Raw genomic sequence first — 230,686 nt, forward strand, 5'->3', positions numbered from 1 at the left:
TAAATATGTGCTTGTGGACTGGGATGATGAAGCGGTAACGCGCATCCGTTACGAGAAGGCTTCGGAGGACTCCTTCGGATATTATCCGCAGTGGCATGCCGATATGCTGGAGGGATTCGCTGAAGAAGGCGGAGCCATATTACATATTAAGGTACCGGACCCGGAACTGTTCCGCGGAATTGACTCTGCCAAAGTATCTACAGCGGTTAAGGCTGCTGCGGTAGCCCGCAAGAAATATCAGAACTATACCCGCAACAACAGAATCAGCTGGTCGCTGGTCAAGGCACCAACTCGCGCCTGGGCGGACAAGGTATTCGCTGATCTGCCTGAAGAAGGCCGGATTGAGGCAATGTGGGAAGCGGTATTCCAGATGAACCGTGTGGGCAGCGAGGACCCGGTTGCCGCATGGCGCAGTCATATCGGTGATCTGAAGCAGAGCCAGGAGCGGATGAATGCCAAGCGTTACAAGAGCCTGCATTACCGTGCACCAGGTACGGATCTGCACGTAGAACTGCCGGAAGGCCATCTGTGGCGCGGCGGCGGCGGCGAGAATGCCGGCGGTGTATATTTTGTAGCGAATATGCCTACGGAAGAGATCTACACGATGCCGCATCGCACCGGAGTCAATGGTACTGTCAAGAGTACCCTTCCGCTTAACCTGAACGGACGGCTTGTGGACGGAATTACGGTTACCTTTACGGACGGCAAGGTTACAGCCTATGATGCCGAATCCGGGCGTGAGCATCTGACCTCGCTGCTGGACACGGATGAAGGGGCCTCTTATCTTGGGGAGGTGGCACTGGTGCCGCATGACTCTCCGATCTCCCGGCTGAACAGAGTGTTCTATAATACCGGGATCGATGAGAATGCATCCTGTCATTTCGCCCTGGGCAGTGCGTATCCGGTTAACATTGAAGGCGGGACTTCGATGACAAGTGAAGAACTAATTGCGAAGGGAGCCAACGTCAGCCTTACGCATGTCGATTTCATGATCGGCTCTTCGGAGCTTGATATTGACGGGGAGCTGGCCGATGGGACCATTGAACCGGTGTTCCGCCAAGGCAACTGGGTGCTGTAGCCGGAGGATATCCGGCGGCGGCTAATTAGCTGCGTTCCACAAGTAAGGCCGCATTTTTTCCCGGTCAGCGGGGAATGCGGTTTTTTTTGTGATAATAATTGCCGCAGGATAAAACTGTTTGTGATACCTCTCCGTCTAATTCATGTAAAAGTGATGGAGAGGAGAGGGAGAGATGACGATGTCCGGGGCAGAGATGAAGCGGGTTACTGCCGCTGTGCCGCATGAAGAGACGGATTTTGTTAAGGCGGTTATGGAGCACAGTGATCAGCTGTATCATATTGCTTACAGTTATCTGGGCAACCGCAACGATGCGCTGGAAGCCTTGCAGGAAGCAACCTGCCGGGCCTGGGTGAAACGAAGAACCCTAAAGGACCCCCAGGCGTTCAAATCCTGGCTGATACGGATATTAATCTATGTCTGCATTGACGAACAGCGGAGAAGGAAGAGGGCAGTCCCGACCGCAGCGGAGAATATGATGGAGCCGGTCATTCATAACAGCACTCATACTATGGAGATGCAGTGGGCGCTCTTGCAGGTGAAGCTGAAATACCGTCATGTGCTGCTGCTCAAATACTACAATGATATGACCTTGGCTGAAATCGCCGTTCTGCTTAAGAAGCCGGAGGGAACAATCAAAACCTGGCAGCACAAAGGACTGAAGCAGCTTAGGATGATTATGAAGAACCGGGGTGAATGGAATGAACAGTAGCAGGGAAGAACAGGCGTTGTTGTCTGATGCGGTCCGTATACACGAGGCAGCTGAAGCGGACGCCGGAGGCAATGCGGTCAGAATGGCAGTTCAGGCGGGAATGGAGAGCGGACGCAGGAGAAGCTGGCAGGGCAGATTCACCAAAGGCTCCTTTATCGGCCTGGCTGCCGCTGCGGTTGCCGCGATGATCCTATTTTTCATTCCAGTAATCCACGATTCTGCATCGCATACAGCCGCACCTCCTGGAGTAGTGAATTGGGGAGAGCTGGAAAATTTTAAACGGCTCTATTCTTTTGATATGGAGGCGGCGACTCTGGATTCAGCTATCCGGCATGATTATATCCAGATGATTAATCAAAGTGCCGCTAGCGGAGATTATAAGATTACATTGAATGCCGTTACAGCGGATGAGAACCGGATTATCTTTTTGTATACCGCAGAAGTGGCTGAAGGCCAGGAGGTCTATGGTACCAGCAGTGCACGAATGAAGGATATATCAACAGGACAATATTTGGAGAACGGTGGCGGAATCGGGGGCAATGCTACGGCTTCTGGCCTGCTCAATAACCGTATTTACTACGGCCGAAGCATTATCAATCTGGACCGGAACAAGCCGTTCCCGGAGCAGCTGGAAGCGGATTTCCAGATCGCCTCTGTGGACACCGGCAAGCTTGGTCAGCCGAAGACAGGGACAATTGTAGCCGACATGCATTATTCTCCCAGACTCAAGGTCAGCTTCAAGCTGGACCCGAAATTCAAAGAGCAGCAAACTGTCATTGTTCAGCCGGATGAAGACTTCGTCCTCGACGGGATCGAAGTGACACTGGAGAAGGTTGAAATCTCACCACTTCTGATCCGGACGATGATTAAAATTAAGAATGAGTCAGATATTACCTGGCAGAACAGGCAAAATATATTTGAGGTTGTATACGGGAATGAAATTCAGTCGATTACAAAATATGGAACTGTCCATCTAGGAATGACGCTGGGTTCCGGAACTTATGAGGGGTTTGAACGGAGATACGGCAGCAATCTGCTGGATCAGCCCAAGTCCCTGAATATGATCATGAAGACAGGTACGGGGAAGAATGCCAAGGAAATTAACGTGCCCATTCTGCCGTAAAATAGGATGAGAAAAGGCTGACCGCCGGTATTTTCAGCGTGTCAGCCTTTGTGCTGTGGATCCTGTGGACCCTCAGGAATATCTATCCTTGCAGGTGGGAGGTGTCATTAAATAAATTAAGTGTCTGCTGACCGAAGTTATTCTGACCCAAACGGGAGAGGCTGCCTGCAGAGGCAGGAAAATAAGCTTGGGCCAGCATATGCAGTTCAAACTTCAGCCACCAGGCGATGATATAAGAGAGCGTTCCTCCATGGGTCACGATAATAATATTATTGTGTTCCGTCCGTGTAATCCGTTCCATGCAATGACTGACCCTCGCATAGAACTCCCTCCAGGTCTCTCCTTCGGCGAACTCCCGGTAATCCAGCTCGAAATCATGGCCTGCGCGCGGATTCCTATGTTCATTGGCCCATTCTCTGGTTTGCCCGGCGGCAATGCCGCTGTTGATCTCCCGCAGTTCACCGTCTACGATTATAGCCAACTCAAGCGTTGCATTTATAATGTCTGCGGTTTGTTTGGCGCGCAGCAGATCGGAAGAGTAGAGGACATATTCTTTTCCGGAAGCAACCTGGGAGAGTCTCAGAGCTATACGTTCAGCCTGCTGCCGGCCTAGTTCAGTTAAGGGAGTATCTGTCCAGCCACCGGTCATATTGTTGATGTGATGCTCGGACTGGCAATGCTGCACCAGCAGGATATTTTTCATTATAATCACCTCATTTCGGGCTGAGTACAATGCTACTCAAGTTTATGACTCGGAAACAGAGAGGGAAGCTTAACAAATTTGGGGACGGGTAGCCAGAAATAGTGGAGTTAACAATCAGCCTGTAAAGCACGGTTATTAAACTGGAAGACAAGCATATTTCCGTCGAAGGTCTCGCCGGTGCGCTCTGTATATTGACCCTGCGTATAGCGGGAGACCGTCTTCCGCCAAAATTTCTGTCCGGTTATATTTCTCCTCGCCGGATTGGTGAACAGCTCCCATTCACCCCGGAACCGTTCAAACACCTCCACAGCCGCTTGCTCCGCGATACCATTCCCCCTGAAGGGCTGCAGCAGAAAAAAGTCATTCACGAAATAATCAACCCCCTGCGCGCAGTGCGGCGGAGTGGCAATCAGTGCGAACCCGGCCGGCAGTGAATTCACCATGATCAGAAAAGGGTAGAGAATCCCGGGTTTCTCCCACCAGATATTCTGTACTTCGTACTGGTCCGCCAGTGTACGGTATTCGTCATCATCCTCAAATATACCATGCCGGTTAGGGGTATGCCCTTCCACAAGTCCGTAATGTCCCGACAAATCATGCAGATAGAGCGGGTACATATTTTTGATAATATAGGCTTCATTAAGCCCGGTAAGCTTAACTTCGATGTTCATCTGATATTCTGCCTGCTTTCTATGCGTATTGGGTAACAACAACTATTAAAACTTTATAACGGAAGTTCTATTCTTTCTAGTGAGATCTCTGTTATAAAATAAACTTTATCTATTGTGCTGCAGCTTGGCTGGAAATGATAACGATTATCAATTAGAATGAGAGTATTAAAATTTAGCTCGCTATAGCCGAACTTCATTGCATTATAGCAGCTTTTTCAGGAGGAATAGATCAATATGTACGTGCAAACCAGATCCATCGTTGTAGAAAAAGGCAACAGTAGCACCGTAGTGGAACGCTTCAGCAAACCGGGGGCACTGGAGGAAATGGACGGGCTGATCGATGTCAGCGTGATGGTCAATAAGAAGAGTAAGGAGCATGAAGAGGTTCTCCTGCTGATCCGCTGGGAATCGGAGGAAGCCTGGAAGAACTGGGAGAAGAGCGACGCGCATCTTCAAGGCCACAAGAACAGCAGAGGGCAGGAGAAGCCTGCATATATCATTAGTACTACAGTAAATATGTATCATGTGCAGACGGTAAAAGAGGGCAAGGCCTACGGGAAACGCTCCTAAACCGGGCTAATTCAGAATGCCTTCTACGCTTGCCGCTGAATTGCTGATTGAAATGATGAATGGCGGAGCCGGAAGAAGTCTGCGGCTTGCTCCGGAACTTTCAGACGGGATACGGTTATTTGTGTGAATTGATATTTAAATGAAAAAAAAGGCCATGCAGCTGTTATATCAGTGCATGGTCTTTTCTTCTGAACCAGGGCTTCAAATAGAAGCTCCGTCATGGTCTGGAATTTAATGTGTGGAGAGCAAGCCGATAAAAGTTACCGGGCCAGCCGAAAGCTTGGTTTTGGTTTTACCGTCATTGCTGAACCGGTACAAACAATCGTTGTCTCCAGCGTTAATATAATATATACCCGGGATATCGTTTGTAATTACGGAGTAGTCAGATTCTACACCCGCCATCTTGGTCAGTGTTGAATCGGCATTCAGTACATAAGCATCGGTTTTGGTATAAAAAATGGTAGTAAGCGTGGTTCCATTCTTTACGGTTTGGACATTGATAACATTAGTCAGTGCAAGTGCCTTGGATGAGGCTATTTTGCCATTTGCAAGAGTGCTGATATATGCTTTGCCCTTGGAATCCACATATGCCAGTTTGGTATTGCTTAACTCGCTGATGCTTAGGACACTATTCTGGCTAAGTTGAAGGATCTTTCCGTTTTTGTCGATCAGGAAGCCTTTGCCAGTGCTGAAATTGTTCTCTCCTTTTGCATCAAGTTTAATCCCTTTGTTAAACAGGAAGTAATTATTGGACCAGGTGCCAGCGTACACTTCATTTGAATCCAGCGGACTTTTGGCATTGGCTGCTTTGGGAGCCCCTCCGCTTAAGGGAAGCGTGTAGAGCACCTTAGAATTAAGGGAATATTCTGTTTCACCAGGAATAGTGTCAATCATCAGGTTTAGGCTGGCACCATACGGGTGGATGAAACTGGCATCCTGTATAGCTCCGCTGGCGATCCATTGGATGGCTCCGCTCCCGTCACTAGGCTTAGAAGCTACCCAGGTAGTGGTTGTATCCTTCAAGGCATTATAGTAGATTCGTCCATTCAGGACGTCGAAGCACTGGAAGTTCGCATCTGCATTGTCTGCGACCCGCGTAAGTTGGGTATCATCTTCAGCATTGGCTGAAGTCCGGTAGATGCTGCCCGTGTCATCCATGAAGTACAGGAAGTCACCATCGATCAGGAAATAGACAATATTGCGATCTCCGCTAAAATTGGTGATTAAGGCATCGGGATCAGTTAATGACAGGCGCTGTATACCCATGATGCTCTCATAGTAAAAATAGAGATATTTACCTGTCGACATTAATCCGTTGCCATCGAAATTCTCGGCGATTTTCTGTGTTTCGCTTCCGTCTGTCGTTACACGGTATAGAACTTCATTGGATACATAATACACATATGCTTTGCCTGCTGTTGCCGCTGAAGCCGTTTGTGTCCGGCTGGCGCCGGCTGTACCGATGGTCACCAGTAACAGTACAAGCAGAATGCAACCTAGTTTTCTGGATAATAACTTTAAAGCGTTCATGTGAAGTCTCCTCTTTGGCAGATGTGGTATACAGTAAATACTGTCCTAATAAGATATCGGAGAGATTCACAATATGGAATATAAATCTAAAGAACCAATTATTAACTATAACATTAAAGTTATCAAGGAAGTTGCTAGGGGATTCTGCGTTCTTATGTATGCTGAAAGGCGGTAATCCTGCGGGAAGGAAAGGAAATATAGTCTGACGAGTGATGGAAAGAGCCCCAAGGCTTGCACGAATGAGAAAATGTAACCGAACCGCCCTTGCGGGATGCGGCAAAGGCGGAGGGCGTGGAGCTCGAGGTACTGAAGCTGGATGTGAACAATAAGCTGGACCGCAGCCAGCTGGAAGCCTATGATTTTGATATCTATGTAGCTAACGCAGGTATCGGGGAAGCCGGGCCACTGGCAGAGATTCCGCTGGAGAATGTCCGCCGGGTTTTTGAGACTAATGTATTCAGCTCACTGGAGATGACCCAGACGGTTGCCCGTACATTCGTAGCCAAGAAGAAGGGGAAGATTATCTTCGTCAGCTGATGTTTGAAGAGAAAGAGAAATGGTATGACGAGAAAGTCAATTTCACGAAACGCGCGGATATGCTAAAAGGTGCCGCAATGCTTGCATTGCAGCAGGACCCCCAGGAAATGATTGATAAAATGGTGGAGGTCATCGAAGCCAAACATCATCCGTTCCGGACGGTCTATCCCGAGGCGGCTGAGCTGCTAGTGAAGGAGAATGAGCGGAAGATTTGGGATGAGAAAATATAAATTTGTAGTGAATACAGGGAAGCGGGGACCGGCGCATAGGCTGATCCCCGCTTTTATTGCGTGTGGTAGATACGGTATCGAAAATGATGCTAGAGACTGCATGTTATAAGGAATCTGTTCCTATGTAGGCCTCTAGCAGTTCCCTTGAGGTTTTGCCTATCAGCAGGTTGCCGTCACTGGTCCATTTCAGCAGACGTCCCCTCTCCAGCTTCACGGCTTGCCGGGTCTTCTGATTAAGCAGCCAGATATCCGAATTCATACCTTGAACCGCATAATACACAGGCTGGTCTCCAGGCTCGGGGAGGAAGTGCAGCTCCTCCGGGAATTTCACCTTTCCGGCGGATTCCTCGAAGAGAAGCAGCAGGTCAGCGGGAAGGGAAGGCTTCTCCAAAAACTCGGTTACCCCAGTATCCGTATGAACCAGATTCACGCCACCGTTGCCATATTGCTCATATCCGCTGACCGGAACTGTGAGGATACCGGGATCTTTCCAGGCCATCGGATAAATAAACAGAAATCCGTCACTGTGGCTTTGGACGCTGGCCCTCGGTTTGGTGAATACTTCTTCGCCCTTGCGGTTCAGCACAATCAAATCGGCGTCAGGACCTATATACGGCTCAGAGGCAACAAGCAGGGCAGCCTGGCTGTTATCCGGGGATGCGGTGAGGCCATAGACCGGCCGCTCGGCAGAATACAGCTTTTTGGCTTCTCCGGTTGTAATATTCACCAGGTATAAAGTGCGGTTTCCTTTGACGGCAAAAATCTCATCATTCAGCAGCCGGTCGGCATAGAGCACATCATTGCCGTAGTCATTACCGTAGGGAGGTTCCTCACCGGACCATTGCGGCGCCGGCCAGGATGTTATGCTTCCGTCCTCCGCCAGAAGCTCAGGCTGCTCACTGCCGATGTGGTAGATAAGCAGCAGCTGCTGTTCGTTCAGGCCGGTCCTTACCGGTTGGAACAAGTTAATGGCTGCTGAAGCCCATTCTCTTATAACCTCTCCCTGTTTGCTGACAAGCCGGACACCCCGGAAGGAATCTGCCGGATCCGGCACAGCCGCCGCAGCAGGGGCTACGCTAACTCCAGGCGCAGACGGAGAAACGGCAGGTTCAGGTGTGCTTGTGGGCACCGTTCCCGTGAATCCGGGAGCAGCGGATGAGGAAGAAGGCTTAGGGGAACCAGCCTGCTCTGAACTGCAGCCGCCGAGTGCGGCAATCGATACAAGCAATAGCAAGAATAGCCTAATACTGCAGTTCATAGATTCACATCCATTTCCTATTAATGGGATAAGGAATCCCTATTATTAGGAATAGACGCGGAAATCATTGTGAAGTTGCAGCCGAGCAAGGCAACTCGAAGCTCCAGTCGGCGTCATTGAAGAGTTTGTCTGTGACTGTACGGATTAGCGTCAGCTCCTTCGGGATGGATTTCATACCGTCAACAATCAGATATACAAGATCGGAGTTCCCACTACTCTGGCCAAAGGTAATGAGATTGCCCTCCCGGTAGGAACCCCAGCGGATTACATCATACTCGGTGCCATTGCCGTCCCGGGCCATCCATTTGTCCATATCGAATTCATTGCTGAATTTGCCGCTGATAGCCATCCAGGCTGACAGCCCAGGCAAGGTCTGAGTCTCAGTGATCTTTATATTATTCACATTCAGGATATCACCCTCTGCTGCAAAGACAGCAGGCTTTGTCTTCAGAAGCGCCGGATTGAACGTTAATGAATCATCCGATTCAACAGGGATGGAGAAGCCGTCGAGTACGAAATAAATAGGCTCGCTGAGATATGGAAGTTCCGTGAAGTAATAACTCCAGTTCAATTGGAGATCATGACCGACTCTGTACATATCAGACATTCCGCTATATTTACTATTAATGAGTGAGCCCACAATTTGACCTTTGGCATTCTCGAAATGATACCTGACACCCAGATTAACCCTGCGGTTCTCCGGAACTTGGGAGGCCAGCTCATCTTTCAGCAGGGTACTGAATTCAATTTTGGCACCGGCAGGAGAATGCGTGATGCCTTTCATCAGAATTTCCAGCCCCTGAGGTGTGGTATAGCTGTATTTACTCAAATCAGTGTTCACTGTCAGAGCATTGGCAGTTGTCATGTCTGCAGCATAACTGAAGCTCCAATTCCCCGAAATCCTATCATTGGTCTTGTAGTCCAGCATCAGCTCATGAACCTTCCCTTCAATGAACACGGTATCCCCGGGCTGTTCTCCTTTGAAATAATAGGTTAATAATAGATATTCAATCCTGAACTTATCGGGACCGAGCTTAGTACTCATATGATTGATGCCCTGCAGGTCTCCAATTTCAAGCCCTTCCTCGTTACGGAGCTGCAGCTGGGTGATATCAAACATACTCATCATTTCTTCATCTGGCTGCCCTTTGGCATCGGTAATTCTGAGATTCAGAATCATCCGGTTCGGGTCGGCAACAACCTCTTGCAGCGTCAGCGTATAGCCCTGATCCGTGACCTCAATATCAGGCAGCTTCACTACCCCGGCTTTCTTGGCTTCCAGCAGGTGATGGTCACTCCACTCGGAAGGCAGTATGAGCAGCCGCTGGGATTTGGAGGATTGGATCTGCTGTAGAGCAGATAAGTCCGGGAGCAGGAACAGCAGGATCGCCAGCGCAATGGCAGCTGTACCCAAGCCTGCCCATAGTACATTACGCCGGAACCTTCTGCGGCCGGGATTGCTGGTATAACCAGCTATGGCCCCGCTTGGTGCAGGCAAAATTTCCGTCTGGCGGATTTGCTCCATAACACGCCCCGTGAAATCCTCATCCATCTGATGATCATCATAACCGGACAGAGACATCAGCATTTCCTCATCTGCTACATTATCGTGTGTGCGGTAATCCGATTTTTTCATTGGAATCCTCCTTCGGTTTCGGCCATTGTTTTTTGAGCTTCAAGCGGGCGCGGTGCAGACGGTTCTTCACCTGATGCAAGGTCATTCCCGTGATGGCGGCAATCTCCTCATAAGTCAATTCATTGGTATAACGCAACAGCAGCACGATCCGGTAGCGTTCCGGAAGCCGGGCCAGCTTTTTTTGCAGCTCCAGCTTGTTTTCCTTGATCATATACCGCTCTTCAGGTGTCGGGGTCTGATCCCTCTCCTCCAGAATGGAGCCCCCCGAGAAAGAGAAGGCCTTGCGCCGCTTCTGTGATCTGAACCGGTTGATGGCAATGGCGTAGAGCCAGGCTGCGAAGCTGGACTGTTCATTATGGCTGCGCAGCTTCTGATAGGCCTGAATGAAAGTATCCTGCGCCAGATCCTGCGCATCCTGATGGCTCGCACCGAGGCCCAGCAGCAGACGGTATAAACCGGATTTATACTGGTCTACCAGTATAGCAAAGGCCTCACGGTTTCCGGCCAGCACCTCGGCAATTATGATTTCGGCATTGTCTTGTTCCTTCATCTATTGCCTCCAAATGGACGTATTTACTTATAAGACGCGCGGACGGTCTGCGGTTTCTCACTTTTTTTGCCAAAAAACAAAAGATATCTTCTCACACCGTAGCCGGTATGTAAATATTATCCGCTGGAGCGATGCGGCCAGTTTCTGCAAACAGCTCAAATTCTGCCATCCGGGGGCATCTTATCCGGTAATCGGGTAATAAGAGAATAGCTAAACTTAAGTTCAGCTATCAGACAGACATCTATTCTTCGGGAGGTTAGCAGATGAGAAGATTACATTTCAATTTGCCGGTATGGTGTAAAGGAGCTTTACTAAGCCTAGTTCTGATCTTTGGCAGCATTGTTACAGGAAATTCTACGCCTCAGGCCACTGCGGCAGCATTCACAGAGAAGGAGGCCGTGTATAACCAGTTTCAAAAGTACATTATGAATCCCGCCAACCTCATACAGGCGCGGAACTATTTGCTCAATCATATCGGTGAAGCAGGCTCCTGGTATGCTACTGTAATGACGCTCCAGCTGGAGAATGCACAGGCAGCCCGGCTTGACACTTTCGCGGAGAAACTCTACCCGGAGCAAGTCCAGCAAGTAATTGATAGAGCTGCAGCCAAGAGCGGGCTAACGTACAGCGGATTGTTAGGCGCGGTTCAGGAGGCCAATATCCGGAAATTGTTAATAGAATCGAGAGACATGGGTTATAAAATGGAGACTAGTGAGGGGATGTATTATCCGATAATGCATTACGAGGGCTTCAAATCCTTTAAACCTTACGTAGCCAAAGATATTGCCGCCTATATAGATCTCATGGCCTCAGAGAGCAACCGCCCGGCGACCTACGATGCCGGAATCGTCATTACGTGGGAAGAGGTTATTGCCAGAGCGGTAATCATGGAGGATTTTGTCCAGAAATATCCGAAGTCTAATAGAGTCAGCGCAGTCCAAACGGAGCTTGGATACGCAGCATCGCGAACGTTCTACGGGACGGACAACACTCCGGCTTATGATTATGAGGGCGAAGCTATTGACCCTGCACTTAAAAAAGCCTATGAGAATGTGCTGCTGGAGGGGCCCGGGGATAGCCGTATTCTGCAAATAATCCAGAAGCTGCTGCCTATGCTTGATGCCTCGGATGACCGCTTCACACCTCGAATTGAAAGCTATCTGAAAACTGCTCTTAAGCCCATTATTAATTGAACAGGATTAATCAGGTCCTGAAGTTAACGGGACAAACAATAGATAAGGATGGCCTGCTGCAGATAGATCAGGCTTTTCTTGAATCCGAATCCGGCAAAATAAGGCGAAGCAATCGCATCTTCACTTACTTCCTCATTGCGGAAGAATGGGGGGCAAGGATTTAAGATGGCATCCGGTTTGGCAGACTTCATCCGCTCAAGGGTAATTTGATAGGCGCCAAGATACTCCTGGGTCAGGCATGTCACTGGCAAAGAATCGGTAAGAATAACGTCGCTCTCCGGCAGAATGCTATCCAGACTGGTGTGATATTTATAGTTAGGGGTATCTGTTCCCATCTCTTTTCCAGCCGTGCATACATGATTGAAAGAGAGGTTCAGGGCCTTGGCGGCTTCCATCCAGCTTCTGGATATATTGCCTGCCGGACCTACGAAGGTGTAGGTCAGTTCCCGGTAGTTATCTCTGATGGAGCGCAGGGCGTACAGGTCAGCCAGAATTTCACAGGGGTGATTATGTGATGTCATGGCATTGATTACAGGAATAGAGGCATGGGAGGATAAGGCCTCCAGCTTGGACATGTCCGGATGCCTGGCGATAATTCCGTCACCCCAGTTCTCCAGATAGCGGATCATATCGCCGGGAGATTCTTTCTTGTCCAGGGCTTCCGGCGGAAATGTAATATAGGCTCCGCCGAGGTCCCTGATGCCTTTCTCGAAGCTGATCCGGGTCCGCAGACTGGTATCGGGGAAGAACAGAATCATCGTTTTTCCTTCAAGTAAAGGTTCCGGGCTTCTGTAACGAAGCTGATCGGTTAATTCAAATATTTCAAGGATCTGCTCAGCGGTGAGCTGGCTTATATCCAGAAAATGCATCGTGGTATCCCTCCTTGGCACAGGTATATTCATTACAGTAACTGTATAAATATACATTAGTACGGAAGGATATACAAACCAATATTTGCTAAAAAAGTCGCTGGTTTTGTATCAGCCGGATATGCCAATAGCAATGGCCGGAGACAGGTCAGGGTCAAGCAGCCTCATCAGCTGAAGCAGATTAGACTCCGACATGGCAATGCAGCCGGCAGTAGGCTTGCCAGCGGCTCTCCAGATATGCAGAAAGATAGCGCTGCCTTTGCCGGACACAACCGGATCATCGTTGTATTTCAGAATGATAGCGTATTTATATAGGGGCTGCTGGAGCCGCTCATAAGACCGCCAGCGCTGATCCGGATTGCCGGCATAGTTCACCCATTGATTATACTGGCTGGAGAACGAATCATCGACCCAGTAATCCTGTTTAGACGTTCTTGTATAGGAGATACGAAGTCCCCCGGGATTCGCTGCTGATCCGAAGCCTGAGCCGAGGTGGTAGATACCGGAGGGGGTCCGCCCGTCACCTTCCTTGGTTTTGCCGATGCCCTTGCTGCCCAAGGAGACGGGAATTTCTGAGAGGACGGATTGCCATTGCCCGCCAGCTTTCTGATAAAGAGAGAGCTGGCCAGTCTGAGAATGGATGGACTTCGCTTCGACAACAACCATCTGCTGGCTATGTATAACATCTGCCTTGTAGGGCCAGGAAGCGGCGAAGCCGGCTGCAGAGGACCGGGGAGACCAGGTGGCGCAGCTTAAGAGCAGGAAGAAGAGAGACAATAACCAGATGACAGGTTGTACAGAAGTCCGCGGTTTCGTATTATTGCAACGCATAGCTCAGCCCCCTTTGTCTTCTTATTACCTCTGGAGCGCTGGGGGGAATCTCTGAAGTGTTGTTTACAGCTAGATCAACTGCACTTTAGATGACAACTAAACGAGTAACCGCTCAACGCTAATCAACGCTAATCAACGCTTATGTGACAAGCGGTTTATTCAAATCTTCACACCTGATTCATTGCAGCAGAACCTGAGATTCTTAAGCTTCATAACGAATAGGCTTAAATGTTGTACGTATTACAACTTGGCCTCCCCGATATCCGGGTGTTCCGGCAGATTGTTGTATGAAATACAAGAATTTTCCCGTAAAGCCGCTTGGAGTAGGAGGAATGCTGCATTTCGTACAACAATTCCGGATTATAGCCGGAATAATAAGGAAAATGTTGTATTTTGGGCAGGATTATCCAAAAGTGATCAGACCTTCACCCCAACCAGCAGTTGAACTCGCGAAATTATTGCGCCGCAGCGCAATAATTTCAATTTTCACTATGGTGAAGGCCGCACACGCATAATAGTGAATTAACAGGCACATACCAAAACAGAGCATCCGGCGTTAATCCGCCATGCTCTGCTTTGCTGCTGCCTATGCACAGTAGTGCTATAACCCCAGCGTACTGCCTTTTTCCAGCCGCCGGATCTGCTGTTCGCCGCTATCCGCCAGTTCCCGGAACTGGTTGATCGTCTCCCGCATCTTAGGAAGGGCTTCCTGCTTGTAGGTGCTGATAGAATCGAGCGCAGAGAGGACATCCGTGAACGCCTGCTTCAAGGTGTCAGCGGAAATACTGGTTTCGAGCGACTGCTTGTGGATGGCCGCGCCCTGGTCCTTCAACATTTTGGAGGTGCCGCTGATCAGGTTGTTGGTGGTCTGGTTCAGCAGCTCGATCTTTTTGAGTACGATCCTCTGATTGTATAAGGCACTTGCGACCGTAACCGAAATTTTGAGCGCAGATACCGTGACGTTCCGTGCTCTGTCCACACCGCGGATCAGCTCTTTGTTGTTGCGGATTACGACTTCAATGGCCATGATCCCCTGCTGATTGACCACCAGCATCTGCTGCAGATCCATTACCCTCTGACGTAACGGGAATAGGACTTCTTCGGTGATGAACCGGATTTTATCCTCGTCTTCACTGCGCTGCTTAGCCGCCTCAATCTGCGTCTCGATCTCCTGATCCATCAGGATGCCGAGCTGAATTTCCTTTTTGAGCCGTTTAGTCAGCTCCCGCAGAGTCTGCTGCTCAATCTCTAAGGTGGTATTATCATTTTTCAGCACGCTTTTGCCTCTATCCAGAGACAGAATGATATCGGAGATGACACTATCCGCCTTCTGGTATTTGGCGAAGTAATTGCGCAGGGGATGGAAGAACTTGCCCAGGAAGCCGCTTTTGGCAAAATCAACTGCACTCGGGTCCAGATCCTTCAGCTGCAGATGCAGTTCTGTTAATCCCTTGGCGACCTGGCCGCCTTCATCACCGGTCTTGGAGAGATTACCTACAGATACCTGCAGGAGCGAATTCTTCTCCGAAGAGGAGCGCATGGTGCCCATCCCGAAGCTGTCAATCGACTGCAGCACTGATTTACGTTTCTCCAGTGAATCGAAATCAAGCTCAAGAATACTCGACACATTGCTGAGCGCCTGTTCCTTCAGCTTCGTAACTTCCTCCGGCTCCGGCTGCACCTGCTCTTCGACGGCCTCTTTCAGCTTCTCAGGGCTGGGAATTTCCATTGAGAATGACATGGGAACCCTCCTTCGGGATTATGGGACTTACATTTGCACATTGAGCAGATTGCCCATTTTGTAGACCACATCTTCAGTATCTGCATTGATATTAGCCGCCTCGTTGATGCTTGAAATGCTCTCCAGCGCCTTGATGTTGGCGTTATATCCAATTGTATATACGGGGATTTTGTAGCTCTCAATCAATCCTCTGATCTCATCCAATGAATGTCCTTCGTTCGTCTCCCCGTCGCTAAGCACGAAGATCAGCGGTTTCATCTCCGGATGCAGCGCGAGCTCCTCCTTCAGCATCTTCATGGCCACGACCATTCCGTCAAAAGTAGCCGTCCCCCCGGCAGCCTGCAGGCTATTGATCGCCCCAACGAACATGGACTGCTGATTGGTGTCGTATTTGCCGATCGGCAGATTAATCGTCACATCACTGGAGTAGGAGACAAACCCGATGCTGTTGTCCTTGCCCAGAAACTTCTGGCCCTTCAGCAGTGATTCCTTGAGCCGGTTCAGCGGTTCGCCGGCCATGCTGCCTGATACATCAGCTACGAATACTGCGGCAATCGGTTTGCTGCCGTCTTTTTTCTCCTTCCACAGCTTCTGGGCTGAGGAGAGGAGGGGGCCGTCCACCGGAGCCAGCTCGGACTTGTAATCATTCAGACCGTTAAAGCCTCTGTCCGAGGCTGCTGTCTGGTATTTGTCCTGCACGGCAAATTCGGCGAACTTGCGGATGATCTCCAGCTTTTCTTTTGGCAAATCACCCAGTGCATAGAGCGGACTGTCATGCCGTACCCCAAAGGGTGTAAACACATAACCGCTGGTCAGATCCGCCGCATTGACATACGTCTGATATTCCAGCACAAAGGCATCCAGCATGCCGGACTTCGCCGCATCCCGCATCTGCAGGGTAGTGGAGGCAATGAAAGGCACATTCGCCTGAAACTTCTCAAAGCCTTGAACCGCCTTGGCCCCCAGCAGATCCGTACTGTCGAACGTGCCCAGTGCAGTCACGAGGAAATTCAATCCCGTGGAGCTGGCAAAAGGATCCGTGTAGCCCATCGCGAGCTCATTCGCTGCAATGGCATCGGTGATCGTCTTCACATTAATCGAGCCGTATTTGCCGACCAGCTGATCATATTTCTGCTTGCTCATGACCACCCCGGCCACATTGCCGGCCAGCCGTTCAGATACAAGTTCCGCAGAGACGCCGCTTGCCTTGACCATTTCACCCCATAGCTCATTGGACGGAGTGTAGGCGTCAGGCACATATTTGCCGGAGGGGATATAATCTGCGGCTGTACCCGAAGCAATATTACGGATGCTGACTGAGACAGGCTTGCTGTCCACAAGGATACCCGCAGCGTTGAAGTCATTGGCCACTTCATTCAGCCAGCCGTCGTTGCCGGTGCCGGATTTCTCGGTCGAGGAGAAAATTTCGGCATAGCTGTCCGTTGTACTGTTCACAGAAAGCGGGAATTTGGAGATGTCGGGCAATGAATCGCCGACTGCTGCCGGATCAAGATCAATTTGCCCTTTTACAGGTGCGGTACTGCTCACGTTAATATCTTTATAGATCCTGTTCAGCCTTTTATCAGCATCTTCTGCAGAGATCTCTGTCTTGGATTTGCCCAAGTTCGCGGTCAGGCTGATTCCGAAGTAGACAAGCGCAAAGACGGACACGGCAATGAGGCCCAGAACGATGAATGTTTTGCTTTTCCTGGCCATAATCATCTTCCTTTCCTTACTGATTCACTATTGATAGAGTTTCGTCTGCCCGATCAGGGCGGTCAGCTCCTGCATGCAGGGCATCTCCAGAGCGGCGTCATAATCAGCACTTCCGAGCTGGGAGATCTCCAGCAGCAGCTGGTCCAGCTTCAGCAGAATCTCCTCGTTGGCTGCCAGACAGCCTTTGACATGGGTGAAATATTCGTTGAACAAGGCGTTCTTCTTCTGGATGAATGTACTTGTGAATCTGCCGGAGTTGATTGTACCCGTAAATTGGGAGAACTCGGCGGCATCGAATACACTTAGCTTGTTCAAGATACTGCGGATATTCAGGTATAGGAGCTTCTCAACGTCTTGAATCACCGTGTGGAACTTCCGGAAACTGAGCTCTGTCCGCTCGAAACGCCCGGCAAGAACATTCAACAGCGTCTGCTTCTTCTTATCCATCCGCTCCAGCTGATCCAGGGCCAGGGCGACATCCTCTTTCAGTACCCTCACATTACGGTAGCGGTTAAGTTCAGCTATATAGTCTTCCCGTGAATCGAGAGAGGGGACAGCGGGAACAATTGCCCGTTTGAAGAGCAGGGTATAACTCCCGTAGAGCACAATCAGCAGGCTGACAACCAGCAGGGTTACCCCTGTTGCAGTTTCAAGAGCAGTGGACCCGCCGATGGCTACTCCCAGCAGGCCTGGCGATAAGATAGCAATGTTCAGAATGACGACTCCGGCAATTATGCCCAGCAGCTTCACAGGTCCGGAACTATTCAGGATTAACACCCCCTCCAAGAGTATATTTAGCTACTGCTCCTTTTGATTCGTAAATGGAGAGAAATACTGTGCAGGGTCTGTTAATAATGGGGGACAATATGCATTTTTGAACTATCAGTCATGAACAAGTCAGCTTAACTTCTGGACATTCCGGTCTACAACTTGTAGACCGAAAGGGCTGAATAACTTGAGGAAAAATGCATTAACGGATATGGAGTCCAAAATACGATTACCGCCAGCAACGATAAAGTTAAGTCAGTTGCTGAGGTTTATGTTCCGTAACTCCACAAATTTTAAGAATTAAGGGTTGACGCCAGCTCACTTGACGTGTAACATATGAACAGTCGTCAACCCGATAATTACATATTGTTCTCGTATAACCTCGCAGCCATCAGGTACATCAGGGCGAGGGTTTCTACAGGAAGCCTACTCTTCCTAACTACGATGATAAGGACTTTGTTACACAGGTCCCTATCCCGGAGTTAGGATTATTTGCGTGTTGCGGCCGACACAACAGAGAATCAGGAGGCATAATTGAAATGAAAGATATGAAATACTTAATCTCCGTGCTCATAGGCGCTATGAGCTACGGCATTTTATCCACAATTGTTGTATTAGCATACGGAGAAGGCTATAAGCTGGGCGAAGTCGTTGGTACACAGCTGCTGACCGGCTGCATTCTTGCCTGGCTGCTGGCCTTATATACTAAGGTTAGAGAGAACCGTAAACAGCGCAGCCGCAATAATACTGCGGCCGCGGCTGCTGTCAGCAAGGCTCCGGCCATGAAGCTGGCCTGGAAGCACAGATTGCTGCTGATGCTCGCCGGTGCGCCAACAGTGGTTACCGGTCTGCTGTACTACCAATCCCTCCGGTATATTCCGGCGTCGCTCGCGATTATTCTTCTGTTCCAGTTCACTTGGATCAGCGTGCTGATCCAGGCTGTAAGCAAACGTCAGCGCCCCGATAAGATCACCGTGTTGACCTTGATCCTGCTGTTCGGGGGAACGCTGCTGGCGGCCGGGATTCTGAATCAGGGAGCTGCCGAGTTTAACGCACTCGGGCTTATGCTCGGGCTGTTATCTGCGGTAAGCTACTCTATGTTCATTATCTTCAGCGGCAAAGCCGTTCCGGCTGCGCATCCGGCTTACCGTAGCGCCTGGATGGTTACCGGCGGCCTGCTGCTGCTGTTCATCCTGTTCCCGCCATACTTCCTGTTTAACGGTTTGCTGTGGAGTCAGCTGCTGCTGTTCGGCTTCCTGCTGGGATTGTTCGGCGCCTTTATCCCGCCAGTCCTGTTCGCCATCGGTGTTCCGCATATTGGCGGAGGCATGGCTGGTATTCTCGGTGCCGCTGAACTGCCGGTTGCCGTGCTGCTGTCCTCGTTCGTACTGCATGAGCATGTAAGCGGCCTGCAGTGGACCGGAGTGATTCTGGTGCTGATCGGAGTTGTACTGCCGGAGCTGTATAAGCTGCGTTGGAGAAATTCCCGGTCGGTCACTTCATCATCCGTGTAAGTTCTTATTCAGCCAAGGCTAATTCTACTCCGTAATCAGACCATATACACTGATCCTGCGGATTCTCAGGGAGACTAACAGGGATACGATAAACGCGGCTGCGATAAGAGCCGTGCTTAATAATAGAATCTGCGGCAAATTTGCCGCGAATTGAATATTATAAATGCCGAGACTGGACAGAAGCATTTCGAACACGGTATCGGAGTAAAAGTACCCCAGCAGGCTTCCGGCAAGCACTCCAAGAGCTACTACCGGAAGCAGGCTGAAGGTGATTTGTGTTATCAGATTAAAGGTGGTATATCCCAGCCCTTTCAGAATGCCGAATTCCCGTTTGCGCTTCAGAATCAGGGTTTTTATGACCAGATACAGAATCAGTGTAACAACAATAATTGTTACTGCTGTTATGACTGCTGTCATGGAGGTAATAGCTGAAGTGAACGTGCCTAGCATCCCTTGCAGCATCTCCTCCACATTGGTTGCCGACCATTGGCCGGGGAAGTTACGCTCAAGCTCCTGAGTAAATACGTTAGGATCAGCTCCCTCGTTCAGATATACATTGAGTGTAGTAAGGGTGTAATCCGGAAGCAGCCGTTTCAGACCTTTGTCCGTCATGGTCGCAACCATTCCCAGCTGATTGATTTGCTGGCTGAACCCGCAGATCAGGTATTTGCCGGATACCCCGTTCGTGCTGACCTCAATTTCATCGCCGATGGTTTTTCCTTCCTGCCGCGCAATGATTCCGGAAACAGCAATCTCATTGTCATAGATCGGCGGTCTGCCTTTGTACACCGTCTGCGTCTCCATCGTATCGAAATCATCGGATACCTTCAGCGTAATGCTGGTATCTTGAACAGAAGCTGCGAGGCTGTCGAGGAGGGTGGTCTTGCGTACGCCCTCTAAGCTTTTCACCTGGGCAATACGTTCCGGCTGAAGCTTGCCGCTGTTCAGTACAAGCTGAATGGTGCTTTGCTCAAACCCTACAAGCTGAAGAACGGCATTCGTGTCACCTGTAAAGTTGTAATTCAGAATGGAGCAGGCGATACTGGAAAAGGTTAACCCCGCGACAATCAGCAGAATCATTATGTTCTGCTTGGTTTGCCGGAGTAAGGTTTTAAGTCCCAAAGCAAACTGCAGGCCAAGCGGAGAGTGTTCCAGCGGCATGCGGTTTTTTTTGAAATTATGGGTCAGTAATCCGCTCTGCAGCGCCGCGATGGGTGTGATGTCTCTGATCCGCCTGCTGGACATAATGGTGACCGCCATAACCATCGCCATGATGAACAGCATACTGACTAGCGCAGCGAGTATGTCAAATGACGCGGGCCAGATTAATCCTATGGATGACGAGATCAGGTTGCCGGCATAAGGCATGACGGCTCCGGCAGCAGCTATGCCCGGAATTGCGGCAGCAATGGAGATCCAGGCAAATTGCAGCAGAAGTGCTGTAATCACTTGCCAGGAGGTATAGCCATTTGCCTTTAGCACGCCAATATTCTGCATATGGTCTTCAATATGCTCAAGAATCTGGAAGCGGATCACGATCAGCGAGATGACCACCATAATAAGAGCGAAGGCAAGCAGGATCGCCGTCAAGAAATTGACAAACACCAGATTGCCGGATATGCCTGACTGCGCACTCATTACAACATAGGTTGCGCTTGTTCCGGAAGCGGACAGCTGCTCCCTTAACAATTGCCGGAGCTTCTCCGCTTTGTCAGGATTAGTCACCGCTGCAGAGAGGAAGCTGTACTTTGCGGTTTGGCCGGTACGTACAGCCAGCTCCCGGTAGGTACTGCCCGGCATAAACACCTTGGGCGCACCGTTGCTAAGTGTTCCGATCAATGGCTCCTCTATAAACCCGCCAATCTTGTAGGTATACACCTGGTTCCCGTAAGTGAAGGAGAGGCTGTCCCCGGTATTGTAGCCTGCACCGACATGGAATACATAGGACAGATAGATCAGATTGGTACCGTCTGAATGGACGGGAGAGATGGTCCGGAAGGGAGCCAGGGTCCGCTGCTGATCTGCATTCAGAATTAGCAATCCGGTAGTAATATCGCTTGGTCCGTATTTCATGCTTACCTCAGACAGCAGGAGTGCGGGCTCCATCTCCCACATAGCGGTATACGGATAAGTATCCAACAGAGCCTCGTACTCCTTGAGATGTTCATCCGTCGCGAAATAAGAGATTACATCCGGCGTTTTGAGCTCCGTCATTTTTTGTTCCTGAAAAGAACCCAGCTTCAGAATTACCGAGACTCCGGTATACAGCAGCACAACGGCCAGCATAATCAGCAGAAAGAGTGCGGCGGTGGAGCTTTTCCGCTTGCGGATATTAGACCAGGCCAGTTTTCCTTGAACACTGTACATCCTTACCACCCCAAATCCGCTAAAAAGGCCCGGACTTGCTCCTGCCGCTCCGGTCCGTCAGCCCCGCTGTAGGAAGAGAGCTGCAATTCGCCGACCATCACGCCGTCGCGAAGATAGAGAATCCGGTTACCGCGCAGTGCAGTCTTGAGATCATGGGTGACCAGAATGATACTCTGGCCGCGCGAATTCATCTCCGTCAGGACGCCAAGGATACTTGCGCCTGCTGCGCTGTTAAGTGCTCCGGTCGGCTCATCGGCGAACAAGGCGGTAGGCGTATTAATCAGAGCCCGGACGATCCCTGCCCGCTGAGCCTCTCCGCCCGACAGCTGTGCCGGAAACTTCATCCACTTGGAGGCATCCAGGCCAACTTCAGTGAGCAGCTGTTTGGCCCGGTTTACCGCCGCTTTCCTGTCCTTTTGCACCAGATAAGCACTGGACAGCACATTATCGAGCACACTCATGGTATCGAGCAGATGAATCTGCTGGAAGACAAATCCGCAATGTTTCCGCCGGAACACGGCCAGCTGATCGTTGCTGAGGCCGGTGATATCCTGGCCCTCAAACAGAATTTCCCCAAGCGTCGGTTTGTCCATCCCCGAAATGGCATAGAGCAGGGTGGATTTACCCGACCCGGAGCTGCCCATAATCACTGTGAAATCGCCTTTATATAAGGTCAGATCGAGATTCTTCAGGACATGCTGCTGGACACCTCCATTAGAGAAGGTTTTACACAGTTTGTTGGTTTGCATCAATACTGCTTTGGACGGTTCACTCATGGTTGGACACTCCATTTAGATCATACTCATTAATGGGCACCTGCCGGCATCCCATAATGGCTGCAGCCTTTATGTATAGCTACAGATTTATTCTACGGTGAATATTCTTAACATGTCTTTGCGTGAAGCTTAGCAGATTCTTAATTCTTTCCGGCCAGCGGAATGAGCAGCTTTACTATGAAACCGTTCCCGCTGCTATAGCACACGATATCGCCATGCATCTTACGCATCAGATACCGGGAGATATACAGCCCCAGTCCGGAACCGCTCTGATGTACAGCCCGGCTGCCCCGGTAAAATTTGTTGAACAGCAGCGGCAGCTCATCCCCGGGTACACCAGGACCATAGTCGGTGAACTGCATCACCAGGAAGCCCTCGACTGTCTCACAGGCAACATCAATGGCCGTTCCGGCATATTTATAGGAATTGTTCACGACATTATCAATCACCTGCTGCAGGCGCAGGGGATCCGTGCTCAGGAGACATTCGGGGATAGGCGCAGCTGTGATCTGTTCATAATAATTGGCATTTTCAATTAAAACAGCCAGCAGAGTGCTGGGCTCTTCAGTTGTGTTTACCTGCAATTCATTGAGTTCCTCCATTGTGGCATGGAACATATCGGTTACAAGATGATCGATCTGGTCGGCTTTGGCGTACAGCGTGTTCAGCTGCCGGCTGACTTTGTCATTGTCCGCGCTTAAGAGCATCAGCTCGGTGATGGCCTTGATCGAGGATACAGGTGTCTTGATGTCATGGCTGAGGCTGGCGACCAGTTCCTGCTTGCTTTTGTTGGCCAGGTATTCATTATGTCTTGCTGCCGCCAGCTCTTCGCGCATCAGATCAAAGCTTTCGGTAAAAGCACCGAACATATTATCCTGGTCCATTTCCAGCGGAATATCCAGCTCGCCTTTGGCGATATGCTTGGCGAAACGCTGCATTTGGCGGAAAGGGCGGAAGATCATCCGGTTCAGCTGCAGGATATACGCCAGACAGAGCAGGATCAGCAGCAGAAGCGCGGCAGCAGAGACAAGGGTGAAGTTCAGCTTGAGCCGGGAAAAGACTGCGCTGTAGTCATTATGAATAATTACTTTGCCAACAACAAGGTCTTGAACAGTTACATCAATCAGCGTGTCACGATGATTAATAGCTTCATTCACCGAGCCTGCAATTCCGGCTGCTGACTGATACAATAGTATATCTGAGGAATCCACAACAGCAAAATCATACGGGGACTCGGGATACATATCCCCCCGGACCGCTCCCCAGTTCTGTTCGGTAAGCTTCACGATGCTGTTAATAGCCACTCTATCCGTGATCTCGCTGTCCCTGATATTCCCCAGTAGAAACATATAAGCAGCACAAGTACATAGAACAACCAGCAGCAGGGTAACCAGCAGTTTTCTGGACATCATTATTGATCCTCGAAGGCATAACCGATGCCCCATACCGTCTTGATGTACCGGGGCTGATTGGGATTCTGTTCTATCTTCTCCCGCAGATGGCGGATATGTACATTCAGTGTGCCGTCTCCGGTAAGGGCTTCACCCCAGACAGCTGTGAACAGTTCTTCCTTGGGAATGACCCGGTTTTTATGCAGAATAAGATAGCTGATTAATTTGTACTCCATCGTCTTCAATTTGAGCGTCACACCGTTCAGCTGGACCCGTCTCAGTCCTGGATCAATCTGTAAGGGTCCGGCCTGGAGTACTTCAGGTTCGTCCGAGGTCTCGTTTCCATAACGTTTGAGTACCGCCTTTACCTTGGCCAGCATGACCCGCAGCGTATAGGGCTTGTGAATGTAATCATCCCCGCCGATATCCAGCGCAATCAGAACATCGTTCTCGCTGGAGCGGGCACTGATGAACAGAATGGGGATATCCGTAATCTGCCGCAGCTCTTTGCACAGCTGGAAGCCCGATTCTCCGCCAAGATTGATATCCAGCAGGATAAGGGAGACCGTGTGCTCCCGGATGAATTCCCGGCAGGCAGCGGCACTTGTCACATAGGCCGCCCGGACATCGAACAGATTGAAATATTCACTGGTCGTCTCCGCCAGTTCCACTTCGTCATCTACAATTAAACAGTCGTATCGCATGTATCTGTCCCCAATCATATAAATATAGGTTTCAAATCTATGAGCTCATTTTACAACAATAAGTTAAGGTTGGGGACGGAATAAAGCTCATTGAAAGCGCAAACATTTTTGTTGCCAAAAGAGAAATAGAGTGCTATTCTGAATTTGGGATTGTTACTGAAAAGGCAAAACCCAAAACATGGTCACGTGTTTTGGGTTTTGCCTTTCTTTATGTTAAGGCCTGCGGGACGCCGCGGGAATCCTTGATTAATCCGTCTACATCCTGTATTGATGAATGAAATTCGGGATAAAGGAGGGCAGAGGGTTGATTATCGAGAAAATTTTCAATAACAACGCCATTATTGCCAAGGATTCAGGCAAAGATGAGCTGGTGGTCATGGGACGCGGCATCGGATTCAAGAAGAACGCCGGCGATCCGGTCGATGTATCCCTGATTGAGAAGACGTTTGTACTGAAGCAGAATGATGCTTCGGAGAAATTCAAAGCATTAATGGCAGATGCGCCCGCCGAATATGTAGCTTTAAGCTACGATATTATCGAATATGCCAAGCATTCCCTGAAGGTGCGCCTAAGCGATTATATCTATGTTACATTAACGGACCATTTGACCCATGCACTTAGGCTCTGGGACCAGGGGATCCGTAATACCAATCCGCTCATCTGGGAGATACAGCGCTGTTATCCCAAGGAATATGGTATCGCATTTCAAGCCTTGCAGATCATTGAGAGTTATACCCGCATCCGCCTGCCGGAGGATGAAGCCGGCAATATTGCCCTGCATCTGATCAATGCGCAAATAAACAGCTCCGGTCATAGAATTGCTGATGTCACCAGACAGACGCAACAGATCGATGACATTCTCAACATTGTTAAATATTCCTATAACAACGAGATTGATGAGAGTTCGGTCAGCTATGAACGGTTCATTACCCATCTGCGGTATTTTTTCCAGCGGTCACGCAAGAAGGAAGCGGTGGAGTCAGTTGATGATTTTCTGCTCAAGCTGGTACGGACCAAATACAAAAAGGCGCATAGCTGTGTACTCAAAATTGAGCAGTACCTGGACACCCGGCTTCTGGATGAGGAAAGGCTGTACTTGACGATTCACATTCAGCGGGTAACACAAAGACAAACTGAATAAAACCTTTGGATTGTTACTGGTCATGCAGGCGAAACCAAATCGGCAGAATATTGCCGTGTGGTTTCGTTTTTTGTTTTTTAATCGGGAATGGGAGGGTTTAGGATGAAATATGATGCACTCGCGAATGAAATTATCAGGAATGTCGGCGGCAAAGAAAATGTTAACGGATTAACCCACTGTGTGACCCGCCTGCGCTTCAAACTTAAAAACGACACACTGGCGAACACAGATGTGCTGAAAAATATGGATGGAATCGTTACAGTCATTCAGAGCGGCGGCCAATATCAGGTTGTCATCGGCAATCATGTATCTGAGGTCTATGCCCAGGTTATGGCTGCTGGCGGATTCCAGGAAGACGGGTCAGAGGCAGCCACGGCCGGGAAAACAAGCTTGTTCAACAGGTTTATCGATATGATCTCCGGGGTATTCTCTCCGACGCTTGGTGTGCTGTGCGCAACAGGAATGATTAAGGGGTTCACTGCCCTGTTTGTGACGCTGGGACTGATTACGAATACTTCGGGTACCTACCAGATTCTTAATGCGCTCGGGGACTGCCTGTTCTATTTCTTCCCGATTTTCCTCGGGTATACGTCGGCGAAGAAGTTTGGCGCCAACATCTTTATCGGAATGGCTATTGGTGCTACATTGGTGTATCCGACATTTGGCAGCACCATGGCAACCGGCGTGCCGCTCTATACGCTGTTTAGCGGAACGATCTTTGAATCTCCGGTCTATATTACCTTCCTGGGGATTCCGGTCATCCTAATGTCTTATACGTCCAGCGTCATTCCGATCATCATCTCAACCTTTGTAGGCTCTAAGCTGGAAAGCTTTTTCAAAAAGGTAATTCCGAGTGTGGTGCGCACCTTCCTGGTCCCGTTCTTCACCCTGCTCGTCACCGTTCCGCTGGCCCTGATCGCCATCGGCCCTATCTCCACCTGGGCGGGACAACTGCTGGGAGAGGGAACCCTGTTCCTCTACAATCTCAGCCCGGTTATTGAAGGCTTGCTGGTTGGCGCGTTCTGGCAGGTATTCGTTATCTTCGGCCTGCACTGGGGTCTGGTGCCGATTGCGCTCAACAACATGGCTGTGCTGAAATCCGATCCGATTCTGGCAGCTTCCTTCGGGGCTTCCTTTGCCCAGACCGGTGCCGTGCTGGCTATTCTGCTGCGGACTAAGAACGTCAAGCTCAAGTCATTGTCTATTCCGGCAATCATCTCAGGCATCTTCGGTGTCACTGAACCTGCTATATACGGGATTACGCTGCCGCGCAAGAAGCCATTTGTCTTAAGCTGTGTCGCTGCGGCAGTCGGGGGCGGTATTGTCGGTCTGATGGGCACCAAGGGCTATATTCTCGGCGGTCTGGGCATCTTCGGCATCCCAAGCTATATCAGTCCGGACGGAATGGATAAAGGCTTCTACGGGGCAATTGCGGCGATTGTAATCAGCTTCATTCTAGGTTTTATTCTGGTATTCTTCTCCGGATTTAAGGATGAAGAGGCTGCAGAGAGCAAGAGCACAGGCACCCCGCGCAATACGCTGGTGAAGCAGGAGACTGTGGGTAGTCCGCTGAAGGGCCAGGTCAGAGCGCTGTCCGAGCTGACAGACGAAGCCTTCTCTACAGGAGCCATGGGCAAGGGCATCGCGATTGAGCCGCTGGAAGGCAAGGTATACTCACCGGTAGACGGGGTACTGACCACATTGTTCGCATCCGGGCATGCCATAGGGATCACCAGTGATAACGGGGTCGATATTCTGATTCATGTGGGCAAGGATACCGTCAAATTGAAGGGCAAGTACTTCACCCCAAAGGCCAAGCAAGGAGATCTGGTCAAAAAAGGCCAGCTGCTGATGGAGTTTGATGTAGCGGCGATCAGAGAGGCCGGTTATACCCTGACCACACCGGTCATTATTTCGAATTCCGCCGAGTATCTCGATGTGATTGAGACGGACCTGAAGAGCATTGATTACAGGGAGAATCTGCTGACTGTCATGATCTGATCTGTGCAAAGAAACCCCAAACGAGGAGGAACTATGATGAGCACAATGTATAAAAGTTTTCCGGAGGATTTCCTGTGGGGCGGCGCAACCGCTGCCAATCAGCTGGAGGGCGGATTCGATGCTGGAGGCAAGGGACTAAGCACTGCCGATGTGATTACTGCCGGAACGCATACGGTATCCAGAAGAATCACACCTGTTCTTGAAGCCGGTTCTAACTATCCTAGCCATGAGGCAGTGGATTTCTATCACCGCTACAAGGAGGATATCGCTTTGTTTGCCGAAATGGGCTTCAAAGTATTCCGCTTGTCCATCGCCTGGTCACGGATTTTCCCGAATGGGGATGATGCGCAGCCGAATGAGGAGGGTCTTCAATTTTACGATCAGGTCTTTGCCGAGCTCAAAAAGCATCAGATCGAACCGCTGGTGACGATCTCCCATTATGAAACCCCGTTTCATCTGGCTGAAGCCTATAACGGGTGGGCGGACCGCAGAACGATTGACTTCTATGTCCGTTATTGTGAAGTGATCTTCAACAGATACAGGGACAGTGTGAAATACTGGCTGACCTTCAACGAAATCAATATTCTGACGATGCCGTTCGGAACATTCATGGCAGGAGCGATCATGCCGCAGGGCAATGCAGAGCTCGGCACTTCGGCAATCGGCGACAATGAGCAACTGCGTTATCAGGCGCTGCATCACCAGTTCCTCGCGAGCGCCAAAGCCGTGAAGCTGGGGCATGAGATCAATGAGAAGTTCCAGATCGGCTGCATGATTGCCTACATGTGTTCTTACCCGCTGACCTGTAATCCGGAAGACGTTCTGCTGGCGCAGCAAAAGGATAATCTGAGCAATTTCCTCTGCTCGGATGTACAGGTCAGAGGCACATATCCGGGCTTCGCCACAAGATACTTCAAGGAGAAGAATATTAAGCTCCAGGTGGAGGAGGAGGACGGGCAGACACTGCGGGATGGCTGTGTAGATTTCTACACCTTCAGCTACTATTCATCCACCTGCGTGAGTGCAGCGCCGGACCAGGAGGCTATCGGCGGCAATCTGTCGATGGGGCTGAAGAATCCATATCTGCAGGCAAGCGCATGGGAATGGCAGATAGACCCGCAAGGGCTAAGATGGTCCCTGAACCATATTTACAACCGGTATGGTATTCCTATGATGGTAGTAGAGAATGGACTTGGCGCTGTAGATACCGTTGAAGCGGACGGTTCAATCCAAGACGGTTACCGGATCGATTATTTACGGGAACATGTCAAGACCATGGGTGAAGCGCTGGAGGACGGGGTAGAATTGATCGGCTACACTCCGTGGGGCTGCATTGATCTGGTCAGTGCAGGAACAGGCGAAATGAAGAAGCGCTACGGATTCATCTACGTCGACAAGGACAATGAAGGGAACGGCACACTGGCCAGATTCCGCAAAGACAGCTTCTACTGGTACAAGAATGTAATCGCCAGCAACGGAACACAGCTGGATTAATCAGGCTACCAGCAATGAGTTCATAAGCATAGCAGCCAACAGTGTTCTGCACTGCTTGGCTGCTATTTGATTTTGTAACGAGCATGCTTGCACAAGATGAAGGATCGGACTCGGCCCATCCTTGATGAATACGATCATTATCGCCCTGATCGGGCTGCCTTCAGCTATCCCGGTGATTCAGTTCGGACTCGCTATGGTAATTGATTATATATTAGTCTGGCTGGGCGTATTCATATCATAGCGATGCATTCCTTCCCGAGCACCGGCGATGCCAAGAATATCTGAAGCATGTACATAATCCAGCTACATTGGAATTTCAGCTTGGAATGACTATAACCACTAAAGGGGAATTACAATGATCATAAAAGGCATCGAGGGTATGGACAGCGGAAGTATTGCGAGTCAAATACAGCAAGGCGGAAAATTCGTTATTTACACGTATTGCTTCTCGGTTATCCTGATGACGTTCAGACGAAGCTCCAATATCTACTTTATCCGAGCTGACGAGAATGCCGTTGCTAAGGGACTCAAGTTCACACTGCTTAGTGCAGTGGTAGGCTGGTGGGGAATTCCCTGGGGGCCGATTTATACCATTGGTGCATTGATCACGAACCTCAGGGGTGGAAAAGATGTAACGGCCGAAGTAATGGCCTCTATCTCAGAGCAGAGCGCTTAACGTAGCCCAGCCAAAGAAGGCTGTTACAAAAGCAGGAGCTATCCCAAGCAGCCAGTTCATGGCTTTTGGGACAGCTCCTTTTTGTTGTGTATAAGCTCTTTAGTCCAGGCGGCACAGGGATTTTTCATCAGTCCTTGCTGCTGCATACTGCGATATAATTCAGGTCTTTGCCTGTTGTATTGAAGAAGGTATACATCTTCTTGAATTGGGCGCGGTTTTCTTTTTTGAGTGCATTCTTGAAAATACGCAGTGTACCGGGGATACCTTCATCGCGAATCATGCCTTTAACACTCATCAGCGACATAGTGCCTGTAGAATGTTCGATCTTCTTGAATCCGGTGGAGTTGAACAGTCCTTCCCATTCTGCCACAGGCAGCGGCTCTACATTAATATGAATTGTCCGGCGCAGCTCCGCCAGCTCCCCGGCCATGTTATTCTTCGCAAAAGTGATGTCATGCGTAAGCAGAACCCCGCCCGGCTTCAGCACACGGAAATATTCAGCTACAGCCTTCTGCTTTGCCGCCTGATTCAGCATGGTCAGCATCGCTTCGTTAATCACGACGTCGAAGCTGTTATCCTCAAAAGGCAGCTTCATCGCATTGGCCTGTCTGACCTGGATGTAACCCTCCAGATTGGCATCTCTAATATTCTTCTCAGCCTTCTCAAGTGCTCTGGGGTCCATATCAATCCCGGTAATCTGGCACTTATACTCCCGCGCAAGCTGGATAGAGGTGGTACACATGTTGCAGGCCACTTCCAGCACCCGGCTGTCTTTAGTCAGCTTCGCATGCCGGATCAACCAGTCCGTAGCAGCGACACCGCCGGGACGCAGCCGCTTTTTGCCCAGTTTGGCCAGGAAATTATGCCCGACTTCTTTTTTCAACGTGTCTCAGCTCCTTCTTCTCCGGTTTGACCACAATCAGCAGCATTTGGAAGGCTTCTGTAGCATACAGCGCATGGGGAATATTAGCCGGCAAAATGATCGTTTCCCCTGCCAGCACCGTGTATGGTTTATCCGCGATGGTGATCTGAGCCTCGCCCGACAGAATATTCACCATGGCATCGCCAGGGGAGGAGTGGCCGCCAATCGATGAGCCTTTATCCAGGGAGATCAGTGTCATGGCGAGACTGGAGCGCTGTACCAGGGTCAGGCTGGATACCTGCTGCTCCTCCACCGTAATGATCTTCCGTAAATCCATAACTTCAGCTTGCGGCAATCTTTTAATATAGTGTTCTTGCTCCATACGATCTACCTCCAGGTTATATGCTGATTTGCAGAAATTTGCAGCTGCTCTCCGCAGCGAATTCATGCCAGGTACCGGCTTGGACGATTACCGCTGCCCCGGCGGTTAATGGACAGGGCTGCTCTCCTATGAGCATGTGGAGCTCTCCCTCCAGTACGTGAATGAGCTTGGATCTGGGCGAGGTCTCCGAGCTGATGGTCTCATCCTTATCCATGCCGTATAGTACCCATTCAGGTGCTTCAGCGGCTTGTCCCGAACCTTCTGTGATATTCAGTGTTCTGCTCGATATCTGATAGGGCCGGATGCTAATCATGTCATTGAAATAAAATACTGTGCCTGCAGTCATTCCGCTCATGCCGTCCTCCTGTATATATTGAATGATTCTTAACATTTGGTATAATGAGAAAAGGTGAGAATCGTTCTCATTTATTGAATTGTAGCAGAGTTTGTACAATGACTCTGTTGCCATGGCAACAGGAGGCGGATAAATGTGCAGCAATATATGAACAAAATCCAAAGCACGGTCTTATTTAAAGGATTTATGATCAGCGAGGTGCAGCAGGCACTGGGTTGTCTTCAGGGTACCATCAAGGATTTCGCCAAGAAGGATGTCATCTTCAAGCAGGAGGAATATCTGGATTCGGCGGGTATTATTCTGCAGGGAAATGTACTGCTGTGCAAAGAGAATAGTTCGGGCATGCGGTTCATATTCTCGGAGCTTGAGAGCGGGGAGATTATCGGGGAGACCGCACTTCGTCTGGAGCAGGAGCCAAGCGGCTACGAAGCGGTTGCAGGCTCGGCGTGCCGGGTGCTGTTCATCAAGATTAACAAAATTGTACGTCCGGGCCAGGCGACCTGTCATTTGAGGAGCCGGATTATTGAGAATATGCTGACCTTGCTGCTTGAGAATAACCGGTCGATGGTTCAGAAGCTTGACCTGGTCTCACACAAATCACTGCGGGAACGGATTATCCACTACTTAAGCCTGCAGGCCCAAAAAAATAATTCGCCCGTCTTTGAAATTCCATTCAGCCGGAATGATCTGGCGGATTACCTGACTGTGGACCGGAGTGCCTTATCCAGAGAGTTGCAGCGGATGGCACAGGATGGACTGATCCGGTTTACACGGAACCAGTTTGAATTGCTGAAGGCAGATTATGAGAAGGAGTGGTAAAGTAAGCAGTGGTGAAAGAATCAGTGGTAAAAGCATGCGGACTCCTGTAAGTACAGATTGACAATCTGTACTTTTGGATATATCGTAGATACATTAAGTCTTTGATTGAAGGTGTTTACTGCCTGTCCAATTAACGGAACAATCTGTCAGAAGTTAAAGTGGAGGGCGTAGTCCGCTTTTATTAAGGACTTAGTATATCTTTAATATATTTTATAACAAGAGAGACAGGTGGAGACGGAATGAAAAGCAGACCCGGATTAATCGTATCTTCGCTGGTCATCGCGAATTTCCTCGGGCAGCTGATGCAGACGATGCTGAATACGGCATTGCCCAGAATGATGCTGGATTTGGGGATTAATGAAGGCAGGGCACAGTGGCTGATTACAGTATACTATCTGACTGCAGGCATAACGGTGCCTGTTGCCGGATTTTTAATCGGAAGATTCACGACAAGAGGTTTATTCTTCACTTCGGCAAGTGCCTTTGCAGCAGGTACACTGATCGCGGGAATATCCCCGGACTTTATCCTTATTCTGGGCGGGCGTATTATTCAGGGCATGGGCGCAGGACTGCTGATGCCTCTGTTCCAGACAACGATTCTTAGGGTGTTCCCGAAGGGAAAGATAGGCTCGGCTATGGGGTTAATCGGATTGGTAATGGGCCTTGCTCCGGCGCTGGGTCCGACCCTGTCAGGATTAGTCGTTCAGGATCACTCCTGGCGGATTCTCTTCTATGCATTGCTGCCTATAGTGATAGCCAATCTGCTGCTCGCTGCGTTCAGTCTGCAGAATGTGGGGGAGAGACACCGGGAGAAGCTGGACTACATATCTATTCTATTATCAACAACCGGATTTGCCGGTCTGTTATACGGTGTTAATCTGGCAGGGGATCAAAGTGCCCCGCGGGTATGGGCAGGGGCCGTTATCCTAAGCGGGATATTGTTCATAATTCTATTTATCAGGCGTCAGCTGAAGCTTACCGTTCCATTGCTGGATTTCAGGCTGTTCAAGAGCAGGAGCTTTAGCCTCGCCTCAATTATTGGGGTGCTGATGTTCATTGTAATGGTGGGTGCTGAACTGCTGATTCCGTTATATGTGCAGAATGTCCGGGGGCTGACGCCAAGGGAGTCAGGTCTGATGCTGCTGCCGGGTGCGCTGCTGTTGGGGTGTACCAGTGTAATCTCCGGAAAAATATATGACCGCTATGGAGTGAAGATAGTGCTTCGCGGCGGGTTTACCCTCATTGCCGGGGTATCTTTGCTAATCTCGCTTATGTTATCCCAGGATTCATCCATACTTATACTCGCTGTGCTCTATGTATTTCTAATGGTGGGAATCGGGTTTATTATGACCCCTGTTACCGCCTATGCGATGGCAAGTGTATCTCCCAGGATGATTGCACATGCCTCTCCAATGACGATTTCGATCCGCTCGTTAGCCAGCTCTATGGGAGGGGTTCTGCTGATAGCCATAATGACGATTACGATGAATTACAGTTCTTTCACCTTCCCGGTGAATATGATGCAGGGATTCCATGCCGCTTTTTGGAGCCTGACCGTAGTAGCCATAGCCGGATTAGGTTTATCGTTTAATCTGAAGGGGCGGACTCATTCGTAAAGAATAGTTAAGGGAATATTCACTTTACGCAGATCGTCCATGGTTTTAACGACAATAATCCATGTTCAAAAAGGGGAGATGAATCTATTATATTAGTAATGGTGATAATGATTATCATTATTAATAAATGATGGAGAGTGGTAGCAGGCTATGATTAAGAGAATAACAGGTTTGGTACTTGCTGGTGTTATGGCGCTGGGTATCGTTTCTGCCGCAGGTGTAAATGTCGTACCTGTAGGCGTTGCGGAAGCCGCACAGGCAACGCAAAAGATTACCTATAAAGGCAAGGTATACACCGTTCCGGTCAAAACCAATAATATTGTCATTACCGGTGCAGTAGAGGCGCTGGAAGACGCACTGGTACTCAATTTCAAACCTAAGGGGGCACTGACTGTCGGTGGTGAGTTCCCTTCAATCTTTTCCAAAATAACAAGCGGCGTAACAGCGATCGGGGAAAAGGCAGAACCTGACCTGGAAGCGATCCTGAAGCTCAAACCGGATATTATCCTCAGCAGCACGAAGTTCCCGGCGGAGACCAATGAGAAGCTGGCGAAGATCGCGACTACGATTCCAGTATCGCATATCGCCACCGATTGGATGGACAACCTGAAGCTGCTCGCAGCACTTACGGGCAAACAGAAGGAAGCGACCACTGCGATTCTGAAATACCAGAAGGAACTGAAGGAAGCCAAAGTGAAGCTTGCACCGAAGCTCAAGGACAAGAAGGTCATTGCTCTGCGCATCCGCTCAGGCAGCCTGTTCCTCTATCCGCAGGACGTATTCTTTAACCGCTCCCTGTATGCCGATCTGGGCGCAACTGTGCCGAAGGAAGTACAGCAGGTCAAAGCCCAGCAGAATATTTCCCTGGAATCCTTTGCCGCAATCAACCCGGATTACATCTTTGTACAGTTCTCGGCGGATGAGAACAAAGACAATCCTAAGGCACTGGAAGAGCTGCAGAAGAACGCCATCTGGAAGAGCCTGAAAGCTGTGAAGGGCGGCAATGTATTTGTCAATCTGGTTGATCCGCTGGCACAAGGCGGGACTGCATTCAGCAAGTTCTCCTTCCTTGAAGCCCTGATGAAGACTAAGCTGTATACAGCGAAGTAAGATTAATTCCAGCCAGTATAAGTATATGGAAGAAAACGGGAGAGAGCCCAGGCCGGCTCTCTTTTTGCTGCACCAACAGCTGGCGCAATTTATTGCTGAATTATATATAGCACCTTATATTATGTTATAATGAATTTCTTATTGTAAATTACAAAGAATAGAGGTCGCTAGAGGATGAAAGTTAAAGTTAACCGCAATGCTGCAAAGGTTCTGAAGGATATGCTGAACACTCCTGAAGCGGAAGGCAAGAAGATCCGCGTCATTATTACTCAGGATCACGGCAATCACGGCCACTATGATGTTGCTCTTGATACACCGACTGAGCATGATGAAGTCATTGCCACGGATAAAGGTATCGAGATTGTGCTGGATACACGTCAACCGCTGCTCGACGGTGTCTGGATTCAGTATTTCTATGTTCCCCAAGAAGGCTTCTTCATTACGAATCCCTCTACAGGATTTCTTGAGAAATAAGCAGCTGAACCTGATATAGCACCATATGGTTTGAGACGGCATTGTCTTAACAGCCTTATAAGGGCTGCTAAAGATAATGCCGTCTCTTTGGGTGTTTAAATAAACAGAGCGGCAAAATTCATCATTTATTGTACTTCCGCCCAAAAAGTCGTTGCAAAAGTATGTATAATCGTTGACTGCCTACATTAGACGGGCTTGGATTTTTTATTATACTGTAATTGTAAGCGATTACACATAAGCTGGGGGGAAATTCAATTGAATAAGAAAAAAAGATTAACACTAATGTCCGGTATACTGATGATCTCTCTGCTCGCTGCATGCGGCAATAACAACGGTAATGCCGGAGGAAGCACGGCGGAGCCGCAGGCTTCGGCAGCCGCGACAGAAGCTGCAGGGACGAATGCCAGCCCAGCCGGGGATTCCGGCACAGTGGATACGTCCCAGCCCGTAACACTGAAGATGATTTTTGTAGGGCCTAAACCAGTCGACTATGACCTGGTATTTGGCGAGATCAACAAGAAGCTGAAGGAGAAAGTTAACGCTACGCTGGAAGCCGAGTTCCTGGACTGGTCGGATTGGGCGCAGAAATATCCGCTCAAGCTGGCGGCGAATGAGAATTTTGACCTCATCTACTCTGCCAACTGGGCAGGCTATAATGATCAGGCCCTCAAAGGCGGGTTTCTTGAGCTGACCGACGAATTGCTGCAGAAATACGCGCCGATGACCTGGGAAGCCATGCCGGAGGTGGGCTGGGGTCAGGCGAAGGTGAACGGCAAGCTATATATGGTGCCTCAGAACCGCGGGGAAACGATTGAGAAGCTGATCCTGTACCGGGAGGACCTGCGCAAGAAATATAATCTGCCGGAGATCAACAGCCCGGAGGCGTATGCTACTTATCTCAAGACGGTCTCCGAGAAGGAGCAGGGTGTCACTCCGTTCGTACCGGAGACAGGGGACTGGAAGCTGCACAATCTGGACCGGGTCCTGCTGAAGCAGCAGAATGAATGGAACATGTTCGACTTTGATCTGCCGATTGGCTTCAAGCTGACAGATCCGGCCGGTAAGGTATTCAATGTATACGAAACTCCGGAATTCAAAGAGCTTGTCTACTATTATAAAGATCTTGCGGATCACAACGCCTGGTCGAAGAGCGCACTCAACAGCAAGCTGGATCACCAGCAGGAGTTCCGTGCAGGCAAGACAGCATCGATCACACACAATCTTGGCACACTTGGGGCTTTAATGACAGATATGCGCGAGAAAAATTCACCGTATGAGCTGGCTCTGGCTGATATTACACCGGACAAGAAGAAGTCTGTGGCTGTCTCCACCCAGAACGGGGTCTCCATTCACGCTACGACCAAGAACCCTGAACGTTCACTGATGGTGATTGATCTGCTGCAGAATGACAAGGAACTGCATGATCTGATGATGAACGGCATTACGGCTGTGCATTATAATCCGGTTGGCGACGATAAATATACGAATGCTGAGAAAAATGCTAACTATACCGGATTCTCCAACTGGGGCTTTAACTCTCCATTGAACCGGGACAACGCCTCCTTCCCTGACGAAGGCAATGCGCTGACTGACAAATGGGAAGCTGAGGTTTACCACTATCCGCTGGAGACCTTTGTCTTCGATAACAGCAAAGTGAAGACCGAGGTAGCTAATGTCGGTAATGTGATGCTGCAATATGGCATTCCGCTGGAATACGGTTCAGTGAAGGATGTGGACGGCGGACTGGCCAAGCTTCAGGCACAGGTGAAGGAAGCTGGAATTGATACCATCATCGCAGAAGTTCAGCGGCAGATTGATGAATTCCTGGCTAATTCCGGACAGTAAAAGGCTGCAACCATAAGAAGGAGGCTCGCGTGGATACATGCGGGCCTCTTTATGTTCAGTTTAATAGCAAATTATCATATTTTCAGCAGGGTTTCCGCTTGCTCCAATTTGGTCATCTTTATACTAGCACTCCATAGACTCTTCCAATTGTCGTTGTTATACGAAAATATTGAGGATTTAATTTCTTTCTTACCCTCATAATACTTCGCCGTTGTCTGACTCAGCTTCCCATCGGTTACCAGATTGGCTAAAGCTCTTCCGGATTGACGAACGGTATTTACATTCGGAACAAATAATGTCATTACCGGCATAATGTAATTCCAGACAAATTTTAATATAGGGGTGTAACTCTGAGCCAGACCGGTGCCGGGCATCATTCCAGGATCAAAAGCATTAACGGTAATCTTTTTGTCCGTATGCTGCTTTATTCTTTCGGCCAGCTCGTAGGTGAAATATAGATTACATAGTTTAGAGGTCGTGTAGCGGCGCCTTCCTATGAGGGCTATTCCTTCTTTTGAACTCACAGTGTCAGGGTGAGCCAGTGCTTGAGGAGTGGTGAACGCCGGTTCTGGCATTCCCGTTTTTTTCAATGGATCATGCGTTCCGCTGCTGACAACCACGATTCGGCCTTCAGGTACGATTTGATCAAGCAACAGATTAACCAAGAGGAAATGTCCAAGATGATTTACGCCGAAGGTCATTTCAAACCCGTCTTTGGTATAATGCGTAGCATCGATAAACTGTACTCCGGCGTTGCACACTAGTGCGTATAAGGGCGGGAAATCCATTTTTGAGAATTCTCCTGCGAAGCTTCTGACCGATTCTAAGGAGGATAAGTCCAGTTCCATAGAAGTGATGTTGTTATTGTTTGTTTCTTGTATTAAGGAGTCTACAGCTTGTTTGGCTTTCACCGCATTGCGGCAGGCGAGGATCACATAATTGTTATCAAATTTGGCAATCTGCTTTGCGGATTCATAACCTAGTCCCGAGTTTCCCCCTGTAATAATAACCGTTTGTTTACGCAGACTCATTGTGAATACACTCTCCTTCAATAGAATATTTAAAATAAAAATTCCGCCATTCCTTTAGTTGACACCGTCAACATGGATAGAGTATACCTCCAGTATGTTGACGGTGTCAACAAGATGGGGTAAAATTATAATACAAATTACATTTCTTATTCACCAGAGGATACTATGAAAAATAATGGCGATACCAAACAAAAACTGCTTCAGGTCACACGGGAAATGATTGATCAGCATGGTGTTGAGGCTATTAATATGCGTGATCTGGGAGCTAAACTAAACTTATCCCGGACTGCAATGTACAGACATTTCAAGAATAAAGATGATTTGCTGGCAGCGATTGTGGCCGGAAATTTTGAAATGCTGAATCGTACAATCAGCAGGTTAAGTGAAATGGGTTCAGAGCCACGGCAACTTATATATACGATTCTGCTGGCTTATTACGACTTTGGCATCAGCAACCCCGAGCATTATCAACTGATGTTCCGTAAGCAATGGGATAAGGAAATGTACCCGGAGCTTGTACAATCTGCTTTTTTTATTTTTGCACACGTGGAGGGCTGTCTTCAAAAGGCGGGGACTATCCGGAAATCACCTAATCAGTCCACCGCAATCATGTATGCTTTCATCCATGGTTTGGTTGAACTCAATATGTCCGAGCATTCTGAAACGGAAAAAGGACTGGACAGTCCGGCTCATCTCATTGATTCTTTTCTGGATCTGATTTTTGTATAGTTAAATATTGAGCAACTGCAAGAGGGCAGGCGTAGATCATATGCTCTCTGATCTGCGCCTGCCCTATGTGTTGATTCGTAACCTTATTCTTATACCTTGCGGGCCGGAGGAATGCTTTGCGGATTGTTGAATACATTTCCGGGGTCATATTTGGCTTTGACTCTCCGTAACCGGGGATAGTTCGCACCATAATAAACCGGACCGGAATGTTTGATCCCCTGATCCGGAACATTAATATAGCTTCCCACGATGAACGGCTGCAGCTTCCGGCGTGTATTCCGCACTATGGCAATATTTTTGGCAGCATCCGATTTCTTGACCCATGAACTGTTCCACTCTACATAGAATTTCGCTTTACGCCAGTAGAAGGCGGTAGATCTGGGTGATTTACGGCTTACAGCCCCGCCCCAGTTGAGGAAATAGAACCCTGCGAACTCGCCCTCCACGTTCTCAAGGAACTCACGCATAGACTTAATCGCTGTGTCCGGGAAAGGTTTTCTTCCGAAACCGCTGGAGAACTGGTTGCTGAATCTTTGGGTCTGCACCGGATCGGGAGCCAGCAGGAAACTCACTACTTTGGGATAAGGTAATGAGCGGATCAATTGATTCGTGGGCGTCCCTACGTCCGTAATGGGCTTTAAGAGGCGGACCGCCTCTGCTTTTGATCCGAGGAACAGGCCCAGCATGCTGACATTACCGCCCTTTTTGGGACCAATGGATAGCTCGCTGCCCAGTCTGGTGTTAACAGAAGGAGCCCAGCGCTGCCAGGCTTTGAGTACCTTCTCGAACTGGTTCCAGGGCCAGGTGATGCGGAAGACGGTCGCCGTGGCCGGCGCGGGACGCACTTTGAACTTATAACGGGTGCAGACTCCAAAATTACCTCCGCCACCCCCGCGGGAAGCCCAGAGGAGATCGGCGTTGCTGTTCTTATTGGCAATAATAATTCTGCCTTTGGCATCCACCATTTCAAGCTCAATCAGATTATCACTGACCAGACCTACGGTCCGCTGAAGCGGCCCAATTCCCCCGCCTAGTGTAATGCCCCCGATTCCGACAGTTGGGCTATCCCCAAAAGGGGCCATGTATCCCTGCCGCGCAAGCGTATGGGCGATTCTTCCCACCGTATTTCCGGTCCCACAACTGCAGTTCCCGATTTTTTATTGAGCTTGATGCTCTTCAGTTCACTTACATCGATGACAATGCCTCCGTTGACCTGGGACAGATTGACCTCCAGCGAGTGCCGGCCGCTTCTTGGCCGGATAGGGATGTTATTCTCGTTGGCCCAGCGGATGGCGTTGGCTACATCCTGCGTTTTCTGTGCGAAGACAAATACCTTCGGGAATCTGTCCGTATGCGGATCCCAATTTTTGCGTGCCGTTTCATAGCCCGGATCACCTTTATAGATCACCCGCCCGGTAAGTCTCGTTCCTGATTTCAATGATTCCAGCTCCTTTTGAGCTAACAATTTAACTGCATGTATGCAGTCAGGTCCCAATATAGTATGTAGGGCGTTAGTCTATGGAGTGGGCTTACGCGGAGAGTTTGCGTCAGTACTACCCTTCTTTCTTCAATAGAAGATACAGGAAATAAGGAGCGCCGATAAAAGCAACCATTATTCCGGCAGCGATACCGTCAGGCTGGGTCAGGTTACGGCCAATCGTATCCGCCAGCAGCAGCAGCCAGCCGCCGATTAATATGGATACCGGCACGAATTGCTGATGCCGTGCTCCTACCAGGGCTCTGGCAATATGCGGAGCCATCAGCCCGACAAAGGCGATGCCGCCGGTCATCGAAACAGCCGACGCCGCCAGCGCAACCGCCGCCAGCATAAGGAGGACCCGGTCTCTGGAGACTGCCACACCTGCCCCGATAGCAGTAGGCTCGTTCAGAGCAAGCAAATTCAGTGTTCTGGATTTGTACAGCACATAAGGGACCAGAATGATCAGCCAGGGCAGCAGGGCGAGAACGAAAGGCCAGTCCGTACCCCACACATTACCGGCCAGCCATTTGGAGATGAAGTCCACCTTGGTCCGGTCCACCGAAGAGATGAGTACGATCATCACGCCGGAGAGCGCCATGGAGAACCCGACTCCGGTGATGACCAGCCTGATCGGCTGAACGCCATCGGTGCGGGTGTAGGAGAAGGCATAGATGAGTACAGCGGTTACCAGGGCTCCGGCGAATGCCGCAAGCGGAATCATATATATGAAGGACCCGGCGTCAATGGATGCAAAGATGAAAAAGACGGTAACCCCGACCCCGGCCCCGGCATTAATGCCTATAATTCCCGGATCCGCCAGCTCATTGCGCGTAATGCCCTGCAGAATAGCACCGGATAAAGCAAGCGCCATACCTGCGAGCAGCGTAATCAGTATCCGGGGGAGTCGGATGGAGAACAGTACAAAATTATCCTCGAAAGAACCGTGCCCGAGGATTGTCGGAATCAGTCTCCCGTATGACACCGGGGAAGATCCAATCCCTATTCCGATAACGATGGTAGCCAGGATAAGAAGCATGAGCAGCGATACGACAAGCGGTTGATTACGATACAGCCGGGCTGGTTTCATGAGAAGGATCGCACTCCTTTACGGACAATGAACAGGAAGAACGGCAGGCCCAGCACAGCCACGATCGCGGCGACAGGCGTTTCAAACGGGACGTCAATCATCCGTCCGAGTGTGTCGGCGAACACCATAAAAGTGGCGCCGGAAATGGCGGACAGCGGCAGAATGGCGCGGTAATCTGTCCCGGCAAACACCCGCACGAGATGGGGGATCATCAGGCCGACGAAGGCGATGTTGCCGACAAGCGCAACAGCAGCGCCTGCGAGCAGCGTGATCAATATGTACAAAGCAATCTTAACCTGAGTCGTCTTGAGCCCAAGACTCACAGCTGTTCCTTCATTCAGACTAAGGATTGTCAGCTGACGGGACAACAGAATGGAGACGATAAGGCAAATGATAATAATAGGGGCAATTGCTGTAATCTGGCCCCAGGTAGTGCCGATCAGTCCGCCGGATGTCCACATCGATACGTTTTTAGAGATCTTGAATTGAAGGCTGATTCCTTCGGCTACAGCGGTCAGCAGGGCCGATACGGCAGAACCGGCCAGCACCATCCGCAGAGGGGACATATTCTGCCTCCGGAGTGCAGCGATGCCGAACACCAGCATCACGCCACAGGCTGCGCCGATGAAACAGGCGATCATAATTCCGTAGTATCCGATGGAGGGGATGAAGGCGAAGGATACCGCAAGGGCAGCATTGGCACCTGCTGTCAGACCAAGCAGTCCCGGGTCGGCAAGCGGATTTCGGGTTAGACCCTGCATGATTGCCCCGGCAACAGCGAGGGCGGCACCTACCAGAATGCCGCCGACTTCGCGGGGGAGCCGCAGTTCACGGATGATAGAGATATCACCACCCGTAGCCTTCGGGTTGCTGATGGCGCTCCAAATATCCGCCAGTGAAACATTTTTGGCACCGAGCCTGACCGCCACGGCAAATACAATCACAAATAAAATCATGCTGACGAGCAGCTTAAGCACAAAAGTTGAGTTTATCGGCTTTTGCGGAGACTGTTTCTCCATTTCGACCATCCGTTCCTTATCAATTTGCGAAAAAAAAGAACGCGATTTGCGCTCCTTTTTTTCGGTTTCAACCTGGCTGGATTCCTAAATAATAATTAATTTCCCAGCAATGATTTGGAAATGAAATCAAGCTGATAGTCAAGCGACAGAGCATCGTTGAAATAGAAGGATGTAGCATCTATTTCGTAGACATGATTATTTTTGACGGCAGGGATATCCTTGTAAGTGGAAGTGTCCTGGAAGGAAGCATCCCCGGCAGGGTCTTTGCTGTAAATAACGTAATCCCCCATATAATCCGGCAGGATTTCCAGTGACAAATTGAAGTATCCGTCTTTGGCTGTCATTTCCTTCACTTTATCCGGCATCTTCAGCCCCATAGCCTGATAGATGATTTCTGTACCGCGTCCCCAGGCACTGCCGAAGGTGTATAGATTCTTGGAATCTCCTTCAATAACCGAGATCGTGCTATCCGCACCGATTTTGGCTTTGATTTCTTCACCGGCCGCCAAGGCACGTGCCTTGAAATCAGCAATCCAGTCAGCGGCTTTCTGCTCCTGGTTAACCGCTTTGCCGATCTCCAGGATCTGGGTCAGATAATCCACTTTGTTGTATGTATAGGTAACCACCGGTGCGATTTGTTTCATCTTGTCCAGATTCTTGGTGTCTGACGAAGCAATGATTAAGTCCGGTTTGAGATTCAGAATACTCTCCACATTCTCCTCGGAGACTTCGGCGACATCCTTCAATTGATCCTGGAAATTAGGATTTGCTTTGATATAGGAATCCACTCCGGCGAGGGGGACATCCAGAGCGAGCAGGTTACCTGCGTACCCTGCAAGAACTACAACACGCTGGGGATTGGCGGGAACTTCGATAGGTCCGGTTTCGGACTCATATGTAATGGTATCTGTGCTGCTGTTGTCAGCACTTGCAGTTGCGCTGGCTTCGGGTGCCGGTGTAGTTGTGGCAGCAGCCGTGCTGTTGCTTGCACTGTTGCTTGCATTATTGCCGCAGGCACTTAGTAGCAGGAGGGTAAGGATGAGTAGAGGTAACAACAATTTCTTCATTTCTGATAATCTCCCTTTCAATGATAAATTTATGAAATTGATAATCATTATCAATGATGTAACTGTTAAAACTTTAATTGTTTATTGCCCGTTTGTCAATCCTTAACTTGATTTCGTAACCATGCTGCCACTTGTTCGTATAAGGATAAAAAGCAGGCTCCCCATTTGTTCAAAGACCCCCATACAGCATGATAAACCAATATGAAGCTAAGGTTGTGCATCCTATGAATGAAATTGTCAGAGAACATCCCCATGCAGATTATCAGCAGGCAGAGCAGAAGGCAGCCCGCTACTTAAGCTCACTCCATGATCAGTTGAAGAGCCAATCTTATGTGACGGCGTTGACGGCGGATATCCATGAGTGGAAAAAGAAGCATATCCGGCGCTTCTCCGTGTTGTCTCTATGGTCAGCGGGGAAGAAAAAGCCGGATACCCAAGATTATTACCGCTACATTCAATGGCTGAATTACTCGGGGAAGCTGGATGATTATCTGGACCGGAGCGTCTCGTACATTTATATGAGGGATCTGGGTAAGGCGCCGGATTCTCCAGATACACAGAAACGGATCAGGAGAACCATCGCTGATCTGAACCAGAATCTGCTGAAGTCAGCCCGCTCAGGCGCAGGAAAAGAACCCGATTTCATGAACCTGACTGGGGTATACCGCTGGGCGCAGAAGGAGGGGATAGAAGCTGCAGTGATCTGGGTGTTTGCCAAATTAAGATCTGTAGCTGCCCATATACCGGAGGGAATGAACGCGGAGCATGCCCAGCGCAAGCTGATCAAGATTATCGTTGGCGTTATACTGCATGTTATAGAAGAGATGGACGGTGATACTGCGCCTGTGGAACGGTCCCGGAGATTGGATGAAGCGATCAGGCTTGGCTATTCCTATGGACTGACGTATCCTTTCGTTGACGATCTGCTGGATTCTCGGATACTGACGGCTCGTGAGAAAGAACAGTACTCCGAGCTGATCCGTGAGGCACTGGTTACCGGGATTGTGCCTGGGCTGGGCGGCTGGTCCGGCCAGAATATGAAGCTGATCGGATACATTCATTCGGAGCTTTCTGAGGCATTCGAGTATATTAAGCAGCAGCAGCATCCGGAGACGCAGCATATCTTTTTCGGCCAGTCTTATGTCTTTTTTCAGGCTCAGGATATGGACCGTGTCAAGGTACTCACCAGGGGAGATTATACTAACGAGGATCTGTTCATCCCCGTTATCTTGAAGTCATCGTCATCCCGGCTCATTGCGCGTTCGGTGATTAGTGCGCCTGCGGATGAGGGATTTGAAGAGCGGACCTTCTTTTTTGGCCTCTACAATCAGCTTGCCGATGATTTCGCGGATATGACCGAGGATATGCGTGACGGAGCCGTAACACCGTATACCTATTATTTGAAATATCATGAGCAAAGGCCTGATCTGATTAATCCTTTTGAATTATACTGGGCGGTCATCTCCAATCTGATCCACAGTGTATATCATTCCGATGCCAAGTCCCGCGAGGTTATTCTTGACCGGGCAATTAACGGGCTGAAACGTTATAAAGAACGTGTCGGGACGGAAAAGTATAATGAGACGCTGAGGATTTTTGCAGCAGGCAACCCGGAGTTTAACAGGCTCATTCAGATCATGGTAGACAAAGCGGATGATGTGGATTTTTTTGATAAGCTGCTGCGGGACCGGATGATTGAGCACTTGAAGAAGGATGCCAGGGAGCAGAAGGAGTTCTTCGCTACGTTTAAAAGTGTCCGCAGTCTGATCAATGAAGAACTGCTCTTCGCTAAGCCGCAGGACCTTCCGGCCATGAAGGAGCAGCTGATTGATGCGGCCAATTACAGCCTGGAGGGTGACGGCAAGCGGGTGCGACCGATTCTAACCTGGGTGATGGGTGTGAAAGAATACGGCTTGGAGCCGGCAGCCATAATTCCGCTTCTCCGCTCGCTTGAATATATGCATACCGCCTCCCTGATCTTCGATGATCTGCCTTCCCAGGATAATGCCTCTACCCGCAGAGGGCGCACGACCTTGCATGAGATTCACAGCAGTGCAGTTGCGGAGTTAACCGGTCTGTATCTGATCCAGAAGGCGATTGGGGAGCAAGCCTCACTTGACCGCTTTAAGGCGGAGACTGTACTTGCCTTGATCCGTTATTCGGCCCGGAAGGCAGAGGAGATGTGTATGGGCCAGGCGATGGATTTGGATGCAAAAGGCAGAACATTAACGCTGGAGCAGCTGAATAATGTGTGCTTTTACAAAACAGGAGTGGCCTTTGAGGCGTGTCTGGTCATGCCGGCTATGCTGGCTGAGGTTAGCGATACGGAGATCGCTGCACTCCAAAAAATTGCTTATCATATGGGCATTGCTTTTCAGATTAAGGATGATTTGCTTGATGTGGAAGGGGATATGCATGTTCTTGGCAAGCCTGTCGGCAACGATGCTGTTAACAATAATTCGAATTTCGTCTCGATTCTTGGCCAAGAAGGGGCCAGTAAAGAGATGTGGGATCACTATTGCAAGGCCAATGAGGCACTGCGCGGGATTCCGCGTAATATTGCCTTCCTGAAGCATTTAATGAATTATGTGGTGAACAGGGAGCGGTAAACCCGGACTAATCGATCATCCGTCTGATCTCATCTGCGACCAGCCCGGGCTCGCTGTACATGATCATATGACCGGATTGCCGGGCTTCGACCAGGCGGCCGTCTGCCAATCCTGCTGTCGTCTGCTTATGTGCTGCATGAAGCGCCGGCCGGAAAGTCCGTTCCATCCTGGTGATTAGCGTTCCGGAGAGGACGGACACCTCAATGCCTTCCAGCCTCAGCGGATGTGCCAGAAGTGCCCGTAAATCCTCCAGGAAGGTTGCTCCCTCAGCAACCATGGTATGAGCTGCCCGCATAGTGAAATCCTCCTGCCGCTGTTCCTTGTAGACATCCGCTGGCAGCACCTTGCCCGGCTTGCTTCCCATCAGCTTGTATAAGCCGGTTCCGGCAAGCAGCGGAAGAAGCGTATTCATCTTCGCAAAATGCTTCACGGAAGCTTCTTCGAAATAGAGCCCGCAATGCTCGTCTGTCGGATCGACCAGAACGAGTCCCCGGATGATGTCAGGGTTCCGGGAAGCTGCTGTGCGGACAACGGGGCCGCCCCAGCTGTGTCCGACGAGAATGAAGGGGCCCGCTCCCAAGTGGCTCAATAAGCACATGAGATCATCGGCCATTCTGCTCAGGGTCCTTGGTGCCCGGTCCGCACCGCTTTTCCCGCTGCCCGCCCTGTCGTAAACGACGGCCCGCGCGTATCTGGCGACTACCGGCTGCACCAGCCCCCAGGCAGAGCGGGACATGCCCATGCCCGATTCGAATACCACAGTTACCGGACCGGCTCCGTTCTCCATGTAATGGAGCTGACGCCCGTCCGGTGTTTTTATGTAATGACTGTTTCCATACGTATGAGTTATTACAGCTGGTATCTTCATTTTTCACCCCATTCATTAAGAATGATTATCAATTGGACTCATTGTAAGTGAAGAACGGGGAAAGGACAAGTCCGGGAAAATTCATTTTATATTCGCTTAATTGTTTACATTTCGTGTAATGTATATATACTTATAATTTAAAGGATTCATATCTCCGGGATAACCGGCAAGGGAGGACTATATTAGACATGACTTCAATTATCAAAGTTGGGATTGTAGGATACGGGAATTTGGGCAAAGGGGTACAGCAGGCGATTGAACAAAATCCGGATATGGAGCTTGCAGCTATTTTTACCCGCAGAGACCCGCAGCAGCTGGCGGAAATCACAGGAACAGTCACAGAGCATATATCCGCAGCCGAGCAATACATAGGCAAAATCGACGTAATGATTCTGTGCGGCGGATCAGCGACAGACCTGCCGGAGCAGACCCCGCAGCTGGCCAGACTGTTTAATACAGTGGACAGCTTTGACACCCATGCCAAAATTCCAGACTTCTTCGCTGAAGTGGACAAGGCAGCACAAGCCGGCGGGACGGTCAGTGTGATCTCAACGGGCTGGGACCCGGGAATGTTCTCCATGAACCGTCTGCTGATGCAGTCAATCCTGCCGGAAGGTGAGGATTATACTTTCTGGGGCACCGGGGTCAGCCAAGGTCATTCGGATGCGATCCGCCGCGTTCCCGGTGTGAAGGCAGGCGTGCAATATACCGTTCCTGTCCAGGAGGTCATTGACAGTATCCGCGGCGGAGAGACCCCGCAGCTGACTACCCGCGAGAAGCACCGCCGCGAATGTTTCGTAGTGGCGGAAGATGGGGCAGACCGTGAAGCAATTACCCGGAGCATTGTGGAGATGCCGAATTATTTTGCCGATTATGATACAACGGTCAACTTCATTTCGGAGGAAGAGCTTGCTGCGAAGCATTCCGGCATGCCGCATGGCGGCTTCGTTATCCGTAGTGGTATAACCGGCGGCGGAAGCAAGCAGATTGCCGAATTCGGGCTGAAGCTGGACAGTAATCCTGAATTTACGGCCAGCGTGCTGGTAGCCTATGCCCGCGCAGCTGTCCGCCTGAAGCATGAAGGCCATAAGGGTGCCAAGACGGTATTCGATATTCCGCTCGGCCATCTGTCCCCTAAATCGGCAGAGACGCTGCGGCGCGAGCTGCTGTAGTCTGGCGAAGAGTGCGCAACGGGCATGCTGGTGCGAGCAGCCGGCTGCTGTGATGACGATGATCCGGCCGGGGCTAGCCCGGGATAAACCCTGATCCTGCTTAAAAAGCACAGCAATAGGAATAACGGTCTGTTCGCGGAGCGTTCTCACCGCAAACTTAAGTATTGCTTACTCAAAAAACGAGGGGTGTCTCAAGCAGCCATTGTATGGCTATTGAGACACCCCTTCTGCAGGTTCTGCTGGAATCAAAAAAAATCAGAGGTAGAAATACCTCTGATTCATAGTGAGTGGAAGTAACCGGACAAATGCGGTCACTAAATAAGCTGGACTTAATAGTCATACTGAAATCCTGCACGAAATACAACATTTCCCTCATAATATCGGGTCTAATCAAGAATTGTTGTATAAAAAGCAGCATTTCCCACGCATTCACGCGGCAAAAGGGACAATTGTTGTATTTCATACAACAATCCTTACAAATTCCCCAATATCAGTGAATCTATGTTGCACTACGTACAACAATATGTACAACGATAGATTCAGGCCTAGCTCTACAGGGAAGTTCTATACGTATAGCAACAGCATCTTTCCGGGCAGTCCAAGCTGCTCGCTCGTAATAACCAAGGCTTGTTCCGCCCGCCGTTGATCTGCTGCTTATTTAGTTACACAATCCCCTGCGCCAGCATAGTGTCGGCAACCTTCAGGAAACCGGCGATGTTAGCGCCAGCCACCAGGTTACCGGCCACCCCGTATTCCTCTGCCGCCTGTACCGTTCTATGGTAGATATTCTTCATAATCTCCTGCAGCTTGGCATCGACCTCTTCGAAGCTCCAGGCCAGCCGCATGCTGTTCTGGCTCATTTCAAGTCCCGAGACAGCTACACCGCCCGCATTAGCCGCTTTGGCCGGAGCGAACAATACATTATTCTCAAGGAACAATTCTACCGCTTCAATTGTCGTCGGCATATTAGCCCCTTCACCGATGGCTTGGACTCCATTCAGGATCAGCGTCCGGGCGGATGCCAGATCAAGCTCATTCTGTGTGGCACAAGGCAGGGCGATGTCGCAAGGCAGACTCCAGATTCCGCTGCAGCCTTCAATATATTGTGCATGCGGATGCTCCTTCACGTATTCGCTGATGCGCAGGCGTTCGGTTTCCTTCAGTCTTTTGACAGTTGCGAGGTTGATGCCTTGCGGATCATGAATGTATCCGTTCGAATCACTGCACGCGATAACAAGAGCTCCCAGCTGCTGAGCCTTCTCGATAGCATAAATAGAGACGTTTCCTGATCCCGAGATAACTACCCGGCTGCCCTCGAATCTGGTTCCCCGTGTCGATGACAGCATTTCCTGCACGAAGTATACACAGCCGTAACCGGTTGCCTCCTTACGCGCAAGACTTCCGCCATACAGCAGCCCTTTTCCGGTGAGAACCCCGGCCGCATGTCCTCCGTGAATCCGTTTATATTGTCCGAACATATAGCCGATCTCGCGTGCGCCGACACCAATATCCCCTGCGGGAACATCCGTATCCTGGCCGATGTGGCGGTACAGTTCCGTCATGAAGCTTTGGGTGAAGCGCATAACTTCCTGATCCGACTTATCCTTCGGATCGAAATCACTGCCGCCTTTGCCGCCGCCCATGGGCAGGCCGGTCAGGGCATTTTTGAAAATCTGCTCGAAGCCCAGGAACTTGATAATGCCAAGATAAACGGATGGGTGGAAGCGGAGTCCGCCTTTGTAAGGGCCGATGGCGCTGCTGTATTGAACGCGGAAACCGCGGTTGACCCGGACCTTGCCGGCATCATCGACCCAGGGCACGCGGAAGGATATGCTGCGCTCGGGTTCAACCAGCCGTTCGAGAATCCCATGCTTCATATATTGCGGATGACGGGCCAGGACAGGCACGAGACAATCCAGGAACTCCTTGACCGCCTGATGAAATTCGGGCTCCTGCGGGTCGCGCTGCTGGACCTCCGCGTAGATCTGATGAACATATTGTACAGCCTGGTTAGTAATTTCTGAAGTAACGGAATGAACGATGGACACTTTAGCTAGCACTCCCTGTCTGATAGTGGATTCGGGCAGCCCCGGAATTATTTTTAATTTAAAAGAATTCTATAAAACCTAACATCAATTTACCAATCAATTATTTTTGGGGTGGTCATTAAGAAATTCTATGAACCTTACATGCGATGCCAGATATGGCTTGGGAAAGGACTGATTTAGGCTTCAATATAATGGTAATTATGTTTCAATGTTGTCATATCCTTGTCCGTAAACTTTACAAACAGTATCGGAATAGATATAATTTAAGTATAATTTTTAGGGTTTGAAACAACAGAAAGGGGCCTAACGCCAGTAGGCTCCTTTTGTATTTCTTGCCCATGTTACAGGAGGGCGAAGGTCATTCACAAGGAAAAAATTATGGTATGCGTTCATTATGGTCCGCACGGGGAGCGTTTAATCCGGCGTGGAGTCGAGCTGTCTGAGATGCTGGGGGCACCGCTCTATGTGCTCAATGTGGATAGTTCGGATAGTGATGAATACAATCAGAGCAAAGAAATGTTCATGGCGGTCTGGAAGCGTCTGGCCGAGGAGGCCGGCGCAGAGTTTATGGTCCGCAAACGCCGGGGCCGCAAGACAACGGATGTAATCGTTGAAGCGGCAGAAGAGAAGGATGTCACGCAGATTATTATCGGACAATCCGCCCAGACACTGTGGCAGGAGCTGACCAAGCGCAATTTTGTCAATGAGCTGATCAGCAAAATGAAGATGATGGATCTGCATGTTGTGGCAGTGCAGCGGATGCGCGCCGGTCTTGAAGAGACGCATGAAGAAGGTGTAATCTCCTATCTGGTGAAGAATGAGGGCGTTTATCAGCTCAGCGATGAGCCGGAAGGTCAGGATTTCATTAAAGGGAAATTTTTTCACGAATTGCACACGGAATTTGAGAATGGCTTGTTCAGAATTGAGCAAGATGGTAAAGCGAGATATTTGCATATCTGCGAGGGGACACTAAGCGATCCCTTATAATCGTTGTTACTTCCAGAAGTAAGTACCATTGTTCACAACTTATTTTGTAGAGTGGAAAAGGAGGCTTGCCTTTGCTGCATATAACCGTACTAGTTCCGTTTCTGCTGGCCCTAATGATAGCGCTTCTACGCGGGCGGATGGCCAGGCTCCATCGAGGTTGGCTTGTACTTGCCGGACCGCTGGCGTTGTTCATTTATTTCTTGACCCGGATTCCTGTCATTAAGGGAGGGGATTCCGGATATGAGACTGTATCCTGGATTCCGTCCCTTGGCATTAATCTGGTATTTCATCTGGATGGATTAAGTTTGCTGTTCACCTTGTTAATTACGGGAATGGGGATGCTGGTCATCTTCTACTCGATTTATTATCTGGACAAACGCAAGGAAGAATTGACTCCGTTTTATGTGTATCTCCTGATCTTTATGGGCGCAATGCTCGGGGTGGTGCTGTCTGATAACCTGATGGTCCTGTACGGCTTCTGGGAATTGACAAGTGTATCCTCCTTCCTCCTGATTGCTTATTGGCACCGCAGACAGAAGTCACGCTACGGCGCACTGAAGTCGATGCTGATCACGGTCTTCGGCGGCCTGGCGATGTTCGCAGGTTTCCTGATGCTGTACGGCATGACCGGGACCTTCAGCATCCGCGAAATCTGGAGCCAGGCCGGGGACATCAGCGGACAGCCGCTGTTCATACCGTCGATGATTCTGATTCTGCTGGGGGCTTTCACCAAATCGGCCCAGTTTCCGTTCCATATCTGGCTTCCGGATGCGATGGAAGCACCGACCCCGGTCAGCGCTTATCTGCACTCGGCCACGATGGTCAAAGCAGGACTGTATCTGGTCGCGCGTTTCAGCCCGGTGTTTGCGGGGCAACATGAGTGGTTTTGGATTGTGTCGGGCGTCGGCCTGATCACCTTGATCTATGGATCGATCCAGGCGATGAAGCAGACGGACCTGAAGGCTCTGTTAGCCTATTCTACAATCAGCCAGCTGGGGCTGATTATGGGATTACTGGGAATGGGATCGGCAGCTTCATTCTATACGGGCGAAGAGGCTGTGTTCTTTACCGCCGCAACAACGGCTGCCCTCTTTCATTTAATTAATCATGCCATATTCAAAGGTTCGCTGTTTATGGTGGTCGGGATTGTCGACCATGAGACGAATACACGTGATCTGCGCAAGCTGGGAGGACTGGTGTCACTGATGCCGGTGACCTTCACGGTAGCGCTGATCGGCAGCTTCTCCATGGCAGGCCTCCCGCCGTTTGCCGGATTTCTGAGCAAGGAAATGTTCTTCACGGCTGTACTGAATATCAGACAGCTGGATATCCTCAGCCCGCAATCTTTCTTCACGATCTTTCCGGTGCTGGCCTGGATTGCAAGCATATTTACCTTTGCATACAGCATGATTATGGTTTTCCATACCTTCTTCGGTAAATACCAGCCCGAGAAGCTGGATAAGAAGCCGCATGAAGCACCGTTTGGGCTGCTGCTTCCTCCGATTCTCCTGGCACTGCTGGCTGTTATCACCGGACTGTTCCCGAACATCCTGTCCAAGACACTGATTGTGCCGGGAATGAATGCTATTCATCCGCAGCTTGCGGCAAGCTCGCCTTTTTATGTGAACATTTATTTCTGGCATGGCTTCACAGCTGAAGTGTGGATGACTCTGGGTGTGATCCTGCTGGGAATTGTCGTATACCGTGTGTATGGCCGGTTAAGTCTGGTCGATAAGGAATGGCGCAGCGGGTACACACTGAACCAGGTATACGATGGCAGTATCCGGCTGGTGGAGCGGGTGTCCCGTTCGGTGACAGGGCTATATATGACAGGCTCCATGCGCCATTATCTGATGTATATTTTCACCTTGATTATTGTTGTAGTTGGCGGTTCATTGCTGTACGCAGACGGAATTACGTTTGGCCAAGGGCAGTATGCTCCGGTCACCTTCTTTGAAGTCGTGGCCGTGCTGGTCATGCTGACAGGTGCGCTCGCGATTCCGTTCGCCAAGTCCAGGATTGCGGCAATTCTGTTAACGGGAATGGTAGGGTATATGGTGACATTGCTCTTCATCCTGTTCCGTGCACCTGATCTGGCGCTTACGCAGATGATCGTCGAAGTGGTGTCGGTGACGCTGTTCCTGCTCTGCTTCCGGCATTTGCCCAGACTGAAGCGGGAGAAGGTCAAATTCCGGGTGAAGATCCCGAAGCTGATCATCGCCGTAGGATTCGGGGCAACGATGACACTTGTCGCACTGGCGGCGCTTGGAAGCAGTCCGTTCGAGTCCATCTCAAGCTACTACGTGGAGAACAGCTATACCCTCGGCGGCGGCAAAAATATAGTCAACGTGCTGCTGGTGGATTTCCGCGGCTTTGATACCATGTTTGAGATTACGGTGCTTGGTCTGGCCTCGCTGGCTATCTATTCAATGATTAAGCTGCAGCTTGAACCGGGCAGCAAGCCTGATCTGGTCAGAGATGTGCCGGACGATAACAAGCCGCGTTATGCGCGCAGTAATGATGTGCTGCTGCAGTCTGTGGCCAAAGTGGCCTTCGTGATTATTATTACCTTCTCTGTGTATTTGTTCTTTGCCGGACACAACCATCCGGGCGGCGGATTTATCGGCGCATTGATGGCTGCAGCCGGGCTCGTGCTGCTCTCGATTGCGTTCGGTACAGAGTTTGTAGAGAAGGTGCTGCCTGTCGATTACCGTAAGTTAATTGCGGCCGGAATTTCTATAGCTTTTCTCACAGGGATAGGTTCCTTTGTATTCGATGTTCCGTTCCTGACCCAGACCTTCGGCTATTTCGAGCTGCCGGTGATGGGCAAGACCGAGCTTACTACAGCAACACTGTTCGATCTGGGCGTATACCTGTCAGTGATCGGTGTTACCATGAATATCATCTTTACGATCGGGAGGGATAACTGATGGAGATCCTTATTGCCCTGGCGATCGGCGTCTTGTTTACCGTAGGTGTATATCTGGTCTTATCCAAAAGCCTGCTCCGCATCCTTCTGGGGACAACACTGCTGACTCACGGTGTTCATCTGCTGCTGCTGACCATGGCGGGACTTAAGACTGGTGCTTCACCGCTGCTTGGCGAGAAAGCGGACAGTTATGTCGATCCGCTGCCGCAGGCGCTTATCCTTACTTCGATTGTAATCAGCTTTGGGGTATCCGCGTTCTTCATCGTGCTGGCTTACCGGGCATACCGCTCGGCAGGCATGGATGATGTGGAAGGAAGCAAGGGGGAGAGACCATGAACAATCTGCTGGTACTGCCTTTGCTGATTCCGGCTTTTACAGCGGTAATCCTCATTTTTCTGAAAGAAAGAATTAACCTGCAGCGTATAATCAGTGCAATCAGTGTATTTGTCAATATTGCTGTTGCGATAATTATTGTGTACCAGGTGAATACAAACGGGATTCAAACGCTGTACATGGGAGGGTGGCTGCCGCCCTACGGCATCGTCTTCGTTGCTGATATGTTTGCGGCATTGCTGGTATTAACCACGGCGGTTGTTGGCGCGGCCTGCCTGTTCTTTTCCTTCGCAAGCATCGGGGAACAGCGGGAGCGGTTCTACTACTATACCTTCTTCCACTTCCTGCTGACCGGTGTGTTCGGCTCCTTCCTTACGGGAGACCTGTTTAACCTGTTCGTATGCTTCGAGGTATTGCTGGTTGCCTCCTATGCGATGATTGTACTGGGCGGAACCCGGGTTCAGCTGCGGGAGACACTGAAATATATTCTTGTCAATGTGATCTCCTCCAGCTTGTTCGTAGCGGCAATTGCTTATCTGTACGCTGCGACAGGTACGCTTAACATGGCGCATCTGGCGGTCCGTGTAGCGGAGGCGGGGCAGGGCGGTGTCATGAATGTAATTGCTGTACTGCTGCTGCTGGTCTTCTCGCTCAAAGCCGGTCTGCTGCTGTTCTTCTGGCTGCCGGATTCATACAGTGCTCCTCCCCTGGCTGTAAGGGCACTGTTCGGTGCCTTATTGACCAAAGTTGGTCTGTATGCCATCACACGAACATTCTCCCTGATTTTTGTTCATGATCCGGGGCTGACACATTCGCTGATCGGCTGGATGGCCGGAGCAACAATGATTCTTGGAGCTGTCGGCGCGCTGGCTTACAATGATCTGAGCCGGATTTTTAATTACAATATTGTGATTAGCGTAGGCTTTATTGCCTTTGGCATATCGGTGGCAACCCAGGATTCATTAAACGGGGTAGTGTTCTATCTGATGCACGACATGATTGCCAAGGCGCTGCTGTTCTTCCTGGGCGGTATGATTATTGCAGCGTCAGGAACGGAGCAGCTGCGGCAAATGGGCGGCCTGATCCGCCGGTATCCATGGACGGGCTGGATGTTTTTCATCCTGACTCTGGCGCTGGTGGGCGTTCCGCCGCTTAGCGGTTTCGCGGGGAAAGTGATGATGGTCCGCAGCGGCTTCGGGGAGCAGCACGTCGCTCTTGCACTTATTGCACTGGCGTCAAGTTTCGTTGTGCTCTATTCGCTGATCAAAGTGTTCCAGGAAGTATTCTGGGGTGGTGAACGAAGCGAGGAAGAAGTCCATCCGCTGCGCTACAAAGCAATGATGGCACCGGCTGCCGTGCTGTTTGTCCTCATCATTCTGATGGGGGTCGGCGCCGAAACGGTGAACGGGCTTGTGGCCCAAGCCGGGGCCGTGCTGGCTGATCCGGCAGAGTACATTAACGCTGTGTACATTAACGCTGTCATGAAGGAGTAGATGAAGATGGCCTTTCAAATATTATTAAATCTCATGATAGCGTTCTTGTGGATGTTCCTGAATAATGACTGGACGGCCTCCGGCTTCATTGTCGGGTATGTGCTGGGTATTGCCGTTCTTATGGCTATGCGGCGCTTCTTTGACGGGCGGCTGTATCTTGGCAAGGTATGGGCTATTGTGAAGCTGGCTGGCCTGCTGCTGCGGGAACTTGTTGTATCCAGCTATATCGTGGTCAAGGCGGTGCTTCGGCCGAACCTCAACATCCGCCCGGCCATCCTAATGTACCATACGGAGCTGGAGTCGGACTGGGAGGTTGCCGTGCTGATTACACTGCTCTGCCTGACTCCGGGCTCTGTGGTGCTGGAGGTATCCAAAGATAACCGGACGTTATACATTCATGCGATGGATATACAGGATGTGGAACAGTTCGGCGCGAATATCCGCAATACGTTCGAACGAGCGATTCTGGAGGTGACCCGTTCATGATTCATTTTATACTCATGCTGTCACTTTCGATCATGGTCATTTCGATTGCGATTTGCGCCTGGAGGCTGGTCAAAGGACCCTCGCTGCCTGACCGGGTCGCAGCACTCGATACAATCGGAATCAACCTGCTGGCGATGGTGGCGGTTCTCTCGATCCTGTTCAAGACTGAGGCCTTCATTGAATACATTCTGCTGATCGGCATTCTCTCTTTCATCGGAACGATGGCGCTGGCCAGATATATCGAAAGGGGAGTGGTGTTTGAATATGGAAATGATCAGGACGGCCGTTGAATTGCTGTTCGTATTGCTTATCCTGACAGGTGCACTGCTCAGTGCTGTCAGCTCTGTGGGGCTGATCCGTCTGCCGGATGTCTATTTAAGATCACATGCTGCTGCCAAAAGCGCTACGCTTGGTGTATTGTGTGTGCTCACCGGGGCGTTCCTCTACTTTGCTTTTTTCCTGGATTTCATCAGCGCGAAGCTGCTGCTGGGGATCGTCTTCGTATTTATGACTTCACCGTTGTCAGCCCACCTGACCGGCCGGGCGGCTTACCGCTCCGGTGTTCCGCTGTGGAACCGCCGTATCCAGGATGACCTCAAAGAGGTGCTGGAGAAGGAACGGATCAAGTCGGATTCTTCAACGTCATAGCCGTAAAATAGAAACAGGGATGTCCTCCAGGCCATAAATGGTCTGAGGGACATCCCTGTCCTGGTTTATTGTGAAAGCTGCTGCGGAGAATTGTGATTCCGCGCAGTCCGTCTGCGGTACAGATGCAGCAACATATAGGAAAGGATAAACGCTGCTGTGACCAGCCAGAGCGGGATTCGCGGATCGAGCTTGTACGCCCAGCCGCCGATGATGCCCGCAGGTGCAGTGAACAGCAGGATCAGCACAGACAGCGTGGAAAATACTTTGGCCCGCTTATCGTCATCGATGGCGTTCTGTACGGCAGCCTCCAGATAAGGGGAGCTGATCATCAGTCCCACGGCTGCCAGTATGGTGCTGAGTCCGATCCACAAGAGGCTGGACGAAGGATATAACACCAGCATGGCATTGGACAGCGCAGAGAGTCCGAAGCCGGCCATCATGGAGCGGTGGGCGCTCTGGTCCGGGATTTTGGGCATAAGCAGCCATAGGGTCAGCAGCATGATTATAGAGGAGACTGCGGGAAACAGAGAAAGGATACCGCTATCTATGTGCAGATAATCAGCCAGATATAGCGACAGATAGGTGCTCTTCAGCGTGGCCTGAAAGTTGAACAGGATGTATACGCCGAAGATCAGCAGCAGATTGCGCTCCACCCACAGCTCACGGAATGCGCCGCCATATTCGACCATAATTTCCCGCAGTCCAAGTTCACGTGTTTCCTGACGTTTCCTTATTCCGGCTTCGGTTTCGCGGGTCGTTAGCTGGCGGCCGACGAACTGGAAGGTCATGAACAGAAATGCGAGCACATACATCATCCGCATCCCCTGAATCATGCCGTACTGGTGTACAAGCAGACCGCCCAGCGGTGCAAACAACCCTCCGATGACACCGATAATCTGCAGCAGGGTGAAGACATACGTCCGGTCAGAGGGCCGGGTGTCTTCGACAATCAGGCAATAAAAAGCAATATGCGGAACACGCTGGAAGCCGTTAATGACCGCAGCTGCCGCGAAAAACCACAGATTCTGTGATGCGGCCCATAACAGGGTGGCCAGGCTCCAGCTAAGCAGGTCAAAATATAAAATGGCCCGCTTGCGTCCCAGACGGTCCGTTAAATATCCGCTGATTAATGAAGAGAATACCTGGACGATCAGTCCGATCGTGGTAATCCAGCCGATGTTCAGCTCCGTCAGTCCCAGCTCGTACATATAAAGCGTGGCATAGGTGGAGAACATGCTGTAGGGAATCAGGAAAAAGGGCTCAAAGGTTAAGCAGCCCCGGCTGTTTCCCTGCAGTCTTGGAAAGAAAGGTTGTGCAATGATGAAATCCTCCAGGGTTGTCTGTAAAGTAAGGAAAGGTCCAAACCATTAAATGATAATTACAGGACAATGTCAACAACAAAACATAGCTAGGTTGCAGTGGTGCCTGAAGTTACTGTAGACTGGTTAGAAAAGCTTTTGTGCTTGGATGAAATTTACATAAGGTGGTTAACATGTATATCCTTATCGGAATCGTATTTATCATTGTATATGCCTTAATTGTATTCTACATCGGCTGGAGCGGCTGGGGCTGGATCAAGCCGGTAGTGTCTGGCAGGTTCCGGCTATTCTATATCCTTGCGCTTGTTTTTCTGGCCAGCTCGCTGATCCTGTCCAGAGTGGTCGCAGGATCGGCCATTTTAAGTGTTATTGGCAGCTACTGGCTGGCATTGTTCAGCTTATTGATTATGCTGCTGCCGCTTGTTCATCTATCGGTCTGGTTAACGAAGCTGAGCAGGCTGCCGCGTCATGCTGTTCAGAAGTGGTCGGGGATTCTTACTATGCTGCTGCTGGCCGGTCTGCTTGGATTCGGGAGCTTCAACGCTTACAGTCCGGTTGTCCGTTCGTATGACATACAGATCGACAAGGCAGGTCCGGCGCAAGGTGAACTTCATATTGTGATGGCATCAGACATGCATTTTGGCTATTTATCAGGAAAAGGCCATGCGGAGCGGATGGTTAAGCAAATTAACGCACTTCACCCGGATATCGTACTGCTCCCGGGCGATATTGTAGATGATGATATTGTGCCGTATAAGGACAAGGGCATCGGTGCGATTTTAGCGGAGATTGAAGCGCCGCTCGGCGTGTATGCTTCACTGGGCAATCATGACCGCTTCAAAGGCGGAACGGAGGAGATCATCAGTCTTCTGGAGGAGAGCGGAATTCAGGTTCTCTATGATGAAGCCATTGAGGTGGGAGACTGGCTGACGCTGATCGGGCGGAAGGATTACAGTGATAAGGATAGAGCGGAGCTGTCTGTTCTGATGGAGAACATAGATGGCTCGCAGCCGGTAGTTATGCTGGAGCATCAACCGGTCGGCTTCGACACCGCAGAGGAGCAGGGGATTGATCTGATGGTATCTGGTCATACCCACCGCGGGCAGATTGCGCCTGCCAATATATTGACTGACAGATTGTTTGAGAATGACTGGGGGTATCTGCAGAAAGGGCGGCTCCATTCCATAGTATCTTCCGGATATGGATTCTGGGGTCCGCCGATCCGTATCGGATCGCGGTCAGAGGTAGTGTCCATTCATGTGAATTTTAATCATTCAGAGCGATAGTACAAGAAGGGTCCATCCGAATGTTCGGTTGGACCCTTCTTGTTATAAGCCACTCTGATTCTTGTGGAAATAGACTGCCTCCGCACAGCCAGCGGAATCCGCGTCTGCCGTGGGTTCCGGCAGCTCACTCTTGAGACGCAGCTCCTTTGCTGCTCAATATTTCCTTGTAGAGTTCTATTGCCAGCGCCCGTGACCGCTTAAGATCAACAATGGCATCAGCGCGGGGCAGGTGGATGGCTTGGTCTGACAGTTCTGACAGCTCAGGCATCCAGGTGCGGATATAGCTGCCGCTGGGGTCGTGGGTCTGAGACTGGGTTACCGGATTCATCACCCGGAAATAAGGCGAGGCATCGTATCCGAGTGAAGAGCTCCACAGCCAGCCGCCGCGGTTCAAAGTATTGTCATAATCGCTAAGCTTCAGCCGGAAGTAACGCTCGCCGTAAATAAACGGACAGCCGAGATTCTTGGTCAGGAACATCGCCGTAATCATCCGCAGCCGGTTTGGCATCCAGCCGGTTTCATTCAGCTGGCGCATAGCTGCATCAATGACCGGAATACCGGTCTTGCCGAGGGACCATGCCTCGAAATTATGTGTCCCCAGAGCTGAAAGATCATACATATTCTCGTAGTTGAAAAACACAGGATCCAGCCGTGCCTGATACAGATAGAAATCCCTCCAGGCCAGCTGTCTCAGCCACTCTTCCCCTAAGTGCTCATTCTCCGTAAGCCGGTTATAGACTGTCCGGACAGAAATCGCCCCTGTATTAAGATGCCTGCTGAGCCGGCTTGTCCCTTCCTGCGAATAGTTATCACGGTGTGCCGCATAATGCTGCAGCTCCGTTTGCAGGAAATCCACCAACAGATGACAGGGGCGCATAGTCTGCGCAGGCTGGGCAAGCGCTGTGAGCAGCCGGTTAATCTCTCCGGGAATCCGGAAGGTGTCTGTTATTTGCGGATGAATCTCCACGGTTTGCAGTTCCTGAAGACCCCTAGAGTAGGGAGGCCGGAAGCGTTCTGAGAGGAAGCTGCGCCAGCGGCGGTAAAAGGGGGTGAATACCTTAAAGGGCTCACTCCGCCCGCACCAATCCATGAAGTCTTCCAAGTCACAGAGCATACTGTCATGATGGGTGTGAAACCGGAGGCTCAGCGCATGGGCCGTGTCACGCAGAAGCCTGTCTCTTTTCAGAGCATAGGGGGTATAGTCGGCATGGACCCTAACCTCATGAATCGGATGAACCCCGGCCAGACTCCTTAAGATAGCATCCGGCTCCCCGTAAAGAATATGCAAAAGCTTACCTTTATACGCATATTCCTGCTGCAGGCTGGATACATGCTGGAGGAAATTCAGGCCGCTATGCTCAAGATAACGTTCATTCCGTAACAAAAAAGGCTCCAGAATCAATACATGCAGGGAGTTTTCCTGCGCAGAGCAGATGGCGTCAAAAGCGGGAAGATCATCCGTCCGCAGATCCTTCCGGTGAATGAACAGAATCATAGCTGTAGCTCCTTTAGTTCATACAACCGGGTTAAGGCCTGCATATGCTGATCGTTCATGGGAGCTATTCTCGAAAAATAAGGCAGCTGCCATTTCTGCGCAGCAGAAGCCTGCTTATTAGTCACGGTATCCCAGTCCGGATACACGCGCATTGCCATTTTCCCTGGTGTATCCTTGTCCGCCAGCACCCCGTGCATTCTCAGCACGTCTTTGGGAAAGACGAACTGTCCACACTCCCCGCTGAAGGGATGGAAGGTATGGATTACCAATATATCGGGAGCGTCCATATAGGCAAATGCCCGGTTTTTCCGCTCCGCATCCTTTTCCCAGAAGACGACAAACTGCCCTGTCTTCGTTGGGGTGATTTTTGCAACACGAAACCGAACGGACCGGGTATTCAGCTGGAACCGCCCCGCGCCGTATTCGGCATTCTGCGGTTCTTCCCGCACTGAATCAACAGTGAAGCGGGCCGGTGCATAAAATGTATCAGTTATATAAGCTAACGTATGATAAAAGTTATTCATGAGATGCCTTCTTCCTGAGTGGGTATAATGCTGTCTCCAATTAAGATAATACCAGTCCATCCGGCATAAATGTAAGCTGTTTGTAATGTTATGGAGGATGATATTTGTTAGAATGGGGGAACTGCAGGAATTTACTCGACTAAAGGAGAGGTTTAATTGTTAAGAAAAGGATTTACCGTTATGTTCTCAATACTATTGCTATTATCCGGCAGTATCACGGCATTTGCTGCCGGGAAAGGCAGCGGGGGAGCAGAGGGAGCAACCCCATCAGGGATTCCGCTGACCGGTTTGGAAGCTTTTGTCGACGATTATGTAAAAGAGTACATAGGACAACACTCTGTAGGTGCGTCTGTTGTTATGGTAAAGGATGGCCGGGTGGTACTGTCCAAGGGTTACGGATACGCTGACTTGGAGCAGCAGATCCCTGTTTCGAAGGATACGGTAATGGAATGGGGCTCGATCAGCAAGCTTACCGTATGGACCTCCGTAATGCAGCTGGTTGAGCAAGGAAAGCTCGATCTGAATGAAGATATCCGCAAGCTTTTGCCGGACAATTTCCTGACCAGGCTGAAATATGATGATCCCATAACGATGCTTCATCTGATGAACCACAATGCCGGATTCGAGGAGTATATGTTCGACATGGCTTATCAGTCCCCTGAGGAAGTACGCTCTTTGGAAGAGGGTCTGCAGCTGGCCCAGCCGGCACAGATTTACAGACCGGGTGAGGTTGTAGCCTACTCTAACTACGGCAACTCACTGGCTGCCTTCATTGTAGAGAGAATCAGCGGCCAGCCTTATCATGATTACGTTCAGCAGCATATTTTTGATCCCCTCGGGATGAAGGATTCGATTGCCTATTCTGTTGTAGAGGACCGTCCGGAGCTGCTGAAGCATAAAGCTAAAGGTTATTTCTTCGAGGGAGAAGGGACCTTTACGCAAGGATCATGGAATTATATGTCCATGTACCCTAACGGAGGCAATAACGGCACTGCAGAGGACCTGGCTAAGTTTGCGATGGCATTCATGCCTGCAGCCGGAGAAGCATCCCCTCTGTTCGAGAAGCCGGAGACACTGGGCACGATGCTGACTCAGAGTTATACCTCAGCTGAAGGAATGCCGGGTATTGCCCATGGGTTCTGGGAATATCCCGGAATGATGCGTACGCTTGGACATGGCGGAAATACGATTGCATTTGCCACCAATCTGCAGATTGTGCCTGAAGACCGGTTCGCGATTATAATTATGACCAATCAGGCCAGCGAATCCAATATTGTACATGGTCTTAGCAAAGCTATACTGGGCACGCGTGAGCAGGCAGATGCCGTTGATCTGCCGGATTCGTCAGAGGTTCAAGGCGAGTTCATGGCTGCGCGGCGCCCCGGACACGGCTTCATGAATCTATTCCCCTATCTTACGCTGATGAAGCTTGAGCCGCAGGGGGAAGATCAACTCCGGGTATCTCTTGCCGGGATGACCGGAAGCTATAAGCAGGTTCAGCCCTATCTCTATGAGAAAGTAAGCGGAGACTCGGCGCTGGATGCCTGGCCAATGCTGCATGCCACAGTCAGTGAGGGGAAGGTGGAGGCTATCTCGGTATATACGACAGATTATTTGCCGCTGCCTGCTGAGAAGTCAATGCCGGTGCTGCTCATGAATGCCGTGCTTGCGGCACTGGCCATCCTCTATTTCGTTATCGCCCCGTTTGTATTGCTGATACAGGCAATATTGAACAAGCGAAGAGCCGGAACACGCCCTGCACCTCGTGCCGTCAGCCGTATGCTGGCAGCTGGCCTCACCTTGACAGGCACCGGCATTGTGGTGAACAACCTGATTCTGGCCTTGAGGATGCTAAGCAACAATGAACGTGCCTATGCAGAAGTGTATCCGCAGATTTTGGTTAACTATGGTCTGACTGGACTGGCGGTGTTGTTCTTGGCCGCGCTGTTGCTATCCTGGAGGAAGAACCGCTCTGCTTCAACTGCCCGTGGCAAGTGGTCTGCTATTCTTCCTATAGTCATGATGGCAGTTCTGGTGGGGTTGCTTGTATTCTGGCAGTTCTACAGTTAAGCAGGGGAATTACACTGTAAATAACGCCTGACGAATTGAATTTTCCTAAGCTGATTTCCAATTGTTCGTCATTACTGAATACATCGCCAAGTGCCGTATACGCACCGGCGATGTATTTTTGTGTGTTCCTGATTAATCAGCTGCGCTGCAACAATTAATATTTAGGCAGCTTGAGTACCGGCCATAATAGCTTCCTCAATACCGGACGAAGCCAATAAGCCAATACAGTCGTTCCGGTCCATGAGCTGCGCTTATTCTGCAGGTATTGATCGTTGATAATATAAGTCCGGGTAGAAGGGGGACTCTTGAGACCGAACTCATCCCATTTTGCCGGATCATTCGAGCCATTGAGCCTTTTAAGCATATTTGCTGTTTCATGGTCTATTTTAGCGGGGATCTGTTCGTAGGCCTGGGAAATTTGCATATGAAATTCATCGATCGGACTGCGGCTGGCGAGGCTCTCCAGGTGGATGCTTTCACGAAGGTAAGAGACGTATGCCAGATGGTCCGCCCAGAACGCGTCGATATAAAAAAGCCGTACCCGCTGCTCCGCAGGGCTCATCGGTTTCGTGCCTTGCAGAATTCCGAGCCGCTCCGCGTATAGAATCCGCCTCTGATCCTCCAACATATCCGAATAACCGTTCAGTTCCTGGTGGATATCGAAGTTTTGGCTCATAATAACGCGCTGGGTATGCGCGATTTTGCTGCGGAGCAGCGGACCATCGAGAGCCTCATCCTGCCTGGGAACACGAACCGCTTTATCGAATCCGAACCGCAGCATCAGCTCGTCCTCTAAGCTTACGTAGAATACGGAGGCTCCCGGGTCGCCTTGGCGGCCGGAACGCCCGCGCAGCTGGTCGTCGATCCGTACGCTTTCATTCACATGAGTGCCAATCACGTACAACCCGCCCAGCTTGGCTACTACCTCTGCCTGCGCGGGGTCACCACCACCGAGCCGGATGTCGACGCCGCGTCCCGCCATATTCGTAGACACCGTGACGGCTCCGGCTGCTCCGGCTTTGGCGATGATTCCGGCTTCTTCTGCATCGTTTTTTGCATTCAGAACCTGACAGGGTACACCCGCAGCCGCTAATGCCTCCGCCAGCATGTCAGACTCCTGGACGCTGGACGTTCCAATGAGAATAGGACGTCCCGCCTTGTGAACGGACGAGATTTCTTGTACAAGCGCTTTAAATTTGGCTTCTTTATGGGTATAAATCATGTGCGGATGGTCGATTCGTATGTTTGTCCGGTTCGGCGGAATTTGCACGACCTGCAGCATGTAAACCGCTTTGAATTCCATTGCGGAAGCGTGCGCGGTCGCCGTCATTCCGCAAATTCCCGGATACAGGCTAATGAAATGCTGGAGGGTAATTGTGCCGAGAATTCTCCCTCCAACGCTCCACTGCAGCCCTTCTTTGACCGCAAGCGCGGCTTGCAGCCCGTCCGGTAAATACCTGTTCTCGGCCACGCGGCCGGTATATTCCTCGATCTGCTCGATTTTACCGTCCCGGACGATATAATCAATGTCTTTGTTTAATAACGATTCCACATGCAGCGCGCAATTTAATGACGTTAACAAGTGAGAATTATGGCTATCGTACAAATTACCGCAACCCAGCAGGGATTCCGCCTTCGCAGCGCCGGCTTCATTCAAGTAAACATTCCGCTGGAACTCGTCGAAGTCGTAATGCTCCACGGGCTGGAGCTGCCGGGCCACTTCTGCGAACAGAATGCCGTCACTGATGGAAGAGCCCGACTCCCCGCTGATGACCAGCGGCACCCGCGCTTCGTCAAGAAGCAGCGAATCCGCCTCATCGACGATGACATAGTGGAACGGACGATGAACGGTATCGGCTTCGCTTAGTGCGATCGTGTCGCGCAAGTAATCGAAGCCTGCCTCTTTGGCCGTAACATAGGTTATATCGGCGGCGTATGCTTCCCGTTTCCGGGACAGGCTCATGCCCGCCTGCACCGGCTGAACCGTTAATCCGAGGAAACGATACACCGGACCCATCCACCCGGCATCGCGCTTGGCCAAATAATCGTTAAAGGTCAGCACATGAACCCCTTCGCCGGTCAGTGCATTTAGATAAGCAGGCATAACCGCAGATAGCGTTTTTCCTTCACCGGTATGCTGCTCGATTAGGAATCTCTCATGCAGTGCGATCGCAGCCATGATCTGGACATCGTAGGGCTGTAGTCCGAGCGTTCTTTTCGCTGCCTCACAGACAAGCGCATAAGCATCAACAAGCAGCTCGTCCAATGGCGTACCCGACCGTGCTTCTTTTTGCAGCCGTAGGGATTCCGCTTGAAGCTGGCTATCCTCCCATGCTTGCAGATTCCGGCTCCTGATGAGCTCCGTTTGGTCCTGATAGATCTTCAGCTTACTCCGGTTATCGTAGTCTTTGAATCGATGCATCAGCTTGACGGCTATATTCATAGGAATATCTCCCTTCGGTAGTAGAATGAAGTCCAATCGCTCCACAATATGGAATGCTTTGCCGGGCTTCAAGCTCATAAACTTCGTATTACTACGTAAAAGCCTGCCCAAAGTTTCTATTTATTTCCTCCCGGGCAAAATTGCCCGAAAGACGCGGTCTTACATACAAAAGCAGCAGTAACCTCCGGTCTACGGGGCTGCTGCTGCTTTTTCATAGGGTGCAATCTGTCCTAAATAGTGGTATGCAGATAACAGATAGGTTTCTAGTAAAAGGGGGTCTGTGCTAACCGGAGTTCATGGGCTGTTGTCAAATTATACGAAAGCGCATTGTGGCGCAACTCCAGGTACAGCTCGGCCTTCGTGGCGTTGATATAGGGCTGGACAAATAAGACGCCGATGCCGAGTGCCAGCAGGCCCAGCAGAATCCAGCCAATGAAGCTCAAATCAAGCACAAACATGCTGAATTTATGACCGCGTGTCATTTGCTTGCTTAATTCTACTGCGCGGTTATATCCGATGTGCGGATTGTCCGCAAGGATGTAAGGCACCTGGCTGTACGCATAGGATTTTACAATTCCAGGAATGATCAGCAGCAGGAACCATAAGAAATTCAAAAAACCTCTCCAGAGCATAGTTAGAACTATAGCCCAATACCGGTCCCTGTTAAATGCATAGCCGACATTGCCCATCCGGACTTCTCCCTCGGCAGATCGTTTGAAGTAACGCAATGAACCAACAGCAAGGGGGGAAGTGATCAGGATGTATAACGCTATTCCAATTACTGCGAAGATGCCAATTATGAATAATGCGATTGCAAGAAAAGATCCTAACACGCTCCAATCTAATTCCACACCGGAGCTGGAAATTTTAGAACGTGCCGACGATCCCCAGTTCCGATCAAAGCTTGGAATACCTGAGCCTTCTCCGAGCAAAACCAGCAGTAAACTTACTACAAAAGCCTTCCAATACGAGGTGCGGAGGACATTCTTAGCCCTTCCCTTTATTTCTTTACGATCCCACATCAAAAAACCTCTTTCCGTTTGCATTTTGTTCTTCGTCTTACAATTGATACCATAGATTATGTCATTAGACAAACAATTAATTACTGTGACTTTTGACTGGAGAGTGAAGATTGCAGAGTGAGGGATGGACAATGGGCTTTAGGGAAGAACATGAGCATTGGCTGGGCGAACATGTTAAACGAAGAAAGGGAGAACGCCTGGATGCACTAAAACGCGGTCATGGCTATGGTAACCGCTTGTTTATCGAAGAGGTATGGTGGCCGCTGGCGGGACATTTTCAGGGACTACACCCGGAATATGAAGTTAAGGATGGGCGTGGCAGATCCTATTTTGTCGATGTACTATGGGAGGTCGGAGCCTCGCGTATTGCATTTGAGATTATGGACTTTGGCTCACATGGCACGGACCGGAGCAAATACCGGATGGACCTGAACCGCGGGCTTTTCCTACAGTCACAGGAATGCATGCTGCTTTTTATATCGCTGGATGAGCTGAAAGAAAATCCGTCTTTCATTCTCTCCGCGCTGCGGAGCATTCTGTATCCATATTTGTCGGCAGGAATGTCTGCACATAGAATCGCTGAGAGAACCTATTCTAAAATCGAATGTGATTTGATGCGGTCAGCCATCCGTCACCATCGTGTCCTTCGCCCGGCAGATGCCGCGAGAGAGCTGGAGCTGCACACGATGACGGTCATAAAATACTGCCGCAAGCTGGTGGATAAAGGAAAATTTCGCCCCGTGGCAAGAGGAGTATCTCAGCGGGTGATTTATTATGAGTATATGGGTTCGCTCCAAAGTCCAGATTTGGTCTGAAGAGTAATATGGCCCACGATACTTATGGTAAGCCAGACATTTAAAGAGGCTGGACGGTGAATTCGTGTAATTGTATGCGAAAAACCGAATACAATGTGCGGCTAGGAGGGTAAACGGGCCCAATGTATGCGAAAAACCGAATACAATATGCGGCTACGAGGGCAATTGGGCCATATGTATGCGAAAAACCGAATACAATGTGCAGCTACGAGCGTAAACGGGGCAATTGTATGCGAAAAACCGAATACAAAGTGTGGCTAGGAGGGTAAACGGGGCAATTGTATTCGAAAAACCGAATACAAAGTACGGCTGCGAAGGTAAATTGCTTCTCTAATTGGCTGGAAAGTAACAAGAGCCCGTGCCAGGCAGGCACGGGCTCTTCATGGTAACTATTCGCCAGTGGCGACAGCGTTCTCTTCGTACGAAATCCAGTCACTCCAGCTCCCCGCATACAGCCGCACGTTCTTGTACCCGGCCTTCTCCAAGGCCAGCACATTCGGGCAGGCGGTTACGCCGGAGCCGCAATAGACGATAATCTCAGCTTCCTTGTCTAATCCGGCAAAATGCGCCGCAAGTTCATCGGCGCTCTTGAAGCTGCCGTCTGCGTTTTGCGTGTCTTTCCAGAAGTAGTTGACCGCACCGGGGATATGCCCCCCGACCGGGTCCAGGGTCTCATTCCGGCCGTGATAGCGCTCATTGGCCCGGGAATCGATCAGAATAGGGAGAGCCGAGGGTGAAGCAGTAATGCCAGCAGTATTCCCGGTATCCATACCAGTATCGGCTCCAACTTCAGTATCCACCCCAGCAACGGCGCCAACTTGACTCCCGGTACCAGCCCTTTCATCAGCCGTCTTCTCCGACACCCGGCGAACCTCCTCAACATCCGCCAGCATATGCGTCTGCGCATTTGCCGTAAAAGTACTCGGCACCCGCACCGGCTGATGATCCGTCACCGGGTATTTCCCGGCTTTCCACTGGCTGAAGCCGCCTTCCAGGATGAATACCTGCTCGTGTCCGAGGTAGCGCAGCAGCCACCACAGCCGGGCAGCGTTCATGCCGCTCTCATCGTCATAGGCAACGATACGGGAATCGTTCCCGATTCCGAGCTTCGTGAGCCGTGCGGCCAGCATCTCAGGATCAGGCAGGGGATGACGGCCGCCATGTATGCCTACCGGACTGGACAGATCCAGCTCCAGATCGAGGTAGACAGCGCCTGGAATATGTTCTTGTTCATAGCTTTCCCGGCCTGCTTCGGGTTTACCCAGGGTGAAGCGGCAGTCGATGATAGCCTGCTCCGGCTCATAGAGCCTAGCCAGCAGCCAGCGTTTGGTAACAGTAGCGTCCATAAGTATCCCATCCTTTGCATGTTTCATATGAAATACATTATAGCGGAAAAATCACAGCTTGGCAGAATATGCTCCCTAACAGTTAATTCTGTTCTGCGAATTGGACTTCAACAGCTGCAGTTGCGGGAGGCAGATCCCTGCCTTGCTTCCAGATCAGAATCGGATTATTATCCTTGGGGCCATAATAGATGGCCTTGATTTGAGCTTTTGTTCAAGATTAAGGCTGTTTGCCTGCAGCTTTTCTGCGGCTCAGCGGTTTCCGGGCGTTTTTTCTTCTCCATATAAGTGAAGTATGTATTTTTAGCGATTTGACAGAGCCAGACACTGATTTTACAATTGCCTTTGAACTGGTTAATATTTTTTACGGCTTTGACAAACGTTTCTTGCGTAATTTCCTCAGCAATTTGTGTATTCCGGCGTAGATCTGCTCTACCTCGGCTACATGTTCACCATCTTACATAGATAAGACCCGGCTGCGGAAGATTCGTTACATATCAGCACAAAAAATAAGAAAGGGGCACAAGCCTATGAATAACATTGTAAGCCAGGCCTGGCCTGAGTGGAATGGAACGTTAAGGAAGCGGAGCGGAGGCTGGAATAACACCACCTACTTCGTGGACAAGGACGCCCGCCGCGCTGTACTAAGAATCTATGATACACATCGGGACAGGAATAAAATAGAGTTCGAGCATGCCGTGCTGCAGAAGCTGGCTATACTGGATTTGCCGTTTAAAACCCCCGTTCCCATTCTTACCTCCACAGGGGAAACGATGGTCCAGCTTGAAGAGGGGGAAGGAAAGCTCGCTTGCCTGTTCGGCTATATTGATGGTGAATCTCCCGCTGAACAGGATTCCGGCTTCTATGAGTCGTTCGGTGAGGCGGCCGGGATATTATCTGCTGTGCTCGCTGATGTGAAGCCGGAGAGCCCTCCTGTATACAGGCCCTACTATGAGCTGGGGCGGTCGTACCCGCTGTGCACCCGGGAAGCGCTCCGCGACCTGTTGTTGAATCCGCCTGAACCCCTCCAGGGTTTGCTGCACGAACTGAAAGTGCTGGTTGAGGCTTATGAAGGTGTGGCAGACTCACTGGAGCAGCTGGAGGAATTACCCCACCAGCTGGTTCATGGCGATCTTAATGCCTCCAACCTGCTGGTGGATGCGGAGGATGCTGCACAGGTGACGGCACTGCTTGATTTTGAGTTCTGCACCTGGGATGTGCGGGCCATGGAGGCTGCGGTCATCTTGTCCGGGATGCTGTGCCACGAAGAGGAAGAGCGGATTATCCGTGATTTCTGGCGGGGCTTTAGCCGCAAAATCACATTTACCGCAGAAGAATTTGCAGCGATTCCGACGCTGATCCTGCTGCGTAAGGTCGACGTCTTTCTTCATTTTGTCACCCGTTACTGGAAAGGCATTGATGAAGTGAAGGTGCTGCAGGAGCAGATAGCAGTGCTCGCGGCAGAGGTGATACAGATGTCGGGCGGGAAGATGTAGCTGGAAAGATGGCATGTTGTTCTCCTCAGTTCCAGTATTTTCTTCCTTGATTACCCGCTTTGGATTCATTTGAACAACCAAATAGGGCACACTCCGGCTGGGTGATACCGGAGTGTGCCCTATTTGTCTTGCGGATGCTACTAGATCAGCCGGTAACCCGAAGGCAGATTTCCGCTGCTGCGGATGCTGCGGATTTGTGCCAGGGTCAGCCTTTGGTTAGTTGAGATAATCGACTCTACATCGTTGCCGGAGATAAAGTCATCCAGATCACGGATGCTGTGGTTCCCGCGAAGCACACGGAAGCTGCCTCTGAACCGGGTTCTGCTGAACAGGACGAGCGTAGCATTGCTGCTGGTGGAGAAGAAACGGAGACTTTCGATTCCGTCCAGAATATTGTCTGTATTACGGATACCCAGATTGCCCCGGTAAATTCTGCTTCTTCCCCGGTAGTTTTCTTCGCTGTACACGGTCAGCCGCGGATAAGTCTGTGAGATATGAACCTCTTTGTCCATGCGAACTCCTCCTCGAAGCTGGAATGGCAAATGCAGTACGATACTGTCAGTTGCAATACTATTCTATGATTGCTTTGGAAGACTGGTATGGTTAAACCCCCCGCATGAATAGCCTGTTTCCGGAGAGGATAAGGAAAAAATTCACAAACGGTCTTTACAGATCAAAATGTCTAGTGTACTATTTAACTAACACACCAATACAACGTTGGGAATATACAGTTGGAACAAAGCTGGAAACAATAACAATCCCGTACTACATAAGGAGGCTATCATGAATTCGTCCACTCGTAATCAAGGGCTGTCAGGCCCCATGAAGGAAGAAACCGTATTGGAAATGCAAGGCGTCAGCAAGGTGATAAAAGGGAAGGCGATAGTAGATAACCTTAGCTTCGACATCCGCAGAGGGGAGATTATCGGACTGCTGGGTCCGAACGGGGCGGGTAAAACGACCACCATCCGCATGATGACCGGACTTATCCGAATGAGCAGAGGAGATGTCCTTATTCATGGGCACAGCATACGCAAGGATTTCAAGCGGGCCATCTCGCAGATCGGAGCGATCATCGAGAACCCGGAGTTTTATCCCCATATGACCGGTTATGACAATCTGAAGCAGTATCTGCGGATGAGTGACGGGGCCGGAGAATCGCGGATTGATGAAGTTGTGGCGCTGGTTGGACTGCAGGAAGCGATGGATAAGAAGGTAAAAGCGTATTCGCTGGGTATGCGCCAGCGTCTTGGCATCGCCCAGGCCTTGCTGCATTCGCCCAAGCTGCTCATTCTGGATGAACCGACCAACGGGCTGGATCCCGCCGGAATCCGGGAAATGCGCGATTATATGCGCACGATTGCCGAAGTGGAAGGCATTGCAATACTGATCTCCAGCCATATGCTGGCCGAGATTGAACAGATCTGCCACCGCGCGGTTGTAATTCAGAACGGGAAGCTTGTAACGGTTACGCAGCTTGCTGAGGCGCCGGAAGCGCGCAGTGAAGTAGCCCTTACCATCCGGGTGGATAATGCCGGGAACGCGCGTACTGTTGCCGAAGCACTGCAGGGTGTGGAGGTTACCGGGACAGATGAAGCTCACTCCGAGCTGCATGTAAGCCTGCCCGACGGGAATGTTCCGGAGCTTGTGGCTGCACTCAGTGAAGCCAAGGTTGGGGTATACCGGATTACCGAGAATAAACAGAGCCTGGAAGATGATTTCCTGAAATGGACAGGGGGTAACCGCATTGCGTAAATTTAATCAGCTCGTACAGAATGAATGGCTCAAAATATCGAAGAAACGCAGCTTTACTGTTCCATATGCCCTTCTGGTGCTGATGGTATTTGTGATAGGTTATATTGTGCACACGGTGGCAGGGGCGGATACGTATGCCTCCGCGGCGGAATTCACAGCAGACTCACTGCTGCCTACAGGAATCGGCCAGGTGCTGGTGATCCTTGTCATTGTAGGGATAGCGGGGATAGTATCCAAAGAATACAGCCAGGGGACCATCAAGTTTCTGCTGATCCGGGCCCGCAGCCGGACTGCGATACTGGCCTCTAAATATGTAACCGTACTGCTCTATTCATTGAGTATGCTGCTGATTGCGACAATCGCGCTGTTTGTCTCAGGAATGATCTTCTTTGGACTCAGCGGAGGGGATTCAGGACTCAGCGATATCCTTACCTCACTGTTGTACTCATCCGTATACTGCATCGTGTATGCCACGATCGGATTTATGCTTGGAATACTGACCCGTTCAACAGGAGTAACGATCGGTGCGACTATCTTTGCTACTACCATAGATAAAATCATCATCTACCGTGATTTCTATAAATACTTCCTGTTCCCGAACCTCAATCTTGCAGCTTATAAAGATGGCGGTGCGCCGATGCCGGGAATGACGTTGAACTTCTCCATTGTGCTGCTGTGCATATATATGGCGTTGTTCCTGCTCGCGGGATTTGCGGTCTTCAGACGCAGGGATGTTGCTTGATGGTTATTGAATTTGATAACAACCAGCCGATTTATCTTCAGATCATGAATTACATCAAAGGGGAGATCATCACAGGCAAGCTGAAGCCCGGTGACAAAATCCCCTCAGTACGTGAATTGGCCGCAGAACTGCAGATTAATCCGAATACGGTACAAAGAACCTTTCAGGAACTGGAGCGTGAGACAATCGTGGAGACCCGCCGCGGCATGGGCAGATATGTTACCGGAAGAGAAGAGACGATTCTGACCATCAAGAAGGAAATGGCACAGGATGTGCTGGACCGTTTTATCCGCGGCATGCAGGAGCTCGGCTTCCAGGGTGAAGATATTCTGGCGGCAGTAGCGGAGAATATACATCAGCGTGACCAAGAATAGGGGGATTACCAAGAGTGGATGAGTTACTTGAAGTACAGGGCGTGACCAAGAAGTTCGGCTCCAAACAAGCGCTGGGCAATGTCTCCTTTACGCTGGGCGCAGGCAGAATTACCGGACTGCTCGGCAGCAACGGCAGCGGCAAAAGCACCCTCATGAAGCTGATCGCAGGATTGGCACAGCCGGGCTCAGGCCGGATTTCAGTCCTCGGTGTTCCCATTGGGGTGGAGAGCCGGAAGCTTGTATCCTTCATGCCTGATGTTCCCGTTACGGAGTCTTGGATGAATGTGGGGGATGCGTTGAAGTTCCAGCGGGATTTCTATCCGGACTTCGATCAGGCCAAAGCCCAGCGGATGCTCGATTTCATGAATCTCAGAGTACAGGATAAGGTCCGGACGTTATCCAAAGGGATGAACGAACGTCTCCAGCTCACCCTTGCGCTGTCGCGCCGGGCCAGACTCTACATGCTGGATGAGCCAATCGGCGGTGTCGACCCTGTAGCACGGACCAAAATTCTCAATGCGCTGATGGAGTTCTATGAGGAAGACAGCAGTATTCTGATCTCTACACACCTGGTGAACGATATCGAACGGATTTTTGACGAGGTTATTTTCTTGAAAAACGGGGAGATCGTTCTCCAGCGCGAAGTGGAAGAGCTCAGACTCGAGCGCGGAAAAAGTATAGATGAGCTGTTCAGAGAGGTGTTTGCCGAATGCTGAAGCTGTTAAAATATGACCTGAGACGCAGAAGGGAACGGATCCTCGTCTTTATTGTTATTGCTCTGCTGGTTCAGCCTGCGATTTGGATATCCAGCACTAAGGTCAATGAACAACTAATTTCGCTGAATCTGGTTATCTACTTTATACTTGCATTGGCGCTTGTATTTATAGCTGTATTCAGTTATTTCCGGAATCTGAAGTCTTACCAGCGGCGGCTTATCCCGGTTACTGCCCTGCAGACGGTCATGTCACCGTTGCTGTTTGCGCTACTGCTAATCTTGACGGTGATTGCTCTCGGTCTGGTGCATTTTGGCATTTACCAGCTGATCTATCCGCTGGATTTCCTGCCGGATAATATAGTGTCAGTTGGCTTAAGATGTTTATTGCAGTTTATGTGGTCAGTGGGTTTCATGATGATTATGATTATGTTCTCTATTACTGTAGCATTAAGCTTTCGCTTCAAGGGGAGAGTATGGATAGGGATTGTGATCCTCACACTTCTGCAAAATGCTATAGCCTATCTTGAAAAGTTTATGTTTAACAGCTATTTCATTGGTCTGGACAATACCTTTAATTTTGAGATTTACGAGAGTAATCTGCGGCCAGACAGCGGAGTAACGATCAGATACCTCTCTACGAATCAATGGCCGCTTCTGTTCGAATTTGTAGTTGCCATAATACTGATCTATTCAATGGTTGTAATGGTGAAAAAAAGAATTGAAGTTTGATCGCGTAGGGAGCTGCCCTGTGCAGATGTCCATTCAACGAGAAAGCAAGGCTGACGATGTCAGCCTTGCTTTCGTTTTTGTGCAAATTACAGTTACAATCCTTGAGCCCTTCTGCCGTGGGTCCAGATCTCCAGCTCCCGCAGCAGCTGTTCTTCCTCGGCTTCCTGCAGATCAAGTCTTACCCCGTACTGGAATTGTCCAAGGCCGAACATCCAGCCCCAGCGGACACTTCCTTCATACTGAAGCTTCTCTTCCGCCAGCTGGAAATGTATAATCAGCTTCGTATCGCCTGCAGTGAAACGGAGGTTCAGAGAAGTACGTACCTTACAGCCGGAGCGGCTAAGGTCTAGCAGGATGCCTTCCGTCAATTTTCCGGCTCCGGGCCCGTTATTACTGGCCGGGATTTCAAGCCAGCAATCGATGGGCTGGTTCATAACATAACGGAACGGTTCTTTTCTGCTGGAGTCATCCATCATTTACCTCCGCGAGTTTATTTGCTATTATATCGAAACGGCTACACTTGGACAATCTCCTAAAGTAGTATATTTTAAAATAATTTATAATCCGGTATTCAGAACTTTAGATTCAATACCCATAAGAAGAGGGGTCAAAACATTATGTATCAGTACCACAATGAAACTTTTCAGAATCAAAATTTTGACTATGCCAATATGCAGGATGGAGAGATGAACGGTTGCACCTTTGAACACTGCTCGTTCAGAGGGGCTTCCATGGAAGAAATGACCTCCAGCGGCTGCCGTTTTGTGAATTGTGATTTTACCGGTGCGCTGCTGAATGCTTCACTGCATAGAGACGGGGCTTTTACCAATTGCAAGTTTACCGGGGCGAATCTGTTTGTGTCGAAGTTCGAGAATTGTAAGATGATTGGTTCCGATTTCGCGAATGCCTATATGGATGGGATTACTCTCACCGGAGGGGACTGGGCTTATACGAATCTGCGCCATCTGAATCTCAGCAGGCAGGATCTGCGGGGCATCCGGTTTGCCGAGGCAGATATGCAGGGCTGCAATTTGCAAAAAGCGGATCTGCGCGGTGCCGACTTAAGCCGTGTGCAGCTTGCGCAGTGCCAGCTTGCAGGAGCGGATCTGCAGGGTGCCAAGCTGGAGGGGATTGACCTGAAGAGTCTTGATCTTAAAGGGGTACGGCTGGATGTGGAGCAGGCTGTGCTGCTGGCCCGCTCGATGGGAGCCAAGGTGGGATAAGCGGAGGGGCTGGCCGACTGTTCACTATATACCTGCATAAGTGAGCAACAAAGGAACTGCCGCCCCGGAACGGGACGGCAGGGCTGCAGTGTTTGTTGGAGTTGCTTTATGTAACCTGGTGAAGAATTAGAGGCTATAGAGTGAAGCCATGCAGTCTACGAACATTTTGTTGTACTGGGAACGGGTCAGATCGCTGGAAGAGGCAATATCTCTGCCCAGGAACTCAAACCAGGTAATTTCCGTGCCGTCTTTTTTGTAGAGGAATCTCTGGTGTTCAATGGCAAAAACCTCATTCTCATAAGAAGGAACATGCTCAAATTTCAGTTCGGTCCCCTGTTTCTCCGATATAAGCGTTGCCAGCAGAATAAGCATCTTGAACGGATCATCATACATTTCAAATTGTTCTGTCATCATCAATCACTCCTTAAGGTGGCATGTGCTACAGGGCAGATTATACTATAATGCCAAAATGTAAACACTATCATCCGCACAACTCAGCACAATATTGATACAACCTATGAGCTAAATTAAGGAAATCCGCAAGTCTGCCGGAAGCTGTATTATATTTCCGCTTATTCCTTCCGATAAATAATTATCGACCCTTTTCGACATAGAGTGAGCTACCAGGCAACCTCGGCGGTCGGTGCTATGAAAAGGTCTTCCGAAGAGGAGAATGTGAATGTCTTTAAATCTGCGTACGTTATTTTCAACGGCTTTTGCGGTCATTATCATCCTGTTAACGGCATTGCTCAGCTATGTTATCGGCAACCGGTCTACACAGTCCGTAGAGGTCAGCATTGGCAGCTCTCTGGCGGAAGAAGCCTACCAAATGTCTGAGAAGCTTGATCATTTCATGTGGTCACGTTCCGGAGAAGTGGAGGTATTGAGCAAGCTTAATGCATTTCAGGAGCCGGTTGACTCCTCAGAGGTCAGCGGATTGCTTAATCAGCTGAAGAAGAGTCTGCCGGTGTTCACCTGGGTGGGTTTCCTCGACAATAAAGGAAATGTCCTTTCTTCCACAGATCATATACTCCAGGGTACGAATATTAGCCAGCGGCCGGTGTTTCAGGAAGGCCTGAAGGGGACCTTCACCGGTGATGTCCATGATGCGGTGCTGCTCTCCAAGCTGCTTCCGAATCCTACCGGCGAAGCCTTACAGTTTGTGGATGTGAGCGTGCCGGTTACTGACAAGCAAGGCCGGACAAGCGGTGTACTGGCTGCGCACCTCAGCTGGGAGTGGTCGCGTGAGGTCGAGGCTTCCATTGTGACCCCGCTCAAGGAGCGCCTGAAGGGTGTGGAAGTGTTTGTAGTCAGCAGGAAAGATGACACGATCCTTCTCGGTCCCGAGGCGCTCGTCGGCAAAAGAATGCCGAATGAAGTGCTGCAGAAAGCCCGCAGCGGTAATAGTTCATGGATTATTGAACAGGAGCGGAATCAGGACTCCTATCTGACCGGTTATGCCTACGGGGACGGCTATCTGAATTATCCCGGGCTGGGCTGGTCGGTCATTATCCGCCAGCCAGCGGATATTGCATTTGCCTCGGTGCATCAGCTTGAGCGCTTTATTCTGATCAGCGGACTGATCACCGCAGCTGTCTTCGCGGTTATCGGCTGGCTGCTGGCCGGATGGATCAGCCGTCCGCTGAGGAACATTACCCGCACAGCCGATCTGCTCAGCTCCGGTGCTGATGTGGAGATTCCATCCTCGACCCGGTTCAAAGATGTGGCGATTCTGTCTGCGTCACTGCGCAACCTGGTGAATAATCTGACCAAGACAGAGAACAAGCTGAGCTACATGTCGGATATGGCGCTGCATGACAAGCTTACGGGCTTGCCCAACCGGGCAGCGCTGGATGAATTTCTGGCCCATGCGGTCAGCAAAGCCAAGCAGAACCGCACAACGCTTAGTTTCTTATACCTTGATCTGGACGGCTTCAAAAAAGTAAATGATACCTTCGGCCATGCAATCGGCGACGCCTTGCTGCAGGAGGTAGCCTTCAGACTGATGGACTGTACACGTGATAATGAAATCGTAGCCCGGCTGGGCGGGGATGAGTTCGTCATTATTCTTAATACTTCTGCCGGTAAACCTATGAAGGAGGCAGAAATTGTGGCTTCACGGATTATCAGTAAAATCAATCTGCCCATTGTAATCAGAGGCGAGAATCTGCATGTCGGCTGTAGTGTAGGCGCTGCAGTATGGACACCGGACGGGGGCAGCGACACTGTTGAAACCCTGCGGCTGGCGGATGAAGCATTATACATTTCCAAGCGGAGCGGAAAGAACCGGATTACTTTTGAGGCGGCTTCTTAAGTTCTCCAGCGCATATTCATCACAGCAAATAACCTTTCTCCGTCAAATGACAGAGAAAGGTTATTTGGCATTCTGGTTATAGAGAACTATATGCAGATATGTATCGAACGAAGTCAGCGTAATCTCTTGCGTGGCTTAGACCACCATTTAATCCATAGAAATCCTTCGTCATCCCGGAAAAACTTAATACCTACCCAACTCAGCGGTGTCCAGAATTCCTTAAAATAATATGAAGGCATAGTAAATTAGTCCCTCCGATATAGTTAATTATTACTAGTTTACGCTACGATGGAAGATTTCACAATACTTTTTTTGCTTATAATTACCATATTGTGCATCAGCCCAGTTTTTTCAGGACCTCAGGCATATGATGCTAAGGAAAGACATAATGACGGCACAGGCTGAGGGAGGAATTGTAATGGGAGAGAATGTGGCTGGTTACGGCTATGGCTGTATTGGAACGTCTGCTGCTACCATTTTGGTACTGTTTATCTTGCTGGTTATTATCCTCAGCGTATTTTAGCTGAAGCTAACCGGACGAATAACTTAAAGAAGCGCCGGAGCTCCCGCTCCGGCGCTTTTTGTATAAATGAACCTGAAGGTTAGCAGTTATGGGGAAGATCCAATTTGAATAGTGTATATCAGGGATAAGCACAGGCAGCATAACTGAACGAGCATTTAATATAGTAGGAAGGGATGTGATGAAATGACGGATTCTGAGTTTATCTCCCGAATGGTCTCCTTTGCCGTGGCTGATATGCAGCGCAGTCATATTGCGGCTTCCCTGACTATTGCCCAGGCCGCGCTGGAATCCGGCTGGGGGAACAGCAGCCTGACCTTGAAGGCCAATAATCTGTTTGGCATCAAAGGCAGCGGACCCGCCGGAAGCTTGTCAATCCGGACTACGGAATATAGGAACGGCCAAGCTGTGCAGGTATCTGCGCTTTTCAGAGCCTACAATAACTGGGGTGAGTCTGTGGCCGACCATTCTGCGCTGATTGCCCAGGGCGTATCCTGGAACCGGGACTTATACAGCAAGGTGATTGGAGCGGACGGCAGAAGGGCTGCCAGAGAGATTGCCGCTGCAGGGTATGCGACCGATCCGAACTACGCGTCAAAGCTGATTCAGATTATGGATGCTTATAACTTGTATCAATACGATGAGCTGAAGGAGGATGAGGAGATGTCGGCTGAAGATAAACAAAGGCTTGCGACTCTGGAAACGGAGCTTCAGGAAATGCGGGTATTGCTGGCAGGACTTACTGTGAGCCGGGATACACTCAAAACAGGTGTTCTGGAACAGGGACAGGCAATTAAAGGAGTAGCGGAACGGGTTACCGCAATAGAAGGCCGAGCTGCAGTCAGTATACCTGCCTGGGCAGAGCCGGCGGTTCAGGCAGCGGTAGCAGCGGGATTGCTCGATACCCCTACAGGAGGAAGTTATGATTTCTACCGGATATTGACGGTGCTGAACAGGGCCGGACTGCTGGTTACCGGGAAGGAGGTGTAGATCTTATGTACAACGATGCGCTTAACAATGTGCTGGCGTTTGCGTCGCTGTTGGCCGTCTTTGTAATGGCGCTGGTTCAACTGGTGAAGAACAGTGTGAATCTTCCGCGCAACGTTGTTCCCGCAGTAGGACTGGGTATTGGTCTGCTGGTCGGAGCTGTAGCCTATCCTTTTACGGACATGAATCTAATTCTGCGTTTATGGGCAGGCGGGCTTGCGGGATTGTCGGCAACAGGATTGTTTGAATTGGCCTTTAACAAGCGTGGAGGGACCACGAAGGAAGATTAAGCAGGCTGCTCGTAATATGGGGAGATGTGCATTGGCGATATATCCAAGCAATCCCGGGGACTTGTTAATACACTGTATATGAAGAAAGGAGGTGCTTGATATGGGAACTTATGTTGATGGAAGAACTTCGCAGAATGCCAGTACTGCCAACTCTATTGCGATACCGATTCTGGTAATTAATACTCCGCAGCTGTTTGGGCAGATTGGTATTATCACTCAAGGTGTAACGACGAATCCGCGTGTAATTCTGAAAGGAACGGTATCTGTGCAGCTTCCGCTGGCACTGGTTGGTGTCACTATTAGTATTGTGAGAGGAACTTTGCCTACCGATCCGCTGGTGTATTCCGCTACCTCTACTTTCAGCCTTAGTGTGCTGGCTCCACAGGTTATCACCTTCTCTGCGGATGACTTCATTCCGCCGATTACTCCGCAGCTGACTTATACTGCATTCATCACCTCTAACCTTCTCGGTACGGTCCGTGTAGGTCCTGAGAGCTTTGACGGAATTCTGGTTTCCGATTAATCTGCAGATTCATGCATCCTGTCCGGTTCGGTTGACCGGGCGGGCAGGATGCCCTTGTACATACCCCCAAATTTTGACCGTTTCGCCCAATCTGTTAAGGGATTTCGCTCATATTCTGTTCTGTAGTCATCATTTTGAAGGAGGTAATCTCATGGGTGCAGATTGCGGATACGGTGGTAATGTAGGCGGCGTTAATGTGGTTCCGGTAAGTCCTTGGACTTCAACCGGTGCGATTCTGGTACTTTATATCCTGCTGGTCATTATTCTGAGTGCCTGCTTCTACTAGAACTTAACGTCAGTCAGCGCAGTCCGGGGCTAAGGCCTTGGGACTGCGCTTTTTTTTCTGATTAGCTATGTCTGGCAGAAATATGCGATAATAGTAGTCATTGTCTTCATGGCAATCAGTGCAGTTATGAAAGAGGTGCTTCATGGAAGAGAAGGAATTGGTCTATGCCATACTTAAGCGGATTGAACTGGACAAGCCGGTCGGTCAGGATGAAATGGGGCTGGGGGCCGGGGCGTATGCCGATATTATGGAGGAGCTTGTGGACAGCCGGATGGTGGAGAATGTGAGCTTCCTGAGAGCTGGCAATGGCACTGTAACCGTCCGGACAGCCGGAATGAAGATGACCCGGCGCGGTCATGATTTTATTTTATTGAAAGAATCGGGCCGAATTTGAATTTACGCTGGTTGAGATACAGGATTTGATGTTTCAGAACAAGGGGGCATGTATGGATATCAGGAAATTGCTGCCCGGCGAATTGCCGCCGATGGATTTGCTGCTGTCTGCCGATCCGTCCGAATCATTGGTGAAGAACTACCTCACAAGAGGAGACTGCTATATGGCTGTCCAGGATGAGGAGGTATTGGGTGTGTATGTGCTGCTGCCTACCCGGCCGGATACAGCCGAGCTCGTGAATGTGGCAGTTGCTGAAGAGCATCAGGGCAAAGGGATCGGCAAGATGCTGGTGCAGCAGGCCATTGAGACGGCGAGGCAAACGGGCTATACAACTATTGAACTGGGGACGGGGAATTCAAGTGTGGGACAGCTGGCGTTATATCAAAAATGCGGCTTTCGGATCGTTGGCGTAGATTTTGATTTTTTCACCAGACATTACGCGGAGATCATATACGAAAATGGCATACATTGCAGGGATATGGTGCGCTTATCACAGGACTTGAATGGCGGAAAATAAGTTTGTGAATTATGTAACTATCTGCCAAATGCCCCGTATAAACAAAAGGATGTGATTATTGAAGGGAGTTGTAATCAATGAGAAGACCAAGACGATTCTTGTTGTCCATGCTGGCCTGCTCTCTGCTGTTATCTGCGGGCTTTGTCACACCTCGGGTAGCGCAGGCAGCGGATAACAAAGTAACTCTGAGTGTGAACGGTGAAGTATTGAAGTTCCCCGCAGCCGAGGCGCCATATCTGGAGGGTACAATGATCATGGTGCCTGTCCGTCAGGCGGGGGAAGCTTTGGGGTTTCAGACGGCTTACATAAAAGAGAGCTCCAGTCTGCAAATCAAGCTCAGCGGTATAGAGCTATTGATGAAGCTGGGAGGCGGTCAGTTTATCCTAAATGGAAAGGATACACTTACCATTGAAGGTGCAGCTGTTCTGAAGAACAATCGTATCTATGTGCCGTTGCCGCTGCTGGATGAGATCGGCTATATCACCAAGCCCGGTCCGGGTTCCGCCCAGGCAGAAGTAAGCACACCGCGGAATTATACCGAGTCAGTAATGAAGCTGCTTGCCTCCGGCCAGTATGAAGCATTATCAGACCGGTTCTTCAGTACAGAGGTGCGGAATAACTTGTCGAGTCTTAAACTTCAGCAGGTCTGGGAGGGCTTTACTGCTGCTTATGGAGAGTATGGTAAGGTCGATTCACTGAAAAGCAGCCGTGACAATGGGCGGTATTCTCTGTCCGGTATCGCTGTATTTGCACATGGAAAGCTCACGGTGACGTTTACAGTTAACAGCAGCGGCCAGATTCAGGGGCTGTGGTTTGCTCCGTACGAAGATCCGCAAGCAGCGCCGGAGCTGGCTCTGCCGGCAGGTGTTACCGAAGAAGCGGTTACAGTAGGAGCAGGGACCTCACATCCGCTTAAGGGCATTCTGACACTCCCCAAAGCTACCGGCAAGCCTTTGCCTTCTATAGTACTGGTGCACGGATCGGGTATCTCTGATCTTAATGAAGCGGCATATGCGTACAAGCCCTTCCGTGACATCGCTTATGGCCTTGCGGAGCAGGGAATTGCAGTTCTGCGTTATGACAAGCGGGGCTACAGCTATCCGCAGGAATTCATGGGAAGTGCTGCCGCATCGGTTACCGTTAAGGAAGAAACGGTTGAAGATGCCATTGTAGCGGCAGCTCTGCTTAAGCAGGACAAGCGTCTGGATGCTGCGCAGGTATATCTTGCCGGGCACAGCCTGGGCGGGATGCTGGGCCCGAGAATCGATGCGGATGGCGGCAACTTCGCCGGGTTAATCCTGCTTGCCGGCTCACCGCGAAGCTTGTGGGAGATTATCTACGACCAGAATATGAGAGTGATCTCCAGGCTGGATGATGCTATCCCTGCTAAGGCAGAGGCCGCTGCCGGTGTGAATGCGGAGCTGGCCAAAGCCAAGGCGCTGCTGGCACTGACAGACGAGCAGGCCAAAGCAGCTCCGGCAGTGTTTGGTGCAGCTGCCTATTACTTTAAGGAAATGGATCAGCGCAGTACCGGCGAGCTGGGACGGAAGCTGACCAAACCTGTGCTTGTTATGCAGGGAAGCGATGATTTCCAGGTGTATGCGGACGTGGATTATCCGCTCTGGAAGGATGTTCTGAAGAATAATAGCTTGGCAGAGTTCAAGCTGTATCCGGGCCTGAATCATTTCTTCGTAGGTTATGACGGAGCAGGGGCAGGAACACCGGATGAATATAATGTCCCGGGTATGGTCGATGACCAGGTGATTAAAGATATGGGGCAGTGGATTTTGAAGCAGAGCAGGTAGAATAAGAAGCTTGGTTCTGGTACAATCTATTTATTAAGTTTTAAGGAGCGGGATGCATGGATAATGATCTGGCAAAGTTGTTAAGATCCGTCATTCGTGAAGAATTAGAGCCTGTGAATGAGCGCTTGGAACGGATTGAGACTGAACAGACCGGCTTGAAGCAAGAAGTGCAAATAGTGAAGCAGGATCAACAAACGCTGAGGCAAGATGTGCAAATAGTGAAGCAGGATCAACAGACGCTGAAGCAAGATGTGCATATATTAAAGCAAGATGTGCAAATATTGAAGCAGGATCAGGAATTGATTAAACGTGCGGTATTGGATACCAATGAACGGGTAATCCGGATGGAGTCCATTCTGGAGAATCAGCATCGGATTATCGAACTCCTCTCGGCACGCTCGATTGAGCAAGAGGCGCTCATTAAACGAATTAAATAAATTTTCTTAGTCCGGCACTGCATGGTGCCGGACTTTTCTTTTCGTATAGGTTTCCCAACACAAAAAAAATCGAGGCTCCCTTTCGGGAGCCTCTTTCATGGGAGAGGAGAAACCGGACGAAGAGCTTATGGGGAAACGTAAGCCTGCTCCGCGGTTGTCTACGACATTTTGCGATGTCGATAGTTACAGGATGGCCCGGTTGCCGGACTTTTATACATCCGTTCTCCAAAACTTCTGAACTGCGCATTGTGACAAAGTCGGACAATCTTTTTATTTCACGGATTAATTGTGGTACTATAGGCTTGGACTTATGCCCTGAAACGGCATAATAAACAGAGACATAAAAGCAGGTGGATGATCGGTGAGAGTAATATCGGGCACTGCAAAGGGCAGGCCGCTTAAGAGTGTTCCAGGCAAGGGCACCCGGCCTACAACCGATAAAGTGAAGGAAGCGCTATTCAGTATGATCGGGCCTTATTTTGAAGGCGGAACGGCCCTGGATCTGTATGCCGGTACCGGGGGGCTTGGGATTGAGGCCTTGAGCAGAGGGATGGAAGCAGCCGTATTTGTGGATATGGAGCAGAAGGCGCTCGACACTGTGCGTGCGAATCTAAAGGCAGCCAAGGTGGAGGCGCAGGCCGAAGTCTACCGCAATGATGCCGGAAGAGCACTTGCTGCGCTGGAGAAGCGGGGGAGAGCGTTTGATCTTGTTTTTCTGGACCCTCCGTATCGTCTGAAGCACGGGGATGAGCTTATGATGACGATGGCAGCCAAGAATCTGCTGAAGCCTGATGCCGTAATTGTGCTTGAGCATGAATCGGGTTATGAATATCCGGAGAATATACCGGGATTCAGCAGGACACGGCAATCCGTATATGGGGAGACTACGATCTCAATCTATCAGTATGAAGCTGCTCTGCCGGAAGTTGGCGTCAGTGGCGAGGAGGTTAATGATGAGTCTGCAAATTAGAAAAGAGCGTGTGGCAATCTATCCCGGAACCTTTGATCCGGTAACCCTGGGGCATATGGATATTATTCACCGTGCAGCGAAACAGTTCGACAGGCTGATTGTGGCGGTGCTGAACAATTTAAGCAAGAATCCGTTATTTTCAGTCGAGGAGCGCACAGAGCTTCTGCGCCAGGCTACAGCGGACATCCCGAATGTAGAGGTCGACAGCTTCCGTGATCTGCTCGTTAATTATGTCCGGCAAAAGGATGCACAGGTGATTGTCCGGGGAATCCGAACGGTCACGGACTTTGAGTATGAACTGCAGAATGCATCCATTAATCATAATCTGGATCCCGAAGCGGAAACGATATTTATGATGACCAATCCGAGATATTCCTATCTTAGCTCAAGTGTGGTTAAGGAAATTGCCCACTTTGGCGGGAATGTCTCGGATTTTGTAACGCCTGAAGTGGAACAGGCCATGAAGCTTAAGTTCAAGCGGATGGATGGCGGCGCCAAGTAAAAAGCTTTAGAGCCACTGATAAGCTTAACAGGAGCAGGAGTATTAGTCCCTGCAGACTAAGGATCTGAGGGAACAAGCTCCATATTCCGGTTGCAGTGCCCAAGCCGGGTTCCAGACTGCCTGAACCGGTACCGGTGAAGACCGGAAGTACAGCGGCGCGGATACTTACGAGCGGCTTCCATAGCAGGAAGGTTAGTGCAAAGGCGGTTAGTCCATGCAATAACCGGACTGCAGCAAACGGGAGAAAGCGGACATTAGCCGGTTTAAGCACCGTCAGCGCCTGAAGCTGTGCGCAGATTCCGCTCCAGGCAAGCAGAGCTGACAGCAAAGCGGGACCGAGAAGACTGCCGGACAAGAACCCTCCAGGGCTGGCAGAATCCGAGGTTAACGCATGGGCACCGAGGTGAATCTCAAACACTCCGGCAGCCAGCGGAGACGGGAGCTGCGGCAGCAGCCTGGTGATGATGTTAATAACTACAGCGAACATGATCATATAGCCGCCTACGATCATCAGATTCTGGACGGCGGCGGATACAGATTCGCCGAGCACCTTGCCGAAGCCCCGTCCGTCTCTTGCGCGGGCATCCAGTGCCGCCTGATGGATTCGCCCGGGCAAGGATGCTTTTTTGGCGCGCGGGCCGCTGCCGGGCAGTCTGCTGACAGTGGCGGCGGCCCCGCTGTTCTTCCGCGTTCCGCTGAAGAGAGCGGATAGCCATCCGGCGGCAAGGCCTGACAGCCAGTGAATGGCAAGCAGGGCATATCCGGCTGCCGGACTGTGCAGAAAAGCGGTGCCGACGACAATAAGCAGTGTAACCGGGCTGGCATAATGGACCATGGAGGCCAGACGTCCGGCATCCTTGTCCGTGATGTCCCCCTGCTTATGCAACTGCATCACCGCTCCGGCTCCGGCCGGGAAGCCGGCGGTGATTCCGAGCACAAGCGTCCAGCCGCCTGCTCCGGGAAGCCGGAACAGGCGTTTCATCAGCGGCTCCAGCAGGACGCCGATGCCATGCACGAACCCTGAAGCGGTCAGCATCTCTGACAGGATCAGGAATGGCAGCAGTGCCGGGAAGACAAGGGTCCACCAGAGCTTCAGTCCCGCAAGGGAAGCCTTGAATGACGATTCCGGTGCCAGGACAATCGCTATAGCGAGCAGGATCGCCGCCGCCCCTGATAGGAATGGAGCCGAACCCCGGAAGAACCGCCGTATTGTAAAGTTAATCATTAGTAGCATCACCTCTTCATAGCTTAGGACATGGGCAGAGCTTGTTATCAATTTATGCAGGGGAGACAACCATCATGCCACAGCCGGAGAGAAGCTCCCGGCTCCTGGCAGCACATTCCAATGCCGGGGCTGCATGCCGCGGGAAAGAAGGGGAAGAGACTTGAGGCAACAGAAACGCCGTGTGGGTATCCGCGCCACAGCCTACTTATTTACATTTGTGGTCATTCTCTATGTTGCTGTCTTTATGAATACTCCGTATATTGTGTATCAGCCGGGAAGCGCCTCCGAGGTAGCCCCGATGATCAAGGTGGAGAATGCTGATCCCGAGGAGCAGGGCACGTTCATGATGACTACCGTATCTGCCAGTTATGCCAATGTGGCTCTTCTGGTCGCCTCCGTATTTAACTCGAATGCAGAGGTTGTCCTGAAAGAGACCCGCCTGCAGGATAAGACGGAGCAGGAATACGCGGCTGAGCAGGTCTTTTATATGAACAGTTCACAGTCGTATGCTGTACAGGCCGCTTATCATGCTGCCAAAGTGCCGTATGAGGATATTGTGGATTATTTGTACGTGTTCTCGGTGCCGGACGCAACCAATCAGGGCCAGTTCAAGCCGGGCGACAAGATTATCAGTGTGAAAGGACAGCACGCAGCCGATCCGGCGGCTCTGTCCGCCTTGCTGTCCGCATACAAAATCGGCGATACCGTTGAGGTAGTCCTGCAGCGTGGAGGCAAGGAAATTTCCGAGCAGGTGAAGCTGGTGGAGGTTAAGGATAAAGAAACCTCGGCCGGACGGCCGGGCTTCGGGGTTGTTATCGGAGCCGTTCAGAAGGTACAGCCTAAGGAAGAGGGGAAAGGCGTCAGTTTTGTGGATACGAATGTAGGAGGACCTTCCGCAGGACTGATGTTCACCATGGAAATCTATAACCGGCTCACTCCGGGGGATTTGACCAAGGGCCACCGGGTAGCAGGTACGGGTACAATAGATGCAGAGGGAAATGTGGGGGCAATCGGCGGAGTGAAGCATAAGATTGTGGCTGCTGACCGCAAAGGTGCCGAATTCTTCTTTGTTCCGGTCAAAAACTATGAAGAAGCCAAGGCGAAAGCTGACCAGATCGGCACAGACATGAAGCTGATTCCGGTATCGACTCTGTCAGACGCGCTGAAATATATGGAAGAACAGCCGGTCATCAAATCCTGACCGGCGGCTCCAGATAATCGCTGTACAGATCATTTCGTACAGGATCGGCATAGGCAGCAGCGAACACAGCTGCCGCCTGCAGATCCCGCTCCAGTATGGGATGGGAGAAGCGCGCAGGGCTTGTCACTACCGGAAGTGCCGCGCGCTGCTTCATTTGCTTCAGCAGCCTGCGGCCGCTCTCCCGGAAGCCGAGAACCCGGATATAACCCGGACCCTGGGCCAGCGCGGCCGGGGTCATTTCTTCTTTGCTGTGATTCAGCAAGGTATGAAGCAGCAGACGCTGCAGCCGTGTATGGGTGTAGCGTCTGCTCTTCAGCTCCTGCAGAAGACCGGCGACCGTGAACCTGCCGAGCTGGGGAAGGATGCGGAGTATCCGGTTCTCCAGCCCTTCATTCATATCCTGCACCGTCCGCAGCTCGGCTGCTGAGTGTGTGGAGAGCACGTGGCGCAGCGGAGCCCGGAAGTCCTCGAGCATGACCGGCCCCCGGCCCGCTGCATGCTCTCTCTCCAGGATGGACACGCTATACTCCGGCATGTATGCCGCCGGAGAGCCGCCTTCCTGCAGCAGCCTGCGGATTGCTGTCGCACTGGCAATGGACGACCCGCCCTGCAGCGGGTCGTGGAAGCCCGCGCCGGTCCGCGGCACGGTGAAGGGCCTGATCGCGCTGCCGAGCCGCTGCAGCGCGATCAGATAGTGCAGGCCGAGGCTGTTGTTGGGCTGCCGCAATAGAATTTCGGCATCTGCCGGTTTCTCCTCTCCCATGAAAGAGGCCTTCCAGGCCGCCGCCGCAGCTGCGCTGTATGCGGCGGGGAATCCCGCGCCCTGCGCCATGCGCGCGCGGATCTCGTCCTTAAGCGCGCTGCTCTCCTCGGCCAGGAATCCGGCCAGGGGGAGCAGCGCGCCCAAAGTGCCGGCTTCGGAGCCGAAGCACAGGCTGTCCACGACGCCGGTCGCCTCCAGCAGGAATACCGCTCCGAAGGCGAACCATTCCGCCGGCTGGACAGCATACACCACCGGCAGCTCAATCACGAGGTCGGCGCCCATATGGAGCGCCATCTCGGTGCGGGCGCGCTTGCTGACCGCCGCCGGCTCGCCGCGCTGGGTGAACGGGCCGCTCATGATGACGATGGAGCTTTCGGCTCCGGAGATTCTTTTGGCCTCGCTGAAATGGTGGACATGCCCGTTATGTAAAGGGTTATATTCGGCTATAATGCCTACAGTTGTCACGTTTGCTTCACGCCCTATTCTGGGATATCTGACGATCCGGGTTCCGGATTCAGGCTCATTTCTTCCCGTTTTTTGCAGATTTCTTGCATTAAACTTATGTATATCATAAATTGTCTCTGTGCCTGAAACAATATAAAGGAAAAATGGTTGACAAAGTCCGGTAATAATAGGTATAATAAATTTTGTTTGTTTGGAGTGATAACTATGAACATTCACTTTCGCAAATTAGCGAATGCCGACGAGCCCCTGATCCTCCACGATGTTGTGGATGTCAGTGAGGTTGTCAAAGGGCGCAAGGATATTCTTGCTGTTGCACCACTCTCAGTAGACCTTAAAGCGCTGCCCGCGGGAACCGATAGTGTGAACGTGGTGGGAACACTGAGTGGAGAAGTGGACATGTTATGTTCACGTTGTCTCACGGAGGTTAACAGTAAGCTGAACATTCCTTTCGCTGAGACTTTCAAGTGGCTTAAACAGCCAATTCTTCCGGAAGATGAAGGTGAGGAACTCATTTACATCAAGGATGAGATTGTGGATCTTATCCCCTATGTGGAAGAAAATTTCGTACTGCACTTACCAGATTCGGTATTGTGCAAGGCAGACTGTCTTGGTCTTTGTCAGAAATGCGGACAGAACTTGAACGAAGGCACCTGCAGTTGCGACAACACAGTGATCGATCCAAGACTCGCTGGGTTGAAAGGATTCTTTACCAAGCAAGATAACTAAGAACAAATCCCGGGTTATTACGGGTCAAAACCAAAATCAGGAGGTTGATTAACATGGCAGTACCACAACGCAGAACGTCCAAAACACGCCGTGACAAGCGTCGTACTCACTTTAAACTGGTAGTTCCAGGTATGGTGAAATGTGAACAATGCGGAGAGCTGAAGCTGGCTCACCACGTATGCAAAGTTTGCGGAACATACAAAGCAAGAGAGATCATCAAACAATAGTTTGCATATTTGCATATAAGAGTAGCACTTCATCTGCCGGTGAAGTGCTATTTTTTTGGGGATATATGAATTTATATGCTTTACATGATAGTTTCCTTCTGATTCTTGCAACGTATCCCTAAGCCCGCCGCGGGTTTGCGCGGGTTTTCAAGTCAAAGCTTTATTTTTGCGGCGTCATGCTTTATACTACATATTAGTACCTGGTTCTAATTGTTAATTAAGAACAGAGAGTTATAACTACAAGCGGCCACTCTTGCGGCCGGATGCTTTTCATTAAAGGCATGTGCCAGGAGGTGAGTCGCCATCGAACGGTTGTCCAAGAAAGAACGGCAGCAGCAGCTGCTCTCAATCATTGAAGGTAATCCTTTTGTAACGGACCGGGAATTGACCCGCCAGCTGAAGGTGAGCATTCAGACGATCCGGCTGGACCGGATGGAGCTGGGGATTCCGGAGCTGCGTGAACGGATGAAGCAAATGGCAGAGCACTCCTATGATCAGGTCCGCTCGCTGCCTGTCGACGAAGTGGTTGGTGATATAGTCGATTTGCAGCTGGACCGGAGCGGGATTTCAATTTTTGAGATCCGTGAAGAGCATGTCTTCTCCAGAAACGGAATTGCCCGCGGCCACTATGTCTTCGGCCAGGCGAATTCGCTGGCAGTTGCTGTTATCAATGATGAAATTGCCCTGACCGCTTCAGCCGATATCCGGTTCGTGCGCATGGTCCGGCTGGGTGAGAAATGTATCGCCAAAGCGCAGGTACGCTCGCTTGCAGGCCGGAACGGCAAAGCTGAGGTGGACGTGTTTACATATGTTGGAGAAGAACTTGTATTTCAAGGCCATTTTGTAGTGTACCGTTCTGCAATCGAAGAGTACAGCGAAGGGGGAAACCGGAGTGCTGATCGCCATTGATGCCATGGGCGGGGATAATGCTCCTGAGTGTAATGTAGAAGGGGCCCTGGCCGCTGCAGCGGAGTGGAGTGATACGCAGATCGTGCTGGTCGGTGATGAAGCCAGACTTGCGCCGCTGCTGAAGAACAAGCCGTCTAATGTGACGGTGCGTCATGCGGGGGATGTAATCGGTTCCGATGAGGAGCCGGTGAAGGCGGTCCGCCGTAAAAAGGATTCGTCCATGGTAGTCGCCGGACGGATGGTGCGCGAAGGTGAAGCCGATGCCATGATCTCGTCAGGCAATACCGGAGCACTTATGACTACGGGGCTTCTGGTTGTGGGAAGAATGCAGGGTATAGAACGTCCTGCCCTGGCACCGATGATACCGACGCTGGATGATGTCGGCGTATTAGCCCTGGACCTGGGTGCCAATATGGATGCCAAGCCGCAGCATCTGGCCCAATATGCCTTGATGGGCAGCATATACCGCAATAAGGTCCATGGCATTGCGAAGCCCCGGGTAGGCCTGCTGAACGTAGGGACTGAGCCGGGCAAGGGGAATGAGCTGACCAAAGAAGCTTATCCGCTGCTTGAAGCTTTGACAGGAATTCATTTTGTCGGCAATGTGGAGGCGCGGGATGTGCTCACCGGAGCCTGCGATGTGCTGGTCTGTGACGGGTTTGCCGGCAATATCCTTCTGAAGACGCTGGAAGGAACGGCAGGGGCCATGTTCGCTCTGCTTAAAGAGCAATTCAGCAAGTCGCTTAAGACTAAGCTGGGCGCAGCCATACTGATGCCGGAGCTTAGAAGTCTTAAGGGCAAAATGGATTATAAGGAGCACGGCGGAGCGCCGCTGCTCGGTCTTAGCGGTCTCGTAGTGAAGGGGCATGGTTCCTCCGACGGCAACGCGGTGAAGAATGCGGTAAGGCAGGCCCGGATTGCGCTGCAGGCGGATCTGGTAGCCAGTATATCCAGAGAAATTACGGGAAGTGAGTGACGATATGAAACAATTACGTCCGGTAGGAATCATTGGTACAGGTAAATATGTACCCGAAAGAATATTGACCAACAGCGATCTGGAGAAGATCGTTGACACAAACGATGAATGGATTGTCAGCCGTACAGGAATCCGGGAACGGCATATTGCCGCTCCGGAACAAGCCACATCCGATCTTGCTTATGAAGCAGCGCTGAAGGCACTGGAATCCGCTGGCATGAAGGCGGAAGATCTTGATCTTATTATTGTGGCCACAGTTACACCGGACAGCACTTTCCCATCCACAGCCTGTATTCTTCAGGACAAGCTGGGCGCGAAAGGGGCTGCGGCCTTTGACCTGTCGGCAGCCTGCTCCGGGTTTGTCTACAGTCTGGCTACGGCAACCGGCTTTATCCAGAACGGCATGTATAACAATGCGCTTGTTATCGGTGCGGACACATTGTCGCGCATCACGGATTATACAGACCGCAACACCTGTGTACTGTTCGGTGATGGTGCCGGCGCAGTCATCGTAGGTGAAGTTCCGGAAGGCCGCGGCTTCCAGTCCTTCGATCTTGGCGCTGAAGGTTCCGGCGGCAGCCTGCTCAAGATGGAAGCAGGCGGTTCACGTCTGCCGGCCTCCCAGCAGACGGTAGAAGACAAGAAGCATTTCATCTATATGAACGGCCGTGAAGTATTTAAGTTCGCAGTGCGCGTGATGGGCACGGCTACGGAACGTGTGCTTACCAAAGCAGGATTGACCAAGGAGAATATCGACTTGTTCGTGCCTCACCAGGCCAACATCCGGATTATTCAATCGGCGATGCAGCGTCTGGATCTGCCGCCTGAGAAATGTGTCATCAACGTTGATAAATATGCGAATACTTCAGCGGCATCCATTCCGCTGGCACTTGTGGAAGCAGCAGAGGAAGGCCGGATGAAGGAAGGCGACACTGTGCTTATGGTCGGCTTCGGCGGCGGACTCACCTGGGGAGCTTCCGTACTGATCTGGTAAAGAAAAGGGCAATACTAACAGAACGAAGCGGTTCTATCCTGGCATAAGGCGGGAGGAGCCGCTGTTAACGGGAAGGGAGCTTTTAGCATCATGGGTAAAATCGCATTTGTCTTTCCCGGTCAGGGTGCACAGGCAGTTGGTATGGGTAAGGATGTATATGAAGCCCTGCCGCAGAGCCGTGCAGTATTTGAAAAGGGTGACGAAGTACTTGGATTTCCGCTAAGTAAGCTTATATTTGAAGGACCTGAGAGCGAGCTTAAGCAGACTGTCAATACACAGCCGGCATTGGTTACAGCCAGTGTGGCTTATCTGGAAGCACTGCGGGATTTAGGGGTAACGCCTGATTATGTAGCAGGTCACAGTCTTGGTGAATACAGCGCTCTTGTAGCCGCCGGGGTCCTCTCTTATGAGGATGCAGTGCGGCTGGTACGTCTGCGCGGACAATTCATGGAAGAAGCTGTACCAGGAGGACAAGGGGCTATGGCTGCTACACTTGGCGCAGACCGTGCGGCCCTCTCGGAACTTTGCCGCAGTATTTCAGAGGCTGGCAATTCCGTTGAGCTGGCTAACGTCAACTGCCCGGGACAGATCGTGGTTTCCGGCACCGTGGCTGGCGTGAATGAAGTGGTGCAGCGTGTTAAGGAAGCAGGCGGCAAACGGGCAATTCCGCTGGAGGTCAGCGGCCCGTTCCACTCTTCATTAATGAAGGAAGCAGCTGAACAGCTGGCTGCAGAGCTGCAGAAAGTAACCTTTAATGCTCCTGTTATGCCGGTAATCGTCAATGTCACAGCTGCCCCGGTTACGGATCCGGAAGAGATTCGTAATCTGCTGGTAGCGCAGGTATTCTCTCCTGTACTCTGGCAGGACAGCGTGGAATGGCTCATTGCAGACGGCGTGGACACTTTTGTAGAGATCGGCTCCGGCAGCGTGCTGGCAGGCCTGATCCGCAAAATTGACAAGAATGTTAAGCTCGTGAATATCAACAGTCTGGGGAGCGCTCAGACTGGCTGGTAATCCGCTTGGCATGAGAATAGCGGCATGATTATTGAAGGGGGACAACTGGAAATGTTTGCAGCACTCAAAGGTCAGACCGCCCTTGTTACCGGCGGTTCCCGGGGGATTGGCCGCGCAATTGCACTGGCACTGGCGGAGCAGGGCGTGAAGGTTGCCGTGAACTACTCGGGCAGCCTTCAGGCGGCAGAGGAAACTGTAGCCCGGATTCAGGAGCTGGGCTCGGAAGGAATTGCTCTGCAAGGGAATGTCGGTAATAGCGAACAGGCTGAGAACCTCGTGAAAGAGGTTATTAACACTTGGGGAAAAATTGATATTCTTGTGAATAATGCCGGCATTACCCGGGATAATCTGATTATGCGCATGAAAGAGGAAGAATTCGACCAGGTCATCGAGACGAATCTGAAGGGTGTGTTCAATTGCCTGAAGGCAGCGACACGTCCGATGATGAAGCAGCGTTACGGCCGGATCATCAATATTTCCTCTGTCGTGGGTGTGACGGGTAATCCCGGTCAGGTGAACTATACGGCTGCCAAAGCAGGGGTTATCGGGATGACGAAATCCGCGGCACGCGAGCTGGCTTCACGGGGAATTACCGTGAACTGCATTGCGCCGGGGTTCATCGATACCGATATGACCCGTGAGCTGTCCGATGAAGTCCGCAGTGAGCTGGTTAAGGGGATTCCCCTTGCTAAGCTTGGGCGGGCGGAGGACATTGCTAATACGGCGGTATTCCTGGCCTCGGAAGGGGCAGCCTACATGACAGGCCAGACACTTCATGTGGATGGCGGAATGTACATGTAAGGTAACGCCAGCGTTAGATCATTACGGGGGAAGAGAGCAGAGGCGGCCAGAAAGCGTTTTTTGTGCTCTATGGTATTTTGACTTCATATCTCGTATAATACCAAAAGAGGAGGTGAACCGGATGTCCGATGTATTGGAGCGTGTAAAACGCATTGTCATCGACCGCTTAGGTGCCGATGAAGCTGAGGTAACATTAGAAGCGTCTTTCAAAGATGATTTAGGTGCTGATTCTCTTGATGTAGTAGAATTGGTTATGGAATTGGAAGATGAATTCGATATGGAAATCTCTGATGAAGATGCAGAGAGTATTACGACCGTGGGTGAAGTTGTGAAGTACATACAATCTCATACCTAGAGTCATATGATTGAGGGTCCCGTTCCTGCCAGGGCGGGACTTCTCCTCATTTTAAGGTAATTTAAGGACAGCAGCAAAGGGTGCATGAGCATCTTTATGGGGAAAATAACAGAACCGCAGATTGGTTAATCTTGCGGCGACTGCAGTTTATATAGACTTCTGGCCGGAATACTTTTACATGTTGTGGAAGCATTTACAGCCTACAGATGGGGTGAACGCGTTTGAGTCAAAGAGTGGTTGTTACAGGTATGGGAGTGATGACATCGCTGGGCAAGGATCTGGAAACGTTCTGGGACAGTCTGATGAGCGGTACATCCGGAGTATCTCTTGTTGAAGCTTTTGATGTCAGTGAATATACTACGCGAATCGCGGCTTCGGTCAAGGATTTCAATGCTGAGGAACGTTTCGGCCGTAAGGAAGCCCGCAAGATGGACCGTTTCGTGCAATTTGCGGTTGCTGCCGGCGAAGATGCCCTGAAGGACAGCGGACTGAAGATTGGCGAAGATATCGATGCTGAACGTATCGGCGTTTCTGTCGGCTCCGGTATCGGCGGTCTGGGTACTTGGGAAGACAATCACAATCTGCTGCTGGAAAAAGGCCCGAAACGGGTCAGCCCGTTCTTCATTCCAATGATGATTGCCAACATGGGCTCCGGCCAGCTGTCGATCAATCTCGGCGCCAAAGGGCCGAATACAACGACGGTAACCGCTTGTGCCACAGGCAGCCATTCCATTGGCGAATCCTTCCGCCTGATCCAGCGCGGTGATGCGGATGCGATGATCTGCGGCGGTGCAGAAGCAACCATCCGTCCTACAGGTATGGCAGGCTTTTGTGCAATGAGAGCCATGTCCACCCGCAATGACGAGCCGCAGAAGGCAAGCCGCCCGTTCGATGTTGACCGTGACGGTTTTGTTATGGGAGAAGGCGCAGGAATCCTGATTCTTGAATCTCTGGAGCATGCAGAGAAACGCGGAGCCAAGATTTACGCCGAAGTGATTGGTTATGGCCTGAGTGCCGATGCCCATCATATGACGGAGCCTGATCCTGACGGTGCAGCACGCTGCATGAAGATGGCGATCCGCGATGCCGGAATTAATCCGGAGGATATCGATTACATCAATGCGCATGGTACATCTACACCGGTAGGCGACAAGTCGGAAACCGCGGCTGTGAAGAAAGCTCTGGGTGAGCACGCGTACAAGGTAGCAATCAGTTCCACCAAATCAATGACAGGCCACTTGCTTGGTGCTGCCGGCGGTGTGGAAGCGATTATCTGCGGTCTTTCGCTGCAGAAGGGCATAATTGCTCCTACGATTAATTTGGACAACCCTGATCCGGATTGTGATCTGGATTATGTTCCGAATGTGCCCCGCAAAGCGGATCTAAATATCGCGATGTCGAATTCATTCGGATTCGGAGGCCATAACGCGACTGTTATACTCAAAAAATATAATAAGTAGGGGGACAGTGCAGTGAAAGGAGACCTGAAGCAGTTACAAAGCCAACTTCAAATCCAATTTCACGATCCTGTACTTCTGAAGCAGGCTTTTACCCATGCATCTTATGTGAACGAACACCGTTTCAATCAGCATCAGGACAACGAGCGCCTGGAATTTCTGGGTGACGCTGTGCTGGAGCTTACGGTGTCCGAATACTTGTACAATCTGCTCCCGGACAGGCCTGAAGGTGAACTGACCAAGCTGCGTGCCGCTATTGTATGCGAGCCGTCGCTGGTCCGGTTTGCCGAGACGCTCGGTTTCGGACGGTTTGTGCTGCTGGGTAAAGGGGAAGAACTTACGGGCGGGCGTACCCGCCCGGCTCTGCTGGCCGATGTGTTTGAAGCCTTCGTGGGAGCGCTTTATCTCGATCAGGGACTGGAAACGGCCCGGAAGTTTCTGGATAATCACGTTTTCCCGCTGGTCGAAACCGATGGTAAGCTGCAAATGCAGATGAGCGATTTCAAAACTGAGCTTCAGGAACTGATACAGCATCATGGCATGGGTACGCTGGAATATCGGATTATTGAAGAACGCGGACCGGCGCACGAGCGTGAATTCGTATCTGAAGTGTTCATGGCCAGCCGTTCGCTGGGCAGCGGCAGCGGCCGTTCCAAGAAGGAAGCGGAACAGCAGGCAGCCGCAGCGGCGTTATTGCGTCTGAAGGAAGACGGGGCCTGAGGTAGACTTGAACAGCAAAGCTGAGCAAGCGGAGTAGAGCAGCAATGGTCTGAATGCCGGCGTTTAGGCGGAAGTCAGACTTTTGCTGCTCTTTTTCGAAATGATAGATGTAACAGGGTGCCCGGATTGGAGTTTGACGATTCTAGGCAAGGAAACGCTATGGTATAATGGGTTAGAGGTGATAGGCGAGTTATGTTTCTGAAACGGATTGAATTAGCGGGCTTCAAATCATTTGCCGACAAAACGGAAATGGAATTTGTGCGCGGAATTACGGCCGTAGTCGGCCCGAACGGAAGCGGCAAAAGTAATATTTCCGACGGCATACGCTGGGTGCTTGGCGAACAGAGTGCCAAATCACTGCGCGGCGGTAAAATGGAGGATATTATCTTTGCCGGAAGTGATGCCCGCAAAGCGGTCAATTATGGCGAGGTCTCCCTTACGCTGGATAATGAGGATCATGTACTGCCGCTGGATTTCAGCGAGGTTACGGTTACCCGCCGTGTGCACCGCAGCGGAGAAAGTGAATATTTAATCAATAAGCAAGCCTGCCGGCTGAAGGATATCACAGAGCTGTTTATGGATACCGGGATCGGACGCGAGGCTTATTCGATTATTGGACAAGGCCGGATTGAAGAGATACTCAGTACCCGTTCTGAAGACCGGAGGGGGATATTTGAAGAGGCTTCGGGGATTGTTAAATATAAATCACGCAAAAAAGACGCCGGACGCAAATTGGACGAGACCGAGCAGAATTTGCTGCGGATTCATGACCTGATCAGTGAGCTTGAGGATCAGGTGGGACCGCTGAAGGATCAGTCTGAGAAGGCTATCCGTTACAAGGAACTGCGTGAGCAGCTGAAGCATCTGGAGATCTCCGTATATGTGCATCAGATTGAAGGCATACATACGGCCTGGCAGGAGGGGAATGCCCGGCTAGAGCTGCTGAAGGATGAACAGCTGGAGCTGTCAACGGTAGTCTCCGCCCATGACGCCAAGCTGGAGAGCGGCCGTGCCGAGCTGCGGAGCCTGGAGCAGGAAGTGGAGAAGCTGCAGGAGCAGCTGCTGCATTACAGTGAAGCGAATGAGAAGAGCGAAGGCTACGGAGAGCTGCTCAAGGAACGCCGCCGCAACCTGGAGAACAACCGCGAACAGCTGATGCAGACCCTGGGTTCTGTAGGGGAGCGTTCGGAGGGACGGCAGCGTGAGCTTGCCGAGCTTGAGCATAAGCTGAAGCAGTCCCGGCAGGCGCTGGAGGAACTGCGTCTGCAGCTGGCTGATGAAGAATCCAGGCTGCAGGGTGTTGCCGGGGGCATCAGCCAGAGCAAGGAAGAGAAGCTGAAGAGCGCGCTGCTCGAGCTGATGAACCTGATGGCTCAGGCGCGCAATGAAATCCGCTATGCGGATCAGCAGAAGGAGAGCCTGGAGAAGCGGATGAGCCGCAGCCAGGAAGAGAGCGGCAAATGGACAGCCCGGCTGGAGGAGCTGACATCTGCCCAGAGCGGGCTTAAGGATAAGATTGCCGGACTCGGCAAGGAAATCGGCCTTTTGCGCGGTGCGTACATTACGGAGAGCGAGCAGACCGGTAAGCGGCAGAAGCTGCTGGAGGAAACGCAAAGCGGCCTGCGTAAATGGGAGCAGAAACGCGAAGCCCAGGTCTCCCGGCATGAGACGATGAAGGAAATGCAGGATGATTTTGACGGCTTCATGCTTGGGGTTAAGGAAGTGCTGAAAGGTGCCCGCAAAGGACAGTTAACCGGTGTACACGGCGCGGTTGCTGAACTAATCTCCGTTCCGGAGAAGCTCGAAATGGCTATCGAGACGGCCATGGGCGCTTCGCTGCAGCATGTTGTTATGGAGAACGAAGCTGTGTCCCGGCAGGCGATTGCTTTCCTGAAGCAGCGCCAGCTTGGACGGGCGACCTTCCTGCCGCTGGATGTCATCCGGCCCCGTCAGATTACCGGCAGTGACCGCAGTATGGTGGAAGGTGCCGAGGGGTTTGTCGGAATCGGTTCTGAGCTGGTTGGTTTCGAGGAGAAGTATTCTAGCATTGTAGGGAGTTTACTGGGGAATGTGGTTATCGCTGAGAGCCTGGAGCAGGCGAACCGCATTGCGGCCAAATGCCAATACAGGTACAGAGTCGTAACGCTTGAAGGAGATGTTGTCAATGCCGGCGGTTCGATGACCGGGGGCAGCCAGCATAAGAAGAACAATAGTCTGCTCAGCCGCAAACGGCAGCTGGACCAATTGTTCGGCGAGATTGAAGAGAGCGAGCAGCAGATTGCCAAGCTGAAGCAGGGAATCCTCCGTCTGCGCACCGAGCAGGACAAAGCGGCTCAGAAGCTGGAAGAGCTGCGGCATGACGGTGACGAGAAACGTCTGGAAGAGCAGCGGGTATCCGGTGATCTGAAGCAGCTGGAGCAGGAGCTTCGCCACGTCAAGGAGCAGGTAGAGGGTGCGGGCGCAGAGCGCAGCGGATTCGAGAATGAGGTCCGCGGCTTCGAAGAGACCCGCAAGCAGGCGGAGGCGGAGCTTGCACGGCTGGAGAAGGAAGAGAAGGAAGCCCATGAGGCCATCCGGAACGCCGAATCCGACCGTAAGGCAAATGAAACCGCCAAGGAGGAGCTGCAGGGTAAGCTGACAGGCATGAAGGTTACGGAAGGGAAGCTGGACCAGGAGATATTCTCCCTGGAGGAGCAGCTGCGGCGTATGCGACAGGATGCCGGCTCGCAGGAGAAAGAGCTGCGGCAGAGCCGCAGCCTGCTGATGACCATCGAGCAGGATCTGGAAGAGAATACACGCGAAGCTGTGAAGCAGAAGGAAGATGTGAACAGCTTACGGCTCAAGAAGGAAGATACCTCAGCGAAGCTCGACCTGGCCCGTGCCGACCGCACCGCGATTTCTCGCAAGCTGGAGCTGGCCGAAGGAGAGACCAAAGACCAGCGGCAGGCGCTTAAAGTGGTTGAAGACAAGCTCCGTTCAACGGAGGTTGCCGTCGGGCGGCTGGATGTAGAGCTGGATAATATACTGCGCAAGCTGAGCGATGATTATGAACTTAGCTATGAGCTGGCTAAGCAGCGTTATCCGGTTCCCGAGGATGTGCCTGCAGCGCAGATGGAAGTACAGCGTCTGAAGCGCAGCATCTCCGGACTGGGTGAGGTGAATCTGGGCGCCATTGAAGAGTATCAGCGGGTGCATGAACGCTATACCTTCCTCAGCGGACAGAAAGATGATCTGGTCGAAGCCAAAACTACGCTGTATCATGTCATTCATGAGATGGAAGAGGAAATGTCCAAACGCTTCAAGCAGACCTTTGATGCTATCCGCCGTGAATTCGGCACGGTATTCTCAAAGCTGTTCGGTGGTGGACGGGCAGACCTGATGTTGCTTGATCCGGAGCATATGCTGGATACGGGGATTGATATTGTTGCTCAGCCTCCGGGCAAAAAACTGCAGAACCTGCAGCTTCTGTCCGGCGGGGAACGCGCATTGACCGCTATGGCGCTGCTGTTCGCGATCCTTCAGGTTAAGCCGGTACCGTTCTGCGTACTGGATGAAGTGGAAGCGGCGCTGGATGAAGCCAATGTCGTGCGCTTCGCCCAATATCTGCGCGAGTTCTCGGAGCAGACGCAGTTTATCGTAGTCACCCACCGCAAAGGAACGATGGAGGAAGCCGATGTTCTCTATGGCGTGACCATGGAAGAAGGCGGCGTATCCAAGCTCGTATCGGTGCGGCTGGAGGATGAAGAGGCGGAAATTGCCTGATAGGCAGATGCTTGCGAAGCGAGTTTGCTCGAAGCAAAATCAATGATGGTAATGCTCACAAACTTAGGCAGATGCTTACGAAGCGAGTTTGTTCGAAGCCAATCAATGAAGTTAATGCTCACAAACTTTTAGGAGGAACAATATGAGCTTTTTTAAGAAACTGAAAGAAAGCATCTCCGGCAAAACGGAAAGTGTAACGAAACAATTCCGCGACGGCCTGGAGAAGACCCGCAAGGGCTTCGTTGAGAAGGTCTCTGATCTGATCATCCGCCGCAAAAAGATAGATGAAGAATTCTATGAAGAGCTGGAGGAGATTCTGATCGGTGCCGATGTTGGCGTCAATACAGTAATGAATCTGGTAGAAGAGCTTCGCGTCGAAGTGAAGCAGAAGCGGATCGAGGATGCTGCAGAGCTGCAGCCGATTCTCTCCCGCAAGCTGATGGAGCTGCTGCGCGGAGATGACGATAACAGTCTGAACGAGAATCCGGACGGCATTACAGTGATTCTGTTCGTCGGCGTGAACGGGGTCGGTAAGACTACAACGATCGGCAAGCTGGCGCACCGTTATAAGCAGGAAGGCAAGAAAGTACTGCTGGCGGCAGGCGATACTTTCCGTGCGGGGGCAATTGAACAGCTCGAGGTCTGGGGCCAGCGCGCTGGCGTGGATGTGATCAAGCAGCAGGCAGGTTCTGACCCGGCAGCTGTTATGTTCGATGCGGTACAGGCTGCCAAGCAGCGTAACGTAGACGTACTGATCTGCGATACCGCCGGCAGACTGCAGAACAAGAGCAATCTGATGGAAGAGCTGAACAAAATCTTCCGGGTCATTCAGCGCGAAATACCGAGTGCCCCGCATGAGGTACTGATGGTGCTGGATGCAACGACCGGCCAGAATGCACTGAGCCAGGCCAAGCTGTTTGGAGAGAAGAGCGGCGTGACCGGGCTGGTGCTGACCAAGCTGGACGGCACCGCGAAGGGCGGAATTGTAGTAGCCATCCGCCAGGAGATGAATCTCCCGGTGAAGCTGGTGGGTCTGGGCGAGAAGATGGAAGACCTCCAGCCGTTTGATTCCGACCAGTTCGTGCATGCCCTGTTCGCAGGCATGATCTCCGAAGAGGAAGAGACCGAAGGACAAGCGTAATATCCGGGTCTCAACTCCTGCTCCACCAGTATGAACGTAATCTATAAGGCCTCCAGGGCGAAAATGCCCTGGGGGCTTTTTGGTTGTATAGGAAATTACGATATTCGTCAGTTGTGGATAAGCTTCTCTGGAAATAGGAGCAGGTCCGTCTGAAGGACGAATGTGTTCTTGTATCCGGAATTCCACAGAATCCCCGGAAGTCGGAGGCTTGGAAAATCAAAGGGATAAATCCCTTTGATTCCGCTGAAAGTGGGAGGCAGGAGGAAATCAAAGGGATAAATCCCTCTGATTCCGGCGAAAGTGGGCGGTAGGAGGAAATTAAAGGGATAAATCCCTCTGATTCAGCTGAAAGTGAGCGGAGGCGGGAATGAGGGGCAAAAGTGCCCCTGAATCCGCCAAAAGTGGGCGGCAGGCAGGAATGAGGGGCAAAAGTGCCCCTGAATCCGCCAAAAGTAGGCGGCAGGCAGGAATGAGGGGCAAAAGTGCCCCTGAATCCGCCAAAAGTGGCCGGCAGGTAGGAATGAGGGACAAAAGTGCCCCTGAATCCGCCAAAAGTGGGCGGCAGGCAGGAATGAGGGGCAAAAGTGCCCCTGAATCCGCCAAAAGTGGGCGACAGGCAAAAATGAAGAGCATTAGTGCACTCGATTTCAACAGATTCTGCCCTGGAAGCAATCAGAATAGAGCAATGTGAGATGGCTTAAAATCTACATCAGCTGTACAGGCCGCATAGCTCAGGCTGATTCACCCGTTAGGGTGATTTTGTTCGTATGGGAAACTATAGACTGCATGAATTGTGAAAAAGGCATAGTTGAATCTGGAAATCTGGAAATCTGGAAATCCGGAAATAAGGAAGTTTAGCATACGAAGAACCAGTTTCATGGGGGAAGTGGAAGTGGAAGTGGAAGTGGAAGTGGAAGTGGAAGGTAAAGGTAAAGGTAAAGGTGAGAGTGAAAGTGTAGATGTCAGTGTAAGGTTAGAGGAAGCTGCAGCTGCAGTCAGTATGAGGAGCGGACTGAGAGGAGCTTATTTCCTGAAAAAACCGCTTTTTGATAGTGAAGCGGACTGAGATTCCGTTATCCTGTTCATTTGAGCTGAAAATGAGGCGTCAGAAGTCATATAAGGGATTCTCAGTCCGAATGCTCCGCAAATCACCGGAATTTGCAAGAATAGCTGAATTTCAGTCCGCATCATAGGTGATGGGCATGAAGCAGCCCCACTCACTTCTTTAAGTCATGAAGCGATCGAACCCGCTTTTTTAAGTCATGAAGCGGCCCGCCCACTTTTAAATAGAAGGAACGGCTGTTGTTTTACCAAAAACACTATAAAATAACATCATATGAAAAATTCATAATAGTACTGCTTGTCAGCGCTCCTGCATACAATTTGATGTATGATTCCCATTAGCACGCCTCCAAGGCACCTTTAAGAGAAAGGAAGCGATTCCAATCATGCGGGATGGTTCATAAACTCCATTTTGCTGTTATATATATTGACATGAACATTATCATTTACGTATTATGAAGTTAGTATTTAATATTTTCATGATAAATTCCTAAAAATTAAGCTAATTTGTCAACAAACTTTACACACCACACTGATCCGAGAGGAGTCGGGCTCATGTCCAAACTAGATCCTTTGCCCGGTGTAGCTCCGTATCCATTGCAGCATTTTTACGACGAAATGTATGCCGATGAACGGAGTATCCGGCCTCATTACAAGCATGTGAACCGCATGTTTTCCGGGATGAGCCCCGAAGAGCTGCAAGGCAAGCAGAAGCTGATGCAGCGTCGGATGATGGAAGAAGGCATTACTTTTACACTCTACAACCCGGCACAGGATCAACCGATGGAGCGGACAATTCCCTTCGACATGATTCCACGGATCATTCCAAAGGCAGAATGGGAGCGGCTAGAAGCCGGCATTGTGCAGCGGATTACAGCACTTAACCTGTTCATTCATGATATTTACCATGAGCAATATATCGTGAAGGACGGGATTGTACCCCGGCGGATGATTATATCCAACTGCTATTTCCGGCCGGAAATGACTGGACTTCGGGTCCCTGGCGGTGCGTACGTTACTACCTCGGGGATCGACCTGATCCGCCATCATGACGGTGAGTATTATGTGCTTGAAGATAACTTGCGTACGCCTTCCGGCTTCTCCTATCTATTCAAAGGCAGATCCCTTATGAACCAGCTCTTTCCCGAATTATCGTTCGCCAGCTCGATCCGCGATGTGGATCACAGTTTGAACCGGTTCCTGTCGGTACTGCGTAGCCTTTCCCCTTCACGCACCAAAGATCCGGTGATCGCTCTGCTGACCCCTGGTGAATATAACTCCGCGTATTACGAGCATGCTTTTCTAGCTCAGCAAATGGGGATCCACCTGGTAGAAGGACGGGATCTGGTAGCCCAGGACCACAAGATCTACCTGAAGGAAATGAATGGCCTGCGCCGCGTGGATGTACTGTACCGCCGTCTGGATGATGATTTCATCGATCCTTTGGCTTTTCAGCCCAGCTCACTGCTTGGGGTTGCCGGCTTAATGAATGCCTATCGTGCCGGGAATATCGCAATTGCCAATGCACCAGGAACCGGCGTTGCAGATGACAAGGCCATGTATGTGTATGTGCCGGATATGATCCGTTATTATCTCAATGAAGAACCGATTCTGGGCAATGTTCCGACATACCTGTTATCCCGGCCGCAGGAGCGGCAGTACGTGCTGGATAATCTGTCCGAAATGGTAGTGAAGGAGACCTCACTCTCCGGCGGATACGGCATGCTGATCGGAAGCGAGGCGACCAAGCAGGATCTGGTGGATTTCCGGCTTAAGATTCTGGCGGAACCGGAGCGGTATATCGCCCAGCCCATAATGTCGCTCTCCCGTGCACCGGTATTGTCGGGGGCGTCCATGGCGCCGCGCCATATTGATCTTAGAGCATTCGTGCTAATGGGGGCTGACCGCAAGCCCCATGTGATTCCAGGCGGTCTTACCCGGGTGGCGATGCGCGAAGGCTCGCTGGTCGTGAACTCATCACAAGGCGGCGGAGTGAAGGACACTTGGGTAATGGCCTAGCGTAATATGGATTCACCAATAATGCAGCATCAATATGTAAGGTGAAAGGGTGGCTACGATGCTGAATCGCAATGCGGAGGCTTTATTCTGGATTGGCCGGTATATAGAACGGGCCGAGAATCATGCAAGGCTGATCGATGTGCATTATCATATTCAGCAGGAAGAGGATTTCCAGGCGGAGGGCCATAAGTGGTCGAGGCTGATTGATGCGCTTGGTGTCCGGAATGAATATCTGCAGCAGTTCGAGAGCTTCGGCGAGCAGGATGTGCTGTCCTTCATTACACTGGATCTCGGTAATACGAATTCATTATTCTCCTGCGTGCATCAGGCCAGGAACAATCTGCGCACCCTGCGCCAGCATTTGCCCAGTGAGCTGTGGGATATAGCCAACAGCTTCAATCTGTGGCTTGGCGAGCAGTCAGTAGCAGATATTATGAACAGCCCCCACCAGTTCTATCAGCAGATCAAAGAACGCGCCGCCATGTTCCTCGGAGCAGAACAGTCGGTGATGCTTCGCGGCAACGAATGGCATTTCATTGAAAGCGGCCGGTTCCTGGAACGGGCCGAGAATACAACGCGTATTCTTCAGGCAGTAACGGTATCCTGCAAATCGAAGGACATCAATTCGATCTATACGCAGTTGCAAGCGGTGCTGAAATCGGTGAGCGGGTATCAGGCATTCCGCCGGTATTACGCGGATGATATGTCACCGGAGTGCATTTTGGAATTCCTGATTGTAAATCCGCATTTCCCGCGTTCCATAAGATTCTCCTTCCATAAGCTGGAGGAGCATCTGGCTAAGCTGGAGCTGGATAGCTCCGAGAAGGGCTCGGGACATGAGAAGGTCATCCGCCAGGCGGGGAAGATCAAAGCCGAGCTGGACTATATGGAGAAGGAAGAAATGTCCGGTGACTTGGTCGAGGATGTTCTGCAGGCCCTGATGTTATCCTGCCAGAAGCTCGGCAAAACGATGGAGGGTGCATTTTTTCGCCGTGAAGGAGTCTCGGTATGAAGATCCAAATCAATCACACGACAACCTACACTTATTCGGAGCCGGTGACGGACAGTGTCAATGAGGTCAGACTGACGCCGCGCACCAATTACCGCCAATCCTGTTACCATCATGAGGTGGAGGTGCATCCGCCGGCCAATCTGTTGACCTATGAAGATTTCTTCGGCAACCGCGTCCATGCCTATTCAGTGAACAAGCCGCATACCGAGATGGTGATTCATACCAAAGCGACGGTGGTGACGCTTGACAAGGCCCAGGGTGCGGACCTGCCGCATATCCCGCTGGAGGAGCAGGTAAAGCTGCTTAATGACGAGAAGTTCCAGAACCGGTATGTGGAGTTTATTCTGCCGACAAGGTATACCGAGGTGACACCTGAGCTGGTGGAGTTTGCTTCACAGCATCCTTTTGAGGAAGCCGAGGATATGTATGAGTGGACCAAGAAGCTCTCCTCAACGATCTATGAACAGTTCACGTATGACCCTGAAGCGACCAGCGTAAACACAACGGTCAAAAAAGCGCTGAAGCTCAAACGCGGGGTCTGTCAGGATTATGCGCATCTGATGATTGCCGTCTGCCGCAGTGTAGGGCTGCCGTCGCGTTACGTGAGCGGGTATCATTTTGTCGGCGATCTGCAGGGAGGCAATGCTAATTTCGAGCAGGCCTCGCATGCCTGGGTAGAGACCCACATTCCGGGAACGGGCTGGCTGGGCTTCGATCCGACTAATAATGTTGAAGTCAGCTGGCGGTATATCAAGCTTGGACATGGACGGGATTACAAGGATATTGTTCCGGTCAAAGGCGTCTACCGAGGGGTAGCGGGCACCCTTACTGTTAAAGTGGATGTCCGGCGGCTGGATAATTAAAGACAACAGGCGGGGCCTCACAATGGTGGGGTCCTTTCTTATTGTGATTGTGTGATTAACCTGTGCAAGTTGCACAAGTTTTGTGCAATTTTTGCATAAAATGATTATAATCCAGGCTCAAATGGGTAATCTTGAAACAGAGCCATTCACATGAAGATGGACGATACGGAAGGAGAGTGTACATATGAGCCCAAATATAGCTAAAAAACAGCGTTTTCTCGGGAAAACAGCCATAATTACAGGTGCGGGCTCGGGGATCGGCAGAGCGGCTGCGATTCAGATGGCACGCGAAGGTGCGAATGTGGCCTTATTCGATCTGGTGAATGAACGTACCTCGATCCTGGAGCAGAAGCTGAACAAGCTGCGCAAAGACTGCGCATTAGCCATTGATGTGGATACTTCGGATGCCGTCCGGATGGAAGAAGCGGTGCGCAGGACAGTTGAGCATTTCGGTGGGCTGGATATTGTCTTCGCGAATGCCGGCATTAACGGAGCAGTCGGTCCGATTGAGGAGCTGAGCCTGAGTGATTGGGAGAAAACCATTTCAGTTAATCTGACCGGTACCTTCCTGACGCTGAAATACAGTATTCCCCACCTGAAGGAAAAAGGCAAAGGCAGCATCATTATCACCAGCTCGATTAACGGCAACAGCAGATTCGCCAGCTTCGGCTGGTCACCATACAGTACTACCAAGGCAGGCCAAGTGGCGTTTGCGAAGATGGCCGCACTGGAGCTGGCCAAGTTCAAAATCCGCGTGAATGTCATTTGCCCGGGAGCAATATCCACGAATATCGATGAAAGCACAGAGTTCAATGAGGATGTGGAATCGATTGTGATTCCGATTGAATTCCCCGAAGGTGCACAGCCGCTCGCAGACGGTCCGGGTAAACCTGAGAATGTGGCTGATCTGGTGGCGTTCCTGGCCTCGGATGAGTCGATCCACATTACCGGTGCACAGATTGTTATTGATGGAGCGGAGTCATTATTATCTTGAGTAGCTTGTATAAATAGATTGTAGAAAATAACCTTGTCCCAAGATCCGCATGATCTGGACAGGGTTATTTTATGCCGGCTTGACGATAATCGAATGATCGTTTATTATAGCCTCATGAGACATAAAGATGAGAATAAAAGTGAAGCTATTTTTCAGGCAACCCTGGAGCTGTTGAATGAGATCGGATTCTCCGACACTTCAATGTCCAAGATTGCGAAGCGTGCCCAGGTGTCACCGTCAACAATTTACGTTTATTTTGCGAATAAGGAGGACATGCTCGGCAAGCTGTATACCCGTGTGAAAGAGAAGATGAGCCTGAATATGGTACACGGACTTGAGGCCGATCAGCCGGTGCAGCAGGGAATGGCGGTTATGATGAGGAATCTGCGTGATTTCTTACTGGAGAACCGGGATTATTTCCTGTTCCTGGAGCAGTTCAGCAATTCTCCGCTGCTTGCGAAATTATGCCTTGATGAGAGTATGGCGCTGATGTTCAAGCCCCTGCATGATTATATCGGGCGCGGGAAGCAGCAGGGCGTGCTGAAGCAGCTTGACGCCAGTCTGCTGTTGACCTATTGTTATTTCCCTGTCACCGCCCTGGCCAAGGAGCATTTCAAAGGAAACGGCGAATTTAACGAGGACAGGCTTTCGGAGATTATCAAGCTTAGCTGGGATGCGATTAAGGCTTGATGATTTCTTTTTTTGATTATAAAAGAACGAACGATCGTTTAATAAATAAGAGAAAGAGGTTAAAGGATATGTCAAAAGTATGGTTCATTACCGGAAGCTCGCGCGGATTAGGCCGTGCCCTTGCTGAGGCTGTATTGGCTAATGGGGATAAACTTGTGGCTACGGCCCGCAATCCGCAGCAGCTTGCGGATCTGGAAGAACGTTACGGCGGGCAAATATTCGCGGTTACACTGGATGTGACTGATCCGGGGGAGACAGAGGCGGCTATCGCAGCTGCAGTTGAACGGTTCGGGCGTCTGGACGTTGTTGTAAATAATGCGGGATATGGTAATATCTCTGCAATCGAAGAGACTTCTCTGGATGATTTCCGGGCACAGATGGAGACAAATCTATGGGGGGTCATCCATGTCACCAAGGCAGCGCTGCCTGTTCTGCGAGAGCAGGGAAGCGGGCATTTTCTGCAGATATCCTCTATCGGCGGACGTGCAGGGGCTCCGGGACTCGCGGCGTATCAATCGGCAAAATGGGGGGTGGAGGGCTTCTCGGAAGTACTCGCCAAAGAGGCTGCCCCGCTGGGAATCAAGGTAACTATTGTTGAACCGGGGGGATTCCGCACAGACTGGGCGAGGCCTTCCATGAGTCATGTAGAACCCGGAGAACCGTATAAGGACACAGTAGGTCAACTGCTGAAGCATGTACGGAGCCGCACAGGACAAGAACCCGGAGATCCGGCCAGAGCGGCGCAGGCAATGCTGGCGATTGTGGAAAAGGCCCATCCGCCGCTCCGTCTGCTGTTGGGCAGTGATGCTGTAGGGATGGCCAAGGAGATCGATCAGGCCAAGCTGGCCGAAACCTTACGCTGGGAGGCGCTTAGCACTTCTGCAGATTTTGCCGCGGATTGATAAGATATGACGCAGAGCGGTTAGAGCTAATAGTTACACAGAAAGCAGGCGAATATATGAGATCATCCCAACCTGTAACAGCAGGAGGCAAAATCCGTACAATAATTACCGGTTCTACCGGTATGGTGGGTGAAGGCGTGCTGCATGAATGCCTTACGCATCCTCAGGTGGAACAGATACTGCTGATCAACCGTCGTCCCTCCGGCATTTCGCATCCTAAAGTAACCGAAATAATCCATGAGAATTTCTATGATCTCAGCAGCATCAGCGGGAAACTTGCGGGCTATAATGCTTGTTACTTCTGCCTAGGGGTATCATCGGTCGGGTTGAAGGAAGAGGAATACCGCAGGCTGACCTATGATCTTACGATGCATGTTGCCCGGCAGCTGTCTGCCGTGAATCCGGACATGGTCTTCTGCTATGTGACCGGATCGGGAACGGATAGTACAGAACAAGGGCGCAGTATGTGGGCAAGAGTGAAGGGCAAGACGGAGAATGATCTGCGCAAGCTGCCGTTCCGGGGAACCTACTTCTTTCGTCCGGGGTTTATCCGGCCTACTCCGGGCTTGACCCGCACACATAAATATTATTATGCTATTGGATGGATGTACCCCGTGCTTCGCGCCTTATTTCCGGGGTATGCTGTAACTCTGCAGGAAATGGGACTGGCCATGATTCATATTGTGAGCCGGGGCCATGACCGTGATATTGTGGAGAACCGGGATATTGCTGCTATAGCCAAACCGTAAGACCCTGCATCACATCCTCCAGAAAAAGGTGATTCCATGAACGAAGAGGTTACAAATTTCATTGCTCAAATCAAAGTACCCTGGCAAGCGGAGATATGCTCTAAGTTGCGTCAAGTGATTCACGAAACGGTCCCTGACGTGACGGAACGGATTCAGTATGGCAAACCGCATTTTCTCAAAAACGGGAAATATGCAGCTGTAATCTCCACCGCCAAAGGCTGGGTAAGCTTCTCTATATTCAATGCAGCAGCGCTGGAGGTACCTGAAGGGCAATTCGAAGCGGGAAGCGGAGACCGTCTGACAACCAAGCTAACGGAGGGCAAGACTGTCGATTATGAACTGCTGTCCTCCTTGCTGAAGCAAGCCTCGGATTCACTATAGAACGGTTAATCAAATAACCACAGCCTGTTTCCAGAGACACTGCCATGATTGGCGGTGTTTTTGTTCTTTAAAAAACAATCTAATTAGATGGTTGTAAAATAACAAACGTAATGATATTATGTCTATATAAAAACAAACAAAGAATGTGGTGATCTAGTTGTCGGAAGGAAATGAAGCGATCCGGATTTCGGAGAAATTCTGGAATGCTTCTATTGCAGAATTGAAGAAGGGCTACACGTGTGAAGGTGACGGACACCTGGCTGTGTTCCATTGTCTGGTCTGCGGTGAGCAGTTCGAGAAGGGTATTATTTATAAGGATGGGGACAAATTCTATGAAGCTGAGAGGTTCGCAGCCCTGCATGTAGAGAGCACGCATGGGGGGATGTTCACTTGGCTGCTTACGCTGGATAAGAAGCTGACCGGATTAACGGAGCTGCAGAAGGGTCTGCTGCAGGCCTTCCGTCAAAGTCTCAGTGACGCTGAGGCTGCCAAAGAGCTGGGAATCGGCAGCACGTCCACCGTCCGCAATCACCGGTTCACCCTTAGGGAGAAGGTGAAGCAGGCTAGGCTGTTCCTGGCTGTAATGGAGCTGGCCGAAGAGAAGCCGGGGGCTTCATCCCCTTTTGTCAGTATTCCGCGTACGGCTGTGATGGTTGATGAACGGTTCGCCATTACTGAACAGGAGAATAGCGAGATCTTGGGTGCCTATTTCAAACAGGGCCTGGACGGCCCTTTATCAGAGTTCCCGAAGAAACAGAAACGCAAAGCGGCAATTCTGCGGCATTTGATCCAGCGTTTCGAGACGGGACGCCAGTACAGTGAGAAAGAAATTAACGCCGTGCTGGAATCGGCTTATTCCGATTATGTGACGCTGCGGCGCTACCTGATCGATTACGGACTGCTGAACCGCGAAGAGGACGGAAGCAGCTACTGGGTGAAATTATAGCGGTAGCTAATGCAAGAATAGATAGGCTAACGCAGATAAGAAGGAGAGACAAGAAAATGGACAAATCAAGACGCAAAGAGCTGGGATATAATTATGCGCACTCGCACAGGCCGATGGGGGTATACAGAATTGTAAACACCGGCAATGACAAAGCGTATGTAGGAAGCAGCCTGAATCTCGACGGAGTCTGGAACAAGCATAAGTTCATGCTGGATATCAACAACCACGACAACAAGGAGCTGCAGGCCGATTGGAATAAATATGGTGAGGCCGGATTCCGTTTTGAGGTATTGGAGCAGATTAAGCCTGAAGAAGATTTCGTGGCAGATGTACAGGAACTGAAGAAATACCGCAAAATGCTGCCGGAGCTGGAGACCAAATGGCTGGAGCAGCTATCTCCTTACGGGGAACGGGGTTATCATAAGGAGAAGGTAAACCGGGAATGAATTTCATTAGTGCCTGTGCTAAAATAAGGGCAAACAGCAGGTGCTGGCGAATGGAGCGGTGTGTATGGCTATATTATCTTGGCTTGCAGAACAGAGAATTCAGGAGGCCATGCGCAGCGGGGAGTTTGCTAATCTGCCGGGGCATGGCAAGCCGCTGGAACTGGAGGATCTCTCGGGAGTGCCTGAGGATCTGCGGATGTCCTACAAGATCATGAAGAATGCAGGGCTGCTGCCCGAAGAAGTCTCTCTGCGTGCGGAGTGTGTAACCCTGGAAGAATTGCTGGCCGCCTGCCATCGCAGCGGGAACAGCGATAGCGGCGAACGCAAGGAGCTGGAATCCAGGCTGTCCCTCAAGCGCCTGCGTCTGCAGGTTCTGCTGCAGGAGCGCGGATTGGACGGCAGTGCGGCTTATATGGAATACGGCGATAAGATCCGGCAGCACCTTGAAGGAATGGACGAGTAGGGAATATGTAGGAGCAGCCTCCGGTTTGAAGAACTGGGGGCTGTTTCTCTGTGTACATAGGTGGAGCTTAAAATATACATAGTCTGTACAGCAGAGGGTTGTACCGTGAGCTCTTATAGTGCAGACAATAATACAGAGCGTTAGCAGATAGTTGTATTTCCTGCAGTTAAAAGACGGAGATGAAGCGGATGATCCGGGATAAATGCATTCTGTACAACTAAAAATAGGAGAATTGTTCTTTTACGGCATAAGAGAATTTAATAAGTGTAGAGAGTGCAATTAAACCGGCTCTAAGGCAGAAATAGCCCGTTATAGTTGTACAAATTACAGTTAAAACTTGAGCCAGAGTCTCCGGTAAAGGACAACCTCCAATTCAAACAAGCCGTCATGTGTGAGTCCGCAGGCAGTTTATAATCTTAATTTGAGCTGAACTCCTTGATATCCGGGACGGTTTCGCCCATGATAATGAAATGGATATAGCTGATTAAAGTATGTTAATTCCAATTATACCTAATTTGTAGCGGATGATGGAGAGATGAAATGAAGCAGCTTCCAATTATGCAGGTGCTCCCTGACCTGAAAAGAATACTTACAGATACTACTGCGGCAATACTGATCGCCGAGCCGGGAGCGGGTAAGACCACAGGGACGCCTCCGGCTTTTTTGGACGAGCCTTGGCTGGCCGGAAAAACCATTCTCATGCTGGAGCCCAGACGTCTGGCAGCCCGCTCGGCGGCGGCTTATATGGCTTCCTGTCTCGGGGAAAGTGTCGGTCAGACGGTCGGATACCGGATGCGGATGGATACCAGGGTCGGCAGGAATACGCGTATTGTTGTTGTTACAGAAGGCGTACTAACTAGAATGCTGCAAAGCGATCCTGCACTTGGTGATGTCGGACTCGTGATTTTCGATGAATTTCATGAGCGGAGCCTGCATGCTGATCTGGGGCTGGCGCTGACGCTCGAAGCGCAGAGTGTGCTGAGGGAGGATCTGCGCATTCTGGTGATGTCGGCGACACTGGATGGTGAGCGGGTATCGGCTCTGCTTGGCGGGGCGCCGGTAGTCAATTGTCCGGGACGGACGTATCCGGTTGAAACGGTGTATGTACCGGGCCCCGACAAGATCTATCCCGAGATAGCGGCGGCGGCTGCCGTGCGCCGGGCACTTGCCGAGCAGCCGGGGGATGTACTGGTCTTCCTGCCGGGCGAACGGGAGATCCGCCGGACGGAGCAGGAGCTGGCCTCCGGAGGTCTTCCGGAGGGAACTGTGCTGCGTCCGCTCTACGGTCAGCTGCCGCAGCAGATGCAGGATGCAGCGGTCGCAGCGGCTGTACCGGGAGAACGCAAGGTCGTTCTGGCGACATCCATCGCTGAGACCAGTCTGACGATTGAAGGTGTGCGCACGGTGATTGACACGGGTCTAAGACGGACCCAGGTATTCTCTCCGCGCACCGGCATGCCGCGGCTGACCACGGTGCCGGTCTCGAAGGCCTCGGCGGATCAGCGGCGCGGCCGGGCCGGCCGCACGGCGCCGGGCGTGTGCTACCGGCTATGGAGCCGTGAGGAGCATGACCGCCTTCCGGACGATAACGTACCGGAGATTATGGAGACCGACCTGGCGCAGCTTGCCCTGGAGCTGGCGCTGTGGGGCGTGCCGGAGCCCGGAGCGCTCGCCTGGCTCGATGCGCCGCCTGCCGCGCCTTACGCGCAGGCCACGGCGCTGCTGCGCCAGCTCGGCGCGCTGGACGCCGGCGGCGCCATTACGCCGCACGGCCGCAGCATGGCCGCGCTCGGCGCGCACCCGCGCATCGCGCACATGCTGCTGCGCGCGGCAGACCTAGCAGCGGCGCCGCTCGCGGCACTGCTCGCGGCGCTGCTGCAGGAGCGGGACCTTTTCAAGGGTCCCGCGGCACTAAGCAGCGACCTCACGCTGCGCGTGGAGGCGCTGCTCGGGTCCGGAAGCTCCGCTGCCGGCGGCGGAGCGGACCCGGCGATCTTGCGCGCGGTGCAGCGCGAGAGCCGGAACTTCCTGGCGCAGCTGCAGGCAGCGCCGGGCGGACCGCCTGACAACATCAGCCTCAGCGGGCTGCTGTTGTCGTTCGCCTATCCCGACCGCATCGGGCAAAAACGCGGCGATGGCGCGTTTCTCCTCTCCGGCGGCCGGGGGGCGGCGATGCGCGAGGGCCAGCCGCTGGCGCGCTCGCCCTATATTGTGGCGCCCGGCGTGGATGACCGTGCCGGGCAGAGCCGGATCATGCTTGCCGCAGAGCTCTCCGAGCAGGATCTGCTGAAGCATCATGCGGACAGCCTTCTTGAAGAGCGCGAAGTCTACTGGGACAGCGAGAGCGGAAGCGTGAAGGCGCGCAGAGTAACCCGGCTGGGCGCACTCATCCTGAAGGAGACGACGCATGAACGCGCAACCGCAGAAGAGACGGAACACGTACTGCTGAAAGTGATTGCTGCAGAAGGGCTGGAACGGCTGCCGTGGGACAAGGGAACTATCCAGCTTCGCCAGCGGATGGGCTTCCTTCATGCCTTGCGGGCGGACTTTCCGGATATGTCCGATGCTGCGCTATGCGATACCCTGGACGAGTGGCTGGCCCCGTATATCCATGGAATGCGCAATCTGCGCGATCTGCAGCGTGTGAATCTGACGCAGGCTTTGGAGAATATGCTGGACTGGAACAGCAGGCAGACGCTGAATAGAGAAGCGCCCACACATATTACCGTGCCTAGCGGGTCGCGTATTCCACTGGATTACAGCAATCCGGGATCTCCGGTATTGGCCGTGAGGCTGCAGGAAATGTTCGGGCAGACCGATACGCCGAGGATTGGCGGAGGGAAGATTCCGGTGCTGCTGCATCTGTTGTCTCCGGCCAGAAGACCGATGCAGGTGACCTCAGACCTGGCCAGCTTCTGGCAGGGCACTTATTTTGAGGTCAAAAAAGATTTGAAAGGCCGCTACCCCAAGCACTACTGGCCGGATGATCCGCTGCAGGCTATTCCAACCAACCGCACCCGTCCGTCGAAATAAACATTTTTGCATATTAACGCAAATTAGCCCGCAAAGAATTGGAATCGCTGTTTGGCACACCTGTGAACGGGTAATACAATAGCGAACGACAATTTCGAAGGAGGGCTTCAAGTGACAGATAAAATCGTAGGTGTATTCGATACAGAACAAGAAGCGACCAGAGCAATTGAAAGTTTACAGAGTCAAGGGTTCACTAACGACGATATTTCAGTAATTACACGGGATCGTGATGATTTAAAAAGCATTTCCGAGGATACAGGAACGATGGCGCCGGAAGGCGTAGCAACAGGAGCGGCAACCGGGGGCGTAGTCGGCGGAATCACCGGATTACTTGCAGGAATCGGCGCACTCGCTATCCCGGGGATAGGACCGATCCTTGCAGCAGGTCCCATTGTAGCCACTTTAACAGGTGCTGCAATCGGCGCAGGTGCAGGCGGACTCGTGGGCGGATTAATCGGACTCGGCATTCCGGAGGATGAAGCGCGTGATTACGAAGGATACGTGGACAGCGGCAAAATCCTCGTCCTCGTTGACGACAACGGTCGCGGCAGGGATATCCATAATGTTTTCCGGGGCAACCGTTCCCTTAATGCAAGCCGTTACGACAGCCTCTATGCAGACAATACCGTAAACAGCACGCTGGCAGACCGCGGACCTACGAATCCCGATATTATTCCTGAGGATACGAGGGTCGGTAACACGCTGGGCAACAGAGGTGCGATGAACGCCGACAGCGATCCGGATCTCTATAACCGCGACAAATTCTAAATGAGCAAATTGGCCTGAACATGATCATAAATGATGAATGAAAGTAAGGACTGCCTATCAGGAGATGTTGGCCTGAGGCAGTCCTTATTGCTTTTATCCAGAGGTTACCTTTTTGCAGAGTAAGGCCATGTCAGGGTTAAGCTAAATAAGCTTTTTCGTCATTATATAATCCGTCTGTTCCTCATCGCCCATATAGAAAGAGTGCGTCCCCGTCTGGACAAACCCCATTTTTGTATAAAAAGCAATCGCACTCCCGTTTCGTTCCCACACGCCGAGCCAAATTTTCTCGATATTCCGCTCTACCGCAATTGCTATGGCTTTATTTATCAGATATTTTCCAAGTCCCTGTTTGTGAAAGGGTCTCCTGATATAGATCCGCTCAATTTCAAGCGAATGGTTACCCATATATTCAGATTGGGCCTCATTCGTGTTTACCTTCAAGTACCCGGCAAGCTCCCCTTTAGAATAGATGAAATAGAATTCAGAAGCGGTATTAGATAACTCGATATTTAATTGCTCCAGGTTAAAAGCTTTCTCTAAATAGGCTTGCATAACTTCCGCAGAATTTTGATGCTCAAATGTATCCCTGAAGGTCTCAACACTAATTTCTTGAAGTAAGCCCAAATCGCCGGGCGAGCATTTTGTTATAGTTATACTCATTTATGATTCCTCCTTATCTCAAACATTCTTCCGTTATTATAACTACCCTGTATAACCTGAACTTCAGAGACTAACGACACTGACTAAAATCCTGCACGAAATACATCATTTCCGGCAGAATATCGAGTATATTCGAAAATTGTTGTAGAAAAAGCAGCATTTCCCTGTGTTTGAGCCGCTATGCGTGGTCGATTCTTGTATTTCATACAACAATCCTTACGAATTACCTTGGATCAATACATATAGGTTGCAATTTGTACAACATTGAGGACTTGTTCGGTTCGGGTAATCTTGCCGTGTCTGCTGCAGCCCGCAATATTATTTCACAGGGGGTAAAAAAATAGTACATGATTTATGTTGCATTTACAACAATAAATCCTGTAGAGAGAAGTGAAATTTCAATACATGAAAAATTCACATTAGAAACTCCAGCATTAAAAAGAAGTAAAGTAACAAACAAAGAAAGAAACAAAGAATACAAACAGACAAGGGAAGCAGACGAGAAAGACATACAAAGAAAATCCGATGAGAAAAACACACAAACTAAAACCGGCTAAGTAACACACAAACAAAAACTGACCAAAAAAGCACACAAACAAAAACAAATGAAATAAAAGGAAGGACGGAATCAGATGGATAAAACAATTCAATATAGAGCAGCAGAAGAGCAGCAGAGGATCAATAAAAGAGCAACAACAGAGCAACAAAAGAGGAATAGAAGACCAATAGAAGACCAATAGAAGACCAATAGAAGACCAAGAAAAGAGGGGCAGAAGACCAAGAAAAACAGACCAAGAACACACACAAACTAAACCCGGCTAATTAAAACACAAAAATAAAAACCGACCAAAATAGCACATAGACAAAAACAAATGAAATAAAAGAAGGACGAAATCAGATGGATAAAATAACTCAATGTAGACCAGCAGAAGACCAGTGGTAGACCAGTAGTAGACCAACAGAAGACCAGCAGAAGACCAGTGGTAGACCAGTAGTAGACCAACAGAACACCAGCAGAAGACCAGCAGAAGACCAACAGAACACCAGTAGAAGATCAACAGAAGACCAAAGAACAAACCAAAAATCCTGTTGATATAATATCACTATGTGAAAAATTCATAATAGTTTGATAAAATTAAACAAACTCAACATCTATATTTACTTTTTTAGATGCTCAATAATAGATCACTATAAATAAACTCCCAAATGAAAAAATCATAATGAATAAGTCCAGTCAGTAGGGGATCAAGATGGAACTGACCAATTGTATATTTCGTCACCCTGATTTTGGCGGTCTCTTCATGACTAATCCACATGTAATGCGGACTGAGATTCCGCTAACCTGTTAATTCTGGCTAAATACAGGGGGATGCGGACTGAGATTCCGTTAAGCATTCTGAAATGCCCCGATTTACACTCAAATGAACAAGATAACGGAATCTCAGTCCGTTTCAGCCTTATAAAGTGGGTTTTCAGCGAAATAACGATTTCTCAGTCCGCTTGAGCAAGCAAGGGCAATTGGCCGCACTGACCCCAGACATTCTGCGAATTCAACACATGAAAAATTCACAATAGCAATACAAAAAAATACCACCGCGTACCTACCTACCCATATTCCTTAAACCAAACTAGCCACGTACCTATCAAACTTTTCGAACCGGAAAAAGGAACCTTTAATTCAAACCCTTCCGATATCCTGAATTTTTACTTGGGCATTACTTGTTGTGAATGATGGGAAATAGGGCTTATACTAGGGATACAAGTAAGTTAAAACAAACTGTAAACAACCCTATCAAAGAAATCATATCAAACAAATCTATCAAACAATCCATATCAAACAATCCATATCAAAAAAACACCCAGGAGGTGTCCTATGGCGTTTATGATTGCCCAGCGGGCGTTTATAAAGGTATATCTGATTACGATGGTGGAACAGCACAAAGGGTACGGTTATCAGATGCTGGAGGATCTGCGGAGGGATTTCAAAGCGTATGGGTATTCTCCTCCCCAAAGTGAAATTTACCGGGCGCTGCATGAATTAGTGCAGCAGGGGATACTTTACCGCACGAAGCAGCTAAAGGGCAGTGATCCCAAAGTCGATTTTCAGGAGATTGTCCTATACCATTTCACTGCTGACGGGGAGGAGAAGGCCAAGCTGTACAAAAAACAGGTGAAGACTGATCTGGACCGCTGTCTGGGGATACTGAATAAGGCAGTAGCAGACAACTTCTGAAGCTAATCTATTGATCCGTCATTCCGCCCGTAGCTCAGGAATCCTCTTCTTCAGTATCCTGACCCGGAGGGGTGACAGGTGAGCTTGCACTGCCGTAATCCTCGACAGCTTCCCATGCTCCGGCGTCATCGAATCTCCCGCTATGCTCCTGCCGTCCCTGGCCCGCGCCGGAAGGCGGCGGAGTCATGACTTCTTCTTCCACGGGACGCACGTCTGAATTCCGGCTGGACGGTGCATACTCAACGGCGTAACGGGTGTAGGGGATGGCTTCAAGACGTTCATAAGGAATCTCTTGCTTGCTGATTTCACAGATTCCATAAGTACCGTCTTCGATCCGCTGAAGGGCAGCTTCGATATCGGTTAATTCTTCGGATAGTGAAGTGTTGATGGACAGGTCGCGGCTGCGTTCAAACGTTTCGGTTCCTGTATCGGCAGGGTGGTTATCGACAGAAGAGAGTTCTCCCGTAGAGAGTGTGAGTGAATCGCCCAGCAGGCTGTCTTCAGCCCCATTGCTGGAGAAATGCTGTTCCAGTTCTGTTCTGCGCTCCTCAAGTAGCTGCTGGAGCTTAGTCAACTCTGATTTTGTTAAGTGGCTCATCGGGTCATCTTCCTTTCGGGTGTACGTAGTGGTTATACTGTTGTAATCTTTCCTTACCCTATTGTCCCAGAGTGCAATCAGCAGGCTCCGTTCTGCTGAAATGCAACTTTAGTGATGTTTTCAGGTTGCTTTCACCCTGTTATAATAATTACTGCCGGATGAATGCAGCATAACTTTGGAGGTTACTTAAATGGACGAACATATGAAACGCCGGTTGGACAAGCAAAGAAAGCTGTTCAGCCAGCTCGGAATTACTCTGGATGCACTTACTATTCATGAGAAGGAATTCAGCATGAAGCTTCGCGGTTACGATGCCGAGGAAGTGGATACGTTTCTGGATAGTGTAATTAAGGATTATGAGCGGTTCTATGCTACCATTGCCGATCTGATGGACAAGTGGCAGGAGCAGCAGATTGAAATGAAGGAGTTGAAGGCCGAGACCAAGGCAGCAACAGCACCTGCTCCGGTTATCAAAGGGATCGATCCGCTGGATTTGGAAGAAATTATTATTAAACTGGAAGCCAATGTACGGCAGCTCAAGGACAGATTACCGCGCACAGAAGGATATTTGTAGGGCTGCACACCGGGAAACCGGTCTACTTGTTAACCTTCACTCCAGCCTTTACAATTATAGGGAATGCAGTATATTATAACGCAAGATGGGGGTTGGACCATTGCCGGAGAAGCATGCGTGGAGCTTGAAGATCCGTGGCAAAATCGCACTTGGATATGTCATCATTTTATTAATGCTGGGACTGTTTCTGGTTATCGTCTCCAACAGGATTACCAGCCTGGAGAAAGAAACCGTGTTTCTGAGTGACCATGATATCGAGGTTCATGAACTTACATATCAAATTGAAAAAAATGTACTGGATATGGAGACCGGGCAAAGGGGATACGCCCTTACCGGGGACGAGTCTTACCTGGAGCCATATAACAACGGTCTTGTAGAGTGGCGGATTAATTTCGCGAAGCTAAACGGTCTGATTATAGATAATCCGGAGCAAGTGGGGAACCTGAATAACATTTCAGATAATATTGAGAAATGGATCGATGAGGCCGGCCAATATGTGGTTGATCTGAAGCGGAATGGCCAGAATGAGACTGTAAGTGCTTTTTTTCGCAATGACGCAGGTAAAATTGTAATCGATGCGATTCGCTCGCAATCCGATTACTTCCGCGATATTGAACGCACGCTTACCAATGAGCGTATAAGCAATCTTAAAGACAGCAACCATAAGCTGCTCATTACGATGTACATTCTTTGGGGTCTCGTTGCCTTATTAGCCTCACTCATTACCTATCTGCTCTCAGCCAGCATTGTGAATCCTTTGCACAGTGTGATCCGGGCCATTAACGAAATAGCCAGCGGAGGGAATAAGTCAGAGCGAATCAAAGTGAAGACGTTCGACGAGATCTATGAATTGGGAGAAGCGACCAATGGCCTGCTGGACACTGTGCAGCGGGATCAGTGGAACAGTGAACAGCTTACTTCGATGTCCATTGCACTGCAGGAAACGACGGATATGGCTGCTTTGTGCCGGATCTTTATCAACCGCCTGTCGCTGATGCTGGAAATGCAGTACGCCACTATATTTGTGCTTAACCGGGATGAGCTTTTTGAGCGGATGTACTCCTATGCTGGAGCCGAGAACAAAGAAGCCCGTTTAAGCGGAGATCTCGTTCAGCCTGGAGCGGGTTTGATTGGCCAGTGCGCATTGGATCAGCGGGTTAACATTATCGAGCATCTGCCGGAGGATTATGTTTATATCTCTTCCGGGCTGGGCAGGACGGCTCCGCGGTTTGCGGTTATTGCTCCGATTGTTTTTGAGAACAAGACGGTAGCGGTGCTGGAGGTTGCTGCGCTTACCCGGTGGGCGCCTTATCATTTCGAGCTGCTGAATGAATTGCTGCAAATGATGGGCGTGACCGTCAATTCCGTGATGACCCGGATGGAGATTCAGAAGCTCCTGCATGATTCACAGGTTATGAATGAAGAACTGCAGGTGCAATCCGAAGAGCTGCAGGTGCAGTCGGAGGAGCTTCAGGTACAGACTGAGGAGCTGCAGAACCAGACCAGTGAATTGCTGACAGTGAATAAGGAGCTTGAGGATCAGAAGTCTGTGGCAGAGAACGCAGCAATAGAGCTGGAGCGGTACAATGAACAGCTTGAGCTAAGCTCCCGCTATAAATCGGAGTTTCTGGCCAATATGTCACACGAACTGCGCACACCGCTCAATAGCATGCTGATTCTCTCACAGCTGCTTACGGAGAACCGCAATCATACATTGACAGAAGAAGAACAGGGGTACGCCTCTGTGATTTACAATTCCGGCAGTGATTTGCTGAGTATGATTAATGATATTCTTGATCTCTCCAAGGTGGAGGCCGGCAAAATGCTGGTGGAAATGGATGCCGTTAATCTTACAGAGCTGCCGTCCCTGCTGCAGGGTTATTTCGGTAAGCTCGCTGAGGGAAGGAATTTAGAATTTGAGGTGAACATTGGCGCGGGGGTTCCTGATCTGTTCTTCACCGATGAAATGAGGATGCACCAGATCCTGCGTAATCTGCTATCCAATGCATTCAAATTCACACAGCATGGTTCAGTCTCTGTCGATGTCCACAAGCTGGATTCCTACTCGGATATGAATTACGCCTTGAATGAATCCTTACTGTCCTTTGCTGTAAAAGATACGGGTATCGGCATTTCGGCGGAGAACCGCGAACTGATCTTTGAGGCCTTCCGTCAGGCTGACGGGACGACTGCGCGCAGATTCGGAGGAACCGGATTAGGGCTATCCATCTCGCTACAGTTGGCTAAGCTGCTGGGCGGACATATCAGTCTGGAGAGTGAAGAGGGTGCAGGCAGCACGTTCACGCTCTATCTTCCATGCCGTGAGCTGGACAGCGGGGAAGAGCCAGATAGCCTCCTGGGGCAGACCCAGGCTGCAGCAGCGTCTGAACAGGCAGAGTCTGCCGGGCGTGAGACGCAGGTTAACAGCAAGGATTTACTGTTTGAAAAGGAGTTCCAGAAGCTTCAGGGCAGAACTGTGCTGATTGTAGATGATGATGCACGTAATATTTTTGCACTGCAGAAGGGCCTGGAGCCTTATGAAATGAATATCCTCACTGCCCAGACAGGTTACGAGTGTCTGCAGATGGTCAGAGAACAGCCTGACTTGGATATTGTATTGCTTGACATCATGATGCCGAATCTCGATGGCTACGATACCTTATCGATTATCCGGGAGGAACTATTACTCACAGAGCTTCCGATCATTGCGATTTCAGCCAAGACTATGAAGGAAGACCGTGAACGGTGTCTGACTGCAGGAGCATCAGATTTCATAAGCAAACCTGTAGTAATGAAAGATGTAGTCACCCGGATGTGCCGGTGGATACAGGAACGGGCTTAATAAAGCATACAACTGAAGAGTCAGGCAAGAACTCCTTCTAGAGAGCTCTGTCTGACTCTTTTTTATACGAAATTAAGGGATTATTATGCATAAATACTGAATAATGGTGCAGACTACAACGATACAGCCAGACCGGCAGGGGCAAAACTTGACTTTTCGAAAAAGCCATTGACGGAATACAAGGTATGATTTATTATGAGATCATAAATGATCATTTATATGCAAGTGGCGTGTTACCTTAATAGGGCATGAGCCAAGATCTGATCTCATTCGTTTGAGTCAGTCTTGGCTCTTTTTTGTGCGAAAAATCAGGCAATGGACGGAAAGGAGGGAGAACTTGGCGAGGGAAAATGAACAATTTCAGGTTTTGCGGGTGATTGGAAATAATGTCGTGATGGTTCAAGGAGGCAAGAAAAGCAAGGAATATGTGATTATCGGCAAGGGCATCGGTTTTGCGCTTAAAGACGCAGGTGTGATTGATGCAGATGATCCCCGGATTGAGAAGCTGTTTCGGCTGGAGGACCGGGAGGAATGGAGCCAGTATCAGATTCTGCTGGAAGACATAGATCCCAAGGTCATGAGGATTACGGATGAGATTATTTCGGATATCGCCCGTGAGTTTCCCGGCAAGTTAAACGACAAGATCTATTTGGCGCTCCCCAGCCATATCCAGTTCACCATATTCCGCTTGCGGAGCGGTATGGACATTGTCAATCCGTTCCTTGAGGAAACCCGGATGACCTTTCCCAGGGAATTTGAGATCGCTTACAAGGCAGCGGAGAAGATCAGCGCGGAATTCGAGGTGCGGATTCCAGAAGATGAAGTCGGGTTCCTCACCTATCACGTATATTCTGCGGTCAGCAATGTGCCGGTTGGTCAGCTGGTCAAAGCCTCTAACATCGTCAGTGATCTGATGGATATGATCCGCAACGAACGCAATATTATTTTTGAACAGGGCAGTATGAATCATGTCCGGCTGATGGTACACCTGAGATTCTCTATTGAACGGATTCTGCAGGGTTCGCTCATTGATAATCCATTCGTGAAGCACATCAAGAAAGAATACAAGGATGAATACAAGCTGGCTCTCAAAATGGGAAAGATCATGCAGGGCAAGCTCGGTGTAGATGTACCGGAAGAAGAAATATGCTTCCTTGCCATGCATCTGCACCGGTTATTCCAGACCTTAGAGAAAAATAAATAACAGCAGCAAGGAGTGACATTTATGTTTTCCAGATGGAAATCCAAAAAAGAAGAGAAACATGCTGAAGCAAGTATTGAGATAACCGCTCCAGTCAGCGGGCAAGCCGTTCCATTAACTGAAGTACCGGATGAGACGTTTGCCGGCGGGCATATGGGCAAGGGAATTGCCATAGAACCGACCGAGGGCAGATTAATCGCTCCCTTTGACGGAACAATCGCCCATGTGGTCAAAACCAATCACGCACTTATCCTGGAGCATTCCTCCGGTCTGCAGCTCCTGATGCATATTGGGATCGATACGGTCAGCCTGAAGGGAAACGGCTTCGTCAGCAGTATTGCTACCGGAGATGAAGTGAAAGCAGGCCAGACGCTGATTGAATTCGATCTGGAGGCTATCCGCACCGCCGGATACCGTACCATTACACCGGTCATTGTGACCAGTAACGCGGAGTATACGCCTGTTGTGGACTTTCATTACGGCTCCGTTACTGCAGGGAAGAACAGTATTCTTACAGTGGCTTCAAAGCTATAAAAACATATACGTACCAATATGAAACCGGGAGATGATTTCATTATGTTAGCTTTTTTACAGAAGTTGGGTAAATCATTGATGCTACCAGTCGCCACATTGCCGGCGGCAGCGATTCTGCAAGGGTTCGCACTCATTAACTATGAGAAGGATTTCCATCTGGGGGCAGCAGGCAGATTCCTGAATCAATATGTTGCACCATTCCTTAATGCAGGCGCAGGTGCAATCTTCGGCAACCTTGCTCTAATCTTTGCCATTGGGGTGGCTATCGGATTCGCAGGGGATGCAGTGGCCGCGTTATCGGCACTCATAGCTTATCAGATTCTTGACAGTATTCTCAAAGTAATACCGGCCCAAATGCCGTTCATCGGTGACGATGTTAAGCTGAACATGGGTGTACTAGGCGGTATCTTTGCCGGAGCCTGGGCAGCATTCCTGTACAAGAAATATCACAATATCAAGATGCCGGATTGGCTTGGCTTCTTCGCAGGCAAACGTTTCGTTCCTATCATTACTGCAGTAACTACAATGGTTCTTGCTGTTCTGCTCGGTATGATTTGGAGTCCAATCCAGGATGTTATCAGTGACTTCGGTACCTGGGTCGTCGGTCTGGGAGCAGTAGGTGCATTTATCTTCGGCACCGCCAACCGTCTGTTGATTCCTTTTGGTCTGCATCATGTCATTAACGCAATTGCCTGGTTCCAGCTTGGTGATTTCACGAATGTTGCCGGAGATATTGTACACGGTGACCTGACGCGCTTCTTCGCCGGAGATAAATCTGCAGGGATATTCATGACAGGCTTCTTCCCGATTATGATGTTCGCACTGCCTGGCGCGGCGCTGGCATTTATTCATACCGCCAAGCCTGAGAAACGCAAAATGGTCGCTTCCATCTTTATCGGTTCGGCGATTGCCTCCTTCCTGACAGGTATTACTGAGCCATTGGAATTCTCTTTCATGTTCCTTGCACCGGCTCTGTATGTTGTACACGCTTTGCTTACCGGTTTTGCCGGATTCCTGATGTATGTGCTGGATGTGAAGCTCGGGTTCGGTTTCTCTGCCGGGTTAATTGACTACCTGCTTAATATGAAGCTCTCCACCAATGCGTGGGTACTGATTCCTGTGGGGCTTGCATTCTTCGTTCTGTACTATGTACTGTTCCGGTTTATCATCGTCAAGTTCAACCTCAAAACACCTGGCCGTGAAGATGATACAGATGATGAACTGATTGACCTCGGCAAAGGTACAACAACCGTATCAGCTTCTTCCCGGGCTGCCAAGATTCTGGAGAACATCGGTGGCCCTGCGAACATCCGCAGCATCGATGCCTGCATTACCCGTCTGCGACTTAACGTTAACGATGACAAGGCGGTTAAGGACTCTGCACTTAAACAGCTTGGCGCTTCCGGTGTAATGAGACTGGGGCAAGGGGCTGTACAGATTGTATTCGGACCGCAGTCCGAGCAGATTAAGGATGATATCCAAAAGCTGATGTAACTCTGCAGCGTAATAGTTATTCCGAAGCGGACATCTTGGATGTCTGCTTTTTTTTATGCAAACTATTGCAATATACACAATACCGAGTATAATACTTGGTATAAAGAAATTAAGGAGTCGGTACACATGTCAATCGATGATTATCTGGATCTTCTAAATTACGCCATAGCAATTAACGATGAACAGTGGCAGGCTGATCTCCTGGATCGCTTGAAGAACTATAAAGAGCTTGCGGAAGCACAGAAACAAGTGGATAGCGTAAGAGAGCTTTGGTCGCGGTTCGATCACATTAACTTCATGCTGCTGCAGTTATTCGATAAGCTGAGAGATCATGAGGATGATGAGGGTAGCGACCGGTGGAAAGAGCAGATTTGGGAGCTGAAGATGGAGCGGATTACCGTAGCCAAACAGATTCAGGATCGGTATATCAAGATCAGATAGGCCAGGCAAGGGATACACGGAGATATAATAAGGTAGAAGATACAGAAATATAAATAAAAAATAGACATAAAAAATGGCATGCAGTTAGTCTGCTCTGCCATGATATGCGAATATACTGTTAGAGTGAATTTAGCGGATTCACTTCAACAACTTGCGGTCACTTACTTGGACATTTGCATTCCTTCACGCATCATGGTCATACACATAGTCATCATTTCATCGCATTCCTGCATTTTCTTCATCATCATGTCCATATCCATGTCCATGTCCATCATGCCCATTTCGGTCATTTTTTCCATGCACATCTTCATGTTCTTCATCTTGCACATCATGTCCTCCATACACATGTTCATCATCATTTCCATACACATCTTTTCCATCGTTAGCTCCACCTCTCAATTTATAATAGCTTACACTTTTTAAATTACTATATTTTACCGCCCAGAGCAACCTGTCTATACTAAATAGGTGCGTTTTTTCTTTAATTTTTGTCACATTTATGGATATTCTGACCTTGCGGATGGTAATTATCTGAATACTTAACATGGACATGTAGGGTACAGGTAGTGCCTGTTAATTGAATATTCATCGAACTTAAGGCCCCACTTTGTGGGGTTATTTTGCGTATCGGCAGCTCTTATGGTAAGAATGGGATGAATATTTGAAACGGGAATGATACAAATATGCTTCAGCCTTCGTCTTACTTATAGCTGCAGCGGATAAGGAGGATTACCTGATGGACATTCCGGAATCAGACAACTTTAAATCGATTTTTTATACACATTATCCAATCGTGCGCCGAAAGCTGTCCGCGCTTGTAAGGGATGAGAGTGCAGCCGATGATTTGGCGCAGGAGGTATTTCTGAGACTGTACAGAAATCCGCCGGATGATCCCGAAGCTCTGGGAGCCTGGCTGCATAGAGTGCTTACACGGATCGGATACGATTACTTGAACAAGCAAGTGCGGGAGCGAAGACTGATTAATAAGCAGGAGTTAATGTACGACACAGATGCCTCAGCCCCTACGGGGGAAGAAGTAGTGCTGGGCAAGCTGGACCAGGAAGATGTGCGGAGCTGGCTGGACGGGCTTCCCGAGCGGGACCGGCAGGCTCTGCTGCTTAAGTATTCGGGTTACAGCTATGCAGAGATCGCCGGAGAGCTCGGTGTGAAACCGCCGGTGGTAGGCACGCTGTTAAGCCGGGCTACCGCCAAATTGAAACAGCATGCGGTGAAGTCGCTTCCGCAAGAATAAGATCATCCGGGAGGAATGAAGCAATGAACAGTAGAGCAAACGGGAATTCTCAGCCCGTGGGAACAGACGAGGCATGGGCTAAATTGCAGGAGAAGCTCGGACAAGAACCGGTAAATCCGGTTTGGGCCGAATGGGGCAAGCAGGAGGCAGCATTAGCGGCTCAAACAGAGGAAACTGTTATAACGGATTCTGCTGCAAGCGGAATCAATTCTATATCTTCAGTAAGAGCAAGAGAAAATACAGGTTCAGAGCTTCCGCAGAATTCCATCCGCAAATCACGCAGACCAGTGCTGAGCCGCAGCCGTAAGTGGGCTGCTGCCGCTGCAGGGGTTGCCATCTTCGCCGCTATTCTGGCTACTCCAGTAGGCAATACCGCCATGGCAGCTATTCTGAACCAGTTCCGGATGCAGGATGTAGCGGTAGTGGAAGAGAGCGATCTGCGCGATATGTTCTATCAGGTGAGCGGGGAAGGGGATTTCCACAAGACGATGAATTCCTTTGGCACCTTCTCGATAGCTAACGGAACTGTCGAGGGCAAGCTACCGGTTGGGGAAATACAAGGAGTGCTGGGATATGAACCCCTGAAGGGCCAAGATATTACTGGTATGAAGACTGTAGAGGTGAGTCCGTCCCGTGATATTACCCTTACACTGAACGTGGATGAAGTGAATCAGGCGTTGAAGCGTGTAGGCTCGAACGATCTGCTGCCGGAGTCTGTGGACGGCAAACCGCTTACGCTGCATTTGCCCGAAATTGTGAATTATGACCTGTCTCCAGATCAGGAGCATTGGGCTACCCTGTCACAGATGAATACACCTGTAGTTACCGTTGATCCTTCTATAGATATAGATGAAGCGTTGGATGCGGTAGTTAACTTTCCGTTAATTCCCGATTATCTGAGAAGCGACCTGCAGAAGAGCCGGATTCTGTCCGGTGATATTCCGATGCCGCTGATAAAGGGAAGCAATGATGAACAGATTACGGTGGCCGACACCCCTGTTATTCTAACCGAAATGAAGTTCAGCAGAGGCTATAGCTATTCTGCAGTCTGGGTACAGGATGGTCAGATGCTCCAGCTTACGGGCGGAGATGTCTATCCGGATAGAGACAAGTTCATTCAGAAGGTACAGGAGTTGATCACACAATGAGCAGCGTACCTGCGATTGATGCTAACGCCCTGACCAAAGAGTATACTAATGGACGCGGTTGCCGGGATGTTACCATCACTGTGGGGAAAGGGGAAGCCTTCGGCTTCCTCGGCCCCAACGGTGCCGGCAAGAGCACCTTCGTCAAAATGCTGGTGGGACTCATCTCGCCCACGGGCGGGAATGCTTCCATTCTGGGTCACCCGCTCGGTTCTCTTGAAGCCAAAGCCAAGATGGGTTACTTGCCGGAGCTATACCGTTATCAGGAGTGGCTAACCGGAGAAGAGGTAGTTAGACTGCATGCCAGGCTATGCCGGATCGAGAAGACACTGGCGGATCGAAGGATTCCACAGCTGCTGCAGGAAGTGGGCATTGGTCAGCGCGGGAAGGACCGGGTCAAGCATTATTCCAAGGGAATGCAGCAGCGGCTGGGACTGGCTTGTGCGCTGGTCAATGAGCCGGAAATTATTTTTCTCGATGAACCCTCCTCTGCTCTTGATCCCATCGGGAGAATGGAAGTACGGATGATTCTGGAGCGGCTGAAGGAGAGGGGGATCACGATATTTCTCAACTCCCATTTGCTTGAGGATGTTGAAGTGCTGTGCGACCGGATGGCCCTGCTTAATAATGGGGCGGTCCTGCGGCACGGCAAAGTATCAGAGATCCTGAGCAAGCGGACCAGCTGGCATTTCAAAGTGGGCGGATATACGCCTTTTTTGCTGTCCTGGCTAAATGAGCATACAGGGCTTACCATCCGGCAGACGGCCGCCGGGCAGGGAACCGGACAAGAACCGGAATTAGGCAGCAGTGTCGTATGGCTGGAAGCTGAGCTGGACAACGAGGAGCAGGCGGGCTGGCTGAACGGGCTGATTGTGGAGCAGGGGATGACTCTATATGAAGTAACCCGCAAACAAGAACGGCTGGAAGAGTGGTTCATGGATGCCGTATCCGGACTTAGCCATAGGGGGGAGAGCGAATGAGTACCATACTTGAAATGACGTGGAAGGAAATGCTGCGCAAAAAGGTGATGCTGCTGACTCTGCTGCTCACGTTTGTCTTTTTGATCGCCTTCTGGTTTGTGGCCGATACGGTTGGAAAGAATGACCCTGGGGCAGGGTCCATACATAACGGGAGCGAGCTGTTCACACGATTTACGAACGGCGCCTTTATTCTTAGTCTGGGATACTTCTTCGGCGCCTTTGTAATCGCCTTTCTGGCGATCTTCAGCTCGTTCTCGGTAATTGCCGGGGAAGCGGAACAGGGAGTCATGCAGGCATTGCTGCCCCGGCCGCTGCCACGCTGGAAATGGTATCTTGGCCGCTGGCTCGGTTTCGTAACACTGGGTGTAAGTTATGCCTTCATTCTATTTCTGGCTATCCTGCTGATCACAAATGTCCATGCGAGTGTTCCCAGAGATCCGGCAGCACTAGTGAAGTCTTTTCTGCTGTTTGCTTCTGTGGTTCCATTGTTAATCTCCGTATCCATGCTGGGCTCAGGGATCTTCTCGGCGCTGGGTAACGGTGTGTTCATGACGATGCTCTATGGGGCAGGGTTTCTGGGAGGAATGCTTGATAAGCTAAGCGGTTCGCTGCGTCTGGAGAACGACGCGCTGAATGTGCTGCATAATCTGACCGGAATTATGTCGATGCTGATGCCGGCAGATGCCTTGCAGCGCAGAATGACCGCAGAGCTGTTCAGTCTGAATGAGATTGGCGGTCTTGTTTCTCTTAGTAACGGCGGATTCAGCATCATTAATATCAGTGCGTACCCGTCAGTGTCATTCATCGTATATGCTGTGTGTTATACCGTAATTGCCTTTGCGATAGGGATTTTGCATTTTCAGCGCAAAGATTTATAAGACAAACAAACAGCGCCCTCAAAGTTTCCTGGTTAAGGAACTTCAGGGGCGCTGCTTCGCATGCAAGCCGGCAATCATTTGGTCACGCCAATCTCGATCCAATCCGTGGACCAGTTGCCGATTTCACCAAGAATGGGAGCCAGTGCCGTGCCTTTGTCGGTTAACGAATATTCAATACGCACAGGCATTTCAGGATATACCGTCCGCTGAATAATCCCTTCGTTCTCCATTTCCTTCAACCGGTCGGATAATACTTTGCCGCTTAGATTGGATAAGCAATGCTCGATTTCCCCGAATCTCCGCGGACCATCCATCAGTACGAATACGATCAGAGCAACCCACCGTTTACTAAGCACATCGACCGCTTTCTCGAAGCGTGGACACATTTCAAAATTGTTCATTAGCATCACCTCAACATTCATTATATCATAAACTTACAATAAGTAATCATTAATATTTAAATATATATTATAACTTGACGAACTTATATTACAATGATAAACTAACTTACAAATAGTTACTAGTGCAAATAATGAATATTAAAATTTTACGAACCAGGCATAGGCTATTACGCATTTTCGGGAGAAAAGTTGCTTGGGCTATGCTATCAAAACTAAGTGTATGCTTCCGAAGCAAGTTTTGCGAAACGGAATCGAAGAAGCTAATGCTATCAAAACTTTAGGACGGTGCACTCATGATCAAACCCGATATCCTTTCCATATTACAGAACAAAATCAAACGGATCTCAATGGATGATTCCACGAATATACTGGTTGGTCCCATTACCTTACCTGTGAACCTGGACGGGGAGACCGTTACCTTCAAATGGTACAGCTGGCTGAAAGTGACGGATGAAGAGCTTCAGCAAGCGGAAGGTAAAGAGGCTACCGAGCTGCTTATCAGCCGGTTGTCTTCAATGAACCTTGCGGATGGACAACAGTCGAGCGTTCTTGTCTATGGGGATTTCGAGAACTCCGACGAAGCGCTGATCCGGATGCACAGCATTTGCCACACCGGCGATATTTTTGGCAGCAAACGCTGCGATTGCGGCTTCCAGCTGCACACATCGATGAAGATGATTGCCCAGCATGGTTCCGGTGCCCTCTTTTACCTGGCTAATCATGAGGGACGAGGCATCGGCCTGTTCAGCAAAGCCATGGCTTATATTCTGCAGGAAGAAGGATATGATACTGTTGAAGCTAATCTGGAGCTGGGCTTTGCCGACGATTCCAGAGATTACACTGACGCGATCAGCGTGCTTCAGCACCTGCGCAGCAAACCGGTGACCCTGATCACCAATAATCCGAAGAAGATGGAAGCTCTGAGAGCTGCCGGAATGAACACGGTCAAAAGAGTACCGCTATGGGGCGATGTCTCGGTCTTCAACGAAAAGTATCTGCGGACCAAAGTAACCCGCTCCGGACATCTGGAGGCTGTGCAGAGCGCGGATTTTTTTGAGGGCAGAGTAGCTAAATAAGCCGGCCGTACTCTGGCAGAGCAGAATGGTAAGGGAAATAGGTAGTACTTTTGGATTCATTCTATTATAATGGGGTACTGACCCCAATACTTAGCTTAGTGAGGTAACCTATGAATGCTATTCAAGTGCAGGACTTGCGCAAGACATTTAAAGTCCAAAAAAACCGCGAGGGCCTCAAAGGGGCCTTCGCTGATTTGTTTAAACGGCAATATTCCGAAGTGACCGCAGTGAAGGACATTTCGTTCAGTATTCCGGAAGGCGAAATATGCGGATACATCGGGGAGAACGGGGCCGGTAAATCGACCACGATTAAGATGCTCACCGGGATTCTTGTACCTACCGCCGGCAGTCTGTCTGTAGGCGGCTTCGTGCCGTATGCGGAACGGGAGAAGTTCGTACAGAATATCGGAGTCGTATTCGGACAGCGCAGCCAGCTCTGGTGGGATATCGGTGTCATCGAATCGTTCCAGCTGCTGCGCAAGGTGTACCGGGTCTCCGAGCAGGATTTCAAAAAACGGCTGGATGAGCTCGTCGAGCGACTGGAGCTGCAGGAGCTGCTGAACCGTCCGGTACGCAAGCTCAGTCTCGGACAGCGGATGCGCTGTGAGTTGGTCGCTGCGCTGCTGCACAATCCGTCGATACTGTTTCTGGATGAGCCGACGATTGGCCTTGATATTGTCGTGAAGTCGGAGATTCGTGAGTTTCTCAAGGATATGAACCGTGAGCATGGCACGACCATCCTGCTGACGACACATGATCTGCAGGATATTGAAGCTCTCTGCTCGCGGGTAATCATGCTGGATGACGGGCGTATTATCTATGACGGGGGTCTTGAGGATCTCAAGCAGCGGTGGGGAACCGGACGTGAGGTGCAGTTCCAGTTCGGTACTGCGACGAAGCTGCAGCAGCTTACGCAGTGGACAGAGGGAATGCCGGTTACCTGGACCGCCGAGAATGAGCTGGGTGCCAAGGTATGGATTCCGCTCGAGCTGAATGTATCGGATGTACTGGGCCGTGTGGTTGGACAGGCAGATATTACCGATATCAAAATCATTGAGACGAACACGGATGATATTGTCCGCAGTATTTATCAGTCAGGTTCGGCAGAGAAACCGGAAGAGAAGATAGCTGCACTCCTAGATGAGAAAGAGGTTATCCATGTCTGAGCAGCTTAATGGCGCAGTTGCCTCCTCCGGGGGCTCTTCAGGCGGTTCCGGAGAGAACGGACGCAGGCTGCTGCTCGGCGCTTATTTCGATTTCATCCGCATCCGCTTCCTGACGATGCTGGCCTACCGGATCAATTACTATTCAGGAATTCTGATCTACACGCTGAATATCGGGGTTAACTATTTCACCTGGAAAGCTATTTATGGCAACGGGGAGTCGCTAGGCGGCTTTACCGGGGCACAGATGACTACGTATGTAGCCGTCTCGTGGATGGCCCGGGCGTTCTATTTCAATAACCTGGACAGGGAGATTTCTACCGATATCCGTGACGGCAGCATCGCGATTCAGTTCATCCGCCCTTATAACTATGTTCTGGTCAAAATGATGCAGGGACTTGGCGAAGGCCTGTTCCGCTTCATGATGCTGATGATTCCGGGCATGGTGATTGCCATTCTGCTGTTTCCGGTACAGCTGCCGACAGAACCATCCGCCTGGATCGGTTTCCTGGTGATGCTCTTCTTCAGCTTCCTGATCAGCTCACAGATTAATATCATAACGGGGCTCTCTGCATTCTTCGTCGAGAATAATGAAGGGATGATGCGCATGAAGCGTGTTATCGTTGACCTGTTCTCCGGCCTGATCGTACCGATTACGCTGTTTCCGGGCTGGTTATCGTCCATTCTTAAGGTTCTGCCCTTTCAGGCCATCACGTATCTGCCGGGTTCCGTATTCACGGGCCGTGTGCAGGGAGTGGGCATTTGGAATGTGCTGGGCATCCAGGTGATCTGGTTCCTGGTCCTGCTGGTTCCGATTGTCTGGCTATATCACGCAGCGCGCCAGCGGCTGTTCGTGCAGGGAGGTTGAGCCGGAATGTACTATTTGGGCTTGTTAATTGAATATCTGAAAAATTATATGAAGACAAGGTTAACCTACCGCGCTGATTTCTGGGTGGAGGTTGTTTCCGATCTGCTCTTCCAGGCAACGAACTTTATCTTCATTCTGGTCATTTTCATGCATACCGACAGCCTGGGCGGCTGGAATCAGAACGAAGTGGTGTTCGTCTACGGCTTCTTCATGGTGCCGTTCGGCGTGTTCAGCTGCTTCGTGAATATGTGGGGCTTCAGTGAGCGCTATATCGTCAAAGGCGAGATGGACCGCATTCTGACCCGTCCGGCGCATAACCTGTTCCAGATTTTCTTGGAAAATGTGGACCCGCCTTCACTTGTGGGCTCCTTCATCGGACTGATTGTTATGGCCATCAGCGGCAGCAATCTGGGCTTGCCGTTCGAATGGTGGACCATTCCGATGCTGATTATCCTGACACTCAGTGCGGTAGCAATCTATACCGGCATCTATACGACATTGACTTCACTGTCGTTCTACTCGGATGCGCCAACTGGTATTCTGCCGCTGATGTATAATATCCAGACCTACGGCCGTTATCCGGTTACGATCTACAACCGGGCGATTCAGGTGCTGCTAACCTGGATTATCCCGTTTGCCTTTGTTGGGATCTATCCGGCAGCCCTGTTCCTCCACCGTGATGAGATGAAGGGGATGGCGCTGCTGACCCCCGTAGTGGGTGCAGTGTTCCTCGGCATCGGCCTGATGGCCTGGAGCTATGGCGTTAAGCGGTACAAAGGTGCGGGGTCTTAAGGGATTCCGCAAAGAACATTATACAGGGTCGTCCAAGCAGCTATTCATTGGCTGGCGCGGACGGCCCTTTTTGTGTAGAAAATACTATAACAATGCTCAAAAAATCCTACCTGCCCAATCAATGAAAGCGCATAATAAGTGGTGGGAGTGAAGCCAGGACTATTACTGTAAAGGAGCAGAAGCGATGAACAATTATACTATAGGCGTCGATTTGGGCGGAACCAATATCAAAGCGGGATTGTTCGATGGGGATTTCAACGCAGTCGAGGAGCTGTCTCTGCCAACGGAAGCGGCGGCAGGACCGGCGCATGTGCTGGAGCGGATCAGGTTGGCCGTTACACAACTGACAGAGGGCAAGGGGATAGATCAGCAGCAGATCACCTGTATGGGGATGGGCATTCCCGGTCTGCTGGACCCGGAGGAAGGCCTGTCGATCTTTTCGCCGAACTTTCCCGGATGGGAACAAATACATATAGTGAATGCAATGAAGCAATTTTACGATTTTCCGGTCTACATCGATAATGATGTGCGGGTTAACTTATATGGGGAATGGCAGCAGGGAGCCGGAAAAGGATGCCGTAACCTGGTGCTGCTCACACTTGGAACCGGACTGGGCTCAGGCATTGTCCATGACGGCAAGGTGTTGTACGGAACAACCTTCAGTGCTGGTGAAATCGGACATATGAATATGTACAGGCAGGGCCGTCCATGCCGCTGCGGGAGCTCCGGCTGCCTCGGGAGGTATGTATCTGCTGTGGGCATGGTCAACACATTCAAGGAGAAGCTGCTGGATGGCAGGAGCAGTCTGATTCAGACTTGGACGAATCAGGATGACGGACAAATTACCGCAAAAATGATTTCGGAGGCTTATGATCTCGGGGACCCGCTGGCGGTCGAAGTCATGCATGAAACCGGAGAACTGCTGGGGTACGGTCTGGCTAATGTAATTAATCTGCTGAACCCGGAGCTGATCATTATTGGAGGCGGCATGGCTGCCGCAGGAGAACGGCTGCTGGGCAGCGTCCGCGGCACTGTAAATGCTCATGCGCTGAAGCTCTCAGGGAGCAAATGCAGGATCGTTCAAGCCGAACTGGGGAGCAGGGCGGGCACACTTGGCGCAGCGGTATATGCGGACCAGAGACTGAATGCTCTTAAATGATGATTGACACGGGACAATGATCGGCGAAGATAAGCTTAGGGTGCTGCAAAACTATTGAATCGCAATAATTCACCATATCTACATATTAAGGACCTCAAACGACAATAATCGTCAAATTATCCCAATGATGACAGCATATTCTTGGCTGTATACTAATAGCAGGTTAAGAATTCGGCAGCAGTTCTATATCCGGCAGTTCTTGAGGAAGCGGCATGTAACGGTTCTTCATAACTGCTAAACATCATCCCGGGCAGACTGAATAAACCGTAAAGCTGGTGGCTGAAGGTATTCATACGCTCGATAAGGAGCCGGTAATGTTATGAATCTCGTAATCGGAGGCAATGGCGGTTTAGGCCATTCCATTACCCAAGAATTACTGTGGCGGGGGAAGCTGGTAACAGCGACCTATCATCGTTCTAATGAGGCACTAAGCAGACTGAGAGGACCGCTGCTGACTATGGCTTCACTGGATATACAAGATGAGAGGGCTCTTGCTGCTCTCCTGACAGGAGTGAAAACACTCTACTTTTGTCTTAATGTGCCTTACCAGGACTGGTACACGATCATGCCCAAAGCGCTGGAACGGGTTACCGCGAAGCTGCATTCCGGGCAGACGCTGGTATTTCCCGGCAATGTCTATGGATACGGCAGATTCAAATACCTTCCCGCGGATGAGAACCATCCCAAGGCGGCTCTTACCCGTAAAGGAAAGCTCCGTAACCAGCTGGAAGAGCTCCTGAAGAAGCGGGCAGCGGAGAACGGCTTCCGCTATGTCATTCCGCGTTATCCCGACTACTATGGCCCCAACGTTACGAACAGGGTATTCAGACCGATATTCAACGGAGCGCTGCGGGCCAAAACCATCGCCTGGCCGGTCAGGCTGGATGTTCCCCATGATCTGGTCTATATCCGTGATGCGGCCAAAGCAGCCGTGCTGCTGGCGTATAGCGGGGAAGAAGGGGAATGGCATGTGTCGGGCTCCGGGGCGATTGAAGGCCGCCAGTTCCTGAATCTCATCCAGGATGAAGCAGACAGTCCAAGGAAATGCCGGACCCTCCCGGGCTGGGCCGTTGGTTTGGCAGGTATATTCGATAAAGAAGCTAAGGAATTCCATGAGCTGCTATACGAATTCCAGTATCCGCTGGTGCTGAGCGAGAACAAATTCATGAAGCGGTTCCCGGAATATTCTCCAACCGCCTACAAGGATGCAGTCAAAGAAACCTTGGGCTGGTTCCGGGAGCAGCAGGAATAGACCGGAGAACCGATAGGAGGCTTGGCCGTTCATGCATATCATTGCTGTATCACTCGGGACCGCTTTTTCGGTTCCTGAGCTGCTGCCCTATGTGTCACCGGAGCGCCGGATGAGCAGCAGCCGGCTGAAACGTGAAGACGATGTTCGCAGGTCTCTTATCGGAGACATCCTTGCCCGGATGTTCGCCATGGATATGGAGGGAATGCGGAATGATGAGATCTGTTTTGACAAAGGGGTGTTTGGCAAACCCCGGCTGTCTGCTATGCGCGAACCGTGGGACTATAACCTCTCACATTCGGGAAAATGGGTAGCAGGTATCGTCAGCCGCAAGGGACAGCGGGTAGGAATCGACATTCAGAAGATGGCTGCCATAAATCCGGCGTTAGCCCGGTACAGCCTGTCCCCTGAAGAAATGGAGCAATACCAGAGCCTGAAATCAGAGGCTCAAATACGCTATTACTATGACCTGTGGACGCGGAAGGAGAGTTATCTGAAGATGGAGGGCATTGGCCTGACGGTTCCGATCCGTTCGGTATTCTCTGAGCAGTATGCTTTGAAATATGAGCAGTCTGTGCTTAGTGACCGGCTGCCCGATCATGCGTTCAGGCAATATCCGGTAGATCCGGGCTACGTGCTGACCGCTTGTTCAACAGATTTCCGCTTTCCTGATCAGTATTTGGTGGTCCGGGCTAAGGATCTAACCGAAGTGTTTCTGCGGCGCTGCCGGCTGCAGGAGGAGCAATCCGCTCCAGAGCCTGACGGACTCACCGTCTTGTAGGGAAGAGGGCACCTGCCAGCCGGTATTAGATATACGGGCACAGAATGTCCTTGCACTGCGCAACACTTACATATAGCAGCGATTGCCTGTCATGGCACCGCTGCTTTTTTTGGCGAGTATTACCATTCAGGGCATACGTTCTAGGTCCAGGAATTGTACGCGATCCGGGGTAGCATGATATGCTGTAGATATTGAAGCACACAGGAGGGTAATGATGAAACGAGACATTCAGCATGTTCCTTATGGTTATGAACCCCCAGCCGGTGAACGCAAAGGGACCTTAATCTTCTATGATTCATTCGAGCATATCTCGGATATGGATTTGTTGAAGGCGGCTGAGACAGCGATAGAGCGCAAATTCACCAAGCTGGTACTGTATCCGCTGCATGAAGAAACCGTGAGACGGATGACGAAGGAGCCGGTGCAGGCTTTTTATAAACGGGAGGACCGGCTGCATGAGTGGAAAAGAGATCAGGGGCGGTCTTTCATTACGGTGGAAAGTCTGGAGGGGAAACGCAAGAAATACACCCCGCTCGATTCTGCGCTGCGCCATATCAGCGAGGTCTATTCCGCACCTTACTTTCTCTATCTGACTCCGGAGATGGCTAATCTGTTCGCTTCCTATTCCTCATTCGAGGAATGGATCGTCAAGCTGCGTTTGCTGTTGTCAGAAGCGCCGGCACAACTGCATCCGCGGCTGGAGAAATTCCGTCACCGCTGGGATGTGGCTGGTGATGAGCATGAATGAGGCCTATCAACTCGATGTTAGATTGCAGCCCAATGAGACGCTTGCGCTGATCAAAGAGGGAATGACGCAGGAGTCGGAGCTGTTGTACGAGGAGCTGAATGATCTCGGTGAAGGCAAGATGATCGGAACGCTGGTCTATGAGCGGTATTATTTCCGGTCCGGTAATCAGGCGGCGCTGGTGATTCTAGTGGATAATCTGAAGGGCAGAAGTAATGTCCGGCTTATTCCGGCGGGAGGCTCCAACGGGTTGATCCTTAAGCTCGATTGGGGCGCCGGCAAAAGCTTCGCTTCTTCAGTGGAGCGGATTCTGGCGGATTATATTGTGGAATAACCGGGGATGTTGGAGGCCAGCATAGGTCTGGCAGCATACTGCTGCTGCGGCTTACTGGCCCTGTGAAATTCACCGTAAGGGCAGCACAGACTCCTGCTTATTTGTGGAGGGCTGCCTGTTTGCGTCTATAGGTATACATTCTCCACTGGTAGTGGATGAAGCACCCGATGCAGAAGCCGAGGATAGCTACTGTGGCTGCTACTGCGACCATGATCGTGAAGATATAAGCCGCTACGGTCCAGCCAGCTAGGAAGCTGACCAGTCCTGCAGTCAGGCAGAAGACGGCAATGCTCTGGTTGAACTGCTGCTGTTCCCAGTCTTCCAGTACATAGGCGGAGCGCTCCTTAGTCAGGAAGTTCGCCGCAACCTTGATCACCGGATTATATCCGAATAGTAGACCAGACAGTCCTGCGGCAAGCGGCAGGGCAAGAATCCAGTAAGCTCCCGTAAACAGTGACAATAATACAGAAATTACGATAAAAGCCTGATTAGTTCTGACTAATGGCCGGGGAATTCCCTTAATGATTGAAGGCTCACTCATTGAAATCGCACCTTTCGCATTGGAATAATTAAATTATAACCAATGATCCGCAATGTGGCAATCGGTAAGCGTAAACATTAAAATTTGAAATTATTATCCATTGACAGCCGGAGCCCACTCATGGTTTTATTATGTAGACCAATTGTTATAAAAGTGCAGAAACATCTATAAAGGAAGTGTCCGGCTTGTCAAACAAGCATAATGCACGTGAAGCTATTCTGGATACGGCTTCAAGATTGTTTTTCACACAGGGCTATCATGCAACCGGGCTAAATCAGATCATCAAGGACAGCGATTCGCCCAAAGGATCATTGTATTATTATTTTCCTCACGGCAAAGAAGAGCTGGTGTTGACCTGTATTAACCGGACAAGTGAAATGGTCTCCCAAAATTTGCGGCATTATGTAGAGGGTGAAGACTCACCTGCTCAGGCGGTGCAGAATTTCATTCTGTCTATGGCGAGGGAAGCGGAGGAATCTTCCTTTGAAGGATTGGTGCCGTTCAGCTTCTGGGTAGCCGTTGAGACTTCCTGTGTCAGCAATGAACTGCGGACCGCTTGTCAATGTGTGTTCAAGGATTGGCAGGATGTGATCGCCCAGCGTCTGATGAAGGATGGCATGCAGGAGGAAGCTGCTGTGGGAAAAGCGACTGTTGTAGTCTCCTTGTTTGAAGGTGCGCTGCTGCTGGCGTTAACCTGCCGAAATGTCCAGCCGCTGGTTGCGGCAGCAGAGAGTATTCCGGCAATACTGGCTTAAGGTTTCAACAGTACCATCGTAACACTGCAATACCAGTAACAAATAGAGAGAGAACAAACAGATTATCAGGAGGATATGAGAGTGAACGCAACTATGACTGGTAAGGGGCACACAGAGCCCCGCAAATTCAAGACCCTTCCAATTCTCGTCTCCTTATTGCTTGCCGGATTTATCGGCATGTTCAGTGAGACCGCATTAAATGTAGCCTTAAGTGATCTTATGAATGTATTACAAATTACTCCTACCACAGCGCAGTGGCTGACTACGGCTTACCTGCTGACGCTGGGTATTCTGGTTCCGATCTCCGGGCTGCTCCTGCAGTGGTTCACGACCAGACAGCTGTTCATTGCTGCGCTATGCTTCTCGATTGCGGGAACATTCCTGGCTGCAATGGCGCCGAACTTCGAATTCCTGCTTACAGCGCGTGTGGTTCAGGCGATGGGAACTGCACTTCTTTTACCGCTGATGTTCAACACGATCCTGATCATTATTCCCGCTGAGAAAAGAGGCGCAGCGATGGGTCTCATCGGACTCGTCATCATGGTAGCTCCAGCGATCGGCCCAACCATTGCAGGTCTGCTGATTGAGAGCCTCAGCTGGCACTGGATCTTCTGGCTGTCCCTGCCGTTCCTTGTGATCGCGCTGTTCAGCGGAATTTTCTTCATGCAGAACGTCACAGAAGTGACCAAGCCGAAGATTGATATCCTCTCGATTATATTATCGTCACTTGGTTTCGGCGGCATTGTGTATGGATTCAGCAGCGCCGGTGAAGCGGAAGGCTGGGGAAGTCCGAAGGTGATTATCGCCATTGCTATTGGTGTAATTGCGCTCGTTCTATTCTGCATCCGGCAGTTGACGATGAAGCAGCCGATGATTAATCTGCGTGCCTTCAAATTCCCGATGTTCGTGGTCGGTGTTCTGATGGTCTTCATCTGTATGATGGTGATTCTGTCCTCGATGCTGATTCTTCCAATGTACCTGCAGCAGGGACAAAACTATACTGCGTTCAAAGCAGGCTTACTGCTGCTGCCGGGCGGAATTATCAACGGACTGATGTCACCGGTAATGGGACGCCTGTTCGATAAATACGGTCCGAAATGGCTCGTTATTCCAGGACTCGTGCTCGTAGCTATCTCGCTGTGGTTCTTCTCGAGTATTACAGCAACTTCTACCGTTATCTTCGTAATTGTACTTCACAGCGTGCTCATGATCGGAATCTCGATGATTATGATGCCTGCCCAGACGAACGGGATCAATCAGCTACCGCTGGAATACTATCCTGACGGTACAGCGATCATGAATACTCTGCAGCAGGTTGCAGGAGCGATTGGTACGGCTCTGGCAGTAAGCATTATGACCTCCGGTTCCAAGAGCTACATGAAGACTGTAACTGACCCTGGTGATCCGCTGAATATTGGCGCTGCATTTACCCATGGGGTACAGAATGCGTTCATCTTCGGTATGGTGATGGCCATAATCGGTCTGGTTGTTGCTTTCTTCCTTAAACGTGTTATTGTCTCGCACAAGACGCAGGCTTCCATGCACTAATCTCATTAATTGACTGCAAGCACATCCGTAATCCGGGTGTGCTTTTTTGCTATGTGCAATATGGAGCTCACAGAGCATTCATTGTATAAAATCCTGCCCTAAATACAACATTTCCCTCATGATAACGCTCCTAATTCATAATTGTTGTAAAAAAGGCAACATTTCTCCTACTCCAAACGGATTATTGGGACAATTCTTGTATTTCGTACAACAATCCTCTCTGACGCCCGGATATCTGGGGATCAAAGTTGTAAAACGTACAACATTAATGCCCCAAGAGGCAGCTTATGCGCAAGTGCAAGTATTATCGGGTTACTTGTCTGCCAGCGTTAACTGTTACTCATACGCAAGTTAACGGATTACTCATATGGCTGACGTGGACACAATCTCTGGACATCAACTGGGAATTAAAGTATATTAAGCATAGATTAACGATGTATCAGTGAATTGCCATTCGTACAGGAGGGGATGCCAATGAAAGTCAGTAAAGAAATGCTGAAGGGCAGCACGGGGACCTTAATTCTCACTCTGCTGCTCGATAAGCCGTTATACGGCTACGAACTGATAAAAGAGCTGGAGCAGCGCTCGCAGGGGGTATTTTCCCTGAAGGAGGGCACGCTCTATCCGATACTCCATGCGATGGAGAGCGAACGCTGGGTAGAGGCGTATTGGCTTGAGGTAGAAGGGCGCAAACGCAAATATTACCGGCTGCTGGATGAGGGCAAGGCGAAGCTGCAGGAGAAGAGAGCGGAATGGAATCTTTTCAAAGGCGCGGTGGATTCGGTACTGGGGGAGGGCGGCGCATGATGGAGCAGCGGAAGAAGCTGGACAACTATCTGGACAGGGTGTGTGCAGAGGTCAGAGCCAAAGGGATGCACAGAGAGATAAGGGAGGAGCTCAGCGGGCACTTCCAGGACTTAATGCTGGAGCGGCAGCAGCTTGGCGCAACTGAAGAAGAAGCGCAGCAATATGCTATCGCGCAAATGGGTGATCCGCAGGTGATCGGCCGGGATCTGCACAGAATCCATAAACCGCGGATTCCGTGGGGGCTGCTCACCGCAGTAATGATGTTGTCAGCTGTAAGTCTGCTGGGGATGGGGGCTATAGAAGCCGGAACCTCCTTCAACCCGGCCCTATCTGATCTGACGATGCGCCAGACGGTTTATATCATCCTTGGGATCGCCGTTATGACAGGAATGTACTTCGTCAATTTCAAGCTGCTTCAGAGAGCATCAGGATTCATCTATGCTGCAGCATTAATGGCTATCGTTGCCAGCCTATTGCTGGGTCAATTAATCAATGGGAACAGACACTATGTTGGTTTTTTGGGCTTATATTTTGATCTGGTTGGATACAGTCCTTATATATTTGTTGTCGCTCTGACAGGAATATGGACCAGCCACAGCTTTATGCTGAAATGGCGTAGGCGGACCAGGGAATTAGCGGAGGTAGCCTTACTGCTGCTGCCTGCGGTGATCTATGCGGCGATCCGGTCTTTACCGGAGCTGGTGGTTTATTTGGCAGTATCGCTGACGCTATATGTATGGATAACACGGCGCTGGATTACAGCCGGATTAATGGTTATAACATTTGTGTCGGGCGGAGCCATCTATGTTTGGAATAATTTGAACTTGCGTGACAGGGTCATCGGAGCGATAAATCATAATTACATGCTTAATGGCCCGGGTTACCTCAACCGCAGAATTCACGAGACCATTACATCCGCAGGCTGGAGAGGGTATGGCTTCGGAGGTGCGGAAGAAGGACTGCCGTATGCGTATTCGGATCTTTTTCCGGTATTTCTGGTTCAATGCTTCGGCTGGGCCGGGGGCATGCTGTTCATAGCGGCAGTGGGCTGGTTCGTTCTCAAAATGATTTCCTATACCCGCGCTGTACGCGATACCTACGGGCGGATGCTTATCCTTGCTCTGGCCCTTATGCTAGCCATCCGCTTAGCTTATGGTCTATCGATCCTCAGCGGAAGAATGCCAATCACAGCTATACCGTTCCCTTTCCTCAGCTACGGACAGCATGTCTTCATTGAATTCGCCGCTGTCGGGCTGCTGATGGGTGTCTACCGGCGGAAGGATATGCTCCCTGCGGACACAAGCCTAGACTTAACTATGGACGCCTAGTGCTGCTGCACGTATACTGGTAGGGTGAAAATACGGACGAGGCAGGAGAAGGGGAGCATTGTGATGAAGCTGCGAAATACAGGTAGAAAATTAGGGCTGGTCTCATGTGCGCTTATTCTAGGCGGAGCTACGCTTTTAACGGCAACAGCAACAGCAGCCACAGCGGCTGCTCCTAAGCTACAGAATACAGCCGTTGCCCCGGCGCAAAGCAAGGTGGAGAAGAAGCACAACCTGCCAGGCGGCTTTGTGTATCTGGATGAAGTGATTCCTACGGCGCAGTATGAGATACGCTATTACAGTGAGAATAATTTTACTGGAACAAGGGTGGACGGGTATAAAGCTCCGCTGGCGATTTTCTCGCGGACAGCAGCGAGTGCGCTGAAGAAAGTCAGTGACGATCTGGATGGTGAAGGGTATATCCTGAGAATCTATGATGCCTACCGTCCGCAAAAAGCCGTAAATCACTTCGTACGCTGGTCACAGGATGCCTCGGATATTAAGATGAAGCAACAGTATTACCCCAAGCTGGACAAGCGTAATCTGTTCAAGCTGGGCTTCATCTCCAAGAAATCGGGACACTCTCGGGGCAGTACCATTGATCTGACACTGGCAGATAAAAAAACAGGGGCGCTGGTTGACATGGGCAGCCCGTATGATTTCTTTGGTGAGATTTCTTACTATAATACCACTCTGGTCAACAGTACTCAGCATGCCAACCGTAAAGTTCTTAAGGATGCCATGTCGAAGCAGGGCTTCAAGCCCTATACCAAGGAGTGGTGGCATTTCACACTGATCAAGGAGCCTTATCCACAGCAGTATTTTAACTTTAATGTGGAGTGAGGCTGTTCCAAAACTGCGCAGAACGGTTAATGATTAATATAAGTTTAGTCCCTGAAGTTTGCGTGCATAATAATTATATTACAGGAGAGGTGGGATCGATTTGAAGAACAGAATCGTAGCCGTTTTCCTAAGTGTACTGTTATTGGCAGCAGGATCGGGAGTATTAACCGGAAATAGTGTCCACGCAGCACCGGGTGTAAATATTATTGTGAACGGACAAGCCTTGCAGCTGGATGGACCGCAAACCTATACCAGCGGAACAACCCTCATGCTCCCGCTCCGGGAGACTACGGAAATCCTTAAGTATAAGACTACCTTTGTAGGTGCCACAGGACAGTTCAAGCTGAACCGGTTCCAGGAAACGATTGAGTTCAGATTGAGCGGGAAAGAGATCATTCTGAACGGCAAGGATCGGGTGCCTTTTACAGATAGCATTGAACTGAAGCAGCAGCGCGCATATGCACCATTGTCGTTTTTTGCAGCGATCGGGCTGGTTACATCCTATAATCCGGCAAAAGGGCTGGTTGAAATCTACTCACCGGAGGTAACTGCCGGAGCTGTAGCCGGATTGCTGGCCGCAGGCAACTATACAGGACTCCGCGAGCGTTACTTCACTGCGGAAGCAGAGCAGCCCCCGCTGCCCGTCATTCAGCAGAACTGGGAGGGGGTAAGCGCTCCGGCAGGCCAGTACTTCGGAGTGAAATCTACGGAGAGCCGGCAGCATGACGGGAATATGACAATAACAAGCGTGTTGTCCTTCTCCAAATCCGAGGCGCTGCTGACGCTGGAGCTGAATACATCGGGCAAGATCGTGAAGCTGAGCCTGGCGGCGCTGCAGGCAGCGGAAGTGCTGGCCAGCCCGTCGAAATAACAAATAATTGATCATTCATAGCAGGAGCATCTCGCAGCTGTAATCCGCTGCCGGAGATGCTTCTTTTTTATTAATGCTAACTCTTTTGAAAATTCCTGAAAACTTCTGTTGACAGATCACTCCAAAGAGAGTAATTTTAAATTCTGATTAAACGCTGTTTAAATCGATGATTAGAAATCGCGGCAAAGGAGGGCGACAAGCTGCATTATGGTTAAATCTGACAACAAAGCTGATTCTTCAGATAAAGATACGAAGCAGATTATACTCGATGCAACCGTGGATTTGATCCGCGAAGAGGGGTTCAGCTGTATCACCCTTCGGAGCATCGCAGCAAGGGCAGAGACGAATCTTGCACTGGTGAATTATTATTACGGCTCCAAGGAAAAACTGTTTGGCGACGCAGTGAAGAGACTGGTGTCTACCTTTGATGATGCCTTCAAAGCACTGGAAGATGACAGCCTGCCGCCGAAGGAGCGGATGAAGCTATTTTTCATGCGTTATATTATGAATCTCAGCCGTTACCCGGGAATGGCCCGGCAGATGCTTGATCAAAGGCATCATATTATGGGCTCACAGGATGAATATGCGAAGTACTCCAAGCTGATGAGGCTGGAGCGCATTAAGGAAGTGCTCAGTGAGATCACCGGGGAGCAGGACCGCGACAAGCTCATGATGATGATGATGCAAGTCTATGGGGCCATTGTTTTTCCGGTAATTATGGTCTCCAGCCTGCCGAAGGAACGGGAGGATCTCAAGGAGATGTTCAGGCTTTCGCCGCTTGAGGAGCAGATTGACGGGTTATTTGAACTTTATTTTCATAAGTATAACTAATTATAAACAGAGAAAAGAGTGGAGAAGAGAATGACAAACACCACAAATAAAGGAAACAGTGCAGCAGTGGAAGCACCGTTCTCGCTGAAAGCCATTATTCCGCCGTTAATGGCTATTATCGTCGGCATGATTATGGTTATCCTGGACAGCACTGCTGTAAACGTTGCGGTACCGAATCTGGTGCAGTATTTCGCAACAGATCTTAAGACCGTTCAGTGGGCGATTACGGGTTATACGCTGGCGCTGGCTGCTGTAATTCCGCTGGCTGGCTATATGACTGACCGCTTCGGTTCCAAGCAGGTCTTTCTAACGACTATTGTTATGTTTGTACTGGGGTCCGTTCTTTGTTCGGTTGCCCAGACCTCGACGCAGCTGGTCATCTTCCGTGTCATTCAAGGTCTAGGCGGCGGGATGGTAGCTCCAATCGGTATGGCAATGGTCTTCAGACTGGCTCCGGCAGAGCGCAGAGGTTCTATTATGGGGATGCTCGGAATTCCCATGCTGCTGGCTCCGGCACTTGGTCCGATCCTCTCCGGCTGGCTGGTAGAATACGTGAGCTGGCACTGGATCTTCCTGATCAACCTGCCTATCGGTATCGTTGGTATCATTCTGGGAGTTAAATATCTGCCTGTTACCGAGAAGAAGGGCAAAGCGCACCTGGATATCTTCGGTATCATTCTGGCTCCGCTTGCCTTCTCCATGCTTGCTTATGGTGTCAATCAAGGCGGAGGCGAAAGCTGGACTTCGACGGGGGCTCTAGTAGGATTGTCTGTCGGCGGTGTGGCGCTGGTACTGTTCGTCATCGCTGAACTGATGCAGAAGCATCCGCTGCTGGAGCTGCGCGTCTTCCGTTCATCGGACTTCACACGCGGCATTATCCTATCCTGGGTGACCCAGGCTGCCTTGTTCGGTTCCATGCTGTTCGTTCCGCTGTATCTGCAGCAGATCCGCAACTACACACCGCTTGAGACAGGTCTGATTCTGCTTCCGCAGGCGCTGGCATCCGGTATCGGTATGCCGGTGGGCGGCCGCTTATTTGATAAAATTGGTGCACGTCCGCTGTTGTTCGTCGGACTCAGTGTCATTTCCACTGCACTGTTCCTGTTGTCCGGTGTTACGGTAGACACCAGTCTTCCCGTTATCATGGGCTGTCTCGCTATGATGGGGCTAGGTATGGGCTTGTCGATGATGCCGGTTAACACCCATGTTCTAAACTCTGCGCCGCGTGAATGGGTTGGCCGGGTGACTCCGCTGACCGCCGCAGCCCAGCAGGTCGTAGTATCGTTCGCGGTTGCCGGTATGACCGGATACTTAACCAGCCAGATTACCGTTCATATGGGTGAGATGGCTGCCGGAAGCAATCCGCTTGTCGCCGCTGTACAGGGCTTCAATGATGTATTCTTCCTCTCCGCCTGCATCGCGCTGGCCGGAGTGGTCATCAGTCTGATTCTGCGCAAGCCGAAGACAGCCGGTTCCGCTGGAACTCCGGAAGGACAGCAAGCGGACGCTGCTGTAATGATGGGACATTAATTCATATCTTGGGTTTACGGCCGCCTCAGCTAATCGCTGGGGCGGTTTTTTCGCATTTTACCCCCGTTGTCGCGATTGCGATTCGAAATCCTGCACGAAATACAACATTCCCCCCGTCATATCGATCATTTTTCCAAAATTGTTGTATGAAATGCAGCATTTCTGCTCCTCCAAGCGGATTAGCGGGGTTATTCCTGTATTTCATACAACATTTCTCCCAACCATACTCGTATCTCTGCATCAGAGTTGTACTACGTACAACATTTATGTTTTTACAGCAAGAACTGAAGTCACTCAATTGCTGTCATCTTATAGTATGGCTATACAGAAGGGCAAAAGGAAGAATTAGAGGTATACATCACATCGCTTTGGATGCGATACAGAAGGCAAATTGGAGGAATTACGGCGGTATGTGGAATTGTATCCGGGGCAGGCGCCAGCTGGAGTATTTTGTGAACCGCTTGACGGCTGATAATGAATTCTATATAGTTTTAATAAAACTATCGATAAGGGGTTTCCTTATGTATGAATTACTGGTCCTGTCATTGCTGATGCATTTCCCGCTGCATGCTTATCTAATTGCGAAGATTATCAGCCCGTGGGAGAAAATCAGCCGCGGAACGCTGTCCACCCTGTTGTCCAGACTTGAGAGAGAGGGACTGATCTGCGAAGCCGATCCTTCTTCAGTGCCTTATCCCAGTGAACGGCCATCCCGTGCGCTGCAGCTCACCGGTAAAGGACGGGCCCGGTTCACCGAGCTGATGATGGATACGGGGACGGAGTCGGCAACCTATCAGAAGCTTTTTCATATCAAAGCCCAGCATTTGGAGTTCCTTGCCCCTGAAGCGCAGCTGGCGCTTGTAGACCATTATCTTGCGTACGCCGCTAAAGGCATTGCAGAGCTGCGAAAAGGGATAGACGCCTTCCGGAAAGAGACTGCTCCTGATGCTGCCGCGCCGGGAGGGCGGTTCTATGCGACAACGATGGATCTGCTGCAGGTGCGCCTGGAGGCGCAGGAGCTGGATCTGGCCTGGGCGCAGCGTTTGCGGGAAGCCGTGATGCCGCAGAAAGAAGGACAACAATGAAAGGTTCCAAAGAAAGCTGGCAGAGCAGAGCGGTTAAGCTGGGCCTGCGCCTCATAAGGATTAACGCCATGTGGAAGAAGACAGGGATAGCTTTGCGGAAGGATATTGAAACGAAGCAGCGTAAGGTGAGCAGTAAGCCGCCGGCTAAAGTGTATAAGTTATGCATCATCGAAGAGCGTGAGATAGCCAGTTATCCTTATTATGTGATTTCAGCAAAGTCTCTTTCGGGCGGCAAACAGATCCTGTATCTGCACGGCGGGGGTTATGTACTGAAGATATCCCCGCTGCATTGGGAGTTCCTGGCCGGTATGGCGGACAAGCTGAAGTGTACGATTGCAGTTCCCATGTACCCTTTGGCACCGCAATATGGACATAAGGAAGTATTTCAGATGCTGATACCGCTATATGAGGAGATGTTAGCACAGAGTTCAGAGTGTGGAGACAAGCTTGTGGTCATGGGGGATTCGGCTGGCGGCGGAATGGGGCTTGCACTAGTGCAGCTGCTTAAGGAAAAAGGGATACCACTGCCTGCACACACGATCCTGATCTCCCCGGTGCTCGACATGACCTTCAGCAACCCGGAAATCAAGGCAGTGGAGCGTAAAGATCCTGTCACGGCAGTTCCTGCCATCAAAGAAATTGCTGAGTGGTATGCGGGGGGTCAGGAGATTACTTCTCATTTGATCAGCCCCGCTTATGGGGAGGTCACGGATATAGGTCCGGTCAGCATCTTCACGGGGACGCATGACATTGTGTATCCCGATGTCAAGAGGTTCAGAGAGCGGTTACTGGTTGAAGGAATAAAGATCGGCTACTATGAATATCCGCAAATGCTGCATGTCTGGCCGCTGTTCTTCTTCCCGGAATCCAAGACAGCGAGAGCGCAGATCAGAGCAATTATTGAAGCCTTATAGATCTGCCCGCCGTTTCTTGAGCATCCTTGCCGGAAAAGGGGCGAAGTGCAATCTGCCGAGCAGTTCGGAAGCTATAATGCCCAGCAGGACAAGGGCAGCGCCGGTGTAGCCCTGCAGCGAAAGCTGTTCATGTGCGAACCAGTAGCCGAAGAAGGCGGCAAAGACTGGTTCGAGGGCGAAGATTAATCCGGTGCGGGTCGGCGTTGTGTATTTCTGGGCAACGGGCTGCAGGATGAAGCCGCAGGCGCTGCAAAAAATGCCGAGTGCGAGGATGGCGATCCAGCCGGGAAGTGTCGAAGGCAGTGCAGGACTCTCGAAGACTGCTGACAGAATCAGGGCATATCCTCCCGCGAACCCCAGCTGCAGAATGCCGATATTCAGCGAATCGCTGCTCTTGACAGCGCGGCTGGTAACCAGAATCTGCACTGCGTAGAAAATGGCAGCCAGAATACAGAGCAGATCACCAGGCTGTACATGCAGCGAGCCGTTCAGAGTGAGCAGCCCGATGCCGGCGATGGCCAGAATGGCACCGAAGATTTGCGGAGGGGCGACCTTCTTTTTGAAGATCAGAACATCCAGCAGCGGTACAAAAACAACGGTCAGAGCTACCAGAAATCCGGCATTGGAGGTCGTGGTGGTCTTCAGTCCGAAGGTGATGCAGGTGAACACACCGAGCAGAAGAAAGCCGAGCAGGGCTCCATATTTCAATGTTCTGGCGTCCACACTGCGCAGCCGTTTGCGGAACAGCAGAGCCGCCAGAATGAAGGCCAGCCCGAAGCGCAGTGCAATCAGATTGAATTCCCCCAGTGTGCCGAGTCCCATTTTCATGAACAGGTAGGAGGAACCCCAGAACATCGTTACTACTATGAGCATCAGCTCGGCCTTTAGCGGCTTCATTCCATCATCATCCTTCTTTATTTCAAGTGATTATAGTATAATACGCTCAAATACATAAGGTAACTGAATGTTTATCATATGAAACATGAGTAATTCTCATGCAAACCTGGGGGTCAGCGATGAGCATAATCAAATATGAAGTGTTCCTCAAAGTGGTTGAACTGGGCAGTCTGACCAAAGCCGCCGAGGTGCTGGGCTTCACCCAATCTGGTATCAGCCATACGATCAGCAGTCTGGAGAACGAATTCGGCTTCCCGCTGCTGGTACGGAATCGTTCCGGTGTGAAGCTGACGGTGAACGGGGAGCAGGTGCTTCAGCCGATCCGCGAAATCCTTAACTGGAATGAACAGCTGAAGCAACAGGTGGCCGATATTCACGGTCTGGAGACAGGGACAATTACGATTGGGACGTTCACGAGTGTCTCTGTACACTGGCTGCCGGGGATGATCAAACAGTTCCGCAAAGAGTACCCGTATATTGAATTCAAGCTGATGGAGGGCGGATATCTGGAGATTGAGCAATGGATTGAGGCTGGTGTGGTCGACTGCGGCTTCCTGTCGTTGCCTACCCGGGAGAAGTTCGAGGTCTTTCCGCTGAAGCAGGACCGGATGCTGGCGATTCTTCCGTTGGACCACCCGCTGAGCAAAGCCCCGTATATGCCGCTGGCCCAGATCGCCTACGAGGATTTCATCATTCCGAGGCCCGGCTCGGACTATGATGTGCAGCGGGTGCTGGAGAAGGCGGGGATTAAGCCGAACATCAAATTCTCGGCCGGGGATGACTATGCGATTATAGCTATGGTGGAAAAAGGCCTGGGCATCAGCATCCTCCCGGAGCTGGTCACCCGGTTCCAGAATCATAATGTGGCCATGCTTGAGCTGGAGGAACGGAGTTTCCGCTCATTGGGAATTGCCGTCAGCTCGATGAAATATGCATCGCCTGCAACAAGCCGGTTCCTGAAGTATGTGCAGACCTGGATGAACGACAACCCTTAACTTATACGAAGCAGAATGATGGACAGCTGAGGCTGCGTACCATGCTGCAGGGAGGCCGACACGGGATATGATTATTTTTACCTCAATTCTGCTGAATAACGTGATTCCCCTGTTTATCGTTATCCTGCTGGGAGCGGTATTATACCGGGTATTCAAGCTGGACATCAAAACCTTGTCCAAGCTCAATTTCTATATGCTTACCCCGGCTGTGGTGTTTCAGTTGCTGTACGGGACGGACATTTCGCTGGTGCTGTTCGGACAGATCATTTTATTTTTCTGCATATATATGCTGCTGCAGTATGCGGTGCTGGAGATTGTAGTCCGCGCCAGGGGATTGAAGGGCGGAATGCCTGCTGCGCTGCGCAACAGTGTGCTTTTTGCCAATAGTGCGAATTACGGGCTTCCAATTAACCAGCTGGCCTTCTCCGGTAATCCGCTAACACTTGCCGTACAGGTCGTTATTCTAACCCTGCAATCCTTCCTGCCAAATACTTATGGCATTTATAGTGTTAATGCTCACCGGAGCAGTCTGCGGAGGGTCCTCCGTACGATTGCCGGACAACCTGTTATATATGCCATTCCGCTGGCACTGGTCATGCGGGGACTGGAGATTCCGCTTCCTGGCTTCCTTGCAGCCCCGATTGGCTATGTGGCGAATACGTTTATCGGCCTGGCACTGGTAACGCTGGGTGTGCAGATGGGTTCAATGAAATGGTCGTTGCCATCCGGGAAAAGGCTTGATCTCACCTTGTCTGTTACCCTCAGACTGCTTGCCGGACCGGCCATTGCTGCGCTGGCATTATGGCTGCTTGGGTTGGAGGGACTGGTAGCCAAAGCACTGATTGTCTCCTCCGCTGTGCCTACCTCACTCAGTTCTGTGCTGCTTGCTGTTGAATTTGATAATGAACCGGAGTTCTCTTCGCAGGCCGTGTTCTTCTCTACATTACTAAGTACGCTTACGGTAACAGGGGTGATCATGCTGGTGAATATCTAGCCATACGCGTGGACCAGGGGAGAAGCAGATTGACTGAGACCGCTCTCAATGAGAAAATGTATGCGTGTACAATATTTCCGCAGTGTAATATAGCTGATTGAAGGCGGCTTGAAATCAGGAAGTATTCTTTGAGGAGGATTCATATTGAAACAGCTACGGATCGGAATGATAGGTTATAAGTTCATGGGCAAAGCCCACAGTAATGCCTACCGCAGTCTGCCTATGTTCTTCCCACAGGCACTTAAACCGCAAATGTCCGTCATTTGCGGACGGAATGAGGAAGCGCTGCAGGAGGCCGCCGGCCAGCTGGGCTGGTCGGAAGGTGTGACGGACTGGAAGGAACTGGTCTCCCGCAGCGATATTGACCTAATCGACATCAATGCGCCGAGCAATGCCCATAAGGAGATTGCGCTGGCTGCTGCTGCTGCTGGCAAGCATATTTTCTGCGAGAAGCCGCTGGCGCTGAATCTGGCAGATTCGCGAGAAATGCTCCAGGCTGCAGAGGCGGCCGGTATTGTTCATATGGTTGGCTTCAATTACCGTTTCTCCCCGGCGGTGAGGCTGGCGAAACGCTTGATTGAGAGCGGGCGGCTGGGAAAGATCTATCATTTCCGTGCCTGGTTCCTGCAGGACTGGATTCTCGACCCTGAATTCCCGCTGGTCTGGCGTCTGCAGAAGGAGATTGCCGGTTCAGGTTCGCATGGGGATCTGGGGGCGCATCTGATTGATCTGGCCCATTTCCTGGTAGGCGATGTGCAGGAGGTCATCGGCATGAGTGAGACGTTCGTCAAGGAACGGCCGCTGGCAACGGAGATGACAGGTCTCAGCGCCCGGGCCAGCAAAGATGCACCGCGCGGCGCGGTGACGGTGGATGATGCTACTTTGTTCCTGGCCCGTTTTGCAAACGGTACATTGGGCAGCTTTGAGGCGACACGGTTCGCGGCCGGGCATCGTTCGACCAATTCTTTTGAGATCAATGGCAGTCTGGGCAGTGTGAAATTCGACTTCGAGCGGATGAACGAACTGGAGGTCTATCTGACCTCGGATGACGAGGATGTGCAGGGCTTCCGGAGAGTGCTCGCTACCGATCCCGCACATGACTATGCTGAAGCCTGGTGGCCGCCGGGTCATACCATTGGATTTGAGCACACATTCATTCACGAGATGCTGGAGCTGTCGGATGCGATTGCCGAAGGCCGTCAGCCTGAGCCCAATTTCCGGGACGGTGTGAAATGCCAGGCTGTACTGGAAGCTGTGGAACGTTCGATTGAAGAGCGGCGCTGGGTTCCGATATCTGAAATGTAGATACTAGATGTAAAAAACAAACACCGCACATTAATGGATGTGCGGTGTTTGTTATGGTTATTTACGAACCATAGAAGGTGTCAGGCCTTTGTACTGCTTATAGAGCTTCGTGAAATAATTGGGATTGTCACAGCCGACTCTGCCGGAAATCTCTGTAATGCTGAAGCCGGTCTCCCGCAGCAGCCGCTCGGCTTCATCCATCCGGCACAGGTTCACATAGTCGATGAAGGTGCGTCCGGTCAGCTTCTTGAAGGTTTTGCAGAAATGAAAAGCGTTCAGATTAACGAAGCGGGCAGCGCTCTCGACCGACATTTTCTGATCAACATGTGTTTCCAGGTATTCCAGCAGCGGCTTGAAGCGTTCACGATTGATAGAATGACGTTCGCTCTGCTGGGCGGGGAAGGTACGGGACAGGTGTGTGAAGAATAAGTGGAGCTGGTTCTTCACCACGAGCTGAAAAGCCGGTTGTTTAGCCTGCACCTCCTCAATAATCCGCTCAAGCAAGGGATAATACGAGGCGCATTCCGGATTATGCACCACCGGCATGACCGGAAACTGATACTGATTGCTAAGATAAGGGGCCACAAATTGCTCATGCTGGGAATCCTGATTCCGGTCCTTGAACAATGAGGCATGAAAAACAATCGAGACATAAGATACATCTCCGCTATACAAGCTATAGCCGACATGCAGCCCGCCGGAAGGTACCACGATCACGTCACCGGGTCCGGCTTCATAAGGTTTGCTGTCCACATGAAAGATCGCCCGGCCTTCACGCATCACAATAATTTCGAAATGCTCATGCCAGTGCAGGAACAGGATGTTCTGCTCGGGCTTGGCGCCCTGGCACTGGTTGAAGAATAAGCGGAATGGATAGATCTTCTCCTCGAGCGCAGGATATTCCTTCAGTTCCTTCGGATAAGTCAAGATGGCTTCAACTCCCACAAGATTCAGCTAGTTTAACACAAGATAAGAAGAGATTTTGCCCGAAATGAAGGATATACTTGGGTTGTTGAACTAACTATAAACCAATATTGGAGTGGTATACAAGATGCAGGATACAATGAGAATCGGGACACTGGTGGGAGGCGGAGACGCACTAAGAGTGATTCCGCAAATTATAGGTCACGGGTTCGAATCCTTCAGCCTGACCTTCTGGCAGACAACCGGAAACACGGATCTGACAGAAACTGCTGCACGGGTGCGTGAACTGGCTGCGGAGCATGATTTCGTAATCTCTTCCGTAGGGATATTCGGGAATCCGCTTACAGGCACTGGGGATAACTCGGATGCGCTGGGCAGCTGGGAACGGCTGATCGACCACGCCCATTTGTTTGGAACCGATATGGTCTCCGGCTTCACCGGACGACTTCCAGGGGTTTCGATTGACGAGTCCATTCCGAAATTCGCAGAGGTGTTTGGTGAGTTGTCCAAAAGAGCCGCGGACCGTGGCGTCAGAATCGCCTTTGAGAACTGTTCTATGGACGGCAACTGGCAATCCGGGGACTGGAATATCGCCCATAACCCTATAGCATGGGAGAAGATGTTCAATGCGGTGAATGCCGATAACCTGGGTCTGGAATGGGAGCCCTGCCACCAGATGGTGCAGCTGATTGATCCGATTCCGCAGCTGCGCAAATGGACGGACAAAATTTTCCACGTGCACGGTAAAGACGCAACGATTGCCTGGGATATTATCAAGGAATACGGAATTCACGGACCTAAACCGTATGTGTGGCACCGGACACCGGGCTTCGGGGATACGAATTGGACCGATGTAATCTCGGTACTGCGGCAGGCCGGGTACACAGGAACGATTGATATCGAAGGCTGGCATGATCCCGTTTACCGTGACGATCTGGAAATGACCGGCCAGGTTCATGCACTCCATTATTTGAAAAATTGCCGGGGCGGCAGCTTCGTGCCAAATCCGGTCTAATCCAGAAAGCGGGGAACACCTATGACAGCAGAGTATCGAGTAGTTGTTGCGGGCTGTGGAGCCATGGCTAATGAATGGATCAGCTATGCGCTGAAGCATGCTGATATTGAAATCGTCGGACTCGTAGATATCCGGGTGGAATCCGCGCAGGCCATGGCAGAGAAGCATGGACTCACCTGCCCGGTATTTACAGATATATCACAGGCAATAGAAGCTACAGCGGCCAATCTGGTGTTCGATATCACCGTGCCGTCCAGCCATTTCAGTATTGCCAGTAAGGCACTGGAAGCCGGATGTCATGTCTTCACCGAGAAGCCGCTGGCGGAAACGATGGAGCAATGTAATGAAATCGTTAACATGGCCGGACGCACAGGGCTGAGCCATGCCGTAATGCAGAACCGCAGATATGATCCGCATATCCGCTCTTTGCGCGGGCTAATCACCGAGGGAGCCATAGGGCGGACGGGTTCCATAAGCGCAAGCTTCTTTCTGGCTCCGCATTTCGGCGGATTCCGGGAAGCGATGGACAGCCCGCTGCTGCTGGACATGGCCATCCATACCTTCGATCAGGCGCGCTTTATCAGCGGCGCCGATCCTGTAAGTGTGTACTGCCAGGAATTCAACCCTCCAGGATCGTGGTATGAAGGGAATGCGGCAGCTATCTGTATATTCGAAATGTCAGACGGCTCCGTATTCTGTTATCAGGGCTCGTGGTGTGCGGAAGGTGCGCCTACGTCCTGGGAAGCCTCATGGCGGGTTCAGGGGGAACGGGGGGCAGCGATCTGGGATGGCCGGGATATGCCGTATGCCGAGATTATCGGTGGCGGTGAAACCTCCGGACAGTTCCTCAATGAATATGAGCGGGTAGAAGGGCCGGCTGTGCAGATGGAGGAGACCTTCCATCAGGGCTGTCTTGAAGAGATGTTCCGCTCACTTGCGGAGCAGCGTCCCGCCGAGACCGACTGCCGTGATAACCGCTACAGTATGGCGATGGTGCTTGGCGCTTTGGAGAGTGCGCGGACCGGCAGCAAGCTGGACATTGCGGAATTCATCCGGAAGGCCGAGCCGAATGTGCCGGATAAATAAAATGAACGGAAGAGGGGAGGAGCAGCCAACCGGCGGCTCTTTTCTTTTGTGATAGATAAGGAAATCGGCGATGATCTGGGAAACATGTACTTCAGGTTACTGGTAGTGCTGGAGCAGGGGGGAGTAGTGTGGCGCGGACTGAGATTCCGTTATGCAAAAAAAGTCACATAAATCCATATAAATCTGACAAAGATGTATTCCGGCTACCTCCAATTGGGATTACAATGAATACCAGGGTAGTGGATGCTAATCAAGGAGTGATCCGGTTGAATGAACCATTAAGAGTAGTGATTGGAAGCGGCAGAAGTCCGCATAACAAGGGATGGATGCATACGGAAGAGTCAGAGTTGAATCTGCTGCGGAACGAAGACTGGTCGCGCAAATTCAGCGCTGATTCCTTGAAGGCTATTCTTGCCGAACATGTCTGGGAGCATCTGACCTATGAGGAAGGTGTGCAGGCAGCAAGTAACTGCTATACCTATCTGGCTCCAGGTGGATACATCCGCTGTGCTGTTCCGGACGGGTTCTTCCCCAATGAAGCTTATCAGAATATTGTGCAGATCGGCGGGCCGGGACCCCTTGATCATCCGGCTGCCTCCCACCGGATCGTACATACTTATATTACTCTGCAGAAGATGTTCACTGCCGCAGGGTATCAGGTTAAACTGCTGGAGTACTGTGATGAATCCGGCCAATTTCATGAATTTCCCTGGGATGAGCGCAGCGGTTTCATCTACCGGTCGAAGCGTTTTGATCACCGAAATGCGGAGGGGAAGTTAGGTTTTGTTTCAATAATTGCAGATGCAGTTAAAGTGTGAGACTTGTATTCAAAAGTAACAAATAGACTGATCCGGTGCAGAGGAGTCTGCGTATGGATCAGCCTATTTGGCGTTCATAATAACTAATGACGGTCAGAACCCTTTATACTGCGGCTCTTCTTTCTCGATTTCCGCTACGCGGCCCTCAACCTGCTGAACGATCTGCTGGGTTTGCTCGGCTGCATTGGTGAACAGGGTCTTGGCTTCCTCGTTCTGGGTTTCCATGGCGAACTGCTCAAGACTGGCTTGAGCGCTCTTCAGCGAAGCTACGCAGGTTTTGACCTGTGATGCAACAGTCATGGGATCATTACCTCCTAGGGTCTGGTTTGGAACAGAATCTCACGGTGTAGTATCCGCATCCGGTAGCAGGACATACAGGTAACAAATCCCATTTAGCAGATGGTCTGTGCGTCCGTTTGGCAGCAGGAATTTATTCTCTTGGTTATTTTCCGCCTGTTTTGACAAATAATGAAGCTGAAGCAACATATGCGGATAATGAATAAGTTACAGGGGGTTTACGAATGCCGGAAGCACTGGAAGTCGTAGTGAGAACCATTTCTGCGGTAATCATGCTGTTTTTGCTAACCAAGCTGCTGGGAAAGCGGCAGGTTTCGCAGCTGTCTTTTTTCGAATATATTACGGGAATTACAATAGGGAACCTGGCGGCGTACGTCTCGCTGGATACAGACAAGACCTGGCATCTGGGCCTGATCGCTTTGGTCGTCTGGGGGGCATTCTCGCTGGGGATTGAATTCCTGCAAATCAAGAGCAAAAAGGCCAGGGATTTCATTGATTTCAAGTCTACCGTGCTGATTCAGGACGGCAAGATTCTGGAGAACAATATGAAGAAGGAGAAGCTGACCACAGATGAATTGCTGGAGGAGCTGCGCAAGAAGGATGTCTTCAAAGTGGCTGATGTTGAATTTGCCATTATGGAGTCGGACGGTGCGATCAATGTGCTGCTCACCCGTGAGAATCAGCCGCTTACACCCAAGCATCTTGGGATTAAGGTTGCTCCAGAGAGAGAGACTCAGGCTGTGATTATGGACGGCGAAATTATGGATGAACCGCTCGATACCCTGAATCTGTCGCGCGGCTGGCTGGAGGGGGAACTTGGTAAGCTCGATCTGAGCGTGGAGAATGTATTCCTGGGCCAGGTAGACTCTTACGGCGAGCTTACCGTAGATCTGTACACGGATAATGTGGAGGTTCAGCAGCCGCAGGACAAGCCCCAGCTGTATGCGCTGCTGAAGAAATGCGAAGCCGATCTGGAGTTGTTCAGCTTGTCTACGAAGCATAAAGAAGCCAAGCAGATGTACGAAAATTGCTCAGAACAGCTGCAGACCCTGCTGAAGAAACTGAAGCCTTTTATCCAAAATTGACATCAAATAGTGATTAAAGCTAAGACCCCACTTAGTGGGGTTATTTCGTATGCACATCTCTGTGAATCTAGAAGAGTCCGGCAGAAAATTCATAGAAAATTCTATAATTCAAAGAAATACAATAAAATGGTTCTGAAACCTCTGTACAATTACAAATATTTACTTATAGTGGAGATTAGATTGGCTGCTGCGAAAAAGAACACAAAGCAGTGATCTGCATAGTCGGACAAAAGGAGGAACGCCATGGCGTATAGCTGCTGCACTTAGACATACAAGTTTTCGTTGGAATTGCAACCGTAATGCAAACGCTGCAAATGGTTATTAAATAAACCAACACTTTGGAGGTTAATGTTAACGTGAAAATAAAAAAGCGATTTACTTATGCTTTAATGATTGCGCTTTCTTCTGTGCTCGTCTTGGGCGGGCTGCAATGGGGCATACCTTCTGCTGCTGCGGCAAGTCTGTTCAATGATGATTTTGAATCCGGCAGTGCAGGCAGCTGGACCAGTACCACGGGCACATGGTCTGTAGTTCAGGATGGCAGCTCCAAGGTATATTATCAATCTGCCAGTACAGAAGGCCGCACCTCCGCAGGCAGCAGCACATGGACTGATTATAGCGTGCAAGCGGATGTGAAGGTGGATAACTTCAACGGAAGCAACCGGACTTATGTGTGCGGGCGGTATACGGACGGGAACAACTACTACGCAGCTTCTTTGTCGAACAGCAATGGCGGCACACTGGAAATCCGCAAAAAAGTCTCGGGTTCGAGCACAACGCTGGCCTCCAAAGACTTCGTGGTTTCTACAGGCACTGTGTACACAGTGAAGCTTGAGCTGAGTGGAGATTCAATAAATATGTATGTGAATAATGTGCTGCAATTAAATGCACACGATAACAATTTGACTGCCGGAGGTATTGGCCTTGTCGCTTACAAGACTTCAGTCAAATTCGACAATGTCGTAGTCAACGGGGCAGGTTCCACGGTTCCGACCGCTGCACCATCCGCAACACCAGCAGCGACAGCAACCGCCAGTCCTACTGCAGTCCCTACAGCAACGGCGACTACAGCGCCAACGGCAACTCCTGTAAGTACACCTACAGCAACAGTAACACCGACCACAGCTCCAACTCCAGTTCCTACGGTCACCCCGGCACCAACAGCAACACCGGTATCCGGAAGCCTGTATGTTGCACCAAACGGGGCAGCCGGTAATCCGGGTACAATTGGCAGCCCGACGACACTCTCTTCGGCACTTACCAGAGTGGCTGCCGGAGGAACAATTTACATGCGCGGAGGTACCTATTCCTTCACAGCTCCGGTAACGGTTGAGCGCGAGAACAGCGGAAGCTCAGGGCTGCGCAAGAACCTGGTGGCCTATGGAAGTGAGAAGCCGGTACTGGATTTCTCCGGGGAGACCTTTGCTTCTACTGAGCGCGGCCTGCAGATCTTCGGACACTACTGGAATGTAAAAGGCCTTGAAGTGAAAGGCGCGGGAGATAACGGTATCTTCATCGGCGGTAACTACAACATTATCCAGAATGTTGAGGTTCATCATAACCGGGACTCCGGGCTGCAAATCAGCCGCTATTCCTCTACCTTGTCTAACATGGCCGATTGGCCCAGCTATAACCAGATCATCGGCGTGTATTCCCATGACAACTTCGATCCGGATAATGGCGAGGATGCCGACGGCTTTGCCGCCAAGCTGACGATTGGACCCGGGAATGTGTTCGACTATTGCATCTCCGCCTGGAACACAGATGACGGCTGGGATCTCTATACCAAATCGGATACCGGCCCTATTGGGGTGGTCACGATCAAGAACAGCATTGCTTATAAGAACGGCCAGACCTCGGACGGAAACAGCACAGCGAACAGTGACGGCAACGGCTTCAAGCTCGGCGGTGAAAAGATTGCTGTCAATCACATCGTGCAGAACAGCATCGCTTTTCAGAACAAAAAACACGGGTTCACCTACAACAGCAATCCAGGTTCCATCCAAATGACCAATAATACCTCGTGGAGCAATGGTCAGAGCAATTATGCTTTTGATACAGGAACGCATCAGTTTACGAACAATCTGAGTTTTGCCGGCGCTTCCAGCGATAAGACCAGCGGAACGGATATCCTCAGCACCAATGTATGGTGGAAAAGCAATGCCAGCACGAATGCCAAAGGTCTTGCCGTCAGTAGTGCCGACTTTGTCAGCCTGACTCCATCGGTGGTAAGAAATGCTGACGGTTCATTCAGCCTCGGCAGCTTTCTGAAGCTGGCCGCCGGAAGTGATCTGATCGGATCAGGCACGCCAAGCGGTACGAACATCGGTGCTACGTTTCAATAAGCCGGATAACAGGACTGATTTCCATTTCCGGCCAGCAGCGGTATACTATAATCGGTTTCATAGGATCTAATTTGCTAGAGGGAGGATCTGCCGATTATGGAATATGTGAAGCTGGGAACAACGGGACTGGATGTATCACGGATTTGCCTGGGTTGTATGAGCTACGGGGTACCGGAGCGCGGGACCCATCCCTGGTCACTGAATGAGCAGGAGAGCCGGCCGTTTATCCGCAAAGCGCTGGAGCTGGGCATTAATTTCTTCGATACGGCCAACATTTATTCTGACGGTACCAGCGAAGAGATTGTCGGACGTGCGCTCAAGGAGTTCACCTCCCGTGATGAGGTAGTCATTGCCACCAAGGTCCATGGTAAAATGCGCAAGGGACCTAATGGCGGAGGCCTGTCGCGCAAGGCTATTATGAGCGAGATCGACCATAGCCTGAAGCGGCTGGGCACAGATTATGTGGACCTGTACCAGATTCACCGCTGGGACCCGTCGACACCGGTTGAAGAGACGATGAAAGCGCTGCACGATGTGGTCAAGGCAGGCAAAGCACGCTACATCGGAGCATCCTCAATGTCTGCCTGGCAGTTTCTGAAGGCTCTGCATGTGGCGGAGCGGCACGGCTGGACACGATTCGTATCGATGCAGAATTATGTGAATCTGCTGTATCGTGAGGAAGAACGGGAAATGCTGCCGCTGTGCGAAGCGGAAGGGATCGGAGTGATTCCCTGGAGTCCGCTGGCCCGCGGGCGGTTGACCCGGGACTGGCAGGACACCAGCGCCCGTTCAGAGAGTGATCAATTCGCCAAATTGCTGTACTCCCAAACCGAAGAAGCAGACCGCCTTGTGGCGCTGCGGGTGAAAGAGATTGCTGAAGAACAGGGACTTCCGCGTGCCCAGGTTGCACTAGCCTGGGTAATGCAGAAGAAGCCGGTCACAGCACCGATTGTCGGAGCGACCAGCATGAGCCATCTGGAGGATGCCGCTGCAGCGGTATCGGTCACGCTCAGTCCGGAAGATGTACTCCGTTTGGAGGAGCCTTATATTCCTCATCCTGTGATGGGCTTCTAAGGACAGCAACTGCAGCGTTAATACCGTTTAATGAAGGAGCCGGGATGATCCGGCTCCTTTTTTGATGAAAATTATAGGTTTCAGAGCCCCGCTTAGTGGGGCTATTTGCGCTTGAGGGCATAAATTCAGGGTATTCTGGCACACTAAGGAAGATTCTCTATAGCCGGAAGGAGGCAGGCAGGGTGCCGGACAAGAATATACTTGAACTGATCAAAGAACAGCTTACAGATTGCAGCGATGCAGTATACCAGTCGATAAATGTATACGGACACTCCTGCATGCTGATCTATATTCCTACCATAGTGGATACGCTCAGCCTGCAGGAATTTGTCGCCAGCCCGCTGAAGTCGGAAGCTAACAGCGAACCGGACTGGCCGCATTTCATGGAGCGACTGGACCGGGGTTCAGCCTTCGCGATCCCTTATATTAAGGCTTATCATCCGGATCGGGCCGTTGAGCTGATCGTCAGCGGGAACCCTGTTCTCTGTATTGAAGGGCTGCCGTATGTATATTATTTTGAGATTGCCCACTATCAGAAAAGAGCGGTGTCCGAATCACAGAACGAGCTGGTGGTCATTGGACCCCAGGAAGCATTTATCGAGGATGTCCAGACGAATCTGTCCTTACTGCGCCACAAGATCAAGCATGCCGATCTGAAGACCAAACATTTCGCGATCGGCAAATATACCAAGACAGATGTTTATCTGGTCTATATCGAAGGGCTCTACAAGCCGGAGATTCTGGCTTTAATGGAAGAGAAATTGACCAATCTGTCTGTTGACGGAATTCTGGGCATCAGCTATTTGGCTGAGCATATGCAAGGGGGACATTTCTCCCCTTTTCCTGTCTATCAATATACAGAACGTCCAGATTCGGTAGCCGCTTCGCTGATGGAAGGCAGAATCGGGATGCTGCAGGACGGCACGCCTTCGGCACTGCTGACTCCTGTAACTTTTTTTGCGCTGCTTCAATCCTCTGAGGATTATTACCAGAGCTTCTATGCCGGCAGTTGGGTCCGGCTGGTCCGGCTCTTTTTCTCCCTGATCTCAATGATCCTGCCGTCGCTGTATGTAGCGATTACCACTTTTCATTCGCAGATTATTCCATCAGATCTACTAATTACGATTGCGGCAGCCCGTGAGAATATTCCGTTCTCCGCCCTGACGGAGGCGTTAATTATGGAGCTGACCTTCGAAGCCCTGCGTGAAGCAGGCACCCGTATTCCGAAGCCCGTTGGTCAGACGGTCTCGATTATTGGCGGTATTGTCATCGGACAGGCCGCAGTCCAAGCGGGAATAGTCTCGGCTCCAATGGTCATTGTCGTGTCCATAACAGGGATAGCTTCCTACATCATTCCCCATCTGGAGCTGGGTCTGACCTTCAGACTGCTCCGCTTCATATTGCTTATTCTCGGCGGGACGATGGGGCTGATTGGCGTGTTCGTTGCTGTGTTTGTGATTTACGGCCATTTGACCAATCTCAAATCGTTCGGCAGTCCTTATCTGCAGCCGGTCGCTCCGTTTGTGATGGAGGATTGGAAGGATACACTGTTCCGGTTTCCTTCCCAGTATATGACGAAGCGCAGTACCTCTTTTACCGACAGGAAGAACAAAAGGAGACAGAAGTCATGAAGACGCTCAAGCTGTTCCTTGTGTTTGCACTGCTGGTGAATCTGACCGGCTGTTGGTCCAAGATAGAATTGGACGAATTGACCTTTATCTATGGCATGTTCATTGATGCGGGAGAAGAGCCCGGCACGGTTGAAGTATCGATCAGCTCACCGCTCCCAAACCGCCTGATGTCCGGTACACAAGGGGGCAGCGGGGCCGGAGACGGACTAGCGTACTCCATGGTATCCAAGACTTCCACGACCATACCGGATGCCGTTATTCTGATCCAGAAGGATTTGTCCCGCAGACTGGAAATCTCTCATCTCAAGATTGTTGTAGTAGGCAAAGAGTATGCCAAGCAAGGGATAGGAGAAATGCTGGAGTGGTTCAAGCGGCAGCCCGAGATTCCACTGGGAACCTATATTATGGCTGCACCGGGCAGAGCCAAGGAGATTCCCAAGCTGTCACCGATCTTCGAGCAATTACCGGATCAGGTGCTTGCTAATATCGTCAAGGAGAATATTATGTACAGCACTACGATCAGAGACTGCGTGCTGGCGGAAGCTTCCCATATGGGCTATGCAATGAATTATTTGTCTTTCGGTTCCAAAGACGAAACTTCCGAGCACGGCAAACCCGAATATTGGGCCGGAGTAGGCGGGGTGATGCTGTTTCAGGATAAAAAAATGAAGGGCATTCTGAAAATAAAAGAGGGCAGATCCCTGGCTTGGGCAGCGGGTCATTTCGCAGGGCATAATACACTTCCCGTCTATTCCTTTGTCTGGGAGGATGACGGGAAGGGAGCTGTCAGTACCATATTCCTGAGTAATTCAGCATCCACCTCCGTGAAGATGACTCCTGAAGGGCCGGTTTTTCATGTCAAGGTAAAGGGACGTGCCGGAATAACCTACTTCGAGGATTCTGAGGGGCGAAAGGCTGACCAGCTTAGTGATCTGATCATAACGAAGCTTCAGGAGGAAGTGGTGAAGGAGATTTCCGAATCACTAGAACATGTGCAGAAGTCGGGAGCGGATGTGCTGCAGCTTGGCATGCTGATGGAATGGAATTATCCCTCCGAATGGAAACGGCTGAGGGAACACTGGGAGGATTATTACAGCAAGGAAGCCCGGATCAAGGTAACGGCTAATTTCAAAATTGCAGATTTCGGTTCGGAGAAATAGGGAGTCGGGGGAGAAGATATGCGGACATCGAAATGGCAAATGACTCGTTTCTCAATTGTATATCTGGGCTCGCAAAGTACGATGTTCCTCGTTCCCGGGCTGATTGAGTCCTCATCGTATCAAGGATGGATAGGGGTGGTTGTGGGCGGCCTCCTTGGGCTGATCACACTATTCTTCACAATTCAGGTAGGGAAGCTGAAGCCGGGTATTGGCTGGGTCGATTTCGGCGCCGAGATAATGGGGAAGTGGCTGCACCGGGCAATGGTGATCCTGCTGCTAAGCTGGTGCATCTATTACGCCTCTTATGATATTGAGAATTTCGTCCTTTTCTTCGGAGCCAATTATCTGCGCGGGACTCCGCCGTTATTCATTCAAATCGTCATTGGACTGGTTATCATGTACACGGCACATCTCGGGTTTGCCTCAATTGTATATATGTCCGAAGGCATCGCGCTGGTTTTTATTTTCTCCACCATTCTGAGCGTGTATTTGTTCATTCAGCATGCCGATTTCTCTATGCTTCCGGCTTTTATCCATTATCATGACCCGCATCTTATCTTCAAGGATTCAATTACCGTGATGTCCTGGTTCGGGGAATGGGTGGTGTTTCTCTTCGTTGCCCCGGAGCTCAAGATCAGCAACAAGATGCTGAAAAGGTTCAGCGCCGCAGGAATCATCCTGATTGGAATTGTGCTGCTGGGCTGGGTCATGACCATCTTGAACTTCGGTGCGTATCTCGGAAAAGAACTGCAATACCCTTACCTGCAGCTGGTCCGCAGCTCCTCAAGCGATGATCTGCTGGGCAATTCCGATCCGCTGCTAATTGGCATCTGGTCGTCGTCGATGTTTATTCACAGCTCTTTTCTGATTTATGTTGCGTACAAATGCGCTCTCTACCTTACCAAACAGAAAGCGAAAAAAGTTATGATTCCGATCGTAACCCTCGGTTCCATCACGCTTGCATACCTGTACTCAATGAATCTGGCAAAATATAATCACGATTATTACGCCTTCAATACGGTTATATTCTGGCTGATTGTGGAGTTTATCCCGATGTATTATTACATCGTGGCCATGATCCGCATGAAGTTCGGAAAGCAGGCGAAATGACAGACACAGTATCCCGATTATAAAGTGTAGACGCTTTCTGGTATGATTAAGCTATAGTACATACCTTTTTTTGGAATAGGATGGTGTCATTATACATGAATCTTCAAGAAGCATCTGCTCTAATTGAATCGATCCGGGGAAATTTGGCTAAGGTTATTGTCGGAAAAGAAGATGGTGTAAACCTGCTGCTGACAGCATTGCTCGCAAATGGTCATGTGCTCCTGGAGGATGTGCCCGGAACAGGCAAAACGCTGCTTGCCAAAACACTGGCCCGCTCGCTGGACTGCGCGTTCAAGCGGATTCAGTTCACGCCCGACCTGCTGCCTTCTGACTTAAGCGGCATCAACTACTACAACCAGAAAAGCGGGGAATTTCAATTCCGTCCAGGTCCGGTATTCGCCAGTATCCTGCTCGCTGATGAGATTAACCGGGCAACTCCGCGTACCCAGTCAAGCCTGCTGGAATGTATGGAGGAGCGGCAGATTACCATCGACGGTGTGACTCATGAGCTGCAGCGGCCGTTTCTGGTCATTGCCACGCAGAATCCGATTGACAGCCAGGGGACGTTCCCGTTGCCGGAGGCACAGCTCGACCGGTTCCTAATGCGGATTACAACAGGGTACCCTACGTTTGATGAAGGGGTTCATATTCTGCAGCGTTTCCGCCAGAACAACCCGCTGGAGGATACCGGTGCGGTTGCAGGTGCACAGGAAATTCAAGAGATGCAGCGGCTTGCCGCTGGTATTAATGTAAGTGATGAACTGCTGGCGTATATGATCAGTGTGGTTGAGGCTACCCGTAAATCATCTGCTGTCCGGCTGGGTGCGAGCCCCCGGGCAGGCTTCGCCCTCCTGCGCGCTTCGCAGGGATATGCTCTGATTCAAGGGCGGAATTATGTACTTCCGGATGATATTAAGGCCGTGGCCGTTCCGGTGCTTGCACACCGGCTAATCCTTCAGCGCGGACCCGGAGTCCGCGAGGGGCAATCGGCTGAGGTCGTGCTTCAGGTGCTGCGCGAGGTGGAAGTTCCGGCGGAGGCTGCTGTCCTGTCCAGAGGCGGAAGGGTGGAATGAGCCATGTCGCTGCCGTGGTTCATTGCAAGCACGCTGTTTCTGCTGTTATTCGTCTCTGCTATATACGACCGTAACGCGCTTAAGAAGGTCACCTATACCCGCTATTTCTCGGCCAAGGCCGTATATGCAGGAGAGCAGGTGGAGATGGTCGAGGAGATCATGAATAAGAAGCTGCTTCCGCTGCCTTGGCTGCGTCTGGAATCCAGTATCGCCCTGGGGCTTGAGTTCGGCTCCCAGGAGAATCTGGGCATCAGCAGCGGCGAGATCTCACAGAATCATGTCAGCCTGTTCTTTCTCAGGTCTTACCGCCACATCAAACGCCGGCATAATGTGATCTGCCGGGAGCGCGGATTGTTTCTTCTGGAGACCGCAACGATGACCACGGGGGATCTCTTCGGGATGAGCCGCAAATCGAAGACCTTCCCGCTGCAGCTGGAGCTCCTTGTCTACCCGGGGCTGCTTCAATTTCATGAGCTTCCGCTGCCGGTGCACAGCTGGCTCGGCGAGCTGCCCGTCAAGCGCTGGATTGTAGAAGATCCGTTCCTGACCGCTGGTACCCGCGAGTACAGTGCAGGGGATTCCCTGGCTTCGATCAACTGGAAAGCGACAGCCCGGACAGGAAGCATGCAGGTGCATCAGAAGGATTACACGGCCGATTCAAGGCTTGTAATCTGCCTGAACGTGGAGATCAGCGATTCCATGTGGCGGACCGTAACCGATGTGGAGCGGATTGAGCTAGGCATCCGGTATGCGGCGACCGTGGCTGAATATGCCATCAGCCATGGCATTGAGACCCGGCTGCTCAGCAACGGAAGGCTGGACGGCGGCGGGGCAAGAGATCCGGTGGATACCTGGCCGATATCACATGCTGAAGAATTCCTGGGCATGCTGGCCAGACTGAATCTGGACAGAACATTGCCAATGAGCAGGCTGATGGAGATTGAAGCAGAGAAGGATGAAGGCGATACGGATTATCTGATCATTACCTGTCACCGGGGAGCGGAACTGCAGGATGCCGCTGCGGTATTGAGCTTCATGGGGAATGGCGTAGAATGGCTGGATATTCCGGAAGAAGGCGGTGCAGCGCTATGAAGCTCCGTTTCTCGTCTTCATTCCAGGCCAACCTTGCGCTATGGATTACTGCTTTCATAGACTGGCTGCTGCTTCTGCCTGTCTGGCTGGCGCTGCAGACTTATCTGCAATCGGGTGAAGCAGCGGTTCGGTGGATTTACCTATTACCGCTGCTGGTTGCAGGCGGTGTACTGCTGCGGCATAGATGCAGCCGGTTATGGCAGCAGCTGCTGGCGGCGCTGCTGCTGGGTCTCTTGTCCGGACTGATAAGCAGCACACTGACACTCCCGGGCATCCCGCTGGTAGCGGGTGCCGCAGTCTGTGCGTATCTTGGCATGACTACAGCTTCACGGGTGAACCGGTTCAGAATCTATCTGGCCGGAATCACGATCTATTTCATTGCTTCCATAGCCTTCTCCCAGATTCCGGAGCTTCAGGCTAATGTGACTATTCTAACCTGGAGCGGAAGCTTATGTCTGGTGCTGGCACTGATTGATTCCAACAGCAGCCATCTGCGCTACAGCTCCTTAAACAGTGATTCAGCACGTCTGCCTGAAGGCCTGCGGCGGCATAACCGCCTGTATCTGGCGGGATTCATTGTCCTGGCGGCAATCCTGGCGGCGGGCGGCGGCAAAGCGGTGGGTATGCTGCTGTGGAATGCGGTGCGTCTCTTCTTCACCTGGCTCAGCCGGCTATCCTCCGGTGCAGAGGAACCTCCGACGGAGGAGGCTCCTCCACAAGCCATTCAGGAATTCCCGGCAGCAGAAGCCGGTGAACCTGGCATTCTGGCCGCAATTCTTAACATTGGCTTCTATATTATAGGGGCGGCTGCAATAGCTGTGGTGCTGTATTACGGAGTACGCTGGTTATACAGAAATACCGGTGGACTACTCCGCAGAGCGATGGACTGGCTATTGACACTGCTGCGCAGAGAATCGCCTGCAGCTGCTGCCGGTTATCAGGATGAAGAGACCAGCCTGTTCACTTGGGAGCAGACCGTTCAGGGCTTCAGGGATTACTGGCGTACCAGGCTTACACCATCCAGCCGCCGGGACCGGTGGGAGACGATGGACGGAAGCCGGGCACGCATCCGCTGGCTCTATCGTCATTGGCTCCGCGCCAAGCATACTGACGGGTATGAGGTGAAGGCATATCTGACCCCTCAGGAGACGGCTGCCGATGTGGCAGCATGGTCGGAAGGACAGAAGCGGCAGCGCAAAAACCCGGGCAGCGAAGGGGAAGCCTATAACCGCCTGCTTGCATTTTATAATAAAGCCAGATATGCAGATGAGGAACAGTCAGACCTCACTGAGCTCTCTGCTGAAGAGATTACAGCACTTAAAGAACAGTTGAAGCTGTAGCTAATCCTGCGGGAAGGAGAAATAGGGATGACCCCATATTTACGAGGCGAGCTGGCCAAAGAGGCTGGAGTAAACATAGAAACGCTCAGGTATTATGAGAAATACGGGCTGATTCCGCAGCCTCAGCGCACGTCCTCCGGATACCGGATGTATCCGGAGGAAGCGCTGGAACGGATCGCTTTCATTCAGAATGCGAAAGCTTGCGGTTTCACTCTGCGTGAGATCAAGAAAGCTTTGGTCAAATCTTCAGACGGCAGTATCGGAATACCGGACTTTATTACAGTCATAGAGAGTAAAATGGCCGCTGTTGATCTGGAGATTGCCAAACGGCACAAGACCCGCACAAAGCTGGAAGAATTGAAGAGCAGCCTCCTTACACAGGACAGACATTCGGGTGTCCAGGAGACTCTTGATATCTTGAACATGAAAGGCTGAATCTGCCGGCAATATAATCTGAGATAGCCACTTGACCCTGTACTCCGGTACAGGGTTTATATTGTGTCTATGAACGATTAAGAGGAGGAATGAACCGTTATGATATGCCCTAGTATAACTCCAGCCGGACAGCTACAGGCCATTTCCAACCAGTTGAAGCACAATAAACCGTCTCCGGGACAACCGGCCCAAGAGATCCGCGCCGCCCTAGCAGAATCCGCCGCACAACTGCCTGTGCTAAACGGTGTGCAGGTTGAGCAGGTAAGGACAGAGAGGTTCAGTGGGGAGTGGGTCAGAACTGGTGGAAAAAAGGATGCGCATTGGGATACAAAGGTGATTCTGTATTTCCACGGCGGAGGGTTTGTGGCCGGCAGCTGTGCAGTCTACCGGGATCTGGCCGCAAGGCTCTCAGCCGCCAGCGGAATTGCTGTGATGACTGTGGAATACCGGCTGGCTCCGGAATTCCGTTATCCGGCTGCGGGTGAAGATTGCCTGTCCGCGTACCAGTGGCTGCTGGACCAGGGCTTCAAGTCCGGGCACATCATATTTGGCGGAGATTCTGTAGGTGCCACGCTTGCCCTTATGACGCTAATCTCTCTGCGGGATGAAGGGAAGGCGCTTCCGGGCGGCGCATTCCTGCTCTCGCCTCATGGAGATCTTGTTCATTTGGACGGAGAGTCTTATACGAGCCGGGCGGATAGAGACCCGACCGGAAGCCGGGAGACTAATCAGCGTATTCTGGAAGATTATCTTGGGGAGTATGCCGGGGAAGCTCCTGCACTATAATCACCGCTGAGACAAGACCTCACTGGATTGCCGCCTCTGTTCATTCAAGTAGGTGATCACGAGGTGCTGCTGAGCGATGCCGAGCGGCTGGCCGGTAAGGCACTTGAGGAGGGAACACCCGCCAAGCTGGAAGTGTGGGAGAACATGTGGAGTGTGTTTCAGATGCTGGCTGCGCTGCTGCCTGAAGCGCAGCAGGCGATTCATCATATTGGCGATTATGTAAAAGAGACGCTGAAGCTGGAAGCTGAAGTATAAGGGCTTAAAACAGCAGGCGCAGCAGCATCAGCGCCAGGATGCCGGTGACTACGGTTCCGAGCAGGCTGCGGGTTTTGACGGCTACCCAGAAGGAGGGCAATGCCGCGATCAGCTCCACATTCGTGGAAAGGCCGGTGAACCTGCCGTCTGTTACGAATAGTTCCTGGGCGACCAATGCAGCCATTACCGCAATTGGTACAAAGCTTAACCAACGCATCCCCCAGTCCGGAATGGAGATCCGGCTAAGCAGCATAAGCGGAAGAACGCGCGGGATGAAGGTAACGAGTGCAGCGCCCAGGATAATGAAGAAAATTTCCAGTCTTATTTCCATTGTTCAATCACCATTCCAATCGTAGAGGCTATAAGGGCTGCCGCAATCACGCCCATGCTGGGCGACCACAGAATAGAGACCAGAACGGCAACAATGACAGCTATGAAGCCGACGGTAATGTCCAGCAGATATTTGCGCCGTGCCATGACCGTCAGCACCAGCAGTCCGATGAACATGGCAGGCAGAGCGAAATCCAGCCCCCACTTCTCCGGACTGGATATCCACTGTCCGAGGAAGGCGCCGGCGATATTGGCCAGGAACCAGTTCAAATAGGCTGTAATATTAAGCCCGTGCATCCATTTCTCGCTGATCCGCTTCCTGGAGGCGCTCTTCTGGATGGCTACCCCGAAGGTCTCATCGGTAAGCAGTGAGCCAATCAGCAGATTGCGCAGCGGATTCAAATGGCGGAAGTACGGCGATATCGCCGCGCTCAGCAGCAGATGACGCAGATTGACCAGCAGAATTGTGATGATGATACTGGAGGCGCTGCTTCCGGCCGCAATCATTCCTGCGGCGATAAACTGGGCTGATCCGGCATAAAGAATGATGGAGATCATGGCTATTTCGGCAATGGAGAGGCCGGCCGTTTTCTCCACGACGCCTGCTGCAAAGCCAATGCTTAGATAGCCGAGCAGAGTAGGGAGGCAGTCTTTGACCCCTTGCAGGAAGGTGTCATTCCCCTCCGGCACCTCTAGGGCATCCTGCTGCAGGCGGCCATTCGCCGGAGACTCCTGTTGTATGAATTCTGGCTTCACGGATTCACTCGCTCCTCTATATTCCAAACTATTCATTTCCAAGCTATGTATAGCATCAGATATAAACTTGTAATAACCACTTTGGTAAACCGCTTGCTGAAGGTTGACAGTGACCGGTCACGGTATATCAGGTATGCTTAATTGTACTTTGTACAACTAAATCACCTGATTTACTAGTGTTTAAGCGTTTAGTTGTATTTCGTGCAATTAAACTGCCCTATGTAGAGGGGGGCTCGCCCATTCGGGCAAATTTAGTTGTACAGACTACAATTATAAGAGGCAAACATGCTTTTTCTCTGTTTTTAATTGCACATAATACAACTATCACTAACTTCCACGTTGAAACTGAATATGAATTTCAGTTTTTAATATCTAATAATTCACAGCGAATTGCAAGGAGATTCTATATTTTATACGCTGCAATGCCCTCGCCAGTTTCAGTGCCGGGCAGCTTGCAGAAGCAAAAGGGTTCCGCTATCCACAGAGCAATCTGCGGCGGCGGAACCCTTTTATATTGATTTAGTCATGCCTTGGCTTAACAGGAATTGTTATTCCAGCACCAGAACGCCATATCCGTCCAGCGTATAACTTCCCGTGAGGGTTTGTCCGCTCAGCAGATCTGTTCTGGATTCCTTAAGCACGATCTCTGCCGGTTCTTCACTATAGTTAAGCAGGAAGGTGAGTCCTGCAGCGGTATCTTCCTCAGAAGCGCGGATCTGCAGCTCAATCTCCGGCGGCAATTCCAGCCATTCGGCAGCTGGTGAATTCAGCCCCAAACTTCCGATCATTTGCAGCACGGCCTGCTCATTGAATACAGCCCCGTAGTACCAGACTTCCCCCTTGCCGCGTTTGTTGCGGGTTACCGCCGGTTTGCCGGCATAATAATCGGTAGCGTAGGTTCCCATAACCTCGACACTGTCCTCTTCCACATGAAGAATATCATTGAAAGCATCCGCACCCGTAAGCGTCCCTGGATTATTCGTCCAACGGATCGAGGTAGGCTGACGTGTTCCTTTGACCATAGTGAACTCTTCCACGGTTACACCGCACATCTCCTGGGCTGCTCCGGGAAAAGGCCGCATATAACATTGTCCGGTGGTATCCTTGTATCCGGTGCGGCAGCCGAAGATCAGCTTCCCGCCTTGCTGTACATATTGATCCAGCAGAGCCGCTGTGTCGTCGCTCATAATGGCCGGATGCGGGTAGACCAGCACCTCGTAACGCACAAGCTCCGCAAGCGTTGTAATGCTGCGCATATACAGAACATCATTGGGGATATGCTTCCGCTGCAGTGCCTTGAACCATTCCTTGTTGCTCTGCCACATGAATGGCCCGTGCCAGATGTCATATTCCCCGTCCCACTCATTATCATAATCCCGCACGATGGCGATATTTGCCTGAGTCCGGCTGCCGATGAAGGCTTTGCCGATCTTTGCCAGCTCCTTGCCGATCTGCTCAGCTTCCTTCACGCGCCGGTTCGGCTGGTTATGATAGTCATTCAAGCCGTGCCAATAGATTTCGTTCCCCATAGTAGCTGTCCGCCAGCGGAAATAGAGCAGCATATCTGCACCATGGGCGATGGACTGGTAAGTCCACAGCCGCATCTGCCCGGGCTTCGGAGAAGGCATATCCATCCGGTTGACCCAACCGCCGGGTCCCGACTGCTGTTCCATCACACAGAAGTTGCTGCTGACCGAGCGGACCGCAGAGAGTGACAGTCCCCAGCCGCGGTCACGCAGCGGGTTCACCTCTGCCGGATCAAAGTAAATGGTCGAGAATTGCGGATATGAATCATAGCTGAAGAAGTCCAGCAGTTCGTCATTCAGCTCATGGCTGTCCAGATGTCCGAAGAGGCCGTTCGTAGTCACCCACTGGTCAGGGGCCAGTTCACGGAGGATATCCGCTTGGATCTTGGCAAAATAAATCGTGTTATAAGAGATGAAACGCTTCTCATCCAGTGCCTGGTGCGGATTGGGCTGGTTAGGCGAGGGGGTTGGCCGGGTCAGATAGACCTGTGACCAGCGGGTATAGGTCTGATTCCAGAACACAGTACCCCAGGCTTCATTCAGCTTATCCAGTGTCACATATTTATCCTGAAGCCACGTCCGGAAGGCAAGATGGTCACTCTCCGAGTAGAACACATTTACCTCACAGTTCAATTCATTATCGATCTGCCAGCCGGTCACTCCGGGGTGACTGCCGTAATGCTCTGCAAGCTTAGTCACAATTCTGGCGCAGAGCTCACGGTATTTGGGGCTGCTGTAATTATAATGACGGCGCATGCCATGCTGCATCGTCACACCTTCATGAGTCACATTTAATACCTCAGGATATTGTTCGGTAAGCCAGGCGGGCGGAGTGGCAGTAGGTGTTCCCATAATCACCTTCAGCCCGTAGCTGTGCGCCAAATCTATAGCACGGTCAAACAGGCCGAATTGAAATTGACCTTCTTCCGGCTCAAATACCGACCAGGCGAACTCGCCCAGGCGTACAATAGTGAATCCGGTTTCAACCATACGGCGGTAATCATCCGCCCACATGGATTCAGGCCAGTGCTCGGGATAATAACAGACGCCAAGCTCGAATCGTTCTGCAGCAACAGGTTTCTTCATAGTAACCTCCAAGTGTAAATATATGCTTTATAGTTGGTACCAATCTATTGTATTATCAGCAGTGTATACACTTATATAACATAATATTGCTATTGTATTATTATATTGCGTGCTTGATTCAAGGCGGAGAGAAGAGGGGATTGGATGAAAAAGCATTATGTTCTACCGCAGCCAGCGTATGCCCATTATGTATGCTATCCGGAGATGCTGGGCCATTACACCGACTTCCCGCAGCATGCGGAGCGCAGAAGCGAAGGTTTCCTGGGCAGCTATAACCTTCATATGGTTTTTGGCGGAGAAGGGTATGTGTTCCAGGAAGGGGAACGGATATCGATGAAGCGGGGGAGCGGGTTTCTGTTCCCGCGGGGGGCTTACCAGCAATACGGTTCTGATCCGGGCCAGGCCTGGAATGTGCGCTGGGTCCATTTCGCCACAGCTTTATCTTTGCCGATGCTGGAGGAGGCGGATCACTCCCGCGGTTATTTTTTCACCTTCGATCCCGGAACGGGCTATGAACCGGTCTTCGAGGAGATGTACAGGCTAAGTGCAACTTATGAGACCCGGAGTGAACCGCGTCTGTCTACCTTGCTCTATGAGATTCTTGTGACGCTGATGCAGAATTCTGAACCGCTGCACGGGTCGGTGCCGCTGGAGATCAGACATTCCATCCGGCTCACGGCCGACAGGATACACAGCGAATGCGAGCGGCCCTGGACACTGGAAGCGATGGCCAGGCTTGCCGGTTACAGCAGCTATCATTTTCTGCGGCTGTTCCGGAGCATAATGGGCAAGACGCCGAACCGTTATTTAAGTGACTGCCGGATGGCCCGTGCTAAGCTGCTGCTGGTTTCGACTGAGCTGTCTGTCGCGCAAATTGCGCTGCAATGCGGTTTTCACCAGTCCAGTTACTTCATTAAGGTCTTCAGACAGCTGGAAGGCCTACCGCCAAACCAGTACAGACGGTTGTTCAGCTCATAGAATCATAGCGTAGCCGAAACAATATTAACAAACTTTGTTACATTATCCGCGCTTTTTGTGCTGTACTTGACATGTTTTTGCTTGAGAAGGTTACAACCGGAGGCGAAGGGTTACAAAGTGGATACAATTTCCACGCTGTCTGCAACTATAATATTGCTAGTAAATACATCTGGAGGGAAATAAATGAGAAAGTATAGAGTTACATATGCTGCTCTGCTCGTGAGTACGCTTGTAGCCGGCCAGCTGGCCGGCAGCATCGCTGCCCCCGTTGCCGCCGCAGCCGCAACATCAAAGAACGCGGCGGCACCCGCCGCTGCACCAGCATTCAAATTCAATTCCGTTCCGCTGGGAGCCGGGGTGACTGCAGTCCTTGAGAACGTGAACATCTGGAGTCAGACCGGCGGGAATATCGTATCGTATACGCTGAAATATACCAATTCCGGTAATTCAAGCGCGAGTCTGCTGAAATATTTCTCACGGGTTGTAACACCTGGCGGTTCAGTGCTTCCGGGGAATCCGGTAGGAACGGATGCACTGAAGAAAAAAGTCGGCGCGAAAGAAAGTCTGAGCGTTACCTACTATGTAAATGTGGGACAAACTTCATCCTTGCAGGGCCTTAAGATCTCCATGCTGGTCTGGGACGCCAAGGCGAAGGGGTATCTGAAGCAGACGGGCTCTTACGCAGTTCCGGCGAATTACTCTACAGCTGCTGCAGCCGGTACAAGCCTGAATACCACCATGAACGACATTCCTGTTACAGCCAGTGCGGATTCACTGCAGCTCTACAAATACGGCGGCAAAGTCTATGCCAAGGTTGGACTCAATCTGACCAATAAAGGAAATAAGGTGCTGGGTGATCCGGGGTATTCCGCGTATCTGGTATCCGCCAGCGGGACTTCCTTTGAGCTTGCATTAAGCAGCACTCAGGCAGATTACAAGATTCAGCCGCAAGAGAAGCGGAGCATCTATTATCTGGCCGAAATACCAGCCTACCTTAAGACGGATAATATGAAGCTACAATTTACGCAAAAGGATGAAACTTCGAAGCTGGAGCTGCCGAAATCGGCCTATAAGCTTCCAGCGGCCACATCACCTAATCTGGTCGTCGGCAGCGGCGTAGTCAAAAAAATCATCGTGAACAGCAATACCATAGAAACGCTGATACGCAATGCCAATGTATATTCCCAGGATGCTGATGCGGTATGGACTTTTCAGATGCAGATCAAGAATACCGGCAACAAAGCAGTAACGCTGCCAAGCTATGAGCTGGCGGTCAAATCCCAGAAAGGTACAACCTTCCCGGTGAGTGCGAAGGGGTTAAGCGGAGTTACACTCAAGCCGCTAGAGACCAAAATCATTCCGCTGACGGTCCGCGTACCGCTTGAAGTGGAGCAGTCCGGCCTGCAGCTGATGATGATCGAAGCGGTTGGCGCGGATACAGCAGTTGGATCTGGTACGGCAGGTTCAGAAGGTACAGAAGGAGCGTCTGGTGCAGGGAATGCCGGCAGCGGAGCGACGACATCCAAAATGATTTTCCCGGTTGCCTATTTCGTCATTCCTTACGCACTTCGTGCGGATGTGCAGACGGGGCAGGAGTACATGACGACGAATTCATACGGCTCTTTCTCCTATAGTATTCAATCTGTGCAGCGTTACCCTTGGAGAGATGATGATATTGTAGCCGCCAGACTGAAAATTACCAATACACAATCCGTGTCGCTGACCCTGCCGGAACTTAAGGGTTCCATTAAGCTCGACAATGACAGCCTGCTCGTGACTACGGATCTGTTCATGGACAATAAAGAATCATCGGTCCTGGCCCCCGGCAAGTCAGTGGTACTGTATGTACTCGGCAAAATCGCCTATACGGCTGAGTTCCAGAATATCCGAATCGCCTTATACGGCACAGAGAATACAGAAACTGTTCCATTCCTGGATCTGAGCATCAACAACTCGATTAACAGTATCGCCATCATTCCGCAGGGCAAGAACTACACCGTCAATGGAAAAGGCAAAACAGCCACTGTGCAGGAGAACAGAACCACCGTCTATGAAGGGGAAAACTATAATCTGGTCTATACTGAGCTGCTCATGAGCAGTGAAGAGAAGCGACAGAGCAAGATGGCCCGGCTGCAGGCGTATTACAGAACCAAAGATGGCCAATATTTTGAGGCAACGCCTAGCCAATCGGATAACAGCGCTGCTCCCGGTGCGAAACAGCTCGTGGTCTTCTGGACCAAGCTGCCCAAAACCACGGACATCAGTGACATCTCCCTCTATCTGGGTGCCGGTATCAACGGAGGCAAGCTGATTGAGAGTAAAGAGGAAGCGACCGGATTTGTGGATGTGGCTGCGCTCCAGCTGAATCCGCAGGCCAATGTACCGGCAACCACACTACTGAATACCGTTCTGTATCCGTATACCATTTCCTTCCTGAGCTCAGAGGGCAGACATCTGAAATCCTCAGATACTATCAATATATCAGTCAACTACAATTTGAAGCGGGATTATCAATACGATGCAGGAGCCTTGGAGCATAAGCTTATTCTACAAATTACCGATCCTTTCGGAATCTCGCAGGAAAAGACGCTCTCCATAGGTACCGACCTGATAGAGGGGACGAACAACGTCTATTCGCTCTCCATCAACAGAAGCCTGTACAAAACTCTCGGCGGTGGTACTTATAAATTAACCTTGTATGATGAATTCCAGGGCGAACGGCTGATGCTCGGCGGCCAGGTCTATTTGGTCAAAGAAGAGCTTCCGCCTAAATCAGAGTAATTGATATTCACATCAGTCTAACTAAATATATAAATTCTTGTATTCTTAAAAAGGAGCAGCTTCCATGTTGCGTGTTGAAGATATAACGCATTCGTTCAAAACCGGTAATGAATGGACATCCGTTCTCCATAAAATCAATTTTGCCGTCAAACAGGGAGAGATGGTCGCACTGCTGGGCAGTTCCGGGTCCGGCAAGTCTACACTGCTCAACCTGATGGCCGGACTGATGAAGCCGACGGAAGGTCATATTTACATTGCCGACCAGGACATTGTGAAGATGGGCGAGAATAAGCTTGCCGAGTTCCGGCGCAAGCATATCGGATTTATCTTTCAGGCGTATGAGCTGATTACCAGCCTGACTGTCCGGGAGAATGTGGAGCTGCCGCTTGTATTCCAATCGGTGTCTCCATCCGTCCGTAAGAAGAAGGCGCTCGCCCTGCTGGAGCAGGTGGGCATTCCCGACAAAGCGGATTTATTCCCTTCCCAGCTCTCCGGGGGACAGCAGCAGCGGGTCAGTATTGCCCGGTCACTGATCACAGAACCGTCGGTCATCTTCGCAGATGAGCCTACCGGGAACCTGGATTCCAAGACCGAGGAGGAGATTATCAGCATTCTGCTGAATCTGAACCGTACGATGAAAACCACGTTTATTGTAGTTACACATGAATATAAGGTGGCGGAACAAATGCAGCGGATCTTTACGCTCAGAGACGGCTTCCTGATCACTGAGCAGCAGACAGCTGCGAAAGCCGGGCAGCAGGCAGCTGTAGAGACTGAAGCGCAGGCGGCTGCAGAGACTGAGGAGCAGACAGCTGTAGAGGCTGAACAGAAGGCAGCTGTAGAGACTGAACAGAAGGCAGCTGTAGAGACTGAGGAGCAGACAGCTGCAGGGACTGAAGAGCAGACGCCTGCTGAAGCTGAGCAGCAGACACCTGCTGAAGCTGAGCCTGCAGAGGGAGGGAAGCCGTGAAGATCAGAGATATTTCACGGATGGCCTGGGAACAGGTCAAACGGCGCAAGGTGGTTACAGGTCTATGTATGACCGGGATTTCCATCGGCTGCGCAGCAATTATCGTGGCCTTGAGTGTGGGCCAATCTGCTCAAGTCTATGTGACCGAACAGGTGAACCAAAGTTTCAAAATGGACGAAATTATGGTCTCGCCGGGCGGGGGGATTCCTTCAAACGGCAAGGGCGGCAGCGGAGGCGGCGGTTCTGGAGAGGTGAATGAGAACCTCGACCCGGGCAAGCTGACGGACCAGAAGCTGAAGATTATCCAGGGACTGAATCATGTGAAGGCCGCTTCACCTTTTCAGGAGGCCGGATATCTGCAGCTGGTGACGATCGACAATAAGATTGCTGATGTCAGGATCATAGTCGCCGATCTGCAGATGCTGACGGAATACGATCATAAATTCAAGCAGGGCGGAGCGAATGGCCAGCCGGGAACGATCGTGCTCAATTACGGGGCGACGCTGGGCTTAATCGACTTGGAGACCCGCCAGAAGCTTTATGAAAGCATGGGTAATGATCCGTTCAATCAGGATATTCAGGAGCAGTATCGAAAACTATCGGTCCAGCCCTCCGAGCTGTACCGCAAGCAGATTCAGATTCAGGCGCAGGACTATAGCACAACTACACCTGCAACGAAGCTTAGCTCCCCGCTTCAGGTGGGCGGCATTCTTGAAGGAGCAAAAGGGATCGACGACATGCAGGCTTCGTATGACAAGATTATGTATATATCACCTGAAACTGCAGCGCAGCTCTCCAAGGAGCTGGTATTTGATAATTCCACCACCAGTGTCCTCAATCTCCCGGAAGAGGGCAGCTATAACGCAGTTACAGTGAAAGTGGACGATGTGGCGAACATCAAATCGGTCGAGCAGATGATTCAGAAGCTGTCACTGAACGCTCAAGACAATCTGTTCCAGCAGGAGATGCTGAAGGAACAATTTGACATGATTAAGATGGCAGCACTCGGCATCGGTGTATTCATTCTGATTATCGCCTCGATCTCCATTATTGTGGCTATGACGATGTCCACCCATCAGCGTCGCCGGCAGATTGGCATTATGAAAGTCCTGGGGGCTAACATGGGTCAGATCCGCAATATGTTTATTACAGAAGCCGCGCTTCTGGGATTGCTGGGCGGACTGCTCGGTGTCTTGTTCTCCTATTTAATTGTCATGGGGCTTAATAAGCTGGTCGGTTCGGCAGGCGATGGGATGAATTTCTTCATCCCGCCGATGAATTTGCCGATCGGGATATCCTTTGCCATTATGACCGGAGTTCTGTCCGGAATCTATCCGGCCATCAGCGCCTCCCGAACCGATGCGTTGACCGCCATTAAACGAGATTAAGCCTAAGCTAGAAAGGAAGCCGAAATGATGAAGAGGACTCTAAAGAAGAGCCTGAAGTGGATCATAATCTTAGGTATCATCAGTACCGCAGGTTATCTGGGGTATACCAAGTTCTTCAAGGACAAGGAGGCGGCAGAGCTTCCGCCGGAAACGATGCAGGTAATCAGTTTCCCGGTAACGGAGGAGACGCTGACCAGCTCGATACAGGTAAAAGGAAGATCGCAATACCAGCAGGAGACGCTGGTGTATGCACCGTTTGCCTCTAAGGTGACCGCCTGGAAAGTAGAGAACGGGGCACAGGTCAAGAAAGGGGATGTCCTCTTTACCCTGGATCAGAGCACACTCCGCAATGAGATTGCGACGGCAGAAGCTGCCAACCGCAAAACGAAGCTGGAGGCGGAGCTGAACGCTTTTGTCAGCCAGCAGGAGGATGATAGTGCGGCTCCGGCCGGTACGGAAGCGGAACGGCTGAAGGCGCTGGCTGCCCAGGAGGCTGCGCGTCTGAACGACGAGCTGAATCAGGTGAATGCGGAGATCCAGGCCAAGGAGCTTGCGGATAAAAAAACGAAGCTGAACACGGCAGTCTATCATGCACCCGATAACGGGATCTTCCTCTACGACAGCAGTACTGAACGTCCACAGACGGTTACAGATAACCAGTACATCGGCAAGATCGTTGATCTGAACAAGCTGGAGTTCATTGCACAGGTCGGAGAGCAGGATATCTTCCGTATCAAAAAAGGAATGAAGGTACAGGTGAAGATGACAGCGATGAAGGATCTGATCCTTAATGGGGAAGTAACCGAGGTATCCAAATTTGCGACGACGACCACCGGCCAGAATACGGCTGGGCAAATCCCGCAATTCGAAGTAGTGATCTCCCTGCAGCCTGACGAGCATCTGATCGGCGGCCTCAGCCTCAGCGGTGACATCGAGACCTCACGTAAAGAGAAGGCGGTAGTGGTCTCCAGTATTGCCGTTGTCCATGAAGGTGATCTGGCTTATGTCATGCTGGACAAAGGGAACGGCCAATATGAGCGCACGGAGATCAAGATCGGCATGGAAACGACAGAGAAGACTGAAGTACTCTCAGGCTTGAAGGCTGGGGATACGGTAGTTCTTCAGTAGTATAGCAGCAGTGAAAGCCCCAAACCTGGTTGATTGCCGGGTTTGGGGCTTTTTTCAAATATAAATTACAGGCGGAGCGCGGCGGATGATCTAAGTGGAATTAGTACATCTAATTTGATGTCTGTACTTAATCCAACTGCTTCCCTGAAGTGCATGATTTCGGCAGAATTAAGTGCCTTTTTTTCAACTCTGCTGGTTCATAACTCTCGCTACTGCATAAGGAGTAAGCTTCACTTCCCCAGAGCGTATAAATTGTTGATAGTGGTACCGATTCCGCTTGTTAACTACTTGTTCTGCTGAAATGGCTTACGCCAGGCTTTGATCTCGCTGTTCAGCCCGGTAAGATCGGGGACGGGGACTGCCTGATCGGTCAGCTCATATTTGGCTTTCAGTGCAAGAATGCGGTAGACACTTTCATCAATCCGTGCCTCTGTGACCGTACCGTCCTTCACGCTGCTGAGCAGAGCGGCCCGCACCGCCTGCTCATTCTTGTACTCGTGGGCGACCAGCAGAATATCGCTGCCGGCCCGTACAGTATCGACTGCAGCCGCAGCGAGACTGTAGTTCTTGACGATAGCGCCCATCGTAAGATCATCGGTAATGACGACTCCCTTGAAGCCCATTTCTCCGCGCAGCTGCTCACCGATGATTACTCGGGACAGGGAAGCGGGTTTCTCGGGGTCCAGCTTCGGATACAGGATATGGGCTACCATTACTGCATCTGCCTTCTCCTTAATAGCCGCCTGGAAAGGCAGCCATTCCAGCTTGGCGAGCTGCGCCTCTGTTTTGTTAATTACCGGCAGCTCCAGATGGGAATCGACGGAAGTGTCCCCATGGCCAGGGTAATGCTTCACTACAGGCACAATTCCTTCAGACTCCAAGCCCTTCATTTCGGCGATGCCGAGGCGGACTACCAGATCTGCAGTGCTGCCGAAGGAGCGGTCACCAATAACCGGGTTATCCGGATTGCTGTTAATATCAAGGACAGGTGCGAAATCCATATTGAAGCCGGAGGACTTCACCGCCCGGGCCAGAAGTTCGCCCATCGTTCCGGCAGCGGCAGCATTATTCTCTTTCCCTACCGCTGCATTGGAAGGGAACACTGCATATTCATCAGGAAGTCTGCTCACCTTGCCGCCTTCCTGGTCCACGCTCATGAACAGCGGGGCCGGATTGCCGTTATTGCTCTTCTTCAAGGTATTGGTCAGACTGACCAATTGCTTCAGGCTGCTGATATTATCGGAATAGAGGATGATTCCTCCAACCTTGTCTTCGGCAATCATCTTCTGTGCCGCTGACTCTGCCGTAGTTCCATCGATTCCGACCAGCAGCATCTGCCCGATCTTGTCCTCCAGTGTCATTCCGGCTAGCTTCCGGGAGATAACGTCATTAGTGTCTGTACTATCTGCCGCCGAAGCTGGAGTAGCGGAGGGCTGGACACTGGCTGCAGGTGTTGCTCCTGCTGATGCTGCCGGTGTAGTCACAGGAGCAGAGGGTGAAGCTGATGCCGGTGCCCGCGAAGGACCCGTGCCTGCCTGTGCAGAGCCTCCGCTTCCTCCACAACCGCTTGCCAGCAGAAGACAAACAACGGTTGTCAAGAGGAAGAGAGGGCGCTGGTGCGGGGACAACTTATATTGCCGTGGGCTGAACCATTTCATTGTTGAGATTCGTCCTTTCGTTTGCTGATTGGCGGGTAGGAATGATAAGATGAAGTAGATTTTACATAAGAACTGCTTACTGTGTACACAAATGAGAAGGATGAGGTGACCTGTCAATGAAAGAACAATTAATGAACACGCTTAATGAACAGATGAATTTCGAGTTCTACTCCGCTCATGTATACCTGGCAATGGCCGCGTATTGTTCCGGTGAAAGTCTGGATGGATTCGCCAACTTTTTCCTGGTGCAGGCTGAAGAAGAGCGGTTCCATGCAATGAAAATCTACAAATTCCTTAATGACCGTGACTATCGTGCCACCCTTGCCGCCCTGCCGGAGCCGAACAATGAATATTCATCCATGCTGGATGCGTTCGAGCATGCCTTCGCCCATGAGCAGCAGAATACGAAGAAATTCTATCATCTGGCTGATTTGGCCCTGGATGAACGCGAGCATGCAACAATCTATTTCCTCAAATGGTTCATTGACGAGCAGGTGGAAGAAGAAGCGCTCTTCAGCAATATTATCGCCAAGCTCAAACGGATTGAAACGGACAGTAATGCCTTCTATATGCTGGATGCCGAGTTCGCCGCCCGTTCCTTTACACCTCCGGCGGAATAATATGATTCCGGACTTGTCCCTTTCGTTTGCTTTTACAGCGGATGCCTCCTTTATAAGGAAGGTATCCGCTTTTTAATGCGGCTGCCGTGACGGCTTCTTATTAGTTAGACGATGTTTGCAATGAAAAGTTACTGGGTTCTGCAGCAGGGATTGTGCTCAATGTTGAACCGGGGCAAACAATGTTGTGCAAGGCAACATACTTCCGGCTCCGCAACTCTATTTGGCGGGGTTAACTCTTGCGCCGTCCGGCAACACTGTTTCTCTAGACCCACCCGCTAGTCAGCGTGTAGTATGGAACAATACTATTATTTGGAGGTCCTTTTTCTTGGATAATTACAGCGATATCAAACAAAGTGAAAAAGGGGCTTGGCTTAGTCTACTAGCCTACATACTGCTATCTGCCGTCAAATTGTTCATCGGCTCCGTTTCAGGCTCGCAGGCATTACTTGCCGACGGACTGAATAACAGCACCGATATTATTGCTTCCATAGCAATTTTGACAGGCCTGAAGATTTCCCGCAGACCCCCGGATTCCAATCACAGCTATGGTCATTTCAGAGCAGAGACAGTTGCTGCATTGATCGCCTCCTTCATAATGATTGCTGTAGGCTTTCAAGTGCTGTATCAGGGTGTCAACAAGTTCATTCAGCCTTCACTGGAAACCCCTGATCTAATTGCCGCGTGGACGGCAGCTGCCTGTGCTGTGATTATGATCGCTGTGTTTAGGTATAACATCAAGCTTGCCCGTAAATTGAACAGCAATGCGATGCATGCCGTTGCGCAGGATAACCGTTCGGATGCGCTCGTAAGCGTGGGTGCCTTCATTGGTATTATCGGCTCACAGTTCGGCATTCCGTGGCTTGATCCGCTCACCGCTACCATTGTCGGTCTGCTGATCTGCAAAACCGCTTGGGATATCTTCCGCAAAGCCACTCATGACCTGACAGACGGATTCGATGCAGGTGAGCTGGAGTTAATGAAGCAGACGGTATCGGAGATTGAAGGCGTAGAGTTAATTAAGGATATCAAAGCCCGCATTCACGGAAACAATGTACTAGTGGATACTACGGTACTTGTGGATTCCAGACTGAATGTGGTGCAGAGCCATGACATTACGGAAGAGATTGAAGATCAGTTGAAGGACCGCCATCAAGTAGCTACAGTGCTTGTCCATATTGAACCCTTGTGATGATAAAATATTATTTGACCGGTCGTTCTCAATATGGAGTACATATATAGATGGATTCAACACCTTTTTACTTGACGCATACCTTGGCAGCGGGTATATAATAACGATATGTTATTAACAATGGGATAATATTAAGATATTCCTATAAAAGGAGCCTGCCAATGCCTAATCAACCCGTCACTGATCACAACGGTCTAACCGAGGAGCAGTTCCTGAAGACGTATGACGCCGGGAACTATGAACGTCCGTCAGTTGCTGTGGATATGCTGATCTTCACCGTAATGGAGGAACAGCAGGATAATTACCGCAAGCTGGCGGAGAAGTCGCTGCAGCTTCTGCTGATACAGCGCGGTGAACATCCTTTTCTGGGACAATGGGCGTTGCCTGGAGGATTCGTGGGGATCCACGAAAGTGTAGAGGAGGCAGCCCGCCGGGAGCTGTACAGTGAGACTAATATCGATAATATTTATATGGAACAGTTATATACCTGGGGCGATGTTCAGCGTGATCCGCGGATGCGGGTGATCAGCTGTTCTTACATGGCACTCGTGGACCGCAAAGCCTTGACTGTACAAGCAGGGGATGATGCGGCAGCAGCCGCCTGGTTTGAGGTTTCCTACAATATCCTGGAGACCCGCCGCGAGGAGCTGGAGCAGGGTATCCGGCTGGAGACATTTGTGGAGATTATTCTGCAGAATGAACAGGCGAGGCTCAGCGGTGTGGTCAAGCTTACCGAAACCATCCGGGGCCATGTCCGCCATATGGACCGTGAGATTGTGCGGAGCTCGGGTTTCTCTTTTGACCATCTGCTGATGGTGCAGGCTGCAATCGAACGCTTGCGCGGCAAAGCTGAGTATACCGATATTGTGTTCAATCTGATGCCGCCGCTGTTCACCTTGTCCGAGCTTCAGCGTGTGTATGAAATCATCCTTGGCAAAGAGCTGCTCGCCGCCGCATTCCGCCGCAAGATTGCTGAGCGGGTAATTGAGACGGATGAGAGTACCCGTGATGCCGGTCACCGCCCATCGAAGCTGTACAGATACAATCTGGAGTGGAATCTAACTTGAGAAGCCGAAATACAGGCTCGCATATGAACAGGTTAATGATTTAGCTATATCGTACTCCTTCCATAACAAACTGCAACGCCAATTCCGCAGAAATTTGTTTTCTGCTGTCGTGTGATGTTGTTAATAGAAGTTTTATGCGGAAAAGCGGACAATGAATTATGCTTTTCATTATGTAATTTATGGAAAAGGGTAAGGTGAGTCAATGATTAACTGGAAGGATTCATATGACATCGGAGTAGAGAAGATTGACTGCCAGCACAGACAGCTGCTTGTGAAGCTGAATGACTTTTTTGAAGCGTGTACCAACCAGCAGGGCAAAGAGAAGATCGAAGAAACACTGAAGTTCCTTAAGGACTACACCGTGGAGCATTTCGGCAGTGAAGAGCAATTGATGAAGGACATCGACTTCCCTGAACTGACAGAACACCAGAAGACGCATGCTGAATTCGTACAGACCGTTCTGGATCTGGAAGAGAGCATTAAGACCAAAGGGGTATCCGTATTGTCAACAATCAAGCTTAACCGTACTTTGACTGACTGGCTGATTAATCATATTCACAAATGTGACAAGCTGATCGGGGACTGTATCGCTGCAAAAGGTAACAAAGCCGTTTAACTACATAATCCGGAACACGAAGATGCCGCAGGGCATTTTCTTTTTTTAGAGGGGAGAGAGGCGCAATATGGATTGCCTGGGATGCAGAATCGCTAATGGTATTGAACCAGACCTGGACCCGGAAACCGCGCATGCGGTTATGGATGCTTCGCAGAAGGTGACTGCGCTGCTCAAAAGCCTGTACAAACCGGACGGAATCAGAATTTGTGCTGACGGCGGTAAATTTAATGATCTGACCCATTACCATATGCATGTTGTTCCACGCTACGAGGGTGACGGATTGGCCTGGAGTGAGCCCTTGCACCCGGACGGTGCAGAGACACGGCTAAAGGAGACTAAAGCAAAAATTCTGAAAGCGTTCAGTGAAGTTTAAAAGGAGCCCGTTGGGCTCTTTTTTACTGTGCGTACACAGCTTAATAATCTACCAGCAGCAATTCTTTATCCTCAGGCAGAAGTTGTGCAACAAACGCTGACGGGTCTTGTTTGGTGTGCTCGATAGAATTAACAATCCAAGTATTATTGCTGTGTGTATAGCTAATAATCATTACTCCATCATCGTCTAGCTTATGTTCACTCGTTGCCACCTTTTGCTGATCAGAGTAATTAAACTCCATGAAGTAGGGATCAATTTTTCCCACATCGCTTAGTGTACTTTCTCCGATATTAATCTTGCTAAAGCTGTCCTGACTTAACAAGTGCGTTAATCTCCATACGTCAGAAACATAGTTGCTTCTCATATACATAACAAAAATATGGCTGCCGTCAGAAACATTTCGTATTTCATAGGAATAGCCTTTCATGCGTCTGGTGATATCGGCTTTTCCCAATTGCTTCTCAATTTCTGCCTTATGAAATGCAAAAGACATGCTCGAACGAATGGAATAGGGGATATTTGAAACGGAGCTTTTGTTAAGCTCTATTGGAGTGGTTTGTATATTTGCATTTGAATCACTGCCGGTTAATACGACAACCAGAATTAATAATGAAATGAATAGAGAAATCTTTGAATAAATACTAAACGAAATCTTAAAAGAGTGATCCAAGGAAATCCTCACCTTTCTCGCGCTTAACCTAAATAGTTACTCAACTGTTACATAGAACGGATTCGTTTTTACTATGCGAGGTTCCTGCATCTATCTAAGATTTTTCATAGTAGCGGAGCACAATTTATTCCTTACTAATACTTTGTGATATGATCTGAAGTAGATATTATAGAAACTTACCTTAAGGGAGTGAATAGGGTGAAAAACATGCGCATGCTGGCTTCGGGAATTATCATGCTTCTTGTGCTTGGACTTGTTAATTTCTACATTGGATGGCATCTGTGGGTTCTGTTCCAGGAATGGCTGCCGGGTATTCATGCTGCTGCTTACTGGCCTGTCTTTCTTGTGATTGCCTTCTCTTATATTATTGGCAGAGTTCCGTTGCCGAAGGCGCTTAAGCCGGTTGGACGGTTGTTCAAGGTGGTCGGCTCCTATTATTTGGCCTGTATGGAGTTTGCCGTGATTCTGCTGCCGTTGACCGATCTGGTATATGGAGTGCTGGCGCTCACCGGTGTGGGCCTCTCGGCGTTTGTTACCGAAGCTGGAGCTACCGTACTGGCACTGCTTGCCGTATTCCTGCTATGGGGTTCACGCAATGCCTGGAGTACAGTGGTGCGGAGCCACAGACTGAAAGTCGATAAGTCTATCGGAACCAGCGTTCCGCTGACGGTAGCTGTAGCCTCTGACCTGCATTTGGGCAACATTGTCGGGAACCGGCATTTACGCCGGATGGTCTCGGAGATTAATGCGATGAATCCCGATATCGTGCTTCTGGCCGGAGATGTGCTGGATGACAGCATTGAACCTTTTATCCGCAATGGAATGGACCAGCAGCTGAAGCAGCTTAAGGCACGTTACGGGGTCTATGCTGTGCTGGGGAATCATGAGTATTATGGCGGGTCGATTGCACAGTACACTGAAGTGATGAAGAACATCGGCATTAAAGTTCTGCAGGATGAGGTTGTGGAAACCTCGGGAGTATATGTTGTGGGCCGCAAAGATAAGACGGCGGAGGCGATGGAAGCGGGCGGACGGCTCAGTGTAGAGGCTCTGCTGGACGGACTTGACCGCACGAAGCCGATTATTATGATGGATCATCAGCCGACCGGCTTCGAGCTTGCTGCGCGGGCTGGAGTGGATGTACTGCTGTCGGGACATACCCACCGCGGGCAGATTGCTCCGAATCACTGGATTACGAGACGCCTGTTCGAGCTGGACTGGGGTTATCTGCTCAAAGACAAGCTGCATGTCATTGTCTCCTCCGGCTACGGAACCTGGGGACCGCCGATCCGTCTGGCCAGCCGCTCTGAGCTGATAAAGCTGGAGGTTGTTCTGGAGGGTAGTATGAGCTATAACGAAGAACCAGTGACATCAACGGCTAAGGCGGTATTGATCTAAAAGATTGTCTAGTGGAGGCAACATAATTGTACGTGAGCCATCTACTGTGTTCTGAACCATCTTCCGTGACTGTACCGTCAACTGGAACTGAACCATCTATTGGAACCGAGCCATCTATCGTAACTTGTACCTTTTACCGTACTCCGTGTGCCTTCCGCCAAGCCCCCTACCTACGAATTAAAGGGTAGGGGGTTAATTTGGTTTTATGTTAGTGTGTAGAGCGAAATGTATTGTGGAAGTCCGGCTAAACTACCGGAGGGGTATGCGAAAACCGAAAAACGGAACAAAGCAGGCCTGATCCGATCAAGCGAGGGAAATCCTGCAGAAAGTACAACAATTCGGATTCAATCTCGCTAATTTACCGGAAATCTTGCACAAAATACAACAATTCAGTCGGATAACCCGCTGAATCGTAAGAATTGTTGTAAATAGTACAACAATAACCAATTATACAAGTAAATAAAGAAAAAATCTTGCATTTAGTCCAACATTCCAGGCTTAGTCCGGTTAAATCACCAGTAATTCTGCGCAAGATCCGAATGAATACCCCAATCCAATCCCAACCGAATGCCCAAGCGAATGCCCAACCAACCAAGTACTGAAAACGTATGATCAAACTAGCTAGTACCAAGACCGCGTGTCCAAACGCACACACAAACACCCATACAAACGCTCATACAAACGCACACACAAACGCCCATACAAACGCCCATACAAACGCACACACAAACGCCCATACAAACGCCGACACAAACGCACATCCAAACTATATGTCTTTAATGGCTTTTAGTACAAACCCAAACCTACCGGGGGTGCTCTGATGCAACATTTTGACAATAAGAGCTGGTTAAGTTATTCTCTATATAAATATAGTTAAGCTATTAACTAAATTGAGCTTGCGACATTAAGAGGCGTTAAGGGGTATTATGTCTCATTAAGTGGCGATGTTTCTCGTTAAGTGGCGTTATGTCTCGTTAAGGGGCGAATGGACAAAACTTTGAATGATAGAATGGGTGATCAAATGGGCGAGCGGATGAATAAACCAGCCGATGAACAATTGAACGGACAGATGGATGATTCTATGAATGGACGAATGAATGAAGGAATAGGTGATCGGATGGATGCACGGAAGGATGAACAAATGAATGAAGATGAACAAATGGAAGAACTAAAGGAAGAACTAAAGGATGATCGGATGGATGCCCTGCAAAAGTATGTGCTGGAGCTGCCGCTCCACAATGAGGTATTCTTCGCTATGGTGGGAGCGACAGCCCATGCAGTAGCCGTATCTGAGAAATACTGGCAGGCTCAAGGGCTGAACGGGGCAAGAATCCGCGTACTGGTTGAGATTGCGAAGCACGGGGGAATGATACTCCCTTCGCTGCTCGCTGAGAGAATCGGTGTGACCAAAGCCAATATCAGCCTCCTGCTCACTCCGCTGGACAAAGACGGTTATATCTCCCGTGCGGATCATGCCAAGGATGGACGCAAGACGGTGATTTCGATTACCGAAGCTGGCCGCGCCCTGCTGTCTGAACAGCTGCCTGGAAACCGGGAAGCTGTTGCCGGCGTGATGAAGCGTCTGGATGATACGGAGCTGCACCAGCTGCTGGGTCTGCTGAACAAATTGAGCAATCATACAAGGGAGAGATAATAATGAAGATTATGATTACTGGCGCCACCGGACAATTGGGAAGGCTAATTGTAGAAAATGTGCGCAGCCGTATCCCCGCAGAACAGGTTGTAGCCGGAGTACGGAAGCTTGAGCAGGCGGCGTATCTCCGGGAGCAAGGCGTAGAAGTCCGTTATGCCGATTACGATGTGACGGAATCGCTGGATGAAGCCTTTCGCGGAATTTCCCGGCTGCTGCTAATCTCCAGCTCGAATACGGATGACACCGTCCGTCTGATCCAGCACAAGCGGGTTGTTGATGCTGCTAAGCGAAGCGGTGTCGGGCATATTCTCTATACGGGTTTTGCTTTTCCCCGGCAGAGATCTGAGCAGAGCAATCCGGACAATGTGCACACGCTAACCGAACAGGTGATTATAGAGTCCGGACTGGAATATACTTTTTTGCGCAATGCCTTATACATTGATTTCGTAGGAGTGCTGGGGCTGAAGGAAGCACTGTCCAGCGGGGAATTGATAACCGCTCCGGGTGAATGGAAGTTCAATTCGGTAACACGTGGAGATCTTGCGCTGGCAACTGCGGCTGTGCTTAGTGAAGGTGAGGCAGGCAATCATATTTATGAGCTGGCCGCTGCACGTACCTGGGATTTTACAGATCTGGCTGAAGTATTAACCGGGGTTGCCGGGAAGCCGGTGGTACACCGTCAGGATGCCGCAGCTCAGCACTGGATCTATGCTTTTATGAGCAAGCTGGATACCTCATCCACTTCAGGAGATTTGGAACGGCTAATGGGGCGTCCTGTCACACCGCTGAAGGAGAGCATTATGCCTTTTATTGAGCTGCCGGAAGAACGGATAATGTAGAAATGGACTAAGGCTTGTCTCGAAACTGGTTTGTTGCTAGTATGATGTCATTGAATTCGGCAAGCCCGGAGGGAGAGCTTACAGTTGAAAAAGATTATAGTAGCCGACGATGATGTCCATATCCGCACGCTGCTGCGGCATGTTTTGACGAGAGAGGGGTATCATGTCCTGGAAGCCGGCGACGGCCGGGAAGCGGTAACTCTGATGCAGGAGCAGACAGTGGATCTCGCGGTGGTGGATGTGATGATGCCGCACATGGATGGCCTGGAGCTATGCTCGTACATAAGGGAAACTTACGATATTCCGGTGATCCTCCTGACGGCCCGCCAGCAGCTCAGCGACAAGGAGCAGGGGTATCTGCGCGGGACGGATGATTATGTGACCAAGCCTTTTGAACCGGAGGAACTGCTGTTCCGCATTAAGGCACTGTTCCGCCGTTATTCGATTGCCTCTGATGACAAAATCCGCCTGAACTCACTGGTGATTGACCGTAAGAATTATGAGATCAGTGACGGGAATGAGGTGCTTTTGCTGCCGGTGAAGGAATTCGAGCTGCTGGCCCAGCTGGCGCAATATCCCGGACGGCTGTTCTCGCGCAGTGAGCTGATCGAACGGGTCTGGGGAGCGGATTATGAGGGGGATGAGCGGACGGTGGATGTGCATATCAAACGGCTGCGCCAGCGGTTCAGCGACTACCAGAATGATTTCACGATCCGCACGGTACGCGGGATTGGCTACAAAGTGGACATGGTGAACACATGAGATCGCTGTACGTAAGAATGAGTATTGTGTTCTGCTCGGTCATAGTGATCAGCAGTGTGCTGGGGTTCCTGGTTTCCAATCTCTATTATCAGGCCAAAATTAAACCGCAGAACGATGCCAAGCTGACCAAAATGGCCATCGGCTTGCAGCAGTTCATTCAGGACCACCCGGATGCGGCGGAAGAGTATCTGCTGAGTACAGCCTCGTTAGGGTACAAGATGTATCTGTCCAATGACAACGGCGATGAACAATTCTACGGCCTGCCTTTCCGCAAAAATGACCTGCAGGAGGGAGCGCTGCAAAAGGTGCTGGCGGGGGGAATTTACCACGGAGTCGGTAATTTCCCCAGCTCAGCATTTATCACCGGCTTCTTCGATAATCAGCTCAGCAATTCGATTGGTGTTCCTGTTCAGATCACCGGACAGACTTATGCGTTGTTCATGCGTCCGGATGCTGAGGTGCAGTTTGGGGAGCTGCGGATCTTTTTTGCCGTGCTGATTGGCGTCATTATCTTATTCAGCCTGTGGTTCATGCTCATTACGGTATTCCATGTGGTGAAGCCCATAACGCGGTTAACCGAGGCTACGCTCAAAATATCCAAAGGCAGGTACGACATCAAATTATATACCGCCCGGCGCGATGAAATCGGCCAGCTGGCCTCCCATTTCATGACGATGAGCCGGGAGTTGGAACGGACGAACCGGGCGCGTCAGGAATTTGTCGCCAATGTCTCGCATGAAATTGAATCCCCGCTGACGTCCATCCAGGGTTTTGCCCATGCGCTCAAAGACGGTGCGCTGCCCGAACCCCAAAGGCTGGAGTACCTGTCGATTATAGATGAAGAGAGCCGCCGGCTATCGGTGCTCAGCAAGCAGCTGCTCACGTTATCCTCACTCGACTATGAAGAACATGCCCTGCAGAAACGAAGCTTCGACCTCCGTGCCCAGCTCCGCCAGGTCATGCAGATTATGGAATGGCATCTTACAGAGAAGGAGCTTGCAGTCCGGCTGCACGTAGCTGACATTACACTGGAAGGCGACCCAAACCTGCTCTATCAGGTATGGATGAATCTGGTTTCGAATGCCGTGAAGTACACTCCGGCGGGCGGCACAATCAGTATTGCAGCACGTGCAGACGATCATACCTGCACCGTAACGGTGGGGGACAACGGTGAAGGTATTCCTGCGGAGCAACTGCCGATGATCTTCGACCGGTTCTACAAAGTCGATCAGGCGCGCACCCGTGACAGCAACAGCAGCGGGCTGGGACTGGCCATTGCACAAAAGATTATCCAGGCGCATAACGGTACGATCGAGGTGGCAAGTACGGTTGGAGAAGGGACTACCTTTACTGTCTCCCTGCCCTGCCATAATACAGATTGAGCAGACGTTTAATAACAGATGAACTATAGTTCAATCTGTATAATGTAATTCTTTATTCATACTCCGTTCATTTTCATCCTCTAAACTGTGGATATACAGATTAGAAGGAGTGGTTATATGTTTTTGGCATTACGGGAGATGAGGCATTCCAAAGCACGCTACAGCCTCATAATGGTGATTATGCTGCTGGTTTCGTTTCTGGTTCTGTTCGTAACGGGATTGGCCAGAGGACTTGCCTATGCGAATATCTCGGCACTGGAGAATATGCCTGCGAATTATTTTGTCGTGCAGAGCGACGCTGACCATACGTTTAGACGTTCACAGTTAGGCGAATCAGAGCTTGCAGCAGCCCGTGCGGTAGCCGGGGAGGCGAAGGCAACTCCGCTTGGAGTGCAGACCAGTACTATTACTGCTGCCGATGCGGATGTGAAGGCGGACATTACTTTTTTTGCCATAGATATGGCGGGGATGCTGGCTCCTGAAGTGACGGAAGGTGCTGGAATCACCAATGAAGTTCAAGGTAGTGCCGTGGTAGATTCGAAGCTGGAAGAGTCCGGTGTCACGATCGGCAGTACAATAAGTGATCAGGCAACAGGCATGAGCTGGACGGTTAGCGGTTTTGTGAAAGACAGCTCATACAGCCACACTCCGGTGGTATATATTAACCAGCTGGATTGGCAGGCCATGAAGCAAGGTGCGGTGCAGGGCGGCAGCTCAGACAGCACAGACAGCACAGACAGCACAGACAGCACAGGCAATGCTCCTTACAACGTTATCGCGCTAAAAGTATCTTCTGCACAAGCCTCTGAAATTGCCGCACAACAGCAATCGGTAGAGGTCATTACCCAGAAACAGGCGATTTCCAGTGTTCCCGGATATGCCGCTGAGCAGAATTCACTACTCATGATGATAGCCTTCCTGTTCGTTATTGCTGCAGTTGTACTTGCTGTATTCTTCTACGTCATCACGATCCAGAAGACCAGCCAGTTCGGTATTCTTAAGGCGATGGGTACCAAAATGTCCTATTTAGCCTGGAGCGTAGTCGGCCAAGTCCTGATTCTGTCCGTAGCCAGTCTGGCACTGAGCCTCCTGCTCACGTTCGGAATGAATATGGGTCTGCCGGATACGATGCCGTTTCAGCTGGACGGGCAGACGATGATTCTGACCAGCCTGCTGTTCATCGGAATGTCGCTGCTGGGTTCACTGATTTCTGTAGCAAGAGTAGCCAAGGTGGATGCCTTGGAAGCGATAGGGAGGACTGGAGCATGAGTGCCAAATTAATCATGAAGCAAGTGACCAAAACCTACGGGGACGGAGACGGGGCCATGACTGTTTTGAATAACCTGGATTTTACGGTGAACGAGGGTGAATTCGTAGCAGTACTGGGGCCTTCGGGGTCCGGCAAAAGCACTTTTCTCTCTGCCGCCGGTGCTCTGCTCACCCCGACAAGCGGGGAAATCTTCATCGATGGCGAATCGCTGCGTGACAAAGACAAAGGGGCTTTGACGGAGCTGAGGCTGCAAAAGATCGGCTTCATGTTCCAGAGCGCACAGCTGCTGCCTTTCCTGAAGGTGGAGGAACAGCTGCTCTATGTTGCCAAGCTGGCCAAGCTCACCACGAAGGAAGCCAAGGTTCGGGCAACCTGTCTGCTGAAGCGTCTGGAAATCTGGGAGCGGCGCAATCAGTATCCCGAGCAGCTGTCCGGCGGTGAGAAGCAGCGTGTGGCCATTGCCCGGGCGTGGATGAACAAACCGGCTATCCTGTTCGCAGATGAGCCGACAGCGAGTCTGGATTACAGCCGCGGCAGAGAAGTAGTGCGGATGATCGCTGACGAGGTGCGGAGCGAAGGCAAGGCAGCCGTTATGGTAACCCACGATGACCGCATGCTGGAGTGGTGCGACCGTGTGCTTCATCTGGAGGATGGCGTGCTGGTTCAAGCCTAGGTTATGATTTGAGTGGATCGTTGAGACTGAATCCCGGAGACGGGGTTCGGTTTTTTTGTCAGTTTGGAAGTCGGATGATCTTCATTCAATTCCAGTAGGTCCCACAAATTTCCGTATAAATCTTTAAATACAGCAACTGTTCCATAAGTTTGTTCTTTGGGCTCTCTAATAAATTCTATTCCCCTGAGAACCATTTCATTATAATCTCTCCAAAAATTACTACCCATCTTTTATCTTGCTCTGGCTGATAGATATCTTCAACTAAGGTGAAATTCAACTTTCTTGTATTAAATTCTATCGCTTCATCATAATCTTTAACCACCAAAGCAATATGTACAATGGACTGGATCATTTCTAATTCATCCTCTTTTTCTGGCCGAGGCAGAGGCGAATTCCTCTAATTCTTTTCCTATACCTCTAATTCCTTTCCAATACCTTTACTTCTAATTGAGGAGTCTGTTTTTTTATTGAGTTAAACTGCCCGTTCGTTGAACAGAGGCAGCTGACCATGTTGATCGGCTGCCTTCTGTTATTGAGTTAATGTTCCCAGTTAGCTTTATGAATCGTCTACTTTGAACTCCCCTTCAATTTCTCTTAAATTATTCTTAATCGTTATATATCTTTGCGATCCTAATAATAATTCACTATATAAAAACATGTATTGCAGGTGATACCTCATATCAAATTTATTCTTGTGATATTTCAATAAAAGATCTACATAGTCCGTATAGAAGAATAAAACATCCTTTGACCGTTTATTGAACTTAATGGTATTGAAATAATTTGATAATTCATTTAGTTTCTTTTTAGTATAGGCTAAAATACTTTGAATATCTTCTTCTGATAACGATTCATAGGCTTCTGTCATTGCTTGCCAATGATCTTCAAGGATTTCTTTAGTTTCATGCAAAATTACATATATTGGTTTGAGTAATTCTAGTTCATGTCTAAGACGTCGAGTCTTGAATAGGTTTCTGATTTTTTGGAATATGAGACATTCCTCCTGGATATCGTCATAAGAGTCGCTGTACTCAGCATACTTCCTTTTAATTACGAAGACGAATTAATTTTTTTGTACCGAGTAAAGATGTACTGAGTTAATGAGATAATGGTTGTTGGATATCGAATTAAGAGAGCATGAAATTCCAATCTATCGGTGAGCTTGATTTGAAAGCACATAAGACACTTCGGTGTCTTTTTTTATATCCTCGCCAACTTTCCCAGTCACACCCAATTGTTATTTCTTCCACTAACCTGCCCGTTAGTTTAATGAAACACCTGCCCGGGGCGATGTATGCGAAAAACCGAACACAATGTGCTTCTGTGAAGGTAACCGGGCCAGATGTATGCGAAAAACCGAACACAATGTGCTTCCCAGGATGCTGCTACGGAATAAGTCTGAATGGAGTTTTGTAAGGTAACTTTGTCCTTAATTAGGCAATTATGAATTTGGAAAAGAAGCAGCAGCTTTGTACTGCGATTCACATTCTTTGTTCAGCGGTAGATATCGTTGCTACCGGGGATGCCGCTCTGCGCAGCTCCGAGTTATGCTTAGAGGAACTGGAGCGAGGGGAGAAGCTGACATGGAAAATTCATTGAATCTGCCTGGTGTCTTGCTGCCGGCGGGGCTGGGCGGAGGCGGATATATTACCGGCCTGCTGCAGCATCCGGCGGACAACCGTGTATTATATGCCCGCTGTGATGTGGCGGGCGTCTTCCGCAGCAGGGATGGCGGGGAGAGCTGGGAGACCCTTAACCGGGGGCTGACCCAGGCTTACCATCACCAGGTGCAGAGCTTTGCCATTAGCTGTCATCACCCGGAGGTGATGTTCCGCTGCTGCGGCGAAGTGAGGAGCCGGACCTTCTACGGTGCGGTGCATAAATCAGCAGATGGCGGGAACAGCTGGTATGAGGTTTGCAGCGGGATGGGCTTCTACGGCAACGGGCCGACCCGGATGTACGGGGAGGTCATTGCCGTAGATCCCGTTCATCCCGGAATTATAGCGGCCGGCGGGTATACCGGCGGACTCTGGATCAGCAGGGATGAAGGAGAGAGCTGGGAGCAGAGCAGCCTTCCAGAGGAGCGTTTCGGGTGTGTAGCTTTTCACCCGGATCAGCCGGGTATGTTATATGCCGGAACGATCAGTGATGAGGAGCTGAATATGGATTATGCCGATCCGGGGGAGTACGGCATACTAGGGCTGCTGCAGGACCGCCCGCGGGGGAAGGCGGGCAGGATGTATCTCAGCCGTGACTCGGGACAATCGTGGGAGCTGCTGGTTGAAGGTCCCAGCTTTGCCGGGCTGTCATTCGACAGCCGGGACCCGCAGCGGCTGCTGGCCGCCTGCATCTGGGGCGGCATCAAGAGCAGTGCAGACGGAGGGCAGACCTGGCAGTCTGCCGGAGAAGGTCTGCTGATTGGGAAGCAGCGGTACGGGACCCTTATCCAGGATTGGCATGTCCCGGATCGCTGGTATACAGCACCTGATCTGCGCCCGCAGATGCAGGACATTCCGCCGATACCGCTGTATGTTTCAGACGATGGCGCGGAGCGGTGGAAGCTGCTGCATCATCACAATGATAATGATTTAAGCGGCTTTCCGGCATACATGGACAGCTTTAACGGAGGTTCACGGGCTTCAGCTGCCGGCTGGGCGATCTCCAAGATTATCGTAGACCGGTTCACACCAGGCCGCCTCTATCTCTGCAACTGGTATGGGGTAGCCTACAGCGGGGATGGCGGAATGACCTGGCGGGCCGGGCAGTTCCGGGGGCTTGAGACCACCTGCATGGAAGCGGTGGTAGCAGATAAGCTGCAGCCCGGCAAGTTCTGTGTCACCATGGCGGACCATTCTCCGAAGGTGACCGAGGATGGCGGTCTCTCCTTCCGCAATCTGCCCGGACTGTCCGGCTATTCCGGAAGCTCTGCGGCTGTTATTTCCGCTGCAGATCCGGGATTGTATCTGTACGGCCTCATCGGCCACGGTCGTACAGCCTGTATAGCTGTATACCGCGATGGTGAAGACCGTGCCCGGGCAGCTCTAACACTGGGTCCCGGGTTATTCGTGCAGGCTTTGCGTGAGGACGGCAATCAGCCGGGCACCTATTATGCCTATGTGGACGGGGCAGTCAGTGCAGGCGCAGGAATCTACCGGTCGCGGGACGGCGGCACTTCATGGGACCGCACAGCTTTTCGGCCTCCGGCTTATGTGCAGACACTTCCGTATCAGAAGCGCTGGATTGAAGCCGAACTGCTGTCCGTTGTAGTCTATCAGGTCAAGAATGCCTGCGGGTCCAACCAGCTCATGGATACGAATCCGCATCAGGCAGGACAGCTAATTGCCGGAGAAGCCACGGAGGGGATTTGGCAATCCTCAGACCATGGGGACACCTGGGATTTCATAGGAGAAGGGCTTCCTTTTCAGCATGGTGGCCCGGCTTCAATACTGAGCGCAGTGGCGTACTCTCCCTCCTGTCCGGGGACAATCTATGCGGGGTTTATTTCGGAAGGGCTATGGCGCAGCAGTGACGGCGGACAGAGCTGGCACAAGCTGTTTCCGGTTATGGCCGGCAAGCTCTTCAATGTATCAGCACTCTGTGTTGGGCGGGGTGAACACGGAGAGGATGTGCTGATTTCGGCCAGCGAACCGATGGTCCGGACCTCCACAGAATCTGAAATGGCCTGGAGCCGGGATGGCGGAGATACCTGGGAGGAGTGGGAGCATGCCCCGCTTGGAGCTGTCCGCTGGAAGGGGATTGCGCTTGATTGTGAGGTCAGACAAGTGCTTGCCGTCACCTGCGGCAACGGTGCTTTTCGCGGGACAATCAGCCTGTAGCGGGTATTGCTGCTTTTTAACTGCGTTGTCATTGCTGAAACACAGTTTTCGTTGCTGCGGGTTCTTGTTGAGTCTCAAGGAAAACGCTTACATTTGATGAGCCGGACGATGTAATCATCGAATATAATCCGGCTCTATTCAAATGGAGGACTGAACAAAGTGGCTGCACGAACGAGCAAAAAATGGTTGCATGGTTGCCTGGCCCTCGCTCTGTTTGTTGCATCAATTCTCCTGCCGCCAGCGGTATCTTATTCGGCAGGGGAGAATCTGCTTGGAAATCCCGGCTTCGAAGCGGGAGATGTGTCGTGGGAGAAATGGGGGAGTCCGGTGGTGACAACCGCCGAGAAGCATGGTGGCGCGAAGAGTCTTCAGGTAAAGCGGAATACAGGCGGGGCATCTGCGTCCGTAGCAGTGCAGGAAGGTAAAACCTACAGGGTAGGCTTGTGGGTCAAATTCGCAGGAACGGGAGTGACGAGTGCGGCGATCGATCTGGATGCCTTCGGCAGTCAGCAGACGAAGCAATATCTCTATTTCTCCGGTTCGACCCAGTGGGAGTATAAGCAGCTGCTGTACACACCGGCTCCCGGGGTGCAGTATATCCGCTTCTCTTTCTGGAACAGCACCAGCAAAGATTACTACATTGACGATGCGGTGATCCGGGAGAATGTAGATATTGAACGGCCGTCAACTCCCGGAACCTGGACAGCCGAGCATGAGACGGATTCACTTAAGCTGACCTGGGCGGGCTCTACAGATGATATGGCGGTCGAATCTTACCAGCTGTCCTACAAAAAAACAGAAGACTCCGGCTGGAATACCTTATCGGTTCCCCATCAGGAGACCGTCACATCATACACCTATACTTTGCAGAATCTTGATCCATTCTCTGTGTATGCCATTATGCTGCGTTCCAGAGATACGGCCGGCAATACTTCCGGTGCTGTGATGGGGATGGAGGCGACACCGGGCGTGAATCTGCTCACTAACGGCGGTTTCGAAACAGCTTCGATCAGCCCGTGGACCGAAACGGGAACAGTGCAGACAACAACCTACGGAACATACGCTGGACAATATGCGGCGCGCCTGACGGGCAATTCGGCAATCAGAAGCGAGGAGATTCCTGTGGACGGGGAAGACTCTTATCTGGTTTCCTACTGGACCAGGTCAGCAGCTGTACCCCCGCAAGCATCTACCGTAAGCCTCAGTGTCTATCAGGAATCCTCTGAAACTGAGCATCCGCTGATCACAAATACTGCTTCGGTATGGGCACGCTCGGAGAATCAGCTGCGGACAACAGGTACCACCGAATATATACAGCTGACAGCAATGAATCAGACAGGGACGGATCAATTCCTGGATCAGGTATATATCGGCAAGCTGCCGGAGCTTCCAGAGGACCTTGCACCTGGGGCGCCAGCAGGGTTTACCGTGAACCTTGCTGATGGTGTGTCCGCAGATCTGGAGTGGCTGGCGGCTACGGGTCCTTTTGGTGTGAAGAATTATAGCATTACCTTCAAAAAGACGGCGGATACTGAATGGAGCAGTATAACGGTGCCTTATGTTCCTGGCCAATCCTTGTATGCCTATAAGCTGGAAGGTCTGTCACCTGAGAGTCTCTATGAGGTGAAGGTGACAGCGGTCAGCGAAGGGACGGCAGTGTCAGCGGCGAGTTCACTGGAGCTCACTACCGGCAAGATGTTCCCGGTGAATCCTGGAGCGTCGGAGGAAGCAGCAGCACTTCTGGACCGGCTCTATGCCACGGTCGGCAATGCTGTGTACACGGGGCAGCATAACTATTACGAAGCGCCATCCCTTTGGTATGATACGGCAGCAGAATTGACCGGATATTATCCGGCGATCTGGGGTTCGGATTTCGCCTATTATACCGGCGGGGATTTCAGCGCCCTGCGCCAGGGCATGATTGACGAGGCGATTGCCCAAGGTCATGCGGGCAGCATCATTACCCTGACGTACCACGAGCCCCGTCCAATGGATTCTGCCACCGCCGGGTGGGAAAGTGTCACAGGAGATGTAACGGCAGCTCAGATGACGGAGATTGTTACTCCGGGGACTGCACTCTACAATCAGTGGGCCGCTCAAGTGGATGAAGTTGCAGAATATCTTGCCCAGCTGAGAGACGAAGAAATTCCTGTGCTGTGGCGGCCGTATCATGAGATGAATGCCGAATTCTTCTGGTGGGGCGCGCGGCCGGAGCTGTTCAGGCAGCTGTGGGACAATATGTATGACCGTTTCACCCATCTGCATGGTCTGGATAATCTGATCTGGGTATGGAGCCCGAATGCCGAGAGCTCATGGGCCTATGATTCGGCTCCTTATTATCCCGGTCATGATGCCGTAGATGTGCTGGCGATGGATATCTATAACAACGATTACCGGGATACGTATTATAACAAGCTTGTGCAGCTTAGCGGCGGCAGACCGATTGCTATCGGGGAGAACGGGGAGCTGCCGGACATGGATATGCTGATGGAGAAGCAGCCCCGGTATGCGTATTTCATGACCTGGTCGCAATATTTGACCGACAAAAATTCACTCAGTGCCATTCAAGCGCTCTATAGCAATCCGCGTTCGCTCCATAACGGCGAAACAGGAAACGGCCCGTATGTGCCGCCGCCTGCGGACAGTTATCTCATTGATGATTTCGAGCAGTATGGCAGCTCGAACAGCAGCCTGCGTGCCAAATGGCAGCGGAATGTCTCCGGGAACCTGGCAACGGTCACGCTGGACACTTACCATCTGAACAGCGGTACCTACGGGCTTAAGCTGGACTATACGGTAGGAAATCCCGGCTATGCGGGGTTATACCGCAGCATGGGCAAGGAATGGCCAGGGATGGAAGCCATCTCCTTCTGGCTGCAGCCGGATGGCTCGAACCGGCAGCTTGCGGTTCAGTTTCATGAGACAAACGGTGAGGTATGGGAAGCGAGTATTCCGGTTCAAGGCACAACGCCAGTGCTTGTTAGCATTCCTTTTACCGAATTCCTGCGGCCCGGCTGGTCTACCGGCGGCAACGGCGTCATCGATCTGGGTTCCATTAAAGAGTTCGCATTCTATATTGCCCAAGGCAGCGGGACACAGGGCAGCGGAACACTGTATATAGACGATGTAAAAGCTATCAAATTACCGGTGGAGGAAGAATAAGCCCACTGTAACTAACTCAAACCAGCCGGAGTGATCCGGAAAAAATCTCCGTTGCTGGACCACAGTTTTCGTTGTCTGCGCTACTGGTAGCTCCTTCCTGGAGATCATAGAATGAAGGTGTAAAGCAAAGAAACAGGAAGGATGACCAATGTGGAAATCGAGCGGAGATTGCATATCCGTAAGGAAGGGAGCCGGGTATCCTGGTGGACCGGCTGGATCAGGCAGTGGGATCTTCAACTGATGGTTGTGCCGGCTATGATCTTCATTTTCATCTTCAGTTACCTGCCCATGTACGGAGTTCTAATGGCTTTCCAGGATTATCAGCTGTTCGGCGGATTCTTACACAGTCCATGGGTGGGGCTGAAGCATTTCGAGGCTTTCTTCAATTCCCCGGACTTCTGGAGAGTCATGCGCAACACGATGGTGATCAGTCTGCTGAAGCTCTGCTTCGGCTTCCCGGCACCGATACTGCTGGCACTGATGCTGAATGAAGTCCGGAGTATAATGTTCAAGCGGGTCGTGCAGACCGTCAGCTATCTGCCGCATTTTCTCTCGTGGGTGATCGTCGGCGGTTTCGTAGGCTCGATGCTGTCGACTGATAATGGAAGCGTTAACATGCTGCTGATGAGCCTGAATCTGACATCTGAACCGATCAGCTTTCTGTCTGTGCCTGAATATTTCTGGGGCATTCTCGTAGGTACGGGGATGTGGAAGGAGATGGGGTTTGCCGCCATTGTCTATCTGGCTGCCATTGCCGGAATTGATCCGCATCTGTATGAAGCCGCTTCCATCGACGGGGCGGGGAGATTCAAGCAGATCCAGCTGATCACACTGCCTTGTATCCGGCCCGTCATTATCATCTTCATGATTCTGGCAGTGGGCAATATTCTTAACGCCGGGTTTGAAGATATTCTCATTCTGGCCACGAATCCGATTCTCCGTGATGTGTCGGATGTGATCGATACCTATGTGTACCGGATGGGGATTCTGAATAACCGCTTCTCATACGCGGCAGCAGCAGGGTTGTTCAAGGCAGTTGTCAGTGTAACACTGCTGGCACTGGCCAATAAGGCAGCCAGAAAAATGGGCTCCAGCCTATGGTGAGCGAAGCTGCCTCAAAGCGGTATAGATGCAGAAATGTTCATGAAATCAGACGCTGCGGGGAAAGGGGTTACAGGTTATGATGAAGCTGTCAACGGGGGATAAAGTGCTGCAGCTGTTCATTTATATCGTTCTGATCCTGCTGGGCTTCGTCACCCTGTATCCCTTCTGGAACTCCTTGGTTATCTCCTTCAATATGGGCTCGGATACATCGCTGGGCGGCATCACGTTCTGGCCCCGGGTCCCAACGTTTGATAACTATGAGGTTGTCTTTCAGGACAGCCGGATCGGGCAGGCGTTCATGATATCCATTCTGAGAACGCTGACCGGAACGATCCTGTCCGTGCTGTTCACAGCTATCCTGGCTTACGGGCTATCGCGTCATGAGCTGATCGGGCGCAGGTTCTATATGGTCTTCTGCATTATTACAATGTATTTCAGCGGCGGCTTAATTCCTACCTTTCTGCTGCTGCGGGAGTTTGGCATGATGGACACCTTTTGGGTTCTCGTTATTCCCGGGTTAATCAGTGTATATAATATGATTATTTTTCGGACCTTCTTTCTTGGCCTGCCGGCGGGACTGGCGGAGTCGGCACGGATTGACGGCTGCAACCATATCGGTGTGCTGATCCGCATCGTCCTGCCTATATCAGGTCCCGTCGTGGCCACACTTTCCCTTTTTACCGCCGTCTATCACTGGAATGACTGGTTCTCAGCCAGCATTTATATTAACGACCCGAGCCTAATTCCGATCCAGACGCTGCTGAAGCAGATCCTGAATTCTAACATTGTGACCGATCAGCTTCAGTCCGTCGGCAATGCAGCAGCCCAGGACCGTCTGGCTCTGGTGCAGTCTGTCACCACCAAGTCGCTGATTATGGCTACCACTATGGTGGCAACGCTGCCGATCATTATGGTGTATCCGTTTCTGCAAAAATATTTTGTCAAAGGGGTACTCATCGGTTCCTTGAAAGAGTAGCGCAGATTTCTTGAACTCACATGTAGAGAGGGGTTACTTAATTTGAAACGGATGACCAAACGATGGACACAAATGACGGTTGTATTATGCACGGTGCTGCTGATGGCCGGGTGCGGCGGAGGGAATAACGCGGCAGTTCAGAGTACGGCAGAACCCGGTAAAGAACCGGCGGCAGCCACTGCTGCAGCGGAAACAGCGGTACCCGCATCCACGGAGCCTTCCACAGACGCAGTAAGCACAGTGAAGCCGGTAACCTTCAGCTATTACAGCAATTATGACTGGGATACTACGGAGCAGTGGGGCGCCGACTCAACCACACGCTGGATTGCCGATACCCTGAAGGTCAACATGACTCCCGTTCAGTCAAGCGGCGCTGCCGAGACGAAGTTCAGCACCATGATTGCTTCAGGCAGTCTGCCGGATGTTATTATGACGGACCGCGGTGCAAGTGTCGAGCGTCTGCGGCAAGGCGGAATGCTGGTGGCACTGGATGATTATCTCGACAAATATCCGAATCTTAAGAATAACGCCGGGGAAGCCACACTTGGTATGCTCCGCTCAGACGACGGCAAGCTGTACCAGTTCCCGAACTGGTATACCTCAAGCCCCAACGGCAACGGCGGATGGATCATCAATAAGAAAATTTATAAAGAGCTGGGCTCGCCTAAGCTGGAAACCTTCGATGATCTGTATGCCTATCTGAAGCTGGTGAAGGAGAAGTACAGTGATGTTGTTCCCCTCGAGGTTGGAGCCAAAGGCCGGGGCATTGATACCATGTATGGCGGATGGGCGGAGAACAAACCATATCTGACGAGAGCTAATCCTGTGGGCGATGAACTGAAGCCGATCTTTGAAGATCCGATTTTCATTGAGAATATGCAGTATGCCAGCAAGCTGTTCCGCGACAAGCTGATTTCACAGGATGTATTCACGCAGACCGGCGACCAGATTAACGAAAAGCTGAAAACAGGCCGCGTCGCGGTATACGTGGATGGCGATGTGGTCAATCCGGGCCGGGGAGCGGACGGTGCCCTGAAGGCAACCGATCCGGAAGCGGGCTACGAGATCATCTGGCCGGTCCACAAAGCCGGCCTGGATGCCGCCAAAATCACTCCGAATAATTACAATTCCCTCGGCTGGAATGTGCTCGTGATTACGAAGAATGCCAAGGACCCTGAAGCGATCTTCTCATACCTGGACTGGTTGACCGGGGAGGAGGGCCAGCGGATTATCAACTTCGGACGTAAGGGGCTCTACTGGGATGAGACTGACGCAGACGGAGTACCGATTCTGAATGCCGGGGGACTTAGCACAGAGCAGGCAGGGAAAGACAAGGAAAGAATCGGCCGCTTCAACTGGGTAGGCAACACGACATTCATCGATCAGACCAAAGCCAAGATGGATGCGCAGCTGCCGGCTGACAAGCAGAATTGGACGACGCTGGCCCAGCAGAAAGTGACCTGGAAGACTTCCCGGAACTTCACGGAATTCGTGAACCTTGATCCGCTTCCGGATTCGGAAGAAGGAACCATTGCTACTGCCGTTAACGATATCTATCAGGAGGCTTTTGCTAAGACGCTGTATGCAAAGAGTGATGAAGAGGTGCTGAGCCTGATTAACCAAGCGAATGAAGACGCCTCAAAAGCGGGTTACGGCAAGCTGCTGGCATACCAGACGGAAAGATGGCAGAACAACCTCAGCAAGATGAAATAACAATAGAGTCTGCCTGGGGCGTGGGGTATACTGAAGCCAAGTATACCCCATTATTTGGGAAGGGGCTGCCTTCCGCCTTATGGGGATAACCTCCGCTCTTGCGCCTTGGCAGCAAGCGGGTCCGAAGGAGGGGATGGAATGTATAAGGTGCTGCTGGTTGACGATGAGCTGCTGGATCTGAAGGGTCTGCAATACTTCATGAACTGGGAAGACATGGACATGGAAGTGTGTGCAGCCGCAAGCAGCGGCTTCGAGGCGCTTGAAGTGCTGGAAGCGCAGCAGGTGGATATTGTCGTCACGGATATCAAGATGCCGATTATGACCGGGATGGAGCTTGCCCGCAGAGCACTTGAGCTGAATCCGAAGCTGAAGATAGTTTTTGTCAGCGGCTATGAGGATTTCCAGTATGCCAAGCAGGCCATTTCCATGAGTGCCTGCGGTTATGTTCTGAAGCCTGTGGACGATGAGGATATGCGGCGGACGTTGATTGATGTGAAGGAGGCCTTGAACAAGGAACGGGCGCATAGCCATCTGGAGCATTATTTCTCGGAGTCGGAACCCCTGCTGAAGCGTGAGCTGTTCATGCAGCTTCTCGATGGAACACCGGATGAGGACCGGGTATTGCCGCTGCTTCAGCGCATGGGGATTGCTTGGCAAAGATCCCGCCTGTACACCGCTCTGCTGGAACCGGATGACCTGGCCTGGAAGCTGAACGGCTATAGTGAGGAGGCCCAAGCGGCAATAGAGCGGCAGCTGAGCCTGTCGGTTGAACAGTTCTGTGCGATGGAACGGATTCAGGTCTGCAGACTGGATCAGTTCCATTTTGCTCTAATCCTTGAAGAACGTGTTGACCATGGACGGCTAAGGGAATTCATTCATCATGCGGTCAGCGGAACTCCGCTGACAGTGACCATAGGAGCCGGACCGCTGGTGAACAGTCTGAAGGAGCTGCATTACTCCTTTCAGCGGGCCAAGGAAGCCCTTGGATTGAAGCTGTTCCTGGGCAAAGGCAAGCTGATACTGCACACGGATGCCAGAGGGCCGGTTACGGCTGAAGCTAAGGATCTTGACGATATTCTCCAGGCCTTGTTTCAGGCCATGTCCTCTTACCGGCTGGTTGCCATCGACGATTGTAATGAAGAGCTGTTCGTGTGGGTAGGGCATATGGAGACCAAGCTGGAGATCTATCAGCTGTTTCTGCATGTGGTGTCGAAGCTCGATGCTTATTTGCATACGATTAATGAGGACTTCTACGAGGTGCTCGGACTGGACCGGAAGCATCTGAGCATTCTCTATCATTTCGAGACTACCCAGGATATGAAATCCTGGCTGCGCCGCCGTATGTTTGAGCTGTCGGAGCATTTGCAGCGCAAACGACAGGGCAAGAAACGCAAGCTCGTGCAGGAGATTGAAGCTTATATAGAGGAACGTCTAGAGCACAACGTGATGCTGCGGGATGCTGCCAATCATTTCTCCTTCTCGCCTAATCATCTGGGTCAGATTTTCTACGAAGAGAAGGGAATCTATTTCTCCGACTATGTCTCCTTAAGACGGCTGGAACGTGTGAAGCTGCTGCTTGGTGACCCGAAGCTCAAGGTTTATGAAGCTGCCCAGCGGGTCGGCTATAAGAATCTGTCCCATTTCAGCAAGCAATTCAAGGATTATTACGGTGTCAGCCCGGGCGATTACAGGAGACATCTGTAATATGCGGCGCAGATGGAGTATGCCTTACGGATACAAGCTGATTCTCCCTTATGTGGTCTGCCTGCTGCTAGCTGTGGGTACAGTGGGCTTGTTTGCTTACAGTCATTCCGTGAACTCGCTCAAACAGAAGACGAGGGAGAATATACAAGGCACACTGCAGCAAATGCGGGATAACATCACCTACCGTACGGATAATATTGAACGTATCTCCAGCACTCTCTATTACAACTTCAATCTGCAAAGTGCACTGCGGCGTTATGAGCAAGGCTGGTACAGCTATGAGACGATGACTAAGACTCTCATGCCTACGCTTGAGAATCTGCTTAATTACACGGCAAGCAATGTCGGGTTATCCCTGTACCTGGAGAATGATTCTATTCCTGAACTATACTACAGCGAGATTGGACCCAATCCGCTGCTCTCGACCAAGCGGTATGAGATCTTTCATCTGCAGAGAATCCGGGGAGAAGACTGGTATCATGACCTCGTGGCGCCGGAAGCTAAAACGGGTGCCGGTCAATGGCGTCAGATTCTGCGCGATGAAGAGAACAGCAATATCTCACTGATCCAGCGGATGGATGATATCCAGAAGCAGCGGAGCATCGGTCTGATCCGGGTAACGGTGCAGATGCGGGATCTGCTGGATTCGGTGGATTACCGCAAGATCGGCGAGTATGCCACTCTTATGGTGACTGACGGGAGCGGCAGGGTGGTGCTGGAGTCTTCACCGGAGGGTGCGGAAGCCGCCAGCCTGCAATCCGCCGGCAACCTGCTGCAACTGAGAGAGCCGCTGGAAGGCATCGGCTGGGAGCTGCAAGCCTATATTCCGAACAGCCTGTTCGATGAAAGTGCAAGCGAAGTGCGGAGAATGACACTGCTGGTCTGTCTGGCCAGCGCACTGGTTCTGGCCTGTCTCGGCATCGGAGTATCCAGCTATTTCTCCCGGCGGATTCAGAAGATCGTCGGATCACTGAACGCTTTTCACGATGGAGACTTTCACAAGAGAATTAAGTATAAGGGCAATGACGAGCTGGCACAGATTGCCGTAGCCTTCAACCGGATGGGCAGCAATATCGAAGAGCTGATTCACAAGAATTATGTCGCCAATCTTCAGAAAAAAGAAGCGGAGCTGGAATCGCTGCAGGCGCAGATCAATCCGCATTTCCTCTACAATACACTCTCCTCGATCAATCGTCTGGCCCAGTTCGGAGATATTCAGAAGCTGCACACCCTCGTTCAGGAGCTGGCCAAGTTCTACCGGTTGTCTTTGAACCGGGGCGGAATTATTACAACCGTGGGCAATGAAATCGAGCATGCCAAGGCTTATATTGCCATTCAGGGCATCAAATACGGGGAGCGGATGTCGGTATATTACGATATTGATCCCGGTGTGCTGGAGTATGCGACGGTGAAGCTGATTCTGCAGCCGATGATTGAGAATGTGCTGGAGCATGCCTGGTTCGGCAGCACCATCGGAATCCGGCTGGTCGCAGAGAAGAGGGAGGACAGCATCATATTCAAGATTATAGACAATGGGGTAGGCATGAATGCGGATACCATCCGGCAGATTCTGGCCCCTGAGGGGACCCGGATCGGCTACGGCATCCGTAATGTAGATTCCCGGATTAAGCTGCATGGCGGCAGTGAATATGGAGTGCTGATCGCCAGCCGCTCCGGAATCGGCACCTGTGTGCAGATTTCAATTCCCTGCCGGTTATAACTGTATAAGCAGTCAATCGGCTACAAAGGAGTTTGGACCGTATTGAAGACCATTTACACTGGAGATTACGAGATCCTTCTTGAAGGAAGCAGTCCGGACTTTCAATCTCAGCTTCATGTGGAGCATGGAGTAGATGGCGTTGCCTACGCCATCCTGACACTCAGTGCTCTTGTTCCGGCAGCTCCCCCCAAGCTAACCCTTCGCTGGAGCTGTCAGGCCATTGATATTCAAGGAATGTGGCATCCGGCAGCGGAACGAAACAGGGGACTGGTTCCCGACTGGCGGGAGGGGTTCCTGTCCAGATCCACTTTCTCTGCACCGGTTGTCAGCCTGTATGGCAGCAGGGGGAACAACGCTCTGACCTTTGCCTGCTCAGACGTTTTGAATCCGCTGGAGCTGCGTGCGGGGCTGAATGAAGAAAGTTCCAGCTTTCAATGTGCTGTAACGCTGTTCGCAGGCGATGTCTCTCCCATAACACATTATGAGCTCATCCTGCGGCTGGATTCCCGCAATGTTCCTTACTATGAAGCACTAGGCGCAGCGGGGAAATGGTGGGCAGGCTTGAAAGGGAGTGAGCCGTCCCCGGTTCCTGATACCGCAAGGGAGCCGGTATATTCCACCTGGTACAGCTTCCATCAGCAGCTGAAGCCGGAGATCGTAGAGCTGGAGTGCAGACTCGCAGCTGAACTGGGCTGCGGTGCGGTAATTGTGGATGATGGCTGGCAGACGTCAGATGAAGCCCGGGGGTATGCGTATTGCGGAGACTGGAAGGCCAGCCCGGACAAAATCGCGGATATGCAGGCTCATGTAGCCCGTGTCCATGATCTTGGCATGAAATACCTGCTGTGGTATGCCGTGCCGTTCATTGGCAAGCATAGTGAAGCCTGGCTGCGCTTCAAGGATAAGTTACTCTACTATAGTGAGAGCTTCGGAGCAGGCGTGGCCGATCCCCGTTATCCGGAAGTCCGGGAATACTTAATTTCCTTATATGAGCAGGCACTGCTGGATTGGGATCTGGACGGCTTCAAGCTCGACTTTGTAGACAGCTTCTATGTGGAAGGGCAGGCTGCCAGCCAACACGAGGACGGAACGAACGGCAGGGATACAGGCTCGGTTCCGGAAGCCGTCGATCTGTTGTTAAGCGGAATCCTCTCCCGCTTGCGGCAGCTGAAGCCGGATATTATGATCGAATTCCGCCAGAATTATACCGGACCGCTGATGCGCAAATACGGCAATATGTTCCGGGCAGCAGATTGTCCGAACGATGCCCTGCAGAACCGGATGCATACAATCGATATCCGGCTGATCTGCGGGGATACCGCGGCACATGCCGATATGCTGATGTGGAATCCGGAGGAACCGGTCGAGGCAGCGGCATTACAGTTCATTAACATTCTGTTCGCTGTGCCGCAGATATCCGTCCGGCTGGATACTCTGCCGGAGCCGCATAAGGCTATGCTGGGCTTCTGGTTAAGCTTCTGGCGGGGGCACCGGGATGTACTGCTGGACGGCACATTGGAGCCGATGAGTCCCGAGCTGCTGTATCCGCTTGTCATCGCCCGGACCGCGCAGAAGTGGGTGTTTGCCGCTTATCATGATACAGTAATCCCTGCAGCAGGGGATTTACCCGGGCTGGTTCTGGTAATCAACGGGACGCTGAACCCGCGCCTGGTACTGGAGCTGGACCGCGATCCGGGTCTGCTGCTCGTGAATATCCGCGACTGCCGGGGAACTGTTATTGCGGACCACAGGCTGGTGTGGAAGAAAGGTGTGCATGCACTGGAGGTTCCACCGGCAGGGATAATCATGATTCGGCCTGCCAGAATAGCTGAATAATTGATCTTACAAGACGCCCGGTCCCCCGCACGTATTTCAGTGGAGGACCGGGCGTCTTGTAGCTGTTCTGTTCTGGCTTCTGCCGGCTGATTAATTGGAGCAGAGTTAATCAATCCAGCAGCTTCCCGATAAAGACCCGCATAGCCAGTGTATCTGGAGCATTCTTCTGCCGGATGATCCGGAAATCCCTTTCAGTCAGTGTATGCCTGATTCTTAGTTCACTTAATTCGCCGCTGGCCAGCTCTTTGCGTACAATCCATCTGGACAGCAGGGACAGTCCAAGTCCGGCGCTGACCGCTTCCTTGACACCCTGGCTGCTGTTGAATACATAGGAGCGTTTGACCTGAATACCTGATTCCTGCAAAAAACGGTCGCTGAAAGCCCTGGTGCCGGAACCCGGTTCCCGCAGCACCCAGACTTCATTATGCAGCATCTGATCCTCTACAGCGAGTTCACTGCTTAGCGGGTGAGCGGAGGGCGCGACCAGAATCATCTCGTCCTTCATATACGGGATGATGGACAGATCGGTGCCTGACGTTTCACCTTCGATGAAGCCGATATCCAGCCGGTTAGACCGGACCGCAGCAATAATCTCTTCCGTATTGCCTATGGTGACCTGGAGACTGACCAGCGGATATTGACGGGCGAAATCGGCCAGGCGGGCCGGGAGCACATATTCCCCAATCGTGAAGCTGGCTCCGATCTGCAGGGTGCCGGTCACTTCGTCCTGCAGCAGCCGGATCTCCCGGCCGGCCTCTTCATAATGCATGAGCATCTGTTTCGCATGCTTGTAGAGAATGGCTCCGGCTTCAGTAAGACGTACTTGCTTGGGGGAACGGTGCAGCAGCTTCACTGCGAATTCGTTCTCCAGATTGCGGATATGCAGGCTGACCCCGGGCTGGGAGAGGTTGAGCAGCTCGCCCGCCTTAGAGAAATGCTGCTGCTCTACTACGGTAACGAAAACGCGGAGCCCATCAGTAATCATAATAATCCCTCATTTATTGAAGATGGATGTAGCTGTAATTACGGTTTTTTTCTATTTTAACATAGTGAATTCGCCTAAACATAAGTATTTGTAATGATTGAAATAGCAAACCTGTATTTCACATTCCGTAAACATGCTTATATAGTAAAGCTATAAAAGCGGTGTTATAACGAAGTAGTGAATGGGGCGCGGGACGGATGAATGGAAGCGGAAGTTACAGATTGCAGCGGAGTAATCATAGATATGTCTACTTTGCCGGCGGGATTGTGGTTACACTCACTCTGGCGGTTGCGGCAAAATATTTAGCCTTGCTGCCGGTCCTCGGCATTATGGGCCAGCTGGTGCTGGCCATTCTGCTGGGGGCTGGTCTCAGAGCAGTAGCCGGTGTTCCGGAGCAGGCCATGGCAGGCGTACGGTTCTCGGGCAAAAGACTGCTCAGAGCAGGAATCATTCTGCTGGGGATGAGACTAAATCTGGGGGATATCGTACAGGAGGGTCCAAAAGTGGCCGGGATTGCAGCTATTAACCTGGTGTTCACGCTGTTCACTGTGTATGGTTTGGCGCGTTGGCTGAAGATGGACAGAAGACTGGGGCTGCTGACCGCGTGCGGAACAGCCATCTGCGGCGCGGCAGCAGTAGCTGCCATTGCCCCGCAGATCAAAGCGACAGACAACGAGACGGCAGTAGGAGCGGCAACAGTAGCGATTCTGGGAACTGTTTTTACACTTGTATATACGATTCTATATCCATACATGGGCTTAAGTGCTTCGGGGTACGGAATCTTCGCAGGAGCAACCCTGCATGAGGTGGCACATGTCATCGCTGCAGCCGTACCTGCCGGGCAGCAAGGCTCCGATCTGGCAGTACTGGTGAAGCTGACGCGGGTAGCAATGCTGGTTCCGGTCGCTCTGATTCTGGGCCTGATAGAAGGCCGCAGGGAGCGGAAGTTAAACCGCCGCATGAAACTGTCCGATGGAGCAGAAGAAGGGTGTGCCGCCGAAACGGAAGGAAACCGGGAGCGCAAGAAGCTCCCGGTTCCCTGGTTTATTGCAGGCTTTCTGTTGATGAGCGGCATTAATACACTTGAGGTCATCCCTCAGCAGCTTGCGTCAGACATGATCACGCTTGCCTATCTGCTGCTGGCCATGGCGATGGCGGGACTTGGACTCGGGATAGACCTCAAGATCTTTAGCAGCATGGGGCGTAAGCCGGTAATCGCCGGATTCATAGGTTCGGTATTCATGTCGCTGCTCGGATTTGGGCTGGTACATTGGTTGGGATTATCTTAGTCCAGTGGAACGGAATACATCACATCATAGATCCCGCTCAAACCCCGGAATAAGCCATGAATCCGCCGTCCACAGGCACGGTGATTCCGGTGACGAATCCCGACATTTGCTCATCTGCCAGCCAGAGCAGGGTGCCGAGCAGATCCTTGGGCGTACCGAAACGGCGCATCGGGGTTTGGGAGATGATTTTGCGGGAACGTTCTGTCAGCTCTCCATTACTGTCCACAAGCAGCTGTTCATTCTGAGCGGTTACGAAGAAGCCTGGGGCTATAGCGTTAACCCGTATTCCCGCATCTGCCAGATGGACGGCCAGCCATTGCGTGAAGTTGTTAATCCCCGCCTTGGCAGCACTGTATGCCGGAACTTTGGTCATCGGCGAAGCGGCACTCATAGAGGAAATGTTGATGACAGATGTTCCGGTGCACCCGAGCATCTGCTTGGCGAAGATCTGGGTCGGAATTAACGTTCCGGTCATATTTAAATCTAGGACATTGCGGAACCCGCTTACAGACAGATCGAAGAAGGAGACGATATCCGGATTCTCCAGGTCTCCGTCCGCGAAGGTCTCATGGGTCGTAATTGCCGAAGGCTGATTACCGCCGGCTCCGTTAATTAATAAATCACAAGGCCCCCAGTGCTTCAGAAGTTCATCGGCTGCCTGCTGCACATTGTTGGAATCCATAACATCACAGGCCAGGGAAAGTGCTTGGCCTCCGGCTGCAGTTATCTGCGCGGCCAGAGCGGCGCCTTTGTCCGCAGTGCGGTTCAGAATGGCGACCTTGGCGCCTTGACGGGCTAATTCCAGGGCCATCACGCTGCAAAGTGCGCCGGCTCCTCCGGTAATCACGGTGATTTTGCCTGCCAGTTGAGGCTGTAATGCCAACTCAGACATAGGTATCCAACCCTTCTCTAATGTAAGTATGATCCTAAGTAAGGACTAAGTCTGTTTACTATCGGGCATCATTACCCGCCGGGCGGGGCTTCTATTCAGTTCCCCGGATTCTTTGTTAAATGGACGGCAAAGCCGTTTCTACTTGTAGTACTGCGGGTATTTCTCCATCAGCATTTCCTGATCGGCAATGGTTAATGCCATATGCTCCTGCATCATATGATCACCCTGCGAAACATCATGTGTCTGAATCGCTTCATAGAGGCAATAATGCTGCTGATACAGATGCTCCCAATTATGATCTGCCGTTAGCTTAAGCATCCGGCTGCGGTTCAGATGGACCTTGATCTGCTGGACTACTTCCCAGGTATTCTTCTTGCTGCAGCCTGTAAAGATCAGATGATGAAATTCTTCATCCAGCATGAACATTTCCTTATAGTCCTGATCTTCAATGCAGAGTCTCTGTTTATCCAGATTCGCCTTAAGATCTATAAGATGTTTGGCCTGAAAAGAGCTGCAGGCCTCGCGCATAACCGCCCGCTCCAGATGCTCGCGCATGAAGCGGGCTTCCTCGACGAGTCCAGAATCAATAAGAGAGACAACCGTTCCGCGCTGGGGATAGACATCGAGCAGGCCCTCTTGGGCCAGCCGGACGAAGCTCTCTCTGACGGGAGTGCGGCTAACATTGAATTTAAGTGAAATCTCCTTCTCCGAGATGCTGGTGCCGGGAGGGAGCTCCAACAGCAAAATCTGATTCTTCAAAGAACGATACACGATGTCCCGTGTGGAAACCGCTTGTGTACCGATAATGTATTCCATCGCGTAGCCCTCCTGTTAAGTTGTTCAGAAGCACTACCATACTACCATACAAGTATGGTAGTATGGTAGTGCAAACAGGCAGAAACGGCTAATACCGTCCTTACCAGGACAAATTTCCGCTTCTGCGGAAAAGATAAGAACGTTATATTGCGAGTAGCTTATACATTCTTATCTTCTAAAATACGGTATGACGAAAGGCTGGAGAACACATTGAGTACCTCACCTTTTATTCATGAAGATTGGCTGCTCCTCAACAAAAGTGCACAAACCCTGTACCATGACTATGCCCAAAAAATGCCGATCTACGATTTCCACAGTCATCTGAATCCTCAGGAGATCAGCAGCAACCGCAAGTTCCGCAATATCGCCGATCTGGCGTTATCGGGGGACCATTACAAGTGGCGTGCGCTGCGCTGGCTCGGCATCGATGAACAGCTGATTACCGGGAACGCTCCGGACAAAGACAAATTTATGGTCTGGGCGCGTTCAGTACCCGAGATGCTGGGCAATCCGCTGTACCATTGGACACATCTGGAGCTGAAGCGCTACTTCGGCATCGATGAGCTGCTCTCGGCCGATAATGCGGAGAGCGTCTGGGACCGCTGTAATGAACAGCTGCAAGGAGACGGCATGACTACACAGGGCATCCTTAAGAAGCAGAATGTTGACGTCGTCTGCACAACGGATGATCCGGCTGATTCCTTGGAGCATCACATTCTTATTAAGAATGACAGTGCACTGGAGACCGTGGTTGCTCCAACCTTCAGACCGGACCGGGTGCTGAATATCCGCGATGAAGGTTTTGCCGGCTATGTTGCCACGCTTAGTGAAGCCAGCGGACTGGAAGTTCACAGTTATTCCGAATTCATGAAGGCTGTGACTTCGCGGATCGATTATTTCCACAAGCATGGCTGCCGTCTGTCGGATCAGGCCTTCGGTGAGCTTCCGCATGCACATTCGACGGAACATGAAGCAGCTTACATATTTGCCCGTGCCTTCAAAGGCGAGGAGATCAGCGCCCAGGAGGAACAGAAGTTCCAGAGCTACACACTGCTCAAATTAGGCCGGCTGTATCACGAGCGGGGCTGGAGCATGCAGCTGCATATCGGGGCGCTCCGCAATAACAACTCACGGATGTTCGATGCACTCGGCAAGGACAGCGGGTTCGATTCCATTCTGGACTTCAATATGGCCCGCAGCCTGAACGCCTTGCTGAATGATCTGGACGCCAGCGGACAGCTTCCGAAGACCATTGTGTATACGCTGAATCCGTCACAATACGAGATGATTGCAACATCGATCGGTAATTTCCAGGGCTCGGGGATCAAAGGCAAAGTGCAGATGGGCTCAGGCTGGTGGTTCCATGATCAGAAGGAAGGCATGCTGCAGCAATTGAAGGCGCTCTCCAGCATCGGCCTGATCAGTCCATTCGTCGGCATGCTGACCGACTCCAGAAGCTTCCTCTCCTTCACGCGTCATGAATACTTCCGCCGGATTCTGTGCAACCTGTTCGGCACATGGATTGAAGAGGGCGATCTGCCGCGCGATTATGCTTTTGTGGGCCGGACGATTGAGAATATTTGTTACAACAATGCAGATGCGTATTTCGGGATAAAGTAGGTTGTGGCTAAAATGGAGTAGGATTAACATCAGCGCCTGGGTGGACGCTCCGCAAACGGACTGTTGTTACAATCGCTGTGCTTTCCGGATTTTTTTCATTCCCCTTAGCGGTGAAAATCCGGAAACCAAGGCGAACGCTGCCGCTTTTCCACAATCAGTCCGCCCGCTCCGCTGTTTAAGTGTAAGGTGCTACTACAATCTTAAGAACAACAGTAAATGCATCCATTGATTTGAGTATCAATCAAAAAACAGCAGGTCTCTTTTTTGGAGGCTTGCTGTTTTTTTGTTTTTTAGAAAAGTATGATGCCTCTTCAGGCAATCTCCCTCTTAGTGTGCTCGTATACTCAGGGGATGCTAGTTGGATAAACGTCATCTAATACTGCAACAAACTCTGAATCTGGAGATTTAGTTGGAAAAACTCCACTTAATCCTACCCAGAATGGGAGCTAACAGGGAAGTCGGCAGAATTAAATGCCGAAATTCCACTTAGTCCCGATCAAGTAGATCCAGCAGAAAAATTAAGTGTAGAAAATCCAACTAGCTTCCTACAGGCGGAGGGGGCTACATAACAATCGGGTCAGCGAAGGTTCAACTCGCAGTTTGAATTGATGAATGGTACTTCGAATCTCGGGAATGTTGAAAAGCGGGAGCGTCCATCCAGGTGCGCTGATGTTGATCCAACTCGAGGGTAAGTGTTTAAGCTCACTTCGTACTGCTCCGGTAAGCAGAAGGAGAAACGCCAGTAGTCTTCTTGAATACCTTGGAGAAATGGGCCAGCTCCATGCCGACCTGCTCGGCGATATTGGAGATGCTGAAATCGGTGTAGGAGAGCTGTCTTTTGGCGAGCTCCATCCGTTTCAGCTGAACGTATTGCATCGGGGGAACGCCGATGAATTTCTTGAAATAGGGAATGAAATAGTTCGGATGCAGATGAACGAGCTCCGCCAGCTCTTCCACATCAAGCGGACGCATCAGGCGCTGGTCAATGTAAGTCAGCACATTCGCCAGCTTCCCCTGATCGCTGGTATGTGTCAGGTCATCCAGGAAATTGCTGTAGCCTCCCGATTCCAGACATAGCGCCAATAGCGTGAGCAGCGATGCCTGGGTCCGCAGAGTCGCCAGAAAGCCGGTATCCTGAAACAAATCAATCATTTCCGTGAAAATCGCCCTTACCGCATCCGGGTCCGGCACATCGCTGATATAGAGCTTATTGGCAGAATGAAACAGCGGCCATTCCCCGATCTGCGCATCAAAGTGACAATAGTAGCGTGTGTAGGAATCATTCGGCGAGGTATCCGTGGTCTGGGTAGAACCCGCCGGCATGATCATTAATTGCCCGGGCTTGGGATAATAGGCCACGCCGTTGATAATCACCTTGCCTTCGCCGGAATCAATATAGTACAGCCGGTTGAAGGAAGGGGTCTCGTTTGTCCTATTCCATCCGGGGTATCTGCTGGTCAACTGGGCATGCGTAACTGTAACGGTCAGATTCTGCAGCAGGCGTCCGGTCAGATTTCCGCTGGCATTCATATTCATAGGTTTAGCTCCTTTACAACGCTCATAAACTCATTATACCGCTTTCATTTATCTAATACATCTTATTTATATACAAAAACACCTTAATTACAGTCATGTTCAGCGAGGGCGATTAAGGTTATCCTCATATCATAAACTGTAATAGGAAGTGATTGGGAGATGGAAAAGGTACGATTTGGCATCATCGGAGTGGGCAATATGGGGCGAGCGCATGCGCAGAGCCTGCTAAGTGATATTAAGGGGGCTGAGCTGGCAGCCGTATGTGACACCAGCCCGGAAAGGCTGGACTGGGCGGAGGAGCATTTGCCGGATAGCGTGCAGCGGTTCCTGTCACCGGAAGAGCTGTTCAAGTCCGGGACCATTGATGCTGTGCTGATTGCTACACCGCATTATGACCACCCGCCGCTCGCGATTGAAGCACTGGGTTACGGGCTGCATGTTCTGATAGAGAAGCCCGCAGGCGTGTACACCAAAGCTGTTCAAGAGATGAACGACGCTGCTGCGAAGTCTGACCGCAAGTTCGGCATTATGTACAACCAGCGGACCAACCCGCTCTACCAGAAGCTGAGAGAGCTGATCAAGTCAGGGGAGCTGGGGGAGATCCGGCGGACGAACTGGATTATCACCAATTGGTACCGCTCACAGAGCTACTATGATTCCGGCGGCTGGCGGGCGACCTGGGGCGGAGAAGGCGGAGGTGTACTGCTTAACCAGGACCCGCATCAGCTGGATCTCTGGCAGTGGACGACGGGAATGATGCCGAAGCGGGTACGGGCTTTTTGCCAATTCGGGAAGTACCGCAACATAGAGGTTGAGGATGACGTGACGGCTTATGTGGAATACGAGAACGGCGCAACGGGGCTGTTCATCACCACTACAGGGGAGGCGCCGGGAACGAACCGGTTCGAGATCACAGGCGACAACGGTAAAATCGTAATCGAAGACGGGAAGCTGACGTTCTTCCGCCTGCGCACACCGGAGCCGCAATTCAATGCTGAATTTACCGGAGGATTCGGAGCACCCGAGTGCTGGAAATGCGAGATTCCGGTTGCACCTGGTGATGGAGATCAGCATAAAGGCATTATGCGAAATTTCACCAATGCCATTCTTCATGACGAGCCGCTCCTGGCGCCTGGCGAAGAGGGGATTCACGGACTGACTCTTTCCAATGCGATGTACCTGTCAGCGTGGACCGACAACTGGGTGGACCTGCCGATCGACAGTGACTTGTTCCACGAGAAGCTGATGGTGCAGGTGCAGAACTCTACTTTTCAAAAGGCACCCGTCAGCCAGAAAGCCCTGGATGTATCGGGAACCCACTAGCATCGCTCTTTAACCTGCAGGTATAGCATCATCTAACCAATTCAAACTAAGCTAGGAGTGGATAAATGAGATGGAACGTTCAACTATTGCCGCACAAATGTATACCTTACGTGAATTTACCCAGACCCCGGAGGGGTTAAGAGAAAGTCTGCGGAAGGTGAGCGAAATTGGCTACCAGGCCGTGCAGATCTCGGGGATTGGCCCGATGGACCCTAAGCTGGTGAAGGAGTATGCGGATGAATACGGCTTGAAAATATGTGCAACGCATGTCCCCTGGAACCGGCTGGTGAATGATCTGGATGCGCTCGCAGCTGAACATAAGCTGTGGAACTGCAAGTACATCGGCCTTGGCGGACTGCCGGCAGAGTATCAGACCAGCCAGGAAGGCTACCGCACCTTTGCCAAGCTGGCCTCCGGTATTGCGCGTACCCTGAAGGAGCAGTATGGCCTGCAATTTGTCTATCATAATCATGATTTTGAATTTGAACGTTTCGAAGGTAAGACCGGTATGGAAATTCTGCTGCAGGAAAGTGATCCGGAGGTGTTCGGCTTTGAGCTGGATCTGTACTGGGTTCAGGCAGGCGGCGGCGATCCTGTAGAGTGGATTCATAAAGTGAAGGGCAGAATGCAGGCCGTGCATTTCAAAGATATGACGGTTCTGTCGCGCAAACCAATTTTTGCCGAAATCGGCCAGGGGAACATGAATTACGGAGCGATTATTGAAGCCTGCCGCAAGACAGGTGTGGAATGGCATATCGTGGAGCAGGATGTGTGCCAGCGTGATCCGTTTGAGAGCCTGGAGATTAGTCTGAACTATCTGCACGCTAAGCTGGAGGTTGAGGCATGAGCCGCAAGGATGGGATGATGTATGCCCCTGTGCATGAGGCCAAGCCTGTGGTTGGCCCCGGTGAATTCGTAATTGCCGCACTGGCGCTGGATCACGGGCATATCTACGGGATGTGCAACGGGCTTGTGGAAGCAGGAGCACAGCTGAAATGGGTATACGATCCTGACCCGGAGAAGGTAAAAGTGTTCCAGAACACCTATCCCGGTGTCCGGGCCGCACGTTCGGCTGAAGAGATTCTGGAAGATCCTGAAGTCCGGCTCGTAGCGGCGGCGGCAGTTCCTTCGGAGCGGGGTCCGCTGGGTCTGCGCGTCATGGCACACGGCAAGGATTATTTCACGGACAAAACACCGTTCACCTCACTCGATCAGCTGGCAGCAGCACGGACTCAGGCGGAGCAGACGCAGCAGAAATACATGACTTATTTCAGTGAGAGACTGCATGTGGAGAGTGCTGTGTATGCAGGTCAGCTTGTGCAAAAGGGGGCAATCGGCCGTGTTCTCCAGGTCATTGGAATGGGACCTCACCGGTTAAATGCGCCAAGCCGTCCGGACTGGTTCTTCCAGCGTGATAAATATGGGGGCATTCTCTGTGATATTGGCAGCCATCAGATTGAACAGTTCCTCTTCTATGCCGGCTGCCGCGATGCCAAGATATTGCACAGCAAGGTAGCGAACTATAACAATCCGGCATACCCGGAGCTGGAGGATTTCGGTGATGCCACGCTGGTGGGCGATAACGGGGCGACCCAATATTTCCGCGTAGACTGGTTCACTCCGGAAGGATTAGGGACCTGGGGCGATGGCCGGACGATCATTATGGGCACCGAAGGATATATCGAACTGCGCAAATACAGCGATATTGGCCGCTCCAGCACGCCTGACCATGTCTACTATGTGGACCGTGAGGGAGAGCATTATGAGCATGTAGCAGGTAAAATCGGCTTTCCGTTCTTCGGCGAGCTGATCCTGGACTGCCTGCAGCGTACAGAAAATGCCATGACCCAGGAGCATGCCTTCAAGGCGGCCGAACTATGCCTGGAGGCACAGCGGCAAGCGCTCAATCTGACCCCGGATACTCTCAAATAGTTGCATCACAGCTATCAGAAGAACGGAAGGTGTATAAGATGAATCCAATTGGAGCAGCGATTATCGGCTGTGGTGCGATTGCTCCGCTGCATGCCAGGGCTATTGCTTCTATAGATTATGCGCGGCTGCTGGCCGTGGTGGACAGTGATCCCGTTCAGGCAGCGCAATCCGCCCAGGATTACGGATGTGAGGGCTTGACGGATTACAAGCAGCTTCTGGAGCGGGCAGATATCGGAATTGTCCATTTGTGCACGCCCCATCATCTGCATGCCGGGATGGCGGTGGAACTGCTGAAGGCCGGCAAACATGTATTAACCGAGAAGCCGATGGCGCTGGATGTACCTTCAGCCCGGTTAATGCAGGCAGCAGCGGATCAAGCGGAGGGACAGCTCGGTGTAGTCTTCCAGAACCGTTACAATGACCCTTCGGTCCGGATCAGGACGATGATAGATTCCGGCGAACTGGGAGCCCTCATTTGTATGAAGGGGGTAGTTACCTGGACCCGGAGCGACGATTATTACAGGAATAGCAGCTGGAGAGGACGCTGGGCTACTGAAGGCGGGGGTGTGCTCATCAACCAGACTATTCATACTCTGGATCTGCTGCAATGGTTCGGCGGTGAAATCTCTTCCGTGAAGGGCAGTGTCACCACTGATGTGCTGAATGATGTTATTGAGGTGGAGGATAGTGCACATGCGTGCATCAGCTTCAAGAACAAGGTGCGCGGACTCTTTTACGGAACCAATGCTTATGGGGTGAATTCTCCCGTTGAACTGGAGCTGGTCTTCGAGCAGGGAACGCTGCTGCAGCGTAGGGATTGCCTGTATCTGTTGAAGGACGGGCAAGAGACGCTGCTCAGCGAACCGGCAACCGGCAGCACCGGAGGTAAATCGTATTGGGGGACCGGACATTCGCGGTTAATTCATGATTTCTATGCCCACATCCGTGACGGCCGTAAGTTCTGGATTGACGCAGCAGAGGGCATTAAGGCGCTGGAGCTGATCGATGGAATCTACAAGTCCTCGGCGGGCAGAACGGGTCTGACGGCAGGACAGTATGTGTAGAATGATTGGAATAAGATGATACGTAGTACACTCATGGTGTACAAGGCAAAAGGATCACGTGCTGTGATCCTTTTTTGGCGTGCTGCAACGATCATACAGGGGTGTTACCTGCAAGATTGACAAATTATAATCTGCATGTGATAATTACCTGACGATCGTCAGGGAGGCTTGAGAGATGACTGCTAACGCGATTCTGCAGGCTGCATGTGCACAATTTGCCGAGAAGGGCTTTGAAGGAGCATCATTGGCCGGCATAGCCCAGGCGGTAGGGATTAAGAAGCAATCCATTGCCACCTATTTTCCGAAAAAAGAAGATTTGTTCATGGCCGCCTTCGGCGAAATGGCCCGGCATTACTATGAATTTCTTGAACAGCTGTATAAGGGCCTCAGGGATACACCTATAGAGATGAAGCTGCGTGAGATTATGTATAAGAACTACTATTACAAAGTGGAGCACCCGGTATTGACCGCATTCTATAAAATGGCCGTGCAATTTCCGCCTCCTTTCTTCCAGGACTTGCTGGAGGCGCAGATTGCGATGATGGAGCAGCGTTCCGCTGTATTGTACCGGGCGATTTTTGAGGAGGGCATGAACACGGGGATCATACGGCAGCAGCGGGCAGACAGTCTGCTCTCGGCGTATTACTGTTTGCTTGACGGGATCGCCATGCAGATGTTTTTTTACAAGCAAGACGAATTTGAACAGCGCCTGGAGGATATCTGGGGGATTTTCTGGGCGGGCATTAAGCAATCCTAACTGGAGAGAGAGGGGCAGAATGATATGCATGTAGATAAGGTTACGAATGAAGCAGGATTACAAGAGGCCTTCCGGATCAGACGTGAAGTGTTTGTGGAGGAGCAGGGCGTACCGCTGGCTGATGAATTTGATCAATATGAGAGCCAGGCAGAGCATATATTGGTGTTTCACGAGGCGGAGGAGGCTGCTGTAGGGACAGCCAGATTGCGGGTTGTGGACGGATGGGCCAAGCTGGAGCGGATTTGTCTGCTGGCCCCGTACCGCCGAAGCGGGCTAGGGTCCGTAATTATCGGCACACTGGAGGCTATGGCTGCTGAGCAAGGACTCCGGCAAGCCAAGCTGCATGGCCAGAAGCAGGCCGAAGGCTTTTATCAGAAGCTGGGGTATGAGACTTCCTCGCCTGTCTTTATGGAGGATGGAATTCCCCACGTCATTATGGTCAAAAGCCTGCAGGTCTAATCTCTCAAATTGACTTTATGACCAGCAGGCCTTATCTTCATTACATGTGATAATGTATGAATTGCAGATGAGAGACAGGGAGAGGGATTAAGCTTATGGAACAGGCAATGTTTGCCGGGGGCTGCTTCTGGTGCATGGTTACACCGTTTGAAGAGCTTCCAGGAATTCACGGAATCGTATCAGGGTACGCCGGAGGCACGGTGGAGAACCCTACATATGAGCAGGTCAAGACAGGGACAACGGGTCACTTTGAGGTGGTTCAGATTACGTTTGATCCGGCACTTTTCCCCTACGAGAGACTGCTGGAGCTGTTCTGGCCGCAGATTGATCCGACCGATGACGGCGGACAGTTTCAGGATCGCGGAACACAGTACCGGACAGCGGTATTCTACTATAATGAAGAGCAGCGGCTGGCGGCTTTGGCTTCCCGGGAGCAAGTGGCGGTCAGCGGCAGATTTGAGCTTCCTGTGGTGACGGAGATTCTGCCTGCACCCCATTTCTATCCGGCTGAGGACTATCATCAGGACTATCACAAGAAGAATCCGAAGCATTATAAAGAGGACCGTGAGCAATCCGGACGGGATACCTTTATTTCGCAGCACTGGTAAAAGCAGATAATGAAATAAGGTTTAGAAAAGCCTTTAATCACCTGGCATCTGGGGATTGAGGGCTTTTTGCTATTTTTGCAGCGCTCTAGAGGCGAAACGGAAGAAATTAAGTCATAAAACCAAAAAATGGGAACCTAAATCCGAAATTTCGAGCCTACTAAATGAAGATTTGCCCTACTATAATCATATTTGTAAACGCATACAATTATACATGATTCTGGCTTTGATCCGGGGAATGGAGGAGGGTGGAGGCTTTCTGAAATGCTGAATGATCTGTCTGTAGCTTCCGGTTGCCAAAGGTAATGATTACAGCAATGCCAATATAATTAAGGAGGAATATTACGATGCCTAAAAAATGGCTAATGTCCATGCTTGCGTTCGTGCTTCTGCTCTCTTGCCTGCCTTTCTTTGGTTCCAAAGCTGCCGCCGCTGATTATACACAGGGAGTAGATTTGTCGGGAACTTCAGCGACGATCTGGTTCAAATCTACGGTAAGCACCAGTTGGGTCGATGTACATTATAAGGTCAATTCCGGAACGCAGCTCAATTACCGTACAACCTACAACAGCAGCAAGGCCCGCTATGAGCAGGTGGTCACAGGCGTTGCCAGCGGAACGGTTCTCACCTATTTCTTCACGTACAATAATGGAACACCGGCATATGATACCGGCTGGTTTACGTATACTGCCGGAACGGCGCCGACTACCCCGCCTGGGGGTTCCTCTGCTTCGATCTATTCCATAGCCGCCTCTTCCATTCCCACCCCGCCGGGAGGTTCCGTGTCGGTGAAGGTCATGAACGGCACGGGCGGAGCCTATCCGGACAATCAGGTATATTGGGGAGTCATTGGCATCAATCCGGCCAACGGCAAATGGAGTTATCTGGACCTGAGCGGCAATCTGCTGCCAATCTCTAATGCGCTGAATGATGCCTCCGGCCATCTAACCAAGAACGGCGTGAATTACGCGAATATCTACCATACCGTAAGTCAGGCTTCCTGGGTAACGATGCCCAAAATCACCTCCGGCCGCATGTTCCTCAGCGTAGGCACGCCGCTGTACATCAAGACTTATGATGACGGCTTTGCCGGACCGGATATTGATAATCCAACCGACCCTAACCGTAATCTCTATTTCGACTTCGTTGAATTCACGGTGGATGCTACAGGCTATCACGGCAACACGACGCGCGTAGATGCCTTCGGTTTCCCGATCCAGCACCGGCTGGTTGGCCTGTCTGGCGGCTATGATAAAACCGTAGGCGAGCTGGAATCGGAGACACGCGCCGGAATCTTCAGCAAATACCAGAATGAAGTGCCATCTGCCTTCAAATCACTTGCTACGGATCAGGCACCTTACCGGATTATCGCTCCTGTCCATGGATCGTTTAAAGCCGGCGGGGCCAACAGCAATTATTTCGCAGGTTATTCCAGCTACAGCACCCAGGATATTCTCCGCAACGATGGCTCGCTTATAGATGCTGCCACCAGCGCGGCAATTAACCGCCATGTCTTCACCTCAAGCAACTGGAACAATGTCGCGGACTATTACAAAGCGGCTCCAGCCAATTACTATGCGAAGTTCTGGCATGACCACAGCATCAGCGGGCTGGCCTACGGCTTCCCTTATGATGATGTCAACGGCCAGGCGGCCTATCTCGAAGTCGGCGATCCCAAAGGCCTGATTATCCGCGTGGCCTGGTAAGCAGCTTCATTCTTTCTACACATTTGTCCTGTACACTTCTAGTTATTCGCGAGAGCAACTGAAGTGGAGGGACAATAATGAAGAGAAGACTACTGACGGCGACCTTTATCCTGCTGCTTGGAGCAACATTGGCGGGTTGCAGCCCGGGCGCGGATAACAAGGAAGAATCAAGTGCTATCACTGCACAAACAGCGGTAACTACACCTTGGATCGCTACCAAGAATACAACACGGATCAACACCTCTGACCCTGTTCAGGCGGCTGTGCTGGTCTCCCGAACTCTATGGACGGCTGAAACGAAGAGCAACCAGCCATCGTCTGTAGTCCTGACAAGTGTGGATAACTGGCAGATTGCGGCGGTAAGCACGGATCTGATCCACCATCCCAGCAACGGTCCGGTGCTCTTTTTCACCAAAGACGGTGTGCCGGATGAGACTCTTACTGAACTGAAGCGGCTGAAGCCACTTGGTGCGGACGGCAATGACGGCATTCAGGTTGTAATTGTCGGGCCTTCGTCCGAAGCTGTCGAGACTCAGCTCAACTCGCTTAATCTGAAGCTGGACAAGATTGAAGGAGATGATCCAGCCGCTGTGGCAGGCGCTATTGATGCTTACTATGCAAAGGTGTCAGGCGAGCTGCCGCAGAGTGTCATTATCGGCTCGATGGATAGTCCTGAATATACCCTCCCGGCTGTCAACTGGATCGCTCATATGCCGGAGCCTTTACTATTTGTGGGGAAAAGCGAAATCCCGGCTGCAACAGCAGACGCGCTCATGGAACGCGGCGGCAGTGCAGCAATCTATATTCTCGGTCCCCAATCTGTCATTTCAGCAGATGTGGAGGAGCAGCTCAAGCAATACGGAACGGTTACGCGCATAGCGGGAGAGGATCCTTATGAGAATGCCATTGCCTTTGCCAAATTCAAGGATACGGCGAACGGATTCGGCTGGGGAATCACTACTCCCGGACATAACCTGTCCTTGTTGACTACGGATTCTACGATGCTGGCGATTGCCGCTGCCCCCTTCTCACACTTGGGCAAACACGCGCCGCTGGTCTTCTTGAAGCAGGACGGATTGCCGGATTCTCTGATGAATTATACGATGGAGCTGCAGCCCAAATTCAAGGATTCACCGGCTGAAGGGCCTTATAATCACGCTTGGCTGATTGGTGATACAGCGACG

At 50.9% G+C, this 230,686-nt stretch carries 211 protein-coding genes, 6 pseudogenes and 1 riboswitch (2 of these 218 only partly in view); of the genes and pseudogenes, 160 read left to right on the forward strand and 57 right to left on the reverse strand.

Translation table 11 applies throughout. The annotated features are described in order from the left end of the window. The 3 genes from GC101_RS23600 to GC101_RS23610 form a co-directional block, all read left to right on the forward strand. A protein-coding gene (locus GC101_RS23600) for an aminopeptidase (protein WP_171719269.1) crosses the window boundary here: on the forward strand, positions 1 to 1,078 show its 3' portion. Its footprint begins 155 nt before the window's first position; only the last 1,078 of its 1,233 coding nucleotides appear in the window; the start codon falls outside the window, past its left edge; its stop codon occupies positions 1,076 to 1,078. A 172-nt stretch (positions 1,079 to 1,250) separates the two neighbouring features. Continuing rightward, positions 1,251 to 1,787, forward strand: a complete 537-nt coding sequence (locus GC101_RS23605) for a sigma-70 family RNA polymerase sigma factor (RefSeq protein WP_042136796.1) — start codon at positions 1,251 to 1,253, stop codon at positions 1,785 to 1,787. Then, a complete protein-coding gene (locus tag GC101_RS23610) occupies positions 1,777 to 2,910 on the forward strand; it encodes a DUF4179 domain-containing protein (RefSeq protein ID WP_171719270.1) in 1,134 nt (377 codons plus the stop codon). Before GC101_RS23605 ends, GC101_RS23610 begins: the two co-directional genes overlap by 11 nt. A gap of 82 nt (positions 2,911 to 2,992) precedes the next feature. On the opposite strand, the gene GC101_RS23615 is transcribed toward GC101_RS23610, so the two are convergent. Further along, entirely contained in the window at positions 2,993 to 3,613 is a 621-nt protein-coding gene (locus GC101_RS23615; protein ID WP_171719271.1) for a histidine phosphatase family protein, read from the reverse strand. 107 nt (positions 3,614 to 3,720) lie between these two features. After that, positions 3,721 to 4,284 carry a hypothetical protein gene (locus GC101_RS23620; protein ID WP_171719272.1) on the reverse strand — a complete coding sequence of 188 codons (564 nt, stop codon included), beginning with the start codon at positions 4,282 to 4,284 and terminating at the stop codon, positions 3,721 to 3,723. A gap of 234 nt (positions 4,285 to 4,518) precedes the next feature. Between GC101_RS23620 and GC101_RS23625 the strand changes: the two genes are divergently transcribed. Further along, the gene (locus tag GC101_RS23625; protein ID WP_171719273.1) at positions 4,519 to 4,854 is read left to right on the forward strand and encodes an antibiotic biosynthesis monooxygenase; all 336 of its coding nucleotides are present in this window, start codon (positions 4,519 to 4,521) and stop codon (positions 4,852 to 4,854) included. A gap of 231 nt (positions 4,855 to 5,085) precedes the next feature. Here GC101_RS23625 and GC101_RS23630 read toward each other — a convergent pair whose 3' ends face one another. Further along, a complete protein-coding gene (locus GC101_RS23630; protein ID WP_171719274.1) occupies positions 5,086 to 6,384 on the reverse strand; it encodes a DUF5050 domain-containing protein in 1,299 nt (432 codons plus the stop codon). A 291-nt stretch (positions 6,385 to 6,675) separates the two neighbouring features. Between GC101_RS23630 and GC101_RS36280 the strand changes: the two genes are divergently transcribed. Both GC101_RS36280 and GC101_RS36285 read left to right on the forward strand, forming a co-directional pair. Next, positions 6,676 to 6,921 carry an SDR family NAD(P)-dependent oxidoreductase gene (locus tag GC101_RS36280; protein WP_343049816.1) on the forward strand — a complete coding sequence of 82 codons (246 nt, stop codon included), beginning with the start codon at positions 6,676 to 6,678 and terminating at the stop codon, positions 6,919 to 6,921. Beyond that, positions 6,921 to 7,151, forward strand: a complete 231-nt coding sequence (locus tag GC101_RS36285; protein WP_246354484.1) for a hypothetical protein — start codon at positions 6,921 to 6,923, stop codon at positions 7,149 to 7,151. Before GC101_RS36280 ends, GC101_RS36285 begins: the two co-directional genes overlap by 1 nt. A gap of 103 nt (positions 7,152 to 7,254) precedes the next feature. Here the strand turns inward: GC101_RS36285 and GC101_RS23640 are convergent, their stop codons facing one another. The 3 genes from GC101_RS23640 to GC101_RS23650 all read right to left on the reverse strand — a co-directional run bounded on the left by GC101_RS23640 (position 7,255) and on the right by GC101_RS23650 (position 10,595). Continuing rightward, positions 7,255 to 8,409: a hypothetical protein gene (locus GC101_RS23640; RefSeq protein WP_171719275.1), complete on the reverse strand. Its 1,155-nt coding sequence runs from the start codon at positions 8,407 to 8,409 to the stop codon at positions 7,255 to 7,257. Positions 8,410 to 8,473: 64 nt separating this feature from the next. Next, positions 8,474 to 10,045 carry a DUF4179 domain-containing protein gene (locus GC101_RS23645; RefSeq protein ID WP_171719276.1) on the reverse strand — a complete coding sequence of 524 codons (1,572 nt, stop codon included), beginning with the start codon at positions 10,043 to 10,045 and terminating at the stop codon, positions 8,474 to 8,476. Continuing rightward, complete coding sequence (locus GC101_RS23650) at positions 10,014 to 10,595, reverse strand: RNA polymerase sigma factor (protein ID WP_171719277.1); 582 nt, start codon at positions 10,593 to 10,595, stop codon at positions 10,014 to 10,016. Before GC101_RS23650 ends, GC101_RS23645 begins: the two co-directional genes overlap by 32 nt. Before the next feature lie 263 nt (positions 10,596 to 10,858). Here GC101_RS23650 and GC101_RS23655 point away from each other — a divergent pair, with 263 nt between their 5' ends. Further along, on the forward strand, positions 10,859 to 11,788 hold the full coding sequence (locus GC101_RS23655) for a hypothetical protein (RefSeq protein ID WP_171719278.1): 930 nt from the start codon (positions 10,859 to 10,861) through the stop codon (positions 11,786 to 11,788). A gap of 23 nt (positions 11,789 to 11,811) precedes the next feature. Here GC101_RS23655 and GC101_RS23660 read toward each other — a convergent pair whose 3' ends face one another. The 5 genes from GC101_RS23660 to GC101_RS23680 form a co-directional block, all read right to left on the reverse strand. Then, positions 11,812 to 12,657, reverse strand: coding sequence for an ornithine carbamoyltransferase (locus tag GC101_RS23660; protein ID WP_171719279.1), 846 nt, complete (start codon positions 12,655 to 12,657; stop codon positions 11,812 to 11,814). 111 nt (positions 12,658 to 12,768) lie between these two features. Further along, positions 12,769 to 13,488, reverse strand: a complete 720-nt coding sequence (locus GC101_RS23665) for a L,D-transpeptidase family protein (RefSeq protein ID WP_246354485.1) — start codon at positions 13,486 to 13,488, stop codon at positions 12,769 to 12,771. 601 nt (positions 13,489 to 14,089) lie between these two features. Next, complete coding sequence (locus GC101_RS23670; RefSeq protein ID WP_171719280.1) at positions 14,090 to 15,229, reverse strand: toxic anion resistance protein; 1,140 nt, start codon at positions 15,227 to 15,229, stop codon at positions 14,090 to 14,092. A 27-nt stretch (positions 15,230 to 15,256) separates the two neighbouring features. Continuing rightward, positions 15,257 to 16,945 carry a vWA domain-containing protein gene (locus tag GC101_RS23675; protein WP_171719281.1) on the reverse strand — a complete coding sequence of 563 codons (1,689 nt, stop codon included), beginning with the start codon at positions 16,943 to 16,945 and terminating at the stop codon, positions 15,257 to 15,259. Positions 16,946 to 16,972: 27 nt separating this feature from the next. Continuing rightward, complete coding sequence (locus tag GC101_RS23680) at positions 16,973 to 17,722, reverse strand: hypothetical protein (RefSeq protein ID WP_343049817.1); 750 nt, start codon at positions 17,720 to 17,722, stop codon at positions 16,973 to 16,975. Positions 17,723 to 18,065: 343 nt separating this feature from the next. After that, positions 18,066 to 18,175, forward strand: a riboswitch (purine riboswitch). 86 nt (positions 18,176 to 18,261) lie between these two features. Here GC101_RS23680 and GC101_RS23685 point away from each other — a divergent pair. After that, the gene (locus GC101_RS23685) at positions 18,262 to 19,227 is read left to right on the forward strand and encodes an EamA family transporter (RefSeq protein ID WP_171719639.1); all 966 of its coding nucleotides are present in this window, start codon (positions 18,262 to 18,264) and stop codon (positions 19,225 to 19,227) included. 24 nt (positions 19,228 to 19,251) lie between these two features. Here the strand turns inward: GC101_RS23685 and GC101_RS23690 are convergent, their stop codons facing one another. The 4 genes from GC101_RS23690 to GC101_RS23705 all read right to left on the reverse strand — a co-directional run bounded on the left by GC101_RS23690 (position 19,252) and on the right by GC101_RS23705 (position 24,465). Then, entirely contained in the window at positions 19,252 to 21,594 is a 2,343-nt protein-coding gene (locus tag GC101_RS23690) for an ABC transporter permease (RefSeq protein WP_171719282.1), read from the reverse strand. Between the two features lie 2 nt (positions 21,595 to 21,596). After that, a complete protein-coding gene (locus tag GC101_RS23695; RefSeq protein ID WP_171719283.1) occupies positions 21,597 to 22,370 on the reverse strand; it encodes an ABC transporter ATP-binding protein in 774 nt (257 codons plus the stop codon). Positions 22,371 to 22,510: 140 nt separating this feature from the next. Then, positions 22,511 to 23,782 carry a HAMP domain-containing sensor histidine kinase gene (locus tag GC101_RS23700; protein ID WP_171719284.1) on the reverse strand — a complete coding sequence of 424 codons (1,272 nt, stop codon included), beginning with the start codon at positions 23,780 to 23,782 and terminating at the stop codon, positions 22,511 to 22,513. Continuing rightward, positions 23,782 to 24,465: a response regulator transcription factor gene (locus GC101_RS23705; protein WP_171719285.1), complete on the reverse strand. Its 684-nt coding sequence runs from the start codon at positions 24,463 to 24,465 to the stop codon at positions 23,782 to 23,784. Before GC101_RS23705 ends, GC101_RS23700 begins: the two co-directional genes overlap by 1 nt. Before the next feature lie 304 nt (positions 24,466 to 24,769). Here GC101_RS23705 and licT point away from each other — a divergent pair, with 304 nt between their 5' ends. The 4 genes from licT (at position 24,770) to GC101_RS23725 (ending at position 29,777) form a co-directional block, all read left to right on the forward strand. After that, the gene (gene licT / locus GC101_RS23710) at positions 24,770 to 25,606 is read left to right on the forward strand and encodes a BglG family transcription antiterminator LicT (RefSeq protein ID WP_171719286.1); all 837 of its coding nucleotides are present in this window, start codon (positions 24,770 to 24,772) and stop codon (positions 25,604 to 25,606) included. Between the two features lie 102 nt (positions 25,607 to 25,708). Further along, positions 25,709 to 27,607, forward strand: coding sequence for a beta-glucoside-specific PTS transporter subunit IIABC (locus tag GC101_RS23715; RefSeq protein WP_171719287.1), 1,899 nt, complete (start codon positions 25,709 to 25,711; stop codon positions 27,605 to 27,607). Positions 27,608 to 27,643: 36 nt separating this feature from the next. Then, complete coding sequence (locus GC101_RS23720) at positions 27,644 to 29,101, forward strand: 6-phospho-beta-glucosidase (RefSeq protein ID WP_171719640.1); 1,458 nt, start codon at positions 27,644 to 27,646, stop codon at positions 29,099 to 29,101. Positions 29,102 to 29,456: 355 nt separating this feature from the next. Beyond that, positions 29,457 to 29,777 carry a hypothetical protein gene (locus GC101_RS23725; protein ID WP_171719288.1) on the forward strand — a complete coding sequence of 107 codons (321 nt, stop codon included), beginning with the start codon at positions 29,457 to 29,459 and terminating at the stop codon, positions 29,775 to 29,777. Between the two features lie 127 nt (positions 29,778 to 29,904). Here the strand turns inward: GC101_RS23725 and GC101_RS23730 are convergent, their stop codons facing one another. From GC101_RS23730 to GC101_RS23740, 3 genes are read right to left on the reverse strand one after another with little or no spacing between them, the layout of a single operon-like run. Further along, complete coding sequence (locus GC101_RS23730) at positions 29,905 to 30,660, reverse strand: class I SAM-dependent methyltransferase (protein WP_171719289.1); 756 nt, start codon at positions 30,658 to 30,660, stop codon at positions 29,905 to 29,907. Continuing rightward, a complete protein-coding gene (locus GC101_RS23735) occupies positions 30,638 to 31,021 on the reverse strand; it encodes a cupin domain-containing protein (RefSeq protein WP_171719290.1) in 384 nt (127 codons plus the stop codon). The genes GC101_RS23730 and GC101_RS23735 overlap by 23 nt, the downstream gene beginning before the upstream one ends. Positions 31,022 to 31,037: 16 nt before the next feature. Beyond that, positions 31,038 to 31,376 (reverse strand): cupin domain-containing protein, encoded by a 339-nt coding sequence (locus tag GC101_RS23740; RefSeq protein ID WP_171719291.1) that lies wholly within the window; start codon positions 31,374 to 31,376, stop codon positions 31,038 to 31,040. A gap of 135 nt (positions 31,377 to 31,511) precedes the next feature. On the opposite strand from GC101_RS23740, the gene GC101_RS23745 reads away from it, so the two are divergent. From GC101_RS23745 to GC101_RS23765, 5 genes are all read left to right on the forward strand, one after another. Beyond that, the gene (locus GC101_RS23745; protein ID WP_171719292.1) at positions 31,512 to 32,195 is read left to right on the forward strand and encodes a cyclic nucleotide-binding domain-containing protein; all 684 of its coding nucleotides are present in this window, start codon (positions 31,512 to 31,514) and stop codon (positions 32,193 to 32,195) included. A 239-nt stretch (positions 32,196 to 32,434) separates the two neighbouring features. Beyond that, positions 32,435 to 33,811 (forward strand): DHA2 family efflux MFS transporter permease subunit, encoded by a 1,377-nt coding sequence (locus GC101_RS23750; protein ID WP_171719293.1) that lies wholly within the window; start codon positions 32,435 to 32,437, stop codon positions 33,809 to 33,811. A gap of 150 nt (positions 33,812 to 33,961) precedes the next feature. Continuing rightward, positions 33,962 to 34,921 (forward strand): ABC transporter substrate-binding protein, encoded by a 960-nt coding sequence (locus tag GC101_RS23755; protein ID WP_216626728.1) that lies wholly within the window; start codon positions 33,962 to 33,964, stop codon positions 34,919 to 34,921. 174 nt (positions 34,922 to 35,095) lie between these two features. Next, positions 35,096 to 35,395: an iron-sulfur cluster assembly accessory protein gene (locus tag GC101_RS23760; RefSeq protein WP_171719294.1), complete on the forward strand. Its 300-nt coding sequence runs from the start codon at positions 35,096 to 35,098 to the stop codon at positions 35,393 to 35,395. Positions 35,396 to 35,650: 255 nt separating this feature from the next. Further along, on the forward strand, positions 35,651 to 37,240 hold the full coding sequence (locus GC101_RS23765) for an ABC transporter substrate-binding protein (RefSeq protein ID WP_342422828.1): 1,590 nt from the start codon (positions 35,651 to 35,653) through the stop codon (positions 37,238 to 37,240). Positions 37,241 to 37,314: 74 nt separating this feature from the next. On the opposite strand, the gene GC101_RS23770 is transcribed toward GC101_RS23765, so the two are convergent. Further along, positions 37,315 to 38,271, reverse strand: a complete 957-nt coding sequence (locus GC101_RS23770; protein ID WP_171719295.1) for an SDR family NAD(P)-dependent oxidoreductase — start codon at positions 38,269 to 38,271, stop codon at positions 37,315 to 37,317. Positions 38,272 to 38,436: 165 nt separating this feature from the next. Between GC101_RS23770 and GC101_RS23775 the strand changes: the two genes are divergently transcribed. After that, the gene (locus tag GC101_RS23775) at positions 38,437 to 39,000 is read left to right on the forward strand and encodes a TetR/AcrR family transcriptional regulator (protein WP_171719296.1); all 564 of its coding nucleotides are present in this window, start codon (positions 38,437 to 38,439) and stop codon (positions 38,998 to 39,000) included. An 89-nt stretch (positions 39,001 to 39,089) separates the two neighbouring features. Here the strand turns inward: GC101_RS23775 and GC101_RS36955 are convergent, their stop codons facing one another. The 5 genes and pseudogenes from GC101_RS36955 to GC101_RS23795 form a co-directional block, all read right to left on the reverse strand. Continuing rightward, the gene (locus tag GC101_RS36955) at positions 39,090 to 39,965 is read right to left on the reverse strand and encodes an FAD-binding oxidoreductase (RefSeq protein WP_425497159.1); all 876 of its coding nucleotides are present in this window, start codon (positions 39,963 to 39,965) and stop codon (positions 39,090 to 39,092) included. 30 nt (positions 39,966 to 39,995) lie between these two features. Beyond that, positions 39,996 to 40,408, reverse strand: a pseudogene (locus tag GC101_RS36960) (FAD-binding oxidoreductase); the annotation flags it as partial. Positions 40,409 to 40,553: 145 nt separating this feature from the next. Next, positions 40,554 to 41,567 (reverse strand): FecCD family ABC transporter permease, encoded by a 1,014-nt coding sequence (locus GC101_RS23785; RefSeq protein ID WP_042136839.1) that lies wholly within the window; start codon positions 41,565 to 41,567, stop codon positions 40,554 to 40,556. Next, entirely contained in the window at positions 41,564 to 42,586 is a 1,023-nt protein-coding gene (locus tag GC101_RS23790; RefSeq protein ID WP_246354486.1) for a FecCD family ABC transporter permease, read from the reverse strand. The genes GC101_RS23785 and GC101_RS23790 overlap by 4 nt, the downstream gene beginning before the upstream one ends. A 95-nt stretch (positions 42,587 to 42,681) precedes the next feature. Further along, a complete protein-coding gene (locus tag GC101_RS23795) occupies positions 42,682 to 43,653 on the reverse strand; it encodes an iron-hydroxamate ABC transporter substrate-binding protein (protein WP_171719298.1) in 972 nt (323 codons plus the stop codon). Positions 43,654 to 43,868: 215 nt separating this feature from the next. Here GC101_RS23795 and GC101_RS23800 point away from each other — a divergent pair, with 215 nt between their 5' ends. Continuing rightward, positions 43,869 to 46,262 (forward strand): polyprenyl synthetase family protein, encoded by a 2,394-nt coding sequence (locus tag GC101_RS23800; protein ID WP_425497158.1) that lies wholly within the window; start codon positions 43,869 to 43,871, stop codon positions 46,260 to 46,262. Positions 46,263 to 46,269: 7 nt separating this feature from the next. Here the strand turns inward: GC101_RS23800 and GC101_RS23805 are convergent, their stop codons facing one another. Beyond that, positions 46,270 to 47,130, reverse strand: coding sequence for an alpha/beta fold hydrolase (locus GC101_RS23805; protein ID WP_171719300.1), 861 nt, complete (start codon positions 47,128 to 47,130; stop codon positions 46,270 to 46,272). A gap of 188 nt (positions 47,131 to 47,318) precedes the next feature. Here GC101_RS23805 and GC101_RS23810 point away from each other — a divergent pair, with 188 nt between their 5' ends. Then, the gene (locus GC101_RS23810) at positions 47,319 to 48,302 is read left to right on the forward strand and encodes a diaminopimelate dehydrogenase (protein WP_171719301.1); all 984 of its coding nucleotides are present in this window, start codon (positions 47,319 to 47,321) and stop codon (positions 48,300 to 48,302) included. 662 nt (positions 48,303 to 48,964) lie between these two features. Here GC101_RS23810 and gdhA read toward each other — a convergent pair. Beyond that, positions 48,965 to 50,320 carry an NADP-specific glutamate dehydrogenase gene (gene gdhA, locus GC101_RS23815; protein ID WP_425497160.1) on the reverse strand — a complete coding sequence of 452 codons (1,356 nt, stop codon included), beginning with the start codon at positions 50,318 to 50,320 and terminating at the stop codon, positions 48,965 to 48,967. A gap of 408 nt (positions 50,321 to 50,728) precedes the next feature. On the opposite strand from gdhA, the gene GC101_RS23820 reads away from it, so the two are divergent. The 7 genes from GC101_RS23820 to mnhG all read left to right on the forward strand — a co-directional run bounded on the left by GC101_RS23820 (position 50,729) and on the right by mnhG (position 57,226). Beyond that, the gene (locus GC101_RS23820; protein ID WP_042136847.1) at positions 50,729 to 51,337 is read left to right on the forward strand and encodes a universal stress protein; all 609 of its coding nucleotides are present in this window, start codon (positions 50,729 to 50,731) and stop codon (positions 51,335 to 51,337) included. Between the two features lie 65 nt (positions 51,338 to 51,402). After that, a complete protein-coding gene (locus tag GC101_RS23825) occupies positions 51,403 to 54,267 on the forward strand; it encodes a Na+/H+ antiporter subunit A (protein WP_171719303.1) in 2,865 nt (954 codons plus the stop codon). Next, positions 54,267 to 54,602 carry a Na(+)/H(+) antiporter subunit C gene (locus GC101_RS23830; protein ID WP_039306114.1) on the forward strand — a complete coding sequence of 112 codons (336 nt, stop codon included), beginning with the start codon at positions 54,267 to 54,269 and terminating at the stop codon, positions 54,600 to 54,602. Before GC101_RS23825 ends, GC101_RS23830 begins: the two co-directional genes overlap by 1 nt. Further along, positions 54,599 to 56,092 carry a Na+/H+ antiporter subunit D gene (locus GC101_RS23835; protein WP_171719304.1) on the forward strand — a complete coding sequence of 498 codons (1,494 nt, stop codon included), beginning with the start codon at positions 54,599 to 54,601 and terminating at the stop codon, positions 56,090 to 56,092. Before GC101_RS23830 ends, GC101_RS23835 begins: the two co-directional genes overlap by 4 nt. A 6-nt stretch (positions 56,093 to 56,098) precedes the next feature. After that, positions 56,099 to 56,578, forward strand: a complete 480-nt coding sequence (locus GC101_RS23840; protein ID WP_042136855.1) for a Na+/H+ antiporter subunit E — start codon at positions 56,099 to 56,101, stop codon at positions 56,576 to 56,578. Next, positions 56,575 to 56,868: a Na(+)/H(+) antiporter subunit F1 gene (locus GC101_RS23845; protein ID WP_039306104.1), complete on the forward strand. Its 294-nt coding sequence runs from the start codon at positions 56,575 to 56,577 to the stop codon at positions 56,866 to 56,868. The genes GC101_RS23840 and GC101_RS23845 overlap by 4 nt, the downstream gene beginning before the upstream one ends. After that, positions 56,843 to 57,226, forward strand: a complete 384-nt coding sequence (mnhG, locus tag GC101_RS23850) for a monovalent cation/H(+) antiporter subunit G (protein WP_171719643.1) — start codon at positions 56,843 to 56,845, stop codon at positions 57,224 to 57,226. Before GC101_RS23845 ends, mnhG begins: the two co-directional genes overlap by 26 nt. Positions 57,227 to 57,291: 65 nt before the next feature. Here the strand turns inward: mnhG and GC101_RS23855 are convergent, their stop codons facing one another. Further along, complete coding sequence (locus GC101_RS23855; protein WP_171719305.1) at positions 57,292 to 58,461, reverse strand: MFS transporter; 1,170 nt, start codon at positions 58,459 to 58,461, stop codon at positions 57,292 to 57,294. Between the two features lie 257 nt (positions 58,462 to 58,718). Here GC101_RS23855 and GC101_RS23860 point away from each other — a divergent pair, with 257 nt between their 5' ends. Next, the gene (locus tag GC101_RS23860; protein WP_171719306.1) at positions 58,719 to 59,831 is read left to right on the forward strand and encodes a metallophosphoesterase; all 1,113 of its coding nucleotides are present in this window, start codon (positions 58,719 to 58,721) and stop codon (positions 59,829 to 59,831) included. 124 nt (positions 59,832 to 59,955) lie between these two features. Here GC101_RS23860 and GC101_RS23865 read toward each other — a convergent pair whose 3' ends face one another. Beyond that, the gene (locus GC101_RS23865) at positions 59,956 to 61,326 is read right to left on the reverse strand and encodes a cryptochrome/photolyase family protein (RefSeq protein WP_171719307.1); all 1,371 of its coding nucleotides are present in this window, start codon (positions 61,324 to 61,326) and stop codon (positions 59,956 to 59,958) included. After that, positions 61,323 to 61,850, reverse strand: coding sequence for a MepB family protein (locus GC101_RS23870; protein ID WP_171719308.1), 528 nt, complete (start codon positions 61,848 to 61,850; stop codon positions 61,323 to 61,325). Before GC101_RS23870 ends, GC101_RS23865 begins: the two co-directional genes overlap by 4 nt. A gap of 156 nt (positions 61,851 to 62,006) precedes the next feature. Between GC101_RS23870 and GC101_RS23875 the strand changes: the two genes are divergently transcribed. Beyond that, positions 62,007 to 63,920 (forward strand): serine hydrolase domain-containing protein, encoded by a 1,914-nt coding sequence (locus GC101_RS23875; RefSeq protein ID WP_171719309.1) that lies wholly within the window; start codon positions 62,007 to 62,009, stop codon positions 63,918 to 63,920. Positions 63,921 to 64,074: 154 nt separating this feature from the next. Here GC101_RS23875 and GC101_RS23880 read toward each other — a convergent pair whose 3' ends face one another. Both GC101_RS23880 and GC101_RS23885 read right to left on the reverse strand, forming a co-directional pair. Further along, positions 64,075 to 66,363: a preprotein translocase subunit SecA gene (locus tag GC101_RS23880; protein ID WP_171719310.1), complete on the reverse strand. Its 2,289-nt coding sequence runs from the start codon at positions 66,361 to 66,363 to the stop codon at positions 64,075 to 64,077. A gap of 263 nt (positions 66,364 to 66,626) precedes the next feature. Then, positions 66,627 to 67,409 (reverse strand): DUF975 family protein, encoded by a 783-nt coding sequence (locus tag GC101_RS23885; RefSeq protein ID WP_216626729.1) that lies wholly within the window; start codon positions 67,407 to 67,409, stop codon positions 66,627 to 66,629. 107 nt (positions 67,410 to 67,516) lie between these two features. Here GC101_RS23885 and GC101_RS23890 point away from each other — a divergent pair, with 107 nt between their 5' ends. Then, on the forward strand, positions 67,517 to 68,200 hold the full coding sequence (locus tag GC101_RS23890; protein WP_171719311.1) for a type IV toxin-antitoxin system AbiEi family antitoxin domain-containing protein: 684 nt from the start codon (positions 67,517 to 67,519) through the stop codon (positions 68,198 to 68,200). A gap of 389 nt (positions 68,201 to 68,589) precedes the next feature. Here the strand turns inward: GC101_RS23890 and GC101_RS23895 are convergent, their stop codons facing one another. Beyond that, positions 68,590 to 69,546: a sulfurtransferase gene (locus tag GC101_RS23895; protein WP_171719312.1), complete on the reverse strand. Its 957-nt coding sequence runs from the start codon at positions 69,544 to 69,546 to the stop codon at positions 68,590 to 68,592. Between the two features lie 167 nt (positions 69,547 to 69,713). Next, positions 69,714 to 69,953 (reverse strand): annotated as a pseudogene (locus tag GC101_RS23900) (sigma factor); the annotation flags it as partial. Between the two features lie 120 nt (positions 69,954 to 70,073). Here GC101_RS23900 and GC101_RS23905 point away from each other — a divergent pair. Then, entirely contained in the window at positions 70,074 to 71,039 is a 966-nt protein-coding gene (locus GC101_RS23905) for a phosphotransferase enzyme family protein (RefSeq protein ID WP_171719313.1), read from the forward strand. Between the two features lie 140 nt (positions 71,040 to 71,179). Here GC101_RS23905 and GC101_RS23910 read toward each other — a convergent pair whose 3' ends face one another. Continuing rightward, positions 71,180 to 71,551 (reverse strand): hypothetical protein, encoded by a 372-nt coding sequence (locus GC101_RS23910; protein WP_042136889.1) that lies wholly within the window; start codon positions 71,549 to 71,551, stop codon positions 71,180 to 71,182. Positions 71,552 to 71,822: 271 nt separating this feature from the next. Here GC101_RS23910 and GC101_RS23915 point away from each other — a divergent pair, with 271 nt between their 5' ends. From GC101_RS23915 to GC101_RS23935, 5 genes are read left to right on the forward strand one after another with little or no spacing between them, the layout of a single operon-like run. Beyond that, positions 71,823 to 72,794: an ABC transporter ATP-binding protein gene (locus GC101_RS23915; RefSeq protein WP_246354487.1), complete on the forward strand. Its 972-nt coding sequence runs from the start codon at positions 71,823 to 71,825 to the stop codon at positions 72,792 to 72,794. Beyond that, positions 72,787 to 73,536 (forward strand): ABC transporter permease, encoded by a 750-nt coding sequence (locus tag GC101_RS23920; protein ID WP_171719314.1) that lies wholly within the window; start codon positions 72,787 to 72,789, stop codon positions 73,534 to 73,536. The genes GC101_RS23915 and GC101_RS23920 overlap by 8 nt, the downstream gene beginning before the upstream one ends. Then, positions 73,536 to 73,910 carry a GntR family transcriptional regulator gene (locus GC101_RS23925; protein ID WP_171719315.1) on the forward strand — a complete coding sequence of 125 codons (375 nt, stop codon included), beginning with the start codon at positions 73,536 to 73,538 and terminating at the stop codon, positions 73,908 to 73,910. The genes GC101_RS23920 and GC101_RS23925 overlap by 1 nt, the downstream gene beginning before the upstream one ends. 14 nt (positions 73,911 to 73,924) lie before the next feature. Further along, positions 73,925 to 74,626: an ABC transporter ATP-binding protein gene (locus tag GC101_RS23930; RefSeq protein ID WP_042136895.1), complete on the forward strand. Its 702-nt coding sequence runs from the start codon at positions 73,925 to 73,927 to the stop codon at positions 74,624 to 74,626. Beyond that, complete coding sequence (locus tag GC101_RS23935; RefSeq protein WP_171719316.1) at positions 74,620 to 75,354, forward strand: hypothetical protein; 735 nt, start codon at positions 74,620 to 74,622, stop codon at positions 75,352 to 75,354. The genes GC101_RS23930 and GC101_RS23935 overlap by 7 nt, the downstream gene beginning before the upstream one ends. 92 nt (positions 75,355 to 75,446) lie before the next feature. On the opposite strand, the gene GC101_RS23940 is transcribed toward GC101_RS23935, so the two are convergent. After that, the gene (locus GC101_RS23940; protein WP_231575371.1) at positions 75,447 to 75,830 is read right to left on the reverse strand and encodes a PilZ domain-containing protein; all 384 of its coding nucleotides are present in this window, start codon (positions 75,828 to 75,830) and stop codon (positions 75,447 to 75,449) included. A 141-nt stretch (positions 75,831 to 75,971) separates the two neighbouring features. On the opposite strand from GC101_RS23940, the gene GC101_RS23945 reads away from it, so the two are divergent. Then, positions 75,972 to 76,577 (forward strand): pentapeptide repeat-containing protein, encoded by a 606-nt coding sequence (locus GC101_RS23945; protein ID WP_042136898.1) that lies wholly within the window; start codon positions 75,972 to 75,974, stop codon positions 76,575 to 76,577. A gap of 126 nt (positions 76,578 to 76,703) precedes the next feature. On the opposite strand, the gene GC101_RS23950 is transcribed toward GC101_RS23945, so the two are convergent. Beyond that, positions 76,704 to 76,991: a hypothetical protein gene (locus tag GC101_RS23950; protein WP_231637862.1), complete on the reverse strand. Its 288-nt coding sequence runs from the start codon at positions 76,989 to 76,991 to the stop codon at positions 76,704 to 76,706. Positions 76,992 to 77,256: 265 nt separating this feature from the next. Here GC101_RS23950 and GC101_RS23955 point away from each other — a divergent pair, with 265 nt between their 5' ends. The 12 genes from GC101_RS23955 (at position 77,257) to coaD (ending at position 86,122) form a co-directional block, all read left to right on the forward strand. Next, positions 77,257 to 78,891, forward strand: coding sequence for a sensor domain-containing diguanylate cyclase (locus GC101_RS23955; protein WP_171719317.1), 1,635 nt, complete (start codon positions 77,257 to 77,259; stop codon positions 78,889 to 78,891). 418 nt (positions 78,892 to 79,309) lie between these two features. Next, on the forward strand, positions 79,310 to 79,414 hold the full coding sequence (locus tag GC101_RS35860; RefSeq protein WP_197073088.1) for a sporulation protein YjcZ: 105 nt from the start codon (positions 79,310 to 79,312) through the stop codon (positions 79,412 to 79,414). Positions 79,415 to 79,597: 183 nt separating this feature from the next. Next, positions 79,598 to 80,401 (forward strand): glycoside hydrolase family 73 protein, encoded by an 804-nt coding sequence (locus GC101_RS23960; RefSeq protein WP_171719318.1) that lies wholly within the window; start codon positions 79,598 to 79,600, stop codon positions 80,399 to 80,401. A 5-nt stretch (positions 80,402 to 80,406) separates the two neighbouring features. Then, complete coding sequence (locus GC101_RS23965; RefSeq protein WP_039305999.1) at positions 80,407 to 80,688, forward strand: holin; 282 nt, start codon at positions 80,407 to 80,409, stop codon at positions 80,686 to 80,688. A gap of 100 nt (positions 80,689 to 80,788) precedes the next feature. Then, the gene (locus GC101_RS23970; protein WP_171719319.1) at positions 80,789 to 81,211 is read left to right on the forward strand and encodes a hypothetical protein; all 423 of its coding nucleotides are present in this window, start codon (positions 80,789 to 80,791) and stop codon (positions 81,209 to 81,211) included. Between the two features lie 151 nt (positions 81,212 to 81,362). Beyond that, complete coding sequence (locus GC101_RS23975) at positions 81,363 to 81,497, forward strand: sporulation protein YjcZ (RefSeq protein WP_099052468.1); 135 nt, start codon at positions 81,363 to 81,365, stop codon at positions 81,495 to 81,497. 142 nt (positions 81,498 to 81,639) lie between these two features. Next, the gene (locus GC101_RS23980) at positions 81,640 to 81,891 is read left to right on the forward strand and encodes a hypothetical protein (RefSeq protein ID WP_171719320.1); all 252 of its coding nucleotides are present in this window, start codon (positions 81,640 to 81,642) and stop codon (positions 81,889 to 81,891) included. Between the two features lie 52 nt (positions 81,892 to 81,943). After that, positions 81,944 to 82,408: a GNAT family N-acetyltransferase gene (locus tag GC101_RS23985; protein ID WP_171719321.1), complete on the forward strand. Its 465-nt coding sequence runs from the start codon at positions 81,944 to 81,946 to the stop codon at positions 82,406 to 82,408. Positions 82,409 to 82,485: 77 nt separating this feature from the next. Then, on the forward strand, positions 82,486 to 84,213 hold the full coding sequence (locus tag GC101_RS23990; RefSeq protein ID WP_171719322.1) for an alpha/beta fold hydrolase: 1,728 nt from the start codon (positions 82,486 to 82,488) through the stop codon (positions 84,211 to 84,213). Between the two features lie 56 nt (positions 84,214 to 84,269). After that, complete coding sequence (locus GC101_RS23995) at positions 84,270 to 84,650, forward strand: hypothetical protein (RefSeq protein WP_171719323.1); 381 nt, start codon at positions 84,270 to 84,272, stop codon at positions 84,648 to 84,650. Positions 84,651 to 85,011: 361 nt separating this feature from the next. Continuing rightward, complete coding sequence (gene rsmD / locus GC101_RS24000; RefSeq protein WP_171719324.1) at positions 85,012 to 85,620, forward strand: 16S rRNA (guanine(966)-N(2))-methyltransferase RsmD; 609 nt, start codon at positions 85,012 to 85,014, stop codon at positions 85,618 to 85,620. After that, a complete protein-coding gene (gene coaD / locus GC101_RS24005) occupies positions 85,604 to 86,122 on the forward strand; it encodes a pantetheine-phosphate adenylyltransferase (RefSeq protein ID WP_144026102.1) in 519 nt (172 codons plus the stop codon). The genes rsmD and coaD overlap by 17 nt, the downstream gene beginning before the upstream one ends. Here coaD and GC101_RS24010 read toward each other — a convergent pair. Further along, positions 86,094 to 87,347 (reverse strand): nucleoside recognition domain-containing protein, encoded by a 1,254-nt coding sequence (locus GC101_RS24010; protein WP_171719325.1) that lies wholly within the window; start codon positions 87,345 to 87,347, stop codon positions 86,094 to 86,096. The two genes, coaD and GC101_RS24010, sit on opposite strands and share 29 nt — an antisense overlap. Before the next feature lie 160 nt (positions 87,348 to 87,507). On the opposite strand from GC101_RS24010, the gene GC101_RS24015 reads away from it, so the two are divergent. After that, positions 87,508 to 88,548, forward strand: a complete 1,041-nt coding sequence (locus GC101_RS24015) for a SepM family pheromone-processing serine protease (RefSeq protein ID WP_052421855.1) — start codon at positions 87,508 to 87,510, stop codon at positions 88,546 to 88,548. On the opposite strand, the gene GC101_RS24020 is transcribed toward GC101_RS24015, so the two are convergent. Continuing rightward, positions 88,538 to 89,776 carry a nucleotidyltransferase gene (locus tag GC101_RS24020; protein ID WP_171719326.1) on the reverse strand — a complete coding sequence of 413 codons (1,239 nt, stop codon included), beginning with the start codon at positions 89,774 to 89,776 and terminating at the stop codon, positions 88,538 to 88,540. The two genes, GC101_RS24015 and GC101_RS24020, sit on opposite strands and share 11 nt — an antisense overlap. A gap of 204 nt (positions 89,777 to 89,980) precedes the next feature. Between GC101_RS24020 and GC101_RS24025 the strand changes: the two genes are divergently transcribed. From GC101_RS24025 to GC101_RS24150, 26 genes are all read left to right on the forward strand, one after another. After that, positions 89,981 to 90,502 (forward strand): YceD family protein, encoded by a 522-nt coding sequence (locus GC101_RS24025; RefSeq protein ID WP_171719327.1) that lies wholly within the window; start codon positions 89,981 to 89,983, stop codon positions 90,500 to 90,502. A gap of 53 nt (positions 90,503 to 90,555) precedes the next feature. Continuing rightward, positions 90,556 to 90,729, forward strand: coding sequence for a 50S ribosomal protein L32 (gene rpmF, locus GC101_RS24030; protein WP_019911234.1), 174 nt, complete (start codon positions 90,556 to 90,558; stop codon positions 90,727 to 90,729). A gap of 312 nt (positions 90,730 to 91,041) precedes the next feature. Next, on the forward strand, positions 91,042 to 91,638 hold the full coding sequence (gene fapR / locus GC101_RS24035; protein ID WP_039307413.1) for a transcription factor FapR: 597 nt from the start codon (positions 91,042 to 91,044) through the stop codon (positions 91,636 to 91,638). After that, positions 91,622 to 92,614 (forward strand): phosphate acyltransferase PlsX, encoded by a 993-nt coding sequence (gene plsX / locus GC101_RS24040; protein ID WP_171719328.1) that lies wholly within the window; start codon positions 91,622 to 91,624, stop codon positions 92,612 to 92,614. Before fapR ends, plsX begins: the two co-directional genes overlap by 17 nt. Positions 92,615 to 92,618: 4 nt before the next feature. Continuing rightward, a complete protein-coding gene (locus tag GC101_RS24045; protein ID WP_171719329.1) occupies positions 92,619 to 93,608 on the forward strand; it encodes a beta-ketoacyl-ACP synthase III in 990 nt (329 codons plus the stop codon). Positions 93,609 to 93,698: 90 nt separating this feature from the next. Further along, positions 93,699 to 94,622, forward strand: a complete 924-nt coding sequence (fabD, locus tag GC101_RS24050; RefSeq protein WP_171719330.1) for an ACP S-malonyltransferase — start codon at positions 93,699 to 93,701, stop codon at positions 94,620 to 94,622. Between the two features lie 51 nt (positions 94,623 to 94,673). Beyond that, a complete protein-coding gene (fabG, locus tag GC101_RS24055; protein WP_039307455.1) occupies positions 94,674 to 95,423 on the forward strand; it encodes a 3-oxoacyl-[acyl-carrier-protein] reductase in 750 nt (249 codons plus the stop codon). Positions 95,424 to 95,544: 121 nt separating this feature from the next. Next, positions 95,545 to 95,778 carry an acyl carrier protein gene (locus GC101_RS24060; RefSeq protein ID WP_039307421.1) on the forward strand — a complete coding sequence of 78 codons (234 nt, stop codon included), beginning with the start codon at positions 95,545 to 95,547 and terminating at the stop codon, positions 95,776 to 95,778. 221 nt (positions 95,779 to 95,999) lie between these two features. Next, complete coding sequence (gene fabF, locus GC101_RS24065; RefSeq protein ID WP_171719331.1) at positions 96,000 to 97,238, forward strand: beta-ketoacyl-ACP synthase II; 1,239 nt, start codon at positions 96,000 to 96,002, stop codon at positions 97,236 to 97,238. A gap of 12 nt (positions 97,239 to 97,250) precedes the next feature. Then, positions 97,251 to 97,955: a ribonuclease III gene (gene rnc, locus GC101_RS24070; RefSeq protein ID WP_039307426.1), complete on the forward strand. Its 705-nt coding sequence runs from the start codon at positions 97,251 to 97,253 to the stop codon at positions 97,953 to 97,955. 192 nt (positions 97,956 to 98,147) lie between these two features. Beyond that, on the forward strand, positions 98,148 to 101,717 hold the full coding sequence (gene smc, locus GC101_RS24075; RefSeq protein ID WP_171719332.1) for a chromosome segregation protein SMC: 3,570 nt from the start codon (positions 98,148 to 98,150) through the stop codon (positions 101,715 to 101,717). Positions 101,718 to 101,859: 142 nt separating this feature from the next. Further along, positions 101,860 to 102,858, forward strand: a complete 999-nt coding sequence (ftsY, locus tag GC101_RS24080; RefSeq protein ID WP_171719333.1) for a signal recognition particle-docking protein FtsY — start codon at positions 101,860 to 101,862, stop codon at positions 102,856 to 102,858. Positions 102,859 to 103,750: 892 nt separating this feature from the next. Further along, complete coding sequence (locus GC101_RS24085) at positions 103,751 to 103,924, forward strand: hypothetical protein (RefSeq protein WP_171719334.1); 174 nt, start codon at positions 103,751 to 103,753, stop codon at positions 103,922 to 103,924. A gap of 551 nt (positions 103,925 to 104,475) precedes the next feature. Continuing rightward, complete coding sequence (locus GC101_RS24090; protein WP_042136925.1) at positions 104,476 to 105,939, forward strand: circularly permuted type 2 ATP-grasp protein; 1,464 nt, start codon at positions 104,476 to 104,478, stop codon at positions 105,937 to 105,939. 58 nt (positions 105,940 to 105,997) lie between these two features. After that, positions 105,998 to 106,951: an alpha-E domain-containing protein gene (locus tag GC101_RS24095; RefSeq protein WP_171719335.1), complete on the forward strand. Its 954-nt coding sequence runs from the start codon at positions 105,998 to 106,000 to the stop codon at positions 106,949 to 106,951. Further along, positions 106,948 to 107,814: a transglutaminase family protein gene (locus GC101_RS24100; protein WP_039307438.1), complete on the forward strand. Its 867-nt coding sequence runs from the start codon at positions 106,948 to 106,950 to the stop codon at positions 107,812 to 107,814. Before GC101_RS24095 ends, GC101_RS24100 begins: the two co-directional genes overlap by 4 nt. 184 nt (positions 107,815 to 107,998) lie before the next feature. After that, positions 107,999 to 108,808 carry an SDR family oxidoreductase gene (locus GC101_RS24105; RefSeq protein ID WP_042136926.1) on the forward strand — a complete coding sequence of 270 codons (810 nt, stop codon included), beginning with the start codon at positions 107,999 to 108,001 and terminating at the stop codon, positions 108,806 to 108,808. A 93-nt stretch (positions 108,809 to 108,901) separates the two neighbouring features. Further along, positions 108,902 to 109,498: a TetR/AcrR family transcriptional regulator gene (locus tag GC101_RS24110; RefSeq protein ID WP_246354488.1), complete on the forward strand. Its 597-nt coding sequence runs from the start codon at positions 108,902 to 108,904 to the stop codon at positions 109,496 to 109,498. A gap of 68 nt (positions 109,499 to 109,566) precedes the next feature. After that, positions 109,567 to 110,400 (forward strand): oxidoreductase, encoded by an 834-nt coding sequence (locus tag GC101_RS24115; protein ID WP_171719336.1) that lies wholly within the window; start codon positions 109,567 to 109,569, stop codon positions 110,398 to 110,400. 56 nt (positions 110,401 to 110,456) lie between these two features. Continuing rightward, entirely contained in the window at positions 110,457 to 111,149 is a 693-nt protein-coding gene (locus GC101_RS24120) for a Rossmann-fold NAD(P)-binding domain-containing protein (RefSeq protein ID WP_076244896.1), read from the forward strand. 36 nt (positions 111,150 to 111,185) lie between these two features. Further along, entirely contained in the window at positions 111,186 to 111,530 is a 345-nt protein-coding gene (locus tag GC101_RS24125) for a DUF1801 domain-containing protein (RefSeq protein ID WP_076244898.1), read from the forward strand. 178 nt (positions 111,531 to 111,708) lie between these two features. Continuing rightward, the gene (locus GC101_RS24130; RefSeq protein WP_171719648.1) at positions 111,709 to 112,476 is read left to right on the forward strand and encodes a DUF2087 domain-containing protein; all 768 of its coding nucleotides are present in this window, start codon (positions 111,709 to 111,711) and stop codon (positions 112,474 to 112,476) included. A 56-nt stretch (positions 112,477 to 112,532) separates the two neighbouring features. Continuing rightward, a complete protein-coding gene (locus GC101_RS24135) occupies positions 112,533 to 112,922 on the forward strand; it encodes a GIY-YIG nuclease family protein (RefSeq protein ID WP_171719337.1) in 390 nt (129 codons plus the stop codon). Between the two features lie 64 nt (positions 112,923 to 112,986). Beyond that, positions 112,987 to 113,385, forward strand: coding sequence for a DnaJ family domain-containing protein (locus GC101_RS24140; protein ID WP_171719338.1), 399 nt, complete (start codon positions 112,987 to 112,989; stop codon positions 113,383 to 113,385). 540 nt (positions 113,386 to 113,925) lie between these two features. After that, entirely contained in the window at positions 113,926 to 116,418 is a 2,493-nt protein-coding gene (gene hrpB, locus GC101_RS24145; RefSeq protein ID WP_171719339.1) for an ATP-dependent helicase HrpB, read from the forward strand. A gap of 111 nt (positions 116,419 to 116,529) precedes the next feature. Further along, positions 116,530 to 117,186: a general stress protein gene (locus tag GC101_RS24150; RefSeq protein WP_171719340.1), complete on the forward strand. Its 657-nt coding sequence runs from the start codon at positions 116,530 to 116,532 to the stop codon at positions 117,184 to 117,186. A 141-nt stretch (positions 117,187 to 117,327) separates the two neighbouring features. Here the strand turns inward: GC101_RS24150 and paiA are convergent, their stop codons facing one another. Next, positions 117,328 to 117,846, reverse strand: coding sequence for a spermidine/spermine N(1)-acetyltransferase (gene paiA / locus GC101_RS24155; protein ID WP_171719341.1), 519 nt, complete (start codon positions 117,844 to 117,846; stop codon positions 117,328 to 117,330). Positions 117,847 to 118,193: 347 nt separating this feature from the next. On the opposite strand from paiA, the gene GC101_RS24160 reads away from it, so the two are divergent. Next, positions 118,194 to 118,403: a hypothetical protein gene (locus tag GC101_RS24160; RefSeq protein ID WP_171719342.1), complete on the forward strand. Its 210-nt coding sequence runs from the start codon at positions 118,194 to 118,196 to the stop codon at positions 118,401 to 118,403. Positions 118,404 to 119,719: 1,316 nt separating this feature from the next. Beyond that, the gene (locus tag GC101_RS24165; RefSeq protein WP_039292873.1) at positions 119,720 to 120,079 is read left to right on the forward strand and encodes a replication termination protein; all 360 of its coding nucleotides are present in this window, start codon (positions 119,720 to 119,722) and stop codon (positions 120,077 to 120,079) included. Between the two features lie 34 nt (positions 120,080 to 120,113). Here GC101_RS24165 and GC101_RS24170 read toward each other — a convergent pair whose 3' ends face one another. After that, the gene (locus tag GC101_RS24170) at positions 120,114 to 120,677 is read right to left on the reverse strand and encodes a TraR/DksA C4-type zinc finger protein (protein WP_171719343.1); all 564 of its coding nucleotides are present in this window, start codon (positions 120,675 to 120,677) and stop codon (positions 120,114 to 120,116) included. A 190-nt stretch (positions 120,678 to 120,867) separates the two neighbouring features. Between GC101_RS24170 and GC101_RS24175 the strand changes: the two genes are divergently transcribed. From GC101_RS24175 to GC101_RS24200, 6 genes are all read left to right on the forward strand, one after another. Next, positions 120,868 to 121,251, forward strand: a complete 384-nt coding sequence (locus GC101_RS24175; protein WP_042136936.1) for a DivIVA domain-containing protein — start codon at positions 120,868 to 120,870, stop codon at positions 121,249 to 121,251. Positions 121,252 to 121,351: 100 nt separating this feature from the next. Continuing rightward, the gene (locus GC101_RS24180; protein ID WP_171719344.1) at positions 121,352 to 124,093 is read left to right on the forward strand and encodes a CHASE3 domain-containing protein; all 2,742 of its coding nucleotides are present in this window, start codon (positions 121,352 to 121,354) and stop codon (positions 124,091 to 124,093) included. 337 nt (positions 124,094 to 124,430) lie between these two features. After that, complete coding sequence (locus tag GC101_RS24185; protein ID WP_171719345.1) at positions 124,431 to 125,297, forward strand: PRD domain-containing protein; 867 nt, start codon at positions 124,431 to 124,433, stop codon at positions 125,295 to 125,297. A 21-nt stretch (positions 125,298 to 125,318) separates the two neighbouring features. After that, entirely contained in the window at positions 125,319 to 125,828 is a 510-nt protein-coding gene (locus GC101_RS24190; protein WP_171719346.1) for a PTS sugar transporter subunit IIA, read from the forward strand. Positions 125,829 to 125,870: 42 nt separating this feature from the next. Further along, on the forward strand, positions 125,871 to 127,322 hold the full coding sequence (nagE, locus tag GC101_RS24195) for an N-acetylglucosamine-specific PTS transporter subunit IIBC (protein WP_171719347.1): 1,452 nt from the start codon (positions 125,871 to 125,873) through the stop codon (positions 127,320 to 127,322). 126 nt (positions 127,323 to 127,448) lie between these two features. Then, a complete protein-coding gene (locus GC101_RS24200) occupies positions 127,449 to 127,763 on the forward strand; it encodes a hypothetical protein (RefSeq protein ID WP_076244921.1) in 315 nt (104 codons plus the stop codon). A 161-nt stretch (positions 127,764 to 127,924) separates the two neighbouring features. Here GC101_RS24200 and GC101_RS24205 read toward each other — a convergent pair whose 3' ends face one another. After that, positions 127,925 to 128,143, reverse strand: a complete 219-nt coding sequence (locus GC101_RS24205) for a hypothetical protein (RefSeq protein ID WP_171719348.1) — start codon at positions 128,141 to 128,143, stop codon at positions 127,925 to 127,927. A 356-nt stretch (positions 128,144 to 128,499) separates the two neighbouring features. Between GC101_RS24205 and GC101_RS24210 the strand changes: the two genes are divergently transcribed. Genes GC101_RS24210 through GC101_RS24225 form a run of 4 tightly spaced genes read left to right on the forward strand, consistent with a single transcriptional unit; the run spans position 128,500 to position 132,018 of the window. Beyond that, positions 128,500 to 129,015 carry a sigma-70 family RNA polymerase sigma factor gene (locus GC101_RS24210; RefSeq protein ID WP_042136946.1) on the forward strand — a complete coding sequence of 172 codons (516 nt, stop codon included), beginning with the start codon at positions 128,500 to 128,502 and terminating at the stop codon, positions 129,013 to 129,015. Positions 129,016 to 129,038: 23 nt separating this feature from the next. Then, positions 129,039 to 130,163 (forward strand): hypothetical protein, encoded by a 1,125-nt coding sequence (locus GC101_RS24215; protein ID WP_171719349.1) that lies wholly within the window; start codon positions 129,039 to 129,041, stop codon positions 130,161 to 130,163. Then, positions 130,160 to 131,140 (forward strand): ABC transporter ATP-binding protein, encoded by a 981-nt coding sequence (locus tag GC101_RS24220; protein WP_171719350.1) that lies wholly within the window; start codon positions 130,160 to 130,162, stop codon positions 131,138 to 131,140. Before GC101_RS24215 ends, GC101_RS24220 begins: the two co-directional genes overlap by 4 nt. Further along, positions 131,137 to 132,018 carry an ABC transporter permease gene (locus GC101_RS24225; RefSeq protein WP_171719351.1) on the forward strand — a complete coding sequence of 294 codons (882 nt, stop codon included), beginning with the start codon at positions 131,137 to 131,139 and terminating at the stop codon, positions 132,016 to 132,018. Before GC101_RS24220 ends, GC101_RS24225 begins: the two co-directional genes overlap by 4 nt. Positions 132,019 to 132,092: 74 nt before the next feature. Here GC101_RS24225 and catR read toward each other — a convergent pair whose 3' ends face one another. Then, the gene (gene catR / locus GC101_RS24230; RefSeq protein ID WP_039292833.1) at positions 132,093 to 132,419 is read right to left on the reverse strand and encodes a catDE operon transcriptional regulator CatR; all 327 of its coding nucleotides are present in this window, start codon (positions 132,417 to 132,419) and stop codon (positions 132,093 to 132,095) included. Between the two features lie 293 nt (positions 132,420 to 132,712). Between catR and GC101_RS24235 the strand changes: the two genes are divergently transcribed. The 9 genes from GC101_RS24235 (at position 132,713) to GC101_RS24275 (ending at position 140,586) form a co-directional block, all read left to right on the forward strand. Next, positions 132,713 to 133,495: a GTP cyclohydrolase II gene (locus GC101_RS24235; protein ID WP_042213396.1), complete on the forward strand. Its 783-nt coding sequence runs from the start codon at positions 132,713 to 132,715 to the stop codon at positions 133,493 to 133,495. Positions 133,496 to 133,605: 110 nt separating this feature from the next. After that, a complete protein-coding gene (locus GC101_RS24240; RefSeq protein ID WP_171719352.1) occupies positions 133,606 to 134,661 on the forward strand; it encodes an ABC transporter ATP-binding protein in 1,056 nt (351 codons plus the stop codon). A gap of 70 nt (positions 134,662 to 134,731) precedes the next feature. Further along, entirely contained in the window at positions 134,732 to 135,526 is a 795-nt protein-coding gene (locus GC101_RS24245) for an ABC transporter permease (protein WP_039292934.1), read from the forward strand. 6 nt (positions 135,527 to 135,532) lie between these two features. Further along, a complete protein-coding gene (locus GC101_RS24250) occupies positions 135,533 to 136,318 on the forward strand; it encodes an ABC transporter permease (protein ID WP_039292825.1) in 786 nt (261 codons plus the stop codon). A gap of 184 nt (positions 136,319 to 136,502) precedes the next feature. Then, a complete protein-coding gene (locus GC101_RS24255) occupies positions 136,503 to 137,477 on the forward strand; it encodes an ROK family protein (protein WP_171719353.1) in 975 nt (324 codons plus the stop codon). Between the two features lie 319 nt (positions 137,478 to 137,796). Continuing rightward, a complete protein-coding gene (locus GC101_RS24260) occupies positions 137,797 to 138,729 on the forward strand; it encodes an NAD-dependent epimerase/dehydratase family protein (protein WP_171719354.1) in 933 nt (310 codons plus the stop codon). Between the two features lie 31 nt (positions 138,730 to 138,760). After that, the gene (locus GC101_RS24265) at positions 138,761 to 139,507 is read left to right on the forward strand and encodes a 4'-phosphopantetheinyl transferase family protein (RefSeq protein ID WP_171719355.1); all 747 of its coding nucleotides are present in this window, start codon (positions 138,761 to 138,763) and stop codon (positions 139,505 to 139,507) included. A gap of 214 nt (positions 139,508 to 139,721) precedes the next feature. After that, positions 139,722 to 140,255 carry a hypothetical protein gene (locus GC101_RS24270; RefSeq protein ID WP_039292813.1) on the forward strand — a complete coding sequence of 178 codons (534 nt, stop codon included), beginning with the start codon at positions 139,722 to 139,724 and terminating at the stop codon, positions 140,253 to 140,255. Next, a complete protein-coding gene (locus GC101_RS24275) occupies positions 140,242 to 140,586 on the forward strand; it encodes a DUF6054 family protein (RefSeq protein ID WP_171719356.1) in 345 nt (114 codons plus the stop codon). The genes GC101_RS24270 and GC101_RS24275 overlap by 14 nt, the downstream gene beginning before the upstream one ends. Before the next feature lie 97 nt (positions 140,587 to 140,683). Here the strand turns inward: GC101_RS24275 and GC101_RS24280 are convergent, their stop codons facing one another. Next, positions 140,684 to 141,127, reverse strand: coding sequence for a DUF4395 domain-containing protein (locus GC101_RS24280; RefSeq protein ID WP_171719357.1), 444 nt, complete (start codon positions 141,125 to 141,127; stop codon positions 140,684 to 140,686). 185 nt (positions 141,128 to 141,312) lie between these two features. On the opposite strand from GC101_RS24280, the gene GC101_RS24285 reads away from it, so the two are divergent. From GC101_RS24285 to GC101_RS24320, 8 genes are all read left to right on the forward strand, one after another. Next, the gene (locus GC101_RS24285; protein WP_171719358.1) at positions 141,313 to 141,882 is read left to right on the forward strand and encodes a TetR/AcrR family transcriptional regulator; all 570 of its coding nucleotides are present in this window, start codon (positions 141,313 to 141,315) and stop codon (positions 141,880 to 141,882) included. Positions 141,883 to 141,975: 93 nt separating this feature from the next. Next, the gene (locus GC101_RS24290; protein WP_171719649.1) at positions 141,976 to 143,430 is read left to right on the forward strand and encodes a DHA2 family efflux MFS transporter permease subunit; all 1,455 of its coding nucleotides are present in this window, start codon (positions 141,976 to 141,978) and stop codon (positions 143,428 to 143,430) included. Between the two features lie 474 nt (positions 143,431 to 143,904). Further along, positions 143,905 to 144,237: a PadR family transcriptional regulator gene (locus tag GC101_RS24295; protein WP_039292805.1), complete on the forward strand. Its 333-nt coding sequence runs from the start codon at positions 143,905 to 143,907 to the stop codon at positions 144,235 to 144,237. Continuing rightward, positions 144,234 to 145,565 carry an FtsW/RodA/SpoVE family cell cycle protein gene (locus tag GC101_RS24300; RefSeq protein ID WP_171719359.1) on the forward strand — a complete coding sequence of 444 codons (1,332 nt, stop codon included), beginning with the start codon at positions 144,234 to 144,236 and terminating at the stop codon, positions 145,563 to 145,565. The genes GC101_RS24295 and GC101_RS24300 overlap by 4 nt, the downstream gene beginning before the upstream one ends. 63 nt (positions 145,566 to 145,628) lie before the next feature. Beyond that, entirely contained in the window at positions 145,629 to 146,405 is a 777-nt protein-coding gene (locus GC101_RS24305) for a M15 family metallopeptidase (RefSeq protein WP_171719360.1), read from the forward strand. Between the two features lie 100 nt (positions 146,406 to 146,505). After that, positions 146,506 to 147,276, forward strand: coding sequence for a stalk domain-containing protein (locus GC101_RS24310; RefSeq protein WP_171719361.1), 771 nt, complete (start codon positions 146,506 to 146,508; stop codon positions 147,274 to 147,276). A 207-nt stretch (positions 147,277 to 147,483) separates the two neighbouring features. Continuing rightward, the gene (locus GC101_RS24315; protein WP_042136974.1) at positions 147,484 to 148,107 is read left to right on the forward strand and encodes a TetR/AcrR family transcriptional regulator; all 624 of its coding nucleotides are present in this window, start codon (positions 147,484 to 147,486) and stop codon (positions 148,105 to 148,107) included. A 30-nt stretch (positions 148,108 to 148,137) separates the two neighbouring features. After that, positions 148,138 to 149,637 carry a DHA2 family efflux MFS transporter permease subunit gene (locus GC101_RS24320; protein WP_171719362.1) on the forward strand — a complete coding sequence of 500 codons (1,500 nt, stop codon included), beginning with the start codon at positions 148,138 to 148,140 and terminating at the stop codon, positions 149,635 to 149,637. A 25-nt stretch (positions 149,638 to 149,662) separates the two neighbouring features. Here GC101_RS24320 and GC101_RS24325 read toward each other — a convergent pair whose 3' ends face one another. After that, positions 149,663 to 149,842: a hypothetical protein gene (locus tag GC101_RS24325; RefSeq protein ID WP_171719363.1), complete on the reverse strand. Its 180-nt coding sequence runs from the start codon at positions 149,840 to 149,842 to the stop codon at positions 149,663 to 149,665. Positions 149,843 to 150,158: 316 nt separating this feature from the next. On the opposite strand from GC101_RS24325, the gene GC101_RS24330 reads away from it, so the two are divergent. Then, a complete protein-coding gene (locus GC101_RS24330) occupies positions 150,159 to 150,722 on the forward strand; it encodes a PadR family transcriptional regulator (protein ID WP_171719364.1) in 564 nt (187 codons plus the stop codon). Continuing rightward, entirely contained in the window at positions 150,719 to 151,636 is a 918-nt protein-coding gene (locus GC101_RS24335; RefSeq protein WP_171719365.1) for an alpha/beta hydrolase fold domain-containing protein, read from the forward strand. The genes GC101_RS24330 and GC101_RS24335 overlap by 4 nt, the downstream gene beginning before the upstream one ends. On the opposite strand, the gene GC101_RS24340 is transcribed toward GC101_RS24335, so the two are convergent. Continuing rightward, a complete protein-coding gene (locus GC101_RS24340) occupies positions 151,631 to 152,533 on the reverse strand; it encodes a DMT family transporter (RefSeq protein ID WP_171719366.1) in 903 nt (300 codons plus the stop codon). The genes GC101_RS24335 and GC101_RS24340 overlap by 6 nt on opposite strands. A 119-nt stretch (positions 152,534 to 152,652) precedes the next feature. Here GC101_RS24340 and GC101_RS24345 point away from each other — a divergent pair, with 119 nt between their 5' ends. The 3 genes from GC101_RS24345 (at position 152,653) to GC101_RS24355 (ending at position 155,827) form a co-directional block, all read left to right on the forward strand. Further along, on the forward strand, positions 152,653 to 153,528 hold the full coding sequence (locus tag GC101_RS24345) for a LysR family transcriptional regulator (protein WP_171719367.1): 876 nt from the start codon (positions 152,653 to 152,655) through the stop codon (positions 153,526 to 153,528). A 67-nt stretch (positions 153,529 to 153,595) separates the two neighbouring features. Then, on the forward strand, positions 153,596 to 154,522 hold the full coding sequence (locus tag GC101_RS24350; RefSeq protein ID WP_171719368.1) for an AEC family transporter: 927 nt from the start codon (positions 153,596 to 153,598) through the stop codon (positions 154,520 to 154,522). 144 nt (positions 154,523 to 154,666) lie between these two features. Further along, the gene (locus GC101_RS24355; protein WP_246354489.1) at positions 154,667 to 155,827 is read left to right on the forward strand and encodes a Gfo/Idh/MocA family protein; all 1,161 of its coding nucleotides are present in this window, start codon (positions 154,667 to 154,669) and stop codon (positions 155,825 to 155,827) included. A gap of 57 nt (positions 155,828 to 155,884) precedes the next feature. On the opposite strand, the gene GC101_RS24360 is transcribed toward GC101_RS24355, so the two are convergent. After that, positions 155,885 to 156,754 carry a helix-turn-helix domain-containing protein gene (locus tag GC101_RS24360; RefSeq protein WP_171719369.1) on the reverse strand — a complete coding sequence of 290 codons (870 nt, stop codon included), beginning with the start codon at positions 156,752 to 156,754 and terminating at the stop codon, positions 155,885 to 155,887. A gap of 124 nt (positions 156,755 to 156,878) precedes the next feature. On the opposite strand from GC101_RS24360, the gene GC101_RS24365 reads away from it, so the two are divergent. The 3 genes from GC101_RS24365 to GC101_RS24375 all read left to right on the forward strand — a co-directional run bounded on the left by GC101_RS24365 (position 156,879) and on the right by GC101_RS24375 (position 159,670). Beyond that, positions 156,879 to 157,766, forward strand: coding sequence for a sugar phosphate isomerase/epimerase family protein (locus tag GC101_RS24365; RefSeq protein ID WP_171719370.1), 888 nt, complete (start codon positions 156,879 to 156,881; stop codon positions 157,764 to 157,766). A 21-nt stretch (positions 157,767 to 157,787) separates the two neighbouring features. After that, positions 157,788 to 158,852: a Gfo/Idh/MocA family protein gene (locus tag GC101_RS24370; protein ID WP_171719371.1), complete on the forward strand. Its 1,065-nt coding sequence runs from the start codon at positions 157,788 to 157,790 to the stop codon at positions 158,850 to 158,852. Between the two features lie 224 nt (positions 158,853 to 159,076). Further along, on the forward strand, positions 159,077 to 159,670 hold the full coding sequence (locus tag GC101_RS24375) for a class I SAM-dependent methyltransferase (protein ID WP_171719372.1): 594 nt from the start codon (positions 159,077 to 159,079) through the stop codon (positions 159,668 to 159,670). A 93-nt stretch (positions 159,671 to 159,763) separates the two neighbouring features. On the opposite strand, the gene GC101_RS24380 is transcribed toward GC101_RS24375, so the two are convergent. Then, a complete protein-coding gene (locus GC101_RS24380; protein WP_171719373.1) occupies positions 159,764 to 159,970 on the reverse strand; it encodes a DUF1657 domain-containing protein in 207 nt (68 codons plus the stop codon). 221 nt (positions 159,971 to 160,191) lie between these two features. On the opposite strand from GC101_RS24380, the gene GC101_RS24385 reads away from it, so the two are divergent. The 11 genes and pseudogenes from GC101_RS24385 (at position 160,192) to GC101_RS24435 (ending at position 173,353) form a co-directional block, all read left to right on the forward strand. Beyond that, positions 160,192 to 161,052 carry a DUF421 domain-containing protein gene (locus GC101_RS24385; RefSeq protein ID WP_171719374.1) on the forward strand — a complete coding sequence of 287 codons (861 nt, stop codon included), beginning with the start codon at positions 160,192 to 160,194 and terminating at the stop codon, positions 161,050 to 161,052. Between the two features lie 1,175 nt (positions 161,053 to 162,227). After that, positions 162,228 to 163,397, forward strand: a pseudogene (locus GC101_RS24390) (right-handed parallel beta-helix repeat-containing protein); the annotation flags it as partial. A 96-nt stretch (positions 163,398 to 163,493) separates the two neighbouring features. Next, entirely contained in the window at positions 163,494 to 164,471 is a 978-nt protein-coding gene (locus tag GC101_RS24395; RefSeq protein WP_171719375.1) for an aldo/keto reductase, read from the forward strand. Between the two features lie 182 nt (positions 164,472 to 164,653). Beyond that, complete coding sequence (locus GC101_RS24400) at positions 164,654 to 166,102, forward strand: spore germination protein (RefSeq protein ID WP_171719376.1); 1,449 nt, start codon at positions 164,654 to 164,656, stop codon at positions 166,100 to 166,102. Then, positions 166,099 to 167,262 carry a Ger(x)C family spore germination protein gene (locus tag GC101_RS24405; protein WP_171719377.1) on the forward strand — a complete coding sequence of 388 codons (1,164 nt, stop codon included), beginning with the start codon at positions 166,099 to 166,101 and terminating at the stop codon, positions 167,260 to 167,262. The genes GC101_RS24400 and GC101_RS24405 overlap by 4 nt, the downstream gene beginning before the upstream one ends. Before the next feature lie 18 nt (positions 167,263 to 167,280). Then, positions 167,281 to 168,372 (forward strand): GerAB/ArcD/ProY family transporter, encoded by a 1,092-nt coding sequence (locus GC101_RS24410; protein ID WP_171719378.1) that lies wholly within the window; start codon positions 167,281 to 167,283, stop codon positions 168,370 to 168,372. 95 nt (positions 168,373 to 168,467) lie between these two features. Then, a complete protein-coding gene (locus GC101_RS24415) occupies positions 168,468 to 169,445 on the forward strand; it encodes an AAA family ATPase (protein ID WP_171719379.1) in 978 nt (325 codons plus the stop codon). 3 nt (positions 169,446 to 169,448) lie between these two features. Beyond that, positions 169,449 to 170,537 carry a DUF58 domain-containing protein gene (locus GC101_RS24420; RefSeq protein WP_171719380.1) on the forward strand — a complete coding sequence of 363 codons (1,089 nt, stop codon included), beginning with the start codon at positions 169,449 to 169,451 and terminating at the stop codon, positions 170,535 to 170,537. After that, positions 170,534 to 171,877 carry a hypothetical protein gene (locus tag GC101_RS24425; RefSeq protein ID WP_171719381.1) on the forward strand — a complete coding sequence of 448 codons (1,344 nt, stop codon included), beginning with the start codon at positions 170,534 to 170,536 and terminating at the stop codon, positions 171,875 to 171,877. Before GC101_RS24420 ends, GC101_RS24425 begins: the two co-directional genes overlap by 4 nt. Before the next feature lie 27 nt (positions 171,878 to 171,904). Then, positions 171,905 to 172,312, forward strand: coding sequence for a MerR family transcriptional regulator (locus tag GC101_RS24430; RefSeq protein WP_171719382.1), 408 nt, complete (start codon positions 171,905 to 171,907; stop codon positions 172,310 to 172,312). Between the two features lie 99 nt (positions 172,313 to 172,411). Further along, positions 172,412 to 173,353: pseudogene (locus GC101_RS24435) on the forward strand (alpha/beta hydrolase). 4 nt (positions 173,354 to 173,357) lie between these two features. Here the strand turns inward: GC101_RS24435 and GC101_RS24445 are convergent. The 3 genes from GC101_RS24445 to GC101_RS24455 all read right to left on the reverse strand — a co-directional run bounded on the left by GC101_RS24445 (position 173,358) and on the right by GC101_RS24455 (position 177,051). After that, complete coding sequence (locus GC101_RS24445; protein ID WP_171719385.1) at positions 173,358 to 173,684, reverse strand: AzlD domain-containing protein; 327 nt, start codon at positions 173,682 to 173,684, stop codon at positions 173,358 to 173,360. After that, on the reverse strand, positions 173,675 to 174,394 hold the full coding sequence (locus GC101_RS24450; protein ID WP_246354504.1) for an AzlC family ABC transporter permease: 720 nt from the start codon (positions 174,392 to 174,394) through the stop codon (positions 173,675 to 173,677). The genes GC101_RS24445 and GC101_RS24450 overlap by 10 nt, the downstream gene beginning before the upstream one ends. 593 nt (positions 174,395 to 174,987) lie before the next feature. Beyond that, positions 174,988 to 177,051: a beta-galactosidase gene (locus tag GC101_RS24455; protein WP_171719387.1), complete on the reverse strand. Its 2,064-nt coding sequence runs from the start codon at positions 177,049 to 177,051 to the stop codon at positions 174,988 to 174,990. A gap of 144 nt (positions 177,052 to 177,195) precedes the next feature. Here GC101_RS24455 and GC101_RS24460 point away from each other — a divergent pair, with 144 nt between their 5' ends. The 5 genes and pseudogenes from GC101_RS24460 to GC101_RS24480 all read left to right on the forward strand — a co-directional run bounded on the left by GC101_RS24460 (position 177,196) and on the right by GC101_RS24480 (position 184,296). After that, positions 177,196 to 178,029, forward strand: coding sequence for a helix-turn-helix transcriptional regulator (locus GC101_RS24460; protein WP_171719388.1), 834 nt, complete (start codon positions 177,196 to 177,198; stop codon positions 178,027 to 178,029). Positions 178,030 to 178,212: 183 nt separating this feature from the next. After that, positions 178,213 to 180,810 carry a hypothetical protein gene (locus GC101_RS24465; protein ID WP_171719389.1) on the forward strand — a complete coding sequence of 866 codons (2,598 nt, stop codon included), beginning with the start codon at positions 178,213 to 178,215 and terminating at the stop codon, positions 180,808 to 180,810. A gap of 64 nt (positions 180,811 to 180,874) precedes the next feature. After that, positions 180,875 to 181,570 (forward strand): annotated as a pseudogene (locus GC101_RS24470) (ABC transporter ATP-binding protein); the annotation flags it as partial. A 206-nt stretch (positions 181,571 to 181,776) separates the two neighbouring features. Beyond that, complete coding sequence (locus tag GC101_RS24475; RefSeq protein WP_171719390.1) at positions 181,777 to 183,168, forward strand: ABC transporter permease; 1,392 nt, start codon at positions 181,777 to 181,779, stop codon at positions 183,166 to 183,168. 24 nt (positions 183,169 to 183,192) lie between these two features. Further along, on the forward strand, positions 183,193 to 184,296 hold the full coding sequence (locus GC101_RS24480) for an efflux RND transporter periplasmic adaptor subunit (RefSeq protein WP_343049820.1): 1,104 nt from the start codon (positions 183,193 to 183,195) through the stop codon (positions 184,294 to 184,296). A 284-nt stretch (positions 184,297 to 184,580) separates the two neighbouring features. Here GC101_RS24480 and nagZ read toward each other — a convergent pair whose 3' ends face one another. Then, complete coding sequence (gene nagZ, locus GC101_RS24485; RefSeq protein ID WP_171719391.1) at positions 184,581 to 185,954, reverse strand: beta-N-acetylhexosaminidase; 1,374 nt, start codon at positions 185,952 to 185,954, stop codon at positions 184,581 to 184,583. 116 nt (positions 185,955 to 186,070) lie between these two features. Between nagZ and GC101_RS24490 the strand changes: the two genes are divergently transcribed. The 5 genes from GC101_RS24490 (at position 186,071) to GC101_RS24510 (ending at position 189,819) form a co-directional block, all read left to right on the forward strand. Further along, a complete protein-coding gene (locus tag GC101_RS24490) occupies positions 186,071 to 186,574 on the forward strand; it encodes a ferritin (protein WP_039292730.1) in 504 nt (167 codons plus the stop codon). 325 nt (positions 186,575 to 186,899) lie between these two features. After that, positions 186,900 to 187,763 carry a cation diffusion facilitator family transporter gene (locus tag GC101_RS24495; RefSeq protein WP_171719392.1) on the forward strand — a complete coding sequence of 288 codons (864 nt, stop codon included), beginning with the start codon at positions 186,900 to 186,902 and terminating at the stop codon, positions 187,761 to 187,763. A 161-nt stretch (positions 187,764 to 187,924) separates the two neighbouring features. Continuing rightward, positions 187,925 to 188,830 (forward strand): NUDIX hydrolase, encoded by a 906-nt coding sequence (locus GC101_RS24500; RefSeq protein WP_171719393.1) that lies wholly within the window; start codon positions 187,925 to 187,927, stop codon positions 188,828 to 188,830. Positions 188,831 to 189,032: 202 nt separating this feature from the next. Then, a complete protein-coding gene (locus GC101_RS24505) occupies positions 189,033 to 189,446 on the forward strand; it encodes a bacteriohemerythrin (protein ID WP_081969990.1) in 414 nt (137 codons plus the stop codon). A gap of 67 nt (positions 189,447 to 189,513) precedes the next feature. Then, a complete protein-coding gene (locus tag GC101_RS24510) occupies positions 189,514 to 189,819 on the forward strand; it encodes an HIT family protein (RefSeq protein ID WP_171719394.1) in 306 nt (101 codons plus the stop codon). 40 nt (positions 189,820 to 189,859) lie between these two features. Here GC101_RS24510 and GC101_RS24515 read toward each other — a convergent pair whose 3' ends face one another. Beyond that, entirely contained in the window at positions 189,860 to 190,489 is a 630-nt protein-coding gene (locus GC101_RS24515) for a hypothetical protein (RefSeq protein WP_171719395.1), read from the reverse strand. 207 nt (positions 190,490 to 190,696) lie between these two features. Here GC101_RS24515 and GC101_RS24520 point away from each other — a divergent pair, with 207 nt between their 5' ends. The 7 genes from GC101_RS24520 (at position 190,697) to GC101_RS24550 (ending at position 198,467) form a co-directional block, all read left to right on the forward strand. Then, a complete protein-coding gene (locus GC101_RS24520; protein WP_171719653.1) occupies positions 190,697 to 191,887 on the forward strand; it encodes a metallophosphoesterase in 1,191 nt (396 codons plus the stop codon). 985 nt (positions 191,888 to 192,872) lie between these two features. Continuing rightward, positions 192,873 to 193,541: a MarR family winged helix-turn-helix transcriptional regulator gene (locus tag GC101_RS24525; RefSeq protein ID WP_246354490.1), complete on the forward strand. Its 669-nt coding sequence runs from the start codon at positions 192,873 to 192,875 to the stop codon at positions 193,539 to 193,541. Positions 193,542 to 193,543: 2 nt separating this feature from the next. After that, positions 193,544 to 194,380 carry an SDR family oxidoreductase gene (locus GC101_RS24530; RefSeq protein ID WP_171719396.1) on the forward strand — a complete coding sequence of 279 codons (837 nt, stop codon included), beginning with the start codon at positions 193,544 to 193,546 and terminating at the stop codon, positions 194,378 to 194,380. Positions 194,381 to 194,464: 84 nt separating this feature from the next. Then, positions 194,465 to 195,142: a response regulator transcription factor gene (locus GC101_RS24535; protein WP_039292716.1), complete on the forward strand. Its 678-nt coding sequence runs from the start codon at positions 194,465 to 194,467 to the stop codon at positions 195,140 to 195,142. Continuing rightward, positions 195,139 to 196,524, forward strand: coding sequence for a sensor histidine kinase (locus GC101_RS24540; RefSeq protein WP_171719397.1), 1,386 nt, complete (start codon positions 195,139 to 195,141; stop codon positions 196,522 to 196,524). Before GC101_RS24535 ends, GC101_RS24540 begins: the two co-directional genes overlap by 4 nt. Before the next feature lie 117 nt (positions 196,525 to 196,641). After that, the gene (locus tag GC101_RS24545; RefSeq protein WP_171719398.1) at positions 196,642 to 197,793 is read left to right on the forward strand and encodes an ABC transporter permease; all 1,152 of its coding nucleotides are present in this window, start codon (positions 196,642 to 196,644) and stop codon (positions 197,791 to 197,793) included. Continuing rightward, entirely contained in the window at positions 197,790 to 198,467 is a 678-nt protein-coding gene (locus tag GC101_RS24550) for an ABC transporter ATP-binding protein (RefSeq protein WP_171719399.1), read from the forward strand. Before GC101_RS24545 ends, GC101_RS24550 begins: the two co-directional genes overlap by 4 nt. Here GC101_RS24550 and GC101_RS24555 read toward each other — a convergent pair. Further along, positions 198,464 to 198,819: pseudogene (locus tag GC101_RS24555) on the reverse strand (VOC family protein). The gene GC101_RS24550 and the pseudogene GC101_RS24555 sit on opposite strands and share 4 nt — an antisense overlap. A 1,231-nt stretch (positions 198,820 to 200,050) precedes the next feature. On the opposite strand from GC101_RS24555, the gene GC101_RS24560 reads away from it, so the two are divergent. The 8 genes from GC101_RS24560 (at position 200,051) to GC101_RS24595 (ending at position 214,518) form a co-directional block, all read left to right on the forward strand. Beyond that, entirely contained in the window at positions 200,051 to 202,303 is a 2,253-nt protein-coding gene (locus tag GC101_RS24560; RefSeq protein WP_171719400.1) for a beta propeller repeat protein, read from the forward strand. Positions 202,304 to 202,462: 159 nt separating this feature from the next. After that, on the forward strand, positions 202,463 to 205,465 hold the full coding sequence (locus GC101_RS24565) for a glycosyl hydrolase (protein WP_171719401.1): 3,003 nt from the start codon (positions 202,463 to 202,465) through the stop codon (positions 205,463 to 205,465). A gap of 240 nt (positions 205,466 to 205,705) precedes the next feature. Continuing rightward, a complete protein-coding gene (locus GC101_RS24570) occupies positions 205,706 to 206,569 on the forward strand; it encodes an ABC transporter permease (RefSeq protein WP_425497161.1) in 864 nt (287 codons plus the stop codon). A 76-nt stretch (positions 206,570 to 206,645) separates the two neighbouring features. Further along, positions 206,646 to 207,545, forward strand: a complete 900-nt coding sequence (locus tag GC101_RS24575) for a carbohydrate ABC transporter permease (protein WP_171719403.1) — start codon at positions 206,646 to 206,648, stop codon at positions 207,543 to 207,545. Positions 207,546 to 207,596: 51 nt separating this feature from the next. Continuing rightward, positions 207,597 to 209,258, forward strand: a complete 1,662-nt coding sequence (locus GC101_RS24580) for an extracellular solute-binding protein (protein ID WP_171719655.1) — start codon at positions 207,597 to 207,599, stop codon at positions 209,256 to 209,258. 138 nt (positions 209,259 to 209,396) lie between these two features. After that, positions 209,397 to 210,962: a response regulator gene (locus GC101_RS24585; protein WP_171719404.1), complete on the forward strand. Its 1,566-nt coding sequence runs from the start codon at positions 209,397 to 209,399 to the stop codon at positions 210,960 to 210,962. A 1-nt stretch (position 210,963) separates the two neighbouring features. Next, positions 210,964 to 212,682, forward strand: coding sequence for a cache domain-containing sensor histidine kinase (locus GC101_RS24590; RefSeq protein ID WP_171719405.1), 1,719 nt, complete (start codon positions 210,964 to 210,966; stop codon positions 212,680 to 212,682). 42 nt (positions 212,683 to 212,724) lie between these two features. Continuing rightward, on the forward strand, positions 212,725 to 214,518 hold the full coding sequence (locus GC101_RS24595; protein WP_171719406.1) for a glycoside hydrolase family 36 protein: 1,794 nt from the start codon (positions 212,725 to 212,727) through the stop codon (positions 214,516 to 214,518). 109 nt (positions 214,519 to 214,627) lie between these two features. Here GC101_RS24595 and GC101_RS24600 read toward each other — a convergent pair whose 3' ends face one another. Continuing rightward, positions 214,628 to 215,503 carry a LysR family transcriptional regulator gene (locus GC101_RS24600; RefSeq protein WP_171719407.1) on the reverse strand — a complete coding sequence of 292 codons (876 nt, stop codon included), beginning with the start codon at positions 215,501 to 215,503 and terminating at the stop codon, positions 214,628 to 214,630. A 197-nt stretch (positions 215,504 to 215,700) separates the two neighbouring features. Here GC101_RS24600 and GC101_RS24605 point away from each other — a divergent pair, with 197 nt between their 5' ends. Next, positions 215,701 to 216,792, forward strand: coding sequence for a YeiH family protein (locus GC101_RS24605; protein WP_171719408.1), 1,092 nt, complete (start codon positions 215,701 to 215,703; stop codon positions 216,790 to 216,792). Positions 216,793 to 216,829: 37 nt separating this feature from the next. Here the strand turns inward: GC101_RS24605 and GC101_RS24610 are convergent, their stop codons facing one another. Together GC101_RS24610 and GC101_RS24615 are read right to left on the reverse strand one after the other, a co-directional pair. After that, positions 216,830 to 217,684, reverse strand: coding sequence for an SDR family oxidoreductase (locus GC101_RS24610; RefSeq protein WP_171719409.1), 855 nt, complete (start codon positions 217,682 to 217,684; stop codon positions 216,830 to 216,832). 138 nt (positions 217,685 to 217,822) lie between these two features. Next, a complete protein-coding gene (locus GC101_RS24615; RefSeq protein ID WP_039292670.1) occupies positions 217,823 to 218,500 on the reverse strand; it encodes a GntR family transcriptional regulator in 678 nt (225 codons plus the stop codon). A 210-nt stretch (positions 218,501 to 218,710) separates the two neighbouring features. Here GC101_RS24615 and uxaC point away from each other — a divergent pair, with 210 nt between their 5' ends. Further along, positions 218,711 to 220,120 carry a glucuronate isomerase gene (gene uxaC, locus GC101_RS24620; RefSeq protein WP_171719410.1) on the forward strand — a complete coding sequence of 470 codons (1,410 nt, stop codon included), beginning with the start codon at positions 218,711 to 218,713 and terminating at the stop codon, positions 220,118 to 220,120. Between the two features lie 702 nt (positions 220,121 to 220,822). Here uxaC and GC101_RS24625 read toward each other — a convergent pair. After that, the gene (locus GC101_RS24625) at positions 220,823 to 221,656 is read right to left on the reverse strand and encodes a helix-turn-helix domain-containing protein (RefSeq protein WP_343049821.1); all 834 of its coding nucleotides are present in this window, start codon (positions 221,654 to 221,656) and stop codon (positions 220,823 to 220,825) included. Between the two features lie 159 nt (positions 221,657 to 221,815). On the opposite strand from GC101_RS24625, the gene GC101_RS24630 reads away from it, so the two are divergent. The 9 genes from GC101_RS24630 to GC101_RS24670 all read left to right on the forward strand — a co-directional run. Further along, complete coding sequence (locus GC101_RS24630) at positions 221,816 to 222,979, forward strand: Gfo/Idh/MocA family protein (RefSeq protein ID WP_171719411.1); 1,164 nt, start codon at positions 221,816 to 221,818, stop codon at positions 222,977 to 222,979. Between the two features lie 70 nt (positions 222,980 to 223,049). After that, positions 223,050 to 223,826: a sugar phosphate isomerase/epimerase family protein gene (locus tag GC101_RS24635; protein ID WP_171719412.1), complete on the forward strand. Its 777-nt coding sequence runs from the start codon at positions 223,050 to 223,052 to the stop codon at positions 223,824 to 223,826. Beyond that, entirely contained in the window at positions 223,823 to 224,911 is a 1,089-nt protein-coding gene (locus GC101_RS24640; RefSeq protein WP_171719413.1) for a Gfo/Idh/MocA family protein, read from the forward strand. The genes GC101_RS24635 and GC101_RS24640 overlap by 4 nt, the downstream gene beginning before the upstream one ends. Positions 224,912 to 224,949: 38 nt before the next feature. Then, a complete protein-coding gene (locus tag GC101_RS24645) occupies positions 224,950 to 225,975 on the forward strand; it encodes a Gfo/Idh/MocA family protein (RefSeq protein WP_171719414.1) in 1,026 nt (341 codons plus the stop codon). A gap of 175 nt (positions 225,976 to 226,150) precedes the next feature. Beyond that, a complete protein-coding gene (locus GC101_RS24650) occupies positions 226,151 to 226,732 on the forward strand; it encodes a TetR/AcrR family transcriptional regulator (protein WP_171719415.1) in 582 nt (193 codons plus the stop codon). 24 nt (positions 226,733 to 226,756) lie between these two features. Beyond that, on the forward strand, positions 226,757 to 227,191 hold the full coding sequence (locus GC101_RS24655) for a GNAT family N-acetyltransferase (RefSeq protein ID WP_171719416.1): 435 nt from the start codon (positions 226,757 to 226,759) through the stop codon (positions 227,189 to 227,191). A 95-nt stretch (positions 227,192 to 227,286) separates the two neighbouring features. Continuing rightward, the gene (gene msrA / locus GC101_RS24660; RefSeq protein WP_171719417.1) at positions 227,287 to 227,799 is read left to right on the forward strand and encodes a peptide-methionine (S)-S-oxide reductase MsrA; all 513 of its coding nucleotides are present in this window, start codon (positions 227,287 to 227,289) and stop codon (positions 227,797 to 227,799) included. A gap of 344 nt (positions 227,800 to 228,143) precedes the next feature. Beyond that, complete coding sequence (locus tag GC101_RS24665) at positions 228,144 to 229,502, forward strand: glycoside hydrolase family 64 protein (RefSeq protein WP_171719418.1); 1,359 nt, start codon at positions 228,144 to 228,146, stop codon at positions 229,500 to 229,502. 77 nt (positions 229,503 to 229,579) lie between these two features. Further along, on the forward strand, positions 229,580 to 230,686 hold the 5' portion of the coding sequence (locus GC101_RS24670; RefSeq protein WP_171719419.1) for a cell wall-binding repeat-containing protein. Its footprint extends 84 nt past the window's final position; only the first 1,107 of its 1,191 coding nucleotides appear in the window; it begins with the start codon at positions 229,580 to 229,582; its stop codon lies off the right edge, out of view.

It is taken from the genome of Paenibacillus phytohabitans, assembly GCF_013141775.1.
Classification (GTDB): domain Bacteria; phylum Bacillota; class Bacilli; order Paenibacillales; family Paenibacillaceae; genus Paenibacillus_AQ; species Paenibacillus_AQ phytohabitans.

Bases quoted from the DNA above. Each gene is read 5' to 3' on its own strand.
- GC101_RS23605 (WP_042136796.1), top strand. From the start codon at position 1,251: ATGACGATGTCCGGGGCAGAGATGAAGCGGGTTACTGCCGCTGTGCCG.
- GC101_RS23610 (WP_171719270.1), top strand. From the start codon at position 1,777: ATGAACAGTAGCAGGGAAGAACAGGCGTTGTTGTCTGATGCGGTCCGT.
- GC101_RS23615 (WP_171719271.1), bottom strand. From the start codon at position 3,613: ATGAAAAATATCCTGCTGGTGCAGCATTGCCAGTCCGAGCATCACATC.
- GC101_RS23620 (WP_171719272.1), bottom strand. From the start codon at position 4,284: ATGAACATCGAAGTTAAGCTTACCGGGCTTAATGAAGCCTATATTATC.
- GC101_RS23625 (WP_171719273.1), top strand. From the start codon at position 4,519: ATGTACGTGCAAACCAGATCCATCGTTGTAGAAAAAGGCAACAGTAGC.
- GC101_RS23630 (WP_171719274.1), bottom strand. From the start codon at position 6,384: ATGAACGCTTTAAAGTTATTATCCAGAAAACTAGGTTGCATTCTGCTT.
- GC101_RS36285 (WP_246354484.1), top strand. From the start codon at position 6,921: ATGTTTGAAGAGAAAGAGAAATGGTATGACGAGAAAGTCAATTTCACG.
- GC101_RS23640 (WP_171719275.1), bottom strand. From the start codon at position 8,409: ATGAACTGCAGTATTAGGCTATTCTTGCTATTGCTTGTATCGATTGCC.
- GC101_RS23645 (WP_171719276.1), bottom strand. From the start codon at position 10,045: ATGAAAAAATCGGATTACCGCACACACGATAATGTAGCAGATGAGGAA.
- GC101_RS23650 (WP_171719277.1), bottom strand. From the start codon at position 10,595: ATGAAGGAACAAGACAATGCCGAAATCATAATTGCCGAGGTGCTGGCC.
- GC101_RS23655 (WP_171719278.1), top strand. From the start codon at position 10,859: ATGAGAAGATTACATTTCAATTTGCCGGTATGGTGTAAAGGAGCTTTA.
- GC101_RS23660 (WP_171719279.1), bottom strand. From the start codon at position 12,657: ATGCATTTTCTGGATATAAGCCAGCTCACCGCTGAGCAGATCCTTGAA.
- GC101_RS23665 (WP_246354485.1), bottom strand. From the start codon at position 13,488: ATGCGTTGCAATAATACGAAACCGCGGACTTCTGTACAACCTGTCATC.
- GC101_RS23670 (WP_171719280.1), bottom strand. From the start codon at position 15,229: ATGTCATTCTCAATGGAAATTCCCAGCCCTGAGAAGCTGAAAGAGGCC.
- GC101_RS23675 (WP_171719281.1), bottom strand. From the start codon at position 16,945: ATGGCCAGGAAAAGCAAAACATTCATCGTTCTGGGCCTCATTGCCGTG.
- GC101_RS23685 (WP_171719639.1), top strand. From the start codon at position 18,262: ATGAAATACTTAATCTCCGTGCTCATAGGCGCTATGAGCTACGGCATT.
- GC101_RS23690 (WP_171719282.1), bottom strand. From the start codon at position 21,594: ATGTACAGTGTTCAAGGAAAACTGGCCTGGTCTAATATCCGCAAGCGG.
- GC101_RS23695 (WP_171719283.1), bottom strand. From the start codon at position 22,370: ATGAGTGAACCGTCCAAAGCAGTATTGATGCAAACCAACAAACTGTGT.
- GC101_RS23700 (WP_171719284.1), bottom strand. From the start codon at position 23,782: ATGATGTCCAGAAAACTGCTGGTTACCCTGCTGCTGGTTGTTCTATGT.
- GC101_RS23705 (WP_171719285.1), bottom strand. From the start codon at position 24,465: ATGCGATACGACTGTTTAATTGTAGATGACGAAGTGGAACTGGCGGAG.
- GC101_RS23715 (WP_171719287.1), top strand. From the start codon at position 25,709: ATGAAATATGATGCACTCGCGAATGAAATTATCAGGAATGTCGGCGGC.
- GC101_RS23720 (WP_171719640.1), top strand. From the start codon at position 27,644: ATGAGCACAATGTATAAAAGTTTTCCGGAGGATTTCCTGTGGGGCGGC.
- GC101_RS23725 (WP_171719288.1), top strand. From the start codon at position 29,457: ATGATCATAAAAGGCATCGAGGGTATGGACAGCGGAAGTATTGCGAGT.
- GC101_RS23735 (WP_171719290.1), bottom strand. From the start codon at position 31,021: ATGGAGCAAGAACACTATATTAAAAGATTGCCGCAAGCTGAAGTTATG.
- GC101_RS23740 (WP_171719291.1), bottom strand. From the start codon at position 31,376: ATGAGCGGAATGACTGCAGGCACAGTATTTTATTTCAATGACATGATT.
- GC101_RS23750 (WP_171719293.1), top strand. From the start codon at position 32,435: ATGAAAAGCAGACCCGGATTAATCGTATCTTCGCTGGTCATCGCGAAT.
- GC101_RS23755 (WP_216626728.1), top strand. From the start codon at position 33,962: ATGATTAAGAGAATAACAGGTTTGGTACTTGCTGGTGTTATGGCGCTG.
- GC101_RS23760 (WP_171719294.1), top strand. From the start codon at position 35,096: ATGAAAGTTAAAGTTAACCGCAATGCTGCAAAGGTTCTGAAGGATATG.
- GC101_RS23770 (WP_171719295.1), bottom strand. From the start codon at position 38,271: ATGAGTCTGCGTAAACAAACGGTTATTATTACAGGGGGAAACTCGGGA.
- GC101_RS23775 (WP_171719296.1), top strand. From the start codon at position 38,437: ATGAAAAATAATGGCGATACCAAACAAAAACTGCTTCAGGTCACACGG.
- GC101_RS36955 (WP_425497159.1), bottom strand. From the start codon at position 39,965: ATGGTGGATGCCAAAGGCAGAATTATTATTGCCAATAAGAACAGCAAC.
- GC101_RS23785 (WP_042136839.1), bottom strand. From the start codon at position 41,567: ATGAAACCAGCCCGGCTGTATCGTAATCAACCGCTTGTCGTATCGCTG.
- GC101_RS23790 (WP_246354486.1), bottom strand. From the start codon at position 42,586: ATGGAGAAACAGTCTCCGCAAAAGCCGATAAACTCAACTTTTGTGCTT.
- GC101_RS23795 (WP_171719298.1), bottom strand. From the start codon at position 43,653: ATGAAGAAATTGTTGTTACCTCTACTCATCCTTACCCTCCTGCTACTA.
- GC101_RS23805 (WP_171719300.1), bottom strand. From the start codon at position 47,130: ATGAAGATACCAGCTGTAATAACTCATACGTATGGAAACAGTCATTAC.
- GC101_RS23810 (WP_171719301.1), top strand. From the start codon at position 47,319: ATGACTTCAATTATCAAAGTTGGGATTGTAGGATACGGGAATTTGGGC.
- GC101_RS23820 (WP_042136847.1), top strand. From the start codon at position 50,729: ATGGTATGCGTTCATTATGGTCCGCACGGGGAGCGTTTAATCCGGCGT.
- GC101_RS23830 (WP_039306114.1), top strand. From the start codon at position 54,267: ATGGAGATCCTTATTGCCCTGGCGATCGGCGTCTTGTTTACCGTAGGT.
- GC101_RS23835 (WP_171719304.1), top strand. From the start codon at position 54,599: ATGAACAATCTGCTGGTACTGCCTTTGCTGATTCCGGCTTTTACAGCG.
- GC101_RS23840 (WP_042136855.1), top strand. From the start codon at position 56,099: ATGGCCTTTCAAATATTATTAAATCTCATGATAGCGTTCTTGTGGATG.
- GC101_RS23845 (WP_039306104.1), top strand. From the start codon at position 56,575: ATGATTCATTTTATACTCATGCTGTCACTTTCGATCATGGTCATTTCG.
- mnhG (WP_171719643.1), top strand. From the start codon at position 56,843: ATGGAAATGATCAGGACGGCCGTTGAATTGCTGTTCGTATTGCTTATC.
- GC101_RS23855 (WP_171719305.1), bottom strand. From the start codon at position 58,461: ATGTTCTCCACCTATGCCACGCTTTATATGTACGAGCTGGGACTGACG.
- GC101_RS23860 (WP_171719306.1), top strand. From the start codon at position 58,719: ATGTATATCCTTATCGGAATCGTATTTATCATTGTATATGCCTTAATT.
- GC101_RS23865 (WP_171719307.1), bottom strand. From the start codon at position 61,326: ATGATTCTGTTCATTCACCGGAAGGATCTGCGGACGGATGATCTTCCC.
- GC101_RS23870 (WP_171719308.1), bottom strand. From the start codon at position 61,850: ATGAATAACTTTTATCATACGTTAGCTTATATAACTGATACATTTTAT.
- GC101_RS23880 (WP_171719310.1), bottom strand. From the start codon at position 66,363: ATGAATATAGCCGTCAAGCTGATGCATCGATTCAAAGACTACGATAAC.
- GC101_RS23885 (WP_216626729.1), bottom strand. From the start codon at position 67,409: ATGCAAACGGAAAGAGGTTTTTTGATGTGGGATCGTAAAGAAATAAAG.
- GC101_RS23890 (WP_171719311.1), top strand. From the start codon at position 67,517: ATGGGCTTTAGGGAAGAACATGAGCATTGGCTGGGCGAACATGTTAAA.
- GC101_RS23895 (WP_171719312.1), bottom strand. From the start codon at position 69,546: ATGGACGCTACTGTTACCAAACGCTGGCTGCTGGCTAGGCTCTATGAG.
- GC101_RS23905 (WP_171719313.1), top strand. From the start codon at position 70,074: ATGAATAACATTGTAAGCCAGGCCTGGCCTGAGTGGAATGGAACGTTA.
- GC101_RS23910 (WP_042136889.1), bottom strand. From the start codon at position 71,551: ATGGACAAAGAGGTTCATATCTCACAGACTTATCCGCGGCTGACCGTG.
- GC101_RS23915 (WP_246354487.1), top strand. From the start codon at position 71,823: ATGAATTCGTCCACTCGTAATCAAGGGCTGTCAGGCCCCATGAAGGAA.
- GC101_RS23925 (WP_171719315.1), top strand. From the start codon at position 73,536: ATGGTTATTGAATTTGATAACAACCAGCCGATTTATCTTCAGATCATG.
- GC101_RS23935 (WP_171719316.1), top strand. From the start codon at position 74,620: ATGCTGAAGCTGTTAAAATATGACCTGAGACGCAGAAGGGAACGGATC.
- GC101_RS23940 (WP_231575371.1), bottom strand. From the start codon at position 75,830: ATGATGGATGACTCCAGCAGAAAAGAACCGTTCCGTTATGTTATGAAC.
- GC101_RS23945 (WP_042136898.1), top strand. From the start codon at position 75,972: ATGTATCAGTACCACAATGAAACTTTTCAGAATCAAAATTTTGACTAT.
- GC101_RS23950 (WP_231637862.1), bottom strand. From the start codon at position 76,991: ATGATGACAGAACAATTTGAAATGTATGATGATCCGTTCAAGATGCTT.
- GC101_RS23955 (WP_171719317.1), top strand. From the start codon at position 77,257: ATGTCTTTAAATCTGCGTACGTTATTTTCAACGGCTTTTGCGGTCATT.
- GC101_RS35860 (WP_197073088.1), top strand. From the start codon at position 79,310: ATGGGAGAGAATGTGGCTGGTTACGGCTATGGCTGTATTGGAACGTCT.
- GC101_RS23960 (WP_171719318.1), top strand. From the start codon at position 79,598: ATGACGGATTCTGAGTTTATCTCCCGAATGGTCTCCTTTGCCGTGGCT.
- GC101_RS23965 (WP_039305999.1), top strand. From the start codon at position 80,407: ATGTACAACGATGCGCTTAACAATGTGCTGGCGTTTGCGTCGCTGTTG.
- GC101_RS23970 (WP_171719319.1), top strand. From the start codon at position 80,789: ATGGGAACTTATGTTGATGGAAGAACTTCGCAGAATGCCAGTACTGCC.
- GC101_RS23975 (WP_099052468.1), top strand. From the start codon at position 81,363: ATGGGTGCAGATTGCGGATACGGTGGTAATGTAGGCGGCGTTAATGTG.
- GC101_RS23980 (WP_171719320.1), top strand. From the start codon at position 81,640: ATGGAAGAGAAGGAATTGGTCTATGCCATACTTAAGCGGATTGAACTG.
- GC101_RS23985 (WP_171719321.1), top strand. From the start codon at position 81,944: ATGGATATCAGGAAATTGCTGCCCGGCGAATTGCCGCCGATGGATTTG.
- GC101_RS23990 (WP_171719322.1), top strand. From the start codon at position 82,486: ATGAGAAGACCAAGACGATTCTTGTTGTCCATGCTGGCCTGCTCTCTG.
- GC101_RS23995 (WP_171719323.1), top strand. From the start codon at position 84,270: ATGGATAATGATCTGGCAAAGTTGTTAAGATCCGTCATTCGTGAAGAA.
- coaD (WP_144026102.1), top strand. From the start codon at position 85,604: ATGAGTCTGCAAATTAGAAAAGAGCGTGTGGCAATCTATCCCGGAACC.
- GC101_RS24010 (WP_171719325.1), bottom strand. From the start codon at position 87,347: ATGATTAACTTTACAATACGGCGGTTCTTCCGGGGTTCGGCTCCATTC.
- GC101_RS24025 (WP_171719327.1), top strand. From the start codon at position 89,981: ATGAACATTCACTTTCGCAAATTAGCGAATGCCGACGAGCCCCTGATC.
- rpmF (WP_019911234.1), top strand. From the start codon at position 90,556: ATGGCAGTACCACAACGCAGAACGTCCAAAACACGCCGTGACAAGCGT.
- GC101_RS24045 (WP_171719329.1), top strand. From the start codon at position 92,619: ATGAAACAATTACGTCCGGTAGGAATCATTGGTACAGGTAAATATGTA.
- fabD (WP_171719330.1), top strand. From the start codon at position 93,699: ATGGGTAAAATCGCATTTGTCTTTCCCGGTCAGGGTGCACAGGCAGTT.
- fabG (WP_039307455.1), top strand. From the start codon at position 94,674: ATGTTTGCAGCACTCAAAGGTCAGACCGCCCTTGTTACCGGCGGTTCC.
- GC101_RS24060 (WP_039307421.1), top strand. From the start codon at position 95,545: ATGTCCGATGTATTGGAGCGTGTAAAACGCATTGTCATCGACCGCTTA.
- smc (WP_171719332.1), top strand. From the start codon at position 98,148: ATGTTTCTGAAACGGATTGAATTAGCGGGCTTCAAATCATTTGCCGAC.
- ftsY (WP_171719333.1), top strand. From the start codon at position 101,860: ATGAGCTTTTTTAAGAAACTGAAAGAAAGCATCTCCGGCAAAACGGAA.
- GC101_RS24090 (WP_042136925.1), top strand. From the start codon at position 104,476: ATGTCCAAACTAGATCCTTTGCCCGGTGTAGCTCCGTATCCATTGCAG.
- GC101_RS24095 (WP_171719335.1), top strand. From the start codon at position 105,998: ATGCTGAATCGCAATGCGGAGGCTTTATTCTGGATTGGCCGGTATATA.
- GC101_RS24100 (WP_039307438.1), top strand. From the start codon at position 106,948: ATGAAGATCCAAATCAATCACACGACAACCTACACTTATTCGGAGCCG.
- GC101_RS24105 (WP_042136926.1), top strand. From the start codon at position 107,999: ATGAGCCCAAATATAGCTAAAAAACAGCGTTTTCTCGGGAAAACAGCC.
- GC101_RS24110 (WP_246354488.1), top strand. From the start codon at position 108,902: ATGATCGTTTATTATAGCCTCATGAGACATAAAGATGAGAATAAAAGT.
- GC101_RS24115 (WP_171719336.1), top strand. From the start codon at position 109,567: ATGTCAAAAGTATGGTTCATTACCGGAAGCTCGCGCGGATTAGGCCGT.
- GC101_RS24120 (WP_076244896.1), top strand. From the start codon at position 110,457: ATGAGATCATCCCAACCTGTAACAGCAGGAGGCAAAATCCGTACAATA.
- GC101_RS24125 (WP_076244898.1), top strand. From the start codon at position 111,186: ATGAACGAAGAGGTTACAAATTTCATTGCTCAAATCAAAGTACCCTGG.
- GC101_RS24135 (WP_171719337.1), top strand. From the start codon at position 112,533: ATGGACAAATCAAGACGCAAAGAGCTGGGATATAATTATGCGCACTCG.
- GC101_RS24140 (WP_171719338.1), top strand. From the start codon at position 112,987: ATGGCTATATTATCTTGGCTTGCAGAACAGAGAATTCAGGAGGCCATG.
- hrpB (WP_171719339.1), top strand. From the start codon at position 113,926: ATGAAGCAGCTTCCAATTATGCAGGTGCTCCCTGACCTGAAAAGAATA.
- paiA (WP_171719341.1), bottom strand. From the start codon at position 117,846: ATGAGTATAACTATAACAAAATGCTCGCCCGGCGATTTGGGCTTACTT.
- GC101_RS24160 (WP_171719342.1), top strand. From the start codon at position 118,194: ATGATTTATGTTGCATTTACAACAATAAATCCTGTAGAGAGAAGTGAA.
- GC101_RS24165 (WP_039292873.1), top strand. From the start codon at position 119,720: ATGGCGTTTATGATTGCCCAGCGGGCGTTTATAAAGGTATATCTGATT.
- GC101_RS24170 (WP_171719343.1), bottom strand. From the start codon at position 120,677: ATGAGCCACTTAACAAAATCAGAGTTGACTAAGCTCCAGCAGCTACTT.
- GC101_RS24175 (WP_042136936.1), top strand. From the start codon at position 120,868: ATGGACGAACATATGAAACGCCGGTTGGACAAGCAAAGAAAGCTGTTC.
- GC101_RS24190 (WP_171719346.1), top strand. From the start codon at position 125,319: ATGTTTTCCAGATGGAAATCCAAAAAAGAAGAGAAACATGCTGAAGCA.
- nagE (WP_171719347.1), top strand. From the start codon at position 125,871: ATGTTAGCTTTTTTACAGAAGTTGGGTAAATCATTGATGCTACCAGTC.
- GC101_RS24200 (WP_076244921.1), top strand. From the start codon at position 127,449: ATGTCAATCGATGATTATCTGGATCTTCTAAATTACGCCATAGCAATT.
- GC101_RS24205 (WP_171719348.1), bottom strand. From the start codon at position 128,143: ATGGAAAAGATGTGTATGGAAATGATGATGAACATGTGTATGGAGGAC.
- GC101_RS24210 (WP_042136946.1), top strand. From the start codon at position 128,500: ATGGACATTCCGGAATCAGACAACTTTAAATCGATTTTTTATACACAT.
- GC101_RS24215 (WP_171719349.1), top strand. From the start codon at position 129,039: ATGAACAGTAGAGCAAACGGGAATTCTCAGCCCGTGGGAACAGACGAG.
- GC101_RS24220 (WP_171719350.1), top strand. From the start codon at position 130,160: ATGAGCAGCGTACCTGCGATTGATGCTAACGCCCTGACCAAAGAGTAT.
- GC101_RS24225 (WP_171719351.1), top strand. From the start codon at position 131,137: ATGAGTACCATACTTGAAATGACGTGGAAGGAAATGCTGCGCAAAAAG.
- catR (WP_039292833.1), bottom strand. From the start codon at position 132,419: ATGAACAATTTTGAAATGTGTCCACGCTTCGAGAAAGCGGTCGATGTG.
- GC101_RS24235 (WP_042213396.1), top strand. From the start codon at position 132,713: ATGATCAAACCCGATATCCTTTCCATATTACAGAACAAAATCAAACGG.
- GC101_RS24240 (WP_171719352.1), top strand. From the start codon at position 133,606: ATGAATGCTATTCAAGTGCAGGACTTGCGCAAGACATTTAAAGTCCAA.
- GC101_RS24250 (WP_039292825.1), top strand. From the start codon at position 135,533: ATGTACTATTTGGGCTTGTTAATTGAATATCTGAAAAATTATATGAAG.
- GC101_RS24255 (WP_171719353.1), top strand. From the start codon at position 136,503: ATGAACAATTATACTATAGGCGTCGATTTGGGCGGAACCAATATCAAA.
- GC101_RS24260 (WP_171719354.1), top strand. From the start codon at position 137,797: ATGAATCTCGTAATCGGAGGCAATGGCGGTTTAGGCCATTCCATTACC.
- GC101_RS24265 (WP_171719355.1), top strand. From the start codon at position 138,761: ATGCATATCATTGCTGTATCACTCGGGACCGCTTTTTCGGTTCCTGAG.
- GC101_RS24270 (WP_039292813.1), top strand. From the start codon at position 139,722: ATGAAACGAGACATTCAGCATGTTCCTTATGGTTATGAACCCCCAGCC.
- GC101_RS24275 (WP_171719356.1), top strand. From the start codon at position 140,242: ATGAGCATGAATGAGGCCTATCAACTCGATGTTAGATTGCAGCCCAAT.
- GC101_RS24280 (WP_171719357.1), bottom strand. From the start codon at position 141,127: ATGAGTGAGCCTTCAATCATTAAGGGAATTCCCCGGCCATTAGTCAGA.
- GC101_RS24290 (WP_171719649.1), top strand. From the start codon at position 141,976: ATGACTGGTAAGGGGCACACAGAGCCCCGCAAATTCAAGACCCTTCCA.
- GC101_RS24295 (WP_039292805.1), top strand. From the start codon at position 143,905: ATGAAAGTCAGTAAAGAAATGCTGAAGGGCAGCACGGGGACCTTAATT.
- GC101_RS24300 (WP_171719359.1), top strand. From the start codon at position 144,234: ATGATGGAGCAGCGGAAGAAGCTGGACAACTATCTGGACAGGGTGTGT.
- GC101_RS24305 (WP_171719360.1), top strand. From the start codon at position 145,629: ATGAAGCTGCGAAATACAGGTAGAAAATTAGGGCTGGTCTCATGTGCG.
- GC101_RS24315 (WP_042136974.1), top strand. From the start codon at position 147,484: ATGGTTAAATCTGACAACAAAGCTGATTCTTCAGATAAAGATACGAAG.
- GC101_RS24320 (WP_171719362.1), top strand. From the start codon at position 148,138: ATGACAAACACCACAAATAAAGGAAACAGTGCAGCAGTGGAAGCACCG.
- GC101_RS24325 (WP_171719363.1), bottom strand. From the start codon at position 149,842: ATGAAATACAGGAATAACCCCGCTAATCCGCTTGGAGGAGCAGAAATG.
- GC101_RS24330 (WP_171719364.1), top strand. From the start codon at position 150,159: ATGTATGAATTACTGGTCCTGTCATTGCTGATGCATTTCCCGCTGCAT.
- GC101_RS24335 (WP_171719365.1), top strand. From the start codon at position 150,719: ATGAAAGGTTCCAAAGAAAGCTGGCAGAGCAGAGCGGTTAAGCTGGGC.
- GC101_RS24340 (WP_171719366.1), bottom strand. From the start codon at position 152,533: ATGAAGCCGCTAAAGGCCGAGCTGATGCTCATAGTAGTAACGATGTTC.
- GC101_RS24345 (WP_171719367.1), top strand. From the start codon at position 152,653: ATGAGCATAATCAAATATGAAGTGTTCCTCAAAGTGGTTGAACTGGGC.
- GC101_RS24350 (WP_171719368.1), top strand. From the start codon at position 153,596: ATGATTATTTTTACCTCAATTCTGCTGAATAACGTGATTCCCCTGTTT.
- GC101_RS24365 (WP_171719370.1), top strand. From the start codon at position 156,879: ATGCAGGATACAATGAGAATCGGGACACTGGTGGGAGGCGGAGACGCA.
- GC101_RS24370 (WP_171719371.1), top strand. From the start codon at position 157,788: ATGACAGCAGAGTATCGAGTAGTTGTTGCGGGCTGTGGAGCCATGGCT.
- GC101_RS24375 (WP_171719372.1), top strand. From the start codon at position 159,077: ATGAATACCAGGGTAGTGGATGCTAATCAAGGAGTGATCCGGTTGAAT.
- GC101_RS24380 (WP_171719373.1), bottom strand. From the start codon at position 159,970: ATGACTGTTGCATCACAGGTCAAAACCTGCGTAGCTTCGCTGAAGAGC.
- GC101_RS24385 (WP_171719374.1), top strand. From the start codon at position 160,192: ATGCCGGAAGCACTGGAAGTCGTAGTGAGAACCATTTCTGCGGTAATC.
- GC101_RS24395 (WP_171719375.1), top strand. From the start codon at position 163,494: ATGGAATATGTGAAGCTGGGAACAACGGGACTGGATGTATCACGGATT.
- GC101_RS24405 (WP_171719377.1), top strand. From the start codon at position 166,099: ATGAAGACGCTCAAGCTGTTCCTTGTGTTTGCACTGCTGGTGAATCTG.
- GC101_RS24410 (WP_171719378.1), top strand. From the start codon at position 167,281: ATGCGGACATCGAAATGGCAAATGACTCGTTTCTCAATTGTATATCTG.
- GC101_RS24415 (WP_171719379.1), top strand. From the start codon at position 168,468: ATGAATCTTCAAGAAGCATCTGCTCTAATTGAATCGATCCGGGGAAAT.
- GC101_RS24420 (WP_171719380.1), top strand. From the start codon at position 169,449: ATGTCGCTGCCGTGGTTCATTGCAAGCACGCTGTTTCTGCTGTTATTC.
- GC101_RS24425 (WP_171719381.1), top strand. From the start codon at position 170,534: ATGAAGCTCCGTTTCTCGTCTTCATTCCAGGCCAACCTTGCGCTATGG.
- GC101_RS24430 (WP_171719382.1), top strand. From the start codon at position 171,905: ATGACCCCATATTTACGAGGCGAGCTGGCCAAAGAGGCTGGAGTAAAC.
- GC101_RS24445 (WP_171719385.1), bottom strand. From the start codon at position 173,684: ATGGAAATAAGACTGGAAATTTTCTTCATTATCCTGGGCGCTGCACTC.
- GC101_RS24455 (WP_171719387.1), bottom strand. From the start codon at position 177,051: ATGAAGAAACCTGTTGCTGCAGAACGATTCGAGCTTGGCGTCTGTTAT.
- GC101_RS24460 (WP_171719388.1), top strand. From the start codon at position 177,196: ATGAAAAAGCATTATGTTCTACCGCAGCCAGCGTATGCCCATTATGTA.
- GC101_RS24465 (WP_171719389.1), top strand. From the start codon at position 178,213: ATGAGAAAGTATAGAGTTACATATGCTGCTCTGCTCGTGAGTACGCTT.
- GC101_RS24480 (WP_343049820.1), top strand. From the start codon at position 183,193: ATGATGAAGAGGACTCTAAAGAAGAGCCTGAAGTGGATCATAATCTTA.
- nagZ (WP_171719391.1), bottom strand. From the start codon at position 185,954: ATGAAATGGTTCAGCCCACGGCAATATAAGTTGTCCCCGCACCAGCGC.
- GC101_RS24490 (WP_039292730.1), top strand. From the start codon at position 186,071: ATGAAAGAACAATTAATGAACACGCTTAATGAACAGATGAATTTCGAG.
- GC101_RS24500 (WP_171719393.1), top strand. From the start codon at position 187,925: ATGCCTAATCAACCCGTCACTGATCACAACGGTCTAACCGAGGAGCAG.
- GC101_RS24505 (WP_081969990.1), top strand. From the start codon at position 189,033: ATGATTAACTGGAAGGATTCATATGACATCGGAGTAGAGAAGATTGAC.
- GC101_RS24510 (WP_171719394.1), top strand. From the start codon at position 189,514: ATGGATTGCCTGGGATGCAGAATCGCTAATGGTATTGAACCAGACCTG.
- GC101_RS24520 (WP_171719653.1), top strand. From the start codon at position 190,697: ATGCGCATGCTGGCTTCGGGAATTATCATGCTTCTTGTGCTTGGACTT.
- GC101_RS24525 (WP_246354490.1), top strand. From the start codon at position 192,873: ATGGACAAAACTTTGAATGATAGAATGGGTGATCAAATGGGCGAGCGG.
- GC101_RS24530 (WP_171719396.1), top strand. From the start codon at position 193,544: ATGAAGATTATGATTACTGGCGCCACCGGACAATTGGGAAGGCTAATT.
- GC101_RS24540 (WP_171719397.1), top strand. From the start codon at position 195,139: ATGAGATCGCTGTACGTAAGAATGAGTATTGTGTTCTGCTCGGTCATA.
- GC101_RS24545 (WP_171719398.1), top strand. From the start codon at position 196,642: ATGTTTTTGGCATTACGGGAGATGAGGCATTCCAAAGCACGCTACAGC.
- GC101_RS24550 (WP_171719399.1), top strand. From the start codon at position 197,790: ATGAGTGCCAAATTAATCATGAAGCAAGTGACCAAAACCTACGGGGAC.
- GC101_RS24560 (WP_171719400.1), top strand. From the start codon at position 200,051: ATGGAAAATTCATTGAATCTGCCTGGTGTCTTGCTGCCGGCGGGGCTG.
- GC101_RS24570 (WP_425497161.1), top strand. From the start codon at position 205,706: ATGGTTGTGCCGGCTATGATCTTCATTTTCATCTTCAGTTACCTGCCC.
- GC101_RS24575 (WP_171719403.1), top strand. From the start codon at position 206,646: ATGATGAAGCTGTCAACGGGGGATAAAGTGCTGCAGCTGTTCATTTAT.
- GC101_RS24580 (WP_171719655.1), top strand. From the start codon at position 207,597: ATGACCAAACGATGGACACAAATGACGGTTGTATTATGCACGGTGCTG.
- GC101_RS24585 (WP_171719404.1), top strand. From the start codon at position 209,397: ATGTATAAGGTGCTGCTGGTTGACGATGAGCTGCTGGATCTGAAGGGT.
- GC101_RS24590 (WP_171719405.1), top strand. From the start codon at position 210,964: ATGCGGCGCAGATGGAGTATGCCTTACGGATACAAGCTGATTCTCCCT.
- GC101_RS24600 (WP_171719407.1), bottom strand. From the start codon at position 215,503: ATGATTACTGATGGGCTCCGCGTTTTCGTTACCGTAGTAGAGCAGCAG.
- GC101_RS24605 (WP_171719408.1), top strand. From the start codon at position 215,701: ATGAATGGAAGCGGAAGTTACAGATTGCAGCGGAGTAATCATAGATAT.
- GC101_RS24610 (WP_171719409.1), bottom strand. From the start codon at position 217,684: ATGTCTGAGTTGGCATTACAGCCTCAACTGGCAGGCAAAATCACCGTG.
- GC101_RS24615 (WP_039292670.1), bottom strand. From the start codon at position 218,500: ATGGAATACATTATCGGTACACAAGCGGTTTCCACACGGGACATCGTG.
- GC101_RS24625 (WP_343049821.1), bottom strand. From the start codon at position 221,656: ATGAATATGAATGCCAGCGGAAATCTGACCGGACGCCTGCTGCAGAAT.
- GC101_RS24630 (WP_171719411.1), top strand. From the start codon at position 221,816: ATGGAAAAGGTACGATTTGGCATCATCGGAGTGGGCAATATGGGGCGA.
- GC101_RS24635 (WP_171719412.1), top strand. From the start codon at position 223,050: ATGGAACGTTCAACTATTGCCGCACAAATGTATACCTTACGTGAATTT.
- GC101_RS24640 (WP_171719413.1), top strand. From the start codon at position 223,823: ATGAGCCGCAAGGATGGGATGATGTATGCCCCTGTGCATGAGGCCAAG.
- GC101_RS24645 (WP_171719414.1), top strand. From the start codon at position 224,950: ATGAATCCAATTGGAGCAGCGATTATCGGCTGTGGTGCGATTGCTCCG.
- GC101_RS24650 (WP_171719415.1), top strand. From the start codon at position 226,151: ATGACTGCTAACGCGATTCTGCAGGCTGCATGTGCACAATTTGCCGAG.
- GC101_RS24655 (WP_171719416.1), top strand. From the start codon at position 226,757: ATGCATGTAGATAAGGTTACGAATGAAGCAGGATTACAAGAGGCCTTC.
- msrA (WP_171719417.1), top strand. From the start codon at position 227,287: ATGGAACAGGCAATGTTTGCCGGGGGCTGCTTCTGGTGCATGGTTACA.
- GC101_RS24665 (WP_171719418.1), top strand. From the start codon at position 228,144: ATGCCTAAAAAATGGCTAATGTCCATGCTTGCGTTCGTGCTTCTGCTC.